Raw genomic sequence first — 226,441 nt, forward strand, 5'->3', positions numbered from 1 at the left:
CCAGACGGCTGAGCGCCGCCAGACCACCGGCCGAGGTACCGATGACCACGGCTTCGAGGGGCGGCTCACGGCCGGCGAGAGAGGCGACGATCACGCGGTTCATAGCTTGCGGAAGATCCGCTCCTGCTTGTCGAAAGGCTCGTAGAGATCGGCGCAACCGGAGAACTCGACGGTCTCCTTGCTGCCCAGCCCGAGGAAGCCACGGTGGCAAAGCGATTCGTGAAACAGGCCAAAGGCCCGATCCTGCAGCGGTTTATTGAAATAGATCAGTACGTTGCGGCAGGAAATCAGCTGGGTTTCGGAGAATACGCTGTCGGTCGCCAGGCTGTGGTCCGCGAAGGTGACATTTTCCTTCAGGCTCTTGTCCATGATCGCCGAGTCATACGCGGCGGTGTAGTAATCGGCAAAGCTGCGCTTGCCGCCGGCGCGCTGGTAGTTCTCGGTGTACTGCCGCAGGTGCTTGATCGGAAAGATTCCCTGGCGGGCGCGCTCCAACGACTGCGGATTGATGTCGGTGGCGTAGAGGATGGTGCGCTCGAGCAGGCCTTCCTCGCGCAGCAGGATCGCCAGCGAATAGACCTCCTCGCCCGTGCTGCACCCGGCCACCCACACCTTCAGCGATGGATAGGTGCGTAGCAGAGGCACCACCTGCTCGCGCAGCGCGAGGAAATAGCCGGGGTCGCGGAACATGTCGCTGACCGGGATCGTCAGGTACTGCAGCAGCTCCATGAACGCCGTCGCGTCATAGAGAATGCGCCGCTGCAGCTCGGACACGTTCTCGCAGCGCATCTGCCGCAGCGCCAGCAGCACGCGGCGCTTCATCGAGGCGGCCGAGTACTCGCGAAAGTCATAGCTGTACTTGAGGTAGATCGCCTCGATCAGCAGCTTGAGCTCGATCTCCATGGTGCGGTCGGGCATTTCAGAGCAGCTCCACCTTCGGCAGCCAGACGCGGATCAGCGAAAACAGCCGATCGAGGTCGATCGGTTTGGCCAGATAGTCGTTGGCACCCGCGCGCAGACAGCGGTCCTGATCGTCCTTCATCGCCTTGGCGGTCACCGCGATGATCGGCAGCTTGGCCAGCCGCGGGTCCTTGCGTATCTCCTCGGTAGCCGCGAAGCCGTCCATCTCCGGCATCATGATGTCCATCAACACCAGATCGATCGCGCTGTCCTGCTGCAGCTTGGCGATCGCCTCGCGGCCGTTACGGGCGATCTCCACCAGCGCGCCCTTGTGCTCCAGCGCGCTGGTGAGGGCGAAGATGTTGCGCACGTCGTCGTCGACGACCAGCAGCTTGCGTCCCTCGAAGGCCTTTTCGCGGCTGCGCGCGCTCTTGAGCATGCGCTGGCGTTCGGGCGGCATGTCCGACTCGACCTTGTGCAGGAACAGCGTGACTTCGTCGAGCAGGCGCTCGGGCGAACGGGCGCCCTTGATGATGATCGAGCGCGAGTACTTGAGCAGCGCCGCCTCCTCGTCGCGGGTCAGGTTACGCCCGGTATAGACGATCACCGGCGGGAACGAGCAGATTTCCTCGCGGGCCATGCGCTCGAGCAGCTCGCTGCCGTCCATGTCCGGCAGCTTGAGGTCGATGATCATGCAGTCGAACACCGTATCGCGCAGCCGCTCCAGCGCCTGGGCGCCGAATTCCACCGCGGTGATCTCGACGTCCACGTCCTCGATCAGCCGCGACACGCTATCGCGCTGGCGGGCGTCGTCCTCGACCAGCAGGATGCGTTTGACCTTCTGCGACAGCTTGGCCTCCAGGCGGCCGAACACATCCTTGAGCTCCTCGCGGGTGGTCGGCTTGAGCGCATAGCCGACCGCGCCCATCTGCATCGCCGCCTCCTTGCGGTCCTCGACCGAGACCACGTGAACCGGGATGTGGCGGGTCGCCGGATTTTCCTTGAGCCGCTCGAGCACGGTCAGCCCCGAATGGTCCGGCAGACGCATGTCCAGCAGGATGGCGTCGGGCCGGTAGCGCTCGGCCGCCTCGAAGCCGGCATCGGCATTCTGCGCGAGCAGGCAGCTGTAGCCGAGTTCGTGCGCCAGGTCGCGCAGGATGCCGGCGAACTGCGGCTCGTCTTCGATGATCAGTACCGCCCGGCCGTCGAACGGATAGGCGTCACGGTCGTCGGCGAGCGCCTCGCTGACCGGTGGCGGCAGGATGGCGGGTTCCGCCGCCGGCGCCGGGGGATTGATCGGCAGGCGCGCGGGCGCTGCGGGGGCCGGCAGCACGGGCGCCTGTTCCGGCTGCTCGCCGACCCGCGGCTGGTACTGCTCCGGCAGCAGCAGGATAAAGGTGCTGCCGGCACCGGGCTGGCTCTGCACCTCGATGGTGCCGCCGAGCAGCTGCGCCAGCTCGCGGGAGATCGACAAGCCCAGGCCGGTGCCGCCATAGCGCCGGTTGGTGGTGCCGTCGGCCTGGCGGAAGGCCTCGAAGATGGCTTCCTGTTGCTCGGGCGGGATGCCAATGCCGGTGTCACTGACGCTGAACGCCACTTGGCCGCCGGCCGCCGGGGCGATCCGCAGGGTGATCTGCCCCTGCTCGGTGAACTTGAAGGCGTTGGCCAGGAGGTTCTTGAGTATCTGTTCGAGCCGCTGCCGGTCGGTGTAGAGGCCGTCCGGCAGGCCTTCGGCCAGCGTGACCTCGAACGCCAGAGACTTCTCCAGCGCCTGCGCCAGGAACAGGCTGCGCAGGCCGTCGGCCAGGCGCGGCAGCAGGGTCAGTTCGGCATGCACGTCGAGCTTGCCGGCCTCGACCTTGGCGATGTCCAGGATGTCGTTGATCAGCGCCAGCAGGTCGTTGCCCGCCGAGTAGATCGAACGGGCGAACTGCACCTGATCGTCGCTGAGGTTGCCCTCGGGGTTGTCGGCCAGCAGCTTGGCAAGGATCAGCGAACTGTTCAGCGGCGTGCGCAGCTCGTGCGACATGTTGGCGAGAAACTCGGACTTGTAGCGGCTGGCCCGCTGCAGCTCTTCGGCCCGCTCCTCGAGCATCAGCTGCGCCTCGCGCAGGCGGTTGTTCTTCTCGTCCATCTCGTCGCGCTGGCGAGCCAGGATGTCGGCCTGCTCGGCCAGCTGCTCATTGGTCTGCTCGAGCTCGGCCTGCTGCTCCTCGAGGTGGGCCTGCGACTCGCGCAACGCGCTGGATTGCTCCTCGAGCTCCTCGTTCGCCGCCCGCAGCTCCTCCTGCTGGACCTGCAGCTCTTCATTGAGCTGCTGCGTCTCGGCCAGCACCTTCTGCAAGCGCTGGCGGTAGCGCGCCGCCTCGATGGCCGAGCCGATACTGCTGCCGATGCGCCGCAGCAGCTCGCAGTCCTGCTCACGCAGCGGGCGCAGGAAGCCGAGCTCGATCACCGCATTGAGCATGCCGCTGTCCTCGACCGGGGCGATCAGTACCGAGCGCGGCGCCGTGGCGCCCAGCGCCGAGTTCACCTTCAGATAGTCCGCCGGCAGTTGCTCGAGCGCGATCGGGCGCCGCTCCAGCGCGGCCTGACCGACCAGACCGACGCCCATCTCCAGCGTCCGGTTGCGCTCCAGCTGGTCGGCCTCGTAGGCGAATTCGGCGACCCGCTGCAGCTTGCCATCCTGGACGACGTAGAGCGCACCGACGGCCACCTCCAGGTAGCGCGAGAGAAAGGTGAGAATGCCCTGGCCCAGCGCCGGCAGGGTCAGCTCGCCGATGATCGCGTCGCTGAGCTGCGACTGGCCGGTGCGATACCAGGCTTGCTTCTCCAGGTCGGCGGCATGGGCCTTCTGTCTTTCCAGCGACTCGGAATAGGTCCGTGACAGCGTCAGCAGGTCGCGCCGCCCGGAATACACCAGCAGGCCGCTGAAGATCAGGCTGAACAGCAGGAAACCGCCGATCAGCGCGGTGGTGACGACCTCCGAGACATCGGTGCGGTCGGCACGGATCTGCCGCTCGCGGGCGATGAAATCATTGAGCAGGCGGCGCTGTTCTTCCTTCAATTCCAGGCCGCGCTTGCTCTGCACCGCCTCGACCACCGGCTGCCCCTGGCTGCGCCGGCCGATCACCTCTTCGGAAAAGGTCAGCCATTGCCCATGCAGCATCGCGATGCGCTCGACGCGCGCCAGCTGCTCGGGGTTGTCCTTCGAATAGTCGCGCATCAGGTTCAGCTGTTCCTCGAACAGCGGCAGTTCGCGCTGGTAGGGCTCGAGGAAAGGCGCCTGGCCGGCGATCAGGTAGCCGCGCATCGAGGCTTCGATGTCGTTGAGCATCTTCTGCGCCTCGTGGGCGTAGGCCACGCCTTGCACCGAACGCTCGACCCAATGACTGACGCTCAACAGGTAATAGACGATGGCGCAGAAGAAGAACGCGCTAAGAAAACCGAAACCCAGCGGAACGGTCACGTTGCGGTTGAGGATGCGCTTGAAGTTGCTCTGATCGACGAAGGAATCGCTCATCTGGTTTCCTTTCCGGCAGCCATTTCACCAGCCGATGCAGCCTGCATCGGCCGTCGTGCGTGGGCACGATCATGGCGCTCCGTTTCCGGCCTGTTCTTGAGTGTTGCGCGCGCGTTTGGTTCCGCGGCGAAAAGCGTTCGACTTTACACGGCCACCCGGCCGAGCACAAAAGCACCCTGCCGGGCAGCGGCAGGGTGCGGATGGTTATTCCCGAGCGGGCCGGCGGTTACCGGCCGCTGGCCTCAGCGGCGGGCGATGATCCAGACCGCGTGGATGATGCCCGGCAGGTAGCCGAGCAAAGTCAGCAGAATGTTCAGCCAGAACGCGCCGGCAAAGCCGACCTGCAGGAACACGCCAAGCGGCGGCAGCAGTATCGCGATAATGATGCGGATCAGGTCCATCAGGGTCTCCGTCAGTCGAATTCGGCTCGCCAGGAGCCTGCGCAACAATCGACCTGCCCGGGCGGCGGCGGGTTCCACCCACCAGCGGAGCGGGAGAGCGGCGAAACGGCGATCGCCACCGATGGGCAGCGATCGTCAGGCCGCAACGGCTGTGTGAGCCGTCTGTGCGTCATGGACGCGAGAGGAAGAGACGCCGAGCGACTGCAACATCGCAGCGAATCGGACGCCGATGCCGGCCGCCTCGTGAGCGCCGACACGCCAGGCAGGCCTGGCCCGCGCACTGTCCCAGACGGCCGCAGCTACGACCATTGGCGGAAAGTCGCACGTCGCCGGTGCTACTCCTTTCGGGCACCGGTCTCGTCGCGCTTGCGGCGAATGTTGATCCACGACAGCGCGGCGAGCGACGCGAACACTCCGGCGAGATCGTAGCGGCCCTGGGCCAGATAACCGAGCGCTGCCAGCGAGCAGGCCAGCAGCCCGGTCCAGCGCACCCAGCGCATCACCTGCGCCGCGTTCAAGAGGCCTTGGCCTGCATGCGTTGCAGCTCCAGCGCATCGTGGCTGCAGAACAGCTGCACCTCGTCGCGGTGCTCGAGCGACAGCATGCGTAAGCGATTCTGGTTGGCCAAACGTGCGGTGCGCTCGACCTCCATCAGGCGCTGGTACAAGCGCAGCCCGGGCGTGCAGCGCGGCTCGGCCTGGCCGACCTCCTCGCGATAGAAATAGGCGTCGCCGGCATGCAGCAGCCAGCCCGCGCCGGTATCCACAGCGACGCCGGCGTGGCCGTGGGTATGGCCGGTCAACGGGATCAGCGCCAGCTCGGGTGGCAGGCCGCGCAACTGGCGCACCGCCTGGAAGCCGAACCACAGATCACCGCCGGGCTCGTAGAACTGCCAGTGACGGACCTGATCCCATTGCGCCGGCCGATAGCGGCGATGGCCGAGAAAGCTGTGAGTGCCGCGGGCGGCATCGACCTCGCGCTGCAGTACGTGTACCTGCGCCTCGGGAAAATCCTCCAGGCCGCCGGCGTGGTCGAAATCCAGGTGGGTCAGGAGAATGTGGCGCACATCCTCGGCGGCGAAGCCCAGCTGCCTGACCTGCTCGATCGCGGTCAGCCGCTGATCCAGGCGAATGTTGTTCAGCACGCGGAACAGGCCGCTCAGACGCCGGCGCGGCTCGAGCACGTCGCAGCGGCCGAAGCCGGTGTCGACCAGCACCAGGCCGTGATGGTCGGTTTCGATCAGCAGGCAGTGACACACCAGGCTGGCGGTCAGCCCCTTGCTGAAACCGTCGAACAACGCGCCACCGAGGGGGCACATGCAACCGCAGTTCAGATGATGGATACGCATCGCGGACTCCTGCTCTTGGCACTGGCGATCGAATTGGCCTTCTAACTCAGAGAGAGTAGCGCGCCGGGGGTTCAGGCCAGCGGCCGCGCTCGTCTATCCTTGTCTCCCTTCGCCACGAGGAACCCGCATGCCGCCGATTCACACCGCCATCTGCCGGGCACCGCTGCGGCTGCTGGCCCTTCTGCTGCTCGCAATGTCGCTCACCTCCTGCGCGCTGTTCTCCGCGCGCGACCCGCTGGCGGTGCAGGTCGCCGGCATCGAGCCACTTCCGGGCGAAGGCCTGGAGGTACGCTTCCTGGTCAAGCTGCGCCTGCAGAACCCCAACACCACGCCGATCGACTACAACGGCGTGGCATTGTCGCTGGAGGTCAACGGCCGCAGCCTGGCCAGCGGGGTGAGCGACCAGCAGGGCACGGTGCCGCGTTTCGGCGAAGCGCTGCTGCAGGTGCCGGTGAGCATCTCGGCGTTTTCCGTGGCGCGCCAGGCACTCGGCCTGGCCGAGCATATCGGCATGGACGAAGTCCCCTACGTACTGCGCGGCAAGCTCGCCGGCGGCCTGTTCGGCACGCAGCGCTTCGTCGAGAAGGGCCGACTGGATCTCTCGCCAATCGCCGGCAATCCCTACGTACGTCCCTGACCGGCGTCCACTGACACGGGCCGGCTGACGTCGGCTTTTTTTCTGCCCAGCCACGAGAGACCCATGTCCCTGCCCGGCTCCCCCTCCGTCGTACCGCTACCGCGCCATCTGGCCGTCGGCCTGCTGCTGTGCCTGGGCTGCATCCTCGGCGCCAACCATGTCGCCGCCCGGCTGGCGTTCGACCATGGCGCCGGCGTGCTGCTGGCGGTGATGCTGCGCTCCGGCGGCACCCTGCTGGTGCTGGCGATCATCGTGCTGTCGCGCCGCGAACCGCTGCGTCTGCCGGGAGCCACCGCGCGCTGGCAGTTGCTGCTGGGCCTGCTCATCGCGCTGCAGAGCCTTTGCCTGTACTCGGCGGTAGCGCGCATCCCGGTCGCGGTGGCGCTGCTGGTGGCGAACGTCTTCCCCTTGCTGCTGGCGCTGCTGAGCTGGCTGCTCGGCGGGCCGCGGCCAACCGCGCGGACGCTCTCGTTGATGAGCCTGATCGTCTTCGGCCTGCTGCTGGTGCTCGACGTGCCCGGGCGGGTGCTCGGCGCGCAGCCCACCGAGGCCGGCTGGCTGCCGGGCGTGCTGCTGGCCTTCTGCGCCGCGCTGGCCTTCGCCAGCGCGCTCTGGGTCACCGACCGCAAGCTCTCGTCAGTGCGCGGCCCGGTGCGCAGCATGCTGACCATGCTGGTGGTGTTCATTGCCGCCAGCCTCGCCGGTGCCGTCGAACTGCTGCCCGGCGGCCTGACTCTGCCGCGCGAGCCGGCCGGCTGGTACGGCCTGGCGGCGCTGGTGGTGCTTTACGGCACCGGTTTCACCACCCTTTTCGTCAGCATGCCGCGGCTGGACATGCCAGCCAACGCGCCAGCCCTGAATGTCGAGCCGCTGGCCACGCTGCTGCTCGGCTGGCTGCTGCTGGGGCAGGCGCTGGAGCCGATCCAGCTCGTCGGCGGGTTGATCGTGGTGTGCGCCATCGTCCTGCTGACCTACCGCCGCGGCTGATCGTCGAGTTCGCAGCGCCCTGCGCGGCAGCGGTTGGCCCGGTGCAGCGGGTCTTCCTGCATGAGCTTGCGGGTCACGCCGTTGGTCCAGCCAAAGCCGTCCTGCAGGGGGTATTCGCCGCCGCCGGCATGTTCGGTACAGGGGCGCAGCACATATTTCTCCACCAGTTTGTTCTCGCGTTCGAACAGGTGGCTGACGATCGTCAGCCAGCGCTGCTCGATGTCCAGCGCCAGCGACTGGTGGCCGTAGCGCTGCAGCCCGCGGATGGCCATCCATTGCAGCGGCGCCCAGCCGTTGGGGCTGTCCCACTGCTCGCCGCTACCGAGCACCTCGGTAGTGCGCAGACCGCCCGGCGCCAGCAGGCGCTGCCGCACGATGTCAGCCACCCGCGCCGCCTGGTGCCCATTGGCCAGCTCGACGAACAGCGGCACCAGCGTGGCGGCGGTCAGGTTGTCGCGCGGCTGCCGACGCACCCAGTCATAGTCGAAATAGGCCCCGCGGGTGTCGCTCCAGAGGTAGCGATCCATCGCCTGGCGGCGCGTCTCGGCCTGTGTGGCGAACACCTCGGCGCAGGCATGCTGGCCGCGTACCGCGCTGAGGCGGGCGATCTGCCGTTCGAGCTTGTAGAGAAAGGCATTGAGGTCCACGGGCAGGATGCAGGTGGTGCGGATGCTGTCGAGCCGGTAAGGGTCGTCGAGCCAGCGCGAGGAGAAATCCCAGCCCGACTCGGCGCCGGCCCGCAGATCGCGGTAGACCTCGTAGTGCGGGCGAGCGGAGCGACCCGCGGTTTCCACGTCCTCGCGGTAGGACTCCTCGCGCGGCGTGTCGCGTTCGTCCCAGTAGCGGTTGAGCAGGCTGCCGTCGGCCAGCCGCACGCAGCGCCGGTGCGCCTGGCCGGGCTGCAGCCCCTCGCCGCCGTGCATCCAGAAAGCGTGCTCCTTGCGCAGCTGCGGCAGGTAGTTGCTGGCGCGGTGCACGCCGGTTTCCTCGAAGAGGTCGGTCATCAGCGCGAACACCGGTGGTTGCGAACGCCCCAGGTAATAGGTGCGGTTGCCGTTGGGCACATGGCCGTAGGTGTCGATCAGGTAGGCGAAGTTGTCCGCCATGGCGCGCAGCAGCTCGCAATGCCCGCTTTCGTCCAGGCCGAGCATGGTGAAGTACGAATCCCAGTAGTACAGCTCGGTGAAGCGACCGCCGGGCACCACATAGTCGTAGGGCAAGGGCAGCAGCGAGGAGTACGGCGGATGTTCGCGCGGATGGCGGGTCAGCACCGGCCAGAGGCGGTCGATGTGTTCGCTCAGGCTGTCGTCCGGGTTGGCGACAAAAGCCTTGTGCGGCAACTGGTAGAGGCTGAAGTTCTCGGCGACGAAGCGCGCCAGGTCGAAGCCCGGTGTGCCGGTACAGGCGCGATAGTCCTCGAGAATCTCCTCCGGGTGACGCCGCGGTGCGCAGTCGACGAAGGTCTTGCTGTCGGCGAAGACCCGCTGCATCTGCACGGCGACGAACAGCTCCTGGTAACGATCGGCCGGCGACAGCGTGTCGGCCGCCGAGACCGTCGAGAGATCATGGGCGAAGGGGTGAGAGGAATCGCTTTCGGTCATTGCTCGCTGTAATTCCAAAGCAGGCCGCCATCGATCACCAGTGTAGCCCCGGTGATGTAGTCGGCTTCGGGCGAGGCCAGAAAGGCTACCGCGCCGGCCACGTCTCGCGGCTGTCCGAGCCGCCGCGCAGGGATGTTGTCGAGCAGGCCGGCGAGTTTCTCCGGCTGCTGCATCAACGCGCTGTTGATCGGTGTTTCGATGGCGCCCGGAGCGATGTTGTTGACGGTAATGCCCAGCGGCGCCAGTTCGACCGCGAGGTTGCGCATGAGCATTTTCAGCCCGCCCTTGCTCGCGCAATAGCTGCTGAAGTTCGGGTGCGGCAGCTCTTCGTGAACCGAACTGTTGTTGATGATGCGCCCGCCATGGCCGACCTCGCGCACGTGCCGGGCGAACGCCTGGGACAGAAAGAACGGCCCGCGCAGGTTCACCCCGAGCACCTGGTCGAAGTCGCTTTCGCTGGCCTCGAGGAAGGGCGCATGCCTCTGGATGCCGGCATTGTTGACCAGGATGTCCAGCCGGCCCATCTGCGCCACCGCTTCGCGGATCAGCCAGCGGCACTGCTCGGCGTCAGCCACATCGGCAGCCAGCACGCAGGCGCGACGGCCCTCGGCACGCACCCGCTCGGCGCTTTCACGTGCATCCTCGTCATCGTCGCGGCCGTTGATCACCACGTCTGCACCGGCCTGCGCCAACCGTATCGCGATACCGCGGCCGATGCCCTGGGTGCTGCCGGTCACCAGCGCGACTCTGTTCTCGAGGGTCATGGTCTATCTCCAGGCCTGTCGGACGAGCGAATGATGAAGGTGAGACGAGCGCGACCAGCCCGGCGTTCCGTCGAACCCGCGCCGCAGGGTTTCGACAGCGTGTCGGGGGCCGCCGGTGTTTGCCGGCGGACGCTTCCTCCGCCTGCGACAAAGGCGCACAATGAACGGCTTTTCCGCTGCCCGAGAAGGCTCTCATGGCAACCGCCGATCTGCGCAAAGGCTACCTGCTGGGGCTCGTCACCTTCGGCATCTGGGGCATGTTCCCGCTGTACTTCAAGTCCATCGAGCGCTTCGCCGCACTGGAGATCGTCACCCAGCGGGCGATCTGGTCGGCGCTGTTCGGCACCCTGGTGCTGCTGCTCTGGCGCCACCCCGGCTGGCTGCGCGAGCTGCTCGAGCATCCACGGCGCATCGGCGTACTGGCGATCTCCAGCCTGCTGATCGCCACCAACTGGCTGATCTATGTCTGGGCGGTCAACCATGGCCACATGGTCGAGGCCAGCCTGGGCTACTACATCAATCCGCTGGTCAACGTGCTGCTCGGGCTGGTGATCCTGCGCGAGCGCCTGCGCCCGTTGCAGTGGGTGGCGGTCGGCCTGGCCGCCACCGGAGTCTGTCTGCAACTGCTGCGCCTGGGTGAGTTCCCCTGGGTTTCCATGGCACTGGCGCTGAGCTTCGGCACCTATGGTCTGCTGCGCAAGCAGGCGCCGGTGGCGGCGCTGCCGGGGCTGGTGGTCGAGACCTGGCTGCTATTGCCGGTGGCGCTCGGCTGGCTGCTGCTGTTCGGCAGCGGGCCGAGCACCGAGCCGGCCTTCTGGACCACGCCCGAAGCGCTCTGGCTGATGGCTGCCGGACCGGTGACTCTGGTGCCGCTGCTGTGCTTCAACGCCGCGGCGCGCCACCTGCCCTACTCGACGCTGGGCTTCCTGCAGTACATCACCCCGACCTTGCTGCTGATTCTCGCCGTGCAGCTGTTCGACGAGCCGTTCCCGGCCGAACGCCAGGTGGCGTTCTTCTTCATCTGGACCGGGCTCGCCGTCTACAGCATCGACACCTGGCGGCTGATGCGCCGGGCACCGGTCACTCGGCCGGCTGCAGGCTGAGCTCGACCATCAGGTCGTCGGCAAGGGTCTCCAGGCGCTGCTGCAGCTGCTCCAGCGCGAGCTCCGGCGGCACCGCCAGCCGGGCGTCGGCGTGGAACAGCAGTTCGCTGCTCATTGGCGCCGGCAGCACATCGGTGTCCAGGCTTTCCAGGTTGACGCCGTGTTCGGCCAGCAGGCGCGTGATGTCGCGCACGATGCCCGGGCGGTCGTTGCCGACCAGTTCCAGCTGGATCTGCTGCCAGCCGGGGGCCGGCTGCGTGCCGCTGGGCGCCAGCAGCACGCGAATGCCCTGCGCCTGCAGCGCCTGCAGCGCCGCACTGAGGTCGGCGTGCGCTTCCGGCGGCACGGCCACGCGCAGAATGCCGGCGAACTGCCCGGCCATGCGCGACATACGGCTCTCCAGCCAGTTGCCACCGTGAGCGGCGACGCACTGCGCCAGGCGCTCGACGAGTCCGGGCTGATCCTGGGCGATGACGGTAAGCACGAGATGGTCCATCGGGGGCTCCTTGGCTCGGGAAAAAAGGGCCTCATAGGTATAGCAGCCCAGCGCGCCTGGCCGGGCGTTGCGCTACCGACGGCGGACTGCTTTTCGCAGCGGCTTCATGTAGTATCCGCCGACCCGGACTACAAGAAATGTTTTGTCCGTTTGGATAAAAGAACCAAGAGAGGCGAGTAATGACTGAGCGCGTTCAAGTCGGTGGCCTGCAGGTCGCCAAAGTCCTGTACGACTTCGTGAACAACGAAGCGATTCCCGGTACCGGCATCGATGCCGCCGCCTTCTGGTCCGGCGCCGACCGCGTCATCCACGACCTGGCCCCGAAGAACCGCGCCCTGCTCGCCAAGCGTGACGAACTGCAGGCCAAGATCGACGCCTGGCACCAGGCCCGCGCCGGCCAGGCCCACGATGCCGCCGCCTACAAGGCCTTCCTCCAGGAGATCGGCTACCTGCTGCCCGAGGCCGAGGACTTCCAGGCCACCACCGAGAACGTCGACGAAGAGATCGCCCACATGGCCGGCCCGCAGCTGGTGGTGCCGATCATGAACGCGCGCTTCGCCCTGAACGCGGCCAACGCGCGCTGGGGCTCGCTGTACGATGCCCTGTACGGCACCGACGCCATCTCCGAGGAAGACGGCGCGACCAAGGGCCCGGGCTACAACGAGATCCGCGGCAACAAGGTCATCGCCTACGCCCGCGCCTTCCTCGATGAAGCCGCGCCGCTGGAAAGCGGCTCGCACGTCGACTCCACCGGCTACCGCATCGAAGCGGGCAAGCTGGTCGTTTCGCTGAAGGATGGCAGCACCACCGGCCTGAAGAACCCGGCGCAGCTGCAGGGCTTCCAGGGCGATAGCAACGCCCCGCAGGCCGTGCTGCTGAAGAACAACGGCATCCACTTCGAGATCCAGATCGACCCGGCAAGCCCGATCGGCCAGACCGACGCGGCCGGCGTGAAGGACGTCCTGATGGAAGCGGCGCTGACCACCATCATGGACTGCGAAGACTCCATTGCCGCCGTCGATGCCGACGACAAGACCGTCGTCTACCGCAACTGGCTCGGCCTGATGAAAGGCGACCTGGTCGAGGAGCTGGAAAAGGGCGGCAAGCGCATCACCCGCGCGATGAACCCGGACCGCGTCTACACCAAGGCCGACGGCCAGGGCGAGCTGACCCTGCATGGCCGCTCGCTGCTGTTCATCCGTAACGTCGGCCACCTGATGACCAACGACGCCATCCTCGACAAGGACGGCAACGAAGTGCCCGAAGGCATCATGGACGGCCTGTTCACCAGCCTGATCGCGGTGCACAACCTCAAAGGCAACACCACCCGCAAGAACACCCGCACCGGCTCGATGTACATCGTCAAGCCGAAGATGCACGGTCCGGAAGAAGTGGCCTTCGCCAGCGAACTGTTCGGCCGCGTCGAGGACGTCCTCGGCCTGGCGCGCAACACGCTGAAGATGGGCATCATGGACGAGGAGCGTCGCACCACGATCAACCTCAAGGCGTGCATCAAGGAAGCGCGCGAGCGCGTGGTGTTCATCAATACCGGTTTCCTCGACCGCACCGGCGACGAAATCCACACCTCCATGGAAGCCGGCCCGATGGTGCGCAAGGCTGCGATGAAGGGCGAGAAGTGGATCAGCGCCTACGAGAACAACAACGTCGACGTCGGCCTGGCCTGTGGCCTCAAGGGCCGCGCGCAGATCGGCAAGGGCATGTGGGCCATGCCTGACCTGATGGCCGCGATGCTCGAGCAGAAGGTCGGCCACCCGCTGGCCGGTGCCAACACCGCCTGGGTCCCGTCGCCGACCGCCGCGACCCTGCACGCCATGCACTACCACAAGGTCGACGTGCAGGCGCGTCAGGCCGAACTGGCCAAGCGCGAGAAGGCGTCCATCGACGACATCCTCACCATTCCGCTGGCAAAAGACACCAACTGGAGCGAGGAAGAAAAGCGCAACGAGCTGGACAACAACTCGCAGGGCATCCTCGGCTACATGGTCCGCTGGGTCGAACAGGGCGTCGGCTGCTCCAAGGTCCCGGACATCAACGACATCGCGCTGATGGAAGACCGCGCCACCCTGCGCATCTCCAGCCAGCACGTGGCCAACTGGATGCGCCATGGCGTGGTGACCAAGGATCAGGTGATCGAAAGCCTCAAGCGCATGGCGCCGGTGGTCGATCGTCAGAACCAGGGCGACCCGCTGTACCGCCCGATGGCGCCGGACTTCGACAACAGCGTGGCCTTCCAGGCCGCCCTGGAGCTGGTCCTCGAAGGCACCAAGCAGCCCAACGGCTACACCGAGCCGGTCCTGCACCGCCGCCGTCGCGAGTTCAAGGCCAAGAACGGTCTGTAACCCGCCAAGCCGCTGCAGAAAAAACCGCCCTTCGGGGCGGTTTTTTTATGCCCGTAATCCGCCCAGCGGTCCTCAAGTTCACCCTGTTACAACCGATAACGTGACCCGAATAGCGTTTTCGGTCACACTTGCGCCGCCAAAGTAGCATTTGGCCATCAACGTGCTCTTCCTGGTACCCGTAGCCCTGCACTGGAGTTAGCTGCATGCTGAAGAACCTCTCGCTGACCGCCAAGCTTTCCCTGGTCCCGGCCGTCGCCCTGCTCGGGCTCGTGCTGTATGTGGTCTACACCTCGCTGCAGCTCTCGGCGACCGACTCGCGCCTGGTCCTGCTGGAGACCCGCAGCTACCCGACCCTGGAAAAGGCCGACGCGGTGATCTTCCAGTTCTCCCGCGTGCCGGCGTTGCTGAACAATGCCGTGGCGGCGGGCGAGCCCGGCGTGCTCGACGAAGCGCGCGACGTGCTGCAGCAGATCGACAGCCAGCAGCAGGCCTTGGCGTCGCTGGTGAGCGAGCAGCGCCAGCAGCATCAGGCCCTGAGCGACTGGCGCAAGGCCGTGCGCGACTATGCCGACAATGCCCTCGCCGCCTCTTCCAAGCTGATCGACAGCAGCGCCTCGTTCGACGACCTGCGTCCGAGCCTCGATCGCATGGCCAGCGATCTGGCGCAGGCGCAGAAGCTGGGCAGCGATTTCCGCGCGCAGGCCTACGCCGATTTTCAGCAGACCCTGGTGCAAACCCGCGCAGCCAACGCCAACACCACGCGACTGGGCATCATCCTCAGCCTGGGATTGGTGTTTCTGGTCAGCCTCGGCGCCTGGCTGGTCATCCGCAGCGTGATGGTCAACATCCGCGGGGTGATCGCCTCGCTGCAATCGATCGCCCGCGGCGACGGCGATCTGACCCAGCGCGTCAATGTCGAGTCCAACGACGAGATCGGCGCCATGATCGAGCTGTTCAACAGCTTCCTCGACAAGCTGCAGCGCACCATCAGTCAGATCATCGAGGCCGCCGACCCGCTGGGCCAGGTCTCCAAGGACCTCTACCAGCTCACCCAGGGCTCGGAGGAAAACGCCAAGTCGCAGCAGCATCACACCGACTCGATCAGCCGCGACATCCTGACCATGACTGGCAGCATCCAGGAGGTCGCGCAACGTTCACGGCAGGCGTCCGACGAGGCCAATTCTGCGGCGCTTCAGGCGGCGACCGCACGCGAGCACATCGGCAGTCTTTCGACCGGCATCAACGACCTGGGCGACAGCGTGATGGACGCGGTCAAGGCCATGGAACAGTTGGAGGAAGAAACCCAGGAGGTCGGCTCGGTACTGACGGTGATCCGCAGCATTGCCGAACAGACCAACCTGCTGGCCCTGAACGCCGCCATCGAGGCCGCCCGCGCCGGCGAGCAGGGTCGCGGCTTCGCCGTGGTCGCCGACGAAGTGCGCAATCTGGCACAGAAGACTGCTGCCTCCACCGCCGAGATCCAGCAGATCATCCAGCGCCTGCAGAACAGCGCCAACACCGTGCTCAACGTGATGACCAGCAACGGCGAGAAATCCCGCGCCAGCATCGAGCGTTCCATCGAGGCCACCCAGCTGCTGGAAGCCATCGCTGGCACGGTCAACCAGATCGACGAACTCAACGCCGGCATCGCCCAGTTCACACACGAGCAGATCGGCCTGTCGAGTTCCATCAGACAAGAAACCCAAGTGTTGCAGCAGGACGCACAAGCAACCGCAAACGGCGCCGAAGCCACCGCCCGCCTTGGCGAACAACTGGTGAGAACCGGAGACCACCTGCGCGCGGCTACGAGCCAATTCCGTGTTTAACGATTTTTTGGAGCATCCAATGACTGCACTTCGTGTCGCCGGCCTGGCAGCTGTCTGCCTGGCCGCCACCCCTGCCTTTGCCCTGGAACAGGGTGAACATCGCTTCAACGGTTTCGGTACCGTCGGTTTCACCCATCTCGGCGGCGAAGATGACGGTCGCAGCTATGGCGTCCAAGGCCAGACCAACGATTCCTGGCGCGGTGATCAGCTGTCCAAGTTCGGTGCGCAGCTGAGCTACGGCATCACCGATACCCTCGGCGTGACCGTGCAGGCCACGGCCAAGGCGCAGCAGGACGAGTGGAAGGCCAACCTGGAATGGGCCTACCTGTCGCTGCAGGCCAACGACCGCCTGATGCTCCGCGCCGGCCGCCTGCGCAGCCCGGTCTACATGTATTCCGAAAGCCTCGACGTCGGCTACAGCTACCCTTGGCTGCGCCTACCCGACGAGGTCTACAGCCAGGTTCAGGTGACCAACTACGAAGGCGTCGATGCGGTCTACACCATGCCGCTGTCGTACGGTTCGGTCACCTTCCAGCTCGCCGGCGGCCAGGCGAAAAACCGTGACTACTACGCCTACGACGAGCAGTTCGATATCGACTACGGCAAGCTGTTCGGCGCCAGCGTCAGCCTGGCCAGCAACGACTTCGGCACGCTGCGCATCGGCTATGTCGAGGCGGATATCAAGACCGACATCACCGGAACCGTTGACGCGACCGCCCTTGGCTTTGGCGCCAGCGAACCGCTGTCGCTGCTGAATCTGGACAAAGAGAAAGGCAAGTTCACCTCGATCGGCTACCAGTACGACAACGGCACCTGGATCAGCAGCAACGAGTGGACCTCGCGCATGATCGAGAACGATGACATGGAGTCCGTCGACTCGTTCTACCTGATGGGCGGCCGTCGTTTCGGTGACTTCCTGCCCCACGTCACCTACGCACAGCTGGATGACAACGGCGGTCGCCAGAGCTCCTGGACCCTGGGTCTCAACTACCAGGCCGCGCCGACCGTAGTGATCAAGGGAGAATACAAGCGCGTCGACACCAAGAATGGCTACGACGGCGTATTCACCCGCAATGCTCAGGAAGTGTTCGACAACGCCGCTTACGACCTGAGCGGTGGTGCGGTTGGCGCCCCGGCCCGCAACTACGACGGCGACATCATCTCCGTCGGCGTCGATTTCGTATTCTGAGGAGCGTCCCGATGAAAGCAGCCATTCGCATCCTCGGCGCTGCCGCGCTGTTCGGCCTGGCTTCCCTGGCTCAGGCCGAGGTCGCCGTGATCGTCAATCCCGGCGCAGCCAAGGCACCGTCGCAGTCCGACGTCGCCAACATCTTCCTGGGCAAGGACAAGTCCATGAAGGGCGTCGACCAGGCGGGCTGGAACCCGGCCAAGGAAGCCTTCTACGCTGGCGTGACCAGCAAGAACGAGTCGCAGCTCAAGTCCTACTGGTCGGGTCTGATCTTCACCGGCAAGGGCCAGCCCCTGCCCAGCGTCGCCGACGATGCCGCCGTGGTGGCCAAGGTCGGCGCCGAAGCCGATGCCATCGGCTATGTCGACAGCGCCGCGGTCAACGGCTCGGTCAAGGTGCTGTTCACCCTGCCGTGAGTCGCGCCGCGTTACGAAACCGCCCTTCGGGGCGGTTTTTTATGCCTGTGGCCTCGCAACAGCCCGATACATCAGGCTGACCCTGATCAGCTTCCGCAGCGCCCGGCCTGACTAGACTTACGTCCAATGTGCCCGGGCCGGGCCGCAGCCGAACATGGACAAAAAGTGGAAGCAAACCATGAGTAAAGCCGATGCCTTCGCCGAGGCCGGAAAGACCGCGGTCCTGCAGAACGTCCACGGGACGATGGAGTTCCTGCGCAAGTACCCTCCGTTCAACCAGATGGAGGCACCGCATCTCGCCTACCTCGTGGAGAACTGCGAACTGCGCTTTTACGCCGAAGGCGACTGCATCATCGCCCCCGATGATGGCGTGGTCGAACACTTCTACATCGTCAAGCAGGGCCGCGTGCATGGGCAGCGGCCGCACACAGCCAAGCGTGGCACCGAAACGACCTTCGAGGTCACCGTCGGCGAATGCTTCCCCATGGCTGCGCTGATGGGCGAGCGCGCCACCCGCACCGCCCACCTGGCCGCCGAAGACACCTTTTGCCTGCTGCTGAGCAAGCCGGCCTTCGTCAAGCTGGTATCGACCTCCGACGTGTTCCGTGACTTCGCCATGCGCGGGGTGAGCAGCCTGCTCGACCTGGTCAACCAGCAGGCGCAGATGCGCGCCGTCGAGAGCCTGGGCGAGCAGTACTCGCTGGAGACCGCGATCGGCGAGCTGGCCCGTCATCATCCGGTATCCTGCGCGCCGGCCTTGCCTTTGCGCGAAGCGGTCGGGCTGATGCATGCGGAGAATGTCGGCAGCATCGTCATCGTCGATGACGAGCAACATCCGCTGGGCATTTTCACCTTGCGCGATCTGCGCCGGGTGATCGGCTCGCAGCAAGGCGATCTGGACCAGCCGATCTCGGCGTTCATGACCCAGGAGCCGTTCCACCTGCCGCCGGACGCTACCGCCTTCGATGCGGCGATCGCCATGACCGAGCGGCATATCGCGCACGTCTGCGTGGTGAAGAACGGCCTGCTCTGCGGCGTGATCTCCGAGCGCGACCTGTTCTCGCTGCAGCGCGTCGACCTGGTGCACCTGGCGCAGACCATCCGCCATGCCGATCGGGTCGAGTCGCTGGTGCTCATCCGCAGCCGCATCAAGCAACTGGTCGACAACATGCTGGCGCACGGCGCCTCGTCCACGCAGATCACTCATATCATCACCCTGCTCAACGACCATACCGTCAGCCGGGTGATCGAGCTGGCCATCGAACAGCTGGGCGATCCGGGCATCGAGTTCACCTGGCTGTGCTTCGGCAGCGAGGGGCGGCGCGAACAGACGCTGCATACCGACCAGGACAACGGCATGCTCTTCGAAGCCAGCGACGCCGCCGAAGCGGCGCTGATCCGCGGCAGGCTGCTGCCGCTGGCCGAGCGCATCAACCGCGACCTGGATACCTGCGGCTTCACCCTGTGCAAGGGCAACATCATGGCCAGCAACCCGGAGCTGTGCCTGTCACGCCAGGAATGGGGGCGCCGGTTCAGCTCGTTCATCCGCGAGGCGACCCCGGAGAACCTGCTCAGCAGCACCATCTTCTTCGACCTGCGCGCCGTCTGGGGGCCGGAGGACGGCTGCGAGCAGCTGCGCCGCGACCTGCTCGAGGAGATCGCCGACAACCGCCTGTTCCAACGCATGATGGCCGAGAATGCCTTGCGCCACCGCCCCCCGGTGGGCCGCTTCCGTGACTTCGTCGTCACCCGCAAGGGCGACGGCAAGGCCACGCTCGACCTCAAGGTGCAGGGGCTAACGCCGTTCGTCGATGGCGCCCGGCTACTGGCGCTGGCCAACGGGATCGATGCGTGCAACACCCTCGACCGTCTGCACCAGCTCGCCGAGAAGGGCATCATCGAGGAGAAGGACGGCGCGGCCTACGAAGAGGCCTACCACTTCATCCAGCAGACCCGCATGCAGCATCATCAGCAGCAGGCGCGCGATGGCGCGAGCTATTCCAACCGGCTCGATCCCGACACGCTCAATGCCCTTGATCGGCGGATCCTGCGCGAATCCTTCCGCCAGGCGCAGCGCTTGCAGGCCAGCCTGGCGCTGCGTTACCTGTTATGAAAATGACCTGGTTCCAGCCTCGCGGTCCGAAACTCACGCTCGATCAGCAGGAACGGCTGGCGGCCCTGAAGCAGCCGGCGCCCATCGGCCCGGTGGCCCTGACAAAGCAGCGGATGGTCGTGCTCGACCTGGAAACCACCGGGCTGCACCTCAAGCGTGATCTGGTCATTTCCATCGGTGCGGTCGTCATCGAGAACGGTGCCATCGATTTCTCGCAGCAGTTCGAATGCACGCTCAACCGCCAGGTCAAGGTCACCGAGAGCGTGCTGATCCATGGCATTGCGCCCAGCGAGCTGGCCAGGGGGCTGCCACCCGCCGAGGCGCTGCTCAGCTTCATGGAGTTCGCCGGCGACAGCGTGATCCTCGCCTTCCATGCGCCCTTCGACCAGCGCATGCTCGCCCGCGCGCTGAAAAAGGACCTCGGTTTCACCCTCAAGAATGCCTTTCTCGATGTGGCCGACCTGGCCCCGATGCTGTTCTCCCACGCCATGATTCACCGCGGCGGGCTGGACCATTGGCTGGATTACTTCCACATCGACATTCCGCAGCGCCACCACGCCGCCGCCGACGCCATGGCCACGGCGCAGATCGCGCTGATCCTGATGAATCGCGCACGGCGCCTGGGGCTCGAGTCGATGGATGACCTGGCGCATCGCCTCCGGTGCTGGCAGCGTTCGCGCAAGGCGGCGCTGCACTCGTTCTGAGCGCGCTGGGCCATCGATGTCGCGGTGATGCCGGCAAGCAGCGCAGGCGTTTGATACTGGCTGGCTGCAGCCGCTTCGAGTCGGGCCAAGACGGCCGACTCGCGCGTCGCTTCAGGGAGGGGGAGCAGGCCTGTCGCTAGGGCCGGTCGCCCGCGCAGATCGCCTGGTAGAGCGGATCATCGACCTGCAGTTCGGTCAGGCTCTCCATCTTCGCCTGGCCTTCGTTGTTAAGCCGGAACATGGCCTTCTCGGCGCAGATCAGCTGGTACTTGTCGCTTGTCACCGTGGCGATCAGGCTCCGTTTTTCGAAGCGATACAGGACGAAGCGGCCCATGCGACCCTGCGGGGTGTCCTGTACCTGGGCGTTGGCGCCATCGAGCACCGTGTAGCCCAGCGGCATGGGGAACAGTAGCGTCCAGGGGCGCCACAACATGCTGCCCTTTTCCTCGGCGACCACGACCGAGCCGGCCGGCAGGCGCGCCTGGGTGGCTCCGAACCAGGTGTACTCGTAATAGATCGTGTACGTGAACATACCCAGCCCGGCGAACGCCGGAATGATCCACTTCGGCAGACGCTTGCGAGTCAGCGTACGCAACAGGAGCGCAATCCCCGCACCCGAGAAGGCAGCGACGACCGCAGCAATGAGATGCCAGAACATACGCAACTTCCTTTCAAAAAAATCGGGCTTCCAATAGGAAGCCCGACTTGTCTTTCAACCGGGGGTCAGATGCAGCATCTGACGTCGGCTTGGATTATCGCTTAGTGGCTGACAGCCGCACCAGCGCCCTTGGGCGTACGTACGCTCTCGACCAGATCCTGGATCTCCTTCGGCGGAGCCTCGGTAGCCATGGATACGACATAGGCTACGGCGAAGTTCAGGATCGCACCGACGGCACCAAAGGCCTGCGGAGAGATACCCATCCACCACTGATCAGGCGTGTTGGCCAGGCTGTTGGTGCCAGGGATGAAGAACCAGCCCAGGTACAGGAAGATGTACACGGCGGTACTTACCACACCGACCACCATACCGGCGACGGCACCCTTGCTGTTCACGCGCTTGGAGAAGATACCCATCATCAGAGCCGGGAACAGGCTCGATGCAGCCAGACCGAACGCCAGCGCCACGACCTGCGCCGCGAAGCCCGGTGGGTTCAGACCCAGGTAGGTGGCCAGGAGAATAGCGGCAGTCATGGACAGACGGGCCGCCAGCATCTCGTTCTTCTCGCTGATCTTCGGATTGATGAGGGTCTTGATCAGGTCATGACTGATGGCCGAGGAGATGGCCAGCAGCAGACCGGCAGCGGTGGACAGTGCAGCGGCAATGGCACCCGCGGCGATCAGACCGATGACCCAGCTCGGCAGGTTGGCGATTTCCGGGTTGGCCAGAACGATGATGTCATTGTTCACGGTCAGCTCGTTGCCGTTCCAGCCACGCTCCTGAGCGGTCGGGGTAAAGGCGGCGTTGGCGTCGTTGTACATCTGTACACGGCCGTCGGCGTTCTTGTCTTCCCACTTGATCAGGCCGGTCTGTTCCCAGGTCTGCACCCACTGCGGACGATCTTCATAGCGAATCGCCTCGGCCTGCGGGCCTTCCGGATAGATAGTGTTGACCAGGTTCAGGCGCGCCATGGAGGCCACGGCCGGAGCGGTGAGGTACAGCAGGGCGATGAAGATCAGCGTCCAGCCAGCGGACCAGCGAGCATCAGCCACCTTCGGTACGGTGAAGAAGCGAATGATCACGTGCGGCAGACCGGCAGTACCGATCATCAGCGACAGGGTGAACAGGAACATGTTCAGCTTGTTGTCGACGTCAGCGGTGTAGGCGGAGAAGCCCAGATCGACGACGACTTCGTTCAGCTTCTGCAGCAGCGGCATACCGGACTCGGTGTGCGTGCCGAACATGCCGAACATCGGGATCGGGTTGCCAGTCAGCTGCATGGCAATGAACACCGCCGGGATGGTGTAGGCGATGATCAGAACGATGTACTGAGCTACCTGGGTGTAGGTGATGCCCTTCATGCCGCCGAATACCGCGTAGGCGAACACGATTGCCGCCGCGATCCAGATACCAGCCGAGTTGCTGACTTCCAGGAAGCGCGAGAAGGCCACACCGGCACCAGCCATCTGGCCGATTACGTAGGTCACGGAGATCAGGATCAGACAGATCACGGCGACCAGACGGGCGCCACGGCTGTAGAAACGGTCGCCGATGAAGTCCGGGACGGTGAACTTGCCGAACTTGCGCAGGTAGGGCGCCAGCAGCATGGCCAGCAGCACGTAGCCACCGGTCCAGCCCATCAGGTAGACGGAAGTGGCATAACCGCCGGAGGCGATCAGACCGGCCATGGAGATGAAGGAGGCCGCAGACATCCAGTCTGCTGCGGTCGCCATTCCGTTGGTCACGGGGTGAACGCCACCACCGGCGACGTAGAACTCTTTAGTCGAACCGGCGCGAGCCCAGACCGCGATCCCGATGTACAGCAGGAACGAGGCGCCCACGAACAGCATGTTGATCCAATATTGGCTCATGGTGGTTACTCCTCAACCCCGAATTCCTTGTCCAGTTTGTTCAGCCGCCACGCGTAGTGGAAGATGATCAAAATGAACGTGATGATGGAACCTTGTTGAGCGAACCAGAAGCCCAGATCCGTTCCCCCGACAGGGATGCCGGACAATAACGGACGCAAGAGGATCGCAAAGCCATAGGAGACAAGAGCCCAGACTACGAGGCTCCATGTTATGAGGCGTACGTTCGCCTTCCAGTATGCAGCAGCATTGTTTTTATCTTCGGCCATAGCCGTTCTCCGCCTTATTGTTATTCGCGAGTGGAGGAAGCCCACATCCTGAATCTAACAAAGGTGTACAAGGCAACGAAACCCCCGACTTTAGTCTGACCAGAACCGTTCAAGAGCCCGGATTGCAGCGATAGAAAGGCTGCTCGGGCCCTGCGCCCTGTGCGGCCGGCCGACGATGCAGGCAATTTGCCAAAAATGACGCGGCGGTCACGCCCAAATCCTCTTGCTAGCTGGCGCTGCCGCATCCGTTCGCCGGCCGTCCGCGCCAGCCCGCCAGCGAAGCGGCTGCCCTGCCCGGACGCGCCACCCTGCAAATCGGCATTGCATTCAATGGCGCCCTTAATTCTGGCTTAATTAAATAAAAATGATTGCCGGCCAACACGGATCGATAAATAAAGCTCACCGATCCGAATATCGCCAACAAATAAATCATCCAGCCAAAAGTGAATTAATTAACCAAGCTTCGATAGTTTTAGCGAAGTTCTATTACCGAAGCATTGCAGCCGCGGATAGCGAATACTTATCGACAAGTGTTGTTGCTTTCAGTGCGCCAGATGGTCGGCGCAGCTACACGCAGCCGCACGCGCCGAGCTGGCGCGAGGCGGCTGCGTGCGAAGCGACGGATTCCGCGCGGCTAGCAGCTGGGGCGGCCGGCCGTGTAGCGCTGCGCCGGATCGACGGCGGCCTGCAGATCGCGAATGGTCTCGGCGCCGATCAGCAACGGGTAGTCGAAATGCGAGCGGTCGGTTAGGTTGACCTGTGCCTCACGCCGCTCGTCACCGATGCACAGCTCGAGGCTCACCAACGGGCGCCTGGCCCTCGGCGGCTCACCCTCGGCCGCGACACCGCCCTCCTCGACGCGCTGTTTGATCTCGCTGAAGCCGATCAGCGGGCGCTCGTACCAGGTGTCACCGGCGTCCTCCACGGCCAGGCGGAAACGCACCCAGGGCTGGCCGTCGCGCTCGAAGCGCCGGATATCGGTGGCCGAGAGCGAGGCGGTCATGGCGCCGGTGTCCATCTTCGCCGGCAGCACCTGGCTCAGCGGTTCGACACGGATGTTTTCGTAGCGGCCGTAGAGACGCGGCTCTTCGGCCATGACCGGGGCGACAGACAAGAGGGCAGCGAAAGGCAATAGGCGAAGCAAAACGGGTCTCCCGTGAAAGCCAGTGATGCCTTTCGGATGCGTGTTGCCGCGCAGGGTTCAGCCAAGCGCTTTACAGAATGTTTGCCGCAGGTCACTCCGACCGACCTGTTAAACTGCGCCCTCCGCCCGGAATCCCTGCCGTGTCCAGTTCTTCCTTCTCCAGCCTGCCGCTGCGCGCCGCCACCCAGGCCAACCTCGACGCCCTCGGCTATCGCCAGATGACGCCGATCCAGGCCCAAAGCCTGCCGCCGATGCTCCAGGGCAAGGATGTGATCGCCCAAGCCAAGACCGGCAGCGGCAAGACGGCGGCCTTTGGCATCGCCCTGCTCGAGCCCCTGAACCCGCGCTACTTCGGCTGCCAGGCGCTGGTGCTGTGCCCGACGCGCGAACTCGCCGACCAGGTCGCCAAGGAGCTGCGCCGACTGGCGCGCGCTGCGGGCAACATCAAGATCCTGACCCTCTGCGGCGGGGTGCCGATCGGCCCGCAGATCGGTTCGCTCGAGCACGGCGCCCATGTCATCGTCGGTACGCCCGGTCGCGTCCAGGAACATCTGCGCAAGGCCACGCTGCGGCTCGACGGGCTCAATACGCTGGTCCTCGACGAGGCCGACCGCATGCTCGACATGGGCTTTCACGACGCCATCGCCGAGATCGTCGCGCAGACTCCCGAGCGCCGGCAGACGCTGCTGTTCTCCGCCACCTACCCCGAAGACGTCGAACAGCTGGCCGCGCGCTTTCTGCGCGAGCCCCTGCGCGTGGAGGTGCAGGCGCTGCACGACGACAGCCAGATCGAGCAGCGTTTCTACGAGATCGCGCCGGAGCAGCGTATGGAGGCGGTCATGCGCCTGCTCGAGTGCTTCCGCCCGCAGAGTTGCGTGGCCTTCTGCTTCACCCGCCAACAATGCCAGGAGTTGGTCGACTACCTCGAGGCACGTGGCATCTACGCGCAACCGCTGCATGGCGACATGGAGCAACGCGAGCGTGACCAGGTGCTGGCGATGTTCGCCAACCGCAGCCTCTCGGTTCTGGTGGCGACCGATGTCGCCGCCCGCGGCCTGGACATCGATGCCCTGGACCTGGTCATCAACGTCGAACTGGCGCGCGACCCGGAAGTACATGTGCATCGAATCGGCCGCACCGGGCGTGCGGGCCGCAAGGGTATGGCGGCAAGCCTGGTGGCGCCGGCCGAAGCGCATCGTGCGCAAGCCATCGAGCACCTGCAACAGGCACCCCTGGTCTGGCACCCGCTGTCCAGCCTGAAGCCGCGAAGCGAGGAACCGTTGCGCCCGCCGATGAGCACCTTGTGCATCGCGGCCGGGCGCAAGGAAAAGCTGCGCCCGGGCGATGTGCTCGGCGCCCTCACTGGCGATGCGGGCATTGCCGGCGACAAGGTCGGCAAGATCGCCGTGTTCGACTACCAGACCTTTGTCGCCATCGAGCGCAGCGCGGCCGACAAGGCGCTGCGCCGGTTGAGCGAAGGCCGCATCAAGGGCCGCTCGCTGAAGGTGCGCATCCTCTAGCCCGCAACTGTATGGCCGCATCCAGCGCCGACTGTGCATGGAGCGCGGCCCGCGCCGCCGCTAACGTGCCGGTTCGACAGAGGAGGCAGGCATGAGCGAGCTGATGCAGGGTTCGCTGCGCATGAGCGCGGCAATGGTGTTGTCCGGGACCATCGGCTGGTTCGTCGTCGCCTCCGGCCAGCCGGTCGTCGATGTGGTGTTCTGGCGCTGCGTGCTTGGCGCTCCGGTGCTGCTGACCGTCTGCCTCGCCTTCGGCCTGCTGCGCGGCTACCTGACCTGGCGCCTGCTGGGGCTGGCGCTGCTCGGCGGCGTCGCCCTGGTGCTCAACTGGCTGCTGCTGTTCGCCGCCTACTCGCATGCGTCCATCGCGATCGCCACGGCGGTCTACAACACGCAACCGTTCATGCTCGTCGCCCTCTCGGCGCTGCTGTTCGGCGAGCGGCTGACGCGCGACAAGTTCGGCTGGCTGCTGCTAGCCTTTGGCGGGGTACTGGCGATCGTCCAGGCCAAGCCCAGCGCCAGCTATCTGGGCGACCACTACCTGCTGGGCTTCGCCCTCGCGCTGGGCGCCGCCTTTTGCTACGCGCTGGTGGTGCTCACGACCAAGGCGATGCGCGGCGTGCCGCCGCATCTGATCGCGTTGATCCAGGTCGGGGTCGGCATGCTGATGCTGGCACCGTTCGCCAATCTCGCCGAGCTGCCCGGCGACCTGTACACCTGGAGCCTGCTCGGCACGCTGGGTGTAGTGCATACCGGCGTGGTCTTCATCCTCATGTACGGAGCGATCCAGCGGCTGCCTACGCACATCACCGGCGCCCTCTCGTTCATCTATCCGGTCATGGCGATCCTCGTCGACCGTATCGCCTTCGGCCATCATCTGCAGCCTGCGCAACTGGCCGGAATCGCCGCGGTACTGCTGGCAGCGGCCGGCATGACCCTGGGCTGGACGCTGGTTCCACGCCGCAGGGCCGTGCCGACCGACTGACCGTTACAGCGAACCGCGCTGCCACGGCCCCCAGATGGCAAAGGTGATGCCTGGCGTCTGGCAGTTGACGAAGAGGAAACGACCGCTGGGGTCGAAGCAGGCCCCGGCGAACTCGCGATTGCGATAATCGCCGCCGGAGGCACGCTTGCCGGCCGCCGCCGCCTGAACATCGTCGAACACGATGTTGTTCTTGGCGAAGATGTAGGCCTCGCCGTTGCGGGTCAGCCCGAGCAGACGTTCGCCGAAGCCGAACTCGTCGTTGGCGCCGCCGCCGTCCTCGCACATCAGCACGCCGCCACGCGGGCTGACCGTGATGTTGTCGGGGTTGTTGGCCACCTCCGGATCGCTGGAAGCGAACACGCAGGTCAGCCGGTCGCTGCGCAGATCGTGCATCCATACCGCGCCGCGGCCATAGCCGGCGCGGCCCTGGCTGTCGACGCCGGCGCTGGTGTCGACGATGAACAGCCGCCCATCACTGTGCCAGATGCCTTCGCCGCGGCTCATGCGCAGCGCACCGGCGTTGCGCGCCTGGAAGAACGGCCCGCTGGCACCGGGCTGCGGATCCATGTCCGGGTCGGCAATGTCGACCCACTCGAGTTGATAGCTGTCGCCCGGGCGCGGGGTCAGCAGGTCGGCATTGGTCAGGTTGCGCACGCGGGCCGCCTGCAGCATGCCGCCGGCGGCCAGCGAGCCGGGTTGCTGGCTGGCATTGGCCGGAATGAAGCGGTAATAGCCGGCCGCGTTGCGCGCGTCCTCAGTCAGGTAGACGTAGCTGTTGCGCGGGTTCACCGCCACCGCCTCGTGGGCGAAACGCCCCATCTGCACGATCGGCTGGCCCGTGGTGAGCACCGGATCGGCGGTCACTTCGAACACGTAGCCGTGCCGCCGGCCACCGACGCCGCTGTAGTCAGCGGTGGTTTCCTCGCACGACAGCCAGGTGCCCCAGGGCGTCACGCCGCCGGCACAGTTGGTGCGCGTGCCGCCCAGGCTTGGCAGCGTGCGCACCTCATGCCCACGGCCAAGCGGGAAGTACAGGTTGGTGGTGCCACCGGCCGGACGCTGTCCGTTGGCCAGGGTCACGCCGTCGTAAATGCCGTTGGCCTGGATCAGCTCGCCGGTGCCCGCCTCGTGATTGCGCACCAGAACGATTTCCGGCCCGTGGGCACCGCGACGCACACCGATGACGCCCATGCCGTCATGATAGCCGGGCACCGGCTGGCCGTTCTCCATCAGGTCGCCCGCCCAGGAAAAGGTCCGGTACTGGAAGCCCTCGGGCAGTTGCAGCAGTTCGAGTCCGGTGCTCTGGTCCTTGACCGGACGGATCGGGCCGTAGCTGCTGCGACGCAGGTGGCGCCCCTGGCCGCTGGCATGGCGCTGGGCGTAGGCGTCCAGTGCACCGAGAAAGGGCGTGCCGGCGACGGCGGCGGCGATCAGGCTGCCCTTGAGCAGGTTGCGGCGAGCGGGGTCGTAATCACGATTCATGCACGTATTCCTTTTGTAGGTGTGGTGGGAAGGCGCGCACGAGTAGAGCAAAGCCATTGCGGCACTCCGGTTACACCGCGGTGGCAGCCCGGTGATAAGGGACGAGCGGTCGGATAAGCTGTGCCGCAATCAACGCCGGGCCATGCGGCGCCGGCAACCGCAGACCAGAAAAGGCACCGACATGCCGACGCCTTCGATCCGCCACTCCCTGCGTCGCCTCTGGGCGCTGGAGAAGTTCGGCTACAGCCTGCGGGTGTTCATCGCCCTGGCCGGCAGCATGGCCCTGAGCTGGGGCCTGGACCGCCCGACGCTGGTGATCCCCCTGTTTCTCGGCATCATCGCCAGCGCGCTGGCCGAAACCGACGACAGCTGGCGCGGCCGGCTGATCGCCCTGCTGGTGACGCTCGCCTGCTTCAGCATCGCGGCGGTCTCCGTGCAATTGCTGTTCCCCTACCCGCTGGCCTTTGTCGCCGGTCTGGCCGCCTCGGCGTTTGCCCTGGTGATGCTCGGCGCGCTCGGCGAGCGCTACGGCGCCATCGCCCAGGCCACGCTGATCCTGTCGATCTACAGCATGATCGCGGTGGATCAGCGCGACGGCGTGATCGAGGACTTCTGGCGCGACCCGCTGCTGCTGGTCGCCGGCGCCGCCTGGTACGGCGTGCTCTCGGTGCTGTGGAACCTGCTGTTCGCCCATCAGCCGGTACAGCAAAGCCTGGCCCGGTTGTATCGCGAGCTAGGGCGCTACATCCGGCTGAAGGCTGCGCTGTTCGAACCGGTGCGCCAGCTCGACGTCGAGCAGCGTCGCATCGAGCTCGCGCAGCAGAACGGCCGGGTGGTCGGCGCGCTCAACGCGGCCAAGGAAACCCTGCTGCACCGCATGGGCCAGGCACGCAGCGGCAGCCGGATCAGCCGCTACCTCAAGCTCTACTTTCTCGCCCAGGACCTGCATGAGCGGGTCAGCTCCTCGCACTACCCCTATCAGGCGCTCGCCGAGGCCTTCTTCCACAGCGACGTGCTGTTCCGCTGCCAACGCCTGCTGCGCCTGCAGGCCAGCGCCTGCCAGGCCCTGGCCGAGGCGATCCAGCTGCGCCAGCCGTTCGTCTACGACGAGCAGAACACCCAGGCGCTGGCCGACCTGCAGGCCTCGCTCGAACACTTGCGCGAGCAGAACAACCCGGCCTGGCGCGGGCTGCTGCGTTCGCTGCGCGCGCTATCGGGCAACCTCGGCGCCCTGCAAAGCCGCCTGGCCAGCGCCAGCAACCCCGACGCGCTGGCCGGGGAACAGGACAGCACGCTGTTCGATCGCGAGCCACAGTCGCTCGGCGATGCACTCGGGCGCATCCGCCTGCAGCTGACCCCCACCTCGCTGCTGTTCCGCCACGCGCTGCGCATGGCGCTGGCACTGGTCTGCGGCTATGCGGTGCTTCACGCGATCCACCCGGAACAGGGCTACTGGGTACTGCTGACCACCCTGTTCGTTTGCCAGCCGAACTATGGCGCCACACGGACCAAGCTGGTGCAGCGCATCGGCGGCACGGTGCTCGGCCTGGTCGCCGGCTGGGCATTGTTCGACCTGTTCCCCTGGCCGGCACTGCAGGCACTGTTCGCGGTGATCGCCGGCGTGGTGTTCTTCGCCACACGCAGCAGCCGCTACGCACTGGCCACCGCCGCGATCACGCTGATGGTGCTGTTCTGCTTCAACCAGGTCGGTGACGGCTACGGGCTGATCTGGCCACGCCTGTTCGATACCTTGCTCGGCAGCCTGATCGCCGCCGCCGCCGTGTTTCTCGTGCTGCCGGACTGGCAGGGCCGCCGGCTCAACCAGGTGGTCGCCAATACGCTGAGCTGCAGCAGCGAGTACCTGCGCCAGATCATGCGCCAGTACGACAGCGGCAAGCGCGACGACCTCGCCTACCGCCTGGCCCGACGCGATGCGCACAACGCCGATGCGGCGCTGTCGACCACCCTGTCGAACATGCTTCTGGAGCCCGGTCACTTCCGCAAGGATGCCGAGACCGGCTTTCGTTTCCTGGTGCTCTCGCACACCCTGCTCAACTACCTCTCGGCGCTCGGTGCGCACCGCGAAACCCTGCCGGACGACGCCAGCGACGCCTTGCTCGACGAGGCCAGCGCCCGGCTGAGCGCGGCGCTCGACGAAATCGCCACGGCACTGCGCGATAACCGCCCGGTGGCCCTCCACGAGGAGGCCGAGCAGGCCCTGGCCGAACGCCTGGAGCAGTTGCCGGAGGAGATCGACGACGGTCACCGCCTGGTGCAGACCCAACTCGGCTTGATCTGTCGGCAACTGGCGGCACTGCGTAGCATGGCCGCACACCTGATCCGCCAGCGCACCGCCGAGCCGCACGCGCAGCCGTGAGCCCGCACAACGGGTAAGATGCGCGCCCGCAACCGCTGTGAACGAAGAGGTACGAGGTGCTGACGACCGAGGTGATCATCATCGGGGCCGGAGCGGCCGGCTTGATGTGCGCCGCCACCGCCGCGGCGCGCGGCCGGCAGGTGCTGCTGCTCGACCACGCCAACAAGGCCGGCAAGAAGATCCTCATGTCCGGTGGCGGGCGCTGCAACTTCACCAACCTGTACACCGAGCCGGCCAACTTCCTCTCCGGCAACCCGCATTTCTGCAAGTCGGCGCTGGCACGCTACACCCAGTGGGACTTCATCGAACTGGTCGCGCGCCATGGCGTGCCCTACCACGAGAAAAAGCTCGGCCAGTTGTTCTGCGACCACAAGTCCAGCGACATCCTCGCCATGCTGCTCGCGGAGTGCACCGAGACCGGCGTGGAGTTGCGTCTGGATACGAGCGTGCAGGCGATCGAGCGCGTCGAGGGCGGCTATCGGCTACAGACCAGTGCCGGTGCTGCGCACTGCCAATCCTTGGTAATCGCCACCGGCGGCCTGTCGATCCCCACGCTTGGCGCCACCGGCTTCGGCTATCAGGTGGCACGCCAGTTCGGCCACACCGTGCTGCCGACCCGCGCCGGCCTGGTGCCCTTCACTGTCACCGACCCGGCGCTCAAGGCGCTGTGCAGCGAGCTGTCCGGTACTTCGGTTGACTGCGTGGTGAGCTGCAACGGGCAGAGCTTTCGGGAAAACCTGCTGTTCACCCACCGCGGCCTGAGCGGGCCGGCCATGCTGCAGATCTCGTCCTACTGGCAGCCGGGTGACGAACTGGTCATCGACCTGCTGCCAGGGCTCGACGCCCTCGGCTGGCTACAGGAACAGGCCCTCGCCCGCCCGAATATCGAGCTCAAGACACTGCTGGCCGACGTATTCACGCGCAAGTTGGCGGTGCTGCTGTGCGACAGCTGGTTCGCATCGCGCGCACTCAAGCAATACGCGCCGGCAGAGCTGCGCGAGGTGGCCGAGCGGCTGGGCAGCTGGCGGCTGGTGCCCGCCGGCACCGAAGGCTATCGCACCGCCGAGGTCACGCTTGGCGGGGTGGACACGCGCGAGGTGTCGTCGAAAACCATGGAATCGCAGAAGTCGCCGGGGCTGTACTTCATCGGCGAAGTGCTCGACGTGACCGGCCAGCTCGGTGGCTTCAACTTCCAGTGGGCCTGGGCTTCCGGGCATGCCGCCGGCGAGGTGGTCTGAACCGGCTCAGTCGTCGCCGGTAGTGCCGGTGGCCGGCGGCACGAGTTTGTTCGGGCCGGCTGGTTCGGCAGCCGTGTCGTGATATTCCTGCGAGTTCTGCTCGTAGTTGTCGATCGAGGAGTCCTTTTCCTCTTCCGGCGAGCAGGCGACGAGCAGTGCGCCGACGGCGCCGCAGAGCAGTAGCTGGACGGGCTTCATGGGACGCTCCTGGGAGTGAAAGACATGCGGCCGCGAAAGCTCGCGGCCGCGTCGGCGCCCGTCTTACTGGCTGCTGCCAGTTCCGGTGCCAGTGCCGGTCGGCGGGTTGGTGGTGCCGGTGCCGCTCGGGTCGGCGGTGCCACCGGTGGTGCCGGAGCCGGTGGTGCTGTCGGACGGCATGCTGTTGGTGCCAGTGCCAGTGCCGGTGGTGCCGGTACCGGTGGCCGGCGTGCTGGTTTCCGGAGCGGGAGCCGGAGTGGCGGGCTGTTCAGTCGTAGCCGGCGGCGGGGTCGGCTCGCGTTCCTCTTCCTGGCCACAGCCAACCAGCACCAAGCCGAGCAGCGGCGGCAGCAAATAAGTCAGACGCATCGTTAACCTCCTTCGGGTGAACCGGCGCGGTAGCCGGCAATACCTGGATCCTATGATCCACGGGGAGGTAGACCGATAAACCGCCGTTTAGTGCCCGAGCGCCTCGGCCGCCGCCGGCAGCAGCGCTTCCAGATCCTGCGCCCGCAACGGCCGGGCGAGGAAATAGCCCTGCGCACAATCGCAGCCCTGCTCACGCAGGAAATCGAGCTGCTCGCCATGCTCGACCCCTTCGGCGATCACCTGCAAACCGAGGCTCTGGCCGAGCCCGATGATCGCCCGGCTGAGCACCACGGCATCGGCATCGCCCGGCGCGCCGGCGATGAAGCTGCGATCGACCTTGAGGATATGCAGCGGAAAGCGCTTGAGGTAGCCGAGCGAGGAATAGCCCGTACCGAAATCGTCCAGCGCCAGGCGCACGCCGAGTTCGGCGGCGTGGCGCAGGTTGCGCTGTACCAGCTCGCTGTCCTGCATCAGCAGCGTTTCGGTGATCTCCAGCACCAGCGAACCGGGATCGGCACCGGTCTCGGCCAGGACGCTGTTGAGCATGGCGCAGAAGTCGCACTGCTGCAGCTGGCGGATCGACAGGTTGACCGCGCAGTGCAGCGCCGCACGCCCTTCTTCCTGCCAGCGCCGCAACTGGCGGCAGGCCTGACGCAGGACCCAGTGGCCGACGCGAACGATCTCGCGCGATTCCTCCAGCGCCGCGATGAACTCAGACGGCGGCACCAGCACACCGTCATGTTCCCAGCGCAGCAGGGCTTCGGCCCCGACCAACTGCGGTACGGACGCGCCAATGGCCCAGACGGGCTGATAGTGCAGCACGAACTCGTTGCGTGCGAGCGCCTGGGCGAGCGCGCTTTCCAGCTCCAGCTGGCGGGTCGCGACGACCTGCAGGCTGTCGGAAAACAAGGCGAACTGGTCCTTGCCCGCCATCTTCGCGCGATACAGGGCCAGGTCGGCCGCCTGCAGCGCATCGAGCGGCTGGCCGTCGCGCATCAGCGGGGCAATGCCGACGCTGGCACTGACCGAGAGCGTACGCTCGCCCAGCTGCAACGGTTGGCGCAGCGCCGTGAGCATGCGCTGGGCGACCCGCTCGGCATCGGCGGCGCAGGCCAGGTCGCCCAGCAGCGCAACGAACTCGTCGCCGCCGAAGCGGGCCAGATGATCCCCGGCACGCAGACAGGATGCCAGCCGCTGCGCGACGATCACCAGCACTTGATCACCGGCGTTATGGCCGAGGCTGTCGTTGATCAGCTTGAAGCGATCCAGGTCGATGAACAGCAGCGCCGACTCGCGGCTGCGCGGCCGCCGCCGCACCGCCTGCAACAGCTCCTCGAGATGCAACCGATTGGCCAGGCCGGTCAGCGCATCGTGGCGTGCGGCATGCCGCAGCCCGGCCTCGGCGGCCTTGCGCGCGCTGATGTCGGTCTGCGAGCCGGCCAGATGCCAGCCACCGAGCGGATCGCGCTCGGCCACGCCGCGCACCAGCACCCAGAGATAGCTGTCGTCCCAGCTGCGGATGCGGTATTCCTGCGCCAGCGAGGTGGTTTCGCCATTGAGGTGGCGGCTGATGGATTCGCGCAGCGCGGGCAGGTCGTCCGGGTGGACCCGCTCGAACCAGTCACGGCTGTTGCCCGCGCCGAGGGGCGCGAGGCCGAGCATCTGCGTCCAGCGCTCGGAGACGTAGAGCCGGTCTGACTCCACGTTCCAGTCCCAGATCCCATCTTCGGTGCCGCGCAAGGCGCGCGCCAGGCGCGCCTCGCTGTCCTCCAGCGCCTGCCGTTCGGCGGCGACATAGGTGTCGATCGCCAGGATCATGTCGAAGAAGACGATCTTCAGCAGGCTGTCGAACAGCGCCACCTGCTCGCTCTCGCCGAGAATCTGGCCGAGCATGTGCGACAGGTAGAGGCGATAGGCGCCCAGGTACCACTCCAGATCGATACCGGCCCGTTCGTGCACCAGCCCGACCAGCAGACGGTCGCGCACGTAGTCTCGGTCATAGGGGCCGGCCAGCAGGCGCCGGTAATACTGGGTCTGGCTGTGTTTGAGACGCTCGATGCTGCCTTGCGGGCCGAGCAATGCGGAGGCTTCGGTGAACTGCGCGAGGTGATCGTAGAGCCGCTCGACGAACGCCGCCTGACCGCGATCCAGGGCCGGGTCGGCAGCCGCCTGGTTGAGCCTCGCCCGATCGGCTGCACGCCATTGCAGGAACCGCTTGCGTATGAGGATGCGGTCGAGATCGAGGCCGACGCGCTGCAGCACCACCGATAGCTGGTCTTCCATGCTTCCCCTGCTCCAATAGAGTGTGGCTGCCAGGCCAAGGCGACCCGAATGTCGCGCTGGCGCAACCATCAGCATCCGTCCGCTGGACTGATGGCGAAATGAAGGCAAGGGTGCCAGTGGTGGTGCTGTGGCTCATTGACTCATGTCAGCCAAGCAGGGGCGTGCGCCGCATCTGGCGGTACACGCCCGGCCTGGCTCAGGCGGCCTGGCGGGATGCGAAGTCCTTTTTCAGACGGTTGCGCAGCTCGACCATCTGCTTGCCCAGTTCTTCCAGGCGAGCCGCGTCGAACAGTTCGCGCACGTCGGGAAACATCTCGGACTCCTCTTCCTCGATGTGGTGCTCGAGCAGCTCCTTGCACACCTTGATCCGGCCGGAGAACTCGACGCTGCCCGGATCGGTCTTCTTCAGGTCAGGCAGCACCAGCGAGTCCACCGCGCGATGCTCTTCCTTGGCTTCGTGGTACATCTTCAGCTCGTCCTTGCCGCCGGCTTCCTTGAAGGCGGGATACAGCACCTGCTCCTCGAGCTGGGTATGGATGGTGACCTCCATTTCCAGCTTCTGCAGCAGTTCGGTGCGCGTCTTGACCGCACGCTCGGTGGACTCGGTCAGGCGCGTCAGGATGTCCTTGAGGCGTTCGTGATCCTCGATCAGCAGGTCAACGGCATTCATCTTCTTATCCTCCAGGCTGTTCACGAGGCCCGGGGACACCCGCCCCCGGGCCGCGCCATCAGGCGTACTCGTAGGTCGGCAGGCCGGTACGGCTCTGGCTCTGCAGGTGGGCGACGGCTGGGGACATTCCGGCTTCCAATGCCAGGTCTCGGCGAATCGAGCTCACCAGCCACTGCATCTGCGTGGTGGACAGCGTCTGGCCTCGCGATACGGCGCGCTTGGCGATCACTCGATCGTCATTGCTCAGCGTCAGCAGCAGCCCACCGTCCGGGCGCGCAGTGGTCGAGACATCGAACTCGGGAAAGGCGGCAGTGAGAAATTGCTGTGCAGCGGTCATTGTTGTGTACTCCGGTTGGTTTCCAGCACGGGAGCACAGAGCAGCGATCATGCCAGCCTGACGCTTTAAAACTTTCCCTTATTTTTCAAGTATTTAGCGAATTGTCACTGAAAGCGTGACATTGCATTACGCAAGATGTCCGGGCAAACGGCATGCAAACTGCGGGTGGTTCACATTTCCCGACGCCATACGCTGGCGAGCCAGGGCTGCTGTTCACGCGGCAACCCGGCCGGTCGGTAATAGTGTTCCAGGGCCAGGAAGCCGGCATCTTCGACCAGGCTGCGCCAGCGTGGCCAGTCGTACCAGACGCCGTAGCGATCGCCCTGCCAGCCCTCCTCGTTGCCCCCACGCGGGTTCGAGCAAAACAGCACGCCGCCCGGACGCAGCGTCGCGTACAGCTGAGCAAGCACCTGCGGCAGGGCCTGGCTCGGCACATGGAACAGCACCGCGTTGGCGAACACCCCATCGAAGCGCCCCTCGGGCAGATCAAGCTGCAGGAGATTCTGCTGCCAGACTTCGCAGCCGGAGTCCCGCCGCGCCATCTCGACGAACGGCTCGGCCGCGTCGAGACCGACCGCCTCATGCCCCAGCGCCGTGAACGTCTTCAGGTCACGCCCCGGGCCGCAGCCCAGATCGAGAATACTCAAGCGCCGATCGGCGGGCAGATGACGCAGCAGTGCCTGAATGTTCTGGCTGACATCATGGTCGCGGGTGCCTTCACGAAAAGTTTCCGCGTTGCTTCGGTAGTGCTCCAGCGTGCGCTGTGCCACGCCAATCCAGGGGTCGTTCGAACTCACGAAGGCCTCCGTCGAGGGAATGGGCTACCAACAGTACATTAGTAGCAGCCTGCCAGCCTTTGATTCCCTCTGTCACATGGACGTTGCATACTGACCGACATCCTGTCCTGGCCGAACTGGCAAGGGTCTTGCCTGTACCGCCCGGCCGGGTCGCTGAACTTTGCTCGCTGCGAAGAGGCCCAACTGTTGCTGGCATGCCCGCCGTTCGCTAACCCTGCTCGAAGTTCGAGAAACGCCCATGGCAGTTATGAACTCAACCTCCTCAAAAGTCGTGCTGCTCGTCGAAGATGAGCCGCACATTCTCTGCCTGCTTTCCGATTACCTGGCCAGCGAGGGGTATCAGGTCATCGAGGCCGACTGCGCCAACCGGGCGTTCGAGATTCTCGCCAGCAAGCCGCATCTCGATCTGCTGGTGACCGATTTCCGGCTGCCGGGCGGCGTGTCGGGGGTGGCGATTGCCGAGCCGGCGTTGAAACTGCGCCCGGAAATGAAGGTGATCTTCATCAGCGGCTATCCGATCGAGATCTACGAAACCGGCAGCCCGATCGCGCGCACCGCACCGGTGCTGGCCAAGCCCTTCTCACTGGATTCGCTGCGCAGCCAGATCCAGCAGCTGATGGGCAACGGCGACGCAGCCGCGCACTAGCTGCCACGCTGCGGCAGCCGCGGCCAGCACGGCCGGCACGGTCAACGGTTTCCGAAAAAAAAGAAGGCCCGCATCGAGCGGGCCTTCCTTTTATCCTCTGCGACTCAGTTGACCTTGGGGTCAAGCTCGCCGCTGGCGTAACGCTGGAACATGCCTTCGAGGGAGATCGGCTTGATCTTCGAGGCATTGCCGGCGGTGCCGAACGCTTCGTAGCGGGCGATACAGATGTCGCGCATGGCGGCAACGGTCTTGGCCAGGTACTTGCGCGGGTCGAATTCGCTGGGGTTCTTCGCCAGGAATTCGCGGATCGCGCCGGTGGAGGCCAGACGCAGGTCAGTGTCGATGTTGACCTTGCGCACGCCGTACTTGATGCCCTCGACGATCTCTTCAACCGGCACGCCGTAGGTCTCGCCGATCTCGCCGCCGAATTCATTGATGACTTTCAGCCACTCCTGCGGCACCGAGGAGGAACCGTGCATCACCAGATGGGTGTCCGGGATGCGCGCATGGATCTCCTTGATGCGCTGGATCGACAGCGTGTCGCCGGTCGGCGGCTTGGTGAACTTGTAGGCGCCGTGGCTGGTGCCGATAGCGATGGCCAGCGCGTCAACCTTGGTCTTGGCAACGAAGTCGGCAGCCTCTTCCGGATCGGTCAGCAGCTGGCTGTGATCGAGCACGCCCTCGGCGCCAACGCCGTCTTCCTCACCGGCCATACCGGTTTCCAGGCTGCCCAGGCAGCCCAGCTCGCCCTCGACGGAGACGCCGCAGGCATGCGCGAAAGCCACGGTCTGCTGGGTCACACGCACGTTGTACTCGTAATCGGCCGGGGTCTTGCCGTCTTCGCGCAGCGAACCGTCCATCATCACCGAGGAGAAACCGAGCTGGATCGAACGCTGGCAGACGTCCGGGCTGGTGCCGTGATCCTGGTGCATGCACACCGGGATGTGCGGGAATTCTTCGATCGCCGCCAGGATGAGGTGGCGCAGGAACGGCGCACCGGCGTATTTGCGGGCACCGGCCGAAGCCTGGACGATCACCGGGGAATCGGTCTTGTCGGCCGCTTCCATGATGGCGCGCATCTGCTCGAGGTTGTTGACGTTGAAGGCCGGCACGCCGTAGCCGAACTCGGCGGCGTGGTCGAGCATCTGGCGCATGCTGATGAGTGCCATGGTTTCCTTTCTCCCGGTTTGGGGGTCGTTTGATCGTGTAAAGCCTGCCGCAGCGGCCAACGCTGTTCAAGCGCAGCAGATGCGGCGCGGCATTGTAGTGGCGGCGCCGAGAAATGCCAGACGCGCGCCAAGTGTTCGCGGCCTCGCTAGAAATTGATCAGCGAAGCACTGCAGCCCTGGGCGAGCAGCTTGTCATCGGCCATGCGGTACACCAGCGCGGTGCTGCCCTTGTCATGAAAGCCGATCACGCCGTCGCTATAGAAAGTCCCGAGCGTGGCAGGTTCCTTGCGCAGGCGGTATACCGTGCCGCTGTCGCCGACCCGCAGGTCGACGGCGCTGTGGACCTTGTCCGCATAGCGCCAGGCGATGTGCTCGCCCCCTTGGCACTTCCAGCGTACGAAGGGCGCATCCGGCCCGGACTGCCAGTGCGCGCAGGCGCTCAGCAGCAGCGCCAGGCCGATCGACAACAGTGCTTTCATGGCGCTCCCCTGCGGCACTCAACAATCCTGCGCGTCATCGACTATCGGCGCGGTCGGGTCGCCGGTGCTCTGCATCTCCAGGCGCTGGCTATCCTGCACGGTCGGGCTGCTGGCCGGTGGCGGGTCAATGACCTCGCAGGCCGAATCGGGCGCGCCGCCGGCACAGCCGGCCAGCGCCAGAACAGATACGGTGACTAGAGCGAAACGCATGGACCATCCCCTTTTCCTGGTGCGCGACTAAGCAACAGACCACATCGCCCGCCCAGGGTTGCCAGCGTTTCGCCTGCACCGACCCTCACGCGGGAGCGCAGCCCCCGCATGCCGATCACTTGGCGCGCTGCTCCAGCACCTCGACCGCCGGCAGGACCTTGCCTTCGACGAACTCGAGGAAGGCGCCGCCGCCAGTGGAAATATAGGAGATCTGCTCGGCCACGCCGTACTTGTCGATCGCCGCCAGGGTGTCGCCGCCGCCAGCGATGGAGAATGCCGGGCTCTGGGCGATGGCCTGGGCCAGCACCTGGGTGCCGTTGCCGAACTGGTCGAACTCGAATACGCCGACCGGGCCGTTCCAGAGGATGGTCTGCGAGGCCTTGAGCATCTCGGCGAATTGCGCGGCGGTCTTCGGCCCGATGTCGAGAATCATGTCGTCATCGGCGACTTCGTCGATGCCCTTGACCGAGGCTTCGGCACTCTCGGCAAATTCCTTGGCGACGACCACGTCGACCGGCAGCGGCACGCTGACCTTGGCCGCGATGGCCTTGGCCGTGTCGAGCAGATCGGCTTCGTGCAGCGACTTGCCGACCTTGTAACCGGCGGCGGCGAGAAAGGTGTTGGCAATGCCGCCGCCGACGATCAGCTGGTCGCAGATCTGGCTGAGGCTGTTGAGCACATCCAGCTTGGTCGACACCTTGGAGCCGGCAACGATGGCCACCATCGGCCGCTGTGGCTTGTCCAGCGCCTTGCCCAGCGCGTCCAGCTCGGCCGCCAGCAGCGGGCCGGCGCAGGCGACCTTGGCGAACTTGGCCACGCCATGGGTGGAGCCCTGGGCGCGGTGCGCGGTGCCAAAGGCGTCCATCACGAAGACATCGCACAGCGCCGCGTACTGCTGCGCCAGTTCATCGGTGTTCTTCTTCTCACCCTTGTTGAAGCGCACGTTCTCCAGCAGCACCAGCTCGCCCGGCTGGACCTCGACGCCGCCCAGGTAGTCCTTGATCAGCGGCACCTCACGACCGAGCGCCTTGCTCAGGTAGTCGGCGACCGGCTTGAGGCTGTCGTCCTCGCTGTAGACGCCCTCTTCCGGGCGGCCCAGGTGCGAGCAGACCATCACCGCGGCGCCCTTCTCCAACGCCAGCTTGATGGTCGGCAGCGAAGCGAGAATGCGCGCGTCGCTCTTCACCACGCCATCCTTCACCGGCACGTTGAGATCCTCCCGGATCAGCACGCGCTTGCCGGAGAGGTCGAGGTCGGTCATCTTCAAAACGGTCATGTCGATCTTCCTTAAGTTCGAAGCAGCAGTGTCTCAAGCGCGGCCCGTCAGGCTCCGTGGGCGACGCGCAGATAGTGTTCGGTGACGTCGAGCATGCGGTTGGCGAAGCCCCACTCGTTGTCGAACCAGGCCAGCAGGTTCACCAGGCGCGGCCCGGAGGCACGCGTCAGGCTGCCGTCGACGATCGCCGAATGCGGATCGTGGTTGAAATCGCAACTGGCATGCGGCAGCTCGGTATAGGCCAGCAATCCCTTTAGCGGGCCGCTTTCGGCCGCCTCGCGCAGCACCCGGTTGATCGTCTGCGCGTCGGTATCCCGTGCGGTCTGCAGCGTGATGTCCAGGCAGGAGACGTTTACCGTCGGCACCCGCACCGCTTTGGCCTGGATCCGCCCGGAGAGTTCCGGCAGGAGGCGCTCGATGCCGCGTGCCAGCCCGGTGGACACCGGTATCACCGACTGGAACGCCGAACGTGTACGCCGCAGGTCGTCGTGGTGGTAGGCGTCGATGACCGGCTGATCGTTCATCGCCGAGTGGATGGTGGTGATCGAGGCGTACTCGATGCCCACCGCATCGTTGAGCAGCTTGAGCACCGGCACACTGCAGTTGGTGGTGCAGGAGGCGTTGGAGACCAGCCGTTCGGTGCCGCGGAGCTGCCCCTGATTGATGCCCATCACCACCGTGGCATCGACGTCGGCGGCGCTGGCCATCGGCTGCGAGAACAGCACGCGCGGCGCACCGGCGGCAAGAAAGCGCTCGCCACCGGCACGGGTGTTGTAGGCACCCGAACATTCGAGCACCAGGTCGACGCCCAGCGCCCGCCAGTCGATAGCCTCCGGCGTCGACTCGCGCAGCACCTTCACGCAGTCGCCATTGAGATGCAGGCAATCGCCTGCCACACCGACCTCGCCGGGGAAGCGACCGTGGGTTGAGTCGAAGCGGGTGAGGTACTCCACACTGGCCATGTCGGCCAGGTCGTTGAGGGCAACGAACTGGAAGTCGGACGCCGCGCCGCGCTCGTAGAAGGCACGCAACACACAGCGGCCGATGCGGCCGTAGCCGTTGAGGGCGACGCGGTAGGGACGGGCGTTGGCCATGGGAGTCGTCGATCCTGGCGGTGGAAAACCGCTGCGCGGGTTTCCACCCTACGAAAGGTGGAGTGACGTAGGGTGGATGACCAGAGTCATCCACCGCGGCTCGAATCAGTCTTCCAGCAGCTCTTCGGCCACCGCGAGGATGTTGTCGACGGTGAAGCCGAATTCCTCGAACAGCTGGCCGGCCGGGGCCGACTCGCCGTAGGTGGTCATGCCGATGATGCGGCCATCGAGACCGACGTACTTGTACCAGTAGTCCGCGTGGGCCGCTTCGATGGCGATACGCGCGCCAACTTCGACCGGCAGCACCTGCTGCTTGTAGGCCGCGTCCTGGCTATCGAACACGCTGGTGCAAGGCATCGAGACGACGCGCACCTTGCGGCCCTGCTCGGTCAGCTTGTCGGCGGCCTGCACCGCCAGGCTGACTTCCGAACCGGTGGCGATGAGGATCAGCTCCGGCTCGCCGACGCAGTTCTTCAGGATGTAGCCGCCGCGCGCGATGGCCGCCTCGGTTTCGTTGTCGCGCACATGGAACGGCAGGTTCTGCCGCGAGAAGATCAGCGCGCTCGGGCCATCCTTGCGCTCGACCGAGTACTTCCAGGCGACCGCCGACTCGACGGTGTCGGCCGGGCGCCAGGTATCCAGGTTCGGCGTCATGCGCAGGCTGGCCAGCTGCTCGACCGGCTGGTGGGTCGGGCCGTCTTCGCCCAGGCCGATGGAGTCGTGGGTGAACACGTAGATCACCCGCTGCTTCATCAGCGCCGACATGCGCACCGCATTACGGGCGTATTCCATGAACATCAGGAAGGTCGCGCCGTAGGGAATCAGGCCACCGTGCAGGGCGACGCCGTTCATGATCGCCGCCATGCCGAACTCGCGCACGCCGTAGTACATGTAGTTGCCCGAGGCATCTTCCTGTACCACCGGCTTGCAGCCCTTCCACAGGGTCAGGTTCGAACCGGCGAGGTCCGCCGAGCCGCCGAGCAGTTCGGGCAGCAGCGGGCCGAAGGCATTCAGGCAGTTCTGGCTGGCCTTGCGGCTGGCGATGGTTTCGCCTTTGTTGGCCACTTCACGGATGAACTCGCTGGCCTTCTCGGCGAAGTCAGCCGGCAGCTCACCGGCCATGCGCCGCTTGAACTCGGCCGCCAGGGCCGGGAACTCGCTCTCGTAGGCGGCGAAGCGCTTGTTCCACTCGTTCTCGGCGTCGGCACCCTTCTGCTTGGCGTCCCACTCGGCATAGATCTCGGCCGGGATTTCGAACGGGCCGTAGTTCCAGCCCAGCGCCTCGCGGGTCAGGGCGATCTCGGCATCGCCGAGGGCGGCGCCGTGGGACTCTTCCTTGCCCTGCTTGTTCGGCGAGCCGAAGCCGATGATGGTCTTGCAGCAGATCAGCGTCGGCCGGTCGCTCTTGCGCGCGGTCTCGATGGCGATCTGGATCTCGTCGGCGTCGTGGCCGTTGACGTTGCGGATCACCTGCCAGCCATAGGCCTCGAAGCGGCGCGGGGTGTCGTCGGTGAACCAGCCATGCACCTCGCCGTCGATGGAGATGCCGTTGTCGTCGTAGAAGGCGACCAGCTTGTTCAGGCCGAGGGTGCCGGCCAGCGAGCAGACCTCGTGGCTGATGCCTTCCATCATGCAGCCGTCGCCGAGGAACACGTAGGTGTGGTGGTCGACGATCTCGTGGCCCGGGCGGTTGAACTGCGCCGCCATGATCTTCTCGGCAAGCGCGAAACCGACGGCGTTGGCGATGCCCTGGCCGAGCGGGCCGGTGGTGGTCTCGACGCCGGCGGTGTAGCCGAACTCGGGGTGGCCCGGCGTCTTGCTGTGCAGCTGGCGGAAGTTCTTCAGGTCATCGATCGACAGGTCGTAGCCGGTCAGGTGCAGCAGTGAGTAGATCAGCATCGAGCCGTGGCCGTTGGACAGCACGAAGCGGTCACGGTCGGCCCACTTGGGGTTGGTCGGGCTGTGCTTGAGGTGGTCGCGCCAGAGCACTTCGGCGATGTCCGCCATGCCCATGGGGGCACCCGGATGGCCGCTGTTGGCTTTCTGCACGGCATCCATGCTGAGGGCGCGGATGGCATTGGCTCGCTCACGACGGCTGGGCATCGCTGAATCTCCTGCGGGGGGTGGTACTGAGAAAAAGGCCGCTATTTTCCCCTACCGGGACCGCAAGGGGCAATGACCGGATGGACGAACAACGGCCGTGACCAGCCGCCGCTCAGTCGAGCAGCTGTACGCCCAGCCCCTGCACGTCGGGCAGGTGGGCGAGCAGGTAGTCCTTCAGTCGCGCCAGCACCGGATGGCGATCGCCACGCGCCGGCCAGACCAGGTAGTAGCTGTCCCCCGAGCGCACCGCACGGTCGAACGGCAACGCCAGGGTGCCACGCTTGAGGTCGGCGGCCACCAGCGCCAGATCGCCGATCGACACCCCGTGCCCCTGCGCCGCGGCAGAAATGCCGAGCTCCAGCGTGTCGAACAGCTTGCCCTGCTGCCAGGCGATCGTCTGGCCCAGCCCGACCCGCTCGAGCCAGCGCCGCCAGTCGCGGCAGTCACGCGACGGGTGGATCAGCTCGGCGCAGGCCAGGCGCGCCGCATCCCAGGGTTGATCGCCCAGCAACGCCGGCGCGCAGACCGGCACCAGCCATTCGTCGAACAGCTTCAGGTGCTTCCAGTCCGGGGCAAAGCTGCCGTTGCCCAGCAGCACCGCGCAGTCGAAGGGCTCGCCGTCGAAATCCACCGCATCGAGGTCCATCCAGGCGCTGGTCAGCTGTACGCGCGCCTGCGGCTGGTCGAGGCGAAAGGTTTCCAGCACGTCGAGCAGCCAGCGCATGGTCAGCGTGGTCGGCGCCTTCAGGCGCAACGCGCCCTCCTGGCGACTCACCGCGACGCAGGCGTTCTCGATGGTGCGAAAACCCACCTTGAGCTCCTGCGCCAGCACGCGTCCGGCGTCGGTCAGCGACAGGCGCGGGCCGCGGCGCTCGAACAGCTGGCAGCCCAGGCTCTGCTCGAGGGTGCGCACGTGCCGGCTGACCGCGCTCTGGGTGATGCACAGGCTCAGCCCCGCCTCGGTGAAAGAGCCCAGCCGCGCAGCCGCCTCGAACGCACGCAAGGCATAGAGCGGCGGCATGCGCGGCGCGCCGGCGGCCGAATCAGGCATGACTAAAACTCATCCTTGCCGCTGCTTTTTTCCATTTTTCCAACCCCTTGGCCCCTGTCGATACTGCGCCGGCGCCGCCTGTATGGCGCCTCCAACAATCAGATCGCAGGGAAGGATGACATGCTCGACGAACAAATTGACCATCTGCTGACCACGGCCATTCGCAACGGCGGCCTGACGCCCGAGCAGATCGCGCGGATCGTCGACTTCCGGCTGTTCGGCAACCGGCGCGGCTACCTGCTGCTCGAAGACCTGCCGATCGGCGACATCCCTGCGACACCGCAAAGCCGCGACGCACTCGGCAAACCGGATCAGCGCAGCGAGCACCTGCTGCTGCAGGCAACCGCCCTGCTGGGCGAGCCCATCGGCTACCGCCAGGAGTCGGACGGCAGCCTGGTCAACAACTTCTTCCCGCAGCGAGCGCAGGCCCGCGCCGCGACCTCCGACAGCTTCGATACCGAGCTGGACCTGCACACCGAGAATGCCTTTCACGCCGTGCTGCCCGACTACCTGGTCCTGCTGTGCCTGCGCCAGGACCCGGCCGCCGAAGCGGTCACCTACATCGCCTCGGTGGATACCCTCCTCGAGCGGCTGAATTATGAAGAGCAGGCCTTCTTCCTGCGCGAGCCGTACAACTTCCTTTCCGACTACGGACCCGAGGGCAAGAACCAGCGCATCGACATCGACCGCCATCAGACCGTGCTGTACGGCGACCCCGACAGGCCGTTTATGCGCCTAGACCCGCAGTTCATGCTGGCCTTCAGCGATCATTCGCGCGCCCGGCTGGAACATCTGCGGGCGGTAGCCTGGGAGGTCGCCGAGCCGGTGCGCCTGTGCAGTGGCGACCTGCTGATCATCGACAACCGCCGCACCGCCCACGCGCGCAGCCCGTTCAGCGCGACCTTTGATGGCACCGATCGCTGGATGCAGCGCGCCTTCGCGATCGGCAGCGCAAACCTCTACACCGAACGGCTGGGACGCCGCTCGCGGGTATACGACCTGGTGACCGAGCTATGAACGCCACCTACCTCGCTTTCGCCGCCGCCGTCGCCCTGCTGATCGCCTCGCCGGGGCCGGTGGTCGCCCTGGTGGTCGCCGATGCCCGGCGGGCCTGGCCGCTGTGGACCATTCTGGGCGGTGTGCTCTCGGCACAGCTGCTGCTGATCTGCGCCCTGCTGATGATCTACCTGGCGATGGACATCGAGCCGGTGGTGGTCGAATGGGGCCAGGTCATCGGCGGGCTCTACCTGATCTGGCTCGGTTGCGACGGCCTGTGCGGCGGCGGCAGCGAAGCAGCCGCGACCGGGCGGGGCGATTCGCACTATTTCTGGCGGGCGCTGGCGGTCGGCCTGTCGAACCCCAAGGACATCCTGTTCTTTCTGGCCTTTCTGCCCGGCTTCATCCTGCCCGCCGAGCCGTTCGCGCCACAGGCGGCGATGCTGATCGTCATCTGGGCGGTGATCGATATCAGCATCCTGATCGCCTACGGCCTGCTGTCCCGGCAGATCAGCGGCAGCCGGCGCATCCAGCAGCTGCTCGATGTGCTGCCCAACTACTTCCTGCTCGGGCTCGGCCTGATCTCCTGTTCGCTGGGCATCACCCGGCTGCTGCACTGAGGCGGCTGCAGTGCGGCAAGGCCAATATCAAAACTTTTTGATATTGGCCTTGCTGGTCGAAAAATAGCCGACTAGACTGCGCGGCTTATGAGCCTGCGTATATCCCAGATCCGTTTCGATGCCTGCGACCAGCTGGCCGCCCTGTGCAAGGCCGGCGGCGACGCCCTGCGCCTGAATGTGCTGCGCGTGCTGGCCAACGACTCGTTCGGTGTACTGGAACTGGCGCAGATTTTCGCGACCGGCCAGTCCGGCATCAGCCATCACCTCAAGGTGCTGACCCAGGCCGGGCTGCTGGCGACACGGCGTGAGGGCAACGCGATCTTCTACCGGCGTCACCTGCCGCAGCCGGACGCCCTCGGCGGCGCGCTGCACGCAGCCCTGTTGGAGGAGGTCGACCGCCTCGAGCTGCCGGATGCGGTACAGGCGCGTGTCGCCAAGGTGCATGCCCAGCGCAGCGCGGTCAGCGAGGATTTCTTCGCGCGCATGGCCGGCAGCTTTCAGGCTCGGCAAGACCTGATCGCCGGCCTGCCGCAATACCGTGACAGCGTGGTGGCCCTGCTCGACGCCTTGAGCTTCGAGGCCGGCGCCACGGCACTGGAAGTCGGTCCCGGCGACGGCAGCTTTCTGCCGGAGCTGGCCGGTCGCTTCACCCGTGTCACGGCGCTGGACAACAGCCCGGCCATGCTCGACCTGGCCCGGGCCCGCTGTACCGAAGAGGGCCTCGGCAATGTCGAACTGCGCCTCGCCGACGCCCTGCAGGATCACTGCCCGCCCGCCGACTGCGTAGTGCTGAACATGGTGCTGCACCACCTGGCCGCGCCGGGTGAAGCGCTGAAACAGCTGGCACGGCTGGTCAAGGCGGGCGGCAGCCTGCTGGTCACCGAGCTGTGCAGCCACAACCAGAGCTGGGCCAGGGAGGCCTGCGGCGATCTCTGGCTGGGCTTCGAACAGGACGACCTGGCCCGTTGGGCCGATGCCGCGGGGCTCACGCCCGGCGAGAGTCTCTACATTGGCTTGAAGAACGGTTTTCAGATCCAGGTCCGGTCGTTTGCCCGGCCCGCCGCTGACGACCGCCTCACCCACCGGTAATTAGGAAACCGATAGATGAGCGAATACTCGATTTTCACCTCCGAGTCCGTATCCGAAGGGCATCCGGACAAGATCGCCGATCAGATCTCCGATGCGGTGCTCGACGCCATCATCGCCGAGGACAAGCACGCCCGCGTGGCCTGCGAAACCCTGGTCAAGACCGGTGTGGCCATCGTTGCCGGTGAAGTGACCACCAGCGCCTGGGTCGACCTGGAGCAACTGGTGCGCGACGTCATCGTCGACATCGGCTACAACAGCTCGGAGGTCGGTTTCGACGGCGCCACCTGCGGCATCATCAACATCATCGGCAAGCAGTCGGTGGATATCGCCCAGGGCGTCGACCGCACCAAGCCGGAAGACCAGGGTGCTGGCGACCAGGGCCTGATGTTCGGCTACGCCAGCAACGAGACCGACGTGCTGATGCCGGCACCGATCCGCTTCTCCCATGCCCTGGTCGAGCGCCAGGCCGAGGCGCGCAAGAACGGCCTGCTGCCGTGGCTGCGCCCGGATGCCAAGAGCCAGGTCACCTGCCGCTACGAGAACGGCAAGGTCGCCGGTATCGATGCCGTGGTGCTGTCGACCCAGCACAACCCCGACGTCATGCAGAGCGACCTGCGCGAAGCGGTGATGGAGCTGATCATCAAGCACAGCCTGCCGGCCGAGTTGCTGCACAAGGACACCCAGTACCACATCAACCCGACCGGCCAGTTCGTCATCGGCGGCCCGGTCGGCGACTGCGGCCTGACCGGCCGCAAGATCATCGTCGACACCTACGGCGGCATGGCCCGCCACGGCGGCGGCGCCTTCTCCGGCAAGGACCCGTCCAAGGTCGACCGCAGCGCCGCCTACGCCGGCCGCTACGTCGCCAAGAACATCGTTGCCGCAGGCCTGGCCGAGCGTTGCGAGATCCAGGTGTCCTACGCCATCGGTGTGGCCCAGCCGACCTCCATCTCGCTGAACACCTTTGGCACCGGCAAGATCGGCGACGACAAGATCATCGCCCTGGTGCGCGAGCACTTCGACCTGCGCCCCTACGCCATCACCCGCATGCTCGACCTGCTACACCCGATGTACCGCGCCACCGCGGCCTACGGCCACTTCGGTCGCACGCCCTTCGAAATGACGGTCGGTAGCGATACCTTCACCGCCTTCACCTGGGAACGCACCGACAAGGCCGACGCGCTGCGCGCCGCGGCCGGGCTGTAACAAGCCCCGCGCGAAGCGCTCTCTGAAAAGCCCCGCCGGCACCTGCCGAGCGGGGCTTTTTCGTGCATCCCGCAGGCCGACCGACGCTGCGACACTGCGCCGCAAGCGGGCCCGCCCTTCCCAGCACTGACGCACCACGCAGCGCTTCTTGCCCGGCGCAGACACGGCCCGCCGCGCTTTACCTTGGCAAATTGCCACTCCTAAAATAATGGCAATGTGCTATCCGCCAGGATATCCACGGACTGAACCACGATCAGGGATAAGGAAAAAGATCATGATCAAACGCTGCTGTCTTTCGCTCGCCATCGCCGCACTGCTGTCCGGTTGCCAGAGTACCGGCGAGCAATACCAGGCCGATGTCTTCGATGCCTCGCAGGTCAACACGCAGCAGGAAGCACGGACGGTGAAAATCATCACCGTCTCGCCGACGAAGATCAAAGTCAGCAACGAGAAGAACAAGAAGGCCGCCATGATGGTCGGCGGGCTTCTCGGCGCCATTGGCGGCGCAGCGCTCGGCAACCAGAACAACACCGACACCGCCATCGTCGGAGGCGTCGCCGGCGGTGCAGCCGGTGCCCTGGCCGGTTCGCTGGTCAACGACACCTCGCTGGTTCCGGGCGTACTCATCGGCTATTCCGAGGCCGGCAAGATCTTCACCTCGGCCCAGGTCGGCCGCCCCTGCGAGTTCAAGGCCGGCGAGATCTCCCTGATGGTCATGACCGTCAACAACGAGACGCGCATCCAGCCGAACGCGACCTGTCCCGAGCCGCAGAAGGGCTGACGCATGAAACTCGCCCTTGTCGCCGCCAGCGCGCTGCTCGTCGCGCTGCCCGCGGCCGCCAATCAGTTCGAGCAGCTGCATCAGATCGAACAGCAGACCCGGCAGGCCGAAGCCGCCGCCGAGGCCGAGCGGGCACGCCAGGCCGCCGCGGCGCGTGCGCAGGCCGAGGCACGTGAACAGGCCGAGCGCCGCCAGCGTGCTGCCGCCCAGCAGGCTGCGCAGAAGCGTGCCGACGAACGCCGGATCGCTCAGGAAGCCGAGCACAAGCGCCTGCGCACTCGCGAAGAGGCCTTCGAGGACGAACTGCGCGCGCTCGAGCTGGAAGAGCGACGCCTGGAACTGCAGGCCAAACGCGCCAAGACGTCGCGCGCCAACGACTACATCGATGCGGAGCTGCGTGAAAAGGCCGCCCGTACCGACGTGATCCAGTCCGAAGCCGACTCGCTGCGCAACGTGACCTCCGGCACCAAGACCCTGCTGGAAAACGCCGGCGAAGCCGAAGTCAACCGTTCCAAGCGGCTGTTCGAATAATCGCCTCGGCCCCGGCGGCGGCCGGGGCCCCTCACGAGAACTCCCAATGACACGTATCGTTTTGCTGGCTGCGGCCGGCCTGCTGCTGGCCGCCTGTTCGAAGGAAGAACCGGTCGCCAGCGTTCCCGACGTCGACCTGCATGGCCGCCTGGAAGTGGACGAGGCGAGAACCGCCGAGCGCCAGGCGCAAGGCATCGAAGGGCATTACTACCGGCGCGTACTGAGCGTCGCCGGCACCGACATGGGCCTCGACGAATTCCTGGACCGCCACTGCCCCGCCGACAATCGCCACGAGACCTGTGAGAAGGCCCGGCGCATCAAGCGGATCGACGATGTCGCCGGCGCTACCCGCTTTCTTCCCAACGGGCTCTAGCCGGTTGCCCCGGCCGGCCGCGGCAGCCCGTTCGCCGGGCGGCGCGGCCGGCCCGGCTCGAGCCGGCGCGCTCAGTTCTTCAACCGATACCCGGTCTTGAAGATCCACCACACCAGCACCAGGCACAGCGTGAGAAAGCCGAGGATCATCGCCAGACTGACGCCGACGCTGATGTCCGAGATGCCGTAGAAGCTCCAGCGAAAGCCGCTGATCAGGTACACCACCGGGTTGAACAGGGTGATCTTCTGCCACAGCGGCGGCAGCATCTCGATCGAATAAAAGCTGCCACCGAGAAAGGCCAGCGGTGTGACGATCAGCGCCGGGACGATCTGCAGCTTTTCCCAGCCATCGGCCCAGACGCCGATGATGAAGCCGAACAGGCAGAAGGTGACGGCGGTCAGGACCAGGAACAGCGCCATCATCAGCGGATGCTGGATCTCGTAATCGACGAACAACCGCGCGGTGATGAGGATGATCACGCCGAGGATCAGCGACTTGGTCGCCGCGGCGCCGACATAGCCGATGACGATCTCGACGTAGGAAACCGGCGCCGAGAGCACCTCGTAGATGGTGCCCGAATAGCGCGGCATGTAGATGCCGAACGAGGCATTGGAGACGCTCTCGGTGAGCAGCGCCATCATCACCAGGCCGGGAATGATGAAGGCACCGTAGGGGATGCCGTGCATGGCTTCCATCCGCGCGCCGATCGCCGAGCCGAACACCACGAAGTACAGCGACGTGGAAATGACCGGCGTGGCGATGCTCTGCAGCAGGGTGCGCCAGGTGCGTGCCAGCTCGAACAGATAGATGGCGCGAATCGCGTAGACATTCATGTGCGGCTGCCCTTGACCAGACTGACGAAGATTTCCTCCAGCGAGCTCTGGCTCGACTGCAGGTCCTTGAAGTCGATGCCGTGCTCGTCGAGGCGCCGCAACAGTTCGGCAATCCCGGTGTGTTCATGCTGGGCATCGAAGGTATAGACCAGCTGCGTGCCGTCGGCCGAGAGCTCCAGGCGGTAGGCCGCAAGCGCCTCCGGAACGCGCTCCAGCGGTCGCTGCAGAATCAGCGTCAGCTGCTTCTTGCCGAGCTTGTGCATCAGCACCGCCTTGTCCTCGACGAGAATGATCTCGCCGCGGTTGATCACCCCGATGCGATCGGCCATTTCCTCGGCCTCTTCGATGTAGTGGGTGGTGAGGATGATGGTCACGCCACGCTCGCGCAGGCCGCGGACCATCTCCCACATGTCGCGGCGCAGTTCGACGTCGACGCCGGCGGTCGGCTCGTCGAGAAACAGGATCGTGGGTTCGTGCGAGAGCGCCTTGGCGATCATCACGCGGCGCTTCATGCCACCGGACAGATCGAGAATGCGCGCGTCGCGCTTGTCCCATAGCGACAGGTCTCGCAAGAGCTTCTCGATATAGGCATCATCTGGCGCCTTGCCGAACAGCCCGCGGGAAAAGCGCACGGTGGCCCAGACGCTTTCGAAGCCCTCGTTGTACAGCTCCTGGGGCACGAGCCCGATCTTCGAGCGCGAAGCCCGGTATTCACGAACGATGTCGTGGCCGTCGACCAGCACGCGCCCGCCGCCCGGGTTGACGATGCCGCAGATGATGCTGATCAGCGTGGTCTTGCCGGCACCGTTGGGGCCGAGCAGCGCAAAGATCTCGCCCCTGTGGATTTCGAGGTCGATGCGTTTGAGCGCCGGGTGCCCGGAGGCATAGGTCTTGGTGAGCTGCTGGATGGATATCACGGATTGCACGGGCTCTTCGCTCCGAAAGGGGCCAGGGGCCGATTGTAGAAAAAAACCGCGACCCAGGGCCTGTCCCGCTGAACCGGGAAGAACCTGACGCCGGTCATATCGGTATGTCACCGGAGGCGCATGCTTGCGCATGAGCCGTATGGAACCTTGCGCGAGGAGGCGCGATGAAACCCATCAAACTGACCTTTATCGGGCTGTTCGCCGCGCTGGTCGCGCTCTGGCTGATGGCCGATGACCTGCTGATCGAGCCGCTCAAGTTCTGGCCCTTGCGCTCGACCATGGTTCATTTCAGCGGCGTACTGGTGATGGGGGCAATGAGCGTGGCGATCTTCCTCGCCGCACGCCCGGTGCGCATGGAGCCGCTGTTCGACGGGCTCGACAAGACCTACCGCCTGCACAAATGGCTGGGCATCGCCAGCCTGGTGCTGGCGGTGATCCACTGGGGCTGGGCACAGATCCCCAAGTGGCTGGTCGGCTTCGGCTGGCTGGAGCGTCCGGCGCGGCGCGGCGCCCGGCAAGCCCAGGAAGGCCTGGCCGGCCTGCTGCAAAGTCAGCGCGGGCTGGCCGAAACGATCGGCGAATGGGCCTTCTATGGGGCGGCCCTGCTGATCGTGCTGGCTTTGATCAAACGCTTTCCCTACCGCTGGTTCTTCAAGACCCACCGCTGGCTGGCGGCGCTCTATCTGCTGCTGGTGTTCCATTCCGTGGTGCTGATGCCGTTCGCCTACTGGCGTACCCCGCTCGGCCTGGTCATGGGCCTGCTGCTGGCAACCGGCAGCTGGGCCGCGGTCCTGTCGCTGTCGCGCCAGGTCGGGCGCAAGCACAAGGTGGTCGGACGCATCGAACAGCTCACCTACCACAAGGACAACCGCGTGCTGCAGGTCGATATCGGCCTGGAGGGCGCATGGCCCGGGCACAAGGCCGGCCAGTTCGCCTTTGTCACCTTCGACCCGGCCGAAGGCCCGCACCCGTTCAGCATTTCCTCGGCCTGGCGCAACGACGGCAAGCTCACCTTTGCCATCAAGGGCATCGGCGATTACACCCGCAGCCTGCCGCAGCGCCTGCAGCAAGACGATGCTGTGACCGTGGAGGGGCCCTATGGTTGCTTCGATTTCCGCGGGCGGCGCAACGAGCAGATCTGGGTCGCCGGCGGTATCGGCATCGCGCCGTTCATCGGCCGCCTGCAGGCATTGGCGCTGACCGGCGGGGGCAGCAACGTCGAACTGTTCTATTGCACCAGCGAACCGGATCAGGCCTTCATCGAGCGCATTCGCCAACTGGCCGAACAGGCCCGCGTGCGCCTGCACCTGATGGTCTCCAGGCAGGACGGGCGCCTGACGCCTGAACGCCTGCGGCAAATGGCGCCTTCCTGGAAGAATGCCGATGTCTGGTTCTGCGGGCCGGCAAGCTTCGGCCAGAGCCTGCGTGACGATCTGATCGCCCGCGGCCTGTCGCCGCAGGACTTCCATCAGGAACTGTTCAACATGCGCTGATGCACGGCGCGACCGCCCCCGGCGGGCGAAAATGGGCCGGTCAGTTCGGAGCAAGGATGCTCGCCATGCCACGTCTCTTCATCGCGGCGCTCCTGTTCGCCGCCTCACCCTTCGCACTCGCCTGCCCTCAGTGGTCGGCCGAACGCGCCGAGCGGGAGATCACCACGCTCGCCGCGCGGATTGCCGAGTGGGACGACGCCTATCATCGCCGCGGCGTCGCGCTCATCGACGACGAACTCTACGACCAGGCGCGCGCTCGGCTGGACAGCTGGCAACGCTGTTTTCCAGGCCACATCGCCTCGCCCGACGCCCTGGCCACCGCCGGCGGCCCGCTGGTGCATCCGGTGGCCCAGACAGGCTTGAACAAACTCGCCGACGAACGCGCAGTGGCCGACTGGATGCGCACCCGCAAGAACTTATGGATTCAGCCCAAGGTCGACGGCGTGGCCGTGACGCTGGTCTATCGCGATGGCGTCCTGCAGCGCCTGATCAGCCGCGGCGACGGGCGCAGCGGCCAGGACTGGACTCGCCATGCCCGACTGATCCCGGCGCTGGCCAGGCGCCTGCCGAGCCAGGGCGAGCTGATCCTGCAGGGCGAGCTCTACTGGCGGCTCGACGGCCACATCCAGGCCGAACACGGCAGCGCCAATGCGCGCAGCCTGGTCGCCGGCGCCCTGCGCCGCCAGCGAATCGAGCCACAGGTCGGTGAACGCATCGGCCTGTTCGTCTGGGACTGGCCCGGCGGCCCCACCAGCATGCCGGCGCGGCTGGCGCAGCTCGAGGCGCTGGGCTTCGGCCAGAGCAAGGACCTGACCCAGCCGCTGGCGACCCTTGCCGAGGCGCGCGAATGGCGCCAGCGCTGGTACCGCCAGGCGCTGCCCTTTGCTACCGATGGCGTCGTCCTGCGCCAGGCGCAACGCCCGCCGGCCGCGCGCTGGCGCGCCGAACCGCCAGCGTGGGCGGCGGCCTGGAAGTACCCGCTGCGCTCGGCACTGGCGACCGTGCGCACCCTCGAATTCCGTATCGGTCGCACGGGCCGCATCACACCCCTGCTGCAGCTCGAGCCGGTGCAGCTCGACGACCGGCGTATCGGCCGGGTGAGCCTGGGTTCACTCGAGCGCTGGCAGACGCTCGACATCCGTCCCGGCGACCAGATCGCGCTGACTCTGGCCGGGCTGAGCATTCCCCGCGTCGACGGCGTGGTCAGCCGCAGCCCCTTGCGCAGCGCGATTCACGCGCCGGACCCGGCGCGTTATCACCTGCTTAGCTGCCTGCAACCGTCGAAAGGCTGCGAGCAGCAATTTCTGGCCCGCCTGACCTGGCTCTCCGGCGACCGCGCGCTGGCAATGCGCGGCGTCTCGCGCGGAACCTGGCGGATGCTGATGGATGCCGGCCTGCTTGCGCATCTGCTCGCCTGGCTGGAGCTCGACGAGCCCCGCCTGCGCCAGGTACCGGGTATCGGCGCGGCGCGCGCCGAGGCCCTGGCCGCCGCCTTTGCCACGACGCGCCGACAGGAGTTCGCCCATTGGCTGAGCGCCCTCGGCGCCCCGCCCGGAGCTACAGCGCAAGCCGGCGACAACTGGGCGCGCCTGGCCGGCCTCAGCGAAGCGCAGTGGCAGCGACGCCAGGGCATCGGCCCAGGCCGCGCGCGGGCACTGCACCGCTATTTCGGCGATCCGGCGACCCAGGCGCTGGGCCGCTATCTGCAGGCCCAGGGCATCGCCGGCTTCGACACGCCCGACGGCGAGGCACTTTCGGCCGCTGCCGGCAGTCGATAACAGGGTGCCCACTGCCAGAGCGCAATACCATGTCCTATCGGTTCCTGACCGCAGCTGCGCTGCTCGTCAGCAGCCTTGCCACAAGCGCTGCGGAGTTGCCCGAAGCGCACTGCACCGAACAGCGCGAGCGGCTCGGCAATGCGTTGCAAGAGGCACGTCTGCAGGGCGATCAGGTGCGTCAGTCAGCGCTGCAGGACCGGCTGCTGCAGCTAAACGAGCAGTGCCGCGGGTTAGTGAGACTGCAGGGCGAACGCGCGCTGGAGCACGGCGCCGCGCGCCAGGTGGCACGCCGGGAAGCCGAGCTGCGCGATGCCCTGGCCGGCGGCGATGCCAGGCGCATCGAGAGCAGCAAGCGGCGACTGGACCAGGCTCGGCGCGCCCTGCAGGCGCCCGCCCGCGATCAGTAGATGCGGAATTCCTGGTGGCAGGCTTCGCAGGCGTCTTCGACCTGCTGGAAAGCCGGCGCGACGCCCTGCGCCGTGACCGGCTTACGGGTGGTCACCGCCACCAGCGCCGCGGTCTGCTGCTCCAGCGCCCGCGCCAGCTCGTGGAAGCGCTCCTGCTTCTGCCAGACCTCGTCGCGCGCGTCGCTCTGCTCTTCCTTGACCTGTGGGTAATGCTGCCAGGGTTGGCGAGACAACTCGTCCAGCTTGGCGGCGCCCGCGGCGAACTTCTGCCCGTCGAAGGCCAGCCGCCCGCGCAACATGCCGCCGAGGTCCTCCTTGGTGTCCAGCATCTGCTGGTAGATCGCCTTGCGCTTGCCGAGCGGGGAATTCGGATCGATGCGATCACAGCCAGCCAGGCCGATCGCAGCGAGGATCACGGACAGACACAACAGTCTCGACTTCATGGTTCACCCTGTGCGGAAAGCAAGGCCGGCGATTATCCCCACTTGGGTCAACGCGGACAAATGCAGCAGGGCTGCTTCAGCGCGACCATTGGCCGCCGGCACGCTCGCAGTCGATCTTGGCCTGGGCACGATCGCTGGCGTGGTAGTGATAGGTGACGATCCGCGCGTCCTGCGGCACCTGCGTCGGCCAGGTCTCTTGCTTGGCCTGCGAGCCGGCGGACTGTTCGTTGGCCAGGGTTTCGGGCGTCATCGGCGCCGAGCACACGCCGAAGTATTCGCCCGGGCAGCTGTCGCGCAGCTCGCGGCGAGAATTCCCGACCGCCTCGGTATCGCTGCAGACCCAGCGCATCGAATCGCCAGCGTCGATGCCCTGGAACTCGAAACACTTCTCCGTGACCACGGGCGCCGGCACCGCACCCGACGTCTCGCTGTGAACGTAGCAGGACTGCGCCGCAGCGGGCAGGCTGAGGGTGACAAGCAGGCCAGCACAGAGCAAAGGCGGAAACCGCTTCATCGGCAAACTCCTGGCGCCGCTTGCCGCGGCGCAATCCGTTCGAACCTGCTGGTGTGACCCCGCCGCAAGCGACGGAGTTCGTGCGGCTGCGCTTGGGAATGCCGCGGGCTGCGGCTATACTCAGCCCGTTTTTCCCGGCCGACTCCGCTTCGGCCGTGCCCGCCACCCAGTCGAGGGGCGCTGCAGCAGGTCAACACCTGTCAGGCTCGACCGGGGCGTTTGTCTAGAACGCATCAACGGCGCCCATTCGCACTAGCCACGAATGGAGACTCATCGCATGAGCGCTGTCATGACGCCTGCCGATTTCAACGACTACAAGGTCGCCGACATTTCCCTGGCCGACTGGGGCCGCCGCGAGATCATCATCGCCGAGTCGGAAATGCCCGCCCTGATGGGCCTGCGCAAGAAGTACGCCGCCGAACAGCCGCTCAAGGGCGCCAAGATCCTCGGCTGCATCCACATGACCATCCAGACCGCCGTGCTGATCGAGACACTGATCGCTCTCGGTGCCGAAGTGCGCTGGTCGTCCTGCAACATCTTCTCGACCCAGGACCAGGCCGCCGCGGCCATCGCCGCTGCCGGCATCCCGGTGTTCGCCTGGAAGGGCGAGACCGAAGAGGAATACGAGTGGTGCATCGAGCAGACCATCCTCAAGGATGGGCAGCCGTGGGACGCCAACATGGTGCTCGACGACGGTGGTGACCTGACCCAGATCCTGCACGAGAAGTACCCGCAGGTACTCGAGCGCGTGCACGGCATCACCGAGGAAACCACCACCGGCGTGCACCGCCTGCTCGATATGCTCAAGGGCGGCACCCTGAAAGTGCCGGCGATCAACGTCAACGACTCGGTCACCAAGAGCAAGAACGACAACAAGTACGGCTGCCGCCACAGCCTGAACGACGCCATCAAGCGCGGCACCGACCACCTGCTGTCGGGCAAGCAGGCCCTGGTGATCGGCTACGGCGACGTGGGCAAGGGCTCGGCCGCTTCCCTGCGCCAGGAAGGCATGATCGTCAAGATCACCGAGGTCGACCCGATCTGCGCCATGCAGGCCTGCATGGACGGTTATGAGGTCGTCTCGCCCTACCTGAACGGCGAGAACGACGGCACCGAGGCCTCCATCGACAAGGCGCTGCTGGGCAAGATCGACCTGATCGTCACCACCACCGGCAACGTCAACGTCTGCGACGCCAACATGCTCAAGGCGCTGAAGAAGCGTGCCGTGGTGTGCAACATCGGCCACTTCGACAACGAGATCGACACCGCCTTCATGCGCGCCAACTGGGGCTGGGAGGAGGTCAAGCCGCAGGTGCACAAGATCCATCGCACCGGCAAGGCCATCGATCCGGCCAACGACGACTACCTGATCCTGCTGGCCGAAGGCCGCCTGGTGAACCTGGGCAACGCCACCGGCCACCCGAGCCGGATCATGGACGGCTCCTTCGCCAACCAGGTGCTGGCGCAGATCTACCTGTACAACGAGCGCTTCGCCGACCTGCCGGTGGCCGAAAAGTCGCAGAACGTGACGGTCATGGTCCTGCCGAAGAAGCTCGACGAGGAAGTCGCGGCCGAGATGGTCAAGGGCTTCGGCGGCGTGGTGACCAAGCTGACCGCCAAGCAGGCCGAGTATATCGGCGTCGAGGTCGAAGGCCCGTTCAAGCCGGACAGCTACCGCTACTGATGCACCAGGTGGACAAGGCGCGAAGCGCTTCTCCACCCGACTGAACCTTACGGTGGAAAAGGCCGCGGCATTTTCCACCTACCCAAGCCGCGCATCGCGCAAGGCAAGCGTGACGACCAGTGCACTGCGCTCGCGGTCGTCCCGCCTGCGCTTTCGTTTTGCGCGATAAGTAGAACACGGGCGACGCTGCCCGACTGCTTCTCTGGATTCGCCATGAGCACATCCCACCGCCCCTCGATCAGCTTCGAGTTCTTCCCGACCAAGACCGATGCCGGGCACGAAAAACTGCTGGCCACCGCTCGCCAGCTTGCCGCACAACAACCCGATTTCTTTTCCTGCACCTACGGCGCCGGCGGCTCGACGCGCGACCGCACCCTCAACACCGTGCTGCAGCTCGACAGCGAGGTGAAGGTGCCGACGGCACCGCACCTGTCCTGCGTCGGCGACAGCAAAACCGAGTTGCGGGGCCTGCTGAACCTCTACCGGGACGCCGGCATCCGCCGGATCGTCGCCTTGCGCGGCGACCTGCCTTCGGGCATGGGCCTGGCCAGCGGCGAGCTGCGCTTTGCCAACGAACTGGTGGAGTTCATCCGCAGCGAAAGCGGCGATCATTTCCACATCGAGGTCGCCGCCTATCCCGAGATGCACCCGCAGGCGCGCAACTTCGAAGACGACCTGAGCAACTTCGCCCGCAAGGCCCAGGCCGGCGCCGACAGCGCCATCACCCAGTACTTCTTCAACGCCGACTGCTACTTCTACTTCGTCGAGCGGGTGCGCAAGCTCGGCGTCGAGATCCCCATTGTCCCGGGCATCATGCCGATCACCAACTACAGCAAGCTGGCGCGCTTCTCCGACGCCTGCGGCGCGGAAATCCCGCGCTGGGTACGCAAGCAGCTGGAGGCCTACGGTGACGACATCGAGAGCATCCAGGCCTTCGGCGAGCAGGTCATCGCCCAGATGTGCGAGAAGCTCCTGGCCGGCGGCGCGCCGGGGCTGCACTTCTACACGCTGAACCAGGCCGAACCGAGCCTGGCGATCTGCAGCGCGCTGGGACTTTCGCGCTGAATCGACCTGCGCCGTCGGTGACGGCGGCGCAGTGAACCTGCACAATGCGATGCGGTCCTAGCATTGCGGCGTGCGAAGCTCTGCTATACTCCGCGCTTCCGCCAGGCCTTACGTCCGGATGCCGCCCTTCTTCACCGCGGCAGAACCGGACGGGATCGCACGCCAGTCGCGATTCGAGCCCGGCATGATCATCCCAGGGCCAAGCCCTCTACAAGACAGGATCTCTCATGTCCTTTGCTTCCCTCGGTCTCTCCGAGGCTTTGGCCGGTGCCGTCGAGGCCGCCGGTTACACCCAGCCTACCCCCGTGCAACAGCGGGCCATTCCCGCCGTGTTGCAAGGCCGCGACCTGATGGTTGCCGCCCAGACCGGCACCGGCAAGACGGGCGGCTTCGCCCTTCCGGTGCTCGAACTGCTGTTCCCCAACGGCCACCCGGACCGCGAACACCGCCACGGACCGAAGCAGCCACGCGTTCTGGTGCTGACGCCGACCCGTGAGCTCGCCGCCCAGGTACACGACAGCTTCAAGCTCTACGCCCGTGACCTGCCGCTGAAAAGCGCGGTGATCTTCGGCGGCGTCGGCATGAATCCGCAGATCCAGGCCCTGGCCAAGGGGCTTGACGTACTCGTCGCCTGCCCCGGCCGCCTGCTCGATCTGGCCGGCCAGAACGCCGTCGATCTGTCCCATGTGGAAATCCTCGTGCTCGACGAGGCCGACCGGATGCTCGACATGGGCTTCATCCACGACGTCAAGAAAGTCCTGGCGCGGTTGCCGGCCCAACGGCAGAACCTGCTGTTCTCGGCGACCTTCTCCAAGGACATCATCGACCTCGCCAACAAGCTGCTGCGCGACCCGGAACGCATCGAGGTCACACCGCCGAACACCACGGTCGAGCGTATCGAGCAGCGGGTTTTCCGCATTGCCGCCAGCCACAAGCGCGCCCTGCTCGCCCACCTGATCACCCAGGGCGCCTGGGAGCAGGTGCTGGTCTTCACCCGTACCAAACATGGCGCCAACCGCCTGGCCGAGTACCTCGAAAAGCACGGCCTGTCGGCTGCGGCGATCCACGGCAACAAGAGCCAGAATGCCCGCACCAAGGCGCTGGCCGACTTCAAGGCCAACGCGATTCGCATCCTCGTGGCCACCGACATCGCCGCCCGCGGCCTGGACATCGACCAGTTGCCGCATGTCGTCAACTTCGAACTGCCGAACGTCGAGGAAGACTACGTGCACCGCATCGGCCGCACCGGCCGCGCCGGGCGCAGTGGCGAGGCGATTTCGCTGGTGGCCCCGGACGAGGAAAAGCTGCTCAAGGGCATCGAGCGGCTGACCAAGCAGAACATTCCTGCTGGCGACATGATGGGCTTCGACGCTGCTGCCGTGGAGGCCGAGAAGCCGGAAGTGCGTGAGCCGCGCCAGCCTCGCCAGGCCCGCGGTGAGCGCAAGCCGCGCACCGAGAAGCCGGAAGCGGCCGCCGCAGGCGAAGAAAAGAAGTCACGCAACCGCCGCGGCAAGGGCAAGGCGAAGAAGCCTCGTGAAGGTGCTGGCGAACCCACCCAGGCGATAACCCGCCCGCCGCAGCTGCCGCCCGACCGCGACCCCGAAGAGTTTCTCGACGACGAGGTGGACAACTTCGGCAACAGGGTCGACTACGTCAGCCCGTACCAGAACAAGCCAGGCCGCGGCCGCCGCCCGGCATCGGGCAATGCCGGTCAGCCGCGCTCCGCTGGCGCGGGTGCCGGCTCCAATGCAGGTCGTGGCGCCGGCGGTGCCGGCCGCCCGAAGGGCAAGGGCCAAGGTCAAGGTGCCAAGGGTCAGGGGCAGGGCCAGGGCCGCAACGGTTCACGGCGCAACGCCGACAACCGCCGCCGCGAGCCGGAGGTCGCCGCCCGCCAGCAGGAAGTGGCCAAGCCGGAAAAACAGCCGGTGATCATCCACAAGTCGCGCGGCGGCGTGATCAGCGCCGAGATGCTTGACCAGCTGCCGTCATCGCGAAAGCGCGAGGGCGAAAAGCCTGCGCTGCTGACGCGCAACCGCTGATCGACGAGACGAAAAAGCCGCCTGCAAGGGCGGCTTTTTTTATCCTGGCGGCTGAACGGGTCAGCCTTCGTCCGGCGCCTTGGCAGGCCGGGCCGAAGTGCTCTCCTGCCAGCCCCCGCCGAGCGCCTTGAACAGGTTGACCTCGCTGGTCAGCTGCGCGAGCCGGTCGATGATCAGCTGCTGCTGGGCTTCGAAAAGCTGCCGCTGGGCGTCGAGCACAGTCAGATAGCTGTCGATGCCCGTGCGGTAACGGCGCTCGGCAAGATTGAAGTACTCCTCGCTGGTCTTGACCAGGTCACGCTGCGCCTGGACCTGGCGCCGATAGGTGCCCTGTGCGGCCAGGCCATCGGCCACTTCGCGGAAGGCCGTCTGAATCGCCTGCTCGTACTGGGCAACCTGGATGTTCTGGCTGATGCGCGCATAGTCCAGATTGGCCCGCAGCTGCCCGGCATTGAAGATCGGCACGCTGATGCTCGGTGAAAACGTCCAGTACTTCGAGCCGCCCTCGAACAGACCGGACAGCTCGCTGCTGGCCGAACCCGCAGCGCCGGTCAGGCTGATGCTCGGGAAGAACGCCGCGCGTGCGGCGCCGATATTGGCGTTGGCTGCGCGCAGCTGGTATTCGGCCTGCAGGATGTCCGGGCGTTGCTGCAGCACATCCGAAGGCAGGGCAACCGGCAAGTCGCCGAGCTGCTCGCGATCGAGGCCGAAATTCCCGTCTATCGTCGCCGGCAGGTTCTGACCGAGCAGCAGCTCCAGCGCATTACGATCCTGCGCGACCTGGCGCGTGTAGCGCTCGATGCTTACCCGTGCCGTTTCCACGGCGCTGCGCGCCTGGCGCAGCTCGAGTGCCGAGGCGACGCCGACATCGAAGCTGCGCTGGGTCAGCGACAGGCTGCGTTCGTAGGTCTGCAGCGTCTCCCGGGTGACATCGAGCAGCGCCCGGTCGGCCTGCAGGGTCAGCCAGGCGTTGGCGACGCTGGCGATGAGGCTCACCTGGGTACTGCGCTGCGCCGCTTCGCTGGCAAAGAACTCTTCCAGCGCCTGCTCACGCAGGCTGCGCAGGCGACCGAACAGGTCCAGCTCCCAGGACACGCCAAAGGTGGCGCTGTACTGGCTGCTGATTGCCGGCTCGCCGCTCATGTTCAGATCGCCAGGCATGCGCGTGCGGGTGCCGCCCGCATCGGCGCTGACCGCGGGCAGCAGGTCGGCGCGCTGAATGCGGTACAGCGCGCGATAGGCATCGACGTTCAGCGCGGCGGCGCGCAGGTCGCGGTTGTTTTCCAGGGCGATGGACACCAGCTGCTGCAAGGCCGGATCGCGGAAGAAATTCCGCCAGCCGAGTTCGACAGCCTGCACGGCAGTCGCACGCTCGTCGTAGGCCGGCCCCTGCGGCCACTGGGCGGCCACCGGCGCTTCGGGGCGCTGGTACTCGGGAATCAGCGAACAGCCCCCGAGCGTCGCCAGCAATGCCAGACTCAACAGGGACTTGTTCACGATGAGCTCTCCTGCGCGCCTTTCTCGGCGGGCTTCTTGCGGTCGAACAGGCTGGCGATCAGCACGTAGAACAGCGGAATCCAGAAGATCGCCAGGACCAGCGCAGACAACATGCCGCCGATCACGCCGGTACCGATGGCGTGCTTGCTGCCGGAGCCGGCGCCACTGGAGATCGCCAGCGGGACCACGCCAAGGATGAAGGCCATCGACGTCATCACGATCGGGCGCAGTCGCATCCGGCAGGCTTCGGCAGCCGCGTCGACCAGGCTCATGCCTTGCTCGTGCAAGGCCTTGGCAAATTCGACGATGAGGATCGCGTTGCGCGCCGACAGACCGATGGTCGTCAGCAGGCCGATCTGGAAGTAAACGTCGTTGGACAACCCGCGCCCGTAGGTCGCCAGCAGCGCACCGATGATCCCCAGCGGCACCACCAGCATGACCGCGAACGGAATCGACCAGCTCTCGTAGAGCGCCGCCAGGCAGAGGAACACCACCAGCAGTGACAGCGCATAGAGCGCGGTGGACTGGGAACCGGCCAGTCGCTCCTCATAGGACAGCCCGGTCCAGGCGATACCGACGCCTGGCGGCAGCTGGGCGGCGATCTTCTCGACCTCTTCCATTGCCTCACCCGAGCTGTAGCCGGGTGCGGCGGCGCCAAGCATCTCCATCGCCGGCACGCCGTTGTAGCGCGACAGCTTCGGCGCGCCGTAAATCCACTCGCCCGTGGCGAAGGCGCTGAACGGGACCATCTGCCCGTCGGCATTGCGCACATACCACTTGGCCAGGTCCTCGGGGTTCATCCGCGCATCCGGACGGCCCTGCATGTACACCTTTTTCACCCGGCCGCGATCGATGAAGTCATTGACGTAGTTGCCACCCCAGGCGATCGACAGCGTCTGGTTGATGTCCGACAGCGACACGCCTTGCGCACGCGCCTTCTCGTCATCGATGGTCAGCTTGAACTGCGGCTCGTCACGCAGACCGTTGGCACGCACGCCGGTCAGCTTGGGGTTCTGCCCGGCCAGCTGCAGAAACTTGTCACGGGCCTGGCTGAGCACCTCGTGCCCGACACCGGCGCGGTCCTGCAGGAAGACGTTGAAGCCTGTCGCGTTGCCAAGCTCCATCACCGCAGGCGGGGCAAAGGCGAACGCCATGGCGTCACGGAAGGTGAAGAAATGCCGCTGCGCACGCTGGGCCAGATCGAACACGCTCTGGCCGTCCTCGCCGCGCTCCTCCCAGGGCTTCAGGCCGATGAACGCCAGGCCGGAGTTCTGCCCGCGACCGGCGAAGTTGAAGCCGTTAACGGTGAACACCGACCGCACCACGTCCTGCTCCTCGTTGAGCAGGTACTCGCGCATCTGCCGCAACACCTCGTAGGTCCGCTCCGCCGTGGAACCGGCGGGGGTCTGCACCTGGGCGAACAGCACGCCCTGATCCTCTTCCGGCAGGAACGAGGTCGGAATCCGCGTGAAGGTCCAGGCCATCACGGCGATGATCGCCAGATACAGCAGCAGGTAAGGCGCCTTGTGCCGCAGCATGGCCTTGACGCCACGCTCGTAGCGCCCGACGCCGCGCTGGAAGCTGCGGTTGAACCAGCCGAAGAAACCGCGCTTCTCATGGTGCTCGCCCTGGGCAATCGGCTTGAGCAGCGTGGCGCAGAGCGCCGGGGTGAAGACCAGCGCCACGAGCACCGAAAGCGACATGGCCGAGACGATGGTGATCGAGAACTGCTTGTAGATCACCCCGGTCGAACCAGGGAAGAACGCCATCGGCAGGAATACTGCCGAGAGCACCAGGCCGATACCGACCAGCGCCCCCTGGATCTGCCCCATCGACTTGCGGGTCGCCTCCACCGGCGACAGCCCCTCCTCGCTCATCACCCGCTCGACGTTCTCCACTACCACGATGGCGTCGTCCACCAGCAGGCCGATGGCCAGGATCATCGCGAACATGGTCAGCGTATTGATGCTGAAGCCGAAGGCGGCCAGGATGCCGAAGGTGCCGAGCAGTACCACCGGCACCGCCATGGTCGGGATCAGCGTCGCGCGGAAGTTCTGCAGGAACAGATACATCACCAGGAAGACCAGGACGATGGCCTCGAACAGCGTCTCCACCACGCCCTGGATGGACTCGGCAATCACTGGCGTGGTGTCGTAGGGGTAATAGACCTTGACGCCCGCGGGAAAGAACGGCTCGAGCTCGCCGATGGTCTGGCGCACACCCTTGGCGGTGTCCAGCGCGTTGGCGCCGGTGGCCAGCTTGATGGCGATGCCGGTGGCCGGCATGCCGTTGTACTCGGCGCTGATGGCGTAGTTTTCGCCGCCGAGTTCGACGCGGGCGACGTCACCCAGGCGCACCTGGGATCCGTCGCTGTCGACCTTGAGCAGGATGTTGCGGAACTGCTCGGGGGTCTGCAGACGCGTCTTGCCGATGATCGTGGCCGTCAGCTGCTGGCCCTGGACGGCCGGCAACCCGCCCAGCTGGCCGGCGGAAATCTGTACGTTCTGCGCCTGGATCGCGCTCTTCACGTCAACCGGCGTCAGCGCATAGTTGTTCAGCTTGGCCGGATCGAGCCAGATGCGCATCGCGTACTGCGAACCGAACACCTGGAAGTCGCCGACGCCCTTGGTCCGCGACAGCGGATCCTGGATGTTCGAAACGATGTAGTCGGCCAGGTCGTTCTTGTCCAGCCGGCCATCCTCGGACACCAGCGCCACCACCATGAGGAAGTTGCGCACCGCCTTGGTCACGCGGATGCCCTGCTGTTGCACCTCCTGCGGCAGCAATGGCGTGGCCAGCTGCAGCTTGTTCTGCACCTGCACCTGCGCGATGTCCGGGTCGGTACCCTGCTCGAAGGTAACGGTGATGCTCATGCTGCCGTCGGAGTTGCTCTCCGAGCTGATATAGCGCAGGCCGTCGATACCGTTGAGCTGCTGCTCGATCACCTGCACCACGGTGTCTTGCACGGTCTGTGCCGAAGCGCCGGGGTAGCTGACCTGGATGCCGACGGCAGGGGGCGCGATGCTCGGATACTGGTTAATCGGCAGCTTGAGGATGGAGAGCCCACCCGCCAGCATGATCACCAGCGCGATCACCCAGGCGAAGATCGGCCGGTCGATGAAGAATCTGGACATGAACTCGCTACCCCTTAGCCTTCTGCGCCCTGGTCAGCGGGCGCCGCGCCAGTGCGCGGCTCCACATTGGTGGCCGGGACGGCGTTGACTTCGACGCCGGGCTGGATGAACTGCAGGCCCTCGGTGATCACGCGATCGCCAGGCTGCAGGCCTTCTTCGACCAGCCAGCGGTTGCCGGCCGTGCTGCGGACCTTGAGGGTGCGGACTTCGACCTTGTTCTCGGCGTTGACCAGCATGGCGGTCGCCTCGCCCTTGGCATTGCGGGTAACGCCTTGCTGGGGTACCAGAATGGCCTCTTTCTTCAGGCCGGCGACGAGCTCCGCATGCACGAACATGCCAGGCAGCAACAGCCGGTCGGGATTCGGGAAGGTCGCGCGCAGGGTGACCGACCCGGTGCCCGGATCGACCGACACCTCGCTGAACTCGAGCGTCCCCTCGTGGGCGTACTGGCTGCCGTCCTCGAGCGTGAGCGTGACCTTGGCAGCGTTGTCGCCCGCCTTTTGCAACCGGCCCTGCTCCAGATCGCGCCGCAGCGCCAGCAGATCGCGTGCCGGTTGCGTCACGTCCACGTAGATCGGATCGAGCTGCTGGATCGTCGCCAGTTCCTGCGCCTGGCCGTTGCTCACCAGAGCCCCTTCGGTCACGGCCGACCGTCCGATGCGGCCGGAGATCGGCGCCAGCACCTTGGTGTAGCGCAGATCGATGCGGGCACGCTCGACCTCTGCCTCGGCCTGCAGGCTGGCGGCACGGGCTTCGTCGTAGGCCTGGCGGCTTACGGCCTGGTCCTTCACCAGATCGGCGTAGCGATCGGCCAGCGACTTGGTCGACGCCAGCTGCGCCTGCGCACTCTTGAGCGTCGCCTCATAGACGGCGGCGTCGATCTGATACAGCTGCTGCCCGGCCTTGACTTCGCTGCCCTCGGCGAACAGACGCTTCTGGATGATGCCGCTGACCTGCGGGCGGACTTCGGCGATCCGGTACGCGCGAGTGCGACCGGGCAGTTCGGTGGTGAGGGCATAAGGCTCGGTCTGCAGCGTGACGATACCGACCTTGGGCGCTGGCTGCTGCTGTTCTGGCGCGGACTGCTCGTCGCAGCCGACCAGCAACGCAGCGAAGCAGAGAACGGAAACCAGAGCAGCACTGGCTGGCTTGATCGACATGGGAGACCTCTTTCAGAAGCTGGCTGGCCGTCGGCGGCGCACGCCGCAGCGGAAGGCGAAGCCCGGAAATATACTTACATCCACCACTGTTTGTAAACCGCCAGCGGCCGCATCTGCTGCCTTCGACGGCCCGCGGCAGAGCGCTTTGGCGCAAGCGACCACAAAGCAGAACGCCGGCAAGCGCCGGCGTTCAATCCCTCGGGGAGGCGTTACTGACGCACCCCTTCGACGGAAATGATCAGATCGACCGTCTGCGCTGCCGGGCCGAGGTCCTTGGCGATGTCGAAATCCTTCAGCCTCAGCGTCGTTTGCCCTTCGAAACCCGCCCGGTAGCCACCCCAGGGATCCTCACCTTCGCCGATGAACCGGGCGGCGATCACCACCGGCTTGGTTACACCATTGAGGGTGAGGTCGCCATGGATGTCAGCCGTGCCTTCACCGGTCGACTTCACCGAAGTCGACGTGAAGGTCGCCTTCGGATGGGCCTGCACGTTGAGGAAGTCGTCGCTGCGCAGATGCTTGTCGCGCTCGGCATGGTTGGTATCGACGCTGGCGGTTTCCAGGTTCACCTCGACCTTGCTGGCTTCGGGCTGGTCGGCATCGAAGCTGAAGCGCCCGTCGAATTCCTTGAAGGTGCCCCATAGCCAACTGTAGCCGAGGTGGCTGATCTTGAAGTTGACGAAGGCATGCTGGCCCTCGGTATCGATCACATAGTCAGCGGCCATCGCCTGGCCGGCGAACAGCGCCGAACCCAGTGCCAGGGCAGCGATGCGGTGCTTGAACATATCCGAGCTTCTCCTTTGGTTGTCAGCCACGACCCAGCATGCGCTGGAGGGTCGCGTCTCGATCGATGAAATGATGTTTGAGTGCCGCCAGGGCGTGCAGCACGGCAAGGATCACCAGCGCCCAGGCCAGGTATTCGTGGATCACCCCGGCCACATCGGCCTGCCGCGGCAGGGAGGAAACCAGTGCCGGCACCTCGAACCAGCCGAAGACGTCGACCGGCCGCCCCTTGGCGGTCGAGATCAGGTAGCCGCTGATCATCACCGCGAACAACCCCAGATAGAGCAGCCCGTGCCCCAACCGGGTCAGCCTGCGAACGCCGGGACCGTGGTTGGCGAGCGGCTGCGGCTGAGGGTTGAATACCTTCCAGCCCAGACGAACCAGCATGACCAGGAAGGCCAGCACGCCGATGCCCTTGTGCAGGTCCGGTGCGGTGCGGTACCAGCTGCTGTAGTAGTCCAGGCCCACCATCCACAGGCCGAGCCCGAACAGGCCGAACACCGCCGCAGCGATCAACCAGTGCAGCAGGACGCTGACCAGCCCGTAACGGTGTGCAGTATTACGCCATTGCATGACACTTTCCCTCTCAACAATGCTGTGAAGCCTAGCGATAAACCTATCGACGTAGAGCGCATTTTTTCGCTTCGTACCATCGCACCTGTCGATATGATCCGCCCGCACCGACCTGCCGCCTTCTGCTAGGCTGCGGCGTCCCGATGAAGGAGCCCGACACCATGAGCCTGAACCAGATCTGGATGCAACGCGATCTCGCCGTGCTCTGGCACCCCTGCACGCAGATGAAGGATCACGAACAGCTGCCGCTGATTCCGATCAAGCGTGGTGAAGGTGTCTGGCTCGAGGATTTCGACGGCAACCGCTACCTCGATGCGGTCAGTTCCTGGTGGGTGAACGTGTTCGGGCATGCCAACCCGCGGATCAACCAGCGCATCCGCGACCAGCTCGATCAGCTCGAGCACGTCATGCTCGCCGGGTTCAGCCATCAGCCGGTGGTCGAGCTTTCCGAACGACTGGTGGCGCTGACCCCAGCGGGGCTCGACCGGGTGTTCTACACCGACAACGGCTCGACCGGCATCGAGGTCGCGCTGAAGATGAGCTTCCACTACTGGCGCAACTGCGGGCGCGAGCGCAAGAAGCGCTTCGTCACCCTGACCAACAGCTACCACGGCGAAACCGTGGCGGCGATGTCGGTCGGCGATGTCGCCCTGTTCACCGACACCTACAAGCCGCTGCTGCTCGATACCTTCAAGGTGCCCAGCCCCGATTGCTACCTGCGCGAGGAAGGCATGAGCTGGGAAGCGCATTCGCGCAGCATGTTCGCGCACATGGAGCGGACCCTGGCCGAGCACCATCAGGAGATTGCCGCGGTCATCGTCGAGCCGCTGATCCAGGGCGCCGGCGGCATGCGCATGTACCACCCGGCCTACCTGCAACTGTTGCGCGAGGCGTGCGATCGCTACGACGTGCACCTGATCCACGACGAAATTGCCGTGGGCTTCGGTCGCACCGGCACGATGTTCGCGTGCGAACAAGCCGGTATCACACCGGATTTCCTCTGCCTGTCGAAGGCGCTGACCGGCGGTTATCTGCCGATGGCCGCCGTACTGACCACTGACCGGGTCTATCAGGCGTTCTACGACGACTACGAAACCCTGCGCGCATTCCTGCACTCGCACACCTACACCGGCAATCCACTGGCCTGCGCCGCCGCGCTGGCGACGCTGGATATCTTCGAGCAGGACAACGTCATCGAAGCCAACAAGCGCCTGGCAGCGCGCATGGCGCAGGCCACCGCACACCTGGCCGACCATCGCCATGTCGCCGAGGTTCGCCAGACGGGCATGGCCCTGGCGATCGAGATGGTCCAGGACAAAGCCAGCCGGGCCGCCTACCCCTGGCAGGAGCGCCGCGGATTGCGCGTCTACGAACATGCGCTGAGCCGCGGCGCGCTGCTGCGACCGCTGGGCAGCGTGGTGTATTTCCTGCCGCCTTACTGCATCACCGAGGAACAGATCGACTTTCTCGCCGAAGTCGCCGAGCAGGGCATCGACCTGGCCACCCGCGACGCCGTCACGGTCGCCGTACCAGGCCGCTATCCGGACTTCCGCGACCCGGGCTGACGGCGCACAGCCAGGGCCAACGCGCTACAATCGCGCACCCTTTCTGTGTGCAGCCGGCTCGCTCGTTACCCATGCGCCTATCCCGCTTTTTCGTCGATCTCACCCTGACTCTTGGCCGGCACGAGCTGCCGGATGCCCAGGCCCATTACATTGCGCGCGTATTGCGTCTGGGGGTCGGTGATGCGGTCCAGCTGTTCGACGGCAGCGGTTTCGAGTATCGCGGCCGGCTCTGCGCGGTCGGCAAGAAGCAGGTGCAGGTCGAGCTCGACGAACGGCTTCACGGCCAGGCGGAGTCGCCGCTGAAAATCCACCTGGGCCAAGGCCTGTCGCGCGGCGAGCGAATGGACTGGGCCATTCAGAAAGCCACGGAACTCGGTGCAACGGAGATCACGCCGATCATCAGCGATCGCTGCGAGGTACGCCTGAACGACGAGCGAGCGGACAAGCGCCTGGCCCATTGGCGGCAGATTGCCATCAGCGCCTGCGAGCAGTGCGGCCGCTCGGTGCTACCCACCCTTCACGCCCCGCAGACCCTGGCGCAATGGTTAGGCATCGAGGCCGATCTGAAACTGCTGCTGCATCCGGTTGCCAGCCCGCTCGCCGAGCACGCTGCGCCAAGCAACCTGGCGATATTGATCGGTCCGGAAGGTGGCCTCAGCGAGGCGGAAATCGACCAGGCGCGCCAGCAGGGCTTCCTGCCGGCTCGTCTGGGACCGCGCGTCTTGCGTACCGAAACTGCGCCAGTCGTTGCGCTCAGCGTAGCGCAGTATCTATGGGGGGACCTGGCCTGAAGGCCGGGAGCCTCAGATCAGCCCCGCGTCCGCCAGTTTCTGCTCCAGCGCGACCAGATCGGGAATACGCGCCTGCACGTCGCCCAGATTCACCGCATCGAGCTCTAGCGGGCCTAGCGCGACGTTCGCGCGCGGCAGGCCGGCATCGACCTTGACCGGACGCGGAATGCCCTGCACCAGCAGCGCGATGAACTTGACGTGATCGCGCCCGCCAAGCGCATTGAGCACCACGACCCGCGCCTGCGCGCCTAATCGGGCTTCGCCGCCGTCGGCCGCCTCGAAGCAGAGCAGCGGCAGGTTCAGATCTCGCCATTGCACCTGTCCCAGCAACCAGGCCGGCAACCCCGGCGTAGCCTGCGGCTGACGGTAGGCAATTAGCTCCGCCACCGTAACGTTGGGCATCAGCAGGTGGCGGTCGGCAAGCGGCACCAACAGACAGTTGAGCGTGGCCGGAGCCTCGGAAGAAACAAGCGATTGGCTCATGGCTGAACCCCCTGGGTGAGCGTGGCAGTGGCACGCTGTGCGAAATGGTTGACCAGCGCCTGGGCCAGCTCTCGCGGATCCCCGCTCAGCGCGCTGTAGCCGCCGTCTCGCAGGTTGTCCGGCATGCTGGAGCAGGCGCAGGAATCGGCCCGCTGGGTCCAGATCTGCCCTCCCTGACGCAGCAGGTAGGCCGCCGCGGTACTGCCATCGCTGCCCATGCCGCTGAACACGATGGCCCCGCACCGCGCGCCGAACTGCTGCGCAAGGTTGAGCATCATCTGATCGATCGACGGACTGTAGGGCTCGGGCCAGCAGCGCGCACTGCGTGACATGCGGCCATCGGCGCTGAACGCCAGCTCGTTGCCAATCGGCGCGATGACCACCTCGCCACAGCGCACCGCGTCGCCATCGCGGCACAGACTTACATGCCATTGGCTGTGCCGACCAATGACCTGGCATAGAGTCTGCTCGAAACTCGCCTCGATGTGCTGCGCGTAGACGAAGCCTACCGGCAGCCCTGCCGGCAACGCGTCGAGAAACGCCTTGACCGCTTCGGGGCCGCCCAGCGACGCCCCCAGCAACCAGACCTCAGGCGCCACCGTGCCGGGCTCGGCCAAGGCAGCCTGCAATGTCGGAGGCAGCGCCAGCCGGCCACTGCCACCGTCGCCAGGCTTGCCTTGCAACACGTCCAGACGCGGCCCGACCTCCCGGCTGGGGTCGCCGACCAGACGCTTGAGCTTGCCGAACAGTCGACGCTCCCAGCGCGGGTAATGTTCCGAATGACGCTCGGGCGCATGGCCCTCGCCGAACAGCACCAGGGTGCTGTCGCGAGCGAGCAGCGCATCGACCAGCGGTGAATCTTCGGTCTGCGCGAGATCGACCAGCCACAGATCGGCCTCGGCCTCGGCGAGATCGGCCGGCTCCATACGAGCCGGGTCGCTATTGAGCACGACCTGATAACCATTGGCGCCAAGCGCCTGCTGCAGAACGTGCCGCTGCAGCGAGGTGTCGGCGAGCACGGCGATGCGAGCGGAACTGGACTCAGGCATGACCGTGCACCAGCTGTTCGATACTCTCCAGCAAGAGCGACTCCTGATAGGGCTTGCCCAGGTATTGGTTGACGCCAATCGCCAGCGCCCGCTCGCGGTGTTTCTCGCCGGTACGCGAAGTGATCATGATGATCGGCAGGTCCTTCAGACGCTCGTCATGGCGCACCAGCGCCGCGACCTCGAAGCCGTCCATGCGTGGCATCTCGATGTCCAGCAGCATGATGTCCGGCTTGCGTTCCTGCAGTTGGCTGATCGCATCGACGCCATCCTTTGCGGTCATCACGTTCATGCCGTTGCGCTCGAGCAACCGGCTGGTCACCTTGCGCACGGTCACCGAATCGTCGACCACCATCACCAGCGTCGGCCGCCCATGTTCGGGCTCGACCGACTCGGGCACCTGCGGCAGCAGTTGCGGACGCTGCTGGATCAGTTGCTGCGCGTGTTGCAGGCGAATGGTCGCCAGCAGGTCGAGAATCACCACCACGCGTCCGTCCCCGAGAATGGTGGCCCCGGAAATGCCTGCCACTCCGGCGAACTGCGCGCCCAGGCTCTTCACCACGATTTCACGCGAACCGGCGAGACTGTCCACCTGCACAGCAACGCTGTGGTCCTTGGAGCGCACCAGAATCACCGGCAACGGCAGGCTTTGCCCGACCAGCTTGGGTCGCTGACCATTGTTCAGCAGGTCCCCCAGGTAGCGCAGTTCATAGGCCTGGCCGGCATACTCGAAGCGCGGCGCACCGGGCTGGTAATAGGCCTCGAGCTCATAGGGCGAGACCCGCACGATGCCCTCGATCGTGTTGAGCGGAATCGCGTAGAGATCCTCGCCCGAATACACCATCAGAGCCCGGTTCACCGACACGGTGAACGGCAGGCGAATCAGGAAGCGGGTACCCTGGCCCGGCGTCGACTCGATACTCATGGAGCCACCGAGCTGCTTGACCTCCGAGTGGACCACGTCCATGCCCACGCCCCGCCCGGAGATCTGGGTCACCTGCGCAGCCGTGGAAAATCCGGCTTCCAGAATGAACTGCAGGATCTCGTGCTCGGTGAGCTCGCTGTCGTTGGTCATCAGCCCCCGCTCGATCGCCTTGCGCCGGACCGCCTCGAGATTGATGCCACCGCCGTCGTCGCTCAGCGTCAGCAGGATGTCGCCACCCTCACGGCCGAGATCCAGACGAATCGTGCCTTGCTCGGGCTTGCCGGCTGCCCGCCGGGCGGCCGTAGCCTCGATCCCATGGTCGACCGCATTGCGCAGCATGTGCTCCAGCGGGGCGACGATGCGCTCGAGTACGCTGCGGTCCATCTCGCCATTGGCGTTGCCGACCACGAATTCGACCTGCTTGCCCAGCTCGGAGGCAACCTGCCGGACGATGCGCCGCAGGCGCGGTATCAGCCGCTCGAACGGCACCATGCGGGTGCGCATCAGGCCTTCCTGCAGCTCGGTATTGACTCGCGCCTGTTGCAACAAAAGCGTTTCGGCATCGCGGTTGCGCGCCGCCAGCGTTTCTTTCAGATCGAGCAGGTCGGAGGCCGACTCGAACAGCGAACGCGACAGCTGTTGCAGCTGCGAATGACGGTCCATTTCGAGTGGGTCGAAGTCATCGTAGCCGGCGCGCTCTGCCTCGGCCTGATAGCGGCTGAGAATCTGCGCCTGGGTTTCGGTGTCGAGGCGACGCAACTGATCGCGGACCCGCTCGATGGTGGCTTCCATCTCGCTCAGCGTGAAGCTCACATCGCTGACCTGCTGCTCGACCCGACCGCGGAAAATCGAGGTCTCCCCAGCCAGATTCACCAGCCCTTCGAGCAGCTCGGCCGGAACCTTGATCATCTCCTGCGGTGCCCTGCGCGCAGCGGCGTCCTGGGCTGCCTGCTGGGCACGTCGAATGAAGGGCAGAACCTTGGCCGGCGTATGGTTGGCCAGGTCGCCCGCCGCACTCGCGGCGACGATCGGCCGTGGCAGCTGCGCGACCACAGCAGGCTCGGTGCGCTCGGCAGCGCTCGCTGTCTCGCCGTCACTGGCCAGAACTTCCTTGAGTTGATCGACAGCCTTCTGCAGCGCCTCATAACCACGCTGCACATCCAGATGCAGGCTATCGGCCCAGGGCGCTCCCTGCTGTTGCGCCTCGGTCAGACGCTGTTCGAGGTCATGCGCCAGATTGCCCAGGTCCGCCTGGCCGGCCAGACGGGCACCTCCCTTGAGCGTGTGAAGGATGCGCAGCATCTCGCCGAGCTGCCCTCCGTCCGCTGCCGCGCCGTCAAGGCGGCCCAAGGCAGCGTCCAGCTCCTCGAGCAGTTCGTCGGCTTCCTCGACGAAGATGTCCAGAATCTCCGCTTCGGCAGCTGCATTCGGCTGGCTGGCGGCACGCAGCGTGACCGTGCTTGGCTCGCTCAGTTGCTCTTGAGGGTTGAGACGGAAGTGCCGAATCGCCTCGATGTGGGCGTTCCCGTCAGGGATGGGAGCGCCGTTGCGTAGCGCCTCGAGCATGGCAGCGAGTGCATCCTGCGCACCAAGCAGCAGCTCGAACAGCACCGGACTGGCCCGGTAACGGCCAGCGCACAGACCTTCGTAAAGAAACTCCAGTTCATGAGCGAGATCGCCTACCTCGCGGACCTCGGCCATGCGCGCACCGCCCTTGAGCGTATGCAGATCGCGCTGCAAGGCTTCGAGCTCAAGACTGTTGTCGACATCGGCCATCCAGCGATGCAGGCCAGCTGCAGCGCTTTCGATCAGATCGAGCCCTTCCTCAAGGAAGATTTCCACCAGTTCGGGGTCGTGCTCGGGTGATACGGCAGGCACCGAAGACTCGTCTGCCATGGCCCGTGGGAGCGACGCGGGTTCGTCGGCCCCGATGCCCACATCCGTTTCGGTCTCCGCGGCTTCGGCTTCGGCTTCGGCTTCGGCTTCGGCTTCGGCTTCGGCTTCGGCTTCGGCTTCGGGCACAGCTTGGTCCAGCGGCTCGTCGACGAGAACATCGGATTGTTCGTCGGCCGGCAACGCCGATTCGGCTTGCAGGCGATCGTCGGCCATCGGACCGACCGGCTCATCAAGCTCGGTCATCGCGCCCTGCCGATAGGCCCTGATCGCTTCGATCAAGGGTGCGGCAGAAACCATCGGCTCGTGCGCCTGTAGCTGCTCGAGCTGCTGGGCCAGCTGGTCGTGGCTGCGATGCAACAACCCGGAGAGCGCACCCGAGTAGGCATAACGCCCGTCGGCCAGCCCTTCGTAAAGCGACTCGAGTTCGTGAGCCAAATCGCCTACTGGACGGACTCCCGCCATGCGTGCGCCGCCCTTGAGCGTATGCAGATCGCGCAGCAACGAGGACAGGGTCAACTGATCAGACGGCTCGGCCAGCCAGCGCTCCAGCGCTTCACCGGCGCTCTCCAGCAGGTCCACCGCCTCATCGAGGAAGATCTCGACCATATCCTGATCAAAATCTTGCGGTTCGGCTTCGGCTTCGGCTTCGGCTTCGGCTTCGGCTTCGGCTTCGGCTTCGGCTTCGGCTTCGGCTTCGGCTTCGGCTTCGGCTTCGGCTTCGGCTTCGGCTTCGGCTTCGGCTTCGGCACTAGATGATGCGGGTTCCAGAACCGGCTCATCACACTGCACGGGCTCGCTGACATTCAGCGTTGTCTCGGGCCGTGCCGCCTGACGCAGCCCCTGAAGGCGCTCGACCAACTCGGGCTGCGGCGTGACCTGCAGGGCCGCCGCCACCTGATCCATCATCCCGACAAGAGCCTCATGTGCGGCCTCGACGGTATCGAAAAACTGCTCGTCGAGCAGCAGACGGCCCTCTTGCGCCAAACCATAAAGCGCCAGCAGCGCCTGGCACAGATCGTCCATCTGCGGCAGATCGGCCATCTGCGCGCCGCGGCCCAGTGCGGCCAGCTCATCGAGCAGAGCGGTGAGTTCCTGACGCTCGGAGGGATGGTCGCGCCAGCTGCGCAGCAGTGCCTCGGCATCGAGCAGAATATCCATGCCTTCGGCCAGAAAGCGGGCGATCACGCTAGGGTCACGCGCTTCGCCCTTGTCATTCTCGGTGCGTGAAGCCGCCTCGGCTAGGCGGCGCTGGTGCAACGCCTGGACGCGCTCGAGAAACGCGTCTGTGCCCGGGATGGCCGCCAGCGGCTGCTCGTCCAGATTCGCCAGCCCCTGGCGCAGCAGCTGCTCGGCATCGCGCAGCAGCTCTGCCTCGGCCAGGTCGATCTGCAGCAGGTTGTTCTTGAACTCCTTGACCATCCTCTCCAGTGGCGTCGCGATCTCCGCCACGGGCAATACACCAGCCATGTGCGCACTGCCTTTGAGCGTATGCAGGGCACGTTGCAACGCATCGGTCACCGGCTGAGGAAGGGACTGCGCGCAATCGGCGAGAAAACCGACCAAGGTCGCCAGATGTGCCTCCGCCTCGTTGCGGAATATTTCCAGCAACTGCGGATCAAGCTCGTCGGCGACCGGCAGTTCAAGAGCCGACGCGGACGAAGTGGTTGGCTGGGCCGGCATGATGGCCACAGGCGCCTCGCCTCTGGCCAGCGCATGCGCGGCGGCAGCCAGACGGTCGACATCGTCGCGCTGGCGCTGGGCCTTGCCGGCGAATTCTTCGACAAGCTCGGGCATCAACGCCACCACATCAGCCACTACATGCCGTACCGCTTCGTCGGTCTGGATACTGCCGTCGAGGACCCGATTGAGTAGGTTCTCGATCGACCAGGCCAACTCGCCGATCACCAGTGCGCGAACCATCCGTCCACTGCCCTTGAGGGTATGGAATGCGCGGCGGATCTCCACCAGCGCATCACTGTCATCGGCTGCAGCCCAGGCCGGCAGGTTCTCGCCGATCGTCTCCAATACCTCGGCAGCCTCCTCGATGAAGACCTCGAGCAATTCGTCGTCCACCGGCTCTTCGTCCGCCGGCGGCGGCAACAGGCTCGGCGGGGCATCCTGCGCCGGCGGGTTGATACTGGCTACCGGGGCGGCCATCACATCTTCAAGGGTGACCTGCTCCGGCTCGCTAGTGTGTTCCATCGTTTCCGCCGCCAGCGGCGGGAGCTCAACCTCCGGCAGTTGCAGATCAAGCAGCTCGCTTTCATCCCAGCGGGCAGGCCGGGAGTCGGAAACCGTCTCGTCGAACAGCGACCAGGTCTCTTCGGGAGCAACCTCCGCCTGCATGAAGTCGGAAGAGAGGGCCGCGTCATCATTGGCCAACGCCGCCTCTTGAGAGCCTTGGCTGTCGGCGGGCAAGTCGCTCGACCCCAGCGTCGCATCGCCGCTGTCGGCTATGACCGGAAGCTCCGGTTCAATTGCCCAGGGATCGGACGGCTGGGTGTCGAAATCGATTTCCTCGACCAAGAGCTCGGCCGGCGACGCGATTTCGTCTTTCGACGCGTCAGCGGCAACGAGCCATTCCTCTTCGGCCCCTGCCGCTGGCTCATCCGCAGGGAGTACCTCGCTCTCGTCGTGCTCGTTCGACACCGCGTCGGCACTGCTGCACGTCTCGGCGTGCGCGGGACCCTCAACCGGGTAGCCCAGATCCGCCAAGCTGTCCGCAGCGACATCGAGAATCAGATCGCCCTGGCTGCCACAATCGTCGGCCAGTCGCTCCAGGTAGTACTCGACGCTGGTGATCGCATCGGCCAGGGCGTCGAGGCTCTGCCAGTCAGGTACCGCCTTGCGAGCCAGCAGCTGTTCTTCGATGTAGCCGTTGCAGGCCTGCAACAAAGCTGCCGCGCGCTGCAGGGGGATCATCGCCAGGCCGCCACGCGCTTGGGTAAGCAATTCAGGCACCCGCGCCAGATGCTCGTGGTTCCATTGCGAGGCAATGAATTCGATGATGGCGTCCTTCGCCTGTTCCAGGGCCGTGCGCGCTTCCTTGATCACCAATTGATGAATGCGCGCGACGTCGGTCGTCGGCAAATGGCTGTCTTCGCCCCGCTCCTCGCTCGAGCCCACCATGCCGGCAAGCGTGGCCTCGACATAGAGCAGTGCGCCAGCGATGTCCATCAGGACTGCATCGTCCGGCTCGCGGTCGCCATCGACCAGCGCCTGTACCAATACGATCTGGTCAAGAATGATCCGACGCGGTTGGGCGAAGCCCAATACCGCCAGCGTGTCGGCAATCTGCTTGAGCGGTGCCGGGAGTCCGAGCAACTCGGTCAGTATCTTGCGCTCGCTGCGAACGAAAAGATCGAGACTGTCCTTGACCCTGACCAGCTCCTCGCAGAGCGCGGCAACCACAGAGCGCATGGCGCCGCGGTCAGGGCCGGCCAGCTGCGCGCGTTCCTGGTCGACGATCGCGGTGTCCGGCAGCGCTTCGTCTAGGCGATATTGCTCCTTGACCGCGAGCAGCCGGGACGACTGCCCGGGCGCCTTGGCCACGTAGAACAACAGATTCTTGATCAGCTCTTCCGGAGCCGGCTGATTGATGCCGTCCACGCCCTGCTCGACCAGACGTTTGAGCTCACGGTCGACTTGGCGTAGCAACGTTCGGATGGATGCACCATTGGCAACGCCACCGCTGGCGAGCCCTTCGACGAGCGCCGCGGATATCTGCCAGAGCGGCGCGAGCGGCGCGTCCTTGCATAGCTGTTCGAGCCGGACGAACACCCTCGCCATATAGCCGAGGTTGGTTGCCAGGTCCTGGTTGCGAATGATCCCGACCAGCGCCGTCTGTTGCATCTGGCGCAGCTTGCGCAGCAACCCCGGCAGGTCGTCGGTCCGCAATCGATCCACCGACTCGCGCGGCAGCGCCGGCAGCCGGCTGGACAGATCAGGCGCGAACAGGCTGGTTTCCGAAAGCAGCTTTTCCCCGCGAGCGGCACGCAGGTCGTTGAGTAAGGGCAGCACGACCATCGGCAGGTCGCGCCGCGCGCTCTGGATCCGATCCAGGTAAGCAGGCAGCTGCAGGATCGACTGCATCAGGACCTCGAGCGACTCGGTGCGATTGGCCACACGCTCCTCGAGCAATGCGCGAGCCAGCTGCTCCATCTCTTCGGCGAGCAGCGCAGCGCCGAAGAACTCGACCATCTGCAGCGTGCCGTGGACCTGATGCACATAGGTCAGGCAGAAGCCCATCTGAGTCGGGTCCGCCGGCGACTCAACATAGGCTTCGAGCGCTTGGCGTGCCTGCTTAAGCGTCTCGGCGATCTCGCCTTTCACCCACTCCAGGGCGACATAATCGTGCCGATCACCCATAGCGACTCCGCTCATTGTTTTTTCCGGATAAAGGCCAGAACCCGATCGTCGTCCAACGGCGTCAGGTCCGGATGTTGCCAAGTTGCCATTTCGCCCACCCCGATCAACAGTAAGCCGCCAGGCGCAAGCCGTTCAGCGAGCCGATTGAGGATCTCGCGCCGACGCCAGCGTCGGAAATAAATCAGCAGGTTCTGACAGAAGATGACGTCGAGGCCGGACATTGGCGCGTCGGCCAGGTCCAGCACGTTCAGCTTCGCAAAGCAGACACGCGAGGCCAGCGTAGCGGTGACTTGGAAGCGACTGTCGGCGACGCTCTGAAAGTAGCGTTCCCTACGCTCAATCGGGACCTGCTCCAGGCGCCTGCTCGCGTAAGCCGCCTCACGGCATTTGCCCAACGCGCTGAGGCTGATATCCGTCCCGGTGACGCCGAAACCGCCGCTAACCGAGGCTTCACGCAGCACCTCGGCTGCACTCATGGCCATGGAATAGGTCTCTTCGCCGCTGGAACAACCAACGCTCCACAGCGACCAGGGTCTGCGCATCCCTTCGCGGGCCAGGCGGCCGGCCAGGTAGGTCTCCAGGGCGAAAAACGAGGGCGGATGCCGAAAGAAACAGGTTTCCTGCACCGTCAGCCGATCCATGAGGGTCGACCACTCCACCGCGCCGCGGGGACCGTCGGTCACCCGCCGGTAATAGCTCGCGTAATCACCGACACCGACCTCGCGCATGCGCGCCCGGAGGTTTGTCTGGAGAAAGGCGCGACGCCCCTCGTTCACCACCATGCCGGAGCGCTCTTCGAGCAGCATCTGCCAATCACGAAATTCCGTGAGCGACATATCGACCGGGGGTTCGAGCGACCAGTCAAACTGCGGCTGCATGTCGTGCCCTCGTTCAAGACCGGCGACGGCAGGTTCAGCCGCCATCGCCCAGCGCTCAGGCCTGTCCGTTCGTTTCCGGCAAGGTGAAGCCCGAAACCGACTGACGCATCTCGTTGGCCATCTTCGCGAGGTTACCGATGCTCTTCGCCGTAGCGGTGGTACCCGAGGACGTTTGCGAAGTGATCTCCTGGATCACGTTCATGGTGTTGGAAATGTGGCCGGCCGAGGATGCCTGCTGACGCGCCGCGTTGGAAATGTTCTGGATCAGCGCCGCAAGCGTCTTGGATACCTTCTCGATCTCTTCCAGGGCGACACCCGCGTCCTGCGCCAGGCGCGCTCCACGCACTACCTCCGCAGTGGTCTGCTCCATCGAAATCACCGCCTCGTTGGTGTCGGTCTGAATGGTCTTGACCAGCGCCTCGATCTGTTTGGTAGCCGCCGAGGAGCGCTCTGCCAGACGCTGAACCTCGTCCGCTACCACGGCGAAGCCACGACCTGCATCGCCCGCCATGGATGCCTGGATCGCGGCGTTGAGCGCGAGGATGTTGGTCTGGTCGGCGATGTCGTTGATCAGGCTGACGATGTCCCCGATCTCCTGCGACGACTCCCCGAGACGCTTGATTCGCTTGGAGGTGTCCTGAATCTGCTCGCGAATGTTGTCCATGCCGGTGATGGTGTTATGCACCACCTCATTGCCCTTGTTGGCGATGGCTACCGAGCGCTCTGCTACCGCCGAGGACTCCGCGGCGTTGGCCGATACCTGGTCAATGGACACCGCCATCTCGTTCACCGCAGCCGAAGCCCCGGCGATTTCCTGGGCCTGATGCTCGGAAGCCTCCGCGAGGTGCATCGCGGTTGCCTGGGTTTCCTGGGCCGCACCGGACACCTGCACCGCGGTCTGGTTGATCGTCGCCACCAGTTCGCGCAGCTGATCGATCGAGTAATTGATCGAGTCGGCGATGGCGCCGGTAAAATCCTCGGTCACAGTCGCTGCCACCGTCAGGTCGCCGTCTGCGAGGTCGCCGATTTCATCGAGCAGCCGCAGGATCGCGGCCTGGTTACGCTCGTTCTTCTCCGCCGTCTCGCTGAGACGCCGACGGGCCTCCCGAACCATGACCAGACCGATCAGGATGATCGCCGCCAGAGCCAGCGCACCCAGCACATAGCCAGCAAGCGTATTCAGGTAGCGCGCATCGGCGCGCGCCTGCAGACCGCCGGACAGCGCGGAGGTCTTGTCGAGCAGGGTTTGCGAGACTTCAAAGATGCTATTCGCCGACTCACGCACCTGGAACAGCTCAGGCGAGGTTTCGAGAATTTCGTCTACCGAACCGGAGACGAACTGGAACAACTCGGAAATCTCGCCCAGGCGGTCCAGGGCTTCCTCATCGGACACCTTGGAGATGCCCATGGCAACGTTGCCTTCGAGCATCGCATTCAATACCCGGCCAAAGAGGCTGGCGTCGCGACCAAACATGTCCGCCGCCTGTACCGAATCCTCGTCGCCGGAAAGTACCTTGTTGACAGAGCCAAGAATACGTTCGGCGAGCAAGGACTGGCGCTGAGCGACCGAAACCTGCGCAGCGGGTGCGCCGCTTTCGAGCAGGATGTCGACCACCTCTTCGTATTCGACCTGCAGCTGCGGAATCGTCTCGGCGAGCGTCGTAGCGACCTGATGCAGTGAGAGTACGGTCTGCTCGCTCGCCAGGATGGCGTCGGTGTCGCGACGCAGGGTGTTCCAGTCCTGCTGCACGGCCTCGACTTCGGTCGCCAGCGACTGCGGCACAGGCGGCAGGCCGATGGCCTCATCGCCCTGAGCGAGGTAGCCCCAGCGCTTGTCGAATTCGTTGCGTGCTTCCTTGAGAGACACGAAGGCTTCTTGCGTACCGGCCGCGGCTTCAACCGCGTTCTTCGCGATACGCTGGGACAGCACTCGCAGCTCGCCAGCATGGGCGATGTATTCGTTGTCGTAATCGGCCTGCGTATTGATGTACGCGAAGTTCGCGAACAGCAATACGATGGCAACGATCAGAACGACGAAGAGACCCGTGATGAGCGTGTTGCTCCGCACTCCGCTCAACAAAGCATTGGCATTGATCTTTCTCATTATCCGAGCCCCCGCCTGGCCCCCTGTACGCTTCCATCAAGAACCAAAAGGCCGGCCCAAGGCCGACCTCGCCTACAACTCATCCGTTTAGCACGACACATCCATGAACGACGGATGCCCAACCAGAGCGTGCGGACTGAACACCAACCAGGGCTGCTCGCGCTGAAAAACACCGTGCAGGAAAGGCTGGATCGCCGCTTCCACTGGCGGCAGCTCCTCGGAGTAGGCTTCCACCGGGAAATGCTGCATGCCGAAGACCTCGTCCACGGTCAGCCCCGCGAAAACTTCCTGGTGATCGACGATCAGCACCCGCCGCTGCTTACGCAGTGGCGCCAGCTCGTACCCCAGGTAACCGCACAGATCCATTACCGGCAACAGCCGGCCTCGCACGTTGGCCACTCCCTTCACCCAATCCTTGACGCCTGGCAGAGCGGTGAAACGAGGCTCGTGGAGAATTTCGCTGACCTCCCCCATCGGCGCGACAAACAGCCGCCCGCCCATACGAAATCCGATCCCCCCCCAGGTCTGCACCGCCTCCTGTTGCGAGGGCAAACCGGCAGCCGATGCGCGCGACCGCGCATCAAGCTCAAGCAATCGCTGGAAGGGTGTCTGCTGTTCCGACATACCGGCCATTCCCTTGTCCGCGTGCGCGATGCTTAGCCCGCCAGCACGGCGTTCAGGGTCTTGAGCAGGGTTGCCTCGTCCACCGGTTTGGTCAGGTAATCCTTGGCCCCCTGGCGCTTGCCCCAGACCTTATCGGTTTCCTGATCCTTGGTGGTGACGATGATCACAGGAATGTGACTGGTTTCCGCATCCTTGGTCAGCTGGCGCGTGGCCTGAAAGCCGTTGAGCCCCGGCATCACGATATCCATCAGAACCGCATCGGGCTTTTCCTGCCGCGCGAGGGCCACGCCGTCGGCGCCGTTCTCGGCCTTGAGCACTACGTGGCCATGCTTCTCGAGCATCGCAGCCAGCTTGTACATTTCGGTCGGCGAGTCATCAACAATAAGAACGCGGGCCATGTTATCTCCGTTACAAAGGCTTCAGCGGCAAGTCTATGCCAAGGTTCAGGATGCCTGCTCCACCGGCGCGAAGTCCGGCACATGGGCCTTGATCGCACCGAGCAGCTCTTCTTTGCTGAACGGCTTGGTCAGATACTGATCAGACCCGACGATCCGCCCCTTGGCCTTGTCGAACAGACCGTCCTTGGACGAGAGCATGATGACCGGCGTCGACTTGAAGGAACTGTTGTTCTTGATGAGCGCACAGGTCTGATAGCCATCCAGCCTGGGCATCATAATGTCTACGAAGATGATGCGGGGGTGGGTATCGGCGATCTTCGCCAGTGCATCGAATCCATCCACCGCGGTGATGACGTCGCACCCTACCTTTTTCAGCAGGGTTTCAGCGGTCCGACGAATCGTTTTCGAATCGTCGATCACCATGACCTTCAAGCCCTCGGAGTGCTGTTCCATTTCGCCCTACCATCGCCTCGGTGAATCAATCTTCGTTCGTTCTTCGCGCGGTGCGAGCCGCCGCATACTGGGGCATCGGCACGAGCGCAAGCCTTTGTAGCACAGTCGATTGACGGCATGCCATCGACGCCGCAAGTGGCTGTTTTTTCCTTGACCCAGTGCTCAACCGACGCCAATCTGCCGCGGTCGAACCCAGGCACAAACCTGCCAACCGCCGGAGCAACGCACATGACCATTCGCGTCGGAATCATCATGGACCCCATCGCGCAGATCTCCTTCAAGAAGGACAGCTCGCTTGCCATGCTGCTTGCCGCACAAGCGCGCGGTTGGTCACTGCACTATATGGAGCAGCGCGACCTCTACCAGCTGCAGAGTCAGGCGCGCGCGCGGATGTGTTCGCTCAGGGTGTTCAATGATTCGCAGCACTGGTTCGAGCTGGGTGAGGAAATCGACGCGCCGCTCGCCGAGCTGGACGTCATCCTCATGCGCAAGGACCCACCGTTCAACAGCGAGTACGTTTACGCTACCTACTTACTCGAACTCGCTGAAAAGGCCGGCACGCTGGTAGTCAATCGTCCGCAGAGCCTGCGCGACTGCAACGAAAAGTTCTTTGCCACCCAATTCCCACAGTGCACCCCGCCGACGCTGGTCAGCCGGCGCTCAGACATTCTGCGTCAGTTCGCCGCGGAGCATCGTGACATCATTCTCAAACCCTTGGACGAGATGGGCGGCGCATCGATCTTCCGTCATCGCGAGGGCGACCCGAACCTCTCGGTAATGCTCGAGGTACTGACCGAGCACGGCAGCCGGCAGATCATGGCGCAGCGCTACATCCCTGCGATCAAGGACGGCGACAAGCGCATCCTGATGATCGACGGTGAACCGGTGCCTTACTGCCTGGCGCGCATCCCAGCGGCCGGGGAAACGCGGGGCAACCTGGCGGCCGGCGGACGCGGCGTGGCGCAGCCGCTTTCCGAACGCGACCGCGAGATCGCGTCGATCGTAGGACCGGAACTACGCGCACGCGGGCTGCTGTTCGTCGGCCTGGACGTGATTGGCGATTACCTGACCGAAATCAACATCACCAGTCCGACCTGCATCCGCGAGATCGACAATGCCTTCGATACGCGAATCGGTGAGCGGCTCATGGATGTCATCGCAGCCAGACTGCAAGCTTGAACCAGCTAACAGCTTTGAGCGCCGCGCTTGCGGCCTGAAGCCCAAAGCCGGCAGACTGCGCCGCACTTCGAACCGACCCCATAGCGATGAACGCAGCAGCCCGTCAGCCCAGCCCCCAACCTTCTCAGGTGCGCCCTGCGGATCGTCTGGGCTTCACCTTGTTTGTCGCAACGGTATTGCATGTGGCGCTGATCCTCGGGCTCGGCTTTTCACTGAGCGAGCCGCGCTCGATCAGCAAGACGCTAGAAATCACGCTGTCCACGTTTCGCAGCGAGAAGCAGCCCGAACAGGCCGACTTCCTCGCACAGGACAACCAGCAGGGCAGCGGTACGCTGGAGCACAAGGCAGCACCCAAAACCACCGAGCAGGCGCCATTTCACGACACCGAGGTGCGCAAGGTGTCACCGCCGGCCACTCCGCCCCGCTCGGTGCGCCAGGAAGCGCCCAAGGCTGCAGTCGCGACGCGCGCGCCACAGCCGGACAAGACACCGGTCAAGCGCCAGGAAAAAGCCCAGCCCGAACCTCAACCGACGCCGGCTTTCGACTCCTCACAACTGAGCGCCGAGATTGCCAGCCTCGAGGCCGAGCTTGCGCAAGACATCGAGCGCTATGCCAAGCGCCCGCGGGTGAACCGTCAGAACAGCGCGGCAACCATGCGCGACATCAGCGCCTGGTATCGCGACGAGTGGCGTAAGAAGGTCGAGCGCATCGGCAACCTCAACTATCCGGACGAAGCCCGGCGCCAGCGCATCTACGGCAGCCTGCGGCTGCTCGTGACGATCAATCGTGACGGCACGGTACAAGAACTGCGCGTCATCGAATCGTCAGGACAAAAGCTGCTGGACGACGCCGCCATGCGCATCGTTCGGCTCGCGGCCCCCTTCGCGCCGTTCAGCGGCGAGCTGGCGAAGAAGTTCGATCAGGTGGAAATCATCCGGACCTGGCGTTTCGAACGCGGCGACCGCCTCTCCAGCCGCTGACCCGGGTCGGTTCGCACCACCCAGTAGCCGGCCGCCCGCCCAGCGCTTAAGCTAGCCGGCATGAAGAACACCGCGCCAAGCTACCTCAAGCATCAATTCCTGATGGCCATGCCACACATGGCCGACCCCAACTTTGCCCGGAAGCTGATCTATGTCGTCGAGCACGGCCCGGAAGGCGCGATGGGGCTGGTGGTCAACGACCCGAGCGGCCTGAATCTGGCGGACGTTCTCGAGCAACTGCGCCCGGACGAGCCTTGCCCGATCATCTGCCAGAGCCTGCCGGTGTTTGCCGGTGGCCCGGTCCAGACCGATCGCGGCTTCGTGCTGCATCCGGGCAGCCACAGCTATCAGGCCACCCTTGCACTGGGCGAGCTGGCCATGACCACGTCGCAGGATGTGTTGTTCGCAATCGCCGACGGCCACGGCCCACAGCACTACCTGGTCGCCCTCGGCTACGCCGGCTGGGATGCCGGCCAGCTCGAAGCGGAGTTGGCCGACAATACCTGGCTCAGCTGTCCGGTTCGGCACGACATCCTCTTCCAACTGCCGCACGAACAGCGCCTGAAGGCCGCGGCCGCCAGCCTCGGCATCGATCTCGCCTTGCTCAGCAGCCAGGCGGGCCATGCATGAGCGCGCCGCGACTGCTACTCGGCTTCGACTACGGTACCAAACAGATCGGCGTAGCCGTCGGCCAGGCCGTCACCGGCCAGGCGCGCGAACTCTGTGTCCTGAAGGCGCAGAATGGCGTGCCGGACTGGGACCAGGTCGCCAGGCTGGTCAGCGAGTGGCAGCCCGATGCGATCGTCGTCGGCCTGCCACTGAACATGGACGGAACGCCCAGCGAAATGAGCGAGCGCGCGCTCAGATTTGCCCGCCGGCTGCAGGGTCGCTTCAACCTGCCCGTGCACACTCACGACGAGCGCCTCACCACATTCGAGGCCAAGGGCCAGCGCCTGCGCCAGGGCCAGCGCGGCGGCTACCGCGAGCGCCCGGTGGATGCGCTGGCTGCCGCACTGCTTTTGGAAGGCTGGCTTGACCAGCACGGCCAGCATGACTGATTTCAAGGAGATCGCATGAACCTGCCCAACCCCGACCAGCTGCTGCCACAAATGGCCGCGGCACTGGACGATCATCTGTCGCGCCGCGGTATCGCCGAACCACGCTTCGTCGGCATTCGCACCGGTGGCGTCTGGGTCGCCCAGGCGCTGCTAGCCGCCGGCGGCCGGGAAACGGCCCTGGGCATCCTCGATGTCTCCTTCTATCGCGACGATTTCACGCAGAACGGTCTGCACCCGCAGGTGCGCCCGTCCGAACTGCCATTCGAGATCGAGGGGCAACATCTGGTATTGGTCGATGATGTGCTGATGACCGGCCGTACTATTCGTGCCGCGCTGAACGAACTGTTCGATTACGGCCGCCCCGCCAGTGTCACCCTGGTCTGCCTGCTCGACCTCGATGCACGCGAACTGCCGATCCGGCCCGATGTGGTGGGTGCAACGCTGTCGCTGCCCGCTGACCAGCGGGTAAAATTGCTCGGCCCTGCGCCACTCGCACTCGAATTCCAGACGCTCGACGCCGCCAACTGAGATCCCGCGATGATGCCTACCGCTGCCAAGCGCCCGCTGCAGCTGAACGACAACGGACAGCTGCGCCACTTCCTCTCGCTGGACGGTCTGTCCCGCGAACTGCTCACCGAAATCCTCGATACGGCCGATTCCTTTCTCGAAATCGGCGCACGGGCCGTCAAGAAGGTTCCGCTGTTGCGCGGCAAGACGGTGTGCAACGTGTTCTTCGAGAATTCGACGCGCACCCGCACAACCTTCGAGCTGGCCGCCCAGCGCCTGTCAGCCGACGTCATTACCCTGAACGTTTCGACATCCTCGACGAGCAAGGGTGAAACGCTGACCGACACCTTGCGTAACCTGGAGGCCATGGCCGCCGACATGTTCGTGGTGCGGCACGCCGAGTCGGGCGCGGCACATTTCATCGCCGAACATGTCAGCCCCAACGTGGCGGTGATCAATGGCGGCGATGGCCGCCATGCGCACCCGACCCAGGGCATGCTCGACATGCTGACCATCCGCCGACACAAAGGCAGCTTCGAAAACCTTTCGGTCGCGATCGTCGGCGACATCCTGCATTCGCGGGTGGCGCGCTCGAACATGCTGGCCCTGCGCACCCTGGGTTGCCCCGACATCCGCGTCATCGGCCCGCGCACCCTGCTGCCCGAAGGGCTCGAGCAGTATGGGGTGCGGGTGTTCAACGATATGAACGAGGGCCTGCGCGACGTCGACGTGATCATCATGCTGCGGCTGCAGCGCGAACGCATGCAGGGCGGGCTGCTGCCGAGCGAAGGTGAGTTCTACCGCCTCTACGGCCTGACCACTGCGCGTCTTGCCCTGGCCAGACCCGATGCCATCGTCATGCACCCTGGACCGATCAACCGCGGTGTCGAGATCGAATCCGCCGTCGCCGACGGCCCGCAATCGGTGATCCTCAACCAGGTCACCTACGGCATCGCCATTCGCATGGCCGTCCTGTCCATGGCGATGAGCGGCCAGACCGCCCAGCGCCAGCTCGAATCCGAACATCTCACCGAGGAGCAGACCCGATGCTGACGAGCATCCTCGGCGCGCGCGTCATCGACCCGGCCAGCGGGCGGGACGAGATCGCCGACATCCATGTGGAAAACGGCCGCATCGCCGCCATCGGCACCGCACCGGCAGGCTTTGCCGCCGAGCAGCGCATCGAAGCTGGCGGACTGGTCGCCACGGCGGGCCTGGTCGATCTGTCAGTGGCGCTCCGTGAACCGGGCTACAGCCGCAAAGGCAGTATTGCCAGCGAAACCCTGGCGGCCGCAGCCGGCGGCGTGACCAGCCTGTGCTGCCCACCGGACACCAGGCCGGTACTCGACACTACCGCGGTTGCCGAACTCATTCTCGACCGGGCCCGCGAGTCCGGCCATGCGAAGGTCTTCCCCATCGGCGCCCTGACTCGCAACCTGGCCGGCGAACAGCTGGCCGAGCTGGTCGCGCTGCGCGACGCCGGCTGCGTCGCCTTCGGCAACGGGCTGACCGAGTTTGGCAGCACGCGCAACCTGCGCCGGGCGCTGGAGTACGCCGCGACGTTCGACCTGACCGTGGTCATTCACTCGCAGGATCGCGACCTGGCCGCCGGCGGCCTCGCTCACGAGGGCCCGGCCGCCAGCTTCCTTGGCCTGGCCGGGATTCCCGAGACGGCCGAAACGGTTGCCCTGGCGCGCAACCTGCTCCTGGTCGAGCGCGCCGGCGTGCGTGCTCATTTCACCCAGCTGACCAGCGCCCGCGGCGCGCAGATGATTGCCGACGCCCAGGCCCGCGGTCTGCCGGTAACGGCCGACGTCGCCCTCTACCAACTGATTCTCACCGACGAAGCGCTGCACGGTTTTTCCAGCCTGTATCACGTGCAACCGCCGCTGCGCAGTCTGGCCGACCGCGACGGCTTGCGCGAGGCAGTGCGCGCGGGCGTGATCGGCGCCATCGCCAGTCACCACCAGCCGCACGAGGCCGATGCCAAACTGGCACCGTTCGGTGAAACCGAACCTGGCATCAGTGGCGTGGAAATCCAGCTGCCACTGGCCCTGACGCTTGTGCAGGACGGCCTGCTCGACCTGCCGACCCTGCTGGCCCGGCTGGCGTCCGGCCCGGCACAGGCCCTCGGGCTGCCGGTGGGCCGGCTGGCGGTAGGCGAAGCCGCGGACCTGACGCTGTTCGACCCTGACGCCTCGACCCTGGTCGGCGAGCGCTGGCTATCGAAGGGGCGCAACAGCCCCTTCCTCGGACATTGCCTGCCCGGCGCGGTGCGCTACACGCTGGTCGACGGCAAGCTCGTCTACCAGGCGTAACGCGAAAGGCCGGAGCCCGCTCCGGCCTTTGCTTTTTTCAGAGCCCGCGACGCTCGGCGTTGCGCACGGAAATCTGGTCGTTCAGCGTCCAGAAGTCGTAGAGCACCCCGATGAAGAACAGGCCGCCAGTGAACAGGTAGAGGATGCCGGTGATCCACTTGCCCTGATACAGACGGTGCACGCCAAAGACGCCGAGAAAGGTCAGCAGAATCCAGGCGATGTTGTAGTCGATCGGACCGGCCTGAAAGCGCAGATCTGCCTCGCGGTCCATCGAGGGAATCAGGAACAGGTCGATAATCCAGCCAACGAAGAACAGGCCGAGCGTGAAGAACCAGATGGTGCCGGTAACCGGCTTGCCGTAATAGAAGCGATGCGAGCCGAGAAAGCCGAAGATCCATAGTAGGTAGCCAATGACCTTGCTGTGGGTGTCCTGATACATGAGTTCTCCCCCTTCGTTGCCGACCGTTCGCCGGCCGGATTTGTAAGGCTCGCGCAGCGTGATACTGTACGCATAAACAGTATCACGTGCCCCGCCATGCAATTGATCGAAAAGCTCAGCATTCTTGCCGATGCCGCCAAGTATGACGCGTCCTGTGCCAGCAGCGGCGCCCCCAAGCGTAGCTCGAGAGGGCGCAACGGCCTGGGTTCGACCAGCGGCATGGGCATCTGCCACAGTTTCACGCCCGACGGCCGCTGCGTCTCACTACTCAAGGTCCTGCTGACCAACTTCTGTCTCTACGACTGCCAATACTGCATCAATCGCCGCTCCAGCGATGTGCCGCGAGCGCGCTTCGCGCCGGAGGAGGTGGTCCGCCTGACGCTCGACTTCTATCGGCGCAACCTGGTCAGCGGGCTGTTTCTCAGTTCCGGCATCATCCGCTCGGCCGATTACACCATGGAGCAGCTCAATCGCGTGGCCCGGCTGCTGCGCGAGGAGCATGCCTTTCGTGGCTACATTCACCTCAAGACCATTCCCGATGCCGATCCGCTACTGATCGAGGAAGCCGGCCGCTACGCCGATCGCCTGAGCGTGAATATCGAGCTGCCCACCGATCAGAGCCTGTCACGCCTGGCACCGGAGAAGCAGGCTGGCAGCATTCGCCTGGCCATGAAGGTGATTCACGAGGGTGCGCATCAGGCGCAAGCCGAACACAGGGCGGCCAGCTTCGCGCCAGCCGGGCAAAGCACGCAGATGATCGTCGGTGCCGACGCGACCGATGATCGGACCATCCTGCGTACCGCCGAGACCCTTTATGGCGCCTATCGTCTCAAGCGCGTCTACTATTCGGCCTTCAGCCCCATTCCGCAAAGCCCGCGCTCGGTACCGCAGCAACCGCCGCCGCTGCTGCGCGAGCATCGTCTCTACCAGGCGGATTTTCTGCTGCGCGGCTACGGATTCAAGAGCGAGGAGCTACTACCGAAAGCTGGCGATCTGGCTTTGGACATTGACCCCAAGCTGGCCTGGGCGCTGGCCAACCGGGCACTCTTTCCACTGGACCTGAACCGTGCCGAGCCTGCGCTGATAGCGCGGGTACCGGGGATTGGGGTCCTCAACGCCCGGCGGCTGGTCGAACTGCGCCGCGAGCGGCGACTGCGCTACGCCGACCTACAGCGTTTGCGCTGCGCCGTGGAAAAAGCGGCACCCTTCATCATCACCCAGGACTACCGGCCGCAGCAGGCCACGCTCGAATCGGCCGTCCTGCGTCAGCGCCTGCGCGATCACTCGACCCAACTGGAGCTGTTGTGATGCAGCCGATCCGCTTCGACGGCACCTTCGAGGCGTGGCGTCTGCAAGCCCGCCACTGCCTGCTGGCAGGCCTGGCGCCATCCGAAGTCGTCTGGCTGGACGCTACCACCGACCAGACCGAGCTCTTCGGCGCAGCGGCGGATTTACTCCCAGCCGAGCCGGCAGGCTCGATCCGCATACCGCGCGAACTCCCCGCCCTGCTCCAGCTCGCCGCCCGCTTTCGCAGCGAGGATCGCTGGAGCCTGCTCTACCGAGTGCTCTGGCGTGCCTGCCGGGGCGACCGCTGCGCGATGCTCGCCGGTGACCGCGACGGCAGCCTGTTGCAGCGGCGGGTAAAGGCGGTGCAGCGCGAGCTCCACCATCTGCACGCCTTCGTTCGCTTCCGCCCCCTGGGCGAGCCGGCCGAGCACTTCGTGGCCTGGCACGAGCCGGCACATGATGTGCTCGACCTGGCGATCGAGCATTTCGCCAATCGCATGGGCGGGACGCCCTGGATGATTGCAACGCCACAGGCTGCCGCCCTCTGGAACGGTCGCCAGGCCGCGCTGATCAGCCCCTGCCCGCCCACCTGGCAGGCGCTCGCGCGCACCACGACGGATCCGGACGAGGCGCTCTGGCAGACCTATTACCGCAGTATCTTCAACCCGGCGCGGGTCAACCGCGAGGCTCTGCTCAAGGGTCTGCCGGCGCGGTTCTGGAAGGACCTCCCCGAAGGCACTGCCCTCTGCGAACTGCTGATCGACGCACGCAACGGTGACCGACGCACCGGCCAGGCGGCGGCTCTGGTAGGACGCGCCGGCCGGCGCATCGGCCGGGAAGCGCCCGGCGTTGCGTCGAGCCGGCCCGGCATCAGCGCATCCGGAAGCCCGGATCGTCGTCACTGACTTCCAGGCGCAGCCCCTGGGACACGCTGGTGAGGTGCTCGCTGTCGGTTTCCGAGCCCAGCTTGATCATCAGGCGCAGGTCGTTGGCCGAATCGGCATGAGCCAAGGCGTCCTCGTAGGTGATCTCGCCTTGCACATAGAGGTTGTAGAGCGCCTGATCGAAGGTCTGCATGCCTTGCTCGGTGGATCGCTTCATCAGCCCCTTGAGCTCATGCACCTCGCCTTTGCGGATCAGGTCGGCGGCCAGCGGAGTGTTGATCAGCACCTCGATCACCGCTCGCCGCCCCTTGCCGTCGGGTGTCGGCACCAGCTGCTGGGCGACGATGGCCTTGAGGTTCAGCGACAGGTCCATCCATACCTGCTGCTGCCGATCAGCCGGGAAGAAGTTGATGATGCGGTCCAGCGCCTGGTTGGCGTTGTTGGCATGCAGCGTGGCCAGGCACAAGTGGCCGGTCTCGGCGAACGCCACGGCATAATCCATCGTCTCGCGGGTCCGCACTTCGCCGATGAGGATGACGTCAGGCGCCTGGCGCAGGGTGTTCTTCAGCGCCACCTCGAACGACTCCGTATCGATGCCCACCTCGCGCTGAGTCACGATGCAGCTCTGGTGCTGGTGGATGAATTCGATCGGGTCTTCGATGGAGATGATGTGGCCACTGGTATTCTTGTTGCGGTAGCCAATCATTGCCGCCAGCGACGTGGACTTGCCAGTACCGGTCGCCCCGACGAACAGCACCAGCCCCCGCTTGGTCAGCGCCAGCTTCTTCAACACGTCGGGCAGTTTGAGGTCTTCGAGCGTGGGGATGTTGGTCTCGATCCGCCGCAGGACCATGCCGGCGAGGTTGCGCTGGTAGAACGCACTGACCCGGAAACGCCCGATCCCCCGAGCGCTGATGGCGAAGTTGCACTCGTGGTTCTCGGTGAACTCGCGACGCTGCTGCTCGTTCATCACCCCATGCACGGTTTCGCGGGTCATCTCCGGCGACATCGGCGTCTTGCTGACCGGCATGATCTTGCCGTTGACCTTCATCGACGGCGGCACGCCGGCCGTGATGAACAGGTCGGAGCCGCCCTTCTCCACCATCAGGCGCAACAGTTTCTCGAATTCCATTTGGCTGACTCGCAATCGTCTGGCGAAGCCGCGTCATGCGGCACTTGGCGACCGGGCGGCAGGGCCGCCGGGCCGATCAGATATTTTCCGGGGTCTTGGCTTTCTCGCGGGCGCTCTCGCGGCTGATTAGGCCCTTGGCGACCAGCCCCTTGAGGCACATGTCGAGCGTCTGCATGCCCAGCGCACCGCCGGTCTGGATGGCCGAATACATCTGCGCCACCTTGTCTTCGCGGATCAGATTACGAATCGCCGGGGTGCCGATCATGATCTCGTGAGCCGCGACCCGACCGCCTCCGATCTTCTTCAGCAGTGTCTGTGAAATCACTGCCTGCAGCGATTCGGAGAGCATCGAGCGGACCATGGCCTTTTCCTCGGCCGGGAACACGTCGACCACACGGTCGATGGTCTTGGCCGCCGAGGTGGTGTGCAGGGTCCCGAATACCAGGTGTCCGGTTTCGGCGGCTGTCAGCGCCAGCCGGATGGTTTCCAGATCGCGCATCTCGCCGACAAGGATGATGTCCGGGTCCTCACGCAGTGCGGAACGCAGCGCCTCGGAAAAACCCAGGGTGTCGCGATGGACCTCGCGCTGGTTGACCAGACACTTCTTCGACTCATGGACGAATTCGATCGGGTCTTCGATGGTGAGGATATGGTGGTACTTGGTGTTGTTGAGGTAGTCGAGCATCGCCGCCAAGGTGGTCGACTTACCCGAGCCGGTCGGGCCGGTAACCAGCACCAGGCCACGCGGCACGTCGGTGATCTTGCGGAACACCTCGCCCATTCCCAGGTCTTCCATGGTCAGCACCTTGGACGGAATGGTCCGGAATACCGCACCGGCGCCGCGGTTCTGGTTGAACGCGTTGACCCGGAAACGCGCCACGCCGGGGACCTCGAACGAGAAGTCGGTTTCGAGAAACTCCTCGAAATCCTTGCGCTGCTTGTCGTTCATGATGTCGTAGATCAGCGCATGCACCTGCTTGTGGTCCATCGCCGGCAGGTTGATCCTGCGCACGTCGCCGTCGACGCGAATCATCGGCGGCAGGCCGGCGGAAAGGTGCAGGTCCGATGCACCCTGCTTGGCGCTGAACGCCAGCAGCTCAGTGATATCCATGGGACTCCCCAATTACAGGCAAGCGGGTAGAATGCCGCGCAGACCCTAGGCGGCGGGCGCAGGTAATGTCCACGATAGCGAACAATATTGCAAAGGTCGCAGCACGCATCCGTGAGGCGGCTCAAGCTGCGGGTCGAACCCCGTCAGCAGTCGGTCTGCTGGCCGTGAGCAAGACCCAGCCGGCGGCCGCGATCCGCGAAGCCTTCGCCGCCGGCGTGGGCGATTTCGGCGAGAACTACCTGCAGGAAGCACTCGACAAGCAGGCGCAACTCGGCGACCTGGCGCTGACCTGGCATTTCATCGGGCCCATCCAGTCGAACAAGACCAAACCCATCGCCGAGCATTTCGACTGGGTGCATTCGGTGGACCGTCTTAAGATCGCCCAGCGCCTCTCGGACCAGCGTCCAGCGCACCTGCCGCCGCTTAACCTCTGCCTGCAGGTCAACGTCAGTGGCGAGGCCAGCAAATCCGGCTGTGCGCCCGAAGACGTCACGGCACTGGCCGAATCGGTCGCGGCTTTGCCGAACCTGCGCTTGCGCGGCCTGATGTGCATTCCCGCACCCACTGACGATCCTCAGGAACAACGCGCAGCCTTTGCCCGCCTGCGCCACTTGAAGGACTCGCTCGACCTGCCGCTCGATACGCTTTCGATGGGCATGAGCCAGGATCTGGAAGCCGCGATCGCCGAAGGCGCGACCTGGGTCCGCATCGGCACGGCACTGTTCGGCGCCCGTGATTACGGGCGCCCTGCCTGAATAGACCAAAGGAGTTCCCGTGAGCAATCCCCGCATCACCTTCATCGGTGCCGGCAACATGGCTGCCAGCCTCATTGGCGGCCTGCGCGGCCAGGGCATCGCAGCCGAATCCATCCGTGCCAGCGACCCGGGCAGCGAGCAGCGTGCGCGCCTGGCGACCGAGCACGGTATCGAGGTCTTCGCCGACAATGCACAGGCGCTCGCCGGCGCCGAGGTGGTGGTGCTGGCGGTCAAACCCCAGGTGATGCAGACCGTCTGCCGAGAGCTGGCCGCACACCTGGGGGCGGAGGCGCTGATCGTCTCCATCGCCGCCGGCATCAGCTGCGCCAGCCTCGAACGCTGGCTTGGCGAGGGCGCCCGCGGGCCGCGCCCGATCGTTCGCTGCATGCCCAACACACCTTCGCTGTTGCGCCAGGGCGTCAGCGGCCTGTACGCCAACGCCCAGGTCAGCAGCGCGCAGAAGCAGCAGGCCGAGCAGCTGCTCAGCGCAGTAGGCCTGGCCTTGTGGCTACAAGACGAGCGACTGATCGACGCGGTGACCGCGGTTTCCGGCAGTGGCCCGGCCTACTTCTTCCTGCTGATGGAAGCCATGACGGCAGCTGGCGAGCGCCTCGGCCTGCCTCGCGAGACAGCTGCGCAGCTGACTGCCCACACGGCCTTGGGCGCGGCTCGCATGGCGTGCGAAAGCGACGTCGAACCCAGCGAGCTGCGCCGCCGGGTAACCTCGCCGAACGGAACCACCGAGGCGGCGATCAAAGCCTTCCAGGCCGGCGGCTTCGAGCAGCTGGTGCAGCAGGCCCTGGACGCCGCCGCCAAGCGCTCGACCGAACTGGCCGAACAACTGGGCCAATAAGGAGCATTCATGTCCCAACTCTCGCAAGCCCTGATTCTTGTCGTGCAGACGCTCGGCAGCCTGTACCTGCTGATCGTGCTGCTGCGTTTCATCCTGCAGCTGGTGCGCGCCGACTTCTACAACCCGCTCAGCCAGTTCATCGTCCGCGCCACGCACCCGCTGCTGCGCCCGATGCGCCGGGTCATTCCCAGCATCGGCAGTCTCGACCTGTCATCGCTGATTCTCGCGCTGCTGGTGCAAATGGTACTGATGGGCCTGATCCTGCTGATCGCCTACGGCACCACCGGCAACCCGGTGCTGCTGCTGATCTGGGCACTGGTCGGCATCACCGGCCTGTTTCTCAACATCTTCTTCTGGGCTCTGCTGATCAGTGTGATCCTGTCCTGGGTCGCCCCACAGAGCCACAACCCGGCCGCCGAGCTGATCAACCAGTTGTGCGAGCCGGTTCTGGCGCCTTTCCGGCGCTTGCTGCCAAGCATGGGCGGCCTGGACATCTCGCCGATCTTCGCGTTTCTCGCGATCAAGCTGCTGGACATGCTGGTGGTGGGCAACCTGGCGACCATGACGCACATGCCCAACATCCTGCGCACGCTGATCTGAGAACCGTTTCAAGCTCTGATCATCGACCGCTCGCCGGGCGGGCCTGCGCGGTTTGCAGCTCCGCCGGCCCGCTCTAGACTAGCTTGGCCATCGGCTGCGGCCGGGCCTCGCAGCGGGCGCGCGGCACGGCGAACAGAATCGCCACCGCACGAGCCACTCCGTTTCCAACACGGCAGGGATGCACATGGAACGACTCGACCGGCAGGTGGACGCCTACATTGGCTGGAAGCGTGATCTCATCCGCGAGATCACCCGCTATCGCAGCTGGCTGGCTCACAACCGCCTGACCAGCGAAGCGGTGGACGCTCGACTGGAGCGCGCCCTGCGCCTGCTGCGCACGGACCACATCACCCTCGCCTTCGTTGGCGAGTTCTCGCGCGGCAAGACCGAACTGATCAACAGTCTGTTCTTTGCCAATTTCGGCCGTCGCATCCTGCCTTCGCAGGCCGGGCGTACCACCATGTGCCCGACCGAGCTGTTCTTCGACCCGCGCTCGGAGCGTTCCTACATCCGCCTGCTGCCAATCGAGACGCGCCTGGAAGATGCCGGGCTCGCCCAGCTCAGGCGCATGCCTCGGCAGTGGCTGCAGTTGCCACTTGATCCGCATGACCCGACCAACATGACCGAAGCCTTCGGCCAGATCGCCACCACCAAGGCGGTGCCGGCCGAGGTCGCCATCGAACTCGGATTCGACGCCCAGGCGCTGGAGCCGGCTGATGTACCGGGCAAGGTACTGGTGCCGGCCTGGCGGCATGCCTTGGTCAACTTCGACCACCCCTTGCTGCGCCAGGGCCTGCGCGTGATCGACACGCCCGGGCTCAATGCCCTCGGCAGCGAGCCGGAACTGACCCTGTCCATGCTGCCCAACGCCCAGGCCGTGCTGTTCATGCTGTCGGCCGACGCCGGCATCACCGCTAGCGACATGCAGATCTGGCAGCGACATATCGCGCCCCTTGGCGAGGACACCGAGGGCAATCTGTTTGCCATTCTGAACAAGATCGACGTGCTCTGGGACGACCTGGCCGGGGAAGGCTTCGTGCAGGAGAGCATCGACCAGATACGTGCGACCACCGCCCAGCAGCTGGGCATTTGCGTCGAAGACGTGCTGCCGCTGTCCGCCAAGCAGGCACTGCTGGCCAGGGCCCGGAACGATGAAGCGCTGCTCGAGCGCAGCCGCATCGACCAGCTCGAACGCCTGCTCAGCGAACGGGTCCTGGCACACAAGGAGCGACTGATCGAAGAAGGCGTGGTGCAGCAGGTTCTGAGCCTGATGCACAACAGCCAGCAAGTGCTCAACGGGCGCCTGGAGCGAATCACCGAGCAGCGCAACCTGCTTGACGAACGCCGGCAGGGCAGCGGACAGACGCTGCTGGAACTGACGGCCCGCACTCGCCATGAGCACAATCGCCATCACAAGCGCCTGCTCGACCTGAAAACCAACCAGCGTCTGCTGCAACGCCAGGGCGAGCAATTGCGCGTGGCGATTCGTGCCGAGCGTCTGCAGGAGCACCTTGGTCGCCTGCGCCGGAGCCTCACCGGCAGCCTCACCACGCTGGGAATCAACCTGGCGATCCAGCACTTCTTCCGCTCGCTCGATCAGGATCTTGCTGCGCTTGAGCTCGAAGCCCAGCGCGCGAACAAGATGCTCGAGGCCATCTACCGCCGGCACAACGAAGAGAATCCGCTGCACGGCCTCGATGCCCCGAGCTTTCGCACCGAACCCTTTCTGCGCGAGCTACGCGGACTGCAGCACAAGGCCGATCAGTTCCGCCGACAGCTCAAGACCCTGCTCACCGAGCAGCACGCCCTGACCCGCCGTTTCTTCGCCACCCTGGTTCAGGAAGTCATCGGCCTGCATGCCCGGGTGCGCCAGCAGGCCGATCTGTGGGCCAGCGACGCGCTGACGCCGCTGCTGCAGTTCTCGCTGGAACACAAGCAACAGATCGAAGGCCACATGCTGCAACTCAAGCAGCTGGCCAGCGATGCCCGGCGCGGCGAGCTGCTGGCGCGCTATGTCGACGAGCTCCAGCAGCAGGCCGCGCAGGCCGGCGAGATGCTCCGCGCGCTTCGCCGCCCGTCGCCGATCCGCCGACAGCACAAGGTGGTCAACCTGGTCGGCCTCGGCCAAGCCGAGCGGGCCGGCGATACAGGATGAATTGACGCGCGCTTCCCTTTAGACTCTGCGACCTTCCGTCTGCAAGAGCCAGGGTCGATGCCCACTGCCATTCCAGCCGATTCCGTTGGCCTGGTGAGCCCGCAGGTCGCGCACTTCGCCGAACCGCTGACGCTCGCCTGCGGCCGCACGCTGGCCGATTACCAGCTGATCTACGAAACCTACGGCCAACTCAACGCCAGCCGCAGCAATGCGGTGCTGATCTGCCACGCGCTGTCCGGCCATCACCACGCGGCCGGCTACCACAGCATGGACGATCGCAAGCCGGGCTGGTGGGACAGCTGCATCGGCCCGGGCAAACCTATCGATACCGAACGCTTTTTCGTCGTCAGCCTGAACAACCTCGGCGGCTGCAACGGCTCGACCGGGCCCGGCAGCCTGAACCCTGCCACCGGCAAGGTCTACGGCGCGGACTTCCCGGTCGTCACAGTGGAAGACTGGGTCCACAGCCAGGCGCGCCTGGCCGATCAGCTCGGCATCGAGCAGTGGGCAGCAGTCGTTGGCGGCAGCCTCGGCGGCATGCAGGCGCTGCAATGGACGATCACCTATCCCGAGCGCGTCCGCCACTGCCTGGCGATCGCCACGGCGCCGAAGCTGTCGGCGCAGAACATCGCCTTCAACGAAGTCGCGCGTCAGGCGATTCTCTCGGACCCGGAATTTCACGGCGGCCACTTCCAGGAAATGGGCGTCATTCCAAAACGCGGCCTGATGCTGGCGCGCATGGTCGGGCATATCACCTATCTGTCCGACGATGCCATGGGCACCAAGTTCGGCCGCGGGCTGAAGAGCGAGAAGCTCAACTACGACTTCAACAGCGTCGAGTTCCAGGTCGAAAGCTACCTGCGCTACCAGGGCGAGGAGTTTTCCTCTCGTTTCGACGCCAATACCTATCTGCTGATGACCAAGGCGCTGGATTACTTCGACCCCGCCGCCGCGCATGACGATGACCTGGCACGCACCTTCGAGAGCGCCCAGGCAGGCTTCTGCGTGATGTCCTTCACCACCGACTGGCGCTTCTCGCCGCAGCGCTCGCGCGAGATCGTCGACGCCCTGCTCGCCGCGCGCAAGGACGTCTGCTACCTGGAGATCGACGCGCCGCAAGGGCACGACGCCTTTCTCATTCCCAACCCGCGTTATCTGCAGGCCTTCCGCGGATACATGCACCGCATCGCCGTATAAGGAGCGAACATGCGCGCCGATCTGGACATCATCCAGGAGTGGATTCCGGCCGGCAGCCGAGTGCTCGACCTCGGCTGCGGCAATGGCGAGCTGCTGGCCTGGCTGCGCGACCACAAGGGCGTCAGCGGCTACGGGCTGGAGATCGACCCGGACAATATCGCTGCCTGTATCGAAAAGGGCGTCAACGTCATCGAGCAGGACCTGGACAAGGGGCTGGGCAACTTCGCCAGCGACAGTTTCGACATGGTCGTCATGACCCAGGCCCTGCAGGCCGTGCACTACCCGGACAAGCTGCTCAAGGAAATGCTGCGCGTCGGCCGCGAGTGCATCATCACCTTTCCCAACTTCGGTCACTGGCGTTGCCGCTGGTATCTGGCGAGCAAGGGCCGCATGCCGGTCTCGGAGTTCCTCCCCTACACTTGGTACAACACGCCGAACATCCATTTCTGCACCTTCGAGGACTTCGAGCGCCTCTGCCGTGAACGGGGTGCGCGAGTGCTCGATCGGCTGGCGGTCGACCGCGATCACCGCCATGGCTGGGCCAGTCGACTGTGGCCCAACCTGCTCGGCGAAATCGGCATCTACCGCGTCATCGGACCTGGCCGCTGAGCGGCCGTTTGGACAGGAGAACCACCATGAAACGTGCCCTGATCGTTCTGTTGGCCAGCCTGCTGGCCCTTCCGGCACTGGCCGAGCGCAAGCATAGCGTCGGCGAGTACGACATCCATTACAGCGCCTTCAACTCGGGCTTCCTGCAGCCCGAGGTGGCCGCTGCGGCGGGGCTGGTGCGCAGCAAGAAACAAGGCGTGGTCAACGTATCGGTGCTCAAGCAGGGCAAGCCGGTGCCGGCGCTGGTCAGCGGCAAGGTGAAGAACCTGCTCGGCCAGGACTACCCCTTGCAGTTCAAACAACTCAAGGAAGGCGACGCCGCCATCTACTACCTGGCGCAATTTCCCTTCGATTCGCAGGAGACCCTGCGTTTCAGCCTGAGCGTGCAACCCATGGGCGGCGAGCCGGTCAACTTCGACTTCAACCAGGAATTCTTCCCAGACGAATGATGCCTTTCAACGAACTGGTGCTGGCCAGCCACAACGCCGGCAAGCTCAAGGAACTGCAGGCCATGCTCGGCGATGCGGTGCGCGTGCGCTCGGTCGGTGAGTTCAGCGACGTGGAGCCCGAAGAGACCGGCCTGTCGTTCATCGAGAACGCGATTCTCAAAGCACGCAACGCGGCACGCGTGTCCGGCCTGCCGGCGCTGGCCGACGACTCGGGCCTGGCCGTGGACGCCCTCGGCGGGGCTCCGGGGATCTATTCGGCACGCTACGCCGATGGCCTGGGCGACGCCGCGAACAACGCCAAGCTGCTGGATGCCCTCAGTCAGGTCCCGGATGCCGAGCGCGGCGCGCAGTTCGTCTGCGCGCTGGCGCTGGTTCGGCATGCCGAGGATCCGCTGCCGATCCTTTGCGAAGGCCTGTGGCACGGACGCATCCTGCACGCCCCGCGCGGCGAGCACGGTTTCGGTTACGACCCGCTGTTCTGGGTACCGGAAGCCGACTGCTCCAGCGCCGAACTGCCACCCGAGCAGAAGAATCGGCTGAGCCACCGGGCCCGGGCCATGGCGCAGCTGAAAGCGCGACTGGGGATATGATCCCCGCCGCCAGCCAGACACTCCCGGGGTTCGCGCTGCCACCGCTGGCCGCTTACGTGCATATCCCCTGGTGCGTGCGCAAATGCCCGTACTGCGATTTCAACTCGCATACCGCCGATGCGCAGCTGCCCGAGGACGCCTACGTCGCGGCGCTTGAGGCCGACTTGCGCGAAGACCTGGCCTACGTGCAGGGCCGTCGCCTGACCTCGATCTTCTTTGGCGGCGGCACGCCCAGCCTGTTTTCCGCATCGGCGCTGGGGCGCGTACTCGAGATGCTCGAGCGGGCCGTGGGCTTCGCCGACGATATCGAGATCACCCTTGAAGCGAATCCCGGTACGTTCGAGCAGGCCAAATTCCGCGATTACCGCAGCGCCGGCATCAATCGCCTGTCGATTGGCGTACAGAGCTTTCAGGCCGACAAGCTCAAGGCGCTGGGCCGCATCCATGATGGCGCCGAAGCGGTCCGTGCCGCCGATATGGCGCGCACGGCGGGCTTTGAAAACTTCAACCTCGACCTCATGCATGGGCTGCCGGGGCAGAATCTGGCCGATGCACTGCAGGATCTGCAGACCGCCATCGCCCAGCAGCCGACGCACTTGTCGTGGTATCAGCTCACCCTCGAGCCGAACACGGTGTTCTGGAGCCGGCCGCCGCGGCTGCCCGAGGACGACCTGCTCTGGGACATCCAGGAAGCCGGCCAACAGACACTGAGCGAAGCCGGCTACCGACAGTACGAAACCTCTGCCTATGCGCAGCCCGGGCGTCAGGCGCGACACAACCTGAACTACTGGACCTTTGGCGACTTTCTCGGGATCGGCGCCGGAGCCCACGCCAAACTGACCCTGGCCGACGGGCGCATCCTGCGGCGTTGGAAGACGCGCTTGCCCAAGGACTATCTGGCGGCCGACAAGGCCTTTCGAGCCGGCGAAAAGTGCCTGCCGGACGAGGAGCTGCCATTCGAGTTCCTGATGAACGTGCTACGGCTCACCGACGGCGTGCCCGCGATGCTGTTCACTGAGCGCACCGGCCTACCGCTCGAGCGGCTCGCCGAGGGCCGTCGCCAGGCCGAAGCCCGCGGACTGCTCGAGCCGGATGCGCAGCGCCTGCTGGCGACACCGCATGGCCAGCTGTTTCTCAACGACCTGCTGCAACTGTTCCTGCCCTAAGGAAGCCGAATGGACCTCGTACTCGACTTGATCGCCACACTGTCGCGCTGGAGCCGCAGCCATCTGTCGGACATCTCGCTGGCGATCATGGCCACGCTCTTCGTGCTCTTCGGCCCGGCGCTCAATGCCTGGGTACAGAAGAACATCGGCGGCCTGAATTTCATCCTGCGCACCCTGCTTTTCGTGATCTTCTGCGCCGTTGTCTACGGGCTGGGCATCATCTATCTGAGCCCGTGGCTGGCCAAGGGCCTGGCGCAGTTCAACAACTACACGCTGGCGCCCGTGCTGCTTCTGGTGCTGTTCATCATCGGCGTGATCGCCGACCGCAACTAGCCCAACGGCATCCGGCTAATCGCCCGCCCCGCTACGCAGGAAGCGCTCCAGGTCGATCGGCTCGCCCGGCTGACAACGCAGCTGCCGACGCAGGTCCTCGAACATCGGATCGTAGTCGGCGTGCAGGCCGAACAACGGCGCCCGAGCCACGCGCAGACCGCGCTGGCGCAAGCGCTGGCCGATCCGCTGCAGGAAGTTGAAGGCCACGTCCCGGTGCATGCGAAAACGCTCGTCGACCGCCACCTGGCCGACTGAGCCATGCAGATGGAAACAGGCCCATTCGGGCACTGCCGCCTCACCCTCGACGTGGTAGTCGAGCGTTAGCTGATAACCGGGAACGGTCTCGGAGGGTAACTGGCTGACTTCCACCTGGCCGGGCTTGAACATGATCGCTGTCCTCCTGCTGGCTCGCTCGCGGGCGATGCGAACGCTGTAGCGCATCGTCCCGCGGCCCGGCAGCGAAGGTGTTGACGGGCATCAAGCCGCGGGGTGTAGCGGCTGACGGCGCGTCCGGGCTCGCTGGAGACCGCCTCGGATGCCTCGATGCCCGTCGGCCACGCCGCACGCCAGCGTCCGGCCCACGCGGCAGCCTGCTGAGGATCAGAGCCCGCGGCGCAGTGCCTGCGGCGAGAAGTCGCGCGGCGTCAGTCGCACGTCGAAGTCGTACATGGGTTCGTTGTTGTCCAGGCCATCGACGAAATAGTTTCCATCCTTGAGGTGATACAGCGTCTCCAGCGTGCTGTTGAACATCGGCACCTCGTAATAGCTGATCGGGTGGCTTTCCTGCAGGCCGATCAGTTCGCCCTTCTCGTTGTACAGGTCGGCCGCGAGGATCGCCCAGCTGTCCTCGTCGATGTAGAACCGGCGCTTGTCGTAGGAATGGCTGAACCCGGTGCGCAGGGTCGCCTCGACCACCCAGACGCGGTGCCGCTCGTAACGCAGCAGCTCGGGATTGAGCGTGCCCGGACGCACGATATCGTCATAGGCGATGCCCTTCTGGTGCACCGCATAACTGTTGTAGGGCACCAGCATTTCGCGTTTGCCGAGCAGGGTCCATTCGTATCGATCGGGGGCGCCATTGAAGGAATCCACCACATCGGCGGTTGCCAGGCCGCTGGTGTCCGGCTGCGGCGAGTCGTAGGCCAGCGAAGGCAGACGGCGAACACGGCGGTCGCCCGGGCTGTAGCGCCAGGCCTTGCGGATGGTCAGCACCTGATCGACCGGATCCTGGACCACCAGTGCGGTGCCGGACAGCTTCGAAGGTGCGGTGACGCGATATTTGTAATACAGCAGCGTGTTGTTCAGCTCGCCCTGCGTCATGCCGTCACGGTTGTAGACGTAATAGACGTGGCGATCGCGCTTGATGTAGGACGCCTTGCCGCCGATCACCACCGCCTGGTTGTTGATCATGTGGGTCTGGTCGCCCTTGTAATGCAGGATGTGGTTCCAGATCACCTCCATGCCGTCCTGCGGCAGGGGGAAGGGGATGCCGGATGCCGCGCCCTTGATGCCGTTACCGTTGGCGATCAGCTCGGCGCTCTGCGCATTGAAGCGGGTCGCATCATAGATGCGCTGCGGCGCCGCAGCGCTTCGCCGAGTGGGAAATACGCGCAGGTAGAAGTCCGGATGACGCTCGAGCAGATCGCGCAGCCCGGCCGGAAGCAGCTCGGCATATTCGTTCAGGTTGCTCTGATCGACGCGATAGAGCGGTGTATCGCTGGCGAACGGATCGGGGTGATGCATGCCCGGCTGGTAGCCGGCCGGTGCTGTCACGCCACCGCTCCATGGCGGAATGGTACCGCTGGCATTACCGGCTCGCTCGGCGCCAAGCGGGGTAAGATCCGTGCCCAGACGGGCGGCCTGTGTGGCGTCAACCTTGGCATACGCCGACGAAGCGGCACAGGCGGCCAGCAGCAGCACTCCCAACTTTGCGTTCATCGTCTTCTCCCTGTGGATCGGACGACCGAGCGCTACCCTGCGGGCACCAGCTGCCGTCCGTGGCCTAAGTGTTGGATTGGCGACGAGGACATGGCCCCGCCTGCACCGCTTCTCCGGCGGCTGTGGTCGATCATTCGCAGCGCTGGAACTTCAGGTCCCAGACGCCATGCCCCAGGCGCTCACCGCGCCGCTCGAACTTGGTGATCGGGCGCTCCGGCGGGCGTGGCACGTAACGGCCGTCCTCGGCCAGGTTGCGGTAGCCGGGCGCAGCCATCATCACCTCAAGCATGTGCTCGGCATAGGGCTCCCAGTCGGTAGCCATGTGCAGCACGCCACCGATCTTCAGCTTTTGCCGCACCAGCTCAGCAAATGCCGGCTGCACGATGCGCCGCTTGTGGTGACGGCTCTTGTGCCAGGGGTCGGGGAAGAACAACAGCACCCGATCCAGGCTGGCGTCGGCGACGCATTCACGCAGCACTTCCAGCGCATCGCAACTGTAGATCCGCACGTTTTGCAGATTTTGTGACAGAAGTCCGCTGAGCAGCGCACCGACACCCGGCTTGTGCACCTCGACGCCGATGAAGTCCTGATCGGGCGCTGCCGCCGCCATTTCCAGGGTCGAGTGCCCCATGCCGAAACCGATCTCGAAGGTCCGCGGGGCCTGACGCCCGAATACCTGGTCGAAGTCGAGCCGGCCGTCGCTCAGCTCCAGGCCGAACCTGGGCCAACCCAGCTCCAGCCCGCGCTGCTGGCCGAGGGTGGTGCGCCCGGCTCGCATCACAAAGCTCTTGATGGTGCGCATGCGCGGCGCAGCTTCAGCCGGTTGCTGCGCCTGTTGGGTTTCATCGGTCATGAACGGCATCCTGAAATGAACGAAGCCGACTCCACAGTCGGCTTCAGGGTCGAGCATCGGCAGTGCGCACGCACCGCCGAGGGGTCAGCGGATCAGCCCTTCCAGCGGCGACGAGGCGCTGGCATAGAGCTTCTTCGGCATGCGTCCGGCGAGATAGGCCAGACGCCCCGCCTCGATCGCATGCTTCATCGCACGCGCCATCAACACCGGGTTCTGCGCATGGGCGATGGCGCTGTTCATCAGCACCGCTTCGCAGCCGAGTTCCATGGCGATGGTGGCGTCCGAAGCGGTGCCGACACCGGCATCGACAAGGACCGGTACGGTCGCCTCTTCGAGGATGATGCGCAGGTTGTACGGATTGCAGATGCCCAGCCCGGTGCCGATCAGGCCGGCCAGCGGCATCACCGCGATGCAGCCCATCTCGGCGAGCTGGCGCGCGATGATCGGGTCGTCGCTGGTATAGACCATGACGTCGAAGCCGTCCTTGACCAGCACCTCGGCGGCCTTGAGGGTCTCGATGACGTTGGGGAACAGGGTCTTCTGGTCGGCCAGCACTTCCAGCTTGACCAGCTTGTGCCCATCGAGCAGCTCGCGCGCCAGGCGGCAGGTCCGCACCGCCTCTTCGGCGGTATAGCAACCGGCAGTGTTCGGCAGGATGGTGTAGCGCTCCGGCGAAATGACGTCGAGCAGGTTCGGCTCGCCCGGGTTCTGGCCGATATTGGTGCGGCGCACCGCCACCGTGACGATTTCGGCGCCGGACGCCTCGATCGCGGTGCGGGTCTCTTCCAGGTCCTTGTACTTGCCGGTACCGACCAGCAGACGCGATTCATAGGTCCGGCCGGCCAGGATAAAGGGCTTGTCGTGCGCAACTGCGCTCATCGGGAATTCCTCGTTCGGACGTTGCGGGAAGCGACTGGGTCGCCGGGACTGCGGGCTGCGCGGCGCTCAACCGCCGCCGATGGCATGGACCACTTCGACGCGGTCACCTGCCTTCAGGCGCGTTGTGCCGTGCTCGCTACGCGGAACGATGTCCAGATTCAGTTCCACTGCAAGCCGGCGACCGCTCAGCTCCAGCCGCTCGAGCAGATCGGCGACGCTCTGGTCGTCGGGCAGCTCGTAGGGTTCGCCATTCAAGTGAATCTGCATGGGGATCGCCGCCATCGATTGGGGGTCGGGCATTCTAGCCCGAACCTCATCCACGACCAAGGCAAAGGCGCCGGGCTGTTGCTGGCCGGCTAGCGGAGCCGCCAGCCGGCCAGCAGCAGGCAGAACCAGCCCACCATGAAGGCGACGCCCCCGATGGGCGTGACGATGCCGAGCTTGCCTACCCCGGTCAGGGTCAGCAGATAGAGGCTACCGGAGAACAGCAACACGCCGACGGCGAACGACCAGCCGGCTGCAACCGGCAAACGCCCCGGTAGGTGGCGCGTCAGCAGCGCGACACCGAGCAGCGCCAGCGCATGGACTAGCTGGTAGAGCACGGCGGTCTGAAATACCGCCAGGTATTCGGCAGTCAGCCGGGCGCGCAGACCATGCGCGGCAAACGCGCCAAGGGCGACGCCGGTCAGTCCATAGAAGGCAGAGATCAGCAGGAACGGACGAATCATGACAGGCAACGTGAGCGGGCCGAGGAGGCCGCTATAATGCCCGCTCCTCCCGCCGCCGACCAAGCGCCCATGCTTCGCTCCCTCCTGCACCGCCTACTCAAGCTGCTGTTCTGGTCCGCCGCGCTGTCGGCCCTGCTGGTGCTCGCGCTGCGCTGGGTGGCCCCGCCGTTCACGGCACTGATGATCGAGCGCAAGGTGCAGTCATGGGTCTCCGGCCCGAGCATCGACCTGGAGCGCCAGTGGCGCCCCTGGAAAGAACTGCCGGACGACCTGAAGATGGCGGTGATCGCCGCCGAGGATCAGAAGTTCGCCGAGCACTGGGGCTTTGACTTCGCCGCGATCCATGCGGCCCTGCAGCACAACCAGGCCGGCGGCTCGCTACGCGGAGCCAGCACGCTGAGCCAGCAGGTGGCCAAGAACCTGTTTCTCTGGTCGGGCCGCAGTTGGTTGCGAAAGGGCCTGGAGGCCTGGTTCACGGCGCTGATCGAGCTGCTGTGGCCGAAGCAGCGCATTCTCGAGGTCTATCTCAACAGTGTTGAATGGGGCGACGGCATCTTTGGCGCCGAAGCAGCCGCGCGCCAACATTTCGGCCGCGGGGCGCCCTATCTGTCGGCACGCCAGGCCAGCCTGCTCGCCGCCGTGCTGCCCAACCCGCGCAGCTGGAACGCCAGCCGGCCGACCCGCTACATCGAGCGCCGGGCCAGTTGGATCCGCCAGCAGGTTCGCCAGCTAGGCGGTAGCGACTACCTGCGACGCCTTGACCCAGCCGATGGATGACCGGCGGCAAGAAAGGCGTGACGCAGTTCATTGAAAATCCATCTATCATTGTGCCGTTTGCACGGCCGCTCGGGCCGCTGCGTGTCCCGCCGGGCGGGGCCTTCATGAAGTACCGGTGACCGGTTTTGAAGATGAACAAGCATCTGCTGCGGCTCAGCCTCGGCTATTTCGCACTCTCCATGCTCTGGCTGCTGTTCAGCGACCCGCTGCTGCATTGGCTGCTGCAGGACGACGATAGCGCCTACCTCTGGCAGCTCGGCAAGGGCACGCTGTTCATTGTGCTCACCAGCTGCATGCTCTATGTGCTCGAACGCCGTCACCTGGGGCGCCTGGCCGCAGAGCAGAAGGCGCTGCGCCTGAAGGAATGCAGCCTGCGCCAGGCGGCCGCGGTGTTCGACAGCACCCTCGAGGGCGTGCTGGTCACCGATCATCGCCAGCACATCATCCATGTGAACCCCGCATTCAGCCGCATCACCGGCTATTCCATCGAGGAGGTACTGGGCAAGACACCCCGGCTGTTCGCTTCGGGCAAGCACGACCCCAATTTCTACCGCGAGATGTGGCGGATCCTGCAGAAGGACGGCGCCTGGAGCGGCGAGATCTGGAACCGGCGCAAGAGCGGCGAGGTATACCCGCAGTGGCAGAACCTGCGCTGCATCTATGACGAAGCCGGCCAGATCAGCCACTTCGTTGCGGTGTTCTCCGACCTGTCCGCACTCAAGCGCTCGCAGGACGAGCTCGACCAGCTGGCGCACTACGATCCGCTGGTCCGGCTGCCCAACCGCCTGCTGTTCAGCGAGCGGGCAACGCAGAGTCTGGAGCGCGCCCGGGCGAGCCGGCGCAGCGGCGCGCTGCTGCTGATCGACCTGGACCATTTCAAGGATATCAACGAAAGCCTCGGCCACAATCTCGGCGATGCCCTGCTGCAGGCCGTGGCGCGCCGCCTGGAGGAATTCGTCCAGCCCGGCATGACCCTGGCGCGACTGGGCGGCGACGAATTCGCCATCCTTCATGAAGACTGCAGCGCCGACCAGGCCGCCGCCCTCGCCTTGCATGTGCTTGATGCGCTCAACCTGCCGTTCGAGCTGCAGCAGCGCAACCTGTTCACCAGCGCCAGCATCGGCATCGTGCAATACCCCAACGACGTCCGCGACGTCGAGCAGCTGATGCGCAACGGTGACTCGGCACTGTTCAAGGCCAAGGGCAGCGGACGCTCGACCTACGCGTTCTACAGTCAGGAGCTGACCAGCCTGGCGCAACAGCGCGTCGAGCTGGCCACCGCCCTGCGCCAGGCCCTCGAGCAGCACCAGCTACGCGTGCACTACCAGCCGATCTATCATCTGGCCACCGGCCGCATTCAGGGGTTCGAGGCGCTGGTGCGCTGGGAACACCCGCAGCACGGCCATGTGTCACCCGCGCTGTTCATTCCGATGGCCGAGGAAAACGGTCTGATCGGAGCCATCGACCGCTGGGTGCTGGAGCAGGCCTGCCGACAGATGCGCCAGTGGCGTGCCCAGGGTCGCCCCGTCGAGTTCGTTGCGGTGAACATTTCCAGCCGCCTGTTCGGCCTTGGCGAGCTCGACCTGCAGGTCGCCACGACGCTGGCTGAAACCGGCCTGGAAGCCCGCTATCTCGAACTCGAAATCACCGAGAGCGCCGTGATGCAGGATCCGGACGCCGCCATCGAGCTCCTGCACCGCTTGCGACAACTCGGGGTGCGGCTGGCCATCGACGACTTCGGCACCGGCTACTCCTCGCTGCTGCGGCTCAAGCGCATGAACGTGCACAAGCTGAAGATCGACCAGGGCTTCGTCTCCGGCCTGCCGGATGACCGCGAGGATGCCGCGATCACCCGTTCAGTGATCGGCCTGGCGCACAACCTGGGGCTGAAGGTGGTCGCCGAGGGCATCGAGCAGGCCGGACAGGCGCGCTTCCTCCTCGAGCAGCACTGCGATTACGGCCAGGGCTTCGGCCTGGCGCGCCCCTGCGCCGCCGAGGCGATCGACTGGCAACGCGAACTCATGCCCTATGGCCAGCATGAACGCCAGCATTGCTCGTAACGCCGGTATCAATGGCCCGGGACCGCGGGTAAGCTAGGTGGCACCGCCACGCTGACGTGTCCCCGACCCCGTGGAGCGGGCCATGATCGAGCCGTAATCCTCGCGCCCAGCGGCGCCCAGCAGTGAAGGCCATGAGCGACCCTGCCATCGATCCAAGCCCGATACCGGGCCTCAAGCAGTTGTTCGACTGGCGCAACGGCGTTGCCTGGCTGGTGCTGGTTTTCACGCTGCTGGTCCAGCTGGTGCTGTTTCAGCATTTCCAGAACCGCGAAGTGCGCGCAGCACGCCAGCAGTTCCATATGCTCAGCGAAAAGGTCACCGAGTCCATTCGCAAGCGCCTGCTCGATCACGAACAAATCCTGCTCGGCGGCGCCGGGCTGTTCGATGCGAGCGGCACGGTTAGCCGCGAGCAGTGGCGTCTCTATGTGCAGCGCCTGCAGCTGGCCGATCATTATCCCGGTATCCAGGGGGTCGGCTTCAGCCGTGCGATCCGCCCCGAGGAGCTGGAGGCGCACGAGCGTCGGGTGCAGCAAGAAGGGCTTGCCGAGTACGCCGTTCACCCGCCCGGACAGCGACCGCTGTACACCTCGATCGTCTACCTGGAACCGCTCACCGCACGCAATCGCGCCGCGCTGGGCTTCGACATGTATTCCGACCCGGCACGCCGCCAGGCCATGCAGCGCGCGGCCGAGCAAGGCCTGACGAGCATCACCGACAAGGTCACGCTGGTCCAGGAAACCCACGGCAAGACTCAGGCCGGTGTGTTGCTCTACGTGCCGGTCTATCAGCAGGGCATGCCGCTGGGCAGCCCGGAGCAGCGTATGCAGGCGCTCAAGGGCTTCGTCTACAGCCCTTATCGCGTCGGCAATCTGGTCAACGGCATCCTGCGCAACATGGACCTGCCGCTGCAGCTGAACATCTATGCGGGCCAGGGCGAGCAGCCCGAGAAGCGTATCTTCGCCTCCGACGAAGGCCGCGCTCCGGCGCTCGGGCAATACAGCGAGCTGCAGCAGCTGCGGGCCTATGGCCAGGTGTGGACGCTGCGCATGACCAGCCTGCCGGAATTCGACGCACGCTTTCACGGCAACTGGGGCACGCTGGTGCTGCTCAGCATCGGCATGAGCCTGCTGCTGTTCTTTCTCACCGCCTCGCTGGCGCTGCGTCACCGCCGTGCCAAGGCGCTGGCCGAGCGCATGACGCAAACGATCCGGCGCAGCAAACACGACCTGCGGCTGAGCGAAGAGCGCCTTTCACTCGCTCTGAAGGGCAGCAATGACGGGCTCTGGGACCTCAATCTGGAAGCCGGCACGCTGTACGCCTCCGCACGCGCCTGGGAGATGCTCGGTTACCGTGCCGAGGAATTCCCCTGCGACCTGCGGCTGTGGGAGCGCTTCGTGGTTGCCGAAGACCTACCCCACGAGCGTGCACGGCTGGCCAGAACGATGCTGTCGCAGATCGACCACTTCACCGACGAACTGCGCCTGCAGCACAAGAGCGGGCGCATCGTTCCGGTGCTGCTGCGTGGCTATATCCAGCGCGACGCCGATGGCCAGGCCCAGCGCATCACCGGCACCGTGATGGACCTGACCGAACGCAAACGCATCGAGCAACTGAAGAATGAGTTCGTCTCGACGGTCAGCCACGAGCTGCGTACGCCACTGACCTCGATCACCGGCGCGCTCGGCCTGATCAACGGCGGCGCACTCGGCAAGGCGCCTCCGGCCATGCAGCAGATGCTGGAGATCGCCTACCGTAACAGCGTGCGCCTCGGCCACCTGATCAACGATCTGCTGGACATGGAGAAGATCGCCGCCGGCAAGATGACCTTCGACCTGCGCGAACATCGCCTGCCGCAACTGCTCGAAGAAGCACTGACCAGCACTCAGGGCTTCGCCGAACAGCACGGGGTGCGCTGTACGCTCGAGCCGGTGCCGGACGTGCGCGTCTGGGTCGACGGCCTGCGCCTGCAGCAGGTGCTGAGCAACCTGCTGTCCAATGCCATCAAATTCACCCATCAGGGCGGCGAGGTCCGCGTGCATACCCGGCACGGCGACGGCCGTATCCGCGTCTGCGTAACCGACCAGGGCCCTGGCATCCCGGACAGCTTTCGCAGCCAGGTCTTCACCAAGTTCGCCCAGGCGGACTCTTCGGACAGCCGTACCAAGGCCGGCACCGGGCTCGGCCTGGCGATTACCAAAGAGCTCGTCGAGCGCATGGGCGGCAGCGTCGGTTTCGACAGCGAGGAGGGCCGTGGCTCGACCTTCTGGTTCGAACTGCCGATTCAGCCGGCGATGGCCAGCGAATCGCCGGAGCAAGGTGATCGCCCGCGTCTGCTGGTTGTCGAGGATGAGCCCGACACCGGCCGCCTGCTGCACCTGATGCTCAGCGAGGGGGGCTATGCGGTCGACCGCGTGCAGAGCCTGGAGCAGGCCCGCGAGTGCCTGGCCAAGGTTCGCTATCAGGCGATGACGCTCGATCTGCACCTGCCCGATGGCAGCGGCCGGCAGTTTCTCGAGGAGATCCGCGCCAACCCGGCGCTAACGGCCCTGCCCGTCGTGGTGATCTCGGCAGCGGCACAGGTCGAGGTGTCCGCTCCGGCCGCGCATCTGTTCTGGCTGCACAAGCCGATCAGCAGCGCGCAGCTGCTCGATACCCTGCAGGCCGCGATCGCCAGCGCCACGCCGGATTGAGCAACACGGCGCACGCCGAACCACGGAAACGAAAACGCGGAGCCTGCACAGGGCAGGCTCCGCGTTCTGGTCGTTGCCGCAATCTCAGGCCTGGATGCAGCCCTTGAGCTTGTTCATCGCGTTCTTTTCAAGCTGACGAATACGCTCGGCGGAGACGTTGTACTTGGCGGCCAGATCATGCAGCGTCGCCTTCTCCTCGCTCAGCCAGCGCTGCTGGAGGATGTCGCGGCTACGCTCGTCCAGGCCTTCCAGCGCTTCGTGCAGGCTGGCCGAAGAGCTGTCGCTCCAGTCGGCGTCCTCGAGCTGGCGCGCCGGGTCGTAGCGCTGGTCTTCGAGATAGTGGGACGGCGACTGGTAGGCGCTGTCATCGTCCGCATCGTCCAGCGGGTCGAAGGCCATGTCGTGACCGCTGAGACGGCCTTCCATCTCGCGCACCTCGCGCGGTTCGACTCCCAGGCTGTCAGCGACGCGGTTGACCTCGTCATTGCTGAGCCAGGCCAGGCGCTTTTTCTGGCTGCGCAGGTTGAAGAACAGCTTGCGCTGCGCCTTGGTCGTGGCGACCTTGACGATGCGCCAGTTACGCAGGATGAATTCGTGGATCTCGGCCTTGATCCAGTGCACCGCGAAGGACACCAGACGCACGCCCATCTCGGGATTGAAGCGCTTGACCGCTTTCATCAGTCCGACGTTGCCTTCCTGGATCAGGTCGGCCTGGGCCAGCCCGTAGCCCGAGTAGCTGCGAGCGATGTGGACGACGAAGCGCAGGTGCGCAAGGACCATCTGCCGAGCGGCCTCGAGGTCCTGATGATAGAAGAGGCGCTCAGCCAGCTCGCGCTCCTGCTCGACGGTAAGCAGCGGCAGGCTGTTTACGGTCTGCACGTAGGCCTCGAGATTGGCTCCCGGGACTAGGGCGTGAACAGGTTGCAGAGAAGTTGTCATGCAGTTCCTCCAGATGTGAAGCTGCTGCAGTGTAGCACTGGGCCCTATGACTGCAAGGGCTGTGGATAAGTTCCCACAACCCCCGGAAAAAGGCCTTTCAAAACAGAAAATTAGCCTACCGCGGCGCCAGCTCGCTGAGGTGCCGCGCGACCGCCAGCCAGGCGCCGATGTAGCCCAGCAGCACGGCACCGACCACCAGCGACAGCGCGTCGCCGGCGGGCACGCCGGCCAGGCCGAAATCGCTGCCGTAGAGCCCGGCGAGCCGCACCACCGCCTCGTTCAGCCAACCCAGGCCGTAAGCCAGCAGGCCCCAGGCGATCAGCCCGGCGCCCAGGCCGTAGATCGCCCCCATGTAGAGAAACGGTCGACGCACGTAACCATCGGTCCCACCGACGAGCTTGACCACCTCGATCTCGGTGCGACGGTTCTCGATATGCAGGCGGATGGTATTGCCGATCACCAGCAGCAGCGTGGCCACCAACAACAGGGTCAGACCAAAGACGAAGCGGTCGCCGAGCTTGAGGATCGCCGTCAGCCGCTCGACCCAGAGCAGATCGAGCTGCGCCTGTTCGACGCCAGGCAGCTCGGCCAGGCTCTGGCGCAGGGCCTCGAGCTTTTCCTTGTCGATTTCCTTCGGCGTCACCAGCACCGAGCCGGGCAGCGGATTATCTGGCAGCTCCCTGAGCGCCTCGCCGATACCCGACAGCTGCTGGAATTCCTCGAGCGCGGCGTCACGACTGATCCACTGCGCCTCAGCCACGTCCGGCATCGCGGCGATCTCGTCGCGCAGGCGCTCGCCCGCGGCGGCGTCGACATCCAGCTTGAGGAACACCGAAATCTGCGCGGCGCGCTGCCAGGAGCCGCCTAGCCGCTCGACGTTGTCGAGCAGCAACGCCAGGCCCATCGGCAGGCTCAGCGCGACGGCCATGACCAGGCAGGTGAAAAAACTGCCGATCGGCTGCTTGAGCAGGCGCCCCAGGCTATCGACGAGGCTGGCGCGGTGGCTCTCCAGCCAGGCATGGAACAACGTCTTGAAATCCGGCTCGTCGTGTTTCGCTTCGACTTTCTTGACCGAGCCACCGACACGCTCGGCCGTGCTCGGGTTGGCTTTGGTGTCGTTCTTGCGGGATGCGCTCATCGGCCGGCCTCCCCGTCGCCGATCAGGCGACCACGTTGCAGGGTCAGCATGCGGTGACGCATGCGCGCGATCAAGGCCAGGTCGTGGCTGGCGATCAGCACGGTGGTACCGAGACGGTTGATGTCCTCGAACACACCCATGATTTCCGCCGCCAGACGCGGATCGAGGTTACCGGTCGGTTCGTCGGCCAGCAGCAGCGCCGGCCGGTGCACCACCGCGCGGGCGATGCCGACGCGCTGTTGCTGGCCGGTGGAGAGATCCGCGGGGAACTGCAGCGCCTTGTCCTTGAGGCTGACGCGCTCGAGCGCAGTCATCACCCGCTGGCCGATCTCGCGCTTGTTCAGCCCGAGAATCTGCAGCGGCAGGGCGACGTTGTCGAACACCGTGCGGTCGAACAGCAACTGATGATTCTGGAACACCACGCCGATCTGCCGACGCAGAAAGGGGATCTGCGCGGTGGTGATGCGCGACAGATCCTGCCCGGCCAGCAGCAGCTTGCCGCTGGTCGGGCGCTCCATGGCCAGCAACAGACGCAGCAAGGTGCTCTTGCCCGCGCCGGAATGCCCGGTCACGAAAAGGAACTCGCCCCGCTGCACATGGAACGACAGCTCATGCAGCCCGACGTGGCCGTTGGGATAGCGCTTGCCGACCTGTTCGAAGCGGATCATCGCTCGTCCTGACCGAACAGAGCCTTGACGAAGGCATCGGCCTCGAAGGTGCGCAGGTCGTCGATCCCTTCACCGACGCCGATGTAGCGGATCGGCGTGCCGAACTGCTTGGCCAGCGCGAAGATCACGCCGCCCTTGGCCGTGCCGTCGAGCTTGGTCAGGGCGATGCCACTGAGCGCGACCGCCTGGTTGAACTGGCGGGTCTGGTTGATCGCGTTTTGCCCGGTGCCGGCATCGAGCACCAGCAGCACTTCATGGGGCGCGGTCTCGTCCAGCTTGCCGATCACCCGGCGCACCTTCTTTAGCTCCTCCATGAGGTTGTCCTTGGTATGCAGACGACCGGCGGTATCGGCGATCAGCACGTCGATGCCGCGCGCCTTGGCCGCCTGCACCGCATCGAAGATGACCGAGGCGGAATCGGCGCCGGTATGCTGGGCAATCACCGGAATACGGTTGCGCTCGCCCCAGACCTGCAGCTGCTCGACTGCCGCGGCGCGGAAGGTATCGCCGGCGGCGAGCATGACCTTCTTGCCTTCGTTCTGCAGCTTCTTGGCAAGCTTGCCGATGGTGGTGGTCTTGCCGACGCCGTTAACCCCGACCACGAGGATCACGTAGGGCTGCTTGGCGCCATCGACGACCAGCGGCTGCTCGACCGGGCGCAGCAGCCCGGCGAGTTCTTCCTGCAGCGCGCGATACAGCGCACCGCTGTCGGCCAGCTCCTTGCGCGAGACCCGGCGGGTCAGGTTCTGCATGATCGCGCCAGTCGCCTCGACGCCGACGTCGGCGGTCAGCAGGCGTGTTTCCAGCTCTTCGAGCAGGTCGTCATCGATCGCCTTCTTGCCAAGGAACAGACTGGCCATGCCCTCGCCGATGCTGGCGCTGGTCTTGGACAGGCCCTGGCGCAAACGGGCGAAGAAGCCCAGTCGGGTCGGCGCAGCGGGTTCCGGTGCTGCAGCGGTCGGCTGCGTGGGCTCGGCACTCGGTACAGGCTCGGGCTCGGGGAGCTGCACCGAGGGCGGCTCGACCGGCTCAGGGGCGGGCTCATGCACCGGCGCTTCGTGCGCCTCGGCCAGTTGCTCGCGCTCCGTTTGCTCGGCTTCGCGGTCGGGCTCATCGGCCAGTGGCTGGCTCTCTTCCGGCGGTTCGGTCGCCGGCGGCTCGGCGGCAGGCGTCTGCGGCTTCTTGCGCAACCAGCCGAACAGCCCTTTCTTTTCGCCGGCCTCGGCCGGCGTCTTCTTGTCGTCGTTTGAACCAAACATGCAGACGGTATTCTCAAGGGGGCGTTACGCCGGCAGCCACGCCGCCGGCCGGACGGGGGCTTATCCTAGCACCTACCCGAGCGCCTGCGCCAAAGGCGCCCGAGCCGCGACAGGCCGCCGCGGCAGGCCGCTTCGACCAGCGGCTTTGCCTGGTCGGCGCAGCTCAGTACCATGGCCGCGTGCTGGCGTCGGCACACGGTCTACGCCATCGAATCCGGAATCTTCTGCATGTTCCCGACATTCCGCCGCGCTGCGGCCCTGCTGCTCATCGCGCTGCATCTTCCGCTGGCTTCGGCCGCGGACAGCCAGCCCACTCACGAATTCTTCCTCGACAACGGTCTGAAGGTCATCGTGCGCGAAGACCACCGCGCACCGGTCGTCGTCTCCCAGCTCTGGTACAAGGTCGGCTCGAGTTACGAGAGCGCCGGGCTGACCGGCCTGTCCCACGTGGTCGAGCACATGATGTTCAAGGGCAGCGCCAAGCTGGGCCCGGGCGAGGCTTCGCGCATCCTGCGCGAGCTGGGTGCCGAGGAAAACGCCTTTACCAGCAACGACTACACCGCCTACTACCAGGTGCTGGCCCGCGACCGCCTGCCGGTCGCCTTCGAGCTGGAGGCCGACCGCCTGGCCAGCCTGCGCCTGCCACCGGAGGAGTTCGAGCGCGAGATCGAAGTGATCAAGGAAGAACGGCGCCTGCGCGCCGATGACAAACCCAGCGCGCTGGCCTTCGAGCGCTTCAAGACGATCGCCTACCCGTCCAGTGGCTACCGCAACCCGACGATCGGCTGGATGAGCGACCTGCAGCGCATGACCGTCGACGACCTGCGCAGCTGGTACGAGAAATGGTACGCACCGAACAACGCCACCCTCGTGGTGGTCGGCGATGTGACCGCTGACGAGGTCAGGACCCTGGCCGAGCGCCATTTCGGCCCGGTGGCCCGCCGCGAGATTCCCACCGCCAAGGCTCCGCTGGAGCTTGACGAGCCCGGCGAGCGGCGCCTGACGCTGCATCTGCGCACGCAGCTGCCGAGCCTGCTGATGGCCTTCAACGTGCCCAGCCTGTCCACCGCGGAAAATCCGCGGCAGGTACATGCACTGCGCCTGATCGCCGCCCTGCTCGACGGCGGCTACAGTGCGCGCCTGGCCGAAACCCTCGAGCGCGGCGAGGAGCTGGTGACCAGCGCGTCGGCCTGGTACGACGCCTATACCCGCGGCGACAGCCTGTTCGTGCTCAGCGCCACGCCCAACCTGCAGAAGGGCCACGATCTCGAGGCGGCCGAAGCCGGACTCTGGCGCCAGCTCGAGCGCCTGCAGCAGACGCCGCCGAGCTCCGATGAGCTCGAACGGGTGCGCGCGCAGGTCATCGCCGGCCTGGTCTACGAGCGCGATTCGATCACCCAGCAGGCCACCACCATCGGCCAGCTGGAAACCGTTGGCCTGTCCTGGCGGCTGATGGACGACGAGCTCGCCGCACTCGAGGCGGTGACGCCGCAGGACATCCAGCAGGCGGCGCGCCACTATTTCACCCGCTCGCGAATGAGCGTTGCCCACGTATTGCCGGAACAAGGCCTCGAGCAGAAGGAAAGCCAAGATGAATAAGCCAAGCCTGTGGCCGCGCGGCGCCATCGCCCTGCTGCTGGCAGCCTGTCTCGGCCTGTCCGCCTGTGACCAGGCGACCGGCACGAACGCACCGCTGGCGGTCGCTCAGCCCGCCGAATCGGCCAGCACGCCCACCGCGCCGGTCAAAGAGGCGGAAGACGCCAGCAAGGCCGTCGACGCGGCCGAGCCTCGCCTGGAAACGCTCGAACAGCTGAGCGACAAGCCCCTGGCGCGGCGGCATCTGGACATCCAGACCTGGCGGACCGCCGAAGGCGCCAAGGTGCTCTTCGTGCGCGCGCCCGAGCTACCGATGTTCGACATGCGCCTGACCTTCGCCGCCGGCAGCGCGCAGGACGAAGGCACGCCTGGCCTGGCGCTGCTGACCAACGCGATGCTCAACGAAGGGATCGAAGGCAAGGATGTCAGCGCCATTGCCCGCGGTTTCGAGGATCTGGGCGCCGACTTCAGCAACGGTGCCTACCGTGACATGGGTGTCGTCGGGCTGCGCAGCCTGAGCGCGCCGGACAAGCGCGACGCCGCGCTGGCACTGTTCAGCCAGGTGGTCGGCAAGCCGACCTTTCCGGAGGATTCGCTGCAACGGATCAAGAACCAGCTGCTGGCCGGCTTCGAACTGCAGAAGCAGAACCCCGGCAAGCTGGCCAGCCTGGAGCTGTTCGCCCAGCTCTATGGCGACCATCCCTACGGCCACCCCAGCGAAGGCACCGCCGAATCGATCCCGGCGATCAGCACCGAGCAGCTGCGCGCCTTTCACCAGCGCGCCTACGCCGCCGGCAACCTGGTGATCGCGCTGGTCGGCGATCTCAGCCGGGAGCAGGCCGAGGCGGCCGCGGCCCAGGTCTCCGCCGCGCTTCCGCAAGGCCCGGCGCTGCCGGCGACCGCGGCGCCGAGCGAGCCGCAACCGGGTAAACGGCATATCGAGTTCCCGTCCAACCAGACCCACCTGATGCTCGCCCAGCTCGGCATCGCGCGTGGCAACCCCGACTACGCCGCGCTGTACCTGGGCAACCAGATTCTCGGCGGCGGCGGCTTCGGCACCCGGCTGATGGAAGAAGTGCGCGAGAAGCGCGGGCTGACCTATGGCATCTATTCGGGATTCAGCCCGATGCGTGCCGCAGGGCCTTTCATGATCAGCATGCAGACGCGCGCCGAACTCACCGACGGCTCGCTGCAGCTGGTTCAGCAACTGGTGCGCGACTATCTGGCCAAGGGGCCGAGCGAGGCGGAACTCGAGCGCGCCAAGCGCGAGGTCGCCGGAAGCTTCCCGCTGTCCACCGCGAGCAACGCCGATATCGTCGGCCAACTGGGCAGCATCGGCTTCTACGACCTGCCGCTGACCTACCTTGAAGACTTCATGGAGCAGGTCCAGGCCCTGACGGTCGAACAGGTCAGCCAGGCAATGCGCAAGTACCTGAGCGCCGATGACTTCGTCATCGTCACCGCCGGCCCGAGCGTGGCGCAGCAGCCGCTGCCGCCGCCCACCGACCACCCTGCTGAACGACCCAGCGCAGTTCCGGAGCACTGATGGCCAACCCACCCGTACGCCCCTCCGCCCATGGCGGCAAGGGCCAGCTTCGCATCATCGGCGGCGAATGGCGCTCGCGGCGCTTCGCGTTTCCCGACGCCGACGGGCTGCGGCCGACGCCCGACCGGGTGCGCGAGACACTGTTCAACTGGCTGATGCCCTACCTGTCAGGAGCGCGCGTGCTGGATCCTTTCACCGGCAGCGGCGCGCTCTATCTCGAGGCACTGTCACGCGGTGCCGGGATGGCCCTGGCGCTGGACACCAATGCCAATGCCATCGCCAGCCTGCGCAAGCACCTGGACACGCTCAACTGTGGCAATGGCCAGCTGCTGCAGAGCGATGCCCTGCGCTATCTGGAAACCCAGGCCGCGACCCCGTTCGACCTGGTCTTTCTCGACCCGCCGTTCAACAAGAACCTGCTGCTGCCGGCCTGCGAGCTACTCGAAGGCAAGGGCTGGCTGGCCGAGCGCGCCTGGATCTACACCGAAAGCGAGGCGGCGCCGTCGGCACTCGGCCTGCCTGCCAACTGGCGGCTGCACCGCGAGAAAAAGGCCGGCAAGGTGTATTACGCGCTGTGGGAGCGCAACGCCGCCTAGTAGAAATCCACCGTCTGCCCGGCACGGTCGAAAGCGGCGAAGCGACCCACGCTGCCGCTCTCGATGGACGCGACCATCGCCTCGAGGGGTGCCTGCGCATCGTCGCTGCCCGGCGTCAGCCCCCCTACGCCGGGTAGCGCGGCGGCAAACACCAGGTCCCAGGCCTGCCCTGTGCGTTGCGACTCGGCCAGCAGCACGGCGAAGCTCTCCAGCTCCTCCGGCAGCTTGTCCACGCAGAGCACCGGGCGCAGCGAGCCGCCGCCGCCCTGGGCGAACCGTTCGCGCTCGGCGGCGCTGGCATCATCGGGCAATTCCGCCACGGCGAAGACGAACAGCAACCGCTGCGGCTCGGTCTGCTGGCGGGCGGCGTGCAACAGGTGATCGAAGGAGCAAGGCATCGTGAGTGTTCCCGAGCGTTTCTGGCCAGCCGACACTCTCGGACGGCCCGCCAGGCTTGACCATATCCCCAAAGGCATATGCCCTGCCCACGGCCGTGCATTCAGCGAGTGCATGGCCCTTGCGACGCGACCGGCGGCGGCTTAGCTTCGTGCCATGAACGCCATGCAAGCCCCCGCAGAGCTCCCGTTTCAGCCCGCCTGGTGGCTGCCGGGGCCGCATCTGCAGACGCTATGGAACCCCTTTTTCCGCCGTGCACCGCAACTGGCGCGGCGGCGCGAGCGGCTGTGGCTGGCCGATGGCGACTTCATCGACCTCGACTGGCACGGCCCGCACGACGCGCAGGCCCCGCTGGCGCTGGTGCTGCACGGGTTGACCGGCTCGTCCGCATCGCTCTACGTGCTCGGCCTGCAGCAGCGTCTCGCGGCACAGGGCTGGAGCAGCGTGGCGATCAACTGGCGGGGCTGCTCGGGCGAACCGAACCTGCTGCCGCGGGCCTACCACTCGGGCGCCAGCGACGACCTGGCCGAAGTCATCGAGCACCTGCAGGCGTGCCGGCCGCAGGCTGCGTTACACGCGGTAGGTTATTCGCTGGGCGGCAACGTGCTGCTCAAGTACCTGGGCGAGCGCGGCGCCGACTGCCCCGTGCGCGCCGCCGTCGCGGTCTCGGTGCCCTTTCGCCTGGACCAGTGCGCCGACCGCATCGGCCTGGGCTTTTCACGCGTCTATCAGGCGCATTTCATGAAGGCGATGATCGCCTACGTGCGCGACAAGCAGCGTCTGTTCCGCGAGCGCGGCCTCGATCAGCACCTGGCCACGCTCGGCGCACTCGGCACGCTCGACGGCATGCGGACGTTCTGGGACTTCGATGGCCGTATCACCGCGCCGCTGCACGGCTTCAGCGATGCCAGCGACTACTACCGACGCGCATCGAGCCGCTACTACCTCGGTGGCATCGCGGTACCGACCCTGCTGATCCAGGCCGAGGACGACCCGTTCGTGTTTCGCCACAGCATTCCCGAGGCGGCCGAACTATCGCCTTGCACCCAGCTCGAACTGCATCGCCACGGCGGCCACGTCGGCTTCGTCGAAGGCACGCCATTGCGGCCGCGCTACTACCTGGAACGGCGCATCGCCGGCTGGCTCGGCGAACGCCTGCGCAGCGCCGTTCAGCCAGCGCCGAGCACCGCCTCCAGCGGCACGTAGAGGCGCGCGAGCAAGGCGTCGACCTCGCCCCGCGCCGACTCCGTGACGAACGCGGTTTCCAGGGCCAGCAATTGATAGATGCCGCGCCGCAGCTGGGCCTCGTCCAGCTCGCCGGAGTCGCCTCGCACGGTGCCGAGAAAACTGACCCAGGACGTGAGGACGATCCAGGCATTGACCACCAGCGCTTCGATCTGCGCCGGGGTCATGCGCAGCACGCCGATCTCGACAAAGCCCTGATACAGCGTTGCCGCCTGCGCCATGCAGCGCTGCGCAAACTGGCGGTAGCCCTCGGCGAGCTGCGTATCGGCCGCCAGCAGGTGCTCCAGGTCGCGGTGCAGGAAGCGATAGCGCCACATGGCCTCGAGCAGGGCCTCCAGGTAAGCCGCCTTGTCGGCCACGGTCAGCGACCGCTGCTCCGGCAGGCGGAGAAACTCGGCGACACGCCGCTCGTAGGCGCCGAACAGCTCCGCGACGATCGCCTGCTTGTTGCGGAAGTGGTAGTACAGGTTGCCAGGCGAAATGCCCAGGTGCTGGGCGATGTGGTTGGTCGTCACCGCGCGCTCACCCTGGGCGTTGAACAGCTCCAGGCTGGCTTCGATGATGCGATCTCGGGTCTTTGCACGTGGGGCCATGGCAGGCGACTCGAAGGGACGACGGCGAAAGAGCGCCACGGTACACGCTCACGCGTCCGGCGGCACGCTGCGTTGACAGATTAGAGCATTTACTCTAGAAATCTCGCATCAACCCTTGCCGAGCCTGCCCATGCTTGTCGACCAGTCCGCCGAGACCAAGCGCCTCCACGCGCTTTACGCCAGCCAGCGCAGGGCCTACGACAAGCTGCCGATGCCGGACCTCGAGCAGCGCCTGCAATGGCTCGAGGCACTCCATGAGGTCATCGCCAGCCACCAGCAGGCGCTGGTCGAGGCAATCAGCGCCGATTTCGGCAACCGCTCGGCCGACGAGACGCTGCTCGCCGAGGTCATGCCCAGCCTGCACGGCATCCGCCATGCCAAGCGCCACCTGGCCCGCTGGATGAAACCCTCACGGCGCCGGGTCGGGCTGGCCTTCCAGCCGGCCAGCGCGAGGGTGCTCTACCAGCCGCTGGGCGTGGTCGGCATCATCGTGCCGTGGAACTACCCGCTGTATCTGGCCATCGGCCCGCTGATCGGCGCGCTCGCCGCCGGCAACCGGGCGCTGCTGAAGATGAGCGAATCGGCGCCGGCGACCGGCCGCCTGCTGCGCGACCTGCTCGGCCAGGTTTTCGCCGAACACGAAGTTGCGGTGGTTCTGGGCGATGTCGAGACCGGCAAGCAGTTCACCCGCCTGCCCTTCGATCACCTGCTGTTTACCGGCTCCACCGAGGTCGGCCGGCAGGTCATGCAGAGCGCCGCGGCCAACCTGACGCCGGTGACCCTGGAGCTGGGCGGCAAGTCGCCGGCCATCGTCGCGGCCGACGTACCGCTGGAGCAGGCCGCCGAGCGGATCGCCTTCGGCAAGACGCTCAATGCCGGCCAGACCTGCGTTGCGCCCGATTACGTACTGGTTCCCCAGCAGCGCCTGGAAGCCTTTGTCGAGGCCTATCGCCTGGCCGTACAGCGCTTCTTTCCGCAGCTGACCGACAACCCGGACTACACCAGCATCATCAACGAGCGTCAGCTGCTCCGCCTGGAGGGCTACCTGGCCGACGCCCGGGCACGCGGCGCGCTGCTCCTGCCGCTGTTCGACGAGGGCCAGGGCCGGCGCCTGCCGCATCACATCCTGCTCGACGTCAATGACGACATGCAGGTGATGCAGGACGAGATCTTCGGCCCGCTGCTACCGGTACTGCCCTATGCCTCGCTCGACGAGGCGATCGCCTACGTCAACGCGCGCCCCCGGCCCCTGGCGCTCTACTTCTTCGGCTACGATCGCGCCGAGCAGCAGCAGGTCCTCGAGCGGACCCACTCCGGCGGCGTCTGCCTGAACGACACCCTGCTGCACGTCGCCCAGGACGACCTGCCGTTCGGCGGCATCGGCGCCTCGGGCATGGGCCACTATCACGGCCACGAGGGCTTTCTGACCTTCAGCAAGGCCAAGGCCGTGTTCAGCAAGCCGCGCTTCAACGCCGCCCGGCTGATCTATCCGCCCTACGGTGGGCGACTGCAGCGGCTGATCCGTCAGCTGTTCGTGCGCTGAGGTAATGATGAATCCAGCCCCGACCCTGACGCGCCGGCGACTACTCAAGCTGGGCCTGGGCGGCAGCCTGGTGCTCGGCGGGGTCGGCCTGCTGGCCGGCCTGCAGGGTATCGGCGAGGCGCCGGCCGGCGCGGGGTTCGCGACATTGCGCGAGGGCGATCTGCCGCTGCTGCGTCGCCTCGCCGAGGTGGTGCTCGCCGGCAGCGTCGCGCCACCGGCACTGGCCGGCGCGGTCGAGGGCACGCTGGAGGAACTCGACGGCAATCTGGCGCACCTCTCGCCAGCGCTGCTGACGCAGGTTCGGCAGCTGTTCGATCTGCTCGCCCTGCCCATCACCCGCGGCCCGGCCACCGGCATCTGGGGGCGCTGGGAAGATGCCAGCGACGCGCAGCTGCTCACCTTTCTCGAGCGCTGGCGTACCAGCCACTTCGATCTACTGCGTCAGGGCCAGGCGACCCTGCTGCAGCTGATCCAGATGGGCTGGTACGGCCGCCGCGAAGCCTGGGCGCACTGCGGCTACCCCGGCCCACCCACGCTTGGAGCCTGAGCCCATGAGCCTTCCCGACCCCTTCGCCGAGGGCCTGGCCCGCGGCTGGAAGACCCGCAACGGTGCCCGGCTCGAACAGGACCTGACACTCGAAGCCGACGTCGTCATCGTCGGCAGCGGTGCCGGTGGTGCGACCAGCGCAGAGCTGCTCAGTGCCGCGGGCCTGCGCGTGCTGCTGATCGAGGAAGGCCCGCTGCGCAGCAGCCGCGACTTCGACATGCAGGAGACCACCGCCTACCGCAACCTGTACCAGGAAGGCCTGGGCCGGCAGAGCAAGGACGGCGCCATCACCATCCTGCAGGGGCGTGCGGTCGGCGGCACCACGCTGGTCAACTGGACCTCGAGCTTTCGTACGCCGCCGCAGACGCTCGCCCACTGGGCGCGCGAGCATGCCGTCTCCGGTCACTCGGCCGAAGCCATGGCGCCGCTGTTCGCGCGGATGGAAGCACGCCTCGGCGTGGCGCCCTGGGCGGTCGAACCCAACCCGAACAACGATGTCCTGCGTCGCGGCTGTGCGGCACTCGGCTACGAGTGGGGCGTGATCCCGCGCAACGTGCGTGGCTGCTGGAACCTCGGCTACTGCGGCATGGGCTGCCCGACCAACGCCAAGCAGTCGATGCTGGTCACCAGCATCCCGGCGCTGCTCGACAACGGCGGCGAGCTGCTCTACCTCGCCCGCGCCGAGCGCCTGCTGCACGACGGCGAGCGGGTCCGCGCGCTGCAATGCCTGGCCCTGGACGAACGCGGCGTGGCGCCCACCGGCCGGCGCATCGAGGTGCACGCACGTCACTACATCCTCGCCGGGGGCGGCATCAATACCCCGGCGATCCTCAAACGTTCGGCGGCCCCCGACCCGCATGATCGGCTAGGCAGACGCACCTTCCTGCATCTGGTGAATTTTTCCGCGGCGCGCTTCGCCGAACCGATCAAACCCTTCTACGGCGCGCCGCAGTCGATCCACAGCGACCACTTCCTCTGGCCGGACGAAGGCATCGGCTACAAGCTCGAGGTGCCGCCGGTGCATCCGGCACTCGCCGCCACGCTGCTCGGCGGCCTGGGCCAGGACAACGCCCGGCGCATGGCCGAACTGCCGCACACCCACGCCATGATCGCGCTGCTGCGCGACGGCTTTCACCCGCAAAGCGTCGGCGGCCGTGTCGAATTGCGCAGCGACGGCTCGCCGGTGCTCGACTACCCGCTGACCGATTACCTCTGGGACGGTATTCGCCGCGCCTACCTGAGCATGGCCGAGATCCAGTTCGCGGCCGGTGCGCGCGCCGTGCTGCCGCTGCACGGCGACGCCCGCTACGCCAAGAGCCCCGCGGCGGCGCGCGAGCTGATCGCACAGCTGCCGCTGGAGCGCTACCGTGTGCGGCTCGGCAGTGCGCACGTAATGGGCGGCTGCGCCATGGGCGAAGACCCACGCCAGGCGGTGGTCGACAGCCTTGGCCGGCATCATCAGCTGGCCAACCTGTCGATCCATGACGGCTCGGTATTCCCCACCAGCATCGGTGCCAACCCGCAGCTGTCGATCTACGCATTCAGCGCCAAGTTCGCGGATACGCTGGCGAATTCCCTGCGCAAAGCGTGAAATCGCCGCCGATCACCCGCTTTTTTCGGCTGGGGGATTGATGCTTTACGCTGCCGACTTGCAGCCGCTACCATCGGCACCCCCAACGCCTGCGTCAGGACGCCGCGATGAACCGAGTGTTGTATCCGGGAACCTTCGATCCCATCACCATGGGCCACGCCGACCTGGTCGAGCGCGCCTCGCGCCTGTTCGATCAAGTGATCATCGCCGTGGCGGCGAACCCGAAGAAGAATCCGCTGTTCCCGCTGGAGCAACGCGTCGAGCTGGCCCGCGAAGTCACTCGCCACCTGCCGAACGTCGAGGTGATGGGTTTCTCCACACTGCTGGCGCACTTCGTCAAGGAGCAACAGGCCAACGTGCTGTTGCGCGGCCTGCGCGCGGTGTCGGACTTCGAGTACGAGTTCCAGCTGGCCAACATGAACCGCCAGCTCGCCCCCGACGTCGAAAGCCTGTTCCTCACGCCCTCGGAGAAGTACTCCTACATCTCTTCGACGCTGGTGCGCGAGATCGCCTCGCTCGAGGGCGACGTCTCCAAGTTCGTGCATCCGGTGGTGATGCAGGCGCTGAAGACGCGCTTCGGTCAGCGCTGATCGACGCGCCCGTGCACGGCGGGCGCGCTTGCGGCACAATTGCGCGTCGTTCTATTGCTGTGCCATGACAAGAGCCATGGCGGGAGTCCGCTTCGATGTCCCTGAAAATCACCGATGACTGCATCAACTGCGACGTTTGCGAGCCCGAGTGCCCGAACGGCGCGATTTCCCAGGGCGAGGAAATCTACGTCATCGACCCCAACCTGTGCACCGAGTGCGTCGGCCACTACGACGAGCCGCAGTGTCAGCAGGTGTGCCCGGTAGACTGCATTCCGCTCGACGAGAACAACGTCGAGAGCAAGGACGAACTGATGCAGAAGTACCTGATCATCACCGGCAAGGCCTGATGGTCGGCGCGGCACGGCTCAGCGGCGGCGCCCTGCGCCACCTGACCGGTGCCTGCCTTTCCCTCCTCCTGCTGGCCTGCACGGCGCAGGCCGCAGTTCCCGAACGCGGTGCCGTGGCCACGGCGCATCCATTGGCCAGCGAAGTCGGCCGCGACATTCTCGCCAGCGGCGGCAACGCCTTCGATGCCGCGGTGGCCGTCACCGCCGCACTGGCCGTGGTCGAGCCCTACGGTTCCGGGCTGGGCGGCGGCGGCTTCTTCCTGCTGCGCGAAGCCGGCGAGCCACCGCACTACCGGTTTCTCGATGCCCGCGAACGCGCACCCCTGCAGGCGAGCGCCGATCTCTACCGCCGCGATGGCCAGGTGCGCCGCGAACTCTCGCTCAACGGTCCGCTGGCCGCCGCGATTCCCGGCACGCCGGCGGCGCTGGTCGAGCTCGCCGAGCGCCGTGGTCGCCTGCCCCTGCAGCGCAGCCTGGCGGCGGCGATCGCGCTCGCCGAAGGCGGCTTCGAGGTCGACTCGGTGTATCGGCAGCGCGCCGGCTGGCGCCTGGACGCGCTGCGCGACGACGCCGAGAGCGCCCGCCTGTTCCTCCACGCAGGCGACCTGCCCCCGCTTGGTCATCGGCTGCGCCAGCCCGAGCTCGCCGCCACGCTGCGGCTACTCGCCGACAAAGGGCATGACGGTTTCTACCGCGGCCCACTCGCCGAGCGTCTGGTCGAGGGCGTGCGCGCCGCCGGCGGCATCTGGACGCTGGATGATCTGGCCGGCTACCGCACCGTCGAGCGCGAACCGCTGCGCTTCGCCATCGATACGCGCCACGAGCTGATCGGCGCCCCGCCGCCGTCTGCCGGTGGGCTGATCCTGGCGCAGAGCCTCGGCCTGTTGCAGCGCCTGGACTGGCGCGCAAGCGATGGCGTCGAGCGCAGCCATCTGATCATCGAAGCCCTGCGCCGGGCCTACCGCGACCGCGGCGAGCTGGGCGATCCGGACTTCGTCGAACCGCCGCTCGCCCGGCTGCTCGCTCCGTCCTATCTGGACCGGCTTGCCGCGGGCATCGACCGCACCCGGGCCACGCCGAGCGCCGAGCTGCCGCCCGCCTCGCCCTGGCGCGAAGGCGAGCACACCACCCATTTCGCGGTGATGGATGCCGAGGGCAATGCGGTGGCCGCCACCCTGTCGCTGAACATGATGTTCGGCGCCGCGTTCACCGTGCCCGGCACCGGCGTGCTGCTCAATGACGAGATGGACGACTTTGCCGCAGACATCGAAGGCAGCAATGCCTATGGCCTCGTCGGCAGCCAGGCCAACGCCATCGCGGGCGGCAAGCGACCCCTGTCGAGCATGAGCCCGACCTTTATCGAGAGCGACGCGGCCATGGCCAGCTTCGGCACGCCTGGCGGCAGTCGCATCCCCAGCATGGTGCTGCTGTCGGTGCTTGCTTATCTGGAGGGTCGGCCCGTCGAGGCTTGGCCGGCGGTGCCGCGTTTCCACCACCAGTACCTGCCGGACCGGGTGCAGTACGAGGCCGACGCGTTCGACGAGTCGCAGATTGCCGCACTGCGCGCTCGCGGCCATCGGCTGAGCCTGATCGAGCGTGACTACGGCAACCAGCAGGTGCTGTTCTGGGACAAGCGCAGCGGTGCGGTTCAGGCGGCCAGCGATCCGCGCGGGATCGGCCGCGCCCTCACGGTGCCGGCTACGCCTGCACGATGACCGGGCCGTCGTCGGCCTCCACACTGCGCAGCTGCCGGGTCAGTTCCTGCGCATCGCCGAGCATCAGGGCATTGCGCAAACTCTGGATGATACGGCTGGCGTAACCCAGGTCGTTCATCAGCGAGCTCATCTGCAGACCATCGAGGGTGTGGTTGCGGACCGCCTCGAACAACCGCCGCCGGAATGCCGCATCGAAGCTCGCCGCCTGATCGTCCAGCCATGCCAGGCGCTCCCGCCAACGCTCCTCGGGCAGCTCGGAACGACTCAGCGCACGGATCTCCTGCAGCGCCTGGAGCAGATGGCGACGCAATTCGACGTAGGCCTGGCGTGCCGCCGATTCGTCGCCACGCAGGTAGTGGCCCAGGTTCTTCTGCAGATGCTTGCTGTCCTTGACCGCATCGACCAACTGCAGCGCAGCCACCTGGCTGCTCAGCCAGAAGCTCTGGTGCTGCTCGTCGAGCGGCGTGTCCAGCCGTCCCATGAAGGCCAGCAGGTCGCCGTAGACGCCCTTGATGTGTCGCTGGTAGAGCTGTTCGGCATCCAGCGACTGGTCGCTCGGGCGCCCTGCCAGCAGGGCGTCGTCGAGCCGCTCCGGATGCTGCAGCAGATCGATCGGCAGATAGATCGCATGACAGATCACCTCCAGGCTCAGCCGGGTCAGGTGCTGCAGCTCCTGCGCCACGGCGCTGGCCGCCGAGTCGGCGGAATCCAGGGCCCGCTCGCTGAGGTAGCGCGCATGGGTCTGCTGCGGCGGTGCCACTGGCTGGGCCAACTCGGTAATCAGCACGGCCGGCTCGCGGCGCTCGGGCAACAGCCGCTCGAGCAGGTGCGCCAGCCGTGCCTGCCAGAACCAGAACAGGGCGACGCCCAGGGCATTGAACAGCGTGTGGAACAGCGCCAGCTGAATCAGCGCGTTGTCACCCAGGCCCAGCGGCTCGCTCAGCCAGTGCACCACCCAGGTCAGCGGCGCGAGCAGCGCCAGGGCGACCACTGCGGTCACCACATTGAAGATCACATGCGCCAGCGCCAGGCGCTGACCACAGCGGTTGCCGCCGAGCGAGCCGACAAAGGCGGTCGTCACGCTCGTGCCGACGTTGGCGCCTATGGCGATCGCCAGCGCCGGCCCCAGGGTCAGCTGCCCGGCGCCGAGTGCGGCGAGCGTCAGCATCAGCGTGGCGTGGCTTGACTGCAGCACCACGGTGGCCAGCAGGCCGACCGCGACGAAGCCCAGCTGGCCGGCCAGCCCCTCGGCCTGGTACGCGGAAAAGTCCGCCGCGCCACCGAAACCGGCGAAACCGTCCTTGATCTGATCAATCCCGAGAAAGATGAAGGCAATGCCGAGCAGCACGCGACCGATGCCCTTGCCGCGCTCACCGGTGAACCCGGCGAGCACGCCGACCACCAGCAATGGCAGTGCCAGCGGGCTCAGGCTGAGGTTGTGGCCGAGCAGCGCCAGCAGCCAGATGCCACTGGTCGAGCCCAGGTTGGCGCCGAACAGAATGGCGATGCCGCCGGCCAGCTGGATCAGTCCGGTGCTGATGAAAGCGATGGTCAGCAGCGACACCAGGGTGCTCGACTGCAGCAGCATGGTGCCGCTGATGCCGAACATCAGGCCTTTGAAGGGGGTCGCGGTGGCGCGCCCGAGCAGCTGCTCCAGGCGGCTGCCGGCCAGCTGGCGCAGGCCTTCCTCCAGGCACTGCATGCCGAACAGGAAGAGCGCGAGACCGGCGCAGAGTTCGAGCCAGCCATGGCTGGCCCAGAATGACCAGAACAGCGCCAGGGCGCCGATCAGTGGCAGGACAATCTTGAGAAATCGCTTCAAGGAGGGAGCTTCGCTTTGCACATCGCGGTGCGGGCAAAGCCTACTGCAAGGTCACCGCGGCCGGAAGGGTCAACCCCCACCGGCCGCATGGTCTTTAGTCTTGGTTGCCGTAGCCGCTGCGCGTGCAACCCAGGCAGCGCACGAATGCCGCCTTGCCAGGCTCGACCACCAGTGCCTGGCCGGCCTCAGCGACGTTGCCGCCCAGTGCGCTGAACGGCAGGCTGACCACGAACAGGCCGGCGCCAATGACGGTGGCGCCGATCAGCAGCGGCCGGGCGATGACCAGATCGCCGATCATCGAATAGGCCTTGGGCGCCTCGACGTTGTAGATCGGGTCGGCCGTGCTGTTCTGCTCGACCACCTGGGCGTGCGCCGGCAGGGCCAGCATTCCGGTGGTCAGGGCCAGCACAGCAGCAGTGGAGCGGAACAGTTTCATGATGTGGTCCTTCAGCTGTGAAACGAGGCGTTATCGTTGTCGCCGCACTATAGCAGCGGCCACGGCGCCTTAGTCGTGAACACCGTCAATGCACGCGCTGCCGGGTCAGCGCTGGCAGCGACCGCAGTAGACACTGGCGCGCTGGCCGAGACGGACCTCGCGCAGCGTACTGCCGCACAGCTTGCAGAACGCGCCGCCACGTCCGTAGACGAACAGCTCCTGCTGGAAGTAGCCGGGCTTGCCGTCGCCGCCGACGAAGTCGCGCAGCGTCGTGCCGCCGCGCTCGATGGCCATGGCCAGGATGCGCTTGATCTCAGCGGCCAGGCGCTCGTAGCGCGCCCGCGAAATGCCGCCTGCCGGGCACCGCGGATCGATGCCGGCGGCGAACAATGCCTCGCTCGCATAGATATTGCCGACACCGACCACCACGGCGTTGTCCATGATGAACGGCTTGACCGCCATGCTGCGCCCGCGCGACAGCTCGTACAGCCGGCGGCCATCGAAGCCCTCGTCCAGCGGCTCGGGGCCGAGGCTGGCGAGCAGCGGATGCTCGAGCGGCAGCTCGCTCCAGAGCAGCGCACCGAAGCGACGCGGGTCGGTGTAGCGCAGCGCCTGCCCCGAACCGAGCAGGATGTCGACGTGCTCGTGCTTGGCCGCCGGCAGCTCCGCCGGCACCAGGCGCAGGCTGCCGGACATGCCCAGATGGGCGATCAGCGTGCCGCTCTGTACGCGGATCAACAGGTATTTGGCGCGCCGCTCCACCGCCTCGATACGCTGGCCGGACAGGCGCACGTCGAGGTCCTCGGGAATCGGCCAGCGCAGGCGCCGGTCGCGCACGACGACACGCTCGATCGTCTGGCCGAGCAGATGCGGCGCGATGCCGCGACGGGTGGTTTCGACTTCGGGGAGTTCGGGCATGACGGCAGGTGACGGCAATACAGAGGCGCGACCTTAGCAGCTAACGCCGCGGCGGTCAGCCGACGCCCAGCTCGCGGATGCTCTCCTCGAGGCACTCGAAGTCGTATTCGGACAGACCGACGTAGTCGAGGACCAGATGCGCGATGCTGTCCCACTCATGGTCTTCGGCCTGGCCACCGAGCACGCGATGGCAGGCACAGATGTGCTCGGCCATCTTGAGGATCGCCAGCAGCGTCTTGAGCTGCGCGTCGCGCCCCGAGTCGTCGGCGAACAGCGACAGCGCGTTGTGATGGTTGGCGATGGCGTCGCACAGATGCAGCGGCAGGTTCCAGGACTTGGCGGTGAAGTAGCCGACCACCGCGTGGTTGGTCGACAGCACGCGGTTCTCGATGTCGACGATGCGCTGCTCGGCATCGGTGCTGGCATAGGCCTCTTCGAGCACCGCCATGTACTGCGGGAAGCGCTTGAGCATCAGCGGAATGCCGCAGTTGTGGAACAGGCCCAGGGCGTAGGCCTCGTCCGGCGACTGGTAGCCGATGCGCTTGGCCAGCGTCAGGCTGGTCATGGCGACGTCCTGCGCGGTGTCCCAGAAGCGGTTCAGGGTGACGATGGTCTCATCGGTCATTTCCCCCTTGATCGACTGCGCGTTGATCAGGTTGATCACCGTGTCGCAGCCCAGCAGGTTGACCGCCTGCTGGATCGAGGCGATGCGGTTGGTCAGCCCGAAGAACTTCGAATTGACGATCTTCAGCAGCGAGCCGGAGAGCCCCGGGTCCTGGCTGATCAGCCGGGCAATGGTCTTCAGGTCGGGCACCGGCATGACCTGTTCCATCTGCAGGTCGACCATGATCTGCGGTTGCGGCGGCACGCTGATGCCCTGCAGGACATGGCGAATCTGTTCGGCGGTGAGTTCGACGGGCATCGGAAAAGCTCGGCGGGTGGGCGGCAAAGTGCCAGCGGAAAATCGGCCGAACTTTGGCCGAGAAGGCGGTCGGATTTCAAGTGACTCGCGATCGGCGAACGTCCTTTTCCAAGACCGAGGAGGCAACTACATGGCCAGACTGCAAGGCAAACGCGTGGCAATCCTGGTGACCGACGGCTTCGAGCAGGTCGAGATGACCGGCCCGAAGGAGGCCCTCGAGCAGGCCGGCGCCAGCGCTGAAATCCTTTCGGCCAAGAGCGGCACGGTGCGCGGTTGGAACCACACCACACCGGCCGACGAGTTCAAGGTCGACAACAGCTTCGACCGCGTCCGCGCCGAGGACTACGACGCCCTGGTGCTGCCCGGCGGCGTGGTCAACTCCGACAATATCCGCATGGACGAGATGGCCCAGGCGCTGGTGCGCGACGCGGCGCGCGCCAGCAAACCCATCGCCGTGATCTGCCACGGCGGCTGGCTGCTGATCTCTGCCGACCTGGTGCGCGGCAAGCGCATGACCAGCTGGCCTTCGCTGGCCGACGACCTGCGCAATGCCGGCGCCGACTGGGTCGACCAGCAGGTGGTGGTCGACGGGCACCTGATCAGCAGCCGCAAGCCGGACGACATTCCGGCCTTCAGCAAGGCCCTGGTCGAGGCGCTCGGCGGCTAGCGGCCGAGGCGAGCAGGCGACTGCGGCGATTCCGACCGGCGCAGTCGCCTGCGCTCGTTTAGAATGCCCGCCCCTTCATCTGGAGCCGCCCATGTCCCTGCCCAGCCTGCGCCTCAAAGCCAATGCCGACCGCCGCCTGCGCGCCGGCCATCTGTGGATCTTCAGCAACGAAGTGGACACCGCGGCAACGCCGCTCGGCGCCTTTGTCGCCGGCGACCAGGCTGTGCTCGAGGCCGCCAATGGCAAGCCGCTGGGCATCGTCGGCGTCTCGCCGAACAACCTGATCTGCGCGCGCCTGCTGTCGCGCGACCTCAAGCACAGCCTCGACAAGTCGCTGCTGGTGCATCGCATCCAGGTAGCCCTGAGCCTGCGCGAACGGCTGTTCGAGGTGCCCTGCTACCGCCTGGTGTACGGCGACGCCGACCTGCTGCCCGGCCTGGTGGTCGACCGCTTCCACGACATTCTCGTGGTACAGCTCGCCTCGGCGACCATGGAGCGCAACAGGGATGCCGTGCTCGAAGCACTGGTACAGGTGCTCAAGCCGCGCGGCGTGCTGTGGAAGAACGATTCCAGCGCGCGCGATGCCGAGGGCCTGGAGCGCTACGTCCAGACCGCCTTCGGCGTGGTGCCCGAGTGGGTCGCGCTGGAGGAAAACGGCGTGAAATTCGAGGCGCCCGTGGTGGCCGGGCAGAAGACCGGCTGGTTCTACGACCATCGCATGAACCGCGCGCGCCTGGCGCCCTACGTCAAGGGCAAGCGGGTACTCGACCTGTTCAGCTACATCGGCGGCTGGGGCGTGCAAGCGGCGGCCTTTGGTGCCAGCGAAGTGTTCTGCGTCGACGCCTCGGCCTTTGCCCTCGATGGTGTCGAGCGCAATGCGGCACTCAACGGGCTGAGCGAGAAAATGACCTGCGTCGAGGGCGATGCCTTCGAGGCGATGAAGGAGCTCAAGGCGGCCGAGGAACGCTTCGATGTGGTGATCACCGACCCGCCCGCCTTCATCAAGCGCAAGAAGGATCTGAAGAACGGCGAGGCGGCCTATCGTCGCCTGAACGAAACCGCCATGCGCCTGCTGACCAAGGACGGCATCCTGGTCAGCGCCAGCTGCTCGATGCACCTGCCCGAGGACGACCTGCAGAACATCCTGCTCTCCTCGGCGCGGCATCTGGACCGCAACATCCAGCTGCTCGAACGTGGCGCTCAGGGGCCGGACCATCCGGTGCATCCGGCGATCCCGGAGACGCGCTACATCAAGAGCCTGACCTGCCGCCTGCTGCCCAACAGCTGAGTTTCACTCGACCCGCTCCGGGGTCGGCTGCGCGCGGGGCGCCTGCGGCACGAGCTGCTCGATCGCCTGATCGAGCTGCTTCAGACACATGTCGATGATGCGGTCGCGCTGGCCGCTGTCCCAGTCCATGGTCGCCAGCATGCGGATCAGGTCCAGAGCGCCCTGCTCGGCAATCAGCATGCCGTGCTCGACCAAGAGCATGCGCCCGTGCAGTTGCAGGCGCAGCGGCTCACGGCTGCTGATCACCGCGCCGCGGGCCAGCAGGCAATCGATATGTTCGCGCAGCGCATGCAGGCTGCGCCGCTCGCCTTGAAGTTCGCTCATTCCGTTATGTCACCTTGCCATCCCTTGCCATGGCATTGTGACATCAGTCACGCACCGGAAGACACAACCCGAGCAGCGCCTTTTTGCCACGCGCCGGGCGCAGCCTTGGCGCGGCGGGGGGCCGGGCGTAGAATCGATCCTCTTCGCCAGTCATCCCCCGGCGTGCTTGTGAGCCGGCCGCCCACGCGGTGATCCCGCGGACCGGTCATCGACAGACGCACGGCTACCGCCGTTTGCATGCAGCGCGCGAGGCGCTCACGCTACCCTAATCGCCCCCTGATCAGCCGCAGGAACCGTCATGCCTGACTACCGCTCGAAAACCTCCACCCACGGCCGCAACATGGCCGGCGCCCGTGCCCTGTGGCGCGCCACCGGCATGAAGGACGAGGACTTCAAGAAGCCGATCATCGCCATCGCCAACTCCTTCACCCAGTTCGTGCCCGGCCACGTGCACCTGAAGGACCTCGGCCAGCTGGTCGCCCGCGAGATCGAGAAGGCCGGCGGCGTGGCCAAGGAATTCAACACCATCGCCGTGGACGACGGCATCGCCATGGGCCACGACGGCATGCTCTATTCGCTGCCGAGCCGCGAGATCATCGCCGACTCGGTCGAGTACATGGTCAACGCCCACTGCGCCGATGCACTGGTGTGCATCTCCAACTGCGACAAGATCACCCCCGGCATGCTGATGGCCGCCCTGCGCCTGAACATCCCGGTGGTGTTCGTTTCCGGCGGGCCGATGGAAGCGGGCAAGACCAAGCTGGCCAGCCACGGCCTGGATCTGGTCGATGCCATGGTCGCCGCCGCGGACGACTCCTGCTCCGACGAGACCGTTGCCGAATACGAGCGCAGCGCCTGCCCGACCTGCGGCTCCTGCTCCGGCATGTTCACCGCCAACTCGATGAATTGCCTGACCGAAGCCCTCGGCCTGTCGCTGCCGGGCAACGGCACCACGCTGGCCACCCACGCCGACCGCGAGCAGCTGTTCCTGCGCGCCGGGCGCCTGATCGTCGAGCTGTGCCAGCGCTATTACGGCCAAGGCGATGCCTCCGTGCTGCCGCGCGAGATCGCCAGCTTCGCGGCGTTCGAGAACGCCATGACCCTGGATATCGCCATGGGCGGCTCGACCAACACCATCCTGCACCTGCTCGCCGCCGCGCAGGAGGCCGAGGTCGACTTCAACCTGCGCCACATCGACCAGCTGTCGCGCCGCGTGCCGCAGCTGTGCAAGGTGGCGCCGAACATCCAGAAGTACCACATGGAAGACGTGCACCGTGCCGGCGGCATCTTCTCCATCCTCGGCGAACTGGCCCGTGGCGGCCTGCTCAACACCCAGGTCCCGACCGTGCACAGCCGGACCCTGGCAGAAGGCATCGCCGAGTGGGACATCACCCAGACCGCCGATGAAGCGGTGCATACCTTCTTCAAGGCCGGCCCGGCCGGCATCCCGAGCCAGGTCGCCTTCAGCCAGAGCACGCGCTGGCCGAGCCTGGATACCGACCGCGCCGAGGGCTGCATCCGCAGTGTCGACAATGCCTACTCGCAGGAAGGCGGCCTCGCGGTGCTGTACGGCAACATCGCCCTGGACGGCTGCGTGGTGAAGACCGCCGGCGTCGACGAGTCGATTCTCGTCTTCGAAGGCACGGCGAAGATCTACGAAAGTCAGGACGCCGCGGTGAAGGGCATCCTTGCCGACGAGGTGAAGCCGGGCGACGTGGTCATCATTCGCTACGAAGGGCCGAAGGGCGGCCCGGGCATGCAGGAAATGCTCTACCCGACCTCGTATCTCAAGTCCAAGGGCCTGGGCAAGCAGTGCGCCCTGCTCACCGACGGTCGCTTCTCCGGCGGCACCTCGGGCCTGTCGATCGGCCACGTCTCGCCGGAAGCGGCAGCCGGCGGCGCCATCGGCCTGGTCGAGGACGGCGACAAGATCCTCATCGACATTCCCAACCGCAGCATCAACCTGCTGGTCGATGACGAGCAGCTCAAGGCCCGTCGCCTGCACCAGGACCACAAGGGCTGGAAACCGGTGCAGCCGCGCGCACGCAAGGTCAGCACCGCACTGAAGGCCTACGCCCTGCTCGCCACCAGCGCCGACAAGGGCGCAGTGCGCAACAAGGCGCTGCTCGACGGCTGAGCCGGCCGTCCTGCCTGAACAGCCCGGCCTCGCGCCGGGCTGTTTCGTTTCGGCCGGCGCTGTGCGGCCGTCCGGCGCGCCGGTAGAATCGCGGCTTTTTCCCGGACCCGCCCCATGAACGCGCACACTTCCGACGCACCGGCCACCCATGACCTGGTCCTTGGCCTGGACGACAAACCGCGGCCCTGGGTCGCCTTTCTCGCTGCGCTGCAGCATCTGCTGGCGATCATCGTGCCGATCGTCACGCCGGGCCTGCTGATCTGTCAGGCCATCGGCGTGTCGCCACGCGACACCAATATCATCGTCTCCATGTCGCTGGTGATTTCCGGCATCGCCACCTTTGTGCAGTGCCGCCGCTTCGGCCCGCTGGGGGCGGGCCTGTTGATCGTGCAGGGCACCAGCTTCAACTTCGTCGGCCCGCTGATCGCCGGCGGCGTGCTGATGGTCAAGGACGGCACGCCGGTCGAGGCGGTGATGGCAGCGATCTTCGGTGTGGTGATCGCCGGTTCCTTCGTCGAGATGGGCGTGTCGCGCGTGCTGCCGTTCGTCAAGCGACTGATCAACCCGCTGGTGACCGGCATCGTGGTGCTGATGATCGGCGTCACCCTGATCAAGGTCGGGCTGATCAGCATGGGCGGCGGCTTCGCCGCAATGGGTGACGGCAGCTTCGCCAACGGCGAGAACCTGCTGCTCTCGGGCGTGGTGCTCGGCGCCATCGTCGTTCTCAACCGGCTGCCGGTGGTGTGGATGCGCAGCTGCGCCATCATCATCGCGCTGGCCATCGGTTACGCGCTGGCCGCCTGGCTGGGCCGGCTGGACTTCAGCGGCATGCACCAGGCCGCGCTGTTCCAGGTACCGATGCCGCTGCACTTCGGCCTGAGTTTCTCCTGGAGCCTGTTCATACCGATGGTGGTGATCTATCTGGTGACTTCGCTCGAAGCCATCGGCGACATCACCGCCACCAGCAAGCTGTCACGCCAGCCGGTCGAGGGCCCGCTGTGGATGCAGCGGATCAAGGGCGGCGTGCTGGTCAACGGCGCCAACTCGCTGCTGGCCGGGCTGTTCAACACCTTTCCGAGCTCGGTGTTCGCGCAGAACAACGGCATCATCCAGCTGACCGGCATCGCCAGCCGCTACGTGGGCATGTGGATTGCGGCGATGCTGGTGATCCTCGGCCTGTTCCCGGTGGTTGCCGGGGTGCTGCAGGCCGTTCCCGAGCCGGTGCTCGGCGGCGCCGCGCTGGTGATGTTCGGGGCGGTGGCCGCCGCCGGCATCAACATCCTCGCCGGCGTACAGCTCGATCGCCGTGCCCTGCTGATCATCGCTGTCTCGCTGGCGTTGGGCCTGGGCTTTTCCCAGGTGCCGGAATTCCTCGCGCACCTGCCGGCGGCACTGCGCAACGTACTGGAGTCGGGCGTCGCCACCGGCGGCATCTGCGCCCTGCTGATGAACTGGTTCCTGCCCGAGACGCCGCCGGTCGCCGAACGCCGCTGAAGGGTCAGGCGTGCTGCGCCAGCTCCAGCAGGCGCGCACGCCAGTCGACACCCTTGGGCAGGGCAAGAAACGATGGGTTCAGGTAGCCCTCGCGCGCCGCGTAGCGAAGCGGCGCGCCAGTGACCTCGATGACCTCGCCGCCGGCACCTTCGAGCACACCCTGTGCGGCCGCCGTGTCCCACTGCGAGGTCGGCGCCAGGCGCGGGTAGCAGTCGGCCTTGCCTTCGGCCAGCAGGCAGAACTTCAGCGAGCTGCCGACGTTGGCCAGCGCCAGGTCACCGAAGCGCTCGCGCAGGCTGCTGACCAGGTGCTCCTGCGCCGGGCTGCTGTGCCGACGGCTGGCGACCAGGGTGAAGCGCTCATGCGGCGCCTGCCGCACACGCAGCGGCTGGCTGCTGCCATCGGCCTCGCTGCGCCAGGCGCCGAACTCGGCGCCACCGTAGTAGCAACGCCCGCTGGCGGGGATGCCGACCACGCCGAAGCGCACCACGCCACGCTCGATCAGCGCCACGTTGACGGTGAACTCGTCACTGCCGGCAATGAACTCCTTGGTGCCGTCCAGCGGATCGACCAGCCACCAGCGCTGCCAGCCGGCCCGCTCGGCCAGCGGCAGCTGGCAGTCCTCTTCGGACAGCACCGGAATGCCGCCATCGAGCGCTCGCAGCCCCTCGTCGAGCACATCGTGCGCCGCCAGGTCGGCCGCGGTCACCGGCGAGTCGTCAGCCTTGGCGGTAACCGCGAGTTCGCGGCGCCAGTGCGGCAGAATCGCATCGCCGGCCTTGCGCACCAGTTCGATGACCGAAGGCAGATAGGGATGGCTCATGCGGCGAACTCCCCGCGTTGGGTCAGTAGATCGCGCGCCAGGTACAGCGCGGCCAGCGCACGCCCCTCGCTGAACTGCGGGTGCTGAACGAGGCTCGACAGCTCGGCCAGGTCGAAGCGCTCGACGCGCATCGGCTCCGGTTCGTCGCCGGGCAGGTGCTCCACATACAGGTCGCGCGCCAGGACCACCTGGATCTTCTGGCTCATGTAACCGGGCGACAGCGACAGCTCGGCGAGAAACTCCAGCTGACGGGCGCCAAAGCCGGCTTCCTCCTTCAGCTCGCGATTGGCCGCCTCGAGCACATCCTCGCCGGGCTCGATCAGCCCCTTGGGCAGCGACAGCTCGTAGCTGTCGGTCCCGCCGCAATATTCCTCGACCAGCAGCACGCTGCGCGCATCGGCCATGGCGACGATCATCACCGCGCCATAGCCCGAACCCCGGCTGACCAGGCGTTCGTAGGTGCGCTCCACGCCGTTGGAGAACCGCAGCTGCAGCTCCTCGACGCGGAACAGGCGGCTGCTGGCAACGATCTCACGAGCGAGCACGGTGGGTTTCTGGCGCATGGGGCACTCCTGCAAACGCGAGGGGCTATCATAACCCGGCTTTTTCGCGGCGGCTGCGAGCGCTTTGCCAGCGAACGCACCGCCGATCCGCCACCTGCCGCGAGCCTGCCATGACTGCCAACCTGCCCTGGCGCGAGATAGACACCGTCCTGCTGGACATGGACGGAACCCTGCTGGACCTGCATTTCGATAACCATTTCTGGCTCGAGTTTCTTCCGGCCCGCTACGCCGAACGCCACGGCATCAGCCAGGCGATGGCCGAGCTCGAGCTCGGTCCGCTGTTCAACGAGCACCAGGGCCGCCTGACCTGGTACTGCCTGGACTACTGGACGCGCGAGCTGGACCTCCCGATCCGCGAGATGAAGCGCGAGATCGCCCACCTGATCGCCCTGCGCCCGGCGGCCGATACCTTCCTCGCCGCGCTGCGCCAGGCGCGCAAGCGGGTCGTGCTGATCACCAACGCCCACCGCGATTCGCTCTCGCTCAAGCTCGAGCGCGTCGAGCTGGCGCCCTGGTTCGATCGCCTGATCAGCTCGCACGACTATGGTTACCCGAAGGAGGAGGCGCAGTTCTGGCATGCGCTGAAGCAGGACATCGCGTTCGAGCCGGGTCGCGCGCTGTTCATCGACGACAGCCTGCCGATCCTGCGCAGTGCGGGGCGCTTCGGCGTGGCGCATCTGCTGGCGGTGCGCGAGCCCGACAGCCGACGCGGCGCCAAGGACACCGAGGAATTCGCCGCCGTGGACGATTACCGTGATCTGGTGCAAAGCCTGGAGGCCGCCGGCTAGACGAAACAGCAGCGGCAGCGGGCCGAAATCATTACACTCTGCGCCAGATGACTGGCGGGTCGTTCGACAACGGACGTTCGATTGACACCGCCCGCTGCAGGTCGCGCGACCTGCAGCTGATACAAAGCGAACCAGGGGCCGTCGAGCCCGGTGCAAAGGGATGGAGAACGCATGGCATTAGCGCAGCGCTGGCCGCACAGCGAGAGCGAAATGGGCGAACGGATTCGCCGGCACGACTGGACCGCGACGCCGCTCGGCGCGCCCGAGGCATGGCCAGCCACGCTGCGCCTGCTGGTCGAGACGGTACTCGAAGCCCCGTTGCCGATGTGCATTCTCTGGGGCGAGGCGGACATCCAGCTCTACAACGACGCACACGCCCGTCTCATCGGCAGCCGCCATCCGGCCGAGCTGGGAGCGCCGGCTTGCCGCGGCTGGCAGGAGAGCTGGGCGCTGCTGGCACCGGCCTGCGACCGCGCGCGCCGTGGCGAGGCCCGTCTGCTGGAAAGCGAACGGCTGCGCCTAGAGCGCGACGGCCAGGCCTACGACGCCTGGTTCGACCTCGCCCTGAGCCCCATTCGCGGCAGCGAAGGCGGCATCTGCGGATTACTGCTGTGCCTGCGTGAGACCACCCAGCAGATCCGCACCGAAGAACGCCTGTCGCAGGCCGCGCTGCGCCACCAGCTGGATGCCGACTTCCAGCGCCACAGCGTGCGCCGGCTGCAATTGGCGCTCGAGGCCAGCGACCTGATCGGCATCTGGGACTGGGATGCCAACCGCGCGCTGCCCGGCCAGGAACTGGAGCTGCTGTCGCGCCTGGACGAGCGTAGCGAGGCCGGGCAACAGGGCTTCCACGTCCAGGACTTCTTCGCGCACATCCACCCGGAGGACCGCAGCGCGGTGCGCCAGGCCGTCGAACGCTGCCTGCGCCAGGGCGGCCCCTTCAACGAGCGTTATCGGCTCGCCGCTGCGCACGAGACGCCGCGCTGGGCCCAGGCACGCGGCCGCTGTCAGCGCGACGGCGACGAGGCGCTGCACTTCACCGGCGCGGTGATGGACATTACCCGCCAGCACGCCAGCGAGCAGGCGCTGCGCAAGAGCGAGACGGAGATCAAGGCGATCACCGACTCGCTGCCCATCCTCATCGGCTATGTCGACGACCAGCAGCGATTCCGCTTCAACAATCGTCACTACGAGGACTGGTTCGGTCATTCACCGCAGTGGCTGTACGGCAAGACCGTGCGCGAGGTGATCGGCGACAAGGCCTATCTGATCCGCGAGTCCGCCATCCAGCGGGCGCTGGCCGGCGAGCCGGTGAACTTCGAAGCCTATGCGCCGCACTGCGACGGCTCGGCTCGACACGCCCTGGTGCAATACCTGCCCAGGCACGACGAGCAGGGCAAGGTGCGCGGCTTCTTCGCCATGGCCATCGACGTGACCGAACGCTGGAAGGCCGAGCAGGCGCTGCGCGAGCTGAACGAGACGCTCGAAAGCCGCATCCAGGAGCGCACCGAGGCGCTGGCGCAGGTCTACGAACGCCTGCTCAAGGAAATGGCCAGCCGCGAGCAGGCGCAGGAGGCCTTGCGCCAGGCGCAGAAGATGGAGGCGGTCGGCCAGCTCACCGGCGGCATCGCCCATGACTTCAACAACATGCTCACCGGCATCATTGGCGGCCTGGAGCTGATTCAGCGCTACAACCAGTCGGGCCGCCACCTGGAAACCGGCCGTTTCATCGAGGCCGCGTTCACCTCGGCCAATCGCGCCGCCGCCCTGACCCATCGCCTGCTGGCCTTTGCCCGCCGGCAACCGCTGAACCTGCGCCGGGTCGAGCTCAACGGCCTGATCGTGTCGATGCACGACCTGCTGGTGCGCACGCTCGGCAGCCACATCCGCATCGATACCCAGCTGACCACCGATCTGTTGCCGGCGATCAGCGACGAAAACCAGCTCGAAAGCGCACTGCTCAACCTGGTGATCAACGCGCGCGACGCGATGCCCGACGGCGGCACCCTGTGCATCGCCACGGCGAACGTCGAGCTGCGGCGCGATGGCGAAGTCGGCGACCTGGAAGCCGGCCCCTACGTGACGCTGAGCGTGATCGACAGCGGCTGCGGCATGAGTGCCAAGGTACTGGCCAGCGCCTTCGAACCGTTCTTCACCACCAAGCCGATCGGCCAGGGCACGGGCCTCGGCCTGTCGATGATCTACGGTTTCGCCCGCCAGGCCGGCGGCCATGTGCTGATCGACAGCGAGCCGGGCCAGGGCACCGAGGTACGCCTGTACCTGCCGGTGCATCCGCAGCTGACGCTGCCGGCCGAGGACCTGCGCCAGGCAAGCGAAGCACCACAGGCGCAACAAGGCGAAACCGTGCTGGTGGTCGAGGACGACCCGGCCGTGCGCCTGCTGGTCCTCGATGTGCTCGGCATGCTCGGATACTGCGCGATCGAGGCCGCCGAACCGCGCGCCGCAGCGCGCATCCTCGAAAGCAGCGAACACATCGACCTGCTGGTCACCGACGTCGGTCTGCCCGGCATGAACGGCCGCCAGCTGGCCGACATCGCCCGCCAGCACCGCCCCGAGCTGCCGGTGCTGTTCATGACCGGCTACGCCGAGCAGGCTGCCAGTTCGGGCTTTCTCGAGCAGGGCATGGACATGATCAGCAAACCGTTCAGCGTCGATGCCCTGGCCCAGCACGTACGCGACATGCTCGCCGCCGGCAGGGACGCCTAGCGCCAGCGCGACCGGCCATCGCCGGGCGCGGAACGTTCGCCGGCAGCCCGGGTTCACAATTGAACCCGTGCCCTGTCTGACGTTTACGCCATGAGATCCGCTGCCCGTGCCAACCTGAAAGTCGTCGATGCCGTGCCGGTTGGCGCGAGTCGTCGCTATCACTTCCACGCTCTTGGCGAGCCGGCCGAGCAGCCGGTCGAGCTCGCTGAGGAATGCGCCCTGGCGCTGGCCTACAACGGCATCAGCCAGGCGGTGATGATGGTCTCGCCGGCCGATCTCGAGGATTTCGTGGTCGGCTTCAGCCTGGGCGCCGGCATCGTCGAGCACCGCGGCGAGATCTACGACCTCCGTCTCAGCGGCACCCGTAGCGCGCGGCAGGCCGAGGTCGAAATATCCAGCCGCGCCTTCTGGCGGCTCAAGCAGCAGCGCCGCGGCCTGCCGGGTACCAGCAGCTGCGGCCTGTGCGGAGTCGAGGCGCTCGAACAGGCGCTGCCGCGGCTGGCACCGCTGCCACCTTCGGCCTTGCCCGAGCCAGGCTATCTGAACGGCCTGCGCCAGCGCATCGCGGCCTTCCAGCCCCTGGCGCACGACTGCGGCGCGGTGCACTGTGCGCTGTTCATGGACGCCAGCGGCGAAATCCGGCTGGCGCGCGAGGACATCGGCCGGCATAACGCACTGGACAAGCTGATCGGTGCGCTGGCGCGGCAGCGGCTCGAGGCTGCCGGCGGTCTGGCGATCGTCACCAGCCGCTGCAGCCTGGAACTGATCCACAAGGTGCAGCGCGCCGGCATCGGCACCCTGGTCAGCCTGTCGGCACCGACCGGGCTTGCCGCGCGCTGGGCACAGCAGCACAACCTCAACCTGATCCACCTGCCGCACCACAGCGAGCCACGGGTCTACAGCCCCGCCGAACCCGGCGCCTAGCGCCCACGGCAGCGCAAGCCGAATGGCCTCTGACCGCTTCGCTTGCGACCAAGTTCCTCAACTATTTCAAATACTTGTCAATCGAGAGATGGCTCACGCAATTTATCGATGAATGCTTGTGGACGGCGGCGTTACGGGTTCAGATCGCGGCGCAATCCACCAATCGGGGTTTTCCTATGAAGTATTCGTCGATTCTGCTGTTGTCCGCGAGCCTGCTCAGCAGCACCGCGTTTGCCGGTAGCAATACCGAGGCGGCCGTGGGCGGCGCGCTCGGCGGGGCATTGGGCTCGGTCGTCGGGGAGCATCTGGGTGGCACCACCGGCGCCGCGATTGGCGCCGGGGTCGGCGGCGCCGCCGGTGGCGCCATCGGCGCGGACAAGCGCAGCCGCACCGAAGCGGCGCTCGGCGGCGGCCTCGGCGCGGCTGGCGGCAACGTCATCGGCCAGCGGGTCGGCGGCAGCACCGGCGGGCTGATCGGCGCGGCCGTGGGCGGTGGTGCCGGCGGTGCACTGGGCAATGCCTATGGCGACGATGACGACGACTATCGCGATGGCCGCGGCTACCGCGAACGCTACCGTTACGGTCATCCGGGCAAGGGCCACTACAAGCACAAGTGGCACAAGCATCACCGCTGAGCATCAACCGCCTGTCGAGGGCCGGCCAGCACTGCGCTGCCGGCCCTTTTTTCGTTTCAGGCCAGCGCCTCCAGTGCACCGCGCAGACGCTCGGGTATCGGCGTCGGCCGGTTGTCGGCCCGGCGCACGAAGACATGCACGAAACGCCCGGCGGCACAGGCTTCATGCTCGCCCTGGCGGAAGATCGCCAACTCGTACTGCACCGATGAATTGCCCAGCCGGGCGACCCTCACACCGACCTCGATCAGGTCGGGAAAGCTGATCGAGGCGAAGTAGTCGCACGACGAGCTGACCACGAACCCCACCACCTCCCCGCCATGGATATCCAGCCCGCCCTGCTGGATCAGATAGGTGTTGACCGCCGTGTCGAAGAATCCGTAGTAGGTCACGTTGTTGACGTGCCCGTAGATATCGTTGTCGTGCCAGCGCGTGGTGATCGGCTGAAAGTGCCGGTAATCGCTACGCAGGTGTTTCGGTTGCGCGGTCATCGCCGCCTCCTGAATGTCGAGCGTCGGTCAATAGGCCGCGCGGTAGATCGCCAGCGCGTCGGCCTCGGTGACTTCGCGCGGATTGTTCACCAGCAGCCGTTGCTGCTGCATCGCCTCGCGCGCCAGCTGCGGCAGCATCGCCTCGGGCACGCCGGCGTCGCGCAGGCGCGTGGGCAGGCCGACCTGGGCGCTGAGCTGGTCGAACGTCTCGATCAGCTGCTCGGCGGCACAGCGTCCGGCCTGCAGGCGTGCGCCCAGCAGGATCGGCGCCAGCTCGCGGTACAGTGGCCGGGCGGCCTCGAGATTGAAGCGCAGCACATGGGGCAGAACCAGCGCGTTGGACAGCCCGTGCGGAATATGGAAGTTGCCGCCCAGCGGATAGGCCAGCGCATGCACCGCGGCAACCGGCGCATTGGCGAACGCCTGTCCGGCCAGGCAGGCACCCAGCAGCATGGCCTGGCGCGCCTCGCGGTTGGCGCCGTTGCGCACCACCTCTTCGAGGTTGTCCGACAACAGCCGCAGCGCTTCGCAGGCCAGCAGGTCGGACAGCGGGTTTTTCTTCAGCGCGCTGGTGTAGGCCTCGATGGCATGCACCATGGCGTCGATTCCGGTCGCCGCCGTCACCGCCGGCGGCAGGCCGAGCGTCAGGTCCGCATCGAGCAGGGCCAGGTCCGGCAGCAGCATCGGCGAGACCACGCCCATCTTCGTCGTCTCGCCGGTGGTGATGATGGCGATCTGGGTGACTTCCGAACCGGTGCCGGCGGTCGTCGGCACCTGGATCAGCGGCAGGCGCTGGCCTTTGGCGTTGCCGACGCCGTAGATGTCGTGCAGCGATTGACGGTTGTCCGGGTGCGCCAGGAGGGCGACCAGCTTGGCGACGTCCATCGAGCTGCCGCCGCCGAAGCCGACGATCAGCCCCGCCTGCTGCGCCCGCGCCTGCTCCACCGCCGCCAGGATGACGGATTCCGGCGGGTCGGCCAGCACCTGGTCATACACCGCGACCTCTACCCCCTCGGCCGCGAAGCCCGGCAGCACCCGGTCGAGCAGGCCCAGGCGGGTGATGCCCGGGTCGGTGACAATCAATACCGAGCGCGCTTCGCGCTCACGGCACAGGCTGGCCAGGCGCTTGGCCGAGCCCGGCTCGCAGATCAGTTGGGCGGTGGTGGCGAAACTGAACGGGTGCATCGGTGCCTCCTTATTCCAGAAAAGACCGCCTCCCCGCGGGGGGAGGATTTGAGCGTTGGACGCTTCGCCAGCAAGCTGGCTCCTACGAAAGGCAACGCGGGCCTGGTTGGTACGAAAACGGCCAGAGGCCGCTCACCTGTAGGAGCCAGCTTGCTGGCGAACGGGGCGGCCACGCCCGCCGACCTGGCGGGAACACGCATTGAGCGCATCAGGCACAGATCAAAACGCGAACTGCGCCTCCGGCATCGCCATCAGGCAGTCCGCCCCGCCGAGCAGCGCCTCGCGATGCGCACTGGCACGCGGCAGCACGCGTCGCACGTAGAAGCGCGCGCTGTGCAGCTTGGCGTCGTAGAACGCGGCCTCGTCGCTGCCCGCCGCCAGCACCTGCTGGGCGCGGCCGGCGGCTTTCAGCCAGAGCCCGGCCAATAAGACGTAGGACGAATACTGGAGAAAATCCACCGACACCGCGCCGATCTCCTGCGGATCCTGCGCGATACGGGCCAGCACCTCATCGGTCAGCGCGCGCCACTCCTGCAGGCGCGCCCGCACCGGCGCGACCAGATCGGCCAGCGCCTGGACGTCTGCCAACGCGTCGCACAGGGCCAGGAACTCGTCCGCGATCGCCTTCAGCTCGGCGCCGCCATCGCCCATCAGCTTGCGGCGGATCAGGTCCAGCGCCTGGATGCCGTTGGTGCCCTCATAGAGCTGGGTGATGCGGCTGTCGCGCATCAGCTGCTCCATGCCCCACTCGCGGATATAGCCGTGACCGCCATAGACCTGTACGCCGAGGCTGGCGACTTCCTGGCCCATGTCGGTGAAGAAGGCTTTGACGATCGGAATCAGCAGCGCCGCGCGCTTGCCCGCGGCCTTGCGGGCCGCCGCATCCGGGTGGCCGTGTTCGAGGTCCAGCTCGCGTGCGCAGTAGGCGGCGAGCATGCGGCTGCCCTCGACCAGCGTCTTTTGCGTCAGCAGCATGCGCCGCACGTCCGGGTGCACGATGATCGGGTCGGCCGGCTTGTCCGGGTGCGCCGCGCCTGCCAGCGAGCGCGACTGAAGCCGCTCTCGGGCATAGGCCAGGGCGCCCTGGTAGGCCTGCTCGGCGATGCCCAGCCCCTGCAGGCCGACCTGAAAGCGCGCGTCGTTCATCATGGTGAACATGCACGCCAGGCCCTGGTTCGGCTCGCCGACGATCCAGCCGGTGGCGCCGTCGAAGTTCATCACGCAGGTTGCCGCGCCCTTGATGCCCATCTTGTGCTCGATGGCGCCGCAGGCCAGTGCGTTACGCTCGCCCGGGGTGCCGTCGGCGTTGGCGATGAACTTGGGCACCAGCAACAGGCTGATGCCCTTCACCCCGGCCGGCGCATCCGGCAGACGGGCCAGCACCAGGTGCACGATGTTCTCGCTCATGTCGTGCTCGCCGCCGGAAATGAAGATCTTGCTGCCGCTGACCTTGTAGCTGCCGTCCGCCTGCGGCTCAGCGCGGGTGCGCAGCAGCGCGAGGTCGGTGCCGGCCTGCGGTTCGGTCAGGCACATGGTGCCGCTCCAGCGACCGCTGACCAGTTTCTCCAGATAGGCGTTCTTCAGCGCCTCGCTGCCGTGCTTGTACAACGCCAGCACCGCGCCCTCGGTCAGGCCCGAGTAGATGCGAAAGGACAGCGAAGCGGCCATCAGCATCTCGTGGAAGTTGCACGCCACCATCTGCGGAAAGCCCTGGCCACCGTATTCGGTCGGCCCGGTCATGCTCGCCCAGCCGTTGTCGACGTACTGCTTGTAGGCTTCGACGAAGCCCTGCGGCGTTCTGACCTCGCCGTTCTCCAGGGTCACGCCTTCTTCATCGCTGTTGCGATTGAGCGGGGCGATCTCGCCGCCGGTGTAGCGCGCCGCTTCCTCCAAGACGCCATCGATCAGCTCGCGGTCCAGGCCGTTACCAAGCCGTTCGCAGTGCGCGCTGACGTCGAACAGTTCGTGCAGGTTGAAGCGCATGTCGCGCAGCGGGGCCACGTAGTTCATGCGCGGCCCTCCTGCACGTCGCTGAATCGCTTGCCCCCGGCGGCCAGGCGTTCGATCAGCGCGGCCGGCTGCCAGTGCGCGCCGAAGCGCTCCTGCAGCGCCAGCAGGCGGTCGCGAATGCCGCTCACGCCCTGCGCATCGGCCCAGGCCATCGGCCCGCCCTTGTCGGCCGGGAAGCCATAACCATTCAGGTACACCAGGTCGACATGATGGCTGTTGGCCGCGATGCCTTCCTCGAGGATCTTCGCGCCCTCGTTGACCAGCGCCAGCAAGCAGCGCTCGACGATCTCCTCGGCGCCGATCGCGCGGCGCTGATAGCCCAGCCGTTCGGCGATCTGCTGCACCAGCGCATCGACTTCGGGATCGTGCTCGGCCTGGCGGCTGCCTTCGGCGTAGCGGTAATAGCCCATGCGACTCTTCTGGCCGAAGCGGCCGAGCGCGCAGAGGCGGTTGTCGACCTGCACCAGCGGATCGTCCTGCCCCTGGCCGGCCAGCTCGCGGGCACGCCATTCGAGGTCGATGCCGACCACGTCGTACATGCGGAACGGCCCCATGGCGAAACCAAAGCCCTGCAGGGCGGCGTCCACCTGGTGCGGGTAGGCGCCTTCGAGCAGCATGGCGCGCGCCTCGCTCACGTAGGTCTTGAGCATGCGGTTGCCGATGAAGCCCGGGCAATTGCCGGAGACCACCGCCACCTTGCCCATGCGCCGGCCCAGCTCGAGCGCGGCGTCCAGCACGGCCTTGTCGGTCTGCGCGCCGCGGACGATCTCCAGCAGCTTCATGATGTGCGCCGGGCTGAAGAAGTGCAGGCCCAGCACCTGCTCGGGGCGCTTGGTGACGGCGGCGATGGCATCGATATCCAGCGCCGAGGTATTGCTGGCAAGGATCGCACCGGCGCGAACCACGCCATCCAGCTCGCCGAAGATCGCCTGCTTGAGCGCCAGGTTCTCGTAGACCGCCTCGATCACCAGATCGACCTCGGCCAGCTCCGCGTAGCCGGCGACCGGCCGGATACGCTGGCGCCGGGCAGCCGCTTCGCCCTCGTCGATACGCCCCTGGCGCACGTTGTGAGCAAAGGTGTCGGCGACCACGCCCAGCGCCTGCTCGAGCATCTGTGCGTCCTTGTCCAGCCACAGCACCTCGATGCCGGCACTGGCCAGGCTCATGGCGATACCGCGGCCCATGGTTCCGGCGCCGATGACGGCGGCGCACTGGATGTCGTAGCGGGTTTGCTGCATTGCACGATCCTCATCGCAGGGGCGAAAAACAGGAGACCAACCTTAGACGAAGCCGGTACTATTTTTGAAATTTTGTCTTGTGATGGTTTGGATTCACCAAGTGAATATATCCGGCTTCGATCTCAATCTGCTCAAGGTGCTCGACGCCCTGCTGCGCGAGCGCAACGTCTCACGCGCTGCGCAACGCCTGTCCCTCAGCCAGCCGGCGGTGAGCAATGCGCTGGGGCGTTTGCGCGAATTGCTCGACGATCCGCTGCTGGTTCGCGTCGGTCGCAGCATGCAGCCAACGCCGCGGGCGCTCGGCCTCGAGTTGCCGATCCGCGACGCGCTTGCACGCATCGAGGATTCGCTCAATGCCGGCGACCTGTTCGATCCGGCCAGCAGCCAGGCGCATTTCACCGTAGCCGTCACCGATTACGTCGAGCTGCTGTGCATGCCGGCGCTGATGAAGCGCCTGGCCCAGGTGGCGCCGGGCGTCCGGCTGGCGATCGAGCCGCTCACCCCGACGCTGCCGGCCGAGGCGCTCGACCGCGGCGAGATCGACCTGGCACTGGGCCGTTTCCTCGAGGTGCCGACCCGCTTCCAGACCCGCCGCTGGGCCAGCGAAGGCCTGCAGGTGGTGCTGCGCAAGGGGCACCCGCTGGCCCAACGGCCACTTGATCTACCGGCTTTCCTGCAGCTGCGGCACCTCTGGGTACACGGCGGCCAGACCCGCGGCATGGTCGACCTGTGGCTTCAGGAGCAGGGCCTGAGCCGCGAGGTCGTCTACACCACGCCGAGCTATCTGCAGGCGCCGCACGTCGTCGCCGCCAGCGACCTGGCGGTGGTCTTGCCGACACGGCTGGCCCGGCACTTCGCCGCGCTCATGCCGCTGGCATTGCTGGACCTGCCCTTCGCATTAGGGCCTTTCCAGCTGGACCTGGTCAGCGTGGCGCAACGGCAGAACGATGCCGCACTGCAATGGCTGATCGGAGAGATCGCGCAGCTGGCCGAGGAACAGGCCTAGCGCAAGCGCCAAGGGCATGGCGCAAGGCCATTTACCACTCGTCTCAGGCGGCTGAACTTGGCCTGCCGGACTCTTTCAGAACAGGTGTGACGACGCGAAAGGCATCGTCCGACTTTGTCGATCCAATTTTCTGGAGGACCCAATGGCTGACAAGAAAGACAGCATGAGCGTGAACGAAGCGGGCCGCAAAGGTGGGGAGGCGACCGCCGCAAGCCACGACAAGGCGTTCTATCAGGACATCGGAAGCAAGGGCGGCCAGGCCAGTGGCGGCAACTTCAAGAATGACCCCGAGCGCGCCGCGCAAGCGGGTCGCAAAGGTGGGCAGAACAGCGGCGGCAATTTTGCCAATGACCGCGAAAAGGCTTCCGAAGCCGGGCGCAAGGGCGGCCAGCACAGCGGAGGCGGCCACAACAGCTGATGTCATCCACCCGCGAGCGGGCCTCTCGTCCGCTCGCCAGCATCCCAGGAGGTCAGCATGACGCGCGGAGTAGGCGGCGAATCACCCGCCAACGTGGCAACCTACCTCAAGGGTATCGACTACCCTGCAAACAAACAGGACCTGCTCCAGCACGCCAGGCAGAACGGCGCCGAGCAGGATGTCGTCGACGTCCTCGAACGTATGCCGGAGCAGCAGTACGGCAACATGGCGGACGTGATGAAGGGCTACGGCGAAGCCCACTAGAGCGCCACGAGGCGGGCCTGCCGCCCGCCTCACTGGCTGACCCATCGCTCGCAACACAAGAAGTCGAATCATGACCGTTCATATCGTCAACTTCACCGCGCCGATCAATTCGGCGACCTGCGGCCAGCTCATCGCCAAATGCTCGCAAGCGGTCCAGGACGGCGCCTCCCGCCTGGTCATCAAGATCGCCACCATGGGCGGCGAATGCAGCTACGGCTTTTCCATGTACAACTTCTTGATGGCGCTGCCGATCCCGGTGCACACGCACAACCTGGGCACCGTGGAATCGATGGGCAACATCATCTTTCTCGCTGGCGAGCGGCGCACGGCGTGCCGGCACAGCAAGTTCCTCTTCCACCCGTTCCACTGGACGCTGCATGGCTCGGTCGACCATGCACGGATGTCCGAGTACGCGATGAGCCTGGACGAAGACCTGGTGCTCTATGCGCGCATCGTCGAGGAACGCACCCAGGGCGCGCGCGAGCCGCTGGACATTCCCGATTACCTGAAGGCCTCGCCGCGTATCCTCGAGCCGGAAGCCGCGCTGGCGACCGGCATGATCCACGCGATCGACGAATGCGGCGTGCCGCGCGACGCGGTGAGCTGGTGCGTGCACTCCTAGCCCTGGACCGGAAAGCAAAAAACCCGCCGAGGCGGGTTTTTTCTGACCATTCCGAATCCATTCGGGGCGCCGTCCTGGCAATGGCCTGTCATCCATGATCCCGAGCGCGTCCTGCGCTTCAGAGATGGGCATAGATTAGCCGGCGGTCAGTGGCAGGGGCAGCGCAGAACGCCGTCGCGTCTTGTAAGCCTTTTGCTATAACGAAACAGGATTAATGCCTATCTCGCATCAGGCACGTCGTTGAGCCGGATCAGTCCTGTCGCCGGTCGAGCGAGGCACATTGGCCTTCCATACCGCGCGGAGGTGTCGAGCATGACGGGCAAGGGCTGGCGAGCGGTGATCATTCTCGGAGGGTTTGCGTTGCTGGGCCTGGCCGGCTGCGCGCAGACGCCCGGTCGCTCCTGCGCGGACGAAGCGTCCTATTTCCCCACCGGTCTGTTTCCCAGCCAGTACCCCGCCTCGGACGAACTGCGCCGGCGCCGCTACGCCGCTCCGTTGCAGCGTCTGGGCGAACCGTCGCTGGCCTGCGCGCCGGCCGAGGCCGCAGAGAGCTATCGGCTGCTCTGGCTCAATAACCTGGCCCACCCGGTGGTGATCCGCGTGACCGCCGACGGCGAGGGCGCCACGCTGGCCGCCGCCCAGCTCTCGGGCTGGGGCTGGGCCGAACCCGGCGAGCCGCTCGCCCGCTCCTTGCAGCGCCTGACCGCCGAGGATTGGCAGCGCCTGCGAAAGGCCCTGCAGCGCGCCGACTTCTGGCACCTGCCGACCTCGGGCACGCTCTACGGCGTGCACGGCGGGCAGTGGGTCATCGAAGGCCAGCGCGGCGGGCACTACCACCTGGTCGACCGTTGGAGCCCGGCGGCCGGCGAGTTCCGCGAACTCGGCGAGCTGTTTTTCGACCTGGCCGGCTGGCTGCGTCCCGAGCCGGGGCAGTAGCCCGCAAACGGCAAGGCCCGCCATCACGGCGGGCCTTGCCGGCGCGCTGCACTCACTTGGCGTGCGAGACGCCCCAGTAGAACTGCATCGGCGAGGTGATGCCCTGCAGGTCGCTGCGGAAGGCGACCGGCTCGAAGAACTGCCCGAGCACGGCAAAGGCGCCGTCATCCCACAAGCGCTGCTGGATCTCTCGCGCCAGGGCCTGCTTTTCGGCACCGCTGGCGTTGGCCGCCTTGGCCCGCAGGCGTTCGAGTTCGGCGTCGTCAGCCCAGCCGAACCAACCGTTCTGCGGGTCGCCGGAGAAGGCAATGGCCGAGGTATCGGACAGATCCGCCGCGTTCCACCAGGTGTGGAACATGCTCCAGCCACCCTCTGCGACCGGCGCCCGACTTTCGCGCTGTTGCAGCATGGTCGCCCAGTCCATGTCGCGCACCTCGACCGTCATGCCCAACTGCTTGAGCAGGTTCGCCGTCACCTGGGTAAAGGCGGTCATCACCGGCATATCGACAGGGTTGAGCAGCACCACCGGCGTGCCGTCATAGCCCGCCGCGGCCAGGGCCTTGCGGGCGGCGCCGAGATCGCCCTGCTTCATCACCTCGCTACCGGCCTCGTTGGCCAGCGGCGTACCGCAGGGAAACACCGAATAGCAATTGCGCCAGTAGCGCGCGTCACCGAGCGCCGCGGACATGTAGGCGTCCTGTTTCATCGCCATCAGCACCGCACGGCGCACGCCCGGATTGTCGAACGGGGCCTGCTGGTGGTTGAAGCGTGCCATGGCCACGTTGCCCAGCGGGTCGGTCGAGGCGACCGTCACGTCCGCCTTGTCCTCCATCATCGACACCAGGCGGGTGGAGGGCGACTCGACATAGTCGACGCGGCCGTCGAGCAGCCGCTGCACGGCTTCCTGCTGCGTCGGGTAGTAACGCCACTCGACGACATCGACGCCCGCCACCTTGGCGCCGGCGGCCTGCGACTGCGGGTCGTGCCGCGGCTTGTAGTTCGGGTTGCGCACATAGACGGCCTTGTCCGCCGTCGATCGCTCGGGCTGATAGACGAACGGGCCGGAGCCAGTGGCTTCGGTAATCGGCGTGAAGGCGTCGGTCTGCGCCAGGCGCTTGGGCATCATGAACGGAACGTTTACCGAGACCTTGCCCAGCGTGCGGATGATGCCGACATCAGGCTCGCGCAGCACGATGGTGAAGGTGTGCGGATCGTCGATGCTGATGCGCTCGACGTTGCGGAACAGCTGCTGGCCGGCGCCGTCACGCTTGCCCCAACGCTGCAGCGAGGCGACGCAGTCCTCGGCGGTGACCGGCGTACCGTCATGCCATTGCAGGCCTTCGCGCAGCTTGATGTGCCAGGTCTTGAGGTCGCTCGAAGAGGTCCAGGTTTCCGCCATCTGCGGGCGCTGCCGCAGGTCTTCGTCGAGCGCGAACAGCGTGTCGTAGACCATATAGCCGTGGCTGCGCGTCACGTACGCGGTGCTGGTGATCGGGTCAAGCGTGGTCAGCCGCGCGTGCGAGGCGATGACCAGTTTGTTCGCACACCCCGAGAGCAGCAGGGCCGCGGCCATTGCCGACAGCGCGAACAGGGTTTTCTGCCGTGTGTACATCATCGACCTCCTATCGGACCCGCCGTCAGGCCCGTTCAAGACAAGCACTCATCACACGGAGATTAGTCCCAGCTACTTAAGCCGGAAGAGGCAATTTGATGGCCATTTGATTCCCATCAATGGGCGATGAAAAAAATCCAAAACGCCCTGCGGGCGGTGATAAATAACCAGCCGTGACGGCAAAACGCCGCTATTTTGTGAAGAGCATCACGGGCCTTTTCGCAGTTCGTACGGCAGGTGCACAGCATGTCGACCCAGCCCTCCTCCGCCGGCGAGCAGTCCGGTCCGCTTTCCGAGCGCCTGCGGTTCTATGGCGACGAGTTCGTCTTCGACAGCGTCTCGGGCATGTTCCATCGGCTTAATCCCAGCGCCAGCTTCATGCTGCGCGCCCTGATTGCCGGCGCGACACCCGAGGAGCTTCCGCGGCGCCTGCAGGCCCACTACGCACTCGACAGCGCGACGGCCGCGCGCGACGCCCAGCTGTTTCTCAACAGCCTGGCAGCCCTGGAGCCGCTCGGCCGCCTGTTCGAGGCAGCGAGGAAGGCATCATGATCAGGGTCGCCATCACCGGCCTGCACCGCGGCAACAACCCCCAGCCGGGCGCCGCCGTCGCGGCCAGCCTGCGTCGCCGCTTCGCCGATCTGCACGTCATCGGGCTGTCATACGACCCGCTGGAAAGCGCGCTCTACTGTCATGACGGCGGGCGACCGGATGTCGCCTACCTCATGCCGTTTCCGGGCGCCGGCGCACAGGCGACGCTCGATCGCCTGGACGAAATCCTCCAGAGCGAACCGATCGACTACCTGATTCCCTGCCTGGACTCGGAGCTGGACAACTACATCGAACTGCAGCCGGCACTCGAGGCACGCGGTATCGCCTGCGTGCTGCCCAGCCAGCGGGCGCTCGACGACCGCGCCAAGGCCAACCTCTATCGCTTCTGCCAGCCGCTGGACGTCCCCACGCCACGCACACTGGCGGCCGCCGACGCCGACACGCTCGCCGCGCTGGCGCTGCAGATCGGCTACCCGGTGTACGTCAAGGGCCGCTTCTACGAAGCGCACCTGGCCACCACCCCCAAGGAGCTGTACGAGGCCTTCAATGCCATCGCCAGCGTCTGGGGCACTCCGGTGCTGGTGCAGGAAATGGCCGTCGGCGAGGAGTACGACGTGCTTGGCGTAGGTGACGGCCAGGGTGGGCTACTGGCTTCATGCTCAATCCGCAAGATGCTGCGTACCTCGGCCGGCAAGGGCTTTGCCGGGGTGGTGATCGCCGATCCGGCGCTCGATCGACAGGTTGAGCGGATCATCGCGGCGCTGCGCTGGGCGGGCCCGTTCGAGCTGGAATTCATCAAGGTGCCCGGCCAGCCGCATGCCCTGTTCGAGATGAATCCGCGCTTCCCGGCCTGGGTCGATTTCCCCTCCCAGATCGACTGCAACATGCCGGCGCTGCTGCTCGAATGGCTCATGGGCCTGACGCCCGCCGCGCTGCCGCCATGCGAGCCGGGGCAGATGTTCATTCGCCACAGTATCGATGTCGTGACCCATATCGCCGAAGTCGCGCAGATGACCATTTCCGGCTGCCGCACGGGCACGCCGGTCGCCGGCGTGTGCCCCACTCGAGGTGACAGAACGTGACCCAGAATTACAGCCAACCGATCATCAGCGACGAGCTGGGCAGCAACTGCCCGAACGCGGCCGCCGAACGCAACTACTTTGCCCGTGGCGTGCAGACGCCAGCGCTGTTCGAGATCGACGGCAACCCGATCCCGGCGCTGGTCGCCGAGTTCGGCTCACCGCTGTTCGTCTTCTCCGAACATGCGCTGCGGCACAAGGCGCGGCACGCGCGCGAGGCCTTCAAGCAGCGCTATCCGCGCACCAGCTTCGCCTGGTCGCTCAAGACCAACCCACTCAAAGGCATCTGCCAGATCCTGCGCCAGGAAGGCTGGATCGCCGAGGTGGTCTCGGACTTCGAATACGAGAAGGCCCGCGACCTCGGCTTTGCCGGCCCGGAAATCCTCTTCAACGGCCCCTACAAGCCACGCGCCATCCTCGAGCGCGCCATCGAAGAAGGCGCGCTGCTGCACGTCGACAACTGGGACGAGCTGAACCTGATCGAGAAGCTGGTGGAAAAGCGCCGGCAACCGCTCGACGTCGGCATCCGCGTATGGCTCGACGCCGGCATTCGCCCGGTGTGGTCGAAGTTCGGCTTCGCCCTGGCCAACGGCGAAGCCGAACGCGCCGCCGAGCGCATCGTGCGCAATCCCGCGCTGCGCCTGCATACGCTGCATACGCACATCGGCACCTACATTCTCGAGCCGGCCGCCTACCGCACCGCCACGCAGAAGCTGCTGGCACTGCGCGATGCGCTCGAACGCAAGCACGGCCACCTGATCGACTGCCTCGACCTGGGTGGCGGCTTCCCGTCCAACAGCCTGCTGCATGGCATGACCGGCCCGGCCGAACAGGTGGTGCCGCCGATCGAAGCCTATGCCGACGCCATCACCGAGGTGCTCAACCGGCTGCCGGAGAAGAAGCGACCGCTGCTGCGCCTGGAAACCGGTCGGCATCTGGTGGACGAAGCCGGCTATCTGCTCACCAGCGTCGTCGCGGTGAAGGGCGTGCACCGCTCGCGTGCCGAGCAGGACAGCCTGTCGGCGCGCGACTACAAGGAACAGCTGATCGCCGGCGAGGATTCGAAGGTCAACTACATCCTCGATGCCGGCATCAATCTGCTCTACACCGCCGCCTGGTATCGCTTCGAGGTGCGCCCGTCACGCCTGATCGACAAGCCGCCGATGCCGTCACGCCTGTACGGCTCGCTGTGCATGGCGATCGACGTGATCCGCGACTATGTCGACCTGCCTCCGCTGGAGGTCGGCGACGTACTCAGCCTTCACCCGGTCGGCGCCTACAACCTCAGCCAGTCGATGCAGTTCATCGCCTATCGTCCGGCCGTGGTGCTGATTGGCGAAGACGGGACTGCGCACCTGATCCGTCTCGCCGAGACGCTCGAAGAGGTGCAGCGACTCGAGCGCCTGCCCGACCACCTGGCTGAACGCTGATGAACGCACCGCAGAACGAGACCGCGCTGTCGGGCGGCTCGCTCAGAGCCGCGCATCGTTTCTCCACGCCGCTGGTGTCAATCCTTGGCCCCGCGCTCGGCGGGGCGTTCCTCATTCCGCACCCGTGGCTCGGCGCGCTGCTCTGGCTGGGGCTGTTTCAGAACCTGCGCTTCGCCGCTTTCGCGCTGTTCGGCACGGTACTGGCCGAAGGCATCCTGCGGCTGTTCCAGATCCGCGACAACTCCGCGGCCGAGGGCAACCTCAAGGCCAACGCCCTGCTCTCGGCGGTGGCCGCCGCCTGGCTCACCGAGTTCGCCGGGCTGGCCGTCGAGGCGCAGATCCTGGTTGTGGCGAGCACCGTCATCGCCACCACCGTGCTCGCCACCGCGATGCTGCGCACGCTGCTCCGGGCCAGCTTGCCGCCGCTGGTGGTGAGCTACTGCCTGGTCTCGGTATTTCTGTTCGCCATCTTTCCCCACTGGACGCTCTCGGCGATGGCCGCGATGCAGTGGTGGCCCGTGCCGGAAACCCCGCAGCAATGGCTCGTCACCTATTTCCGTACGCTCGGGGCACTGCTCTTTTCGCCAACCCTGGGCATCGGCATGATCATCGCGCTGGCCATCCTGCTCTGGTCGCGTCTGGCCTTCCTCGCCGGGACCATCGGCTGGATCGCCGGCATCGTCACTGCGGTGCAACTCAACCAGCAGGGCGTGCTGTTCTACTGGATGCCGACGGCCTACAACTCCTTTCTCGCCGGTGCCGCGCTGGGTGCCGTGTTCTTCGTGCCCAGCCGCATCAGCCTGGCGCTGGCTGCGCTTGGCGGCGCCAGCGCCGCACTGCTTGCCGCCGGGCTGCAGCACCTGTCGCCCTACACTGCCTTCGGCTATCTGCCGCTGGCCTCGGCGCTGACGATCTGGGTGGCGCTCAGCGCGCTGGGGAGCGCGGAAAGCTACCTGGTGCGGCGCAATCACTCCCTGCACGAGCCGCCGGAGAGCGCCTGGCAGCAGCTCGACTACTGGTCGCGTCGCTCCGGTGGCAACGGGCCGTTCGTGATCGTGCCGCTATGCGGCCGTTCGCGGATCGCCCAGGGCGAGGACGGCACCCTGAGCCATGCCGGGCCTTGGCGACATGCGCTGGATTTCCAGCCCATCGCGGTCGCCGAGCCCGGCCCCTTCGACGGCCTGGTGATGGCGCCGGCATCCGGCTTCGTCGAGCGCGTACAGGACGGTATCGCCGACAACCCGATCGGCATCTGCAACTATGCGCAGAACTGGGGCAACTACGTGACGATTCGCCTGGACCAGGGCGGCTGGGCATTGCTCGCGCACCTGCAGCAGGGCTCGATCCGGGTAGCCCCCGGCAGCCGCGTGGAAGCCGGGGCATTCATTGCCCGGCTGGGCAACTCGGGGCGCTCACCGGCGCCGCACGTGCACCTGCAATGCCAGACCGGAGGCGAGCCCAGCGCACCGACGCTGCCGTTCCGGCTGGCCAACTTCCTCTCCGCGCCCGATGCCGAGCAGCCTTTCCTGCACTGGCATTCGGCGGGGCTGCCATCGCAGGGCACGCTGGTCTCGCCAGCGCCAGCCAACCCGGCCGCCCAGGCGCTGCTGGCCAGTGCCGCTCCCGGCGTGGCGGTGTGGAGCATCGAGACCGAAGGCCAGCTGCCGCGGCAGGTATTGCGGCGCCAGGGGGATACCGAACGGGTCCGCATCACGCTCGATACGGCCGGCCAGCACTTGCTGCGCGGCGAACGCGGCGGAGCCCTGGTCGTGCAACTGGCTGCCGATGCCTGGCGTGTCGCCGAGCTGCAGCGGGACTGCCAGCCGTTGCTCTGGCTACTCGCCCTCGCCGTGCCAACGGTGCCCTATGCCGCTGGCCCGGGAATGAAATGGGATGACCTGACACCCTTGCTGAGCTCGCGGCTGCCAGCCGATCTCGCGCTGTTCCTCGCGCCCTATCGATCCAAGCCTTTCGTACGTAGCCGCTGCCACTGTACGGCGGCACCGGACGGCGAAGGCCGCGGACTGGCCGTGGTCAGCGAGACGACCAGCGCCCTGCCCTGGTTGCCCTCGCGCCTGCATTGCCGGCTCGACCGCCTCTGCGGCCCGGTGTACCTGCAGGCCGAGTTCCCGCACGGGCGCATCACCTACACGCTGATCTCCTTCGAACCGGGCCTGCCGTTCGACTACTGATCAGTTGCTGGCGACTTCCCGTCCGTGTCGTGCCGCGTAGGCCAGCTGCTGGGCGGGCGTGAGATTGCCGACCAGGAACCGCAACATCCGCGTGCGGCTGTCTGCGGTGGCCACCGGATCGCCGCCGATTCGCTTGCCGGCGAAGCTCTGTGGCGGCAGATCGAGGTCGAACGAATGCACCGCGTTCGGGTACACCTTGACCTCCAGCGGCGCGCCCTCGCCTCGCACCCCCAGGCATTCGCGCGCCGGCACCCAGTTGTCCCGCCCGCCGGCGAGAATCAGCAGCGGCGCCCCCAGCTCGACGCGCGAGCGCCCCAGTTCGCCACACCAGGGGTAATAGGCGACCACACCACGAAACGCCGGCTCGCCCTGGCCATAGCGCTGCGCAGCCGAACGTTTGGCTGCGCGAATGGCGACCGCCCCGCCATTGCTCTGTCCCATCAGGAAGATATTGTCCGCTGCGACAAAATCCTGCCCGGCCAGATAGCGCATCGCATCGAAGGCATCATGCGTTCGGTAGTTGAGCGCTTCGTACAAGGCGGGATTGTTGGAGCACAACTTACCGCCGCCGTAATGGCGCGGGCCGAAACTGTCGAGATTGAGCACCACGAAACCCTGCTCGCGCAGATAGTCGGCATGCGCACGCAAGCCTTGCCGGACCGCCGGCTGCCAACCCCCGCAGCCATGCATCAGGACAATCGCCGGAAAGGGGCCCTCGCCCTCGGGGCGGAACAGTTCGCCTTCGAGCATCAGCGACCGGCCTACGTGAGGCTCGGAGGCGCGCAGCTGAATACTGTGCGGCTGAGCCAGGGAAAGCGGAGAAAAGGCCAGAAGCGCAAGACTGAAAAACGAAGACATCAGAACGAAAAGTTTGGTCATATGATACGGCTCGACTCTATTAACCAATAAGAACAATCAAATAAGACAGAAATTTAAAGCAACTTGTTAAATGGAACTTTAGCTATAACAATTCCAACCAACAAACGAACCGGCAATAATAACGGAAGCGCCAGTAGAGAAGAACACGGAAGCTGTTTTTCAATCCGTGTTGCTGTTCAGGAAATCGACCGATGGCCGAATAACTTGAAGTTCAAACAAAGAATAACCAGGCAACTTTTAATACGACCCGATTCTGTGCCTAGCCGGATGCCGGCCCGGTTCGTGACGTACTCAGCCCCTTCCACCCAACGCAGGGCCCAGCCGGAGCCCATCAACCCAGCAGATAGCCAGATCGCCTAACCAACGCAGCCCTGAGCCAGCCGCCGACGGCGCCACCACCGCAATGGAGCAGGGCATGGACGAAGCTCATGGTTTCGTACCGCCGCACCGAGCGGGGCGAAATGCGTCGCCCGGCGGCCGGGCGTCCGCGCCGCCAACGCGCCCGCGGGCACCGCAAGGGCCGGCAGAGGCAGGACGGGCAGCAGCATGAGTGCGGCGATGCTGCGCCGATATAGAGGCAGAGGCGCCCGGAAGCGCCTTTTGGCGTGTCGACCCAGTACTTTCGGACGGCAACCATGGTGGCATGGCCACTATCGCCGCGCCTCGCTACGGTCGGTTCGTCAGAAGAGCCGCCGAACGGCGCTACGGCCGCCGTGAAATCTGCCGATACAGGCTATGCCGATCACGGCACGAACAAAAAGAAGTTGGCCGGCTCCCGCAGCCCTTTGCATGAGAATAACGATCATGTCCTTGTTCACCCGTCTCAAGGCCGGCGCCCGTTCCGGCGAAGGTGTCATGAGCCTGCATACCAGCGCCCGGCAGTTGTCCGAGCGCCTGGCGGCCCTGCGTTTCGAGCCCACCTACCTGGCCGGCTTTGTGTCACCGCACGTCGATATCGACGCAGTGGCGCGGCAGCTGCGGCAGCGCTTCCCACGCACCGCCATGAGCCTGTGCAGCACCGCCGGCGAGTTGTCGAGCGAGGCCGGGCACCTTTACTGCGCAACCAGCGGCCAGTGGGATGGCATCGTGCTGCAGTTGTTCGATGCCAGCGTCATCGCCGCCGCCGAAGTGGTACACGTGCCGCTGGCCAGCGAGGACATTCGCGGCGGCGGCCAGCGCCTGTCGATGGGCGAACGTATCGCGCGGCTGACCGAATCGATCAAGCGGCTGCAGGTGTCGATGAAGATCGACTACCGCGACACCCTGGCCAACATCTTTTTCGACGGGCTGTCGGCGTCTGAATCCTTCTTCATGGAGGCGCTCTACGAGTCCGGCCGTTTTCCCTGCCTGTTCGTTGGCGGTTCCGCCGGCGGCAAGCTGGACTTCAAGAGTACGCAGCTGCACGACGGCCAGCGCGCCTACCAGAATCACGCCCTGATCGTTTTTCTCAAGTGCGCCCGCGATGTGCGCTTCGGCGTGTTCAAGAGCCAGAACTTCGAACCCACGCCGCTCAGCCTGAGCGTGCTCAGCGCCTCCCTGGAGGAGCGCTACATCAGCCAGGTGGTGGACGCTCGCGGCAATATCCGCAGCATGGTGCAGGCGCTCTGCGAGGCGCTGAACTGCGCGCCCCAGGCCCTCGAACAGCGCCTGGCCGATTACTCGTTCGCCATTCGGGTGGGCGATGAAGTGTTCGTCCGCTCGATCGCGCAGATCGACTTCGCCAACGAGCGCGTGCACCTGTTCTGCGACGTGGCGCCCGGCGAAGAGCTGATCATGGTCAAGCGCACCCCGCTGGCCGAGGCGACCCGCCGCGACTACCAGCGCTTCATGCGCGGCAAGCCCGGCAAGCCGCTGGTTGGCATTCTCAACGACTGCATCCTGCGCCGGCTCAACAACGAGCAGGCGCTGGCCGGCATGGACGCGGTGTTCGACGATGTACCGGTCGCCGGTTACTCCACCTTTGGCGAAATCCTCGGCCTGAACCTCAACCAGACCCTGACGGCGGTGTTCTTCTTCTGCACCGACGACAAGGCGGAATTCCACGACGAATACACCGACAACTTCATTGCCTATCACAGTGAATTCAAGGCGTTCTTCCTGCGTCGGCAGATCAAGAAGCTCGCCGGTCTGAGCCAGGTGGTGGTCAAGCAGATCGAGCAGTTCAAGCGCCAGGACTACAGCAGCGCGGTGGACATCGCAGGCCTGGACGAGCAGATCCGCCCGGTGTTTCGCGGGCTGGCAGATCTCGGCCAGGTGCTTTCGCAGGCCGATCACGAGCGCCAGAGCATCTCCGAACAGCTGAGCCGCTGTGCCACCGACCTGCACGGCTCGATGGACGAGCTGACCCTGACGATCAACGAGCAGGGCGCCGTCATCGAGCAGGCCGGCAGCTCGGTCAAGCAAATGGTCAACCAGGCCGAGGAGGTGGTCACCAGCGCGCGCGAGCTCGCCCAGTCGAGCCAGCGCATCCAGTCGGTGGTACAGACGATCCAGCAGATCGCCGGCCAGACCAACCTGCTGGCGCTCAACGCGGCGATCGAAGCCGCTCGAGCCGGCGACATGGGCCGGGGCTTCGCGGTGGTGGCCGACGAGGTGCGCAAGCTGGCCGAGATCACCGGCAAGAACGCCGAAGAGATCGGCACCGACATCGATCGGCTGGCTGGTGAGATCCGCGCCGTGGCGCAGCACATCGAAACGCACTCGGCCGGTGTAGGCTCGCTGACCGGGCTGCTGAATGCACTGGAGAGCTCGAGCGAGCAGACCGCCAACACCTCGAAGCAGACCAAGGGGGTGGCCGACATGCTCATCGGCCTGACCGCACGCTGATCGGCGCCCGGTTCAGCGATCAACGCAGGCGGCTTCGGCACTCACTGAAGCCGCCTCAAACCGTCAGAAGCGGTCGCGAATCACCACCTCGTCGAACGGCAGCTTGCCCACGCGCGGGCGCGGATCGGCGGTGCGCTTGCCGACCGCCACCATCAGGCCGATCACGTGGTTGTCCGGCAGGTTGATCAGCCGGCCGACCGCGTCGAAGTCGAAGCCATCCATCGGGCAGGAGTCCAGGCCCTTGCCGCGGGCAGCGAGCATCAACGTCTGCGCCATCAGCCCGCAGCTGCGCATGACCTCGTCACGCTGGACCTGCGGCTTGTCGCGGTAGTAGTTGTCGATGGCGCCGGCCATGTAGTCCTGCACTTCTTGTGGCGTACCGTCCCAGACGCGGCGGACATTCTTCTCCCAGCTGTCGACCTGCGCGCAGACCACCACCAGCATCGCGGCGTCGGTCATCTGCGCCTGGTTCCAGCCCGCTTCGCGGATCTGCTGGCGCAGCTGCGGGTCGCTCACCTCCACCAGGCGCACGTGCTGCAGGTTGAAGGCGCTGGGCGCCAGCATTGCCAGCTGCAGCAGCTCGTCCTTTTCCTCGCGCGAGAGTTGATGCGTGGTGTCATATGCCTTGATGGCACGGCGGCTGCGGATCGCTTCTTCGATGTCCATGCGGACCTCCTGTGGGATTCGGATGCGCGCCATGCTAGGCCCGGGCTTCCATCGAATCCACAGGGCTTTTCCGAACAAATCCATCGAACCACTCAATGGTTGCGCCCATAAAAAAGGCCGCCCGTAGGCGGCCTCGTGCGGGCGGCAGCGGATCAGAGCTGCGGGCCGGCGTTCTTGATCGCGTCGGAGACGTCGAACTTCTTGAAGTTCTCGACGAACTTCGCCGCCAGTTCCTTCGCCGCCTGATCATAGGCGCTCGGGTCAGCCCAGGTGTTGCGTGGGTTGAGCAGCTGCGGCTCGACGCCGGCAACAGCCTTCGGTACGTCCAGGTTGATGATCGGCAGGTGTTCGGTTTCGGCACCGACCAGCGCGCCGCTCTGGATCGCCGCGATCACTGCACGGGTGGTGGGGATGCTGAAGCGCTTGCCGACACCATAGCCACCGCCGGTCCAGCCGGTATTGACCAGGTAGACCTTCGAGCCGAAGGCGTTGATGCGCTTGATCAGCAGCTCGGCGTACTCACCGGCCGGGCGCGGGAAGAACGGCGCGCCGAAGCAGGTGGAGAAGGTCGACTTGATGCCGCTGCCCGACCCCATCTCGGTGGAACCGACCAGCGCGGTGTAACCGGAGAGGAAGTGATAGGCAGCCTGCTCGTTGTTCAGGATCGACACCGGCGGCAGCACGCCGGTCAGGTCGCAGGTCAGGAAGATCACCGCCTTGGGCTCGCCACCGAGGTTCTTCTCGGAACGCTTCTCGACGTGCTCCAGCGGGTAGGCGGCGCGGCTGTTCTGGGTCAGGCTGGCATCGGCGTAATCGGGCAGGCGGGTGCGCTCGTTGAGCACCACGTTCTCCAGCACGGCACCGAACTTGATGGCCTTCCAGATCACCGGCTCGTTCTTTTCGGACAGGTCGATGCACTTGGCGTAGCAGCCACCCTCGATGTTGAACACGCGGCCAACGCCCCAGCCGTGCTCGTCATCGCCGATCAGGTAACGCGACTCGTCGGCCGACAGGGTCGTCTTGCCGGTACCGGACAGACCGAAGAACAGGGTGGTGTCGCCGTCTTCGCCGATGTTGGCGGCGCAGTGCATCGGCAGCACGTCGACGTCCGGCAGCAGGAAGTTCTGCACGGAGAACATGGCCTTCTTCATCTCGCCGGCGTACTGCATGCCGGCGATCAGCACCTTCTTCTCGGCGAAGTTGATGATCACGCAACCATCGGAGTTGGTGCCATCACGCTCGGGCTGGCACTGGAAGAACGGGGCGTTGAGGATGCGCCATTCGCTCTTGCCGGCCGGGTTGAACTGCGCCGGCTCGATGAACAGGCAGCGGCCGAACAGGTTGTGCCAGGCGGTCTCGGTGGTCATCTTGACCGGTAGGTAGTGCTCGGGATCGGCGCCGACGTGAACATGGGAGACGAAGTTGTCACGCTCGGCGATGTAGGCTTCGACGCGGCTCCACAGCGCTTCGAACTGGCCAGCCGGGAACGGACGGTTGATCGGGCCCCAGGCGATGTGGTGCTGGGTACTCGGCTCTTCGACGATGAAGCGGTCGGCTGGCGAACGACCCGTGCGATGTCCGGTCTTAACCACCAGAGAGCCATTGGCGGCCAGTTCACCTTCACCGCGCTTGACGGCTTCTTCGATCAGTTGCGCGATGCTGATGTCGGTGTACACGGCGTTGGTCGCTTGCGTCATGAGTGTCCCCGTCGGCCTTGGGCCGAATCCTCCGTACAGTTGTAGTCCGCCTCAGGGCGTACTACATCGAAAAAAGTGCGCGCGATTATGCCAGAAAAGGCGTCGCGCTGGGTATGAGCCCGTGATGGCGAAAAGGTTCACCGTGGCCAGAGGCCATCAGTGACGCGTAGCCGCCGGTCCCTGACTGCCAGCGCCAGCGAACAGCTGGGCCACGTCAGCCGCATCGAACAGATACTGGTGATTGCAGAACTGGCAATCGATGGCAATCCGCCCGCCCTGCTCCTCGACCAGTTGCTCGGCGTCGGCCTGCCCGAGGCTGATCAGCGCACGCGCCGAGCGCTCACGCGAGCAACTGCAGCGGAACTGGATCGGCAGCGGCTCGAACAGCCGGACCTGCTCCTGGTGGAACAGCCGGTGCAGGATGGTTTCGGTGTCCAGGCCGAGCAGCTCTTCGGCGGTCAGGGTATCGGCCAGGGTCAGCAGGTGCTCCCAGTTGGCGTCCCGCTCCTCGACGTCGTGGATGCGGTCGGCCGGCAGCTGCTGCAGCAGCAAACCGCAGGCGCGGCGCCCGTCGGCGTTGAGCCAGAAACGCGTCGGCAGCTGTTCGGAGGTGGCGAAATAGGCCGACAGGCAGGCCGCCAGATCAATGCCATCAAGCGCGACGATGCCCTGATAACGCTGGCCGCGCGCCGGGTCGATGGTAATCGCCAGGGCACCCTCGGGCATCAGCTGCGGCAGGCTGGCGCCGGCCTCGATCTGCTCGGCATCGTAACGGGCGATGCCACGCACATGGCGCTCGCTCGAACACTCGACCATGAGTAGCGGCACGGCACCGGACGAGGTCGCCTGCAGCGATAGCAGCCCCTCAAACTTCAGCGTGCCGACCAGCAGTGCCGCGGCCGCCAGCAGCTCGCCGAGCAGCTGGGCCACCGGCTCGGGGTAAGCGTGCTTGGCCAGGACGTGCTGATAGCTCTCGGCGAGCGTGGCGGTTTCGCCGCGCACATCGGAATCATCGAAGAGAAAGCGTTGGGTCTGATCGGACATGCCGGTGCTCGCAAGGTGGCCGGGAAAAAGCCGTGCATTTTACACGAAGCGGCGGCCTGCCGAGGCACCCGCCATCGCCTGGGTGGACCGGCCTGCCGCCGCGCCGTTCCCTGCCGTTCAGCCCTTGAACGCGCGCAGAAGCTCGATCTGCCGGCGCTGCTTCTTGCTCGGCCGGCCGTCGGTCTGCACGCCTAGTGCGCCGGCCTTGCGCAGCGCGGCGGCCTCCTCGCGGCGAACCAGGCTTTCGGCGGTCTCCTCGTATAACGTCTGCGCCTCGGGCGCACCACGGCGTACGGCCGACAAGGCGCGGACGATCACCGTGCGTTCGTCGTAACCACAGCGAATCTCGTACTGTTCACCGACCTTCGGCTCCTTGCCCGGCTTGCAACGCTCACCGCGACAGTGCACCTTGCCGCCGTCGATCGCTTCCTTGGCCAGCGCGCGCGTCTTGAAGAAGCGCGCTGCCCACAACCACTTGTCCAGACGGACCTTGCCGTCGTCCTTTTCGCTCGTGCTCAACCTGTATCCGACCTCGTTGTCATAGCCTTGTAGCGACCCGTGCAGTTGTCATGCACGCCGTCTAGAATGCCCGCAAATTTCATGGATGCCACGCTTGGACTGCCTCGATCCCCACACGCTGATCGGTTTGCGCGAATGGGTCGCCCTGCCTGACCTGGGCGTGGTCGGCCTGCGGGCGAAGATCGACACCGGCGCCAGCACCTCGGCCCTGCACGCCACCGAAATCGTCGAGTTCGAGCGTGATGGCAAGCGCTGGGTCCGCTTCACCGCGCACCTGGGTACCCTGGTGCAGCGCCGCCACCGCTGTGAAGCACCGCTGGTCGCACACAAGACCATCAAGAGCTCCAACGGCCAGACCCAGACCCGCTACGTGGTGCGCACCCTGCTGGCGCTCGGCAGCCACGTCTGGCCCGTGGAATTCACCCTGACCTGCCGCAAGAACATGCGTTACCGCCTGCTGCTGGGCTCGCGCGCGCTGGTCGACGGCAAATGGCTGATCGACCCGTCGCGCAGCTATCTGCAAGACAAACCCCAGATCCTCACTTCCTCCGGTGCCCAATGAAAATCGCCGTACTGTCGCGCAATCCACGCCTGTATTCCACGCGTCGCCTGGTCGAGGCCGGCCAGCAGCGCGGCCATGAGGTGGTAGTGATCGATACCCTGCGCGCGTACATGAACATCGCCAGCCACAAGCCGCAGATCCACTACCGCGGCCAGCCGCTGGAAGGCTTCGACGCGGTGATCCCGCGCATCGGCGCTTCGGTGACCTTCTACGGCTGCGCGGTGCTGCGCCAGTTCGAAATGATGGGTGTCTACCCGCTCAACGAATCGGTCGCCATCAGCCGCTCGCGCGACAAGCTGCGCGCGCTGCAGCTGCTCTCGCGCAAGGGCATCGGCCTGCCGGTGACCGGCTTCGCGCACTCGCCCGACGACATTCCCGACCTGATCCAGATGGTCGGCGGCGCCCCGCTGGTGATCAAGGTGCTCGAAGGCACCCAGGGCATGGGCGTGGTGCTGGCCGAAACGCAGAAGGCCGCCGAATCGGTGATCGAGGCCTTCCTCGGCCTTAAGCAGGACATCATGGTGCAGGAGTACATCAAGGAAGCCGGCGGCGCCGACATCCGCTGTTTCGTTGTCGGCGACAAGGTCATCGCCGCGATGAAGCGTCAGGCCAAGCCCGGCGAGTTCCGCTCCAACCTGCACCGCGGCGGCACCGCCAGCCTGATCAAGATCACCCCCGAAGAGCGCTCCACCGCCGTGCGCGCAGCCCGCGCCATGGGCCTGTCGGTCGCCGGGGTGGATATCCTGCGCTCCAACCACGGCCCGCTGGTGATGGAGGTCAACTCCTCGCCGGGCCTGGAGGGCATCGAGCAGACCACGGGCAAGGATGTCGCCGGGCTGATCGTCCAGTTCCTCGAGAAGAACGCCGGGCCGAACCTGACGCGCACCAAGGGCAAGGGCTGAGTGCCGCGCCTCAGGCGCCCATCGCCCCGCGCGGCAGCAGCAGGCCCAGTGGCAGGCTGACGCGCGCCTCCAGCCCACCCCCTTCGCGATTGCGCAGCTCGACGATACCGCCGTGCTGGTTGGCGATACGCTTGACGATCGCCAGGCCCAGGCCCGCGCCCTGACCACCCCGAGCCCGATCGCCGCGGATGAATGGATTGAAGATCTCGCCCAGTTCCTTCGGATCGATGCCCGTGCCGCGGTCGAGCACGCTCAGCACCACGTAAGGCGCGTTGGCGTCGCCGGTCACCGCCGCTGCCACCTCGACCTCGTCACCGCCGTAGCGCAGGGCGTTCTCGATGAGGTTGACCAGCAGGCGCTTGATCGACACCCGACGCAGCGACAGCAGCGGCATCGGCTGCACGCAGAGACGGATGCGCTCGCTCTGCTGGTTGTAGGGCGCCACCACCTCGCTGATCAGCTCACCCAGGTCGATCTCCTCGACCGGCTCGTCGCGGCCATCGCGCACGAAGGCGAGGAACTGGTCGAGGATGGCGTCCATGTCTTCGATGTCGCGTACCATCTCCTCGGTGAGCTCTTCGTCGCGCGTCATCAGCTCCAGCGACAGGCGCAGGCGGGTCAGCGGCGTACGCAGGTCGTGAGACACGCCGGCCAGCATCAGTTCGCGTTCGCGCCCGGCCTGCTCGACGTCTTCGGCCATCTGATTGAAGGCGCGGTAGACCTCGGTCATCTCGCTCGGTGTGTCGCTGATCGGCAGCCGCACGCTGCGGCCCTTGCCGATCTGCCGGGCCGCGTAGACCAGGCGCTTGAGCGGCAGATTGAGCTGACTGACGAAGATCCACGCCGCCCCGGTCGACAGCAGCCCGATGCCGAGGAACCAGCCGAGCACGCTCCAGATCCGCTGCCCGCGCAGCGGGTAGGCGTAAAGCGGCACGCGAATCCAGTCCGGGCCCAGGCTGGGTGCATGCACCCAGATCGCCGTCGCCGGCTGGATGCGCACGCGCACCTCTGTTTCCGGGCCCAGCTCGGCACGCATCTGGCGCTGGAAGATCTCGGTATAAGGCCAGTGGTATTCGCTGCGCGGCACTTCGATCGCCGGCACCTGCTGCAGACCGGCAGCCGCGCCGATGCGCGCCCGGTCCTCGGCATCGGCGGCCCAGTAGGCACGCAGGGTCAGCGCGGCGCCGTGGCTGTACTGGCGATCGACCAGCACGTCCTCGTTGGCCATGAGATAGACCAGCGTCAGCACCTTGGAAAAGAGCACCACCACCAGCACCATCCACAGGGTGCGGGCAAAGAAGCTCTGCGGAAACCAGACGGGCGTCTTCACCGGAGCCGGGCTCCGGCCGCGGCGCCGCGACGGCTCACCGGTTGCCGTCCGGCACGAACACGTAGCCGACGCCCCAGACCGTCTGGATATAGCGCGGCTTGGAAGGATCCGGCTCGATCAGGCGCCGCAGGCGGGAGATCTGCACGTCGATCGAGCGCTCCAGAGCATCCCATTCGCGGCCGCGCGCCAGGTTCATCAGCTTGTCGCGGGTCAGCGGTTCACGGGCATGCTGCACCAACGCCTTGAGCACGGCGAACTCGCCGGTGGTAAGCATGTGTACCTCGTCGCCCTTCTTCAGTTCGCGGGTGCCGAGGAACAGCTGGTAGTCGCCAAAGGTGACCACCTCATCCTCGCTGGCCGGCGCGCCCGGCACCTGCGGCGCCTGCCGGCGCAACACGGCACGAATCCGCGCGAGCAGCTCGCGAGGGTTGAACGGCTTGGCCAGGTAATCGTCGGCGCCCTGCTCGAGCCCCTGGATGCGACTGGCCTCGTCGCCCTTGGCGGTGAGCATGATGATCGGAATCTGGTTGTTCGCCTCGCGCAAGCGCCGGCAGGCCGACAGACCATCTTCGCCGGGCATCATCAGGTCGAGTACCACCAGGTGGAAGATCTCACGGCTGAGCAGCCGGTCCATCTGCTCGGTGTTCTCGACCGTGCGCACACGGTAGCCCTGCTCGTCGAGAAACCGTTCGAGCAGACGACGCAGACGCGCGTCATCATCGACGATCAGGATTTTTTCGCCTTCGCTGGCAGACGCGGTGGTGGTCATGACGGCTCCCCGGATATCAATGGCGGGCATTATGGCGCAGCACCCCGCGCCGCCCGTGTGAGCCATTGTTAGCAGATTTTTCCTCTGCTAGCGCTCGCCTCGAGACCTTGCGGCTACCCGCCGAGCACCAGCGACCACACCACGGCGATACACAGCAAGGCCATGAATTGTGCGGCACTACCAAGGTCCTTCGCCCGCTTGGAAAGCGGGTGCAACCTCAATGAGATCCGGTCAACCGTCGCTTCGATCGCCGAATTGATCAGCTCGATTGCCAGCGACATGAGCAGCGGTGCGATAAGCATGGCGCGCTCCAGCGCCACATCAGTGACCAGAAACGCCACCACCGAGAGGACGGCAGCACAAAGCGCCACCTGGCGGAACGCTGCTTCGTGACGCCAGGCCGCGGCAAAACCGGCGGCCGAATAACCCAGCGCCTTCAGCAGCCGCCCCAGCCCTGGCCGAGTCTTCAATAAAGATGCGTCGTCTCGATCGTTAAGGGGCTCAGTTTCCATGCAAATACTCGGCGCGACGAAAGGTGCGTGCAAATTATTGGCGAAAAGACAGCCAATTGATATTATTTTGACACCACAGCGCATGCAATCCGACGAAATGCGTCGCGGGGCCTATCAAGCTCAGTCGCAGCTAACCGATAAAACTACTGCTAGCTATCCCGCCACAGGTGCCACCTTTGATCGATCGCGTTTTCGAGCCGCCTCTGGCATCGCTGGGGACTGGCGACCTCGTGCTGGGCGGCATGACGCTGGCTACCGGCAATATCCATTGGCTCCAAGTGGCGCAGGCCGATGATGCCACACGGCTACTGCGCCAGACGCTGATCGGCCTGAGCCTTGCGCGGGCGACGCTGGTCAGCACACGCGAGTGCCAGGATGCGGTCCTCAATGGCCTGCAGCCCGACCAGGGCCCACACCGTCTTGACCTGCTCACCGTCTCCCCGCCGCACATGGCTGCGCTGCTGCGAGTATTGCCGTCAGAACTCGACCGCGCGATCCACGGCACAACGCAGCTCGTCATTCTTGCATTGTCTGGTGACGCCTTTGCGCAGCCCCCTTCGTCGAACTGGATCGCGAAGGTGCATGCCTGGCTGGTCCGCCGGAGCACTGCATTACTGATTGTCAGCGAAGGCCATTCAACGGCTATCGCCAGCCAACTACAGCAGCGTATATCTGGGCTTTCAGGCTATGCGGCGATCGCTCGGGAAGCCGGCACGCCCCGCCTGCTGGTCTACTACTGGCACAGCCGGCCGGCTGCCGGCCCGCGTGAAATTCTCCTCAGCGAGGAAGCGGAAGGCTTCCGAACACGTCAGCTATTGCCGAGCTCCAGTGCGCAGGCCGAGGCGGCGCCGGATCGCCATGAGGTGCATGCCGAGCGGGCCGCCCTTAGCGGCTTGAGGGCGGAACCCTTCGGCTGGCGGGTCTATGCCGACCGCGCCGAACTCCTACCACGCGTGGCGACAGCGCAACAGGCCAGCGTACTGCTGGGTATCAGCCGCAGCGATGAAGTCGATGAGCTGGCCGTACAGCTCGACCGGCTTCGCCGTAGCTGTGGCGACAAGCTGAAGCTAATCGTGCGCGAGGCATCGCCCTGTCTGCGCTATCGTGACGACCAGTTGCTGATGGCCGCCGGCGCGTCGCTGGTCATGCCATTCGGCACGCCGCTCTCGCGCATGCTCACGCTGATCGAGGGCATTCAAGGCCACACCTGGCAGCGCCAGAGCCCGAACGACATCGCAGACAGCCTCGGGCGCTCGAAGCCCCTCCCACTGCGCGGACGCCTGACTCCGCGCGCGTTTGCCGAAGCGGTGCGCCATATGTGGGCGGCCAAGCGTCATGGCGAGCTGGACCACAGCCTGCTGCACATACGCCTGTTACCGGGGCTGAGTCCCGACAGCCTGCTTGGCGAGTCGCGCTTCCGCCGCCAGGGCGACATCCTCTGCCAAACCGAGGACGGCCTGTACCTGTTTCTCTTCGCCTGCCGCAGCGAAACCGTGGAGGCCGCGCTGGACAACATTTTCCCGGTGAGCTGGCAGGAATTGTTCGTCAGCTTCGAACGCCTGAATGACCTCAGTGACCTGGACGGAACCGTCTTTCTCGCAGACGAGGCACCATCGACTGGCGTAGCCGATCGCCCGTCAGCCGATACGCCGGGCGCGACGCTCGCCCCGCGATCAGTGCGCCTCGAACTGAGCACGGAGGCCCGACCATGACACATACCGGCCTGCTCGAGGTGGCCCTGCTGTGCCTGACCCTGGGCATGCTTGCCGGTTGTTTGGTCGCCGCCTATTGGCGTGCGTTGCTCAATCGGCTTGATCGCCTGCTGCCGCCTCGTCATTTACGTCGTGCGGGCACTCGCTGCCGCTCCGAAGCTCCCCCGCGGAAGGAGCAGCCATGACGGCCGCTGTAGTACAGGCTCAGACCAGCCACCTGCATCGCTGGCCCGGACTGGGTCACTGGAATCTGTATTTCCTGGCCAAGTTCGTGCTGCTCGCGCTTGGCCTGATTGCACTCCAGCCCTTGCCCAACCTGTTGCTGGCCGCGCTGCTCTGCGCACCGCTGCCAGGCAGATCGTTGCGCCTGACCCGTCAAGTGATCGCCGTACCGGCGGGAGCCGCCCTGCTGTATCACGAGACCTGGCTACCGCCGTTCCAGCGCCTGCTGGCGCAACCCGGCGTGCTCGACTTCACCCCTACCTATCTTTTGGAGCTCGCCGGGCGTCTCATCGACTGGCAGACGGTCGCCTTGCTCGCTTTGCTACTCATTGCTTACTGCTACTTGGCGCAGTGGCTGCGGCTGACCAGTTTCAGCCTGCTCGGCCTGATCTGGCTGTGGTTACCGGTAGCCATGCCCGCTCTCGGCACGGCGGCGAAGCCGGTTGAGGCGGCCGTCACCGCCAGCACACCGCTGGAGCGCACCCAGGTCGCGACAGACAACGCAGCCCTCGACGCCTGGTTGCAGAGATTCTTCGAACGAGAAGCCGGTCGACAGACTTTGTTCCCTCCGCGAAACGACGATGCGGCCGCATTCGACGTGCTGGTGGTAAACATCTGCTCGCTCGCCTGGGAGGATCTGGACGCCATAGGCCTGAAGGACAATGCGCTGCTCGCGCGTATGGACATCCTTTTCGACCGTTTCAATTCGGGCACCTCCTACAGCGGCCCGGCAGCGATCCGCCTGCTGCGCGCCAGCTGCGGCCAGACACCTCATCAAGCCCTCTACCAGGCCGCTCCCGAACAGTGCCTGTTGTTTCAGAACCTGGCGAACCTGGGCTTTCGTGCCGAAACACTGCTCAACCACAACGGGCGCTTCGACGGCTTCACCGACGACGTGACCGCACAGGGCCTGCCTCAGCCGGCATTGCCGAGCCAGCGTTTCCCGCGCGCGATGGCCGGCTTCGACGGCTCGCCAATCGCTCGCGACCTGGATGTCCTGCGCGGTTGGTGGAACCATCGTCAGTCACTCAGCGAGCCACACGTTGGCCTGTTCTACAACAGCATCAGCCTGCACGACGGCAACCGGATCCTCGGCCCGGACGGCCAGGCCCAGTCAGCCGATTACAGGCTGCGCGCCCAGCGCCTGCTCGGTGATCTGAGCAGTTTTATCGACGAACTGGAGCGCAGCGGCCGACGCGTCGCGCTGCTGATCGTTCCCGAGCACGGCGCCGCCCTGCATGGCGACAAGATGCAGATCGCCGGGATGCGCGAAATTCCCCGCGCCTCGATCACGCAGGTACCGGTTGGTCTGAAGCTGATCGGCATGGGCCTGTCGGCGACGGACGGGCCGCTGCATGTCACCGAGCCATCCAGCTTCCTCGCCCTGTCCGAGCTGGTGTCGCGCCTGTATGCCGCACAAAGCGAATCACAGACACCCGACCTGGCGACACTGGTGGCCGGCCTGCCGGCGACCGACGCGGTCTCCGAGACCGCTGGCGCTCAGGTCATCGAGTACAGCGGCAGGCCTTACGTCCGCGTCAATGGCCAGGCGCTCTGGCTGCCCTATCCGAACCGATTCGAGTGATGCCCATGTCACGCCTCTATCCGCCCCCACTCGACGACGTTACCGCGCTGCGGCAGCACCTGCGCATGCCGCACCTGCGCTATCTGGACATCTCGGCCGCCAACGCACTGGACCAGGCGGTGCGGCGTTGGCCGCTGCTGGCAGAAAGCGAAAGCATCCGCCCTCTGGACAGCGCGCTGCGCTCGCCCTCCGATGATCAGAAACCCATCGCACAGGAGCGGCTGGCGTGAACCGCCTGATCCTGCAAGGACTGTGCGGCGGGGTAGGAACGACTGCCGTGCTGTGCGGCCTCGCCCTGGCGCTGCATGAGCAGGGTGAGCGCGTCTTGCTGATCGATGGCAGTCCCCACGACCTGGCGCGTCTGCACTTCGGCGACGAACTGGCTAACACCACCGGCTGGGCACGGGCACACCTCGATGGCATCGCCTGGAACGAGGCGCTGGAGGTGCGCCCGGGGCTGCAGGTATTGCCTTACGGCCGCCTCGCGAAGGCTGAAATCCGGCAGATTGATCGGCTCATGGCACAGCAGCCCGAGTTCTGGCCGACACGCTGCACACAGTTGCGGCCGTATCACGACTGGGTGCTGTTCGACCTGCCATCGATCAGCGGCGATTCGCATGCCGCGCGAACGGAACATGACGGGGTCGACCTCCTGATCGACGTGGCCACGCCGACACCGGCCTGCCATGCCGTGCTGCACCGAGCAGCTGACAGGCAGCCAGACCTGATGCTGATCAATCGCTTCAACCCCGCCAGCCAGCTGCAGCGAGACCTGGTACTACTCTGGCGCGTTGCCTACAGCCCGGCGCAGGCGCCGCAGATCATCCATGAGGATGAGGCTGTCGCCGAGGCGCTGGCGCACAAGCTTCCCGTTGGTCTCTATGCTCCTCATAGTCAAGCCGCCGGCGACTTGCGCAACCTGGCACTTTGGTGTCTGGCGCGCAAAAAGGCGGGGACGCGGCATGCCTAGCGTTCGGGCCTATTATCGGCACCTGCGAAGCGTCCGTGGCGCCGGGCGCCTGGCAGCGACTCAGTGGGCTTTTGGCTATCTGCTCGCTGTCGTGCTGTTACGCCTTGAAGGGCCGGCGTGGCAGTCCGTGCTGGCTGACCGGCAGCGCTTGTACCCCCACCTGGCAGGCAAGGCGCCTTCGCTCGGCGACCCGCTGCGCGTACTGCTACAGACGCTATGGCTGCTGCTGGCGCGCCCGCCCCGCCCCTGCAACGTGGCGGTCGATGCACCAGCCCAGCGCTGGCTACGCTGGCCCGCCGTCTTACGTACAGGTTGGCGCCGTGGCGGAGCGCTGGCGCGCGGCCTTGCGCCAGCGCCCCTGCCACTGCTGGAGCGCTCCGGTGCATGGACCGATCGCCTGCTCGATTCGCTTTCGCCATCGGCCAGGCTGGCGCTGCAGGGACTGCTCGCGACCGTCGCAACGCTACTCGCCCTGTTGTGCGTGACAGAGCCGTTCAGTTATGGCGCGCAGGTTATCTTCGTGCTCCTGCTGTGGGGGCTGGCGCTAGCCGTCCGACGCCTGCCGGGGCGCTTTGCGGTGCTGATGCTGATCGTACTGTCGGCGATCGTCTCCTGCCGCTACATCTGGTGGCGCTACAGCGCCACGCTGAAATGGGATTCGTCCTTCGACCTCATCTGCGGATTGGTCCTGCTGGCAGCCGAAACCTACTCCTGGGTGGTCCTTATCCTCGGCTATGTGCAAACCTGCTGGCCACTCAATCGCCAGCCAGCTCAGTTGCCCACCTCGCCCACGCAGTGGCCGAGCGTCGACCTGCTGATCCCAACCTACAATGAGGACCTTTCAGTTGTACGCACCACGGTGCTCGCTGCCCTGGGCCTGGACTGGCCGGCCGACCGGTTGCGCATCTACCTGTGCGATGACGGTCGCCGCGAACAGTTCCGGCAGTTCGCCGACGAGGTGGGCATCGGTTACATCACCCGCCCCGACAACCGCCATGCCAAGGCCGGCAATCTCAACCATGCGCTGACCGTGACCAGCGGCGAGCTGATCGCCATCTTCGATTGCGATCACGTACCGGTCCGCTCGTTTCTTCAAGTCACCGCCGGCTGGTTCGTGCGCGACCCGAAAATGGCGCTGGTCCAGACTCCGCACCATTTTTTCTCGCCGGATCCGTTCGAGCGCAATCTGGGCTCGTTCCGCCACAAACCCAATGAGGGCGAGCTGTTCTACGGCCTGGTGCAGAACGGCAACGACATGTGGAATGCGGCGTTCTTCTGCGGCTCGTGCGCAGTACTGCGCCGTACGGCAGTCGAGAGCATCGGCGGCTTCGCGGTAGAAACGGTCACCGAGGATGCGCATACCGCCCTGCGTCTGCATCGTGCCGGCTGGAATTCCGCCTACCTGCGCACGCCCCAGGCCGCAGGCCTGGCGACCGAAAGCCTGTCGGCGCACATCGGTCAGCGCATCCGTTGGGCACGCGGGATGGCCCAGATCTTTCGTACCGACAACCCCCTGCTGGGTAAGGGCCTGACGATATTCCAGCGTCTGTGCTACGCCAACGCGATGCTGCACTTCCTCGTCGGGCTGCCGCGACTGATCTACCTGACCGCACCGCTCGCCTTCCTTCTATTGCATGCCTACATCATCTATGCCCCGGCACTGCTGATTGTGCTCTACGTACTACCGCACATGATTCACGCCAGCCTGACCAATGCCCGACTGCAGGGGAAGCACCGACACTCGTTCTGGGGCGAGGTCTACGAGACGGTCCTGGCGTGGTACATCGCTCGCCCGACAACCGTGGCGCTATTCAATCCCGGCAAAGGCAAGTTCAACGTCACGGCCAAAGGCGGCCTGATGGACGAGAACCAGTTCGACTGGCATATCGCCCGGCCCTATCTGCTGCTGGCACTGCTCAACGTGCTCGGCCTGGGCTTCGCGGCGTGGCGCATCGTCTTCGGTCCCGCCGCAGAAATTGCCACGGTACTGGTCAGCACTCTGTGGGTCCTCTACAACCTGCTGATCATTGGCACCGCAGTCGCCGTCGCCGCCGAGGTGCGTCAGGTGCGCCGTTCGCACCGCGTGCTGACACAGCTGCCGGCCTCGCTGCGGATTCCCAGCGGCCACGTGCACCCTTGCACGCTGAGCGACTTCTCCGACAGTGGCGCCGGCCTCGAGCTGCCCCTGCCGCTGCCCCTGGCCCCAGAAGACCGGGTACAGCTGTTGCTACGACGCGGCGAGCGTGAATTCTCCTTTCCGGCACGGGTGACGCGCCTGTCCGGCAAGCACCTGGGTCTGCGCCTCGAAGACCTCGACCTGGCTCAGCAGATCGACTTCGTGCAATGCACCTTTGCCCGGGCCGACGTCTGGCTCAACCGGCACGACCAGTTCGAAGCCGACCGACCACTGCGCAGCTTCATCGAGGTGCTACGTCTGGGCGGTCGCGGTTACTACCGGCTGCTCGAGTACATTCCCGCCGGTTTCGGCAAACCCCTGCGTCCCCTCTTCCGGCTGGCGGCCTGGCTGCTCAGTTACTTACCGCGCACGCCGGCCGCCCGCCCACTGGAATACCGCACATGAAGCGTCGATTGGCCTCCTTGCTGACCCTCCTCGCCCTGCTCCCGGCCACCGGACCGGCCCTGTCGGCTCCCGCCGAAGGCCTCCAGACAGCCGAGGCGGCTGCGCCGCCCGCATGGCAGACCAGCCGCAGCTTCACCGAGCTGGGTCGGCCGCAGGACCAGTTGTTGCTCGGCATTCGCAACGCCGAACAGGTCGAATTCCAGCTGCGACGCGATCGTATCGCCACCGATGCGCGCCTGATGCTCGACTACACCCCTTCGCCGGCTCTGCTCCCGGTGCTGTCGCATCTGCGCATCTACCTGAACGACGAACTGATGCGGACCCTGCCCATCAGCCAGGAACAGCTTGGCCAACGGGTTCGCCAGGATATTGTGCTGGATCCCTATCTGCTCGGTGACTTCAACCGCATCCGGGTCGAGTTCGTCGGCCACTACACCGATGTTTGCGAGGACCCGGCGCACAGCGGTCTGTGGCTCAATCTCGGCCGTCAGAGCCGTATCGTGCTTCACGAACAAGCCCTCGACATCGCCAGCGACTTGGCCTGGTTTCCCCTGCCTTTCTTCGATCAGCGCGACAATGCGCCGCTGCAACTGCCGATGCTCTTCGCCGGGGCACCAACGCCGCAGACACTGCGCGCCGCCGGCATTCTGGCCTCGTACTTCGGCAGTCGAGCGGCCTGGCGTGGCGCCAGCTTTGCCGTGCACTACGGCGAGTTGCCGGCAACGGCCGGACGTCCGCAGCCGGCCGTTGTGTTCGCCACCAATGACCATCGTCCGCCGTTGCTAGGCGATCATCCCCCGGTGGACGGTCCGGTCGTCGAGCTGATCGACCACCCAACCGATCGCTATACCAAGCTGCTGCTGGTACTTGGTCGCGACGAGGCCGACCTCGTCCAGGCCGCGACCGCACTCGCCCTCGATCAGGGCCAGCTGCGCGGTAGCCGGGTGGCCATCGAGAGGGTCGAGGTTGCGCCACGACAGCCCTACGATGCACCGAACTGGATTCGCACCGATCGGCCGGTGGCCTTCTCCGAGCTCATCGATTATCCACAGCAGCTCCAAGTGAGCGGCCTGCAACCCTATCCGATCTCGCTCGAGATCAACCTGCCACCAGACCTGTTCGTCTGGCGCAACCAGGGCATTCCGCTGGAGACGCGTTACCGCTACACGCCGCCGGCCACGCAAGATGAGTCTCGCCTGAACATCACGGTTAACGACCAATACATCAGCAGCATTGCGCTCAAGCCCAGCGACAGCCGCAGCAGTGTGGAAAACCTGCGCCTGTCGGTACTGTCTGCGGACGCTTCGACCGAGCGTGAAGAGCTGTTGGTGCCAGCCCTGAAGATGGGCATGCGCAACAAGGTACGCTTCGAATTCAACTTCGCCAGCAAGCTGGGCAACGCCCAGCGCGACCACTGCCAGACCTACCTGCCGACCAACATCCAGGCGGCGATCGACGAGAGCTCCACCATCGACCTATCGGGCTACCACCACTACATGGCCATGCCGGATCTCAAGGCCTTCGTGCGCAGCGGCTTTCCCTTCAGCCGCATGGCCGACCTTTCCGAGACGCTCGTGCTGATCCCTCGGGAACCCAGCACTTCGGAAGTCGGCACCTTGCTCGACACGCTAGGTTTGATCGGCGCTCAGGTGGGCTATCCGGCCCTGGCCGTGCGGGTGACCGATGACTGGAACGAAGCCCAGGCGGCGGATGCCGACCTGCTGCTGGTCGGCCCGCTGCCCGATGCGTTGCGCAGCGAGAAGGCGCTTCCCGTCCTGCTCGATGCACCACGCAGTTGGCTCACACAGGAATCGTCCGGCCCAGGCGACAGCAGCACCGTGACACGCCTGACCATGCGCGCGGGCGCCCCGCTGGCCGCCGTGCTCGGCCTTCAGTCACCGTTCCATGAGCAACGCAGCCTGGTCGCACTGCTGGCCACCTCTGGCGAAGACTATCGACTGCTACGCGACGCGCTAGGCGACGTCGGCAAGCAGCAGGCGTTTGCTGGCTCGGTGGCGCTGATCCGTGAGAGCGGCGTGAGCAGCCATGCGATCGGCGAGCCCTACTACGTAGGCGAACTGCCCTGGTGGCTGTTGCTCTGGTTCCACCTGTCCGAACATCCCGTGCTGCTAGCATTCATGGCTGTGCTGAGCATCGTGCTGCTGGCCGTCGTGCTGTGGCGCACGCTACGCTGGGCGGCCGCGCGCCGCCTCGCGGACGGCCAGTGAGATCGGTTGTGATGAAGCGCCTGCTGGTGCTGCTCACCCTGCTCTCGCCGTCGCTCTGCGCGCAGGCCGAGAGCCCGCGCGATAGCGTTCAGCAGACGGCTTGGCTGCTAACCCAAGCCAGGACCGGCGAGGCGCTCAACCGTGACGATCTGATCGCCGATGCACTGAACCGCTTGCGCCTGGTCACACCGAACGATCCGCAGCTGCTGCTGGCCGAGATGCGCCTGGCGCTGCGCCAACGGGACTTTGCACGCGTGCGGGCGGTGCATGCACGGCTGCCGGCTACCGGCGCGAATGCCGACGCCCGCGCGCAAGCGAGCCAGCTGCTCCGGCTGGCAGACGAACAGACCCAGAAGGACGTACAGCAGGCTCGACTCGCTGCGATTGCCGGCCGCAGTGACGACGCCTTCGCCCGTATGACCGCGCTGTTCGGCGAGACACCGCCAACCCTCGAACTGGCGGTCGAATACTGGCGCCTGCGCAGTGCCCGCTCGGGACAGCGCGAGCCCGCCATCACCGCCCTGCGCGCTCTGGACGAGCAATATCCAGGCAACCCGCCGGCGCGCCAGCTGCTGGCCAACCTGTTGTTCGAAACCGGGCAGGATGAAGCCGCTCTGGCGCTGCTCGCCGAACTCGGCCGCAACCCGGCGGCCACCGACGCTGCTGCCCAGCGTGAGTTTGAATATCGGGTCGCGCAACCCGTCGGCGCGAGGGCGCTCGCCGGTTGGCAGAGCTTCCTGGAGCGCTATGCCAACACGCGCTTCGCCGAAGACGCCAACCAGCACCTCGAGCGAACCCGCCGGCTCAGCGCAGACCCATTCTGGCAAGCGGGCCAGCGAGGCCTGGAGCTGGTCTCGCGAGGCCAGGACGAAGCTGCCGAAGGGCAGCTACGAAAGGCCCTCGAACGTTACCCCGATGAGCCAGCCTTTCTCGGTGGGCTGGGCCGCTCGCTGATGCGTCCCGGGCGCCGCCCCGAGGCCCTTCGCTATTTCGAACGGACCAAGACCCACGAGCAGGACATCGACAACCTGACCAAGTGGAACGACCTGATTGCAGCCACTAGCTACTGGTTGACGCTCGAACAGGCCGACCTGGCGCTCGAGCAGCATGATGCGGCCCAGGCCCAGGCGCGCTATTCCGCCGCGCTGCGCCAGCAGCCGGACAGCCTGTTCGCCCGCGTCGGGCTGGCACAAGTCGCCGAACAGCAGGGGCGCACCGAGGATGCCGAAGCCGGCTACCGTCAGGTACTCGAGCACGAGCCAGGCAACGGCAGTGCCATCCGCGGGCTGGTCCGGCTGTATCGCAGTCAGTCGAGCGATCGGGCGCTGGCTTTCATCGACTCGCTGGCTTCGGCGCAGCGTCAGACCTTCGAGCCACTGCGCCGCGATCTGCTGCTCGAGCGCTACACCAGCCGGGCGGAACAGGCCCTGCAGGCACAGAATCACGCCGCCGCCCTTACGGCGCTGCGGCAGGCCCGGGCGCTCGCACCGGCGGATCCTTGGCTGGCCTATCGACTGGCCAACCTGCTTGAGGAGCAGGGCCAGCGACGTCAGGCCGATGCCGTATTCGCAGACCTGCTGCGGCGCCAGCCCGGCGACCCCACTGCCCACTATGCCCATGGGCTCTACCTGGCGGCAGCCCAACGCGACGTTGCTGCCTTGGCAACGCTCGGCGACGTTGCCCCAGAACTATGGGACGAAGGTATGCGCACGCTCGCCGCTCGCGTCCAGCGTCGCCAGTTGCTAGAACGTGCTGAAACGCTGCGCGCCAGCGGGCGCGAGGCCGCCGCGGTCGGGCTGATCGAACACGCGGTGCGCGAGAATGGAGGGCCACCTGATGATCTCGTCATGCTGGCCGACTGGGCGGCGAGCCGTGGTGAGCCTGACAAGGCGCTCGACTACCTGCAACAGGCCTTGAAGCTCGATCGTCAGCATGCCGGCGCACGCCTGGCCCGTATCGAGGTACTGGTGGCCGCCAACCGCCTCGCCGAGGCACGCGATAGGCTCGTGCACGACGTGCCGCAGCTGGCTGCAGGGGACATCAATGGGCGTCGCCGACTGGCCAACAGCTGGGCAGCGGTCGGCGAACTCGCAACCGCCCGTACGCAGCTGATCGCGCTCGAACGCCAGCAGGCGGAGGCCGATCCTCTGTTGCGCCGTGATACCGCCCGCCTGCTGCGCGACAGCGAGCCGCAGCAGGCCATCGGCCTCTACCGACAGGCCATGCTCGAAGCCGGGCTGCTGGCGGGTGCCGACGACGCAGCGAGCATGACAGCGGCAACGCGTACCGACGCGAACGACGACTGGCTCGCGCGCAGCCTGCGCAGCGACCTGGCCGAGCTGTACCAGGCGCAGAATCCGACGCTGACGCTGCAGCACCACTTCGGCTGGCGCAACGACGACGGCACGCCCGGCATCTCGGAACTGAAGTCCAACACCACACTGCTCCACCTGCAATGGCCGGGCGCCGGCCAGCGACGCTTCCTACGTGCCGAGCGCATCGATCTCAACGCCGGCTCGCTCGAAGCCGACCGGCAAACCGGTCGCGGTCCTGACTTCGGCGCCTGCCGCGAGACCGATGGCTGTGATGGCAAGCGCCAGCAAACCGATGCCTTGATGCTGGCGGGGGGAATCGGCAACGATCGGCTGGCGCTCGACGCCGGGTTCAGCCAGGGTTTCGAAATCGACAATCTGTTCGGCGGACTGAGCGCCAACGGTGATCTCGGCCCGCTGGGCTGGTCGCTCACCGCTTCCCGCCGACCGATGAGCAACTCGCTACTGTCCTTTGGCGGCAGCGTCGACCCGGCCACCGACACGCGCTGGGGGGCGGTCACCGCCAACGGTGCCAGCCTTGGCCTGAGCGTGGATGAAGGCGGTGCCCATGGCGTCTGGGCCAACCTTGGCCAGCACTGGCTGCGCGGCGAAAGAGTTGCCGACAACCAGCGGTTCACCGGTATGGCCGGCTACTACTACAAGTGGCTCGACCGCGTGGACGAACGCCTGCGCACGGGCCTGACGTACATCCACTTCAGCTACGAGCGCGACCTCAGCGGCCATACGCTGGGTCAGGGCGGCTACTGGAGCCCTCAACGCTACGACTCCATCGGCGTACCGGTCAGCTATGCCTGGCGCAACGCGGAGTGGTCCATTCTGCTCGAAGGCGGTTTGGGATGGGCAGTCTCGAGCAGTGACGATAGCCGCCGCTACCCGCTAGACGAGCTGAACGCCCGGCTCCCGATCATTTCACCGCAGGCAGCCAGCGAAGTGAGCGAGGGCTCGACCAGCCGCGGCGTCAGCTACCGCCTGCAAGGCCTGTTCGAGCGTCGCCTGACCGATCACTTCGTGCTCGGCGGTGCATTCAACTGGGTCTACAGCGAGGACTACGCGCCGAGCAGTGCACTGCTTTTTCTGCGCTATCACTTCGCACCGTGGCGCGGCGACCTGTCCTGGCCGGTGGAGCCGCTGCAGCCATACGCCGAATTCCGCTGAGCGTCGGCAGCCGCTCATTCGCGAGTCCACCCCGTGGCGGTGGCAGGTATACTGCCGCCCTTTCCGGCCGGACGGCCGTTTCATCCCCGCCCGCAGGACCCCGAGATGGACAGCATCAATTCCCGCATAGCCGAAGAACTGGGCGTGCGCCCGCAGCAGGTCGCCGCCGCCGTGGCACTGCTCGACGAAGGCTCGACCGTGCCCTTCATCGCCCGTTACCGCAAGGAAGTCACCGGCAGCCTGGACGACACCCAGCTGCGCAACCTGGAAGAGCGCCTGCGCTATCTGCGCGAACTCGAAGACCGCCGCGGTGCGATCCTCTCCAGCATCGCCGAGCAGGGCAAGCTGACCGCCGAGCTGGAGCGTGAGATCAAGCTGGCCGACACCAAGACGCGCCTGGAAGACCTTTATCTGCCGTACAAGCAGAAGCGTCGCACCAAGGGCCAGATCGCGCTCGAGGCCGGCCTCGGCGAGCTGGCCGATGCGCTGTTCGGCAACCCGGAGCTGGCCCCGGAGCAGGAAGCCGAGCGCTTCATCGATGCCGACAAGGGCTTCGCCGATGTGAAGGCGGTGCTCGAGGGCGCCAAGTACATCCTCATGGAGCGCTTCGCCGAGGACGCCGATCTGCTGGCCAGGCTGCGCGAGTTCCTCAAGCACAACGCCACCCTGGCCGCGCGCGTGGTGCCGGGCAAGGAAGCCGAAGGCGCCAAGTTCAGCGATTACTTCGAGCATGACGAGCCGTTCAAGGCGGTGCCTTCGCACCGTGCGCTGGCAATCTTCCGCGGGCGCAACGAGGGCGTGCTGTCGATCGCGCTGAAGGTCGGCGACGAAGTGCCGGGCAACCTGCACCCTTGCGAGGTCATGGTCGCCGAGCGCTTCGGCATCGCCAACCGCGGCCGTGCTGCCGACAAGTGGCTGGCCGAGGTGGTGCGCTGGACCTGGAAGGTCAAGCTCTACACCAGCCTGGAAACCGACCTGTTCGGCGAACTGCGCGAGCAGGCCGAGGACGAGGCGATCAGCGTGTTCGCCCGCAACCTGCACGACCTGCTGCTGGCCGCACCGGCCGGCCCGCGCGCGGTACTGGCGCTCGACCCGGGCCTGCGTACCGGCTGCAAGGTTGCGGTGGTCGACGCCACCGGCAAGCTGCTCGACACCGCCACGGTCTACCCGCACGCCCCGCGCAACGACTGGGACGGCACCCTGGCGATCCTCGCCAAGCTGTGCGCCAAGCACGCCGTCGACCTGATCGCCATCGGCAACGGCACCGCCAGCCGCGAGAGCGACAAGCTGGCCGGCGAGCTGATCAAGAAGCTGCCGGGCCTCAAGCTCACCAAGATCATGGTCAGCGAGGCCGGTGCTTCGGTGTACTCGGCCTCGGAGCTGGCCGCCAAGGAATTCCCCGACCTGGATGTGTCGCTGCGTGGCGCGGTGTCCATCGCCCGGCGCCTGCAGGACCCGCTCGCCGAACTGGTGAAGATCGAGCCCAAGGCCATCGGCGTCGGCCAGTACCAGCACGACGTCTCCCAGCTCAAGCTGGCGCGCTCGCTGGATGCGGTGGTCGAGGACTGCGTGAACGCCGTCGGCGTGGACGTGAACACCGCCTCGGCGGCGCTTCTGGCGCGCATCTCCGGGCTCAACGCGACCCTGGCGCAGAACATCGTGCAATTCCGCGACGCCAATGGCGCGTTCAAGTCGCGCAGCGAGCTGAAGAAAGTGCCGCGCCTGGGCGAGAAGACCTTCGAGCAGGCCGCCGGCTTCCTCCGTGTGATGAACGGTGACAACCCCCTGGACGCCTCGGCGGTGCACCCGGAGACCTACCCGCTGGTCAAGCGCATCGCCGCCGATACCGGCCGCGACATCCGTTCGCTGATCGGCGACTCGGGCTTCCTCAAGCGCCTTGACCCGGCCAGGTTCACCGACGAAACCTTCGGCCTGCCGACCGTCACCGACATCCTCAAGGAGCTGGACAAGCCCGGCCGCGACCCGCGTCCGGAGTTCAAGACCGCCGAGTTCCAGGATGGCGTCGAGACGCTCGCCGACCTCAAGCCCGGCATGACACTCGAGGGCGTGGTGACCAACGTCACCAACTTTGGCGCCTTTGTCGACATCGGCGTGCATCAGGATGGTCTGGTGCACATCAGCGCCCTGTCGGAGAAGTTCGTCAAGGACCCCTACGAGGTGGTCAAGGCCGGCGACATCGTCAAGGTCAAGGTGATGGAAGTGGACATCCCGCGCCAGCGCATCGGCCTGTCCATGCGCCTGAACGATACCCCCGGGGAGAAGATCGAAGGGCAACGCGGCGGCCCGTCGCGCGGTAACAGCCCGCGCAGCGAGCGCCACTCGAAGCAGGACAAGCCGGCGCCGGCCAATGCCGGCATGGCCGCGCTGTTCGCCAATGCCAAGCAGCTGAGGAAATAAGCATGAGCATTCAAGTCGAGGCGGTGGGTAACTCCAGCGCCTTCGGCCGCCTGCTCGGCCTGGAGATCCATCAGGTCGGCCAGGGCGAGGCCGTGCTCGGCCTGACCATGCACGACGGCTTGCGCAATCTGCACGGCAAGCTGCACGGCGGCGCACTGTTCTCGCTGATCGACACGGCCATGGGTCAGGCCAGCCACAGCCTGGGCGACGGCTCGCCGAACAGCGTGACGCTCGAATGCAAGGTCAACTACATCCGCCCGGTCACCGACGGCGAGCTGCGCTGCCGCGCCTGGGTGGTGCATGGTGGCCGGCGCACCCAGGTGCTCGAGGCCGAGGTGCATCAGGGCGACAAGCTGATCGCCAAGGCCCAGGCGACCTTCGCCTGCCTGTAATACCGGCCGAAGCGCGGCAACCCCGCGCTTTTTCTTGTCGTCTGACGCTTGAAGCCGCCGAGCCGCCCCCCCATATTGGCCCGACTGTCGGTGAAGGAATCCACACCTTGAGCGATCTTCTCTCCCATCGTCTGGCATTGCTGGCCGAGCACTCCAACCTGCCCCTGCTCCGCCAATGCCTGCACGGGATCGAGCGCGAATGCCTGCGTGTCGACAGCCACGGCCAGCTGGCCCTGACGCCGCACCCGTCGACGCTGGGCTCGGCACTGACCCATCCGCACATCACCACGGACTATTCCGAAGCGCTGCTGGAGTTCATTACCGGCACTGCCAGCGACCCGCAGCAGACCCTCGACGAGCTCGACGCCATCCACCGCTTCACCTACACGCGGCTGCAGGACGAGCTCCTGTGGAGCCCGTCGATGCCCTGCCCGCTGCCGGACGAGGCCGACATCCCCATCGCCGAGTACGGCCGCTCCAATGTCGGCCGGCTCAAGCATGTCTACCGTCAGGGCCTGGCGCTGCGCTATGGCAAGACCATGCAGTGCATCGCCGGGATCCACTACAACTTCTCGCTGGCCGAAGGCATCTGGCCCTTGCTGCAGGCCGACGACGGCGATCGCCGTTCGCCGCAGGCCTACCAGTCCTCGCGCTACATCGCGCTGATCCGCAACTTCCGCCGCTACAGCTGGCTGCTGATGTACCTGTTCGGCGCCTCGCCGGCACTGGACAAGGGCTTCCTGCGCGGCCGCCCGCACCAGCTCGAGCAGCTCGACGCCGATACCCTCTACCTGCCCTACGCCACCAGCCTGCGGATGAGCGACCTGGGCTACCAGAACAATGCCCAGGCCGGCCTGACGCCCTGCTACGACGACCTCGACAGCTACACCGAGAGCCTGCACGCCGCGGTGTCCACGCCCTACCCGCCCTACGCGGCGCTGGGTATCAAGGACGCCGCGGGCAACTGGCAGCAGCTCAACACCAACGTGCTGCAGATCGAGAACGAGTACTACTCGAACATCCGCCCCAAGCGCGTCACCGCCACCGGCGAGCGCCCGCTGCAGGCGCTGCGCGCACGCGGCATCCAGTACATCGAAGTGCGCTGCCTGGACATCAACCCGTTCCTGCCGCTGGGCATCGACCTGGCCGAGGCGCGCTTCCTCGACGCCTTCCTGCTGTTCTGCGCGCTCGACGAAAGCCCCTGCCTGGCCGCCTGCGAATGCGGCGCGGCCACCGACAACTTCCTGCGCGTGGTCAACGAGGGCCGGCGCCCGGAATTGACCCTGCGCCGCGGCGAGCAGGAGGTCGGCCTGCAGCAGTGGGCCGGCGAGCTGCTCGAACGCATCGGCCTGGTTGCCGCGCAGCTCGACCAGAGCCAGGGCGGCGAGGCCCACGCCCAGGCGCTGGCCGAGCAGCAGGCCAAGGTCGCCGACAGCCGCCTGACACCCTCGGCGCAGGTACTGCAGGCCATGCGCGACACGGGCGAGAGTTTCACCCGCTTCGCCATGCGCCAGACCCTGCGCCACGCCGAGTATTTCCGCAGCCGCCCGCTGCCGGATGGAGCGCTCGCCCGCTTCGAACAGGCCGCGCGCGAGTCGCTGCAGCAGCAGGCCGCCATCGAGGCGGCCGACAGCCAGGACTTCGACAGCTTCGTCGAGCAGTATCAGCAGAGTCTGGGGTAGTAGGAGCCGGAGTGAGGCTGTGCGGTAGAGATCAGCGGTCGCCAGGTGCGGCCGCTTTTTCTTTGGCGCCGTGCAAGGCGCAACCTGCAGGCCGGGCGAGCAAAGCGCGGCGTCAGGCATAGAGGCGCGCGCCGAAACCTCACCCAAACAAGGTGGAAAACGCTGCGCGGTTTTCCACCCTACGGTTGTTCTGGCCTCTTACGGGGCGGCTGCCAACAGCAACTCGCCAATCGCCAGGAAGGCAAGCCTTCGGCTCCCCAAAGTCGCAGGTCATCTGCGATCGCGGCGCTACAGACTCTTTTCGAAAATCTTCGAATTGCGCTGGAAGTTGTACAGCGAAGCCCGCGCCGCCGGCAGCCGCTCGACGCCGATCGGCTCGAAGCCGCGCTCGCGGAACCAGTGCGCGGTGCGCGTGGTGAGCACGATGAGCTTTTTCAGCCCCAGCTTGCGGGCGCGCTCCTCGATGCGCTCGAGCAGCTCGTCGCCGCGCCCGCCATGGCGGTATTCCGGATTGACCGCCAGGCACGCCAGCTCGCCGGCGTCCGAGTCGGCGATCGGATAGAGCGCCGCGCAGGCGATGATCAACCCGTCGCGCTCGACGATGCTGAACTGCTCGACCTCGCGCTCGAGCACCTCGCGCGAGCGGCGCACCAGAATGCCCTGTTCCTCCAGCGGGGTGATCAGATCGATCAACCCGCCGACGTCCTCGATGGTCGCCTCGCGCAGCTGTTCGAACTGCTCCTGGGTCACCAGGGTGCCGGCACCGTCACGGGTGAACAGCTCGTTGAGAAGCGCGCCGTCGTCGGCGTAGCTGACCACATGGCTGCGCCGCACGCCGCCGCGGCAGGCCTGCGCGGCGGCATCGAGCAGCTCGGCCTGATACTGGCTGCCGAGGCGCTGGACGTAGGCCGGGATCTGTTGCGGGCGCAGTTCGCGCACCAGCTGGCCGTCTTCGTCGAGCAGGCCCGGCTCGGCACCGTAGAGCACCAGCTTGTCGGCGCTGAGATCGATCGCCGCACGTGTGGCGACGTCCTCGCAGGCCAGGTTGAAGATCTCCCCGGTCGGCGAATAGCCCAGCGGCGACAGCAGCACGATGGTGCGTTCGTCGAGCAACCGGCCGATGCCCTTGCGGTCGATGCGTCGCACCTCGCCGGTGTGGTGGTAGTCGACGCCGTCGAGCACGCCGATCGGCCGTGCAGTGACGAAGTTGCCGCTGGCCACGCGCAGCCGCGCGCCCTGCATCGGCGAAGCGGCCATGTCCATCGACAGCCGCGCTTCCAGCGCGATGCGCATCTGCCCGACCGCGTCGATCACGCATTCGAGCGTCTGCGCGTCGGTGATGCGCAGGTCGCGGTGAAAGCGCGGCTCGATACCCCGCGCCGCCAGGCGCGCCTCGATCTGCGGACGCGAGCCGAACACCAGCACCAGGCGCACGCCAAGGCTGTGCAGCAAGACGAGGTCGTGGACGATGTTGGCGAAGTTCGGGTGCGCGACGCCGTCGCCGGGCAACATCACCACGAAGGTGCGCTCACGGTGCGAATTGATGTAGGGCGAGGAGTCGCGAAGCCAGGTGACGTAGTCGTGCATGCGGAAATCCGTGTGCTGTCGCGCTGCGCTCAGGCGTGGGCCGGACGCAGGCAGTAATGTTCGATCAGGCTGCGCAGCAGGCCGAGGGTCGGCTCGATACGCGCGAGCTCCAGGTACTCGTCGGGCTGGTGCGCACAGGCGATGTCGCCGGGGCCGAGCACCAGCGTCTGGCAGCCGAGCTGCTGAAGATAAGGCGCTTCGGTGGCGAACGCTACCGCCTCGGCCTGGTGCCCGGTCAGGCGTTCGGCCAGGCGCACCAGCTCGCTGTCAGCCCGCTGCTCGAAGGCCGGCACGCTGGGGAAGATCGGCCCCAAGTCGATCTTCACCTGGTGCTGCTCGGCGACCGGCGCCAGCCGCTGGCGGATCGTCGTGCGCAGGCTTTCGGCATCCATCCCCGGCAGCGGACGCAGGTCGAATTCCAGCGCGCATTGGCCGCAGATGCGGTTGGGGTTATCGCCGCCGTGGATGCAGCCGAGGTTGAGCGTCGGCGTCGGCACGTCGAACAGCGGATTGCTGTACTCGCGCTGCCACTGCCCGCGCAGCGCGATCAGCTCGCCGAGCGCGGCATGCATCGCTTCCAGCGCGCTGTGGCCGTAGGCCGGGTTGGAGGAGTGGCCGCTCTGCCCGAGGATATCCAGACGCTCCATCATGATGCCCTTGTGCAGCCGCACGGGGCGCAGGCCAGTGGGCTCGCCGATCACCGCGGCGCGCCCCAGCGGCCGCCCGGCGGCAGCCAGCGCACGGGCGCCGGACATGGAGCTTTCCTCGTCGCAGGTGGCGAGGATCAGCAGCGGCTGGCGGAACGGTTGGTCGAGCAGCGTGCGCACCGCCTCGATGGCCAGGGCGAAGAAGCCCTTCATGTCACAGCTGCCCAGCCCGTACCAGCGATCATCGGCCTCGCGCAGCCGTAGCGGGTCACTGTTCCACAGGCCGGCATCGTAGGGCACGGTGTCGCTGTGGCCGGCCAGCACCAGACCGCCGGGGCCACTACCGTAGCTGGCCAGCAGATTGAACTTGCCGGGGGCGACTTGCTGGGTCTCGCAGGCGAAGCCGAGGTCGCCGAGCCAGGCGGCGAGCAGCTCGATCACCGGCTCGTTGGTCTGGTCCCAGTGCGGCTGCGTGCAGCTCACCGACGGCGCGGCGATGAGCGCGGCGAACTGCTGCTTGAAGTCGGGAATGGCCACCGAAGCTACCTCCTGAAGGTTGCGGCCCTTCAGTGAAGCATGAAACGGGCCGCGAGCGGCGCCAAAACAGCAGCGCCCCGTCGAAACGGGGCGCGCGCGACAGCCGGTGGGCTCAGGTGAAGATGAACTTGAGCACGGTGAAGAACACGATGGCGAGGAAGGCACCGGCCGGCAGGGTGATCAGCCAGGACATGAAGATCGAGCCGACCACGCCCAGGTTCAGCGCACCGATCCCGCGCGCGATGCCGATACCCAGCACCGCGCCGACCAGCGTGTGGGTGGTCGAGACCGGCAGGCCGATGGCCGAGGCGCCGACCACGGTGGTCGCAGTGGCCAGCTCGGCGGCGAAGCCACGGCTGGGCGTCAGCTCGGTGATTTCCTTGCCGATGGTGGCGATCACCTTGTAACCGTAGGTGGCCAGGCCGATGACGATACCGACCGCGCCGAGCAGCAGCACCCAGCCCGGTACCGCGGATTTGGCGGCGATCTCGGCCGCGCCTTCGGACTGGATGACGCCAACGATGGCTGCCAGCGGGCCGACCGCATTGGCCACGTCGTTGGCCCCGTGGGCAAAGGCCATGGAGCAGGCGGTGAAGATCATCAGCACGGCGAAGACCTTTTCCACACTGGCGAAGTGGAAGGTCTTGTCGGCTTCCAGGTCCAGCTTGATGCGGCTGAGCAGCGCGACGCCGAGCAACGCAACCAGCACGCCGATACCCAGCGCGACCAGCACGCCCTGCTCGCTGGTCAGCTGCAGGCCGACGTGCTTGAGACCCTTGGTCACGGTCATCAGCGCGACCATGAAGCCGGTGAGGAACATGTACAGCGGGACGAAACGCTTGGCGTTCTCGAACGGGTGATCGGTGTTGATGATCAGCTTCTGCACGCTCATGAACAGACCGAAGGCGACCACCCCCGAGAGCATCGGCGTGACCACCCAGCTGGCGACGATCGGGCCGATGGCCTCCCAGTGCACCGCATCGAGCGAGACGCCGACCGCGGCGAAGCCGATCACCGCGCCGACGATCGAGTGGGTGGTGGAAACCGGCCAGCCCTTCATGGTGGCGATCAGCAGCCAGGTGCCCGCGGCCAGGAGCGCCGACATCATGCCCAGCACCATCAGGTCCGGGGCGATCACCTGGGCGTCGACGATGCCATTCTTGATCGTTTCGGTGACTTCGCCGCCGGCCAGGTAGGCACCGCAGAACTCGAAGATCATGGCGATGAAGATCGCCTGCTTGATGGTCAGCGCACGCGAGCCGACCGAGGTGCCCATGGCGTTGGCCACGTCGTTGGCGCCCACGCCCCAGGCCATGAAGAAACCGAACGCGCAGGCGAGTACCAGGAGTACGAGGCCGTAATCCGAGATGAGAGACATAGAAGAATTACCTGTTGAACCCAGAAAGGACGCTGGCGCTTAGCGCGCCAGCAATTGTTCCAGTCGGTTGCCGACTCGCTCGGCCCGGTCGGCCACGTCGCCAATCCACTCGATGATCTTGTAGAGGAAGATCACGTCCACCGGCGGAAGGTCCTTTTCCAGCTTGTACAGGCTGCGGCGTACCGTGACCTGCATGCGGTCGGTGTCACGCTCGATTTCCTCGAGCTCCTCGACCATTTTCTCGACCAGTGTCGCCTCACGGCCACTGAAGCCGGTCTCGAGCAACGAATCCAGTTCCTTGAGCGCCTTCAGGGCCTGGGCGCTGGCATCCACGCTGCGCTGCACGTAGGCGAGCATCTGCGGTTGCAGGTCCTGCGGGACCTTCATGCAGCGGCCCAGGATCAGCCCGGCGATGTCCTTGGCACGGTTGGCGATTTTGTCCTGTACACTCAGCAAATCCAGCAGATCGGAGCGCGGAACCGGCAGGAACAGGCTTTTCGGCAGGTGCTGGCGGACGCTCTTCTTGAGCTTGTCGGCCTCGTTCTCCAGCTGGGCCATCTCTTTCTGGATCTGCTCGACACGCTCCCAGTCCTCGGCCATGACCGCCTGGAAGAGCGGCACCAGGTTGGCAGCACATTCGTGAGACTTGGCCATGTGCTGCTGCATCGGCCCGATGGGCGAGCGGCCGAACAGGCTGACGAAAGGATTGACTGGCATAGGGTGGGCCCCGGTTTCAAAGAGGCGCCAAGTATACGGACGTGCCCGAACACCCGCCACCGCGTGAAAGAAAGCTGAAACAACTCACACTATAGGCATCTGTCGGCACCATGCAGAAAGAAACCGAAATCAAGCTGCGCGCCAGCCGCGAGACCCTTCTGGCGCTGCGCGAGCACCCGCTGCTGAAGAAGCGCAACAAGAGCGGCTGGCAGCGCCACGAACTGTTCAACCAGTATTTCGACAGCCCCGAACACGCCCTGGCCCAGGCGCGCGTCGCGCTGCGCCTGCGCCGCGACGGCGAACAGTACATCCAGACCCTCAAGAGCCGCGGCCAGAGCGTCGCCGGCCTGTCCGAGCGCAACGAATGGGACTGGTATCTGGACAAGCCGAAACTCGACCCGAAAAAGCTCACCGACGACTGCTGGCCGGCCAGCCTCGTAGGCCTCGACAAGAAGACGCTGAAGCCGATCTTCACCACCGATTTCGTGCGCGAAAAGGCCGATATCGCCTGGGGCCGCGGCAAGCAGAAAGTCGTCATCGAGGCCGCGCTCGACCAGGGCCAGGTACTCGCCGGCAAGGCCGCCGAACCGATCAGCGAACTGGAGCTGGAGCTGCGCCAGGGCGAGCCGGCAGCACTGCTGGAGCTGGCCATCGAACTGGCCGCCGAACTGCCGCTGATGCCCTGCGACATCAGCAAGGCCGAGCGTGGCTATCGCCTGCACGACCCGGCGCACTACCAGGTGCAGCTGCCGGCCCCGTCACTCACCGCCACCATGCCGCTGGACCAGGCGATTCCGGCGCTGGCCTGGCACCTGCTGGGCAACAGCGGCCGCCTGGCCGAGCAGTATCGCCACAGCGGGCACTGGCGCCTGCTGGCCGACTGGTTCGAACAGCTGACCGGGCTGCGGGCACTGCTCGCCAGCCTTGGCCAGGCCGCGCCGCGGGCCAGCACCCGTGAGCTGCGCGAGCTGCTCGACGCGCTGATCGGCGACTGGCGCCCGCGCATCGAGGCCGGGCAGCAGGACGAGCAGCTGCGGCAGCAGGCCCCCGGCCTGTTCGCCGAGGAGCTTGGCCAGACCCGTTGGGGGCTGCTCTCGCTCAAGGCCTCTCTGTGGCTGCTGCAAAGCGGCTGGCAGAACGGCCGCAATGCCCGCGGCGATCGCCAGGGCGCTGCCCCGCTGGGCAACTGGCTGCTGCATCTGTGCCGCGATGAAGCCAAGGCGCTGCAGCTGCCGCTGTACCAGCGCCAGCCGGAGGATCTGGCCGAGCAGTTGCCGCGCATGGAGCGCCTGCTGGTCTGGCTGAAGCTCGCCCGCAGCGTGCTCGACCTGCCCGAAGTCGATCGTCTGTATGGCGAGCTGGCCAAGCTGCAGACGCTGGCCAGCGAACCGCTCAGCGAAGAGAGCCGCCCGCGGCGCAGCGAGCAGGCGCATCGCGTCTGGACCCTGCCGGCCTGGAAGCGGCTGGAAAGGTAACTGCCGGGATGAGCGCTGCGGCGCAGCGCCGGCCACCGCCCTTCCGGTAGGGTCGCCGGTGCTGTCCCGCCCGATTGCCTGAGGACCCCCATGACCGTCTTGAACAGCCCTGCCCGGGACCGCTTTCTCGACCTCAACGACCTGCTGCGCGAACTGGTTGCCCAGGGCCACGTCAGCCAGGACACGGCAGAGCAATGTCTGGCAGTGCGCCGCAGCATGACGAACACCCAGCAACACCCGCTGGAGTTCCTCGCCGCGCAGCAGATCGACGACCTGCGGCATCCCGGGCGCAAGCTCGACCTGGAAAGCCTGACCGTCTGGCTCGCCGAACAGGCCGGCCAACCCTACCTGCGCATCGACCCGCTGAAGATCGATGTCGCCGCCGTCACCCCGCTGATGTCCTACGCGTTCGCCCAGCGGCACGGCATCCTCGCCGTCGCGGTGGAGCCCGGCGCGGTCACCATCGCCAGCGCCCAGCCCTTCGTGCAGGGCTGGGAGGCCAACCTCACCCACGTGCTCAAGCGGCCGATCAAGCGCGTGGTGGCCAACCCGGCGGACATCCAGCGCTTCACCGTCGAGTTCTACCGCCTGGCCCGCTCGGTCAGCGGTGCCTCGGCCGGCGAGCAGAAGCCCAGTGGCAGCGGCAACTTCGAGCAGCTGCTCAACCTCGGCGCCAGCGACCAGGAACCCGACGCCAACGACGCACATATCGTCAACATCGTCGACTGGCTGTTCCAGTACGCCTTCCAGCAGCGCGCCAGCGACATCCACATCGAGCCGCGACGCGAACAGGGCACGGTGCGCTTTCGCATCGACGGCGTGCTGCACAACGTCTATCAGTTTCCGCCGCAGGTCAGCATGGCAGTGGTCAGCCGGTTGAAGTCGCTCGGCCGCATGAACGTCGCCGAGAAACGCAAGCCACAGGACGGCCGGGTCAAGACGCGCACCCCCGACGGCAACGAGGTCGAGCTGCGCCTGTCGACCCTGCCGACCGCGTTTGGCGAAAAGATGGTGATGCGCATCTTCGACCCCGAGGTGCTGCTGAAAAGCTTCGACCAGCTCGGCTTCTCCGGCGACGATCTCAAGCGCTGGCAGAGCATGACCGGCCAACCTAACGGCATCATCCTGGTCACCGGGCCGACCGGCTCGGGCAAGACCACCACGCTGTACACCACGCTCAAGCAGCTGGCGACGCCCGAAGTTAACGTCTGCACCATCGAGGACCCGATCGAGATGATCGAGGGCGCCTTCAACCAGATGCAGGTGCAGCACAACATCGACCTGACCTTTGCCAGCGGTGTACGCGCGCTGATGCGCCAGGACCCGGACATCATCATGGTCGGCGAGATCCGCGACCTGGAGACCGCCGAGATGGCGATCCAGGCGGCACTGACCGGCCACCTGGTGCTCTCGACCCTGCATACCAACGACGCGCCGAGCGCGATCACCCGCCTGCTCGAACTCGGCGTGCCGCATTACCTGCTCAAGGCCACGCTGCTCGGCGTCATGGCCCAGCGCCTGGTGCGCACCCTCTGCCCGCACTGCAAGCAGCCCACCGCGCTCGACGCCGACGACTGGCAGACGCTGACCCGCCCGTGGAACGCGCCGCTACCGACCCATGCGCAGCGGGCGGTCGGCTGCCTGGAATGCCGCGATACCGGTTATCGCGGGCGCGCCGGCGTCTACGAGATCATGCTGATGAACGACGCCATCAAGCCGCTGATCACCGCCGACACCGACCTCGTTGCGCTGCGCCGGGCCGCGTTCAAGGATGGCATGCGCAGTCTGCGCCTGTCCGGCGCACAGAAGATCGCGGCCGGGCTGACCACCATTGACGAAGTGCTGCGGGTGACACCCCAGAGCGAGCAACGCTAGGGGTTTTCGCTCCGGGGCGCGCGAAGCGCCCCCTGCCTCACGCGGCACGGGCTCGGCAGACGCCGAGCGCAGCGTTGCCAGCCATTGGCGATGCGAGGTTCAGCCGTCCGAACGCGCGGCCAGGATGCCCGCCACCTGGTTCGGCTTGCAGTTCAGGTAGGCCGAATTGCGCACCCACTTCTGGTCCGGATACCAGGAAAACATGAACTGCCCACCCTTGAGGCTGTCGACCACCATGCGTGCGACCTCCGGGCGTACTGCCGGGCAGCCCTGGCTGCGACCGATGCGCCCCTGGGTGGCGATCCAGGCCGGGTTCACATAGGCCGCCGGATGGATGACGATGGCGCGCTCGCGGGCGCGGTCGTTGATGCCCGGCTCCAGCCCGTCCATGCGCAGCGAATAGCCATGCTTGCCGGTGTAGCTTTCGGCCGTGCGGAACAACCCGATGCTGGACTGGTGGCTGCCGACGCGGTTGGAAAAGCGCGTCGCCAGGTTCTCACCGGACTTCTGCCCATGGGCCACGAAATCACGCAGCAACAGACGCTGCTGGCGAAGGTCGAAGATCCACAGGCGACGCTCGGACGAGGGACGGGAGAAATCGATGACCGCCAGGCGGTCGGCCGGGGTGGCGCCATTGTTCACCGCGCACTGCATGGCGGCGACGGCATGGGTAAGGACCTGACGGTCAAGCTTGGGCGCTGTCCTGGCGAGGCTGTCGACCAGCGGTTCGTAGGCCGGCGCGCCGGCAAGAGCCGGGGACGCCAGGGCGACGAGACCTGCCGCCAGGCAGAGACGTCGAAGCAGTGCAAGCATGATGTAACCTCTTCGGGCACGGCTGCCGACTTCCTGTCCGCCGGCGCCTACCACCGCTGCCAATAGACGGCAGCGACTCAGGTTCGAGCGATCGGACGGATCGCTCGACGCGATATGTTGTTAGGGTCTTATGACCTGCAGCCCGGCGATGCCGGGTGCCGCGGCGCAGTCTAGCAGTCGTGGGCTGGCTCTGGAGCGAAACCTTGTTCAAAAAACGTGCATTCTGTCTGACCGTCTGGCTGGTTCTGCTGCCGTTCGCGGCCACGGCCAATCCACCCGCGCCGACCGTGAATCCGCTTGCCGAGGCGCTGGCGGCGCCCGCAAGCAGTTGCGACGTGCTGCGCCCGGCGCCGGTCGGCGCTGCGCTCGAACGCCTCGAGGCGTTCTATCGCGGTCGCGACTACCAGCTCGCCTGGCGAGACTACCGGCAGATCGATCACCTGCTTGAAGCGTTGGAGTCACTGGCCGACGACGGCCTCTCGCCGGCCAGTTATGCCCCGCAGAAGATCCGCCGGCTGACCCACAGCGCCTCCAGCGACCCACGGCACCGCCTCTGCGCCGACATCGTGGCCAGCCATGCCTACCTGCAGGCGCTGGATCACCTGGCGCACGGCAGGCTCCAGCAGGACGCACTCGAGCCGCTCTGGCGCAGCCCGGACAGCCCTGCACGCGAAGACCCGCACCAGACCCTCGCCCGCGCCTGGCGCGGCCTGGACGACCCACGCCAGGCGCTGGCCTCGGCGCGCCCTGAGCTGCCGCAGTACCGGCAGCTGCGTCAGGTCTACGCCGAACGGCGCCGCCAGGCGCTGCCGGACTGGCAGCCGATACCCGCCGGGCCCAGCCTGCATCCGGACGAGCGCGACGTGCGCGTGCCCCTTCTGCGCCGGCGCTTGCTCGGCGACACGGCTGCGCCCGCGGGCGAAGCCGAGCGCTACGACGCCACACTGGCCGCAGCAGTGCGCGCCTTTCAGCTGCATCACGGGATCGAGCAAGACGGCGTGGTCGGTCGCAGCACGCTCGCCGCGCTCAACGTCAGCCCGGCGAGCCGGCTCGATCAACTGCGCATCAACCTCGAGCGGCTGCGCTGGCTGGCGGCCGAGCTGGACTCGCGTTCGCTGCTGGTGAACATCGCCGGCGCCTCGCTCAGCTATATCGAGGACGGCCAGACGCGCTGGCGCACCCGCACCCAGGTCGGCCGCGAAGCGCGGCGCACGCCACCGCTCAAGTCGCGCGTGACGCGCCTGACCCTCAATCCGACCTGGACGGTGCCGCCGACCATCCTGCGCGAGGACAAGCTGCCGCTGATCCGCCAGGATCCGGAGTATCTCGCGCGCAGCCGCATGAGCGTGCTCGACCGCCAGGGCAACCGGCTGGATCCGGCTACGGTCGATTGGCACAACCCCGGCGGCATCATGCTGCGCCAGGACGCCGGGCCGGAGAACCCGCTGGGTCGCGTGGCCATCCGCTTCGCCAATCCCTTCTCGGTCTACCTGCATGACACCCCGAGCCAGGCGCTGTTCGCCCGCGCCGGACGCACCACCAGTTCCGGCTGCGTGCGTGTGCAGGACGCCATGCACCTGGTCGACCTGCTGCTGCAGGATGGCGAGCGCGAGCGCGTGGCCGAGCTGCTCGAAAGCGGCCGCACCCACGAATACCGGCTGGCGCGGCCGACGCCCATCCTCATGGCCTACTGGACGGCCGAAGCGCAGGAAGACGGCGAGCTGTTCTTCCATCCCGACATCTACCACCACGATGCCGCGCTGCTGCGGGCCCTCGAGGCGGCCGAGCGCAGCCAGCCCTGAGGCCGCAGAGGACGACCGCTCGGCGGCACGACCAGCGGCCGGGCGCTGAACCATGCGGGGCTGATGTAGTCTGTTGCTGGGGTTTTCTGCAGCCGTGACCGCCATGCACAAGACCACCCGCACTCCTGCCAGTGGCGCACTGGCCAAAGGCAACGGACAGCCGAGCGACGACACTTGACCCAGCAATCTTCCAGCCCTGCCCTCTGGCACGACCCCGACCGCCTGACTGCTGCGGCGCGCCTGATCGCGCCCGATGCGCGACTGGTCGAACGCCTGCATGGCCTGCTCGGGCTGGCCGCGCAGCTGTGCGAGGCGCCTGCGGTCGCGATCCACCTGATCACCGAGCATCAGGTCACGCTGGCGGCGCTGAACCTACCGGACGGCCCGGTGGCGCTGGAGCACTCGCCCAGTGCGCGGGCGCTCGCGAGCGCGGCGGCGTTCGTCGAGTTCGCCGACGACGACGCAACGGCTCTTTCGCTGAGCGACGGTACGCCCGCGCGGCATTACGCGGCCGTCATCCTGCGCGACGGGCAGCACCGACCGCTCGGTACGCTGTGCGTGCTGAATGCCGCCGTGCAGCCGCTGCCTGCGCAACAGGCCAGGCAGCTGCAGACCCTGGCCGACCAGGTCATGGCACTCTTCGAATTGCGCCTGCAGCGTGAGGACGAGGCCGGCGTGCTCCGCGACGGCCAGCGCCAGGTGGAAATCGCTCACGAGCAGAGCGAGGCCTATGTGCGCCTGCTGCTGGACTCGGCGAGCGAGGCCTTCTATTCCATCGACACCGAAGGCCGGGTGACGCTGTGCAACGAAGCCTTTCTGCGCCTGCTTGGCTTCGCCAGCCGCGACGAAGTGCTCGGCCGCCAGCTGCACGACGTGATCCACCACAGCCACCCCGACGGGCGGCCCTACGACGTCCGCGATTGCCCGATCCACCGTAGCGCGCGCAGCGGCGAGTCCGCCCATGTCGAGCGCGAGCTGTTCTTCCGCCAGGACGGCAGCGCACTGCCGGTCGAATACCGCGTCGTGCCGGTCTACCGCGACGGCGTGCTGCAGGGTGCGCTCTGCACCTTTGCCGACGTCAGCGAGCGCACCCGCCGCGAAGCCCTGCAGGCGCTACTGCTGGACATCAGCGACCGCCTGCAGGCCAGCAGCGAGCACATCGACCTGCGCTGCGTGCTCGATGCTCGCCTCGGACGGCTGACCAACAGCGACGGTATCGCCCTCGGCCACCTGGACGGTGACGATGCGCTGGTACTGACCGAACAATGGCACGCGCCGAATGCCGGCGACCGCCTTGGCCGGCACCCGCTCGGCGGGCTCGACCTGGCTCCTCGGCTGGCCGCCGGCAGCATCGTCAGCCTCAAGGCGGACGGTGACCCCGCAACCGCCACGCTCGGCGCCAGTCTCGGCAGCCAGGCCCTGCTGCTGGCGCCGCTGTCCCTGCCCGAGCAGGCACCGGGTACGCTGTTCCTGCTGTTCACCAGCAACCAGCCGCGCGACTGGCCCTCGGGCGACATCGCGCTGGTCAGAGAACTCACCGAGCGGATCCGCGCCGCAGGCGAGCGCATCGCCACGCTGCATGCCCTGCGCGAGGCCGAGCAGCGCATCAGCCTGGCCAACGAGATCGCCTCGATCGGCGTCTGGGAATACAACGAGACACGTCGCAGCCTGCACTGGGACAACCAGCTCAAGGCACTCGCCAACATGCAGCCGGACGACCCGACGCCAAGCGCGGTGGATGTCCTGCAGCGCGTCCATCCAGAAGACCGTGGCGAACTGCTGAATGCTCTGCGCCGCGCCCTGCAAGGCCTGGACGGCGGCGAATTCCATGTCGACTACCGCATCCTCGACCCGCGCAGCGATGACTACATCTGGCTGACCAACCGCGGGCGCCGCGTGCTCGATGCCAACGGTGAGGTGCGCATTCTCGGCACCTCGCGCGAAGTCACCGCCGAGCGCAACGCGGCCGAGCACATGCGCCAGATGAACGCCTTGCTCGAAGAGCAGATCAACGAGCGGCGGCTGGTCGAGCGGCGCCAGGCGGCACTGATCGAGCTTGGCGACCTGCTGCGCGAGGAGCACGACAGCCCGACCATCGCCGAGGCCGCGGTCAGGGTCATCGGCAGCACGCTGCGCATCGACCGGGTACTGCTGACCAACCTCGACCCCGGCGGGCTGTCCGGCACCATCGAGCGCTACTGGAGCGACGGGCTGTCGGCCGTCGGCAACGAGCGCGTGTACTTCGCCGACTTCGGCGACCTGCATTACGACCTGCTGAACGACGAACTGGTGGTCATCGACGACGTGCTCAACGACGCCCGCACCGCGCCGCGGGCCGCGCTTTTTGCCGAGCGGCGCATCGCCAGCCTGGTCTGCGTGCCGTTGTTCGAGCAGGGCCAGCTGGCGGCGGCGCTGATGCTGCTCGAGGAGGCACCGCGGCACTGGCAGGATGACGAGATCGCCTTCATCCGCGAGGTCGCCGACCGCGCCTGGACCGCGGACGAGCGCATGCGCGCCGAGCGCGCCCTGCGCGAAAGCGAGGAGCAGTTCCGCACCCTGGCCGACAACATGAGCCAGTTCGCCTGGATGGCCGATCCCTCCGGGCGCATCTACTGGTACAACAAGCGCTGGTACGACTACACCGGCACCACCTTTGAAGCCATGCGGGCGCTCGGCTGGGCCACGGTTCAGCATCCCGAGCATCGCGAGCGGGTCACCGGTTCGCTCAAGCGCGCCTTCGCGATCGGCTCGATCTGGGAGGAAACCTTTCCTCTGCGTGGCAAGGACGGGCGCTACCGCTGGTTCCTCTCGCGCGCGCTGCCGATCCGTGACGACTATGGCCAGGTCACCCACTGGTTCGGCACCAGCACCGATGTCACCGCCCAGGTCGCCGCCGAGGAAGCGCTGCGCGAACTCAACGACAGCCTGGAACGCCGCGTCATCGAACGGACCCGCGAGCTGGCACAGATCAACAACCGCCTGCACATCGAGATGGCCGAGCGCGAGCGCGCCGAGGAAGCACTGCGCCATGCGCAGAAAATGGAAGCCATCGGCCAGCTGACCGGCGGCCTGGCCCACGACTTCAACAACATGCTGACCGGCGTGCTCGGTGCGCTGGACCTGATCCAGCGGCGCGTCGAGAGCGGCCGTTTCGGCGAACTCGGCCGCTACCTCGATGCGGCGATGACCTCGGCCAACCGTGCCGCCGCCCTGACCCACCGCTTGCTGGCCTTCGCGCGCCGCCAGTCGCTCGACCCGCGGCCAGTAGACGTCAACCAGCTGGTGGCTTCGATGGAGGACATGCTGCGTCGCACCATCGGCGAGCACATCCGCCTCGACAGCGCGCTGCAGGAGCCGCTCTGGCAGGCCTACACCGATGCGCACCAGCTCGAAAACGCCCTGCTCAACCTGGTCATCAACTCGCGCGACGCCATGCCTGACGGCGGCCACCTGAACATCGCCACGCGCAATGTGCAGGTGCAGCCGGGCGAACCGGACAGCCCGGAGGCTGGCGACTACGTACTGCTCAGCGTTGCCGATACCGGCTCGGGGATGTCCGCCGAGGTCATCGCCAAGGCGTTCGATCCGTTCTTCACCACCAAGCCGATCGGCCAGGGCACCGGGCTCGGGTTGTCGATGGTCTACGGCTTCGCCAAGCAGACCGGCGGCCACGTGCACATCGACAGCACGCCCGGCGAAGGCACGCTGATCAGCCTGTACCTGCCGCGCAACCACATCGAGCACACCGCCGATGCCCAGCGCCGGGCCCTGGCCCAGCCGCCCGAGGCGGACGGCGAAACCGTGCTGGTGATCGAGGACGAAGTCGCCGTGCGCATGCTGGTCATCGAGGTGCTGCGCGAGCTTGGCTACCAGGTGCTCGAAGCGAGCGACGCGCCAAGCGCCATGCCCTTCATCGAAAGCGACCGGCGCATCGACCTGGTGGTTAGCGACGTCGGCCTGCCCGGGCTCAATGGCCGCCAGTTGGCCGACCTCGCGCGCCAGCACCGCCCGACGCTGAAGGTGCTGTTCATCACCGGCTATGTGCCGAGTGCCGAACAGCGCAAGGATTTTCTCGCACCCGGCATGGACATGCTGGCCAAGCCGTTCAACATCGACGAGCTGGCCAGCCGGATTCGCCAGCTGATCGAAAGCTGAGCGGCCCGGCACGCCGGAACTCGGCGGTTCGCTGCGCACTCTGAACAGACGTGACCCAAGGAGATGCGATCATGCGAATCAAGACTCTCGCCATGCTGACCCTGGCTGCCGCTCCGCTCGGCAGCGCCCTGGCCGATGGGCTCGTGCGTGACATTCTGTCGTCAGGCGCGACCACGGCGTCCACCTACATGACCTTCCGCGACGAAAAGCAGGTGCTGGCCCTGCGCGAGGATGCCGGCAGCTTCGTCGCCACCGACGGCGCGGTGCGCGGCGCGCATCTGGAAGCCACGCTGCAGCGCCTGCGCAGCGAACGGCCCGATCTGCAGGCCAGCAGCGACATGGAGCTGGCGCGCGCGATCCTGGCCGCCGAACAGACCCCACGTTGACCCACGGCCCGCTGATGCGGGCCTTTTTCCAGAGGAGGCAGCATGAAGAAGAGCGCATCGGCCGTCTGGCAAGGCGGCCTGAAAGACGGCAAGGGCACCATCAGCACGCAGAGCGGTGCGCTGAAGGACAACCCCTACGGCTTCAACACCCGCTTCGAAGACGCCCCCGGTACCAACCCCGAGGAACTGATCGGTGCCGCCCATGCCGGCTGCTTCTCGATGGCCCTGTCGATGATGCTCGGCCAGGCCGGTCTGACCGCTGAACGCATCGAGACCCAGGCCGTGGTCACCCTCGACAAGGACGGCGAAGGCTTCAGCATCACCGCCGTCGACCTGACGCTCAAGGCACGCATCCCCGGGGCCGACCAGGCGCGCTTCGAACAGATCGCCAACCAGGCGAAGGAAGGTTGCCCGGTGTCGAAAGTGCTTAACGCGCGGATCAGCCTGAACGCGACGCTGGAAAGCTGAGCGCACGCGGTTTTCGGGAGCGCAAAAAAGAAACGCCACCGCGTTGCCGCGGTGGCGTTCTTGTGTCGCCCGGCGATCAGCCGCGGATGTTGTAGATGTCCTTCTCGTTCAGCTCGGCATAGGCATAGAGCCGCTTGAGATAGGCGCTCTGCTGCTCCCACACCTTGGCTGCCACCGGGTCGGCCTTGGCCGAGGCCTCGACCACCTCGGCGGCGACCTCCTTCAGTCGCGCCAGCACTTCATCCGGCAGGCGACGAACCTCGACGCCCTGCGCGCGCAGCTGCTCGAGCGCCTCCATGTTCTTGGCGTTGTAGTCATCGAGCATGTCGCCGTTCACGTCGCGCGCGGCGGCGCGGACGATGGCCTTGAGGTCGTCCGGCAGGGTTTCCCACGCCTTGAGATTGACGTCCAGCTCGAAGGTGACGTTCGGCTCCTGCCAACCCGGGGTGTAGTAGTACTTGGCCGCCTTGTGCAGGCCGAGGGCAAGGTCGTTGTACGGGCCGATCCACTCGGTGGCATCGATGGCGCCGGTCTGCAGCGCGGTGAAGATCTCGCCCGCCGGGAGGTTGACCACCGTACCGCCCATCTTCGTCAGCACTTCACCGCCCAGGCCCGGGGTACGCATCTTCAGGCCCTTGAAATCATCGACCGAGTTGATTTCCTTGTTGAACCAGCCGGCGGTCTGCACGCCGGTCGCACCGCAGGCCATCGGCAGCACGCCAAAGGGCTTGTACACCTCTTCCCAGAGTTCGATGCCGCCGCCGCGATGCAGCCAGGCGTTCATTTCCTGGGCGTTCGGGCCGAACGGCAGCGCGCAGAAGAACTGTGCAGCCGGGACCTTGCCCTTCCAGTAGTAGGGTGCGCCGTGGCCGAGCTCGGCGGTGCCACGCGAGACCGCATCGAAGACTTCCAGCGCCGGGACCAACTCGCCTGCCGCATAGACCTTGACGTTCAGGCGCCCGCCGCTCATCTCGTTGACCAGCTTGGCAAAGCGCTCGGCGCCAACGCCGACGCCCGGGAAGTTCTTCGGCCAGGAGGTGACCATCTTCCAGGTAAAGGTCTGCTGCTCGGCCGCCTGCTTGTCGGCGCCGGCGGTTTCGTTCTTGTCGTTGCAGCCGGCCAGGGCCGTGGCCGCCAGGCCAACACCGGCGGCGGCGAGAATGTCGCGACGTTTCATTCGATGCTCCTTGTTGTTTTGTCTTGTAACGCAGCACAGAGAAAGCTTGTTGCCTGGTCGATCGGCGAGCGATTCGACGCAAACTCGGTCGGGGCCGGCGCGCTCATGGCTTGGTCTCCTCGCACCTGCCCGCCTCGGCCAAGCGCAACGCCAGGCCGGACAACATTAGAGGCTCCAGCGTTCCAAGCCTAGCCCATACTTGGTATGAGACGTCGGCGATTGATGCAAAACGCCACTACTGCAAGAATCGCCAACCCGCCCACCCTTGCTGCCCTACAAGAAGGACTGCCAAATGTCCCCTAGCCACCCGCCCTTGCTCCGCGCGGCCGGCCTCATCGATGCGCTGAACCAGCGCCTCGGCCAGCTGTGCGCCTGGTTGACCCTGTTTCTCGTCGTCGGCACCGCGATCGTGGTGATCCTGCGCTACGGCTTCGGCATCGGCGCGATCGCCCTGCAGGAAGCCGTCATGTATGCCCACGCGCTGGTGTTCATGGGTGCCGCCGCCTGGACGCTGCAGCGCAACGGCCACGTGCGCGTCGACATCTTCTACCAGAAGTTTCCCGCCCGCCGTCAGGCGCTGGTCGACGGCCTGGGCCATGTGCTGTTCCTGTTGCCGGTCTGCCTGTTCCTCGCCTGGAACAGCTGGGACTACGTGGCCAATTCCTGGGCCACGTTCGAAAGCTCCAGCGAATCGGGCGGGCTGAAGTTCGTCTACCTGCAGAAGACGATCATCCTGGTGCTGGTCCTCAGCCTCGCGCTGCAGGCGATAGCCGACCTGATCAAGGTCGGCTATCGCCTCGCCGGCCGCCTGCCGGAAGAGCAAGCGGAGGTGAAGCATGGCTGAGATCATGGCGATCACCCTTTTCGTCAGCATCTGCATCGCGCTGATGTCGGGCTACCCGGTGGCCTTCACCCTTGGCGGCATGGCCCTGCTGTTCGCTGGCGCCGGCGTGCTCACCGGCACCTTCGATGTCGGCTACCTGCACGCGCTGCCCAACCGCATCTTCGGCATCATGAACAACCAGACGATGCTGGCCGTGCCACTGTTCGTCTTCATGGGCGTGATGCTGGAGAAATCGCGCGTCGCCGAGGACCTGCTCGAATCGATGTCACGCCTGTTCGGCACCCTGCGCGGCGGCCTGGCGATCTCGGTCTGCGTGGTCGGCGCGCTGCTCGCCGCCAGTACCGGCATCGTCGGCGCCACCGTGGTGACCATGGGCCTGCTGGCCCTGCCGACCATGCTGCGCCGCGGCTACGACCCGGCGGTCGCCACCGGCACCCTGGCCGCGACCGGCACCCTGGGGCAGATCATTCCACCGTCGATCATCCTCGTGCTGCTCGGCGACGTGATGTCCAGCGCCTACCAGCAGGCCCAGCTGAAGATGGGCATCTTCTCGCCAAAGACCGTCTCGGTCGGCGACCTCTTCGTCGGCTCGCTGATTCCCGGCCTGACGCTGGTCGGCCTGTACATCCTTTACCTGATCGCAATCGCCATCTTCCAGCCGAAGAAGCTGCCGGCGCTGCCGCAATCGGAGCTGGGGCCGATCGAATGGGGCAAGCTGTTCCGTGCCCTGCTGCCGCCGCTGGTGCTGATCGCTGCGGTGCTCGGCTCCATCCTCGCCGGCTACGCCACACCGACCGAAGCGGCTGCGATCGGCGCGCTGGGCGCCACCCTGCTTTCGCTGGCCAAGCGCCAGCTCGATTTCGGCCAACTGCGCGAGGTCGCCCGCGGCACCACCGAGATCACCTCGATGGTGTTCCTCATCCTCATCGGCGCCTCGCTGTTCTCGCTGGTGTTCCGTGGCTTCGGCGGCGAGATGATGATCGAGCACGCGCTCAACCAGCTGCCCGGCGGCGTGCTCGGCGCCTTCCTGGTGGTGATGCTGGTGATCTTCCTGCTCGGCTTCATCCTCGACTTCATCGAGATCATCTTCGTCGTGGTGCCCATCGTCGGGCCGATTCTCCTGGCCATGGGCCTGGACCCGATCTGGCTCGGCGTGATGATCGCGTTGAACCTGCAGACCTCCTTCCTCACCCCGCCGTTCGGCTTCTCGCTGTTCTACCTGCGCGGGGTGACACCGCGCAGCGTGCCGACCAGCACCATGTACAAGGGGGTGATCCCCTTCATCGGTATCCAGATCGCCATGCTGGTGATCGCCTACCTATGGCCCGACCTCATCACCTGGCTACCCGAGCAGGTCTACGGCAACTGAGCCCACAACGCCCGTCATCCGACGGGCGTTTCATTTTCCGTGCCGCTGTAATGCGCGACAATCGCAGCCCCGCCTGACCACCACACCGCCATGCCCAGCCGAACCCCGCTTGCCGAACGTTTCCGTGCGCTGGACGCGTTTCTTCTCGAACACCAGTCGCTCTGGCGACCGCGGCCGTTCGTCGAGCGGCGGCTGGCCTGGGAGGACGACCATCCGGCACTCGCGGCCTGGCTGCGCAGCCGCTCGCTGAGCGATGCCGAAGCCGTCCAGCGCGACCCGGCCATGCTCAAGGCACCGGCCCCCTTTGCCGCGCTGGCCGAGCAGGCCCGCCGTCTGAGTGAGGTCGAGCCGCTGCCCGGCCGCCCTGCGCCCGCTGGCGAGCATCGCCAACAGCTCGACGTGCCCGGCCGCAAGTGGCAGCAGATCGAGGCCTTCGCTGCACGCCTGCAATTCACCGAGCGCCCTGCGCACTGGCTCGACTGGTGCGCCGGCAAGGGCCACCTCGGCCGTTACCTGGCCCGCCAGGGCGCATCGTTGACCTGCCTGGAATGGGATGCCGAACTGGTCCGCGAGGGCGCCCGCCTGAGCGCCCGCCTCGGCATCCCCGCCGACCATCGCGGCCAGGACGTGCTCGCCGACAGCTGCGCCACGGTGTTGCAGCCGCAGCACACGGCCATCGCCCTGCACGCCTGCGGCGATCTGCACGTGCGCCTGCTGCAGCTGGCGGTCGCACGCGAATGCCGGCAACTGGCGCTCTCGCCCTGTTGCTACAACCGCATCCAGGCACCGACCTACCAAGCGTTGTCGCAGCTGGCGCGCGATTCGGCCCTGCGCCTGAGCCGAGACGACCTCGGCCTGCCGCTGAGCGAAACCGTAACCGCCGGCGCCCGCGAGCGTCGCGACCGCGACCAGTCGATGGCCTGGCGGCTGGGCTTCGATGAACTGCAGCGCCGACTGCGCGGCGTCGATGCCTACCTGCCGACTCCTTCGCTATCAACCGCCTGGCTGCGCAAGCCATTCGCCGACTATTGCCGCCACCTCGCCACGCTCAAGGGCCTGGACGCGCCCGGCGAACAGGACTGGGCAGCGCTGGAACAGCTCGGCTGGCAACGCCTGGCCGAAGTACGCAACCTCGAACTGGTTCGCGCCCTGTTCCGCCGCCCGCTGGAAATCTGGCTGCTGCTCGACCGCGCGCTGTTCCTCGAAGAAGCGGGTTACCGGGTACGCCTCGGCACCTTCTGCCCCAGCGATCTCACCCCACGCAACCTGCTCCTGCTCGCCGAACGCCCGACCACGCAAGTACCTGGCCAATAACGGTTTACTCGCCGACGCCAATGGCTATAATGGCGCCCGGTTTGCCGGTATAGCTCAGCTGGTAGAGCAACTGACTTGTAATCAGTAGGTCCCGGGTTCGACTCCTGGTGCCGGCACCATACAAAGAAAGGCCCGCAGCGATGCGGGCCTTTTTCGTTTCTGCTTAGGGCTATCACCGGGCTAGCAGCGAAACGGAAAAATGTTTCTTTGCACTGCCTTTCGCGGACGGTTCCATGTTGCACACGTCGTCTCCGCACGAGAGCTGATATCAATGTGCTCTTCTAGATCAGGCGACCTAGCCTAGCAGCCGCTGCAATAAAGGCCGGCGGCCCGGCCCGTAGTTGCTAACCGAATTTCGGCCTGTAGGCCCTCGTCAACGAGTCCAGATGTTCGAGCATCGTCGCACTTCTGGCCTGCTCTACCGCGATGCTCTTGTCCAATTCGACATGGATATGCTCCAGCAGCCGATCGCGATTGACGCTAAACGGATCAAGCTTGTCGATCAGGTAGACCAACAGCGTCGAAAGAATCGCCGACGTCGCGCCTACGATCACAGCCGTGGCGATTTCAGCAAAGGGGGTAATGAACGGTATCGCCATGAGGTATTTACTGACGATCTCCTCAAGCATGACACCGCCCACAACGACCCCACCACCGACAAGGACCTTGAGAGCTGCATCTAGCGCCTGGTTGAGCGTCATACCTTGAGGGCGTAGTAGTAGTGTCTTGCCGGCTTCGATAAGCGAGAGGGTGCCCTCGCGGATCATGCGTACCGCCCGCTTGGCAGTTGTCAAAAACGCGTTGATAAGCACGGTGACCAGATTGGAGAGAAAGCCAGCTAGAAAGCCCGTGCCGGCCGCAGCCAGGGCATCCTTCCAGCGAGCAACAATACGCCCGGCAATGCGGCCTAGGCGTATTCTGAGTTCTCGGCGCACGGATCGGGTGCTGGATCCGTTGCGGTACCAGTCGCCGATTTCATCGAACGAGGCCGAGAAGAACTCGACCAGCACCACGCCGATCGCCGCCTGGAAAGCCATCTTGCCTCCTTCCTTGGCTGAGGTTTCGATGCAGTCCTTTCGGAATTTCTCACTCTTATAGTACGCCTCGTTGATTTTGGTGTCGTACTCCTCGCGCGCCATGCGCTCCTTCTCCAAGAGCAGCTCCGGATTTTTATCGATCTTTTCCTGCTCAGTCAGCTTGTTGAGCTTGTTCTTTTCGCTTTTGGTCAGCGGCTCGCCGGAGCTTTCTTTTTCGCGCAAAGCGGCGAGATCGGTGTTGCGTTTTTCACGCGTTCTCTCAAGATATTTTAGAAAGTCTGCAGTCGAGCGCTCACCTTTCGCAGAGTTGGTTGTCTGCGTGGTCGAATTGAGGTTTGAATCACTGTTCGCCAGTTCAACACCATCCAACTCGGCAAGAACACGACCGGGATCAGTGTGGATTTCTTTGGCAGATATGGTGTGATCGAGGCTCTGACTTTCCTTCAGGCCAAGGGTGTCACCGGTGTAAGCGTCTTTCAACTCACCCCTTTCCCGTTTCCCAGTCTCGCTCCGGTTTCGTTCGACGTAGTGCGTGTCTTTGTTGTGGTACTTCCTGTCGTCATAAGGCTCGTTCGCGTTGTATGCGTCTTCTGCTTTCTTGGTCGCATAAACCTCGTTGCGAGCGTTGTGAATGGTATCTACGTTGCCGCCGACCTTGTCGTACGCGCTAAGCATCTTGCCCAGCCCGAAGGGCACCACGATGGCCTGCAGGGCGCTCCGCCGGCTTTCGACAAGAAGCTGATCGAAGCGCTCAGCGTTAAAAGCTGCTGTCAGGGCGTTGAGCCGGACCTGAGCCTGCTCGTATGTGGCAGCCGGAGGGAGTTCTAAAGATAGTGCCTGGTTGACCCGACCGATAAACTGATTGTCGACAGGCGCATGCATGACTTGATCGATTTCAGCGGCGCTTGGCATGCTGATGAGCTGGGTAGAGTTTTGGCGCTTAGCGCGAGCCTGCTGACGCCGCATGACGCGTTCGATACGAGAAGACATGACCGATCTCCTTTAAGCTGCAGCGCGCAGAAGGTTCCAACGCCGGCGAAAGTTATGCTTGTCCGGTGAAATCGTCGAATCGATCTCGACGATTTCTGTGACAATCTCGTCGAAGAGGTGCCATGTCTCACGATCAGCAACCTCTTTTGCAAATGCATGCGCGGTGCGCACAGCGGGAGGGTTTTCCAATACCTCTCGCAGCTTTAATCGGATGTGGCTGGGCAGCTTCACTGACATCATGCCAGCTACGTACTCGTCGACTAGGTCGCGTTCACGATCACCAACGCGGCCGGTGGAAGCTGCGCAGGAATAGCCGACTGTGGCCAGGGCGACGGCCAGCTTGAACATGTCGTTCGTTTCAGCGAATCTGGCCGCAAGGGACTCGTAGTGCGCATCGTTCTGCTTGAGCGCCTCGTCGTACTTTGCCTTCTCCCGAGCTGCGCCGTTCTTCTCACCGCGTGCCTCGGCCGCCTTGTTCTCTTTCTTGTTCCAGAAATGCGATACGGTACCGGTTGCCAATGCAGAGGCTACTGCGGCTGCGGCCATTTTTGCGATAGTGCCGATACTCATGTGGCTTTCCTTGCTGTCAGGTGAGGCCACTATAAAACATGGCAAATTGATGATAAATGGCCACCAATCAGCTTGTTGCCCTCGCCTGGCTGCAGGTTTTAGTGCGGATCGGTTCTGAGCAAGCTTTGAAGGGTCTATGGTGGACCGCTTCCGCCTGATACAGAGTGCCGAGCAACGTAATGGCCTGAGTTGAGCGTCGGCGACAGCGGCGACGCCGGCGACAGTCCCCGAGCCTCCGATGGTTTGGACCGGCGACTCGTCGCGACTACTTGCCAGCCATCGAGACAAGCATGTCGCCGGGCGTCGCCAGTTTGTCGCCCCTATGCTGGTTAGGATCTACTGGCTCGGTCGCCGCGGTCGCCAACAATGGGTTGAGCCGGAACCGCTTGCCGTCATCTGTGAACACCTGACGATGCTGCACCAGCAGGGCCAGTAATTGGTCGCTCTGCTTGGCAATTCTTCCTGACAGAGCGTGGCCCCTCCCGTTGCAGCTTTCGGGCATCAACGCTGTGCCAACAGTTGTCACTCAGCCAGGCGATCAGGCGCTGCGCTTGCAGCACATGGAGGGCTACGCTTGCTGGAGTTGTTAACCGCAGCGCCTCAGATAAGTACCAGCTCACGAGCCTGGCAGCCTTGCATGATGGAATTGCCGAGCACGTGCTCCGCAACGACTGGCTGGATCATCAAGTGAGCGCTCAGCCGACAACCGCTACGCGATGCGCTCTCGCCCTCGGCAGCTCGGGTTCTGATGATGGGCGCCCCATCCCACAGCCTGGATAGCCCGCCACGCTTTTGGTCAAATTCTCTGGCCTGCTTGCATATCCGCCAAAAAATTGCGTCCCTTCATCGCTGTAAAGTCCTTGAGACGGATGACCTCGCACATTCGATATCTTGCAGCAAAGGCAGCGGTTTTTTCATACGTCGCTTCGGTCATCCTCGTCCCTTCCGCCACAAGCTCAGGTCGTTGAAAAACCTGTTAGCGCGAGCGGAGCGTCCTTTGCCCAGGCCGGGAAGACCAACCCGCAACCAAGCACCGCGGCTGCTTTAGTTGAGCGGTTCGGCCCGGATTACCCTCGGCCTGACGATCATCGTCACCAGCAACAACCAAAACAACCTCTTGAAGGCGGCGGCCTAGCTCCAGCCCGGCCTGCAGCAGATTTCCGGCGTTCATCGCACAGGCGACAGGTGCACCAGTTGCCTCGTGCAGCGTCGCCCCGGTTGCCCAGCCATCACAGATGTAAAGTGGAAGACCGGGCAACAACGCCCCTACAGGGGAATAGCATCCATTCACTCGTCTTCCAGGCAGGAACCGCTTGCCGGCGTCAGGGTAGATGCGCTGCAGGTCTGCCAGTTGGCCATTGTTGTACAGCGCCACGAGCAACATGTTGCCGAGTTGGCGCAGGCCATGAGGCTGAACGCCCTTCGTGCTCTAAATAAGGGTGGCGAGAGTCGGCTGGCACGTCTGGTTCCAAAGCCGTGCTGCCTGCTGTCGCTGACATTGTTCAGCTTCCCGCTGATGCTTTGCCTGCTCCACACGTACTCGGAGGAGCTCGCATGCCAAAGGGTCGCCGGGTTTACGGCTACTCCAAGTGTGAAAAACACTGGTCTTCCAGCTGCCAAAGACTCCAAAAGCGACTCCGTCCGTATGAAGCACGTACCAACCGTTTTTGCTGCCGGCACGGTCCCCACGGAAGCGATGGATTGGCCCGCCACCGATCAGAGCTAGCTCAATCGGGGCGAGTCCTCGCATCATAGAGCTTCGGAATTCCATAACCGTATCAGCCATCGCATACTTCTCCCGTATGCAACGAACTGCGGCGAGCCAGATATTCAGCAAGGTCATTTACGCGATAACGCACTGCACGGCCGATCTTCAAGAATGGCAACTGCTGAGCGCCATTATGACGCCAAGTTGCTAGAGTATCCTTCTCGACTCCCAAAACCACCGCAGCAACTTCCGGATCAACCAAAATTGCAACCGCCTTTTCCTGAACTCCGAGATAAGCTGCGATGTCCCCTCGAATACTTTCAACCAGTTCTTTCTTGTCCAACTTCATGATGACTCCTTCTGTACGGTCACATACCGTCCATCACAGTCTTCTATGAAGCCGCACTATATTGTCCCGTCTAATTAGCTATTTTCTCGAATTAGCCAACTAAAGCCTAGGGGTACAAAACGTGCGCTCGTGTGCGCTTGCTCCCAGCCGGCCAAGCGCGTGCGCTTGGCCATTAAAAAAGTCTGGATCAATGGGGCGAGGATACGGCCGAAACCCAGGGCGACTACCTGGCCGGGCTCCATAACGAACGACTGGAAGCCCTACTGAACCTCGTAAAGAATCAGCATGACTACTGAGTTTCATAGGGTCACGGTCGGTGGCCTGGCCGTGGAGATCGTGCGCTAGCCGGTTTAAGAACCCGCATTTGGGCGTGTATCCGCCGATGGGTCGAGTGCGAGTCGCTGTTCCGCTAGCAGTGGACGATGAGGCTTTGCGCCTATCAGTAGTTGGCAAACTGAGCTGGATCAAGCGTCAAGAAGCCAAGTTCCAGGCGCAACCTAGACAATCCGAGCGGCACATGGTCAGTGGTGAAAGTCACTACTTCCTGGGATGTCGCTACCGCTTGCGCGCTCAGGAAACCACGGGGCCCATGCGAGTTGCCCTACGCGGAGCAGCCACGCTCGATATGTTTGTTAGCGCTGGTATGTCAAATGAGCGCCGTGAACGATTGCTGCATGACTTCTACCGGGTCAAGTTGAAGCGCCGGGTGCCCCAGCTGTTAGAGAGCTGACAGACACGGTTAGGGGGTAGATGTCTCGGCCTGGGGTATCAAGCGGATGAAGACCAAATGGGGGCATGTAAAATTGAAGCCAAGCGCATTTGGCTGAACCTAGAGCTTGCGAGAACGCCTGTGCAGTGTCTGGAGTACGTGTTGGTGCACAATGACGTACCTTCTTGAACGTCACCATAGCAACCAGTTCATTGGCTTGCTTGACCAGTAATCAGGCCCTAATTGAGCATAAGCTTATGCGATGCAAGTCTCGCACACAAAAGGCTTTCGGAAGCCAGTTCAGAAAGCTTTGTGTTTTATGCTGACGCACCGGACCTAATCAGGCTTATCGAGAGTTGCAATTAGTGATGTTGCCCGTCTGATAACAATATGTGTTGACGCTTTGAGGCACTCCGAAATTTGGGACCGTAGAAATACTATTACCCATAACGCTGTTGAGCGCTGACTGCCCCGATTGATTGAAGCTTGCCGCAGTTTGGTTCAAAGAATTTACTAGATTGGATAGCTCTTGAGACTGCCGGGCGGCATTGGCTGCCTGTAGCCGGCCTATCCGTTCAGCCTCCGCCCTTTGACCCTCTCGTAAGCGGGCAAAGCGCTCGTCACGGCTAGCTGCTACTTTTTGAGCCATCTTATTGAACTGCTTAAGCTCTCCGTCATCATCGCAGATATCTTTATAGTGCGCGAATTGGTCGAAATCATTGACGCTGCGAGAACACGCGCTAGTACGGTACGCGCTGACCATCGCCATCGCCTCATCTGCGTTCTGTTTTGCCTCATTGGTTCTTGCTGTAATCTCAGCTTCTGTTTTACCTAGAAACTCATAGTACGAGCCATGGGGCGCCACCAGCCGTGGAGCTCCGGTTGTTACATCAAATACTTGGACCGCCCCGTTTCTATATCTTGCATATGCAAGGCCCATCGGGCGCTCATTCTGATACATGCCGGCTTCCAGCAATACTGGAACAGCTGGATCTAAAAATCTTTTAATCACTAGAGCGTAACCGGTTGGGTAATCTTTTCTTAGGATTGTGGCTCCATCTCCAATAGACTCTATCTGAGCGTACTTCACTCCATCCGGCTGTAAAGCGGCAGTAATGATGACTGCTCCTTGGTTAGTCGTAAGACTATCCGAGCCCCTCAGGATAACTGCGCCCTTTTTAGGATCGCCAAATAGAAATTCTTTTGAATCGTAGAGGCTATGGAGATAATACGTCGGCACAACTTTTCCGCCTGGATACTTTCCAATCGCAGATAGGCTTTTGCCTTCCTTTACGAGCATCTCTCGCCCTAGCCCATGCGCGTACCCTGACTCGCACTCGCCGTCCCAAAGAACAAGTGTCGCTTGAGAAGCTTTGCTATCCGCATCATAAATTCTGCACGCAACGTTCTTATTTGAAGGCTGGATCCACTCGCCAACCGGCTCTTTGTAAGTGTCAACCGGCGCATAAACACTAAGCTCATTGATCAAGCTATGCGTGTCGTGCTCGCTGAAGCTCGGAACGCTTGAGCAACCGCCAATAGATAACAGAGCTGTTGTCATAACTAAAATTCGTTTCTTCATCCGTGATGTACTCGTGCTGGGGGGATAGTGATAGGGACTCACAGCCGCAGATAGATGGCCTACTGCCACCACAAAAATCATATAGCATTTGCCAAAGAAATACAGGGCGGCACCTGCTCCGGCCTCACGAACGGACTAGCCCTAACCGCATCAGCAATCGCTTCAACCCACCTTGATAGAAATCTTCTCCCCACTAGGGCCAAGACGCTCTTGCTGCTTCTAACGGATGGGTTAGATTGTTTTCAGATGCAGCCCGGACCGCAGGCCAAGCGGTCGGACCAGCCGGCGGTGTCCTTAACACCGGCAGCGCGTCATGAGCTTTAGCCTCACGGGCTTGCCTCCGGCTCAGGGACGCGCGCAACTCCACGCAAAAAACAAGGCGAACCTCATGGATCAGATCTATGGTAGACGCCGCAACATGGGCTTGGGCCCATGTTGCGGCGTAACACTCGCTGAGGCGCGTATTAGAGCTGCAGTTGCGCGAAGGCTGTTGGCCGTCTATAGAGATCCGTTGGCCACGCGCGATGAAGAGCGCGTAGCACAGCGTGAGGCGCAGCGCTTGAAAGAAGCGCGGAGAATCACTTTCGAGACCCTGGCGAAGGAGTATCGCGCTTGCCTCCGCAATTCTTGGACGGGGCGGCGCGGCGATCAGCGTGGCATCGACGATGGTGCCTTCCTTGAGCAACAGACCCCGGCGGCCAAATGTTGGTTGATCGTCTCAAACAGCGCGTGCGTCAGCTGATTGAAAATTAGGTTCATTGTCGGTGGTGTGGGGACGGAGATTTTAATCATTGATGACTGTTGCTTTCCGATGAGTCTCTTCTGTGTTGGCCTGGGTTGTCGCACCCTTTAGCTAGCCGGCTCGATGAACATCAGGACCTTGCCATGGTCCAGCACCATCGGCGGCGTCCGTCCGCCTTCCGGCCGGCGCTTCGGCGACACGTATACGTACACTGTCTCCGGTAACGCCTGGCTGATCTTTCTCGCCAGTTCGATTGAATGAATGGGATCGCCACCCAGGCAGCCGACATCGAACGATGGGTACTGAAATTCATGTCCGGCGAGAAGGCCGTAGGCAGAGATACCGTTACCGATGAAGAGGGGCGCTGGTTTCGGCCCGACGGTCTGCGTCTTGTACACGTGGTAAGACACGCCACAGTTCTTTCCGTCCAGCTCGAAGTCCAGGCTCGTCTCCAAAAATGGGTAGAACAGGGCCAGCCGCTCCTGATGGGCTTTATCTATGTGATAGGCGATGCCTTCGGCTTTTAGGGTCGTTTCGACGGCGTCGAGGACGAGCTTTGACAGGACGAGTGCAGCCTGGTCCTTATCTTTAGCGCGCTCTTCAGGAATCCAGGCCAGAAGGGCATTGCGGTCGATCTGCGCGGGCGGTGAAAACACAAAGCTCATCAATCCAAGTCCCACTGCATCGCCCATGGCAAGGTCCAGTCCGTTCGCGGACTCGAATGAAAGTGCACTGGTCGTGATGTCCAGCAGGCCACCAATACCGGCGCCTGGTACCTTATTGGCTGGATAGTCGTCTGCCTCGGATAAGCCGGCAGCCTTGGCGATATTCAACGCTCGGCTGGCGCTGGGGTCGTAGGCCCGGGGCTGGGTTGCACAGCCCGCGAGAAAAAGTGCCGCTGCTAGCGTAAGTGCAGATATGCGAATCATGGACATCCTTTATCGTCACCGTACGAGAAGGAATAGAGGGTAGAATGATGGCTCCAGGCTATCATGTTCGCCTTGGTTTACGGGTGACCCTGTATTCCGATGGTGGGAGGTTTGCCTAGAGCGATCCAAAGCACCCGCGTATATCCGGAGAACCGAGCCAAGTGGCTTTGCGCTGTGCATGCGTATACCGGGGAGAAAGCTCCTCAAAGTAAACACCGGCAAGGAAAGTTCATGCGACTCCTCTTTCTACTACCCATCTTGCTCGGGCTTGCGGGATGCGCGGCCCCCAACTACCGCACAGTCGCCTCGCAGTACGAGAGTGTAGGTAAACTGATCGAATCGGAATTCTCCGGAACTCAGTTCTTCAGCATCACCCACGGTGACATTAACCCGTTCCATGCCCGTCGGATAGCACGGCCACGCGAGACTCTAGATGCCTATTGCACTTTTATTGATAAAGGCGAGTTTCGTCAGCTTGAAAATGAGAATGTCCTTTTAGGTAACGACGCGGTAAACCATTATTTTGGTGTTTTTGGTTGTTACGACCGCAACGATATTCCGAACTGGCTAGCCAAGGTGACCATCAAGCGGGGGCAGTATCAAGAGCGCTACTTGGTCGTTGAAGAACAAGCCATCCTGACGTACATGGTCGAGAAAGCGCTTCATCGCGGCCTAATGGTTGAGCAACGACAGCAGGCTCGGCATGCGCGAGACACCTTTGCAGCAAGAGCTCGTGAGGAAAAAACGGTGGGTCTGCAAGTTTGTACTGCCGATAACCTTTTCGGCTTTGTCCAGCAAGTCGGAGGCGATAATGTACAGGTTGAGACGGTAGGCCGGGCGCAGATGGCGCACTTCGGATTCTTCTATGAAATAGACCAGAAATTCATTAGCCACAAGATTCAGGCCACCCGCTGGTACCCGAGTGATATGTGGGCGCGTTGCAGCTTTCGCTAAGGAGGCGCTGAACAATTCAACTGTTCGCGCCGTGCGCTGTATTCAAGCCGGTTTTCAGTCCACCAGCCGTGGCTCTGTCGTTCTGAGGCAGCTTTCAGCCCCGATTTCGCTGATTGGCAGGCCAGCGCCGAGTGACAGGAGGATTTATCCCGCCGCTTGCTGCAAATACCGCTTGACCAGCAGCAGATTGGCCAATCCGGATAGGCTGAACAGCTGCGCGGTGTTCTTGGCCAAGTCATGGTAGCGCACCTTGATCACCTGGAACGGGTGCTCGACCTTGGCCTACAGTTGTGCCTTGGCGTATTCAATCTTGCGCTTGGCCTGAAACAGCACACTGCCTTTGCCGTACTGCTGGGCCGCACGGCAAACGACCAGATCACGTCCCGGCCGGCATGCTCCGGGCGCTTGGCCGCGCCGGTGCAGCTGGCATCGCCCAGGACATACGACTCCTGACCATGCAGCAGCTGGTCGACCTGGGTCACGTCCGCCACATTGGCCGCCGTGCCAGTCAGGTCGCCGCATCTCCGCCGGTGTAAGCCTTCATGCCGAGTGCCATTACTGGCCTGGCCTGATGCATGGCGCGTTTCGGATTGCTTGAGGGGCGTCGAGGGCGCTCAGCGTGCCGAGGGCTGGCACAGTTGACTATTTTGCAGTGGCTCCCTAGATCAAGACGTGTTTCAGAAAGCATCTTCAATGGTCACGGTGTAACTGCGCGTTTTCCGCGTTTAGGCAGAACACAGCGCTAACCCAGAACCGTAGGCTGGATCCAACTGCAACAGTTGGAGGTTTTACTTATGGCCGATGTGTCCAAGCGTACCTATGCGCCTGCGGCTTTTTCTACCGCTAAATACTCTGTCTCGCGCTCCACATGGTGGAGGGTAGCCAGAACCCTTGGTTTGCCTATGCCCGTCCGTTTCGGACGTGCTGTTCGGTGGGATGTCGAAAAGGTTGCCGCTTTTTTGGCCGGAGGTAACAAGTGAGCCAGCCTAAAAAGATTCCGCATTCTCTTCGACAGCATCTGTCCGCACAGTTGCCGTTTCGAGCCAAAACTGCTTTTAAGTTTGTGCAGGCCAGTGCGTTGCCAGTAAATCCGGTGTCTTGGCTCGTTAATGGCTATCTGGAATGCGACACCTTAGCAGTCATGTACGGGGCACCCGCGGTTGGAAAATCGTTCCTTGCCTTGGATATTTCCTGCTGCGTCGCCGCTGGAATTCCGTTTCACGGAAGTGCCGTGGCTCAGGGCGCCGTTTTCTATATCGTGGGCGAGGGGCATGGAGGTGTGGCCCGCCGGGTAAATGCCTGGGCAAAACATTGCCAATCTGACGTTCCCAGTGCGCTATTCATTTCGGAAGCGCCCGCGGATTTTTTCGACGGCGAAAGCGCCGAGGCAGTAGCCAGTGCCGTCGAAAATATCGAGAGTGAAACTGGATTCAATCCAGCCCTAATTGTTATTGACACTATGGCAAGAAACTTCAGGGGCGAGGAAAACAGCGCTAGTGACGTAAGCTGTTTTATTCACAATCTCGACCAATTACGACGGAAGTGGCGAGCTACCGTCTTAATTGTTCATCACAGCGGAAAGGATCATGACCGAGGTGCACGGGGTTCAACTGCGCTGAAGGGGGCAGCTGATGCTGAGTATGAGGTGACTCGCAGCGATAAAGATAACGTAGTGCGCCTGCTTTCAAAGAAGATGAAGGACGCAGTGCAGCCTGATGCGCTTGCGTTCAAGCTAGAGCCAGTTTTTGTAAGTGACACACATGGCGATCTGACGCAAGCCGCAGCGCTCAGCCGCGTGTCGTATAGCCCAGCGAGCGAGGCCGCTCAGCCACAAGGGAAAAACCAGCAAAGAGCTCTGCAGATTCTTAGGGATATGCACTCGGAGGCGAAGGATAGCGCGGAGTCCGTTTCCGAGATTTCGTATGAGGCATGGAAAAAACGTCTTGCGGACGACGGAATCGGCCGAAACCGCGCAAAAGAGGCATGCGAAGGTCTTTTGAAGCGGGGAGTGGTCAGCGTTGAAGGCGATAATGTGATGCTGGCCTTGGAATAAGTTACGCGTGTGGCGATAGCTGCGAGAACTGTAGCGAAGTATTGGTGCAGCGCAGCGTTCGGTGCGGCGAAGCCGCACTAAGGGCAAGCGCGTCCATAGATGCCTCGTTGATGGTTGAGGTTCACCCGTCCGACGGAATTTTTCTTAAGGGGTTTCGGTTATATCGGACAATAGATATCCCCGTAACCTATGGGAATGACTACCTGGCCAGGGCTCATACATATATCGGCTCGATGCAGCCGTGGGCTTAAAAAGCCAAGCACCCCTGGCCAGGACAAAGGTATCGATCGTCGCTGTGTTCAGCCGCGGCAGTTCCGCCTCGACGAGCGGCTGGCCCGCTTTTAGCTGGCCGGGGGCTTTTCGCTTTTAAGAACAATCCATCCATCCATCCATCCGTCCGACGAAAACGAAATCCTTTAACTGCCCAAATTCGGAACGCCGCAATCGCCGGGATGGTCTTGCATCATCGTTTCGATCAGCGAGGATTGCTTCTCAGCATGTTGGAGACGAGAAAATGCACAAATTTGCCGAGAAGGCCAGGGAGCTCCTTTGCGAAGCCGAGAAGTCCGATGGGTTCCATGAGGCTGAGATTACGTTTTTCATTCGATTGCAGGGCGGAAACGAATCGTACTACCTGCGATTGATGTCGGAACGCGACAACCGGCCAAGCGAGGAAACCTCGTTGGCAACGGACAATGAGCCGGAGGATGGGCAATGGTTCTAAGAAATTTGTTCGCATGGTTGCGATACAGCTCTGGGCCACAACGTGTTACCGCAGACGGCTACATAACAATGCTCTATTTGGAAAAAGATCGTAGCGTCGTTGTACATGATTCCCTGTCCGAATCCGACGAGATTTTCACTTCTGCGATAGAGGTAAACGAACCGAACGTAGAAGACGACTGCATGCCAGAAGAGAGTTTTGACTATCCCATGGCTCAGATGGAGCCGACGTCGCTTATTAATCCTGCGACCGGACTATTAATGCTGAATGAGCATATAGATGTTGGCGGCAATTGTTTTGGTTTCGGCGATGACTGACGCAGCTCAGCAATCAGGGTCCTAGCGGAACAGGAGCTACCTGTAGGAGACGAACGAGCATGAAGCTACTGCTACGGACCTTCACCACCATGTTCGTGTTTGCCGGCATCTCGCCGGTTGCGCGGCCGTGTGACTGCTGGTGATTCTTATGGTGCGTTTTCCGCCGCTGCTGATCGCTGTGCTGCTGGCGTGTTGGATCTTCAGCAGGCGGATCTACACCCGAGCAAGTACATCCAGCAATTCCGAATAGAAGGAGCATGGGCAGCCTGAGGCTGTCCATGCTGTTGGTTTGCCCAATTCTTTTTTGCTCTCCCAGCGTCAAACCAACCCGAAATAGCGTTCGAAGAACAGCGCCAGCTTGCCCAGAACTGTCTGCTTCTTGGCCGCATGACCGTTGCCCTGGGAGAACCGCGATACCGGCGGCAGAATCTTGGTGATAGCCGTACCGGCCATGGGGATAGCGCCATCACGGAATGCCCGTTCAACGAACTCGCGTGCAGCATCGGCGTTGAGGTTTTCCTCCGAGATGATGCGCTCCAGCTCCTCGGTCTTCTTGGCCGCCATAAAGCTCTGCCACTGAGTGTCCACCTTGGCCCTGGTGTTCACCGACTCCACGAACTGAACGATAAGATCCTTCTTGTTGCGCAGGCTGGGGCTGGCGTTGATGGCGCGCTCGATAGAGGCGCGGATTTCCTTGTCTTCGCCCGAGCCCTTTTTCTTCAGGTACTGTTCGACCAGCAGCAGGATGTAGTCGACGTTGATTTCCACCTGCTTGATCAGCTCGATCTCGAAGACCACGTCGTCGTTGATCGACTCCTTCTCCGCCTCGGACGTGGTGCGGAACTCGGCATACAGGTTCAGATAGACGCTCTGGTAATCCTGGAACTGACGCTCAGTGAGAATCTCGTTCCCAGCAAAATCGTCGAAGGCCGTCAGGATATTTTTCAGCCGCAGGATCGAGCCAAACAGCTTGATGAAGGCTTTCTGCGCCGCTTCGCCGACGATGGCCTGCCCCAGTGGGAATTTATCGAGCAGCTCGCCGACTCGGGCCTGGTATTCAGCGTAATACTCGGCGTAAGGCTTCAGCAGCACGATGCCCTTGGCGTCCTTGTTGCCGAACAGGGCGAGCGCATCGTTGGTTTCCTGCTCCAGGTTGCGGAAGGAGACGATGTTGCCGTAGGTCTTCACCGAGTTGAGGATACGGTTGGTGCGCGAATACGCCTGGATCAGGCCATGCGCCTTGAGGTTCTTGTCCACCCACAGCGTGTTCAGCGTGGTGGCGTCGAAGCCAGTCAGGAACATGTTGACCACAATGACCAGGTCCAGCTCGCGCTTCTTCAGGCGCTGCGACAGATCCTTGTAGTAGTTCTGAAACTTGTCCGCCGAGGTGTCGAAGCTAGTGGCGAACAGCGCGTTGTAATCCTTGATCGCGGCGTCCAGAAAATCCCGCGAGCTTTGATCCAGCCCCTCGGCCTCGAACTCCTCCTCGCCAAGCAGGCCGTCTTCGTCGTCCTCGTTGGCGGCAAAGCTGTAGATCAGCCCAACCTTGAGCCGCTGGGCCTCGGGCAGCTCCTGCTGCTGCGCGGCAAGTTCCGCGTAGTAACGCTTGGCCGCATCAATCGAGGCACAGGCAAACAGCGAGTTGAAGCCAGCCACCCGCTTGCCGTCATGGCGATAGGTGCTGGCGCGCTTGGTCTTCTGATCGAAATGCTCGCGGATATAACCGACGATCTGACTGATGCGCTCCGGTGCCAGCAGGGCACGCTCGGTGTCGATGGCCGAGACCTGCTTGTCCTTGATCCGCGCCTGCATCTTGAGGGTATTGATGTAGTCGATGCGAAACGGCAGCACGTTCTTGTCGTTGATCGCATCGACGATGGTGTAGGTGTGCAGCTTGTCGCCAAAGGCCTGCTCGGTGGTGCGGCGCAACGGGTTGCCGCCGGTTCCCGAGTTCTTCGCAAAGATCGGCGTGCCGGTGAAACCGAACAGGTGGTAGCGCTTGAACACACGGGTGATTTCGCTGTGCATGTCGCCGAACTGGCTGCGGTGGCACTCGTCGAAGATCACCACCACATGCGCGTCGTACACCGGGTGCTTCTTGTTCTTGGCCACGAAACGCGAAAGCTTCTGAATGGTGGTGATGATGATCCGCGCGTTCGGGTCTTCCAGCTGCTTTTGCAGCACCGAGGTCGAGGTATTGGAGTTGGCCGCGCCTTTCTCGAAGCGCTCGTATTCGCGCATGGTCTGGTAGTCCAGATCCTTGCGATCCACCACGAACAGCACCTTGTCGATGTCCGGCAGGCCACGGGCGAGCTGGGCGGCCTTGAAGCTGGTCAGCGTCTTGCCAGAGCCCGTGGTGTGCCAGATGTAGCCACCCGCCGCCACGGTACCCAGCTGGCGGTGATTGGTTGAGGTGGCAATGCGCTGCAGGATGCGCTCGGCGGCCACGATCTGGTAGGGGCGCATCACCAGCAGTTTGCGATCCACATCGAACACGCAGTACTTGGTCAGCACGTTCAGCAGCGAATGCTTGGCAAAGAAGGTCTTGGTAAAGCCCACTAACTCGGTGATGGGCTGGTTGCGCGCGTCGGCCCACCAACTGGTGAAGGAAAAGCTGTTGGAGGTTTTGCTCTTGCTGCGCTTGCCGGCCTGCTCCTTCAAGTGCCCGTCGCGCACGGTGTTGCTGTAGTACTTGGTCAGCGTGCCATTGCTGATCACGAACAGCTGCACGTACTCGAACAGGCCGCAGCCCGCCCAGAAGCTGTCGCGCTGGTAGCGGTTGATCTGGTTGAAGGCTTCGCGGATGTCCACACCACGGCGCTTGAGCTCGATATGCACCATCGGCAGGCCGTTGACCAGTACCGTC

The 226,441-nt window shown here is 65.4% G+C and carries 201 protein-coding genes, 1 tRNA gene, 3 pseudogenes and 1 riboswitch (2 of these 206 cut by a window edge); of the genes and pseudogenes, 109 read left to right on the forward strand and 96 right to left on the reverse strand.

Annotated elements, in window-relative coordinates:
- The 6 genes from AC0KXH_RS17560 to AC0KXH_RS17585 form a co-directional block, all read right to left on the reverse strand.
- A protein-coding gene (locus AC0KXH_RS17560; protein WP_043222303.1) for a chemotaxis protein CheB crosses the window boundary here: on the reverse strand, window positions 1-103 show its beginning. The gene continues 497 nt to the left of window position 1, outside the view; the window shows 103 of its 600 coding nt (coding positions 1-103); it begins with the start codon at window positions 101-103; its stop codon lies off the left edge, out of view.
- The gene (locus AC0KXH_RS17565) at window positions 100-918 is read right to left on the reverse strand and encodes a CheR family methyltransferase (protein WP_043222305.1); all 819 of its coding nucleotides are present in this window, start codon (window positions 916-918) and stop codon (window positions 100-102) included. Before AC0KXH_RS17565 ends, AC0KXH_RS17560 begins: the two co-directional genes overlap by 4 nt.
- A gap of 1 nt (window position 919) precedes the next feature.
- Window positions 920-4,423 carry a response regulator gene (locus AC0KXH_RS17570; RefSeq protein WP_488223789.1) on the reverse strand — a complete coding sequence of 1,168 codons (3,504 nt, stop codon included), beginning with the start codon at window positions 4,421-4,423 and terminating at the stop codon, window positions 920-922.
- A gap of 242 nt (window positions 4,424-4,665) precedes the next feature.
- Entirely contained in the window at window positions 4,666-4,824 is a 159-nt protein-coding gene (locus AC0KXH_RS17575) for a YqaE/Pmp3 family membrane protein (protein ID WP_041108265.1), read from the reverse strand.
- Between the two features lie 335 nt (window positions 4,825-5,159).
- Window positions 5,160-5,342: a hypothetical protein gene (locus AC0KXH_RS17580; protein ID WP_488223790.1), complete on the reverse strand. Its 183-nt coding sequence runs from the start codon at window positions 5,340-5,342 to the stop codon at window positions 5,160-5,162.
- Window positions 5,339-6,172: an MBL fold metallo-hydrolase gene (locus tag AC0KXH_RS17585; protein ID WP_488223791.1), complete on the reverse strand. Its 834-nt coding sequence runs from the start codon at window positions 6,170-6,172 to the stop codon at window positions 5,339-5,341. The genes AC0KXH_RS17580 and AC0KXH_RS17585 overlap by 4 nt, the downstream gene beginning before the upstream one ends.
- Window positions 6,173-6,299: 127 nt before the next feature.
- Between AC0KXH_RS17585 and AC0KXH_RS17590 the strand changes: the two genes are divergently transcribed.
- Window positions 6,300-6,809: an LEA/WHy family protein gene (locus tag AC0KXH_RS17590; RefSeq protein ID WP_043222313.1), complete on the forward strand. Its 510-nt coding sequence runs from the start codon at window positions 6,300-6,302 to the stop codon at window positions 6,807-6,809.
- 63 nt (window positions 6,810-6,872) lie between these two features.
- The gene (locus AC0KXH_RS17595; RefSeq protein ID WP_488223792.1) at window positions 6,873-7,796 is read left to right on the forward strand and encodes an EamA family transporter; all 924 of its coding nucleotides are present in this window, start codon (window positions 6,873-6,875) and stop codon (window positions 7,794-7,796) included.
- On the opposite strand, the gene treF is transcribed toward AC0KXH_RS17595, so the two are convergent.
- Window positions 7,781-9,397: an alpha,alpha-trehalase TreF gene (gene treF, locus AC0KXH_RS17600; RefSeq protein ID WP_041108275.1), complete on the reverse strand. Its 1,617-nt coding sequence runs from the start codon at window positions 9,395-9,397 to the stop codon at window positions 7,781-7,783. The two genes, AC0KXH_RS17595 and treF, sit on opposite strands and share 16 nt — an antisense overlap.
- Complete coding sequence (locus tag AC0KXH_RS17605; RefSeq protein WP_041108277.1) at window positions 9,394-10,161, reverse strand: SDR family NAD(P)-dependent oxidoreductase; 768 nt, start codon at window positions 10,159-10,161, stop codon at window positions 9,394-9,396. Before AC0KXH_RS17605 ends, treF begins: the two co-directional genes overlap by 4 nt.
- A gap of 194 nt (window positions 10,162-10,355) precedes the next feature.
- Here AC0KXH_RS17605 and rarD point away from each other — a divergent pair, with 194 nt between their 5' ends.
- On the forward strand, window positions 10,356-11,264 hold the full coding sequence (gene rarD / locus AC0KXH_RS17610; protein ID WP_041108279.1) for an EamA family transporter RarD: 909 nt from the start codon (window positions 10,356-10,358) through the stop codon (window positions 11,262-11,264).
- Here the strand turns inward: rarD and AC0KXH_RS17615 are convergent.
- A complete protein-coding gene (locus AC0KXH_RS17615; protein WP_488223793.1) occupies window positions 11,242-11,760 on the reverse strand; it encodes a glycine cleavage system transcriptional repressor in 519 nt (172 codons plus the stop codon). The genes rarD and AC0KXH_RS17615 overlap by 23 nt on opposite strands.
- A 179-nt stretch (window positions 11,761-11,939) precedes the next feature.
- On the opposite strand from AC0KXH_RS17615, the gene AC0KXH_RS17620 reads away from it, so the two are divergent.
- From AC0KXH_RS17620 to AC0KXH_RS17645, 6 genes are all read left to right on the forward strand, one after another.
- Window positions 11,940-14,120: a malate synthase G gene (locus AC0KXH_RS17620; RefSeq protein WP_488223794.1), complete on the forward strand. Its 2,181-nt coding sequence runs from the start codon at window positions 11,940-11,942 to the stop codon at window positions 14,118-14,120.
- Between the two features lie 203 nt (window positions 14,121-14,323).
- The gene (locus AC0KXH_RS17625) at window positions 14,324-15,946 is read left to right on the forward strand and encodes a methyl-accepting chemotaxis protein (RefSeq protein ID WP_488223795.1); all 1,623 of its coding nucleotides are present in this window, start codon (window positions 14,324-14,326) and stop codon (window positions 15,944-15,946) included.
- A gap of 19 nt (window positions 15,947-15,965) precedes the next feature.
- Entirely contained in the window at window positions 15,966-17,135 is a 1,170-nt protein-coding gene (locus tag AC0KXH_RS17630; protein ID WP_213151226.1) for a hypothetical protein, read from the forward strand.
- Between the two features lie 11 nt (window positions 17,136-17,146).
- Window positions 17,147-17,551 (forward strand): phosphate ABC transporter substrate-binding protein, encoded by a 405-nt coding sequence (locus tag AC0KXH_RS17635; RefSeq protein WP_312572660.1) that lies wholly within the window; start codon window positions 17,147-17,149, stop codon window positions 17,549-17,551.
- A 178-nt stretch (window positions 17,552-17,729) separates the two neighbouring features.
- A complete protein-coding gene (locus AC0KXH_RS17640) occupies window positions 17,730-19,664 on the forward strand; it encodes a putative nucleotidyltransferase substrate binding domain-containing protein (RefSeq protein WP_061341337.1) in 1,935 nt (644 codons plus the stop codon).
- Complete coding sequence (locus AC0KXH_RS17645) at window positions 19,661-20,368, forward strand: 3'-5' exonuclease (RefSeq protein ID WP_061339227.1); 708 nt, start codon at window positions 19,661-19,663, stop codon at window positions 20,366-20,368. Before AC0KXH_RS17640 ends, AC0KXH_RS17645 begins: the two co-directional genes overlap by 4 nt.
- Before the next feature lie 136 nt (window positions 20,369-20,504).
- On the opposite strand, the gene AC0KXH_RS17650 is transcribed toward AC0KXH_RS17645, so the two are convergent.
- From AC0KXH_RS17650 to AC0KXH_RS17665, 4 genes are all read right to left on the reverse strand, one after another.
- Entirely contained in the window at window positions 20,505-21,026 is a 522-nt protein-coding gene (locus AC0KXH_RS17650; protein WP_212542678.1) for a hypothetical protein, read from the reverse strand.
- Between the two features lie 101 nt (window positions 21,027-21,127).
- Entirely contained in the window at window positions 21,128-22,897 is a 1,770-nt protein-coding gene (locus tag AC0KXH_RS17655) for a sodium:solute symporter family protein (RefSeq protein ID WP_041108291.1), read from the reverse strand.
- Window positions 22,898-22,902: 5 nt separating this feature from the next.
- Entirely contained in the window at window positions 22,903-23,163 is a 261-nt protein-coding gene (locus AC0KXH_RS17660) for a DUF4212 domain-containing protein (RefSeq protein WP_041108293.1), read from the reverse strand.
- Window positions 23,164-23,797: 634 nt separating this feature from the next.
- Window positions 23,798-24,259, reverse strand: a complete 462-nt coding sequence (locus tag AC0KXH_RS17665) for an ATP-dependent zinc protease family protein (protein WP_488224623.1) — start codon at window positions 24,257-24,259, stop codon at window positions 23,798-23,800.
- A 188-nt stretch (window positions 24,260-24,447) separates the two neighbouring features.
- On the opposite strand from AC0KXH_RS17665, the gene dbpA reads away from it, so the two are divergent.
- Together dbpA and AC0KXH_RS17675 are read left to right on the forward strand one after the other, a co-directional pair.
- Window positions 24,448-25,827 (forward strand): ATP-dependent RNA helicase DbpA, encoded by a 1,380-nt coding sequence (dbpA, locus tag AC0KXH_RS17670; protein ID WP_041108297.1) that lies wholly within the window; start codon window positions 24,448-24,450, stop codon window positions 25,825-25,827.
- A 91-nt stretch (window positions 25,828-25,918) separates the two neighbouring features.
- Window positions 25,919-26,812, forward strand: a complete 894-nt coding sequence (locus AC0KXH_RS17675; protein ID WP_200290559.1) for a DMT family transporter — start codon at window positions 25,919-25,921, stop codon at window positions 26,810-26,812.
- Between the two features lie 3 nt (window positions 26,813-26,815).
- Here AC0KXH_RS17675 and AC0KXH_RS17680 read toward each other — a convergent pair whose 3' ends face one another.
- Window positions 26,816-28,294: an alkaline phosphatase PhoX gene (locus AC0KXH_RS17680; protein ID WP_488223796.1), complete on the reverse strand. Its 1,479-nt coding sequence runs from the start codon at window positions 28,292-28,294 to the stop codon at window positions 26,816-26,818.
- A gap of 181 nt (window positions 28,295-28,475) precedes the next feature.
- On the opposite strand from AC0KXH_RS17680, the gene yccS reads away from it, so the two are divergent.
- Entirely contained in the window at window positions 28,476-30,671 is a 2,196-nt protein-coding gene (gene yccS / locus AC0KXH_RS17685) for a YccS family putative transporter (RefSeq protein ID WP_061339857.1), read from the forward strand.
- 56 nt (window positions 30,672-30,727) lie between these two features.
- Entirely contained in the window at window positions 30,728-31,909 is a 1,182-nt protein-coding gene (locus tag AC0KXH_RS17690) for a BaiN/RdsA family NAD(P)/FAD-dependent oxidoreductase (protein WP_061339223.1), read from the forward strand.
- A 6-nt stretch (window positions 31,910-31,915) separates the two neighbouring features.
- On the opposite strand, the gene AC0KXH_RS17695 is transcribed toward AC0KXH_RS17690, so the two are convergent.
- The 6 genes from AC0KXH_RS17695 to AC0KXH_RS17720 form a co-directional block, all read right to left on the reverse strand.
- Window positions 31,916-32,107, reverse strand: coding sequence for a hypothetical protein (locus AC0KXH_RS17695; RefSeq protein WP_041108307.1), 192 nt, complete (start codon window positions 32,105-32,107; stop codon window positions 31,916-31,918).
- Between the two features lie 63 nt (window positions 32,108-32,170).
- Window positions 32,171-32,476 carry a hypothetical protein gene (locus tag AC0KXH_RS17700; RefSeq protein WP_041108309.1) on the reverse strand — a complete coding sequence of 102 codons (306 nt, stop codon included), beginning with the start codon at window positions 32,474-32,476 and terminating at the stop codon, window positions 32,171-32,173.
- An 87-nt stretch (window positions 32,477-32,563) separates the two neighbouring features.
- Window positions 32,564-34,759: a putative bifunctional diguanylate cyclase/phosphodiesterase gene (locus AC0KXH_RS17705; RefSeq protein WP_488223797.1), complete on the reverse strand. Its 2,196-nt coding sequence runs from the start codon at window positions 34,757-34,759 to the stop codon at window positions 32,564-32,566.
- A gap of 196 nt (window positions 34,760-34,955) precedes the next feature.
- Window positions 34,956-35,429 carry a PA2171 family ribosome-binding persister protein gene (locus tag AC0KXH_RS17710; RefSeq protein WP_488223798.1) on the reverse strand — a complete coding sequence of 158 codons (474 nt, stop codon included), beginning with the start codon at window positions 35,427-35,429 and terminating at the stop codon, window positions 34,956-34,958.
- Between the two features lie 58 nt (window positions 35,430-35,487).
- Window positions 35,488-35,766, reverse strand: a complete 279-nt coding sequence (locus AC0KXH_RS17715; RefSeq protein WP_041108314.1) for a DUF3509 domain-containing protein — start codon at window positions 35,764-35,766, stop codon at window positions 35,488-35,490.
- 170 nt (window positions 35,767-35,936) lie between these two features.
- The gene (locus AC0KXH_RS17720) at window positions 35,937-36,563 is read right to left on the reverse strand and encodes a class I SAM-dependent methyltransferase (RefSeq protein ID WP_213151218.1); all 627 of its coding nucleotides are present in this window, start codon (window positions 36,561-36,563) and stop codon (window positions 35,937-35,939) included.
- 247 nt (window positions 36,564-36,810) lie between these two features.
- Between AC0KXH_RS17720 and AC0KXH_RS17725 the strand changes: the two genes are divergently transcribed.
- Window positions 36,811-37,209 (forward strand): response regulator, encoded by a 399-nt coding sequence (locus AC0KXH_RS17725; protein ID WP_041108316.1) that lies wholly within the window; start codon window positions 36,811-36,813, stop codon window positions 37,207-37,209.
- A gap of 104 nt (window positions 37,210-37,313) precedes the next feature.
- Here AC0KXH_RS17725 and fba read toward each other — a convergent pair whose 3' ends face one another.
- The 7 genes from fba to AC0KXH_RS17760 all read right to left on the reverse strand — a co-directional run bounded on the left by fba (window position 37,314) and on the right by AC0KXH_RS17760 (window position 44,591).
- Entirely contained in the window at window positions 37,314-38,378 is a 1,065-nt protein-coding gene (fba, locus tag AC0KXH_RS17730; RefSeq protein ID WP_043222348.1) for a class II fructose-bisphosphate aldolase, read from the reverse strand.
- A 146-nt stretch (window positions 38,379-38,524) separates the two neighbouring features.
- The gene (locus tag AC0KXH_RS17735) at window positions 38,525-38,857 is read right to left on the reverse strand and encodes an MliC family protein (RefSeq protein WP_488223799.1); all 333 of its coding nucleotides are present in this window, start codon (window positions 38,855-38,857) and stop codon (window positions 38,525-38,527) included.
- A gap of 18 nt (window positions 38,858-38,875) precedes the next feature.
- Window positions 38,876-39,067, reverse strand: coding sequence for a hypothetical protein (locus AC0KXH_RS17740; protein ID WP_041108320.1), 192 nt, complete (start codon window positions 39,065-39,067; stop codon window positions 38,876-38,878).
- Window positions 39,068-39,182: 115 nt separating this feature from the next.
- Window positions 39,183-40,343, reverse strand: a complete 1,161-nt coding sequence (locus tag AC0KXH_RS17745; RefSeq protein WP_488223800.1) for a phosphoglycerate kinase — start codon at window positions 40,341-40,343, stop codon at window positions 39,183-39,185.
- A gap of 47 nt (window positions 40,344-40,390) precedes the next feature.
- The gene (gene epd, locus AC0KXH_RS17750; protein WP_043222352.1) at window positions 40,391-41,437 is read right to left on the reverse strand and encodes an erythrose-4-phosphate dehydrogenase; all 1,047 of its coding nucleotides are present in this window, start codon (window positions 41,435-41,437) and stop codon (window positions 40,391-40,393) included.
- A gap of 105 nt (window positions 41,438-41,542) precedes the next feature.
- On the reverse strand, window positions 41,543-43,540 hold the full coding sequence (tkt, locus tag AC0KXH_RS17755; protein WP_488223801.1) for a transketolase: 1,998 nt from the start codon (window positions 43,538-43,540) through the stop codon (window positions 41,543-41,545).
- Window positions 43,541-43,652: 112 nt separating this feature from the next.
- The gene (locus tag AC0KXH_RS17760) at window positions 43,653-44,591 is read right to left on the reverse strand and encodes a LysR substrate-binding domain-containing protein (RefSeq protein WP_200290552.1); all 939 of its coding nucleotides are present in this window, start codon (window positions 44,589-44,591) and stop codon (window positions 43,653-43,655) included.
- A 120-nt stretch (window positions 44,592-44,711) separates the two neighbouring features.
- Here AC0KXH_RS17760 and AC0KXH_RS17765 point away from each other — a divergent pair, with 120 nt between their 5' ends.
- From AC0KXH_RS17765 to AC0KXH_RS17795, 7 genes are all read left to right on the forward strand, one after another.
- The gene (locus tag AC0KXH_RS17765) at window positions 44,712-45,608 is read left to right on the forward strand and encodes a TauD/TfdA family dioxygenase (protein ID WP_312942430.1); all 897 of its coding nucleotides are present in this window, start codon (window positions 44,712-44,714) and stop codon (window positions 45,606-45,608) included.
- Window positions 45,605-46,207 carry a LysE family translocator gene (locus AC0KXH_RS17770; protein WP_041108329.1) on the forward strand — a complete coding sequence of 201 codons (603 nt, stop codon included), beginning with the start codon at window positions 45,605-45,607 and terminating at the stop codon, window positions 46,205-46,207. The genes AC0KXH_RS17765 and AC0KXH_RS17770 overlap by 4 nt, the downstream gene beginning before the upstream one ends.
- Before the next feature lie 87 nt (window positions 46,208-46,294).
- Window positions 46,295-47,296 carry an ArsR/SmtB family transcription factor gene (locus tag AC0KXH_RS17775; protein WP_313327176.1) on the forward strand — a complete coding sequence of 334 codons (1,002 nt, stop codon included), beginning with the start codon at window positions 46,295-46,297 and terminating at the stop codon, window positions 47,294-47,296.
- 15 nt (window positions 47,297-47,311) lie between these two features.
- Window positions 47,312-48,502, forward strand: a complete 1,191-nt coding sequence (gene metK / locus AC0KXH_RS17780; protein ID WP_488223802.1) for a methionine adenosyltransferase — start codon at window positions 47,312-47,314, stop codon at window positions 48,500-48,502.
- Between the two features lie 274 nt (window positions 48,503-48,776).
- Entirely contained in the window at window positions 48,777-49,283 is a 507-nt protein-coding gene (locus AC0KXH_RS17785) for a hypothetical protein (protein ID WP_061339215.1), read from the forward strand.
- Between the two features lie 3 nt (window positions 49,284-49,286).
- Window positions 49,287-49,814, forward strand: coding sequence for a DUF5384 family protein (locus tag AC0KXH_RS17790; RefSeq protein ID WP_061339214.1), 528 nt, complete (start codon window positions 49,287-49,289; stop codon window positions 49,812-49,814).
- A gap of 46 nt (window positions 49,815-49,860) precedes the next feature.
- Entirely contained in the window at window positions 49,861-50,187 is a 327-nt protein-coding gene (locus AC0KXH_RS17795) for a hypothetical protein (protein ID WP_061339851.1), read from the forward strand.
- A 71-nt stretch (window positions 50,188-50,258) separates the two neighbouring features.
- On the opposite strand, the gene AC0KXH_RS17800 is transcribed toward AC0KXH_RS17795, so the two are convergent.
- Window positions 50,259-51,020: an ABC transporter permease gene (locus AC0KXH_RS17800; protein WP_061339212.1), complete on the reverse strand. Its 762-nt coding sequence runs from the start codon at window positions 51,018-51,020 to the stop codon at window positions 50,259-50,261.
- A complete protein-coding gene (locus tag AC0KXH_RS17805; RefSeq protein WP_043222361.1) occupies window positions 51,017-51,946 on the reverse strand; it encodes an ABC transporter ATP-binding protein in 930 nt (309 codons plus the stop codon). Before AC0KXH_RS17805 ends, AC0KXH_RS17800 begins: the two co-directional genes overlap by 4 nt.
- Before the next feature lie 164 nt (window positions 51,947-52,110).
- Here AC0KXH_RS17805 and AC0KXH_RS17810 point away from each other — a divergent pair, with 164 nt between their 5' ends.
- The 3 genes from AC0KXH_RS17810 to AC0KXH_RS17820 all read left to right on the forward strand — a co-directional run bounded on the left by AC0KXH_RS17810 (window position 52,111) and on the right by AC0KXH_RS17820 (window position 55,624).
- Window positions 52,111-53,439 (forward strand): ferredoxin reductase family protein, encoded by a 1,329-nt coding sequence (locus AC0KXH_RS17810; RefSeq protein WP_488223803.1) that lies wholly within the window; start codon window positions 52,111-52,113, stop codon window positions 53,437-53,439.
- A gap of 65 nt (window positions 53,440-53,504) precedes the next feature.
- Complete coding sequence (ligB, locus tag AC0KXH_RS17815) at window positions 53,505-55,217, forward strand: NAD-dependent DNA ligase LigB (protein WP_488223804.1); 1,713 nt, start codon at window positions 53,505-53,507, stop codon at window positions 55,215-55,217.
- Window positions 55,218-55,246: 29 nt separating this feature from the next.
- Window positions 55,247-55,624: a DUF1090 family protein gene (locus tag AC0KXH_RS17820; RefSeq protein WP_488223805.1), complete on the forward strand. Its 378-nt coding sequence runs from the start codon at window positions 55,247-55,249 to the stop codon at window positions 55,622-55,624.
- On the opposite strand, the gene AC0KXH_RS17825 is transcribed toward AC0KXH_RS17820, so the two are convergent.
- Both AC0KXH_RS17825 and AC0KXH_RS17830 read right to left on the reverse strand, forming a co-directional pair.
- On the reverse strand, window positions 55,618-56,067 hold the full coding sequence (locus tag AC0KXH_RS17825) for a c-type cytochrome (RefSeq protein WP_043222365.1): 450 nt from the start codon (window positions 56,065-56,067) through the stop codon (window positions 55,618-55,620). The genes AC0KXH_RS17820 and AC0KXH_RS17825 overlap by 7 nt on opposite strands.
- Window positions 56,068-56,143: 76 nt before the next feature.
- Window positions 56,144-56,581, reverse strand: coding sequence for a hypothetical protein (locus tag AC0KXH_RS17830; RefSeq protein WP_200290545.1), 438 nt, complete (start codon window positions 56,579-56,581; stop codon window positions 56,144-56,146).
- Between the two features lie 166 nt (window positions 56,582-56,747).
- A riboswitch (S-adenosyl-L-homocysteine riboswitch) is annotated at window positions 56,748-56,833 on the forward strand.
- Window positions 56,834-56,858: 25 nt separating this feature from the next.
- On the opposite strand from AC0KXH_RS17830, the gene ahcY reads away from it, so the two are divergent.
- The 3 genes from ahcY to rhlE2 all read left to right on the forward strand — a co-directional run bounded on the left by ahcY (window position 56,859) and on the right by rhlE2 (window position 61,369).
- The gene (gene ahcY / locus AC0KXH_RS17835; RefSeq protein ID WP_041108349.1) at window positions 56,859-58,265 is read left to right on the forward strand and encodes an adenosylhomocysteinase; all 1,407 of its coding nucleotides are present in this window, start codon (window positions 56,859-56,861) and stop codon (window positions 58,263-58,265) included.
- Window positions 58,266-58,478: 213 nt separating this feature from the next.
- On the forward strand, window positions 58,479-59,330 hold the full coding sequence (gene metF / locus AC0KXH_RS17840) for a methylenetetrahydrofolate reductase [NAD(P)H] (protein WP_312199451.1): 852 nt from the start codon (window positions 58,479-58,481) through the stop codon (window positions 59,328-59,330).
- A 227-nt stretch (window positions 59,331-59,557) separates the two neighbouring features.
- The gene (rhlE2, locus tag AC0KXH_RS17845) at window positions 59,558-61,369 is read left to right on the forward strand and encodes an RNA helicase RhlE2 (RefSeq protein ID WP_488223806.1); all 1,812 of its coding nucleotides are present in this window, start codon (window positions 59,558-59,560) and stop codon (window positions 61,367-61,369) included.
- A gap of 60 nt (window positions 61,370-61,429) precedes the next feature.
- On the opposite strand, the gene AC0KXH_RS17850 is transcribed toward rhlE2, so the two are convergent.
- From AC0KXH_RS17850 to AC0KXH_RS17870, 5 genes are all read right to left on the reverse strand, one after another.
- Entirely contained in the window at window positions 61,430-62,866 is a 1,437-nt protein-coding gene (locus AC0KXH_RS17850) for an AdeC/AdeK/OprM family multidrug efflux complex outer membrane factor (protein ID WP_488223807.1), read from the reverse strand.
- Window positions 62,863-66,000 (reverse strand): efflux RND transporter permease subunit, encoded by a 3,138-nt coding sequence (locus tag AC0KXH_RS17855; RefSeq protein ID WP_165562582.1) that lies wholly within the window; start codon window positions 65,998-66,000, stop codon window positions 62,863-62,865. The genes AC0KXH_RS17850 and AC0KXH_RS17855 overlap by 4 nt, the downstream gene beginning before the upstream one ends.
- A 14-nt stretch (window positions 66,001-66,014) precedes the next feature.
- The gene (locus AC0KXH_RS17860) at window positions 66,015-67,160 is read right to left on the reverse strand and encodes an efflux RND transporter periplasmic adaptor subunit (RefSeq protein WP_488223808.1); all 1,146 of its coding nucleotides are present in this window, start codon (window positions 67,158-67,160) and stop codon (window positions 66,015-66,017) included.
- A gap of 209 nt (window positions 67,161-67,369) precedes the next feature.
- Window positions 67,370-67,945, reverse strand: a complete 576-nt coding sequence (locus AC0KXH_RS17865; RefSeq protein WP_041108358.1) for a YceI family protein — start codon at window positions 67,943-67,945, stop codon at window positions 67,370-67,372.
- Between the two features lie 22 nt (window positions 67,946-67,967).
- Complete coding sequence (locus AC0KXH_RS17870) at window positions 67,968-68,516, reverse strand: cytochrome b (protein ID WP_041108360.1); 549 nt, start codon at window positions 68,514-68,516, stop codon at window positions 67,968-67,970.
- A gap of 161 nt (window positions 68,517-68,677) precedes the next feature.
- Here AC0KXH_RS17870 and AC0KXH_RS17875 point away from each other — a divergent pair, with 161 nt between their 5' ends.
- Together AC0KXH_RS17875 and AC0KXH_RS17880 are read left to right on the forward strand one after the other, a co-directional pair.
- Complete coding sequence (locus tag AC0KXH_RS17875; RefSeq protein ID WP_043222384.1) at window positions 68,678-70,081, forward strand: adenosylmethionine--8-amino-7-oxononanoate transaminase; 1,404 nt, start codon at window positions 68,678-68,680, stop codon at window positions 70,079-70,081.
- 71 nt (window positions 70,082-70,152) lie between these two features.
- Entirely contained in the window at window positions 70,153-70,872 is a 720-nt protein-coding gene (locus tag AC0KXH_RS17880) for a 16S rRNA (uracil(1498)-N(3))-methyltransferase (RefSeq protein ID WP_200629434.1), read from the forward strand.
- A gap of 12 nt (window positions 70,873-70,884) precedes the next feature.
- Here AC0KXH_RS17880 and AC0KXH_RS17885 read toward each other — a convergent pair whose 3' ends face one another.
- From AC0KXH_RS17885 to pilG, 8 genes are all read right to left on the reverse strand, one after another.
- Window positions 70,885-71,355, reverse strand: coding sequence for a chemotaxis protein CheW (locus AC0KXH_RS17885; protein ID WP_043222385.1), 471 nt, complete (start codon window positions 71,353-71,355; stop codon window positions 70,885-70,887).
- Entirely contained in the window at window positions 71,352-72,404 is a 1,053-nt protein-coding gene (locus tag AC0KXH_RS17890) for a chemotaxis protein CheB (protein ID WP_213151197.1), read from the reverse strand. Before AC0KXH_RS17890 ends, AC0KXH_RS17885 begins: the two co-directional genes overlap by 4 nt.
- Entirely contained in the window at window positions 72,397-79,590 is a 7,194-nt protein-coding gene (locus AC0KXH_RS17895; RefSeq protein ID WP_488224624.1) for an Hpt domain-containing protein, read from the reverse strand. The genes AC0KXH_RS17890 and AC0KXH_RS17895 overlap by 8 nt, the downstream gene beginning before the upstream one ends.
- Before the next feature lie 11 nt (window positions 79,591-79,601).
- A complete protein-coding gene (locus AC0KXH_RS17900) occupies window positions 79,602-80,468 on the reverse strand; it encodes a CheR family methyltransferase (protein ID WP_061339834.1) in 867 nt (288 codons plus the stop codon).
- A 55-nt stretch (window positions 80,469-80,523) separates the two neighbouring features.
- On the reverse strand, window positions 80,524-82,572 hold the full coding sequence (locus AC0KXH_RS17905) for a methyl-accepting chemotaxis protein (protein ID WP_041108374.1): 2,049 nt from the start codon (window positions 82,570-82,572) through the stop codon (window positions 80,524-80,526).
- A gap of 87 nt (window positions 82,573-82,659) precedes the next feature.
- Window positions 82,660-83,196, reverse strand: coding sequence for a chemotaxis protein CheW (locus AC0KXH_RS17910; protein ID WP_041108376.1), 537 nt, complete (start codon window positions 83,194-83,196; stop codon window positions 82,660-82,662).
- A gap of 32 nt (window positions 83,197-83,228) precedes the next feature.
- Window positions 83,229-83,594 carry a twitching motility response regulator PilH gene (pilH, locus tag AC0KXH_RS17915; protein ID WP_041108377.1) on the reverse strand — a complete coding sequence of 122 codons (366 nt, stop codon included), beginning with the start codon at window positions 83,592-83,594 and terminating at the stop codon, window positions 83,229-83,231.
- 45 nt (window positions 83,595-83,639) lie between these two features.
- A complete protein-coding gene (gene pilG / locus AC0KXH_RS17920) occupies window positions 83,640-84,047 on the reverse strand; it encodes a twitching motility response regulator PilG (RefSeq protein ID WP_003282729.1) in 408 nt (135 codons plus the stop codon).
- Between the two features lie 228 nt (window positions 84,048-84,275).
- Between pilG and gshB the strand changes: the two genes are divergently transcribed.
- From gshB to AC0KXH_RS17955, 7 genes are all read left to right on the forward strand, one after another.
- Window positions 84,276-85,226, forward strand: a complete 951-nt coding sequence (gene gshB / locus AC0KXH_RS17925) for a glutathione synthase (protein WP_437270888.1) — start codon at window positions 84,276-84,278, stop codon at window positions 85,224-85,226.
- 86 nt (window positions 85,227-85,312) lie between these two features.
- Window positions 85,313-86,206 carry an energy transducer TonB gene (locus AC0KXH_RS17930; protein WP_488223809.1) on the forward strand — a complete coding sequence of 298 codons (894 nt, stop codon included), beginning with the start codon at window positions 85,313-85,315 and terminating at the stop codon, window positions 86,204-86,206.
- A 60-nt stretch (window positions 86,207-86,266) separates the two neighbouring features.
- Window positions 86,267-86,836, forward strand: a complete 570-nt coding sequence (locus tag AC0KXH_RS17935; protein WP_488223810.1) for a YqgE/AlgH family protein — start codon at window positions 86,267-86,269, stop codon at window positions 86,834-86,836.
- Window positions 86,833-87,264, forward strand: coding sequence for a Holliday junction resolvase RuvX (ruvX, locus tag AC0KXH_RS17940; protein WP_312358148.1), 432 nt, complete (start codon window positions 86,833-86,835; stop codon window positions 87,262-87,264). The genes AC0KXH_RS17935 and ruvX overlap by 4 nt, the downstream gene beginning before the upstream one ends.
- A gap of 15 nt (window positions 87,265-87,279) precedes the next feature.
- Complete coding sequence (pyrR, locus tag AC0KXH_RS17945) at window positions 87,280-87,792, forward strand: bifunctional pyr operon transcriptional regulator/uracil phosphoribosyltransferase PyrR (RefSeq protein WP_043222401.1); 513 nt, start codon at window positions 87,280-87,282, stop codon at window positions 87,790-87,792.
- A 9-nt stretch (window positions 87,793-87,801) separates the two neighbouring features.
- Window positions 87,802-88,824, forward strand: a complete 1,023-nt coding sequence (locus tag AC0KXH_RS17950) for an aspartate carbamoyltransferase catalytic subunit (RefSeq protein ID WP_256431533.1) — start codon at window positions 87,802-87,804, stop codon at window positions 88,822-88,824.
- Complete coding sequence (locus AC0KXH_RS17955; RefSeq protein WP_041108391.1) at window positions 88,818-90,089, forward strand: dihydroorotase; 1,272 nt, start codon at window positions 88,818-88,820, stop codon at window positions 90,087-90,089. Before AC0KXH_RS17950 ends, AC0KXH_RS17955 begins: the two co-directional genes overlap by 7 nt.
- A 37-nt stretch (window positions 90,090-90,126) precedes the next feature.
- Here the strand turns inward: AC0KXH_RS17955 and AC0KXH_RS17960 are convergent, their stop codons facing one another.
- The gene (locus tag AC0KXH_RS17960; RefSeq protein WP_041108393.1) at window positions 90,127-90,528 is read right to left on the reverse strand and encodes an NINE protein; all 402 of its coding nucleotides are present in this window, start codon (window positions 90,526-90,528) and stop codon (window positions 90,127-90,129) included.
- A 96-nt stretch (window positions 90,529-90,624) separates the two neighbouring features.
- Here AC0KXH_RS17960 and AC0KXH_RS17965 point away from each other — a divergent pair, with 96 nt between their 5' ends.
- Both AC0KXH_RS17965 and AC0KXH_RS17970 read left to right on the forward strand, forming a co-directional pair.
- On the forward strand, window positions 90,625-91,836 hold the full coding sequence (locus tag AC0KXH_RS17965) for a putative DNA modification/repair radical SAM protein (protein WP_488223811.1): 1,212 nt from the start codon (window positions 90,625-90,627) through the stop codon (window positions 91,834-91,836).
- Entirely contained in the window at window positions 91,836-92,720 is an 885-nt protein-coding gene (locus AC0KXH_RS17970) for a TIGR03915 family putative DNA repair protein (protein WP_488223812.1), read from the forward strand. The genes AC0KXH_RS17965 and AC0KXH_RS17970 overlap by 1 nt, the downstream gene beginning before the upstream one ends.
- Here the strand turns inward: AC0KXH_RS17970 and AC0KXH_RS17975 are convergent.
- Both AC0KXH_RS17975 and pilT read right to left on the reverse strand, forming a co-directional pair.
- Window positions 92,686-93,831 (reverse strand): PilT/PilU family type 4a pilus ATPase, encoded by a 1,146-nt coding sequence (locus tag AC0KXH_RS17975; RefSeq protein WP_041108398.1) that lies wholly within the window; start codon window positions 93,829-93,831, stop codon window positions 92,686-92,688. The genes AC0KXH_RS17970 and AC0KXH_RS17975 overlap by 35 nt on opposite strands.
- Window positions 93,832-93,907: 76 nt before the next feature.
- On the reverse strand, window positions 93,908-94,942 hold the full coding sequence (gene pilT, locus AC0KXH_RS17980) for a type IV pilus twitching motility protein PilT (RefSeq protein ID WP_043222415.1): 1,035 nt from the start codon (window positions 94,940-94,942) through the stop codon (window positions 93,908-93,910).
- Window positions 94,943-95,007: 65 nt separating this feature from the next.
- On the opposite strand from pilT, the gene AC0KXH_RS17985 reads away from it, so the two are divergent.
- The 10 genes from AC0KXH_RS17985 (at window position 95,008) to AC0KXH_RS18030 (ending at window position 103,649) form a co-directional block, all read left to right on the forward strand.
- A complete protein-coding gene (locus AC0KXH_RS17985; RefSeq protein WP_061339185.1) occupies window positions 95,008-95,697 on the forward strand; it encodes a YggS family pyridoxal phosphate-dependent enzyme in 690 nt (229 codons plus the stop codon).
- A 19-nt stretch (window positions 95,698-95,716) separates the two neighbouring features.
- On the forward strand, window positions 95,717-96,550 hold the full coding sequence (gene proC, locus AC0KXH_RS17990) for a pyrroline-5-carboxylate reductase (protein ID WP_488223813.1): 834 nt from the start codon (window positions 95,717-95,719) through the stop codon (window positions 96,548-96,550).
- 9 nt (window positions 96,551-96,559) lie between these two features.
- Entirely contained in the window at window positions 96,560-97,150 is a 591-nt protein-coding gene (locus tag AC0KXH_RS17995) for a YggT family protein (protein ID WP_041108406.1), read from the forward strand.
- A 178-nt stretch (window positions 97,151-97,328) separates the two neighbouring features.
- Window positions 97,329-99,305, forward strand: a complete 1,977-nt coding sequence (locus tag AC0KXH_RS18000; RefSeq protein WP_052264597.1) for a dynamin family protein — start codon at window positions 97,329-97,331, stop codon at window positions 99,303-99,305.
- 57 nt (window positions 99,306-99,362) lie between these two features.
- Window positions 99,363-100,502, forward strand: coding sequence for a homoserine O-succinyltransferase MetX (gene metX, locus AC0KXH_RS18005; RefSeq protein ID WP_041108408.1), 1,140 nt, complete (start codon window positions 99,363-99,365; stop codon window positions 100,500-100,502).
- Window positions 100,503-100,511: 9 nt separating this feature from the next.
- On the forward strand, window positions 100,512-101,111 hold the full coding sequence (metW, locus tag AC0KXH_RS18010; RefSeq protein ID WP_041108410.1) for a methionine biosynthesis protein MetW: 600 nt from the start codon (window positions 100,512-100,514) through the stop codon (window positions 101,109-101,111).
- A 26-nt stretch (window positions 101,112-101,137) separates the two neighbouring features.
- Entirely contained in the window at window positions 101,138-101,560 is a 423-nt protein-coding gene (locus AC0KXH_RS18015; protein ID WP_041108412.1) for a DUF4426 domain-containing protein, read from the forward strand.
- Window positions 101,557-102,150 carry an RdgB/HAM1 family non-canonical purine NTP pyrophosphatase gene (gene rdgB, locus AC0KXH_RS18020; RefSeq protein ID WP_041108414.1) on the forward strand — a complete coding sequence of 198 codons (594 nt, stop codon included), beginning with the start codon at window positions 101,557-101,559 and terminating at the stop codon, window positions 102,148-102,150. Before AC0KXH_RS18015 ends, rdgB begins: the two co-directional genes overlap by 4 nt.
- On the forward strand, window positions 102,147-103,316 hold the full coding sequence (hemW, locus tag AC0KXH_RS18025; RefSeq protein WP_488223814.1) for a radical SAM family heme chaperone HemW: 1,170 nt from the start codon (window positions 102,147-102,149) through the stop codon (window positions 103,314-103,316). Before rdgB ends, hemW begins: the two co-directional genes overlap by 4 nt.
- A 9-nt stretch (window positions 103,317-103,325) precedes the next feature.
- Entirely contained in the window at window positions 103,326-103,649 is a 324-nt protein-coding gene (locus AC0KXH_RS18030) for a DUF3392 domain-containing protein (RefSeq protein ID WP_061339180.1), read from the forward strand.
- A 15-nt stretch (window positions 103,650-103,664) separates the two neighbouring features.
- Here the strand turns inward: AC0KXH_RS18030 and AC0KXH_RS18035 are convergent, their stop codons facing one another.
- The 6 genes from AC0KXH_RS18035 to AC0KXH_RS18060 form a co-directional block, all read right to left on the reverse strand.
- Window positions 103,665-104,036 (reverse strand): DUF5064 family protein, encoded by a 372-nt coding sequence (locus AC0KXH_RS18035; RefSeq protein ID WP_488223815.1) that lies wholly within the window; start codon window positions 104,034-104,036, stop codon window positions 103,665-103,667.
- 213 nt (window positions 104,037-104,249) lie between these two features.
- Window positions 104,250-105,587 carry a DUF1329 domain-containing protein gene (locus AC0KXH_RS18040; protein WP_278466891.1) on the reverse strand — a complete coding sequence of 446 codons (1,338 nt, stop codon included), beginning with the start codon at window positions 105,585-105,587 and terminating at the stop codon, window positions 104,250-104,252.
- A 130-nt stretch (window positions 105,588-105,717) separates the two neighbouring features.
- Window positions 105,718-106,440, reverse strand: a complete 723-nt coding sequence (gene trmB / locus AC0KXH_RS18045; protein WP_269151327.1) for a tRNA (guanosine(46)-N7)-methyltransferase TrmB — start codon at window positions 106,438-106,440, stop codon at window positions 105,718-105,720.
- A gap of 84 nt (window positions 106,441-106,524) precedes the next feature.
- A complete protein-coding gene (locus AC0KXH_RS18050; protein WP_041108424.1) occupies window positions 106,525-107,319 on the reverse strand; it encodes a thiazole synthase in 795 nt (264 codons plus the stop codon).
- Between the two features lie 66 nt (window positions 107,320-107,385).
- Window positions 107,386-107,586, reverse strand: a complete 201-nt coding sequence (gene thiS, locus AC0KXH_RS18055; RefSeq protein ID WP_043223328.1) for a sulfur carrier protein ThiS — start codon at window positions 107,584-107,586, stop codon at window positions 107,386-107,388.
- 89 nt (window positions 107,587-107,675) lie between these two features.
- Entirely contained in the window at window positions 107,676-108,047 is a 372-nt protein-coding gene (locus AC0KXH_RS18060) for a DUF423 domain-containing protein (protein ID WP_165562566.1), read from the reverse strand.
- Between the two features lie 69 nt (window positions 108,048-108,116).
- Here AC0KXH_RS18060 and mtgA point away from each other — a divergent pair, with 69 nt between their 5' ends.
- The 3 genes from mtgA (at window position 108,117) to AC0KXH_RS18075 (ending at window position 113,574) form a co-directional block, all read left to right on the forward strand.
- Window positions 108,117-108,824, forward strand: a complete 708-nt coding sequence (gene mtgA / locus AC0KXH_RS18065) for a monofunctional biosynthetic peptidoglycan transglycosylase (RefSeq protein ID WP_041108646.1) — start codon at window positions 108,117-108,119, stop codon at window positions 108,822-108,824.
- Window positions 108,825-108,955: 131 nt separating this feature from the next.
- Complete coding sequence (gene dibA, locus AC0KXH_RS18070; protein WP_269262737.1) at window positions 108,956-110,884, forward strand: phosphodiesterase DibA; 1,929 nt, start codon at window positions 108,956-108,958, stop codon at window positions 110,882-110,884.
- A gap of 131 nt (window positions 110,885-111,015) precedes the next feature.
- Window positions 111,016-113,574, forward strand: a complete 2,559-nt coding sequence (locus AC0KXH_RS18075) for a CHASE domain-containing protein (RefSeq protein ID WP_200629447.1) — start codon at window positions 111,016-111,018, stop codon at window positions 113,572-113,574.
- 84 nt (window positions 113,575-113,658) lie between these two features.
- On the opposite strand, the gene rpoH is transcribed toward AC0KXH_RS18075, so the two are convergent.
- The 4 genes from rpoH to ftsY all read right to left on the reverse strand — a co-directional run bounded on the left by rpoH (window position 113,659) and on the right by ftsY (window position 117,578).
- Window positions 113,659-114,513 carry an RNA polymerase sigma factor RpoH gene (rpoH, locus tag AC0KXH_RS18080; RefSeq protein WP_041108430.1) on the reverse strand — a complete coding sequence of 285 codons (855 nt, stop codon included), beginning with the start codon at window positions 114,511-114,513 and terminating at the stop codon, window positions 113,659-113,661.
- Window positions 114,514-114,628: 115 nt separating this feature from the next.
- Window positions 114,629-115,651, reverse strand: coding sequence for a permease-like cell division protein FtsX (gene ftsX / locus AC0KXH_RS18085; protein WP_041108432.1), 1,023 nt, complete (start codon window positions 115,649-115,651; stop codon window positions 114,629-114,631).
- Window positions 115,648-116,319 (reverse strand): cell division ATP-binding protein FtsE, encoded by a 672-nt coding sequence (gene ftsE / locus AC0KXH_RS18090; protein WP_041108434.1) that lies wholly within the window; start codon window positions 116,317-116,319, stop codon window positions 115,648-115,650. Before ftsE ends, ftsX begins: the two co-directional genes overlap by 4 nt.
- A complete protein-coding gene (ftsY, locus tag AC0KXH_RS18095; RefSeq protein WP_312358111.1) occupies window positions 116,316-117,578 on the reverse strand; it encodes a signal recognition particle-docking protein FtsY in 1,263 nt (420 codons plus the stop codon). Before ftsY ends, ftsE begins: the two co-directional genes overlap by 4 nt.
- Window positions 117,579-117,806: 228 nt before the next feature.
- Here ftsY and AC0KXH_RS18100 point away from each other — a divergent pair, with 228 nt between their 5' ends.
- Genes AC0KXH_RS18100 through rsmD form a run of 3 tightly spaced genes read left to right on the forward strand, consistent with a single transcriptional unit; the run spans window position 117,807 to window position 121,316 of the window.
- Entirely contained in the window at window positions 117,807-119,177 is a 1,371-nt protein-coding gene (locus AC0KXH_RS18100) for a M16 family metallopeptidase (RefSeq protein ID WP_488223816.1), read from the forward strand.
- Complete coding sequence (locus tag AC0KXH_RS18105) at window positions 119,170-120,720, forward strand: M16 family metallopeptidase (RefSeq protein WP_212543496.1); 1,551 nt, start codon at window positions 119,170-119,172, stop codon at window positions 120,718-120,720. Before AC0KXH_RS18100 ends, AC0KXH_RS18105 begins: the two co-directional genes overlap by 8 nt.
- Entirely contained in the window at window positions 120,720-121,316 is a 597-nt protein-coding gene (rsmD, locus tag AC0KXH_RS18110; protein WP_041108441.1) for a 16S rRNA (guanine(966)-N(2))-methyltransferase RsmD, read from the forward strand. The genes AC0KXH_RS18105 and rsmD overlap by 1 nt, the downstream gene beginning before the upstream one ends.
- Here the strand turns inward: rsmD and AC0KXH_RS18115 are convergent.
- Window positions 121,313-121,714, reverse strand: coding sequence for a ribonucleotide reductase subunit alpha (locus AC0KXH_RS18115; protein WP_165562559.1), 402 nt, complete (start codon window positions 121,712-121,714; stop codon window positions 121,313-121,315). The two genes, rsmD and AC0KXH_RS18115, sit on opposite strands and share 4 nt — an antisense overlap.
- Window positions 121,715-121,877: 163 nt before the next feature.
- Between AC0KXH_RS18115 and AC0KXH_RS18120 the strand changes: the two genes are divergently transcribed.
- Window positions 121,878-122,918, forward strand: a complete 1,041-nt coding sequence (locus AC0KXH_RS18120; protein ID WP_102847921.1) for a hydrolase — start codon at window positions 121,878-121,880, stop codon at window positions 122,916-122,918.
- On the opposite strand, the gene AC0KXH_RS18125 is transcribed toward AC0KXH_RS18120, so the two are convergent.
- The gene (locus AC0KXH_RS18125; protein WP_041108445.1) at window positions 122,882-123,550 is read right to left on the reverse strand and encodes a TetR/AcrR family transcriptional regulator; all 669 of its coding nucleotides are present in this window, start codon (window positions 123,548-123,550) and stop codon (window positions 122,882-122,884) included. The genes AC0KXH_RS18120 and AC0KXH_RS18125 overlap by 37 nt on opposite strands.
- Before the next feature lie 130 nt (window positions 123,551-123,680).
- Here AC0KXH_RS18125 and AC0KXH_RS18130 point away from each other — a divergent pair, with 130 nt between their 5' ends.
- From AC0KXH_RS18130 to ggt, 6 genes are all read left to right on the forward strand, one after another.
- Window positions 123,681-125,093, forward strand: coding sequence for a coniferyl aldehyde dehydrogenase (locus tag AC0KXH_RS18130; RefSeq protein ID WP_200629451.1), 1,413 nt, complete (start codon window positions 123,681-123,683; stop codon window positions 125,091-125,093).
- A 7-nt stretch (window positions 125,094-125,100) separates the two neighbouring features.
- A complete protein-coding gene (locus tag AC0KXH_RS18135) occupies window positions 125,101-125,640 on the forward strand; it encodes a twin-arginine translocation pathway signal protein (RefSeq protein WP_269262730.1) in 540 nt (179 codons plus the stop codon).
- A 4-nt stretch (window positions 125,641-125,644) separates the two neighbouring features.
- A complete protein-coding gene (locus tag AC0KXH_RS18140) occupies window positions 125,645-127,231 on the forward strand; it encodes a GMC family oxidoreductase (protein ID WP_488223817.1) in 1,587 nt (528 codons plus the stop codon).
- Window positions 127,232-127,338: 107 nt separating this feature from the next.
- On the forward strand, window positions 127,339-127,821 hold the full coding sequence (coaD, locus tag AC0KXH_RS18145) for a pantetheine-phosphate adenylyltransferase (RefSeq protein WP_041108454.1): 483 nt from the start codon (window positions 127,339-127,341) through the stop codon (window positions 127,819-127,821).
- Window positions 127,822-127,916: 95 nt separating this feature from the next.
- Window positions 127,917-128,168, forward strand: a complete 252-nt coding sequence (locus tag AC0KXH_RS18150) for a YfhL family 4Fe-4S dicluster ferredoxin (protein WP_008568547.1) — start codon at window positions 127,917-127,919, stop codon at window positions 128,166-128,168.
- Window positions 128,168-129,883, forward strand: coding sequence for a gamma-glutamyltransferase (gene ggt / locus AC0KXH_RS18155; RefSeq protein WP_488223818.1), 1,716 nt, complete (start codon window positions 128,168-128,170; stop codon window positions 129,881-129,883). Before AC0KXH_RS18150 ends, ggt begins: the two co-directional genes overlap by 1 nt.
- Here ggt and AC0KXH_RS18160 read toward each other — a convergent pair.
- From AC0KXH_RS18160 to AC0KXH_RS18175, 4 genes are all read right to left on the reverse strand, one after another.
- Complete coding sequence (locus AC0KXH_RS18160) at window positions 129,867-131,705, reverse strand: Na/Pi cotransporter family protein (protein ID WP_041108458.1); 1,839 nt, start codon at window positions 131,703-131,705, stop codon at window positions 129,867-129,869. The two genes, ggt and AC0KXH_RS18160, sit on opposite strands and share 17 nt — an antisense overlap.
- Before the next feature lie 94 nt (window positions 131,706-131,799).
- Window positions 131,800-132,141 (reverse strand): hypothetical protein, encoded by a 342-nt coding sequence (locus tag AC0KXH_RS18165; RefSeq protein ID WP_041108460.1) that lies wholly within the window; start codon window positions 132,139-132,141, stop codon window positions 131,800-131,802.
- A gap of 105 nt (window positions 132,142-132,246) precedes the next feature.
- Window positions 132,247-133,059: a bifunctional DNA-formamidopyrimidine glycosylase/DNA-(apurinic or apyrimidinic site) lyase gene (gene mutM, locus AC0KXH_RS18170; protein ID WP_488223819.1), complete on the reverse strand. Its 813-nt coding sequence runs from the start codon at window positions 133,057-133,059 to the stop codon at window positions 132,247-132,249.
- Between the two features lie 55 nt (window positions 133,060-133,114).
- Complete coding sequence (locus AC0KXH_RS18175; protein ID WP_488223820.1) at window positions 133,115-133,981, reverse strand: HDOD domain-containing protein; 867 nt, start codon at window positions 133,979-133,981, stop codon at window positions 133,115-133,117.
- Window positions 133,982-134,111: 130 nt separating this feature from the next.
- Here AC0KXH_RS18175 and AC0KXH_RS18180 point away from each other — a divergent pair, with 130 nt between their 5' ends.
- Both AC0KXH_RS18180 and AC0KXH_RS18185 read left to right on the forward strand, forming a co-directional pair.
- Window positions 134,112-134,648, forward strand: coding sequence for a type 1 glutamine amidotransferase domain-containing protein (locus tag AC0KXH_RS18180; RefSeq protein WP_061339809.1), 537 nt, complete (start codon window positions 134,112-134,114; stop codon window positions 134,646-134,648).
- 91 nt (window positions 134,649-134,739) lie between these two features.
- A complete protein-coding gene (locus AC0KXH_RS18185; protein WP_200629456.1) occupies window positions 134,740-135,936 on the forward strand; it encodes a class I SAM-dependent rRNA methyltransferase in 1,197 nt (398 codons plus the stop codon).
- A gap of 3 nt (window positions 135,937-135,939) precedes the next feature.
- Here the strand turns inward: AC0KXH_RS18185 and AC0KXH_RS18190 are convergent, their stop codons facing one another.
- The gene (locus AC0KXH_RS18190) at window positions 135,940-136,260 is read right to left on the reverse strand and encodes a hypothetical protein (protein WP_061339160.1); all 321 of its coding nucleotides are present in this window, start codon (window positions 136,258-136,260) and stop codon (window positions 135,940-135,942) included.
- A gap of 298 nt (window positions 136,261-136,558) precedes the next feature.
- Here AC0KXH_RS18190 and ilvD point away from each other — a divergent pair, with 298 nt between their 5' ends.
- Both ilvD and AC0KXH_RS18200 read left to right on the forward strand, forming a co-directional pair.
- Entirely contained in the window at window positions 136,559-138,397 is a 1,839-nt protein-coding gene (gene ilvD, locus AC0KXH_RS18195; RefSeq protein WP_041108470.1) for a dihydroxy-acid dehydratase, read from the forward strand.
- 114 nt (window positions 138,398-138,511) lie between these two features.
- Window positions 138,512-139,891, forward strand: coding sequence for a nucleobase:cation symporter-2 family protein (locus tag AC0KXH_RS18200; RefSeq protein ID WP_488223821.1), 1,380 nt, complete (start codon window positions 138,512-138,514; stop codon window positions 139,889-139,891).
- A 4-nt stretch (window positions 139,892-139,895) separates the two neighbouring features.
- Here AC0KXH_RS18200 and cysQ read toward each other — a convergent pair whose 3' ends face one another.
- Together cysQ and nudE are read right to left on the reverse strand one after the other, a co-directional pair.
- Window positions 139,896-140,714, reverse strand: coding sequence for a 3'(2'),5'-bisphosphate nucleotidase CysQ (gene cysQ / locus AC0KXH_RS18205; protein ID WP_488223822.1), 819 nt, complete (start codon window positions 140,712-140,714; stop codon window positions 139,896-139,898).
- On the reverse strand, window positions 140,711-141,277 hold the full coding sequence (gene nudE, locus AC0KXH_RS18210) for an ADP compounds hydrolase NudE (RefSeq protein ID WP_041108476.1): 567 nt from the start codon (window positions 141,275-141,277) through the stop codon (window positions 140,711-140,713). Before nudE ends, cysQ begins: the two co-directional genes overlap by 4 nt.
- A gap of 110 nt (window positions 141,278-141,387) precedes the next feature.
- On the opposite strand from nudE, the gene yrfG reads away from it, so the two are divergent.
- The 4 genes from yrfG (at window position 141,388) to AC0KXH_RS18230 (ending at window position 146,351) form a co-directional block, all read left to right on the forward strand.
- Window positions 141,388-142,065 (forward strand): GMP/IMP nucleotidase, encoded by a 678-nt coding sequence (gene yrfG, locus AC0KXH_RS18215; protein ID WP_041108478.1) that lies wholly within the window; start codon window positions 141,388-141,390, stop codon window positions 142,063-142,065.
- A 171-nt stretch (window positions 142,066-142,236) separates the two neighbouring features.
- On the forward strand, window positions 142,237-144,792 hold the full coding sequence (locus AC0KXH_RS18220) for a PAS domain-containing hybrid sensor histidine kinase/response regulator (RefSeq protein WP_043222474.1): 2,556 nt from the start codon (window positions 142,237-142,239) through the stop codon (window positions 144,790-144,792).
- Between the two features lie 90 nt (window positions 144,793-144,882).
- Complete coding sequence (gene fdhD / locus AC0KXH_RS18225; RefSeq protein ID WP_043222476.1) at window positions 144,883-145,716, forward strand: formate dehydrogenase accessory sulfurtransferase FdhD; 834 nt, start codon at window positions 144,883-144,885, stop codon at window positions 145,714-145,716.
- Window positions 145,717-145,892: 176 nt separating this feature from the next.
- On the forward strand, window positions 145,893-146,351 hold the full coding sequence (locus AC0KXH_RS18230; protein WP_061339155.1) for a YMGG-like glycine zipper-containing protein: 459 nt from the start codon (window positions 145,893-145,895) through the stop codon (window positions 146,349-146,351).
- Between the two features lie 56 nt (window positions 146,352-146,407).
- Here AC0KXH_RS18230 and AC0KXH_RS18235 read toward each other — a convergent pair whose 3' ends face one another.
- The 4 genes from AC0KXH_RS18235 to AC0KXH_RS18250 form a co-directional block, all read right to left on the reverse strand.
- The gene (locus tag AC0KXH_RS18235) at window positions 146,408-146,839 is read right to left on the reverse strand and encodes an acyl-CoA thioesterase (protein ID WP_061339154.1); all 432 of its coding nucleotides are present in this window, start codon (window positions 146,837-146,839) and stop codon (window positions 146,408-146,410) included.
- 27 nt (window positions 146,840-146,866) lie between these two features.
- A complete protein-coding gene (locus AC0KXH_RS18240) occupies window positions 146,867-148,024 on the reverse strand; it encodes an iron-containing alcohol dehydrogenase (protein WP_061339153.1) in 1,158 nt (385 codons plus the stop codon).
- A gap of 219 nt (window positions 148,025-148,243) precedes the next feature.
- Entirely contained in the window at window positions 148,244-150,034 is a 1,791-nt protein-coding gene (locus AC0KXH_RS18245; protein WP_488223823.1) for an acyl-CoA dehydrogenase C-terminal domain-containing protein, read from the reverse strand.
- On the reverse strand, window positions 150,031-151,272 hold the full coding sequence (locus AC0KXH_RS18250) for a 3-hydroxyacyl-CoA dehydrogenase (RefSeq protein WP_488223824.1): 1,242 nt from the start codon (window positions 151,270-151,272) through the stop codon (window positions 150,031-150,033). The genes AC0KXH_RS18245 and AC0KXH_RS18250 overlap by 4 nt, the downstream gene beginning before the upstream one ends.
- A 100-nt stretch (window positions 151,273-151,372) precedes the next feature.
- Between AC0KXH_RS18250 and AC0KXH_RS18255 the strand changes: the two genes are divergently transcribed.
- From AC0KXH_RS18255 to AC0KXH_RS18275, 5 genes are all read left to right on the forward strand, one after another.
- Window positions 151,373-152,278, forward strand: coding sequence for a LysR family transcriptional regulator (locus AC0KXH_RS18255; RefSeq protein WP_043223338.1), 906 nt, complete (start codon window positions 151,373-151,375; stop codon window positions 152,276-152,278).
- Window positions 152,279-152,420: 142 nt separating this feature from the next.
- The gene (locus AC0KXH_RS18260; RefSeq protein ID WP_312764767.1) at window positions 152,421-152,696 is read left to right on the forward strand and encodes a con-10 family general stress protein; all 276 of its coding nucleotides are present in this window, start codon (window positions 152,421-152,423) and stop codon (window positions 152,694-152,696) included.
- 57 nt (window positions 152,697-152,753) lie between these two features.
- Window positions 152,754-152,960: a DUF2795 domain-containing protein gene (locus AC0KXH_RS18265; protein WP_041109585.1), complete on the forward strand. Its 207-nt coding sequence runs from the start codon at window positions 152,754-152,756 to the stop codon at window positions 152,958-152,960.
- 70 nt (window positions 152,961-153,030) lie between these two features.
- Complete coding sequence (locus tag AC0KXH_RS18270; protein ID WP_041109583.1) at window positions 153,031-153,582, forward strand: ATP-dependent Clp protease proteolytic subunit; 552 nt, start codon at window positions 153,031-153,033, stop codon at window positions 153,580-153,582.
- 312 nt (window positions 153,583-153,894) lie between these two features.
- Window positions 153,895-154,518 carry a hypothetical protein gene (locus tag AC0KXH_RS18275; protein WP_488223825.1) on the forward strand — a complete coding sequence of 208 codons (624 nt, stop codon included), beginning with the start codon at window positions 153,895-153,897 and terminating at the stop codon, window positions 154,516-154,518.
- Between the two features lie 52 nt (window positions 154,519-154,570).
- Here the strand turns inward: AC0KXH_RS18275 and AC0KXH_RS18280 are convergent, their stop codons facing one another.
- Entirely contained in the window at window positions 154,571-156,130 is a 1,560-nt protein-coding gene (locus AC0KXH_RS18280) for an ABC transporter substrate-binding protein (protein ID WP_269262716.1), read from the reverse strand.
- Between the two features lie 246 nt (window positions 156,131-156,376).
- Here AC0KXH_RS18280 and AC0KXH_RS18285 point away from each other — a divergent pair, with 246 nt between their 5' ends.
- Genes AC0KXH_RS18285 through AC0KXH_RS18300 form a run of 4 tightly spaced genes read left to right on the forward strand, consistent with a single transcriptional unit; the run spans window position 156,377 to window position 161,383 of the window.
- Window positions 156,377-156,682 (forward strand): PqqD family protein, encoded by a 306-nt coding sequence (locus AC0KXH_RS18285; protein WP_041109578.1) that lies wholly within the window; start codon window positions 156,377-156,379, stop codon window positions 156,680-156,682.
- Window positions 156,679-157,764 carry an ATP-grasp domain-containing protein gene (locus AC0KXH_RS18290; RefSeq protein ID WP_061339149.1) on the forward strand — a complete coding sequence of 362 codons (1,086 nt, stop codon included), beginning with the start codon at window positions 156,679-156,681 and terminating at the stop codon, window positions 157,762-157,764. Before AC0KXH_RS18285 ends, AC0KXH_RS18290 begins: the two co-directional genes overlap by 4 nt.
- On the forward strand, window positions 157,761-159,191 hold the full coding sequence (locus AC0KXH_RS18295; protein WP_488223826.1) for an alanine racemase: 1,431 nt from the start codon (window positions 157,761-157,763) through the stop codon (window positions 159,189-159,191). Before AC0KXH_RS18290 ends, AC0KXH_RS18295 begins: the two co-directional genes overlap by 4 nt.
- Entirely contained in the window at window positions 159,191-161,383 is a 2,193-nt protein-coding gene (locus AC0KXH_RS18300) for an urea transporter (RefSeq protein WP_200629464.1), read from the forward strand. Before AC0KXH_RS18295 ends, AC0KXH_RS18300 begins: the two co-directional genes overlap by 1 nt.
- Here the strand turns inward: AC0KXH_RS18300 and AC0KXH_RS18305 are convergent, their stop codons facing one another.
- Window positions 161,384-162,133 (reverse strand): dienelactone hydrolase family protein, encoded by a 750-nt coding sequence (locus AC0KXH_RS18305; protein ID WP_158048394.1) that lies wholly within the window; start codon window positions 162,131-162,133, stop codon window positions 161,384-161,386.
- A gap of 933 nt (window positions 162,134-163,066) precedes the next feature.
- On the opposite strand from AC0KXH_RS18305, the gene AC0KXH_RS18310 reads away from it, so the two are divergent.
- The gene (locus tag AC0KXH_RS18310) at window positions 163,067-165,088 is read left to right on the forward strand and encodes an FIST N-terminal domain-containing protein (RefSeq protein WP_488223827.1); all 2,022 of its coding nucleotides are present in this window, start codon (window positions 163,067-163,069) and stop codon (window positions 165,086-165,088) included.
- 63 nt (window positions 165,089-165,151) lie between these two features.
- Here the strand turns inward: AC0KXH_RS18310 and AC0KXH_RS18315 are convergent, their stop codons facing one another.
- From AC0KXH_RS18315 to AC0KXH_RS18330, 4 genes are all read right to left on the reverse strand, one after another.
- The gene (locus tag AC0KXH_RS18315; RefSeq protein ID WP_043222503.1) at window positions 165,152-165,754 is read right to left on the reverse strand and encodes a nitroreductase family protein; all 603 of its coding nucleotides are present in this window, start codon (window positions 165,752-165,754) and stop codon (window positions 165,152-165,154) included.
- A gap of 152 nt (window positions 165,755-165,906) precedes the next feature.
- Window positions 165,907-167,451: a phosphoenolpyruvate carboxykinase gene (locus tag AC0KXH_RS18320; protein ID WP_488223828.1), complete on the reverse strand. Its 1,545-nt coding sequence runs from the start codon at window positions 167,449-167,451 to the stop codon at window positions 165,907-165,909.
- A 156-nt stretch (window positions 167,452-167,607) separates the two neighbouring features.
- A complete protein-coding gene (gene hslO, locus AC0KXH_RS18325) occupies window positions 167,608-168,495 on the reverse strand; it encodes an Hsp33 family molecular chaperone HslO (RefSeq protein ID WP_269262712.1) in 888 nt (295 codons plus the stop codon).
- A gap of 117 nt (window positions 168,496-168,612) precedes the next feature.
- Window positions 168,613-169,014: an RNA-binding S4 domain-containing protein gene (locus AC0KXH_RS18330; protein WP_041109560.1), complete on the reverse strand. Its 402-nt coding sequence runs from the start codon at window positions 169,012-169,014 to the stop codon at window positions 168,613-168,615.
- 94 nt (window positions 169,015-169,108) lie between these two features.
- On the opposite strand from AC0KXH_RS18330, the gene rimB reads away from it, so the two are divergent.
- Together rimB and rimK are read left to right on the forward strand one after the other, a co-directional pair.
- Entirely contained in the window at window positions 169,109-169,576 is a 468-nt protein-coding gene (gene rimB / locus AC0KXH_RS18335; protein WP_102847920.1) for a retropepsin-like aspartic endopeptidase RimB, read from the forward strand.
- Entirely contained in the window at window positions 169,573-170,478 is a 906-nt protein-coding gene (gene rimK, locus AC0KXH_RS18340; RefSeq protein ID WP_041109556.1) for a 30S ribosomal protein S6--L-glutamate ligase, read from the forward strand. Before rimB ends, rimK begins: the two co-directional genes overlap by 4 nt.
- A gap of 10 nt (window positions 170,479-170,488) precedes the next feature.
- Here the strand turns inward: rimK and AC0KXH_RS18345 are convergent, their stop codons facing one another.
- The 3 genes from AC0KXH_RS18345 to AC0KXH_RS18355 all read right to left on the reverse strand — a co-directional run bounded on the left by AC0KXH_RS18345 (window position 170,489) and on the right by AC0KXH_RS18355 (window position 173,089).
- A complete protein-coding gene (locus AC0KXH_RS18345) occupies window positions 170,489-171,808 on the reverse strand; it encodes an ATP-binding protein (RefSeq protein ID WP_041109554.1) in 1,320 nt (439 codons plus the stop codon).
- A 34-nt stretch (window positions 171,809-171,842) separates the two neighbouring features.
- The gene (gene ompR, locus AC0KXH_RS18350) at window positions 171,843-172,577 is read right to left on the reverse strand and encodes an osmolarity response regulator transcription factor OmpR (protein WP_041109552.1); all 735 of its coding nucleotides are present in this window, start codon (window positions 172,575-172,577) and stop codon (window positions 171,843-171,845) included.
- A gap of 113 nt (window positions 172,578-172,690) precedes the next feature.
- Entirely contained in the window at window positions 172,691-173,089 is a 399-nt protein-coding gene (locus AC0KXH_RS18355) for a diacylglycerol kinase (protein ID WP_043222518.1), read from the reverse strand.
- Window positions 173,090-173,265: 176 nt separating this feature from the next.
- Between AC0KXH_RS18355 and AC0KXH_RS18360 the strand changes: the two genes are divergently transcribed.
- The 11 genes from AC0KXH_RS18360 to gshA all read left to right on the forward strand — a co-directional run bounded on the left by AC0KXH_RS18360 (window position 173,266) and on the right by gshA (window position 190,367).
- Window positions 173,266-174,801 (forward strand): BcsE family c-di-GMP-binding protein, encoded by a 1,536-nt coding sequence (locus AC0KXH_RS18360; RefSeq protein WP_488223829.1) that lies wholly within the window; start codon window positions 173,266-173,268, stop codon window positions 174,799-174,801.
- On the forward strand, window positions 174,798-174,986 hold the full coding sequence (gene bcsF / locus AC0KXH_RS18365) for a cellulose biosynthesis protein BcsF (RefSeq protein ID WP_043222521.1): 189 nt from the start codon (window positions 174,798-174,800) through the stop codon (window positions 174,984-174,986). The genes AC0KXH_RS18360 and bcsF overlap by 4 nt, the downstream gene beginning before the upstream one ends.
- Window positions 174,983-176,608, forward strand: a complete 1,626-nt coding sequence (gene bcsG, locus AC0KXH_RS18370; protein WP_488223830.1) for a cellulose biosynthesis protein BcsG — start codon at window positions 174,983-174,985, stop codon at window positions 176,606-176,608. The genes bcsF and bcsG overlap by 4 nt, the downstream gene beginning before the upstream one ends.
- 5 nt (window positions 176,609-176,613) lie before the next feature.
- On the forward strand, window positions 176,614-176,838 hold the full coding sequence (gene bcsR / locus AC0KXH_RS18375; protein ID WP_061339198.1) for a cellulose biosynthesis protein BcsR: 225 nt from the start codon (window positions 176,614-176,616) through the stop codon (window positions 176,836-176,838).
- On the forward strand, window positions 176,835-177,578 hold the full coding sequence (gene bcsQ, locus AC0KXH_RS18380) for a cellulose biosynthesis protein BcsQ (RefSeq protein ID WP_061339143.1): 744 nt from the start codon (window positions 176,835-176,837) through the stop codon (window positions 177,576-177,578). Before bcsR ends, bcsQ begins: the two co-directional genes overlap by 4 nt.
- Window positions 177,571-180,159 (forward strand): UDP-forming cellulose synthase catalytic subunit, encoded by a 2,589-nt coding sequence (bcsA, locus tag AC0KXH_RS18385; RefSeq protein WP_488223831.1) that lies wholly within the window; start codon window positions 177,571-177,573, stop codon window positions 180,157-180,159. Before bcsQ ends, bcsA begins: the two co-directional genes overlap by 8 nt.
- Entirely contained in the window at window positions 180,156-182,387 is a 2,232-nt protein-coding gene (gene bcsB, locus AC0KXH_RS18390) for a cellulose biosynthesis cyclic di-GMP-binding regulatory protein BcsB (protein ID WP_200290478.1), read from the forward strand. Before bcsA ends, bcsB begins: the two co-directional genes overlap by 4 nt.
- 11 nt (window positions 182,388-182,398) lie before the next feature.
- The gene (gene bcsC / locus AC0KXH_RS18395; RefSeq protein WP_488223832.1) at window positions 182,399-185,875 is read left to right on the forward strand and encodes a cellulose synthase complex outer membrane protein BcsC; all 3,477 of its coding nucleotides are present in this window, start codon (window positions 182,399-182,401) and stop codon (window positions 185,873-185,875) included.
- A 105-nt stretch (window positions 185,876-185,980) separates the two neighbouring features.
- A complete protein-coding gene (locus AC0KXH_RS18400) occupies window positions 185,981-188,293 on the forward strand; it encodes a Tex family protein (RefSeq protein WP_061339139.1) in 2,313 nt (770 codons plus the stop codon).
- A 2-nt stretch (window positions 188,294-188,295) separates the two neighbouring features.
- On the forward strand, window positions 188,296-188,685 hold the full coding sequence (locus AC0KXH_RS18405) for a PaaI family thioesterase (protein WP_052813488.1): 390 nt from the start codon (window positions 188,296-188,298) through the stop codon (window positions 188,683-188,685).
- A gap of 107 nt (window positions 188,686-188,792) precedes the next feature.
- On the forward strand, window positions 188,793-190,367 hold the full coding sequence (gshA, locus tag AC0KXH_RS18410; RefSeq protein ID WP_488223833.1) for a glutamate--cysteine ligase: 1,575 nt from the start codon (window positions 188,793-188,795) through the stop codon (window positions 190,365-190,367).
- Between the two features lie 288 nt (window positions 190,368-190,655).
- On the opposite strand, the gene argA is transcribed toward gshA, so the two are convergent.
- The 4 genes from argA to AC0KXH_RS18430 form a co-directional block, all read right to left on the reverse strand.
- A complete protein-coding gene (gene argA / locus AC0KXH_RS18415) occupies window positions 190,656-191,954 on the reverse strand; it encodes an amino-acid N-acetyltransferase (protein WP_041109545.1) in 1,299 nt (432 codons plus the stop codon).
- Between the two features lie 29 nt (window positions 191,955-191,983).
- Window positions 191,984-193,138 (reverse strand): acetylornithine deacetylase, encoded by a 1,155-nt coding sequence (gene argE / locus AC0KXH_RS18420; protein WP_488223834.1) that lies wholly within the window; start codon window positions 193,136-193,138, stop codon window positions 191,984-191,986.
- Between the two features lie 112 nt (window positions 193,139-193,250).
- Complete coding sequence (locus AC0KXH_RS18425; protein WP_041109544.1) at window positions 193,251-194,516, reverse strand: inorganic phosphate transporter; 1,266 nt, start codon at window positions 194,514-194,516, stop codon at window positions 193,251-193,253.
- A gap of 39 nt (window positions 194,517-194,555) precedes the next feature.
- On the reverse strand, window positions 194,556-195,233 hold the full coding sequence (locus tag AC0KXH_RS18430; protein WP_041109542.1) for a TIGR00153 family protein: 678 nt from the start codon (window positions 195,231-195,233) through the stop codon (window positions 194,556-194,558).
- Between the two features lie 110 nt (window positions 195,234-195,343).
- Between AC0KXH_RS18430 and AC0KXH_RS18435 the strand changes: the two genes are divergently transcribed.
- Both AC0KXH_RS18435 and tfpB read left to right on the forward strand, forming a co-directional pair.
- Entirely contained in the window at window positions 195,344-196,708 is a 1,365-nt protein-coding gene (locus AC0KXH_RS18435) for a CYTH domain-containing protein (protein WP_488223835.1), read from the forward strand.
- Between the two features lie 90 nt (window positions 196,709-196,798).
- Window positions 196,799-198,583, forward strand: a complete 1,785-nt coding sequence (gene tfpB, locus AC0KXH_RS18440; protein ID WP_043222543.1) for a type IV pilus assembly ATPase TfpB — start codon at window positions 196,799-196,801, stop codon at window positions 198,581-198,583.
- Between the two features lie 99 nt (window positions 198,584-198,682).
- Here tfpB and AC0KXH_RS18445 read toward each other — a convergent pair whose 3' ends face one another.
- A complete protein-coding gene (locus AC0KXH_RS18445; RefSeq protein ID WP_488223836.1) occupies window positions 198,683-199,396 on the reverse strand; it encodes a murein L,D-transpeptidase catalytic domain family protein in 714 nt (237 codons plus the stop codon).
- A gap of 203 nt (window positions 199,397-199,599) precedes the next feature.
- On the opposite strand from AC0KXH_RS18445, the gene AC0KXH_RS18450 reads away from it, so the two are divergent.
- The 4 genes from AC0KXH_RS18450 (at window position 199,600) to AC0KXH_RS18465 (ending at window position 206,207) form a co-directional block, all read left to right on the forward strand.
- Window positions 199,600-201,198 carry a L,D-transpeptidase family protein gene (locus AC0KXH_RS18450; protein ID WP_278471363.1) on the forward strand — a complete coding sequence of 533 codons (1,599 nt, stop codon included), beginning with the start codon at window positions 199,600-199,602 and terminating at the stop codon, window positions 201,196-201,198.
- Window positions 201,199-201,372: 174 nt separating this feature from the next.
- Complete coding sequence (locus tag AC0KXH_RS18455; RefSeq protein WP_237145337.1) at window positions 201,373-205,353, forward strand: PAS domain S-box protein; 3,981 nt, start codon at window positions 201,373-201,375, stop codon at window positions 205,351-205,353.
- Between the two features lie 71 nt (window positions 205,354-205,424).
- Window positions 205,425-205,739, forward strand: a complete 315-nt coding sequence (locus AC0KXH_RS18460) for a DUF2388 domain-containing protein (RefSeq protein ID WP_041109530.1) — start codon at window positions 205,425-205,427, stop codon at window positions 205,737-205,739.
- A 42-nt stretch (window positions 205,740-205,781) separates the two neighbouring features.
- The gene (locus AC0KXH_RS18465) at window positions 205,782-206,207 is read left to right on the forward strand and encodes an OsmC family protein (RefSeq protein WP_041109528.1); all 426 of its coding nucleotides are present in this window, start codon (window positions 205,782-205,784) and stop codon (window positions 206,205-206,207) included.
- 76 nt (window positions 206,208-206,283) lie between these two features.
- Here the strand turns inward: AC0KXH_RS18465 and AC0KXH_RS18470 are convergent, their stop codons facing one another.
- Entirely contained in the window at window positions 206,284-207,384 is a 1,101-nt protein-coding gene (locus tag AC0KXH_RS18470; RefSeq protein WP_041109526.1) for a TRAP transporter substrate-binding protein, read from the reverse strand.
- Window positions 207,385-207,676: 292 nt separating this feature from the next.
- Here AC0KXH_RS18470 and AC0KXH_RS18475 point away from each other — a divergent pair, with 292 nt between their 5' ends.
- The 4 genes from AC0KXH_RS18475 (at window position 207,677) to AC0KXH_RS18490 (ending at window position 211,030) form a co-directional block, all read left to right on the forward strand.
- Window positions 207,677-208,228 (forward strand): TRAP transporter small permease subunit, encoded by a 552-nt coding sequence (locus AC0KXH_RS18475; RefSeq protein ID WP_041109524.1) that lies wholly within the window; start codon window positions 207,677-207,679, stop codon window positions 208,226-208,228.
- Window positions 208,221-209,597, forward strand: coding sequence for a TRAP transporter large permease (locus AC0KXH_RS18480; RefSeq protein WP_041109523.1), 1,377 nt, complete (start codon window positions 208,221-208,223; stop codon window positions 209,595-209,597). Before AC0KXH_RS18475 ends, AC0KXH_RS18480 begins: the two co-directional genes overlap by 8 nt.
- 90 nt (window positions 209,598-209,687) lie before the next feature.
- Window positions 209,688-210,911 (forward strand): methyltransferase, encoded by a 1,224-nt coding sequence (locus AC0KXH_RS18485; RefSeq protein ID WP_488223837.1) that lies wholly within the window; start codon window positions 209,688-209,690, stop codon window positions 210,909-210,911.
- 43 nt (window positions 210,912-210,954) lie between these two features.
- Window positions 210,955-211,030, forward strand: a tRNA-Thr gene (locus AC0KXH_RS18490).
- Window positions 211,031-211,255: 225 nt separating this feature from the next.
- Here the strand turns inward: AC0KXH_RS18490 and AC0KXH_RS18495 are convergent.
- The 6 genes from AC0KXH_RS18495 to AC0KXH_RS18520 form a co-directional block, all read right to left on the reverse strand.
- Window positions 211,256-212,938, reverse strand: coding sequence for a hypothetical protein (locus tag AC0KXH_RS18495; RefSeq protein WP_488223838.1), 1,683 nt, complete (start codon window positions 212,936-212,938; stop codon window positions 211,256-211,258).
- A gap of 12 nt (window positions 212,939-212,950) precedes the next feature.
- The gene (locus tag AC0KXH_RS18500; protein WP_488223839.1) at window positions 212,951-213,508 is read right to left on the reverse strand and encodes a hypothetical protein; all 558 of its coding nucleotides are present in this window, start codon (window positions 213,506-213,508) and stop codon (window positions 212,951-212,953) included.
- A 600-nt stretch (window positions 213,509-214,108) separates the two neighbouring features.
- A complete protein-coding gene (locus AC0KXH_RS18505) occupies window positions 214,109-214,342 on the reverse strand; it encodes a DUF3987 domain-containing protein (RefSeq protein ID WP_488224625.1) in 234 nt (77 codons plus the stop codon).
- Window positions 214,305-214,442 carry a hypothetical protein gene (locus AC0KXH_RS18510; RefSeq protein WP_488223840.1) on the reverse strand — a complete coding sequence of 46 codons (138 nt, stop codon included), beginning with the start codon at window positions 214,440-214,442 and terminating at the stop codon, window positions 214,305-214,307. The genes AC0KXH_RS18505 and AC0KXH_RS18510 overlap by 38 nt, the downstream gene beginning before the upstream one ends.
- Window positions 214,443-214,484: 42 nt before the next feature.
- On the reverse strand, window positions 214,485-214,892 hold the full coding sequence (locus AC0KXH_RS18515) for a toprim domain-containing protein (RefSeq protein WP_488223841.1): 408 nt from the start codon (window positions 214,890-214,892) through the stop codon (window positions 214,485-214,487).
- 394 nt (window positions 214,893-215,286) lie between these two features.
- Window positions 215,287-215,565 carry a helix-turn-helix domain-containing protein gene (locus tag AC0KXH_RS18520; protein ID WP_488223842.1) on the reverse strand — a complete coding sequence of 93 codons (279 nt, stop codon included), beginning with the start codon at window positions 215,563-215,565 and terminating at the stop codon, window positions 215,287-215,289.
- A gap of 382 nt (window positions 215,566-215,947) precedes the next feature.
- On the opposite strand from AC0KXH_RS18520, the gene AC0KXH_RS18525 reads away from it, so the two are divergent.
- Window positions 215,948-216,295, forward strand: coding sequence for a YgjP-like metallopeptidase domain-containing protein (locus tag AC0KXH_RS18525; protein WP_488224626.1), 348 nt, complete (start codon window positions 215,948-215,950; stop codon window positions 216,293-216,295).
- Window positions 216,296-216,352: 57 nt separating this feature from the next.
- Window positions 216,353-216,463 (forward strand): YgjP-like metallopeptidase domain-containing protein, encoded by a 111-nt coding sequence (locus tag AC0KXH_RS18530; RefSeq protein WP_488223843.1) that lies wholly within the window; start codon window positions 216,353-216,355, stop codon window positions 216,461-216,463.
- Between the two features lie 157 nt (window positions 216,464-216,620).
- On the opposite strand, the gene AC0KXH_RS18535 is transcribed toward AC0KXH_RS18530, so the two are convergent.
- The 3 genes and pseudogenes from AC0KXH_RS18535 to AC0KXH_RS18545 all read right to left on the reverse strand — a co-directional run bounded on the left by AC0KXH_RS18535 (window position 216,621) and on the right by AC0KXH_RS18545 (window position 219,527).
- Window positions 216,621-217,856 (reverse strand): hypothetical protein, encoded by a 1,236-nt coding sequence (locus tag AC0KXH_RS18535; protein WP_488223844.1) that lies wholly within the window; start codon window positions 217,854-217,856, stop codon window positions 216,621-216,623.
- Window positions 217,857-218,437: 581 nt separating this feature from the next.
- A pseudogene (locus AC0KXH_RS18540) lies at window positions 218,438-218,600 on the reverse strand (IS5/IS1182 family transposase); the annotation flags it as partial.
- A gap of 105 nt (window positions 218,601-218,705) precedes the next feature.
- Complete coding sequence (locus AC0KXH_RS18545) at window positions 218,706-219,527, reverse strand: hypothetical protein (protein WP_488223845.1); 822 nt, start codon at window positions 219,525-219,527, stop codon at window positions 218,706-218,708.
- Between the two features lie 231 nt (window positions 219,528-219,758).
- Here AC0KXH_RS18545 and AC0KXH_RS18550 point away from each other — a divergent pair, with 231 nt between their 5' ends.
- On the forward strand, window positions 219,759-220,481 hold the full coding sequence (locus AC0KXH_RS18550; protein ID WP_488223846.1) for a hypothetical protein: 723 nt from the start codon (window positions 219,759-219,761) through the stop codon (window positions 220,479-220,481).
- Window positions 220,482-220,625: 144 nt separating this feature from the next.
- Here the strand turns inward: AC0KXH_RS18550 and AC0KXH_RS18555 are convergent.
- Window positions 220,626-220,993, reverse strand: a pseudogene (locus AC0KXH_RS18555) (transposase); the annotation flags it as partial.
- Between the two features lie 464 nt (window positions 220,994-221,457).
- Between AC0KXH_RS18555 and AC0KXH_RS18560 the strand changes: the two are divergent.
- From AC0KXH_RS18560 to AC0KXH_RS18575, 4 genes and pseudogenes are all read left to right on the forward strand, one after another.
- Window positions 221,458-222,534 (forward strand): AAA family ATPase, encoded by a 1,077-nt coding sequence (locus tag AC0KXH_RS18560; protein ID WP_488223847.1) that lies wholly within the window; start codon window positions 221,458-221,460, stop codon window positions 222,532-222,534.
- Between the two features lie 514 nt (window positions 222,535-223,048).
- Window positions 223,049-223,258 carry a hypothetical protein gene (locus AC0KXH_RS18565; protein WP_488223848.1) on the forward strand — a complete coding sequence of 70 codons (210 nt, stop codon included), beginning with the start codon at window positions 223,049-223,051 and terminating at the stop codon, window positions 223,256-223,258.
- 68 nt (window positions 223,259-223,326) lie between these two features.
- Complete coding sequence (locus AC0KXH_RS18570; RefSeq protein ID WP_488223849.1) at window positions 223,327-223,575, forward strand: hypothetical protein; 249 nt, start codon at window positions 223,327-223,329, stop codon at window positions 223,573-223,575.
- A 59-nt stretch (window positions 223,576-223,634) separates the two neighbouring features.
- Window positions 223,635-223,825 (forward strand): annotated as a pseudogene (locus tag AC0KXH_RS18575) (hypothetical protein).
- 68 nt (window positions 223,826-223,893) lie between these two features.
- Here AC0KXH_RS18575 and AC0KXH_RS18580 read toward each other — a convergent pair.
- Window positions 223,894-226,441, reverse strand: partial view of a type I restriction endonuclease subunit R gene (locus AC0KXH_RS18580; RefSeq protein ID WP_488223850.1) — the 3' portion only. The gene runs 491 nt beyond the window's last position; only the last 2,548 of its 3,039 coding nucleotides appear in the window; its start codon lies off the right edge, out of view; its stop codon occupies window positions 223,894-223,896.

The sequence above is a fragment of the Stutzerimonas sp. CXK-1 genome, assembly GCF_057738225.1.

What these genes read in the sequence shown, in the direction of transcription:
- AC0KXH_RS18240 (WP_061339153.1), bottom strand. Translation starts at nt 148,024, where the DNA reads ATGCACCCGTTCAGTTTCGCCACCACCGCCCAACTGATCTGCGAGCCG.
- dibA (WP_269262737.1), top strand. Translation starts at nt 108,956, where the DNA reads ATGAACAAGCATCTGCTGCGGCTCAGCCTCGGCTATTTCGCACTCTCC.
- AC0KXH_RS18485 (WP_488223837.1), top strand. Translation starts at nt 209,688, where the DNA reads ATGCCCAGCCGAACCCCGCTTGCCGAACGTTTCCGTGCGCTGGACGCG.
- nudE (WP_041108476.1), bottom strand. Translation starts at nt 141,277, where the DNA reads ATGCGCCAGAAACCCACCGTGCTCGCTCGTGAGATCGTTGCCAGCAGC.
- bcsA (WP_488223831.1), top strand. Translation starts at nt 177,571, where the DNA reads ATGCCTAGCGTTCGGGCCTATTATCGGCACCTGCGAAGCGTCCGTGGC.
- AC0KXH_RS18320 (WP_488223828.1), bottom strand. Translation starts at nt 167,451, where the DNA reads ATGACGCAAGCGACCAACGCCGTGTACACCGACATCAGCATCGCGCAA.
- AC0KXH_RS17935 (WP_488223810.1), top strand. Translation starts at nt 86,267, where the DNA reads ATGAAGAACACCGCGCCAAGCTACCTCAAGCATCAATTCCTGATGGCC.
- rdgB (WP_041108414.1), top strand. Translation starts at nt 101,557, where the DNA reads ATGATGCCTTTCAACGAACTGGTGCTGGCCAGCCACAACGCCGGCAAG.
- rpoH (WP_041108430.1), bottom strand. Translation starts at nt 114,513, where the DNA reads ATGACAACTTCTCTGCAACCTGTTCACGCCCTAGTCCCGGGAGCCAAT.
- AC0KXH_RS17710 (WP_488223798.1), bottom strand. Translation starts at nt 35,429, where the DNA reads ATGAATGCCGTTGACCTGCTGATCGAGGATCACGAACGCCTCAAGGAC.
- AC0KXH_RS17800 (WP_061339212.1), bottom strand. Translation starts at nt 51,020, where the DNA reads ATGAATGTCTACGCGATTCGCGCCATCTATCTGTTCGAGCTGGCACGC.
- AC0KXH_RS17590 (WP_043222313.1), top strand. Translation starts at nt 6,300, where the DNA reads ATGCCGCCGATTCACACCGCCATCTGCCGGGCACCGCTGCGGCTGCTG.
- thiS (WP_043223328.1), bottom strand. Translation starts at nt 107,586, where the DNA reads ATGCAGATTCACTTGAATGGCGAACCCTACGAGCTGCCCGACGACCAG.
- epd (WP_043222352.1), bottom strand. Translation starts at nt 41,437, where the DNA reads ATGGCCAACGCCCGTCCCTACCGCGTCGCCCTCAACGGCTACGGCCGC.
- AC0KXH_RS17625 (WP_488223795.1), top strand. Translation starts at nt 14,324, where the DNA reads ATGCTGAAGAACCTCTCGCTGACCGCCAAGCTTTCCCTGGTCCCGGCC.
- AC0KXH_RS18280 (WP_269262716.1), bottom strand. Translation starts at nt 156,130, where the DNA reads ATGTACACACGGCAGAAAACCCTGTTCGCGCTGTCGGCAATGGCCGCG.
- metF (WP_312199451.1), top strand. Translation starts at nt 58,479, where the DNA reads ATGAGCACATCCCACCGCCCCTCGATCAGCTTCGAGTTCTTCCCGACC.
- pilT (WP_043222415.1), bottom strand. Translation starts at nt 94,942, where the DNA reads ATGGATATCACTGAGCTGCTGGCGTTCAGCGCCAAGCAGGGTGCATCG.
- AC0KXH_RS17645 (WP_061339227.1), top strand. Translation starts at nt 19,661, where the DNA reads ATGAAAATGACCTGGTTCCAGCCTCGCGGTCCGAAACTCACGCTCGAT.
- AC0KXH_RS17740 (WP_041108320.1), bottom strand. Translation starts at nt 39,067, where the DNA reads ATGCGTTTCGCTCTAGTCACCGTATCTGTTCTGGCGCTGGCCGGCTGT.
- AC0KXH_RS18520 (WP_488223842.1), bottom strand. Translation starts at nt 215,565, where the DNA reads ATGAAGTTGGACAAGAAAGAACTGGTTGAAAGTATTCGAGGGGACATC.
- AC0KXH_RS18235 (WP_061339154.1), bottom strand. Translation starts at nt 146,839, where the DNA reads ATGACCGCGCAACCGAAACACCTGCGTAGCGATTACCGGCACTTTCAG.
- AC0KXH_RS18015 (WP_041108412.1), top strand. Translation starts at nt 101,138, where the DNA reads ATGAAACGTGCCCTGATCGTTCTGTTGGCCAGCCTGCTGGCCCTTCCG.
- bcsF (WP_043222521.1), top strand. Translation starts at nt 174,798, where the DNA reads ATGACACATACCGGCCTGCTCGAGGTGGCCCTGCTGTGCCTGACCCTG.
- yrfG (WP_041108478.1), top strand. Translation starts at nt 141,388, where the DNA reads ATGACTGCCAACCTGCCCTGGCGCGAGATAGACACCGTCCTGCTGGAC.
- ggt (WP_488223818.1), top strand. Translation starts at nt 128,168, where the DNA reads ATGGTCGGCGCGGCACGGCTCAGCGGCGGCGCCCTGCGCCACCTGACC.
- AC0KXH_RS17860 (WP_488223808.1), bottom strand. Translation starts at nt 67,160, where the DNA reads ATGTCGATCAAGCCAGCCAGTGCTGCTCTGGTTTCCGTTCTCTGCTTC.
- ligB (WP_488223804.1), top strand. Translation starts at nt 53,505, where the DNA reads ATGCCACGTCTCTTCATCGCGGCGCTCCTGTTCGCCGCCTCACCCTTC.
- AC0KXH_RS18315 (WP_043222503.1), bottom strand. Translation starts at nt 165,754, where the DNA reads ATGGACATCGAAGAAGCGATCCGCAGCCGCCGTGCCATCAAGGCATAT.
- AC0KXH_RS17885 (WP_043222385.1), bottom strand. Translation starts at nt 71,355, where the DNA reads ATGAGCCAATCGCTTGTTTCTTCCGAGGCTCCGGCCACGCTCAACTGT.
- AC0KXH_RS18425 (WP_041109544.1), bottom strand. Translation starts at nt 194,516, where the DNA reads ATGTCTCTCATCTCGGATTACGGCCTCGTACTCCTGGTACTCGCCTGC.
- trmB (WP_269151327.1), bottom strand. Translation starts at nt 106,440, where the DNA reads ATGACCGATGAAACCCAACAGGCGCAGCAACCGGCTGAAGCTGCGCCG.
- AC0KXH_RS18305 (WP_158048394.1), bottom strand. Translation starts at nt 162,133, where the DNA reads ATGCTCGAAGGCGAACTGTTCCGCCCCGAGGGCGAGGGCCCCTTTCCG.
- AC0KXH_RS17855 (WP_165562582.1), bottom strand. Translation starts at nt 66,000, where the DNA reads ATGTCCAGATTCTTCATCGACCGGCCGATCTTCGCCTGGGTGATCGCG.
- AC0KXH_RS18310 (WP_488223827.1), top strand. Translation starts at nt 163,067, where the DNA reads ATGTCCTTGTTCACCCGTCTCAAGGCCGGCGCCCGTTCCGGCGAAGGT.
- metW (WP_041108410.1), top strand. Translation starts at nt 100,512, where the DNA reads ATGCGCGCCGATCTGGACATCATCCAGGAGTGGATTCCGGCCGGCAGC.
- AC0KXH_RS18190 (WP_061339160.1), bottom strand. Translation starts at nt 136,260, where the DNA reads ATGAGCGAACTTCAAGGCGAGCGGCGCAGCCTGCATGCGCTGCGCGAA.
- bcsC (WP_488223832.1), top strand. Translation starts at nt 182,399, where the DNA reads ATGAAGCGCCTGCTGGTGCTGCTCACCCTGCTCTCGCCGTCGCTCTGC.
- AC0KXH_RS18525 (WP_488224626.1), top strand. Translation starts at nt 215,948, where the DNA reads ATGGGTCGAGTGCGAGTCGCTGTTCCGCTAGCAGTGGACGATGAGGCT.
- AC0KXH_RS17875 (WP_043222384.1), top strand. Translation starts at nt 68,678, where the DNA reads ATGAGCCTGAACCAGATCTGGATGCAACGCGATCTCGCCGTGCTCTGG.
- mutM (WP_488223819.1), bottom strand. Translation starts at nt 133,059, where the DNA reads ATGCCCGAACTCCCCGAAGTCGAAACCACCCGTCGCGGCATCGCGCCG.
- AC0KXH_RS17970 (WP_488223812.1), top strand. Translation starts at nt 91,836, where the DNA reads ATGCAGCCGATCCGCTTCGACGGCACCTTCGAGGCGTGGCGTCTGCAA.
- tkt (WP_488223801.1), bottom strand. Translation starts at nt 43,540, where the DNA reads ATGCCCAGCCGTCGTGAGCGAGCCAATGCCATCCGCGCCCTCAGCATG.
- ompR (WP_041109552.1), bottom strand. Translation starts at nt 172,577, where the DNA reads ATGACCACCACCGCGTCTGCCAGCGAAGGCGAAAAAATCCTGATCGTC.
- AC0KXH_RS18165 (WP_041108460.1), bottom strand. Translation starts at nt 132,141, where the DNA reads ATGAAACTGTTCCGCTCCACTGCTGCTGTGCTGGCCCTGACCACCGGA.
- mtgA (WP_041108646.1), top strand. Translation starts at nt 108,117, where the DNA reads ATGCTTCGCTCCCTCCTGCACCGCCTACTCAAGCTGCTGTTCTGGTCC.
- AC0KXH_RS17810 (WP_488223803.1), top strand. Translation starts at nt 52,111, where the DNA reads ATGAAACCCATCAAACTGACCTTTATCGGGCTGTTCGCCGCGCTGGTC.
- AC0KXH_RS18260 (WP_312764767.1), top strand. Translation starts at nt 152,421, where the DNA reads ATGGCTGACAAGAAAGACAGCATGAGCGTGAACGAAGCGGGCCGCAAA.
- cysQ (WP_488223822.1), bottom strand. Translation starts at nt 140,714, where the DNA reads ATGAGCCATCCCTATCTGCCTTCGGTCATCGAACTGGTGCGCAAGGCC.
- AC0KXH_RS18465 (WP_041109528.1), top strand. Translation starts at nt 205,782, where the DNA reads ATGAAGAAGAGCGCATCGGCCGTCTGGCAAGGCGGCCTGAAAGACGGC.
- AC0KXH_RS18030 (WP_061339180.1), top strand. Translation starts at nt 103,326, where the DNA reads ATGGACCTCGTACTCGACTTGATCGCCACACTGTCGCGCTGGAGCCGC.
- AC0KXH_RS17630 (WP_213151226.1), top strand. Translation starts at nt 15,966, where the DNA reads ATGACTGCACTTCGTGTCGCCGGCCTGGCAGCTGTCTGCCTGGCCGCC.
- AC0KXH_RS17695 (WP_041108307.1), bottom strand. Translation starts at nt 32,107, where the DNA reads ATGAAGCCCGTCCAGCTACTGCTCTGCGGCGCCGTCGGCGCACTGCTC.
- AC0KXH_RS17715 (WP_041108314.1), bottom strand. Translation starts at nt 35,766, where the DNA reads ATGACCGCTGCACAGCAATTTCTCACTGCCGCCTTTCCCGAGTTCGAT.
- bcsG (WP_488223830.1), top strand. Translation starts at nt 174,983, where the DNA reads ATGACGGCCGCTGTAGTACAGGCTCAGACCAGCCACCTGCATCGCTGG.
- AC0KXH_RS17675 (WP_200290559.1), top strand. Translation starts at nt 25,919, where the DNA reads ATGAGCGAGCTGATGCAGGGTTCGCTGCGCATGAGCGCGGCAATGGTG.
- AC0KXH_RS18530 (WP_488223843.1), top strand. Translation starts at nt 216,353, where the DNA reads ATGGGGGCATGTAAAATTGAAGCCAAGCGCATTTGGCTGAACCTAGAG.
- AC0KXH_RS17950 (WP_256431533.1), top strand. Translation starts at nt 87,802, where the DNA reads ATGATGCCTACCGCTGCCAAGCGCCCGCTGCAGCTGAACGACAACGGA.
- AC0KXH_RS17965 (WP_488223811.1), top strand. Translation starts at nt 90,625, where the DNA reads ATGCAATTGATCGAAAAGCTCAGCATTCTTGCCGATGCCGCCAAGTAT.
- AC0KXH_RS17825 (WP_043222365.1), bottom strand. Translation starts at nt 56,067, where the DNA reads ATGAAGTCGAGACTGTTGTGTCTGTCCGTGATCCTCGCTGCGATCGGC.
- coaD (WP_041108454.1), top strand. Translation starts at nt 127,339, where the DNA reads ATGAACCGAGTGTTGTATCCGGGAACCTTCGATCCCATCACCATGGGC.
- ftsY (WP_312358111.1), bottom strand. Translation starts at nt 117,578, where the DNA reads ATGTTTGGTTCAAACGACGACAAGAAGACGCCGGCCGAGGCCGGCGAA.
- AC0KXH_RS18035 (WP_488223815.1), bottom strand. Translation starts at nt 104,036, where the DNA reads ATGTTCAAGCCCGGCCAGGTGGAAGTCAGCCAGTTACCCTCCGAGACC.
- AC0KXH_RS18000 (WP_052264597.1), top strand. Translation starts at nt 97,329, where the DNA reads ATGCACATGGAACGACTCGACCGGCAGGTGGACGCCTACATTGGCTGG.
- argA (WP_041109545.1), bottom strand. Translation starts at nt 191,954, where the DNA reads ATGCACGACTACGTCACCTGGCTTCGCGACTCCTCGCCCTACATCAAT.
- AC0KXH_RS18475 (WP_041109524.1), top strand. Translation starts at nt 207,677, where the DNA reads ATGTCCCCTAGCCACCCGCCCTTGCTCCGCGCGGCCGGCCTCATCGAT.
- AC0KXH_RS17870 (WP_041108360.1), bottom strand. Translation starts at nt 68,516, where the DNA reads ATGCAATGGCGTAATACTGCACACCGTTACGGGCTGGTCAGCGTCCTG.
- AC0KXH_RS18050 (WP_041108424.1), bottom strand. Translation starts at nt 107,319, where the DNA reads ATGAGCGCAGTTGCGCACGACAAGCCCTTTATCCTGGCCGGCCGGACC.
- pyrR (WP_043222401.1), top strand. Translation starts at nt 87,280, where the DNA reads ATGAACCTGCCCAACCCCGACCAGCTGCTGCCACAAATGGCCGCGGCA.
- AC0KXH_RS18075 (WP_200629447.1), top strand. Translation starts at nt 111,016, where the DNA reads ATGAGCGACCCTGCCATCGATCCAAGCCCGATACCGGGCCTCAAGCAG.
- AC0KXH_RS17910 (WP_041108376.1), bottom strand. Translation starts at nt 83,196, where the DNA reads ATGTCGGAACAGCAGACACCCTTCCAGCGATTGCTTGAGCTTGATGCG.
- hemW (WP_488223814.1), top strand. Translation starts at nt 102,147, where the DNA reads ATGATCCCCGCCGCCAGCCAGACACTCCCGGGGTTCGCGCTGCCACCG.
- gshB (WP_437270888.1), top strand. Translation starts at nt 84,276, where the DNA reads ATGACCATTCGCGTCGGAATCATCATGGACCCCATCGCGCAGATCTCC.
- bcsR (WP_061339198.1), top strand. Translation starts at nt 176,614, where the DNA reads ATGTCACGCCTCTATCCGCCCCCACTCGACGACGTTACCGCGCTGCGG.
- AC0KXH_RS17930 (WP_488223809.1), top strand. Translation starts at nt 85,313, where the DNA reads ATGAACGCAGCAGCCCGTCAGCCCAGCCCCCAACCTTCTCAGGTGCGC.
- AC0KXH_RS17660 (WP_041108293.1), bottom strand. Translation starts at nt 23,163, where the DNA reads ATGGCCGAAGATAAAAACAATGCTGCTGCATACTGGAAGGCGAACGTA.
- AC0KXH_RS17680 (WP_488223796.1), bottom strand. Translation starts at nt 28,294, where the DNA reads ATGAATCGTGATTACGACCCCGCTCGCCGCAACCTGCTCAAGGGCAGC.
- AC0KXH_RS17745 (WP_488223800.1), bottom strand. Translation starts at nt 40,343, where the DNA reads ATGACCGTTTTGAAGATGACCGACCTCGACCTCTCCGGCAAGCGCGTG.
- AC0KXH_RS18565 (WP_488223848.1), top strand. Translation starts at nt 223,049, where the DNA reads ATGCACAAATTTGCCGAGAAGGCCAGGGAGCTCCTTTGCGAAGCCGAG.
- AC0KXH_RS18515 (WP_488223841.1), bottom strand. Translation starts at nt 214,892, where the DNA reads ATGTTGCTCGTGGCGCTGTACAACAATGGCCAACTGGCAGACCTGCAG.
- AC0KXH_RS18265 (WP_041109585.1), top strand. Translation starts at nt 152,754, where the DNA reads ATGACGCGCGGAGTAGGCGGCGAATCACCCGCCAACGTGGCAACCTAC.
- AC0KXH_RS17725 (WP_041108316.1), top strand. Translation starts at nt 36,811, where the DNA reads ATGAACTCAACCTCCTCAAAAGTCGTGCTGCTCGTCGAAGATGAGCCG.
- AC0KXH_RS17790 (WP_061339214.1), top strand. Translation starts at nt 49,287, where the DNA reads ATGAAACTCGCCCTTGTCGCCGCCAGCGCGCTGCTCGTCGCGCTGCCC.
- pilH (WP_041108377.1), bottom strand. Translation starts at nt 83,594, where the DNA reads ATGGCCCGCGTTCTTATTGTTGATGACTCGCCGACCGAAATGTACAAG.
- AC0KXH_RS17605 (WP_041108277.1), bottom strand. Translation starts at nt 10,161, where the DNA reads ATGACCCTCGAGAACAGAGTCGCGCTGGTGACCGGCAGCACCCAGGGC.
- fba (WP_043222348.1), bottom strand. Translation starts at nt 38,378, where the DNA reads ATGGCACTCATCAGCATGCGCCAGATGCTCGACCACGCCGCCGAGTTC.
- AC0KXH_RS17865 (WP_041108358.1), bottom strand. Translation starts at nt 67,945, where the DNA reads ATGTTCAAGCACCGCATCGCTGCCCTGGCACTGGGTTCGGCGCTGTTC.
- AC0KXH_RS18175 (WP_488223820.1), bottom strand. Translation starts at nt 133,981, where the DNA reads ATGCCCGTCGAACTCACCGCCGAACAGATTCGCCATGTCCTGCAGGGC.
- AC0KXH_RS17735 (WP_488223799.1), bottom strand. Translation starts at nt 38,857, where the DNA reads ATGAAAGCACTGTTGTCGATCGGCCTGGCGCTGCTGCTGAGCGCCTGC.
- pilG (WP_003282729.1), bottom strand. Translation starts at nt 84,047, where the DNA reads ATGGAACAGCACTCCGAGGGCTTGAAGGTCATGGTGATCGACGATTCG.
- AC0KXH_RS17575 (WP_041108265.1), bottom strand. Translation starts at nt 4,824, where the DNA reads ATGGACCTGATCCGCATCATTATCGCGATACTGCTGCCGCCGCTTGGC.
- AC0KXH_RS18550 (WP_488223846.1), top strand. Translation starts at nt 219,759, where the DNA reads ATGCGACTCCTCTTTCTACTACCCATCTTGCTCGGGCTTGCGGGATGC.
- bcsB (WP_200290478.1), top strand. Translation starts at nt 180,156, where the DNA reads ATGAAGCGTCGATTGGCCTCCTTGCTGACCCTCCTCGCCCTGCTCCCG.
- AC0KXH_RS17565 (WP_043222305.1), bottom strand. Translation starts at nt 918, where the DNA reads ATGCCCGACCGCACCATGGAGATCGAGCTCAAGCTGCTGATCGAGGCG.
- AC0KXH_RS18500 (WP_488223839.1), bottom strand. Translation starts at nt 213,508, where the DNA reads ATGAGTATCGGCACTATCGCAAAAATGGCCGCAGCCGCAGTAGCCTCT.
- AC0KXH_RS17640 (WP_061341337.1), top strand. Translation starts at nt 17,730, where the DNA reads ATGAGTAAAGCCGATGCCTTCGCCGAGGCCGGAAAGACCGCGGTCCTG.
- AC0KXH_RS18480 (WP_041109523.1), top strand. Translation starts at nt 208,221, where the DNA reads ATGGCTGAGATCATGGCGATCACCCTTTTCGTCAGCATCTGCATCGCG.
- AC0KXH_RS18460 (WP_041109530.1), top strand. Translation starts at nt 205,425, where the DNA reads ATGCGAATCAAGACTCTCGCCATGCTGACCCTGGCTGCCGCTCCGCTC.
- AC0KXH_RS17900 (WP_061339834.1), bottom strand. Translation starts at nt 80,468, where the DNA reads ATGCAGCCGCAGTTTGACTGGTCGCTCGAACCCCCGGTCGATATGTCG.
- AC0KXH_RS17880 (WP_200629434.1), top strand. Translation starts at nt 70,153, where the DNA reads ATGCGCCTATCCCGCTTTTTCGTCGATCTCACCCTGACTCTTGGCCGG.
- AC0KXH_RS17960 (WP_041108393.1), bottom strand. Translation starts at nt 90,528, where the DNA reads ATGTATCAGGACACCCACAGCAAGGTCATTGGCTACCTACTATGGATC.
- AC0KXH_RS18495 (WP_488223838.1), bottom strand. Translation starts at nt 212,938, where the DNA reads ATGTCTTCTCGTATCGAACGCGTCATGCGGCGTCAGCAGGCTCGCGCT.
- AC0KXH_RS18100 (WP_488223816.1), top strand. Translation starts at nt 117,807, where the DNA reads ATGTTCCCGACATTCCGCCGCGCTGCGGCCCTGCTGCTCATCGCGCTG.
- AC0KXH_RS17650 (WP_212542678.1), bottom strand. Translation starts at nt 21,026, where the DNA reads ATGTTCTGGCATCTCATTGCTGCGGTCGTCGCTGCCTTCTCGGGTGCG.
- AC0KXH_RS17620 (WP_488223794.1), top strand. Translation starts at nt 11,940, where the DNA reads ATGACTGAGCGCGTTCAAGTCGGTGGCCTGCAGGTCGCCAAAGTCCTG.
- AC0KXH_RS17985 (WP_061339185.1), top strand. Translation starts at nt 95,008, where the DNA reads ATGTCCACGATAGCGAACAATATTGCAAAGGTCGCAGCACGCATCCGT.
- AC0KXH_RS17655 (WP_041108291.1), bottom strand. Translation starts at nt 22,897, where the DNA reads ATGAGCCAATATTGGATCAACATGCTGTTCGTGGGCGCCTCGTTCCTG.
- rhlE2 (WP_488223806.1), top strand. Translation starts at nt 59,558, where the DNA reads ATGTCCTTTGCTTCCCTCGGTCTCTCCGAGGCTTTGGCCGGTGCCGTC.
- ahcY (WP_041108349.1), top strand. Translation starts at nt 56,859, where the DNA reads ATGAGCGCTGTCATGACGCCTGCCGATTTCAACGACTACAAGGTCGCC.
- AC0KXH_RS18120 (WP_102847921.1), top strand. Translation starts at nt 121,878, where the DNA reads ATGCAAGCCCCCGCAGAGCTCCCGTTTCAGCCCGCCTGGTGGCTGCCG.
- AC0KXH_RS17760 (WP_200290552.1), bottom strand. Translation starts at nt 44,591, where the DNA reads ATGCCTGATTCGGCCGCCGGCGCGCCGCGCATGCCGCCGCTCTATGCC.
- AC0KXH_RS17705 (WP_488223797.1), bottom strand. Translation starts at nt 34,759, where the DNA reads ATGGAAGACCAGCTATCGGTGGTGCTGCAGCGCGTCGGCCTCGATCTC.
- AC0KXH_RS18270 (WP_041109583.1), top strand. Translation starts at nt 153,031, where the DNA reads ATGACCGTTCATATCGTCAACTTCACCGCGCCGATCAATTCGGCGACC.
- rsmD (WP_041108441.1), top strand. Translation starts at nt 120,720, where the DNA reads ATGGCCAACCCACCCGTACGCCCCTCCGCCCATGGCGGCAAGGGCCAG.
- AC0KXH_RS17595 (WP_488223792.1), top strand. Translation starts at nt 6,873, where the DNA reads ATGTCCCTGCCCGGCTCCCCCTCCGTCGTACCGCTACCGCGCCATCTG.
- AC0KXH_RS18130 (WP_200629451.1), top strand. Translation starts at nt 123,681, where the DNA reads ATGCTTGTCGACCAGTCCGCCGAGACCAAGCGCCTCCACGCGCTTTAC.
- AC0KXH_RS17665 (WP_488224623.1), bottom strand. Translation starts at nt 24,259, where the DNA reads ATGGCCGAAGAGCCGCGTCTCTACGGCCGCTACGAAAACATCCGTGTC.
- AC0KXH_RS18535 (WP_488223844.1), bottom strand. Translation starts at nt 217,856, where the DNA reads ATGAAGAAACGAATTTTAGTTATGACAACAGCTCTGTTATCTATTGGC.
- AC0KXH_RS18285 (WP_041109578.1), top strand. Translation starts at nt 156,377, where the DNA reads ATGTCGACCCAGCCCTCCTCCGCCGGCGAGCAGTCCGGTCCGCTTTCC.
- AC0KXH_RS18470 (WP_041109526.1), bottom strand. Translation starts at nt 207,384, where the DNA reads ATGAAACGTCGCGACATTCTCGCCGCCGCCGGTGTTGGCCTGGCGGCC.
- AC0KXH_RS17830 (WP_200290545.1), bottom strand. Translation starts at nt 56,581, where the DNA reads ATGAAGCGGTTTCCGCCTTTGCTCTGTGCTGGCCTGCTTGTCACCCTC.
- AC0KXH_RS18400 (WP_061339139.1), top strand. Translation starts at nt 185,981, where the DNA reads ATGGACAGCATCAATTCCCGCATAGCCGAAGAACTGGGCGTGCGCCCG.
- AC0KXH_RS18430 (WP_041109542.1), bottom strand. Translation starts at nt 195,233, where the DNA reads ATGCCAGTCAATCCTTTCGTCAGCCTGTTCGGCCGCTCGCCCATCGGG.
- AC0KXH_RS18405 (WP_052813488.1), top strand. Translation starts at nt 188,296, where the DNA reads ATGAGCATTCAAGTCGAGGCGGTGGGTAACTCCAGCGCCTTCGGCCGC.
- AC0KXH_RS17770 (WP_041108329.1), top strand. Translation starts at nt 45,605, where the DNA reads ATGAACGCCACCTACCTCGCTTTCGCCGCCGCCGTCGCCCTGCTGATC.
- AC0KXH_RS17765 (WP_312942430.1), top strand. Translation starts at nt 44,712, where the DNA reads ATGCTCGACGAACAAATTGACCATCTGCTGACCACGGCCATTCGCAAC.
- AC0KXH_RS17570 (WP_488223789.1), bottom strand. Translation starts at nt 4,423, where the DNA reads ATGAGCGATTCCTTCGTCGATCAGAGCAACTTCAAGCGCATCCTCAAC.
- tfpB (WP_043222543.1), top strand. Translation starts at nt 196,799, where the DNA reads ATGACCGTCTTGAACAGCCCTGCCCGGGACCGCTTTCTCGACCTCAAC.
- AC0KXH_RS18300 (WP_200629464.1), top strand. Translation starts at nt 159,191, where the DNA reads ATGAACGCACCGCAGAACGAGACCGCGCTGTCGGGCGGCTCGCTCAGA.
- hslO (WP_269262712.1), bottom strand. Translation starts at nt 168,495, where the DNA reads ATGTCCGATCAGACCCAACGCTTTCTCTTCGATGATTCCGATGTGCGC.
- rarD (WP_041108279.1), top strand. Translation starts at nt 10,356, where the DNA reads ATGGCAACCGCCGATCTGCGCAAAGGCTACCTGCTGGGGCTCGTCACC.
- AC0KXH_RS18040 (WP_278466891.1), bottom strand. Translation starts at nt 105,587, where the DNA reads ATGAACGCAAAGTTGGGAGTGCTGCTGCTGGCCGCCTGTGCCGCTTCG.
- AC0KXH_RS17615 (WP_488223793.1), bottom strand. Translation starts at nt 11,760, where the DNA reads ATGGACCATCTCGTGCTTACCGTCATCGCCCAGGATCAGCCCGGACTC.
- rimK (WP_041109556.1), top strand. Translation starts at nt 169,573, where the DNA reads ATGAAAATCGCCGTACTGTCGCGCAATCCACGCCTGTATTCCACGCGT.
- AC0KXH_RS18250 (WP_488223824.1), bottom strand. Translation starts at nt 151,272, where the DNA reads ATGCAGCAAACCCGCTACGACATCCAGTGCGCCGCCGTCATCGGCGCC.
- AC0KXH_RS18570 (WP_488223849.1), top strand. Translation starts at nt 223,327, where the DNA reads ATGCTCTATTTGGAAAAAGATCGTAGCGTCGTTGTACATGATTCCCTG.
- AC0KXH_RS18135 (WP_269262730.1), top strand. Translation starts at nt 125,101, where the DNA reads ATGAATCCAGCCCCGACCCTGACGCGCCGGCGACTACTCAAGCTGGGC.
- AC0KXH_RS17635 (WP_312572660.1), top strand. Translation starts at nt 17,147, where the DNA reads ATGAAAGCAGCCATTCGCATCCTCGGCGCTGCCGCGCTGTTCGGCCTG.
- AC0KXH_RS17975 (WP_041108398.1), bottom strand. Translation starts at nt 93,831, where the DNA reads ATGGAATTCGAGAAACTGTTGCGCCTGATGGTGGAGAAGGGCGGCTCC.
- AC0KXH_RS17795 (WP_061339851.1), top strand. Translation starts at nt 49,861, where the DNA reads ATGACACGTATCGTTTTGCTGGCTGCGGCCGGCCTGCTGCTGGCCGCC.
- AC0KXH_RS18275 (WP_488223825.1), top strand. Translation starts at nt 153,895, where the DNA reads ATGACGGGCAAGGGCTGGCGAGCGGTGATCATTCTCGGAGGGTTTGCG.
- AC0KXH_RS17955 (WP_041108391.1), top strand. Translation starts at nt 88,818, where the DNA reads ATGCTGACGAGCATCCTCGGCGCGCGCGTCATCGACCCGGCCAGCGGG.
- AC0KXH_RS17700 (WP_041108309.1), bottom strand. Translation starts at nt 32,476, where the DNA reads ATGCGTCTGACTTATTTGCTGCCGCCGCTGCTCGGCTTGGTGCTGGTT.
- AC0KXH_RS18435 (WP_488223835.1), top strand. Translation starts at nt 195,344, where the DNA reads ATGCAGAAAGAAACCGAAATCAAGCTGCGCGCCAGCCGCGAGACCCTT.
- AC0KXH_RS18125 (WP_041108445.1), bottom strand. Translation starts at nt 123,550, where the DNA reads ATGGCCCCACGTGCAAAGACCCGAGATCGCATCATCGAAGCCAGCCTG.
- AC0KXH_RS18220 (WP_043222474.1), top strand. Translation starts at nt 142,237, where the DNA reads ATGGCATTAGCGCAGCGCTGGCCGCACAGCGAGAGCGAAATGGGCGAA.
- AC0KXH_RS17995 (WP_041108406.1), top strand. Translation starts at nt 96,560, where the DNA reads ATGTCCCAACTCTCGCAAGCCCTGATTCTTGTCGTGCAGACGCTCGGC.
- AC0KXH_RS17895 (WP_488224624.1), bottom strand. Translation starts at nt 79,590, where the DNA reads ATGGGTGATCGGCACGATTATGTCGCCCTGGAGTGGGTGAAAGGCGAG.
- AC0KXH_RS17820 (WP_488223805.1), top strand. Translation starts at nt 55,247, where the DNA reads ATGTCCTATCGGTTCCTGACCGCAGCTGCGCTGCTCGTCAGCAGCCTT.
- AC0KXH_RS18185 (WP_200629456.1), top strand. Translation starts at nt 134,740, where the DNA reads ATGTCCCTGCCCAGCCTGCGCCTCAAAGCCAATGCCGACCGCCGCCTG.
- AC0KXH_RS18510 (WP_488223840.1), bottom strand. Translation starts at nt 214,442, where the DNA reads ATGACCGAAGCGACGTATGAAAAAACCGCTGCCTTTGCTGCAAGATAT.
- AC0KXH_RS18140 (WP_488223817.1), top strand. Translation starts at nt 125,645, where the DNA reads ATGAGCCTTCCCGACCCCTTCGCCGAGGGCCTGGCCCGCGGCTGGAAG.
- yccS (WP_061339857.1), top strand. Translation starts at nt 28,476, where the DNA reads ATGCCGACGCCTTCGATCCGCCACTCCCTGCGTCGCCTCTGGGCGCTG.
- fdhD (WP_043222476.1), top strand. Translation starts at nt 144,883, where the DNA reads ATGAGATCCGCTGCCCGTGCCAACCTGAAAGTCGTCGATGCCGTGCCG.
- AC0KXH_RS17890 (WP_213151197.1), bottom strand. Translation starts at nt 72,404, where the DNA reads ATGCCTGAGTCCAGTTCCGCTCGCATCGCCGTGCTCGCCGACACCTCG.
- AC0KXH_RS18200 (WP_488223821.1), top strand. Translation starts at nt 138,512, where the DNA reads ATGAACGCGCACACTTCCGACGCACCGGCCACCCATGACCTGGTCCTT.
- ftsE (WP_041108434.1), bottom strand. Translation starts at nt 116,319, where the DNA reads ATGATCCGCTTCGAACAGGTCGGCAAGCGCTATCCCAACGGCCACGTC.
- metX (WP_041108408.1), top strand. Translation starts at nt 99,363, where the DNA reads ATGCCCACTGCCATTCCAGCCGATTCCGTTGGCCTGGTGAGCCCGCAG.
- AC0KXH_RS18180 (WP_061339809.1), top strand. Translation starts at nt 134,112, where the DNA reads ATGGCCAGACTGCAAGGCAAACGCGTGGCAATCCTGGTGACCGACGGC.
- AC0KXH_RS18245 (WP_488223823.1), bottom strand. Translation starts at nt 150,034, where the DNA reads ATGAACTACGTGGCCCCGCTGCGCGACATGCGCTTCAACCTGCACGAA.
- ruvX (WP_312358148.1), top strand. Translation starts at nt 86,833, where the DNA reads ATGAGCGCGCCGCGACTGCTACTCGGCTTCGACTACGGTACCAAACAG.
- treF (WP_041108275.1), bottom strand. Translation starts at nt 9,397, where the DNA reads ATGACCGAAAGCGATTCCTCTCACCCCTTCGCCCATGATCTCTCGACG.
- AC0KXH_RS18355 (WP_043222518.1), bottom strand. Translation starts at nt 173,089, where the DNA reads ATGGAAACTGAGCCCCTTAACGATCGAGACGACGCATCTTTATTGAAG.
- AC0KXH_RS17585 (WP_488223791.1), bottom strand. Translation starts at nt 6,172, where the DNA reads ATGCGTATCCATCATCTGAACTGCGGTTGCATGTGCCCCCTCGGTGGC.
- AC0KXH_RS17905 (WP_041108374.1), bottom strand. Translation starts at nt 82,572, where the DNA reads ATGAGAAAGATCAATGCCAATGCTTTGTTGAGCGGAGTGCGGAGCAAC.
- AC0KXH_RS17775 (WP_313327176.1), top strand. Translation starts at nt 46,295, where the DNA reads ATGAGCCTGCGTATATCCCAGATCCGTTTCGATGCCTGCGACCAGCTG.
- AC0KXH_RS18105 (WP_212543496.1), top strand. Translation starts at nt 119,170, where the DNA reads ATGAATAAGCCAAGCCTGTGGCCGCGCGGCGCCATCGCCCTGCTGCTG.
- AC0KXH_RS18115 (WP_165562559.1), bottom strand. Translation starts at nt 121,714, where the DNA reads ATGCCTTGCTCCTTCGATCACCTGTTGCACGCCGCCCGCCAGCAGACC.
- ftsX (WP_041108432.1), bottom strand. Translation starts at nt 115,651, where the DNA reads ATGAGCGCATCCCGCAAGAACGACACCAAAGCCAACCCGAGCACGGCC.
- AC0KXH_RS18290 (WP_061339149.1), top strand. Translation starts at nt 156,679, where the DNA reads ATGATCAGGGTCGCCATCACCGGCCTGCACCGCGGCAACAACCCCCAG.
- AC0KXH_RS18230 (WP_061339155.1), top strand. Translation starts at nt 145,893, where the DNA reads ATGAAGTATTCGTCGATTCTGCTGTTGTCCGCGAGCCTGCTCAGCAGC.
- AC0KXH_RS17785 (WP_061339215.1), top strand. Translation starts at nt 48,777, where the DNA reads ATGATCAAACGCTGCTGTCTTTCGCTCGCCATCGCCGCACTGCTGTCC.
- metK (WP_488223802.1), top strand. Translation starts at nt 47,312, where the DNA reads ATGAGCGAATACTCGATTTTCACCTCCGAGTCCGTATCCGAAGGGCAT.
- AC0KXH_RS18060 (WP_165562566.1), bottom strand. Translation starts at nt 108,047, where the DNA reads ATGATTCGTCCGTTCCTGCTGATCTCTGCCTTCTATGGACTGACCGGC.
- AC0KXH_RS18150 (WP_008568547.1), top strand. Translation starts at nt 127,917, where the DNA reads ATGTCCCTGAAAATCACCGATGACTGCATCAACTGCGACGTTTGCGAG.
- AC0KXH_RS18545 (WP_488223845.1), bottom strand. Translation starts at nt 219,527, where the DNA reads ATGATTCGCATATCTGCACTTACGCTAGCAGCGGCACTTTTTCTCGCG.
- ilvD (WP_041108470.1), top strand. Translation starts at nt 136,559, where the DNA reads ATGCCTGACTACCGCTCGAAAACCTCCACCCACGGCCGCAACATGGCC.
- AC0KXH_RS18445 (WP_488223836.1), bottom strand. Translation starts at nt 199,396, where the DNA reads ATGCTTGCACTGCTTCGACGTCTCTGCCTGGCGGCAGGTCTCGTCGCC.